Genomic DNA, 167,498 nt, shown 5'->3' with positions numbered 1-167,498 from the left:
CCGGTAGGCGCGCGCGTCGGCGGGATCACCGCACAGCGAATACTGCCGCAACCGGCCCGAGGGCAGCTCGAGATCCAGATGGGCGCCGGGACGCCAGCGCGGCAGCACGCGACCTTCGGGCGACTCGAGGCGCAGACTCACCACGTCCTGGTCGTGCGCCTCGATCCGGCGTTCGGTGACGACCACGGGCAGCCGGTGGTCGGCGACGCGCGAGCGCGGATCACGACGGTTCACCAGCGCGCTCCACCGGAGCCGGAAGGTGGCGATCGTGTCGATCACCCGCATCCCCGGGTCGTGCCGATGCCTGCCGTACAGATCACCGGGGATGTCGCGGACGGTCATGACGCCGCCGCGCGTGCGCCGGGCGAGGCGGCGAGGTAGGCCAGCGCCTGGGCGGTCGACCCGACATTTTCCGGGTTGTACCCCGGCTGAAAGGTCGAAAGCGCGCTCACCAGCAGCGACGGCACACCGGGGATCGCGCCACGCCACATCGCACCGAACACACCCGCGATCAGCCTCGGATACCCGTGGTCGGGCAGCTGCGGATCCTGATGCACGAGGAACCGCGTGCCGCGCAGGAGCAGCGCGAGGAAGATGGGGAAGACCAGCGTCATCGTCGCGCCGCGGCGCAGGTAGCCGACACCGAAGTACTCGGCGACATCATGGGCGACGCTGCGGTGCTCGACCTCCTCGGCGCCGTGCCAGCGGAACAGATCGGCCATGCGCGGGTCGGCGCCGAACTTCTCCAGGTCGGCATTGAGCACCCAGTTGCCGAGCCAGGCGAAGAAGTGCTCGAGACAGGCGATGAACGCCAGCCGTTCCACCAGCATCTGCTTGCCCGCGCGACCCTCGCCGCGCTTGCCGAGCGTCACCCGGAACAGGTATTCCATCTGCCGCTCGTACGGCGCGGTGTCGACGCCGTTGGCGGCGAGCATGTCGACGAGCACCTTGGCGTGGGTTTCCGCGTGCATGGATTCCTGGCCGATGAAGCCGAGCATGTCCTCGCGCAGCTTCTCGTCCTCGACGTAGGCCAGCGCCTCGCGGTAGGTGGCGATGAACATGCGCTCGCCCTCGGGCAGCAGCATGTTCAGGGCGCAGATCAAATGTCCCGCAACAGGTTCGGCGGGCATCCATTGCAAGGGAACGCCGGACCAGTCGAAGGTGACATTGCGCGCGTGCAGCGCGACCGCTCCCGGATCGATGTCCGGTCGGGTGGCACTCCAGCGAAGTAACTTCATCGGTACTCCTCGATCACCGCACGATCGTTGTGCGCCCGGGGCGCGACGGTGCGCCTCGCGGGTTGGTCCTGATCGTACAACTATCCCGTACTCAACGTAACACCAAATTCCTTCATTCGTGTATCGATACGAGATGGATCGATCGCTGAGTTATTGCTAACAGCTATCTGGGTATCCTCGATATATGCGAATAGAAGCCAGGCTTCTGCCGCACTACCAGCCACAACACTGCGAAGACCCCTGCAGCCGCTGGCCGGTAGCTGGCCAGATTTCACGAAGGAGGTGAACACCTATGTTTATCGATTTCTTTCAGGCAATCGCCGATTTGATCTGGAACTTCTTCGTCTGATCTGAAGGCCAGAACCGCGATGGCGCCCACCAACGGTGGACGCCATCACTACGTCAAGCGCGACGCACCATGATGTTTCTTCAGGCACCCACCGGGTAGGCCGCAGGCAGAACGCCCACCACCCAGGAGGTGCAGACTCATGCCGCAGCAAGCGTGGAGCGACAAACGCGAACGTCAGTACAAGGACGTCAAGAAATCCGAGCGTGAGCGGGGCCGCAGCGAGGACCGCGCGGAGGAGATCGCCGCCCGCACCGTGAACAAGACCCGCGCCCAGCACGGCGAGACCAAGTCGGGTGGGTCGTCGTCCGGCGGGAAATCCGGCGGCAAGTCCAGTGGCACCTCCCGTCGCGGCGGTCAGCAGGCCAAGGGCAGCGGCAAGACGCGCGACGAACTGTACGAAGAGGCCCGCCGCCGCAATATCGACGGCCGCTCCAAGATGAACAAGCAGGAACTGGCCAACGCCCTCGGACGCCACTGACCCGGAGAGGTTCGCCATGCAGATCGGATTCAAATTGGCGGCCGAGGCCTTCGACCCGAACGAACTGGTCCGCCAGGCCGTTCGGGCCGAGTCCGTCGGCTTCGATTTCGTCGAGATCAGCGACCATTTCCACCCGTGGCTGGACAATCAGGGCCATTCACCGTTCGCCTGGTCGGTACTCGGCGCTATCGCCGCGCGCACCGACAGCCTCGAGCTCGCGACCGGTGTGACCTGCCCGATCATCCGCTACCACCCCGCGATCATCGCCCAGGCCGCCGCCACCACGGCGCTGCTCTCCGACGGACGCTTCACCCTCGGGATCGGGTCGGGTGAGCGGCTCAACGAGCACGTGGTCGGCCAGGAATTCCCGCCGGTGCTCGTTCGGCAGCGGATGTTGCGCGAGGCGCTCGAGATCATCCGCCTGCTGTGGCGCGGCGGATACCGCAATTACGACGGTCGCTACCTGTCGCTGTCGGACGCGCGGATCTTCGATTTGCCGGACACACCGCCGAAGATCGCTGTCGCGGCGGGTGGTCCACGTGCGGCCGAGATCGCCGCCGAACTCGGCGACGGCCTGTTCGCCACCGAACCCGATCCCGATCTGGCGCGCACCTATCGAGATTCCGGTGGCATGGGACCACGCTATGTAGAGGTCGGTGTCGCCTTCGATCCCGACGAGCGCAAGGCCGCGGAGGCCGCGCTGTCGACGAATCGGTGGATGACCGGCGGCTGGAAAGTAATGAGCGAGTTGCCGAACCCGGTGAACTTCGCCGCCGCGTCGACCACCGTGCGAGTAGACGACATGCTCGAGGCGATGGTCTGCGGCAACGACCCCAAACGCTATGTCGAGGCTGTCCGCAAGGCCACCGACGCCGGCTTCGACCGGGTGGTGCTGATGAACGCGGGTCCGGATGTCGACGCGTTCCTCGATTTCTACAGCAGCGAACTCCAACCGCTGTTGCGCGCGGAGGGCTGAATCGGCGATGCCCCTGCGGATAGGTACCTCCGGCTGGCAATACCGTGATTGGCGCGGTGTGCTGTATCCGCAGGGGCTGCCGATGCGAAGCTGGCTGGAGCATTTCGCCCAGGCCTTCGCGACGGTGGAATCCAACAACGCCTTCTACCGGCTGCCGAGCCGGGAAACCTTCACCGCGTGGCGCGAGCGCACGCCCGCGGATTTCGTTGTCGCGGTGAAGGCCAGCCGGTTCCTCACCCACATCAAACGACTGCGCGAGCCGGAGGAACCGGTGCAGCGCCTGCTCGATCGGGCCGAGGGCCTCGGCGACCGGCTCGGCCCGATCCTGCTGCAACTGCCACCCACCCTGCGCGCCGACGCGGGCCTGCTCGACGACTGTCTGCGCTGTTTCCCGTCCTCGGTGCGGGTGGCGGTGGAACCCAGACACGAGTCGTGGTGGACCGACGAGATCCGCGATGTCCTGTGTACACGCGGAGCGGCGCTGTCCTGGGCGGATCGTGATTCCCGGCCGGTGACCCCGCTGTGGCGCACCACCGACTGGGCGTATCTGCGCCTGCACGCCGGTCGCGCCAACCCACCGCCGCACTACGGCAGGCAGGCCTTGAACGGTTGGGTGCACCGCCTGCTCGACACTTTTCCGGCCGACGCCGACTGCTACGTCTACTTCAACAACGACCCCGGCGGGGCGGCCGTGCGCGACGCCGTCACCTTCGCCCACCTGGCCGAGGGCGCGGGCGCCGAGGTGACCCGCGTGCCGGACCTGTCCCCCCAGCGAGCCGCCTCATGACCACGACCAAATACCCCGGTGCCGCCGAGTACGTGCCGAGCACCGACGACCTGGCCACCCTCGCGGCCGCCGCCGACGCCTGCCACGGATGCGACCTGTATCGCGACGCCACCCAGACGGTGTTCGGCGAGGGCGCACCGCACGCGAGCACCGTCCTGATCGGTGAACAACCCGGCAACGAAGAAGACCTCGACGGCCACCCGTTCGTCGGACCGGCCGGACGACTGCTCGACCGCGCGCTCGACGACATCGGCGTCGACCGGAAAACGCTCTACCTCACGAACGCGGTGAAGCACTTCCGCTTCGAGCAGCGCGGCAAACGCCGCATCCACCAGCAACCCCGCCGCACCGAGATCGTCGCCTGCGCACCCTGGCTCACCCGCGAATTGGACCTCATCGCACCGGAACTCGTGATCTGCCTCGGGGCCATCGCCACGCAATCGGTGCTCGGCCCGAAGGCCAAGGTCACCGAATTGCGTGGCCGCACGGTCGAACTCGAGAATTTCCGGGTCGGCGCGACGGTGCACCCGTCCTCGGTGCTGCGGGCGACCGACCGCACCCAGGCCTACGCCGAGTTCGTCGACGACCTGACCCACCTGTTCGAGCGGGCCTGATCACCAGCCGGGATCGACATCCATCGGCACATTGATCCAGCTCGGCCGCGCCGGGTCGAGCTCGAGGTGCTGGGTCCGCAGACCGCTCTCGTTCAGCAACGGCCGCAGCGGGATCGCACTGGGGAAGTTGCCCGCGAACACGTCGATACGCAGGCGGTGCCCCGGCAGCAGCACACCGTCGGTGGCGCGGATGCCGATCTCGATGGTCGTCGGCTCACCCGGCACCGTCGGCTGACGCGTGTCCAGCGTGAGGATGGGGTACGGGTCGGTGTAGTCGCCGTTGGGCGAACGGGTGGACTTGGCCTCGTCGATCGCCCGCAGCGACGCCATCAGCTGACCCTGCGACCAGACCGTCGAACGTCCGTCCGGCGCCACATCGTTGACGGTCACGGTCCAGTACCCGTCGGTGGTGTCGAGCACCGTGTTCAGGTGCGCGGCGATCGCCCCGGAGATCCGCGTCGGCTTGTCGACCGGCGCGGTGGTGAAGGTGAGCGCGGCGCCCTCGCTGATCCGGGCATCCTTGGCGCACACATCCGGCAGTGGAACGAGTCCGGCGGTGCCCTGTGCGGCATCACGCGAACAGATCGTCGACAAGCTCGGATCCACCGAAAGACGCTGCGCCCCACCGGGAGCGGTGACCAGACTGCCGTCGTGACGGGCACCGGGCGCGGTCCCCGACGGCGCGGCGTCCAGATACATCCGGCGGTACTCCATGCCGGGGCGCGGGAACGCCACATCGGTGGTCCACTGCTCGCTGCCCTGCTGCCACAGCGTCACCGGGTCGTACCGGTCGATGCCGTTGTCGATGCCCTTGAGCCACTTGTCGAACCACGCGCGCTGCAATGCCTCGAGCGGCGCGGGCGCACCCGGCTGGCCGAGCCCCGAGCTCACGGTCACGTGATACACGTTGCCCATGATGAGCTTCTTCTGCTCGGCGGGCACATCGAGCGCGTTGTAGATGCGCGGGGTCGAGTAGGTGAAGATGTCGTGCCAGCCGCCGTAGAGGAACGCGGGCACCTGAACCTTCTCCGGCTGACCGACCCACGCGGTGCGCAGCGCCGAATCGTCGTCGAGGATCGCCGACATCTCCGGCGGGATCTGTTCGACGGTCGGGGTGGTCAGCGCGGCGATGAGCACATTGAAGAAGGTGAACGGGTCGCGCACCCGGTCGGCCAGCCACACCCAGTCGAACTTGCCCGCCAGGATCGACACCATGTCGGGCAGCAATTTGGCGCCGTCGACCGCGAGCAGCCAGGCCGGGATGAAGCCGACGCCGAGCGCGCCACCGGGGGCGGCGACATCGCGGATCAGGTCGCTACCGGGCACCACCGGGAAGATCGCCTTCAGTGCTTCGGGCTGACGCTGAGCGGTGTGCAGCTGGTTGATACCCGAATAGGAGATGCCGCTCATCCCGATCTTGCCGTCGGACCAGCGCTGTTTCGCCGCCCAGTCCACCACCTCGACGCCGTCGAGCTGCTCGCGTTCACCGAACACCTGCCAGGTGCCCTGCGAGAACCCGGTGCCACGCACGTCGACGACCACCTGGGTGTATCCGCCGCGGATCAGATTGCGGTCGACACCGAAGGTGCGCGCGGCGCCGCCGGGCAGCGCCTTCATCATGTCGCTGAGGCTGCTGAACCCGAACGGCGAGAAGTCCAGGTTCTGCAGAACCGGCATCAGCAGATCCGACAGGCCGGGCACCGCGAGCGCCGAGTCCGCGATGTTGGACACCAGCTTGGTGTAGGGCGTCATATTGACGATCGTCGGCGTGGGTTCGGCGATGGGCTGACCGTCGGCACCGGCGGGGTGATAGACGTTGGCTTTCAATACCGTGCCGTCGCTCATCGCGATGGGGACGTCCCACTCGATGAAAACGTTGGGGTACTGCTGGGGCCCGGTATGAGTTGCCGCGAATTGGGCATCGAGCCCCTCGGCGGCCGGTGCGGCCGAACCCATCGGCGCGGACGCCACCGCACCTGCCAATACGACGACCGACGCCATCAGCGCCGCCAGTCGCCCACGATATTTGCCCATACCTCGACGTCAGCCCTCCCGCTATCGGGAACCGTATCGTTCCCGTACCGGAAAGTAACGTAGCCTGTGTCACACCCGATCGCAACGATGTGCTCTCCGCCGCCCGCCGACCAGCGTCGTCACCCCGACCTGACACAATCGCCCCTGTGACTGCGCCCGGATTCGACGCCGACGGTCGCCGGTACCGGGGCGCCGCTCCCGGGCAACGCCAGCAGGAACGCCGTGCCCGGCTTATCGAAGCCGCCACCGAGGCCTTCGGCACCGAGGGCTACCGCAACACCACGGTGACCACCATCTGCGCGGCCGCCGGTGTCGGGAAGCGGTACTTCTACGAATCCTTCAGCGACAGCGAGGATTTGCTGCTCGAGGTGTATCGCGAGATCGCGGCGCGGATGATCGAGTCGATCCACGCGGGCATCAGCACCGCCGACACCGATGTGACGACTCAGGTCCGGGTAGCGCTGGCCGCCTACTTCCAGCTCATCCACGACGACCCGCGCGTGCCACGCATCGCCTTCTTCGAGATCCTCGGCGTGAGTCCCGCCGTCGACCGGGCTTACCGCGATGTGCTCGACGCGCTGGTCGACATCTGCCTCGCCCTGCTCACCCCGCACGTCGACCACGACGCGCACCCGGCGGTGAGCGTGCGCACGGTGCTGCTCGGGCTGGTCGGGGCGATCGTCATCATCGCCCAGCAGTGGGTGCTGTCGGACTATCGTCAGCCGATCGGTGACGTGGTCGACAGCGCGTGCCTGGTGGTCGGCGCGGTGCTGGAACGACTGAGCCCCTAGCCTGTTGACCCGGCCCGTTCGGGGTACTCCACGGGCATGACTACTCACGAGCAGCAGCAACTCGACGAGGTCATCGAACGGTTGACCATCCGGTACCCGAACATTTCCCCCGAAGAGATCACCGACATCGTGCGCGAGACCTACCAGCATTTCGGATCGGCGCAGGTGCGCGACTTCGTTCCCCTGCTCGTCGAGCACCACGTGAAGGACGAGCTCGGCACGCCGACCGGGGACATTCCGCCGATCCCGGATTGAATCCGGCGCGGGCCCGGCTAGCGTGGAGGCCACCACGCAAACCATTAGGAGGTCCGCATGCCTGAATCAGTGCGCGGTGTCGTCGCTCTCACGAAGAACGCGCCCGTGGAAACCGTCGACATCGTGATTCCCGACCCGGGACCGCACGATGTGGTGGTCCGGGTGCAGGCGTGCGGGGTGTGCCACACCGATCTGCACTACCGCGAGGGCGGGATCAACGACGAGTTCCCGTTCCTGCTCGGGCACGAGGCGGCCGGTGTCGTCGAATCGGTCGGCGAGGCGGTAACCCACGTGGCCGAGGGCGATTTCGTCGTCCTCAACTGGCGCGCGGTCTGCGGTGAGTGCCGTGCGTGTCGGCGTGGCCGCCCGTGGTACTGCTTCGACACCCACAACGCGAGCGTCCCGATGACGCTTGCCGACGGCACCCCGCTCACCCCGGCGCTGGGTATCGGCGCCTTCGCCGACAAGACGCTGGTGCACGAAAAGCAGTGCACGCGCGTCGATCCCGGCACCGATCCGGCCGTCGCGGGCCTGCTCGGCTGCGGCGTGATGGCCGGTATCGGCGCCGCCATGAACACCGGTTCGGTCTCGCGCGGCGACAGCGTCGCCGTGATCGGCTGCGGCGGTGTGGGTGACGCCGCGATCGCCGGTGCGAATCTCGCGGGCGCGGGCACCATCATCGCGATCGATCGCGATGCGCGGAAGCTGGAGTGGGCCAAGGAGTTCGGCGCCACGCACACGATCGACGCCACCAGCGGCGACGTGGTGGAACAGATCAAAGACCTCACCGACGGTTTCGGCGCCGACGTGGTGATCGACGCGGTCGGCAGGCCGGAGACCTGGAAGCAGGCGTTCTACGGCCGCGACCTCGCGGGCACCGTGGTGCTCGTCGGCGTCCCGACCCCGGACATGAGCCTCGACATGCCGCTGATCGACCTGTTCTCGCACGGCGGTTCGCTGAAGTCTTCGTGGTACGGCGACTGCCTGCCCGAACGCGACTTCCCCATGCTCATCGACCTGTACCGGCAGGGCCGATTGCCACTGGACCGGTTCGTCACCGAACGCATCGGTATCGACGACGTCGAGGCGTCCTTCGCCGCCATGGGCGAGGGCCGCGTGCTGCGCTCGGTGGTGGTCTGGTGAGCGCCCGCATCGAAAAGGTCGTCACCTCCGGCACTTTCAGCCTCGACGGCGGCACCTGGGACGTCGACAACAATGTGTGGCTGATCGGTGACGACGACGAGGTCCTCGTGATCGACGCCGCCCACGACGCCGACGCCATCGCCGCCGCCGTCGGCAACCGTAACGTCACCGCGATCCTGTGCACGCACGGTCACAACGACCATGTCACCGTCGCCCCCGACCTGGCCGCCCGCCTGGACGCCCCCATCCTCCTCCACCCCGGCGACGAACCGCTGTGGCGGATGACCCACCCGTCCGTCGGCTACCGCTCCCTCGACGGCACCGACCGGATCACGGTGGCGGGCACCGACATCGACATTCTGCACACCCCGGGCCACTCCCCCGGTTCGGTGTCCCTGTACGCCCCCGACCTCGCTGCCCTCTTCACCGGCGACACCCTGTTCTCCGGTGGACCGGGAGCGACCGGGCGATCCTTCTCCGATTTCGACACGATCATCGATTCGATCCGGGACAGGTTGCTCACCCTCCCGGATGACACGACGGTCAACACCGGCCACGGTGACAGCACGACGATCGGCGCGGAGAAACCATCGCTAGCGGAGTGGATCGCGCGAGGTCACTGAGCTCCGGCGAGCACTGCCCACCTCGTCAGCCGACACGGCGGGAGCGGGCGAGCGAAAGCCCGCCGACGACCACGCTCGCCAGCCCGAAGACAATCGCCACGACACCCCCGCCGAGACCGTTCCCGGTGCCGAGCCCTCCTTCGGCCGTGGCGACCACCCAGGCGCCACCGACGATGGCGATCAGTCCCGCGACCAGAGCGAATACCGCTCTGGTCGCGGCCGGTCGGGCCAGCGCCCAGCCACCCGCGAGCACACCGAGCAGGCCGATGACCGCGGCCGAAGACGCGACAAGTCGACCGGAGCTCATGCCGTAGGACGCGGCGAGCGCAGTCGCCGCCGAAGCGGGTGCGGCCGTACCGACAGCAAGCGGGGCGGTGACAGCGAGTGCGGTCAGGGTGCGAATCGAGGTGGGCATGATGTTCTCCTTCGTGTGGACGTGTCAGTGAGATGCACGACCGGACGGTCGTTGCTCGCGCGGAATCGATGTGGACGTGGCACCGGCCGATCGCCGACTGCGAACCGGAGGCGGAATCACCGCCTGGCGACGATCGACCTGCTTCGGAGTACGCCTGGCACGAGCGGCGCAGCCCACGAGCCGATGTGGCGCCGTCGACCTCACCGGATGTCGAGGAGCGCCCAACCGCCGCGGGTGGTGGCGATCGGTTTTTGGAGTGCGCCGACGGGCAAGCGATATCGTCCACCGCGCCGATGTGCCACCGTCGCCACCGGCTTCGTGCCGGAGGTCGTCGGCGATCAGTTCGAGAATGGCCGAGCAGCAGGAGGCAGTCGTCGTGCCGCAGTAGGCAATTCGTGGTGCTGCGGATGCGGTACCGATGGGGCGGGCGGGACCGTTCTTCGCTCGGAGTACCGCGTTCGTGGTAGTCGACGGGTCACCCTGCCGGACGACGCGGTCGACGGCTGGACCGGGCTAGGGTGCACGGGTGAGCAGGGCACGGTTGGTCGACTGGGTGGTCGCCGTCGGTGTGGCGGTGGCACTGCTGGTCACCGGGGTGAGCCGGGCGCATGGCAGCCCCGAGTGGCTCGGCTACGCGCTGCTCGTCGCGAGTGGTCTGGCCTTGGCCGGGCGTCGGCGTGCACCGGTCGCTGTGCTGTTGGTGACCGGGTTGTGCGCGGTGGGTTATCAGGCGCTCGGCTTCGATGTGCCCGTTGTCGCGTTCCTGTTCGCGGTGTATTTCGCGGTGCGCGCCGGGCACCATCTCGTGACGGTAATCGCGGCGGTCGCCCTGATCGTCACGTTGCCGCTAGCCGCGATGATCACTCTGGACGACACCGCCGCGGCCCTCGCTCGCGGTCGCGACGCACTCGAACTCGCCTGGTTGATCGCGGCGGGCGCGGCCGGTGAGGCCCTGCGGCAGGCCGAGCGCCGCGCCGACGAAGCCGAACGCACGCGCGAGCAGACCGCGCGCCGCCGGGCCGACGAGGAACGTCTGCACATCGCCCGCGAGCTGCACGACTCGCTCACCCACCAGATCTCGGTGATCAAGGTGCAGTCCGAAGCCGCCGTGCACGTGGCACGCAAGCGCGGTGAGGACGTTCCCGCCGCCCTCCTCGCCATCCGGGACGCAGGCCGGGAAGCTGCCCGCGAACTGCGGGCGACCCTCACCGCCCTGCGCGATGACGAGACACCACGCCCCGGCCTCGCCCACCTCGACGACCTGCTGGAACGCGCCCGCGCGGCCGGAGTGGACACCTCGTTGACCGTCGAGGGCAACCGCACGGACGTGCCGACGGCCGTCGACCGAACCGTGTACCGCATCGTGCAGGAAGCACTCACCAATACCGCCCGCCACGCCGGCGCGACGACCGCGAAGGTCCGCGTCGACTACCGCGCGGACGGTCTCGTCGTCGACGTCGAGGACAACGGCCGCGCCGCGCCCACCGGCACGGGCGGGGTCGGGCTTCTCGGCATGCGTGAGCGGGTCACCGCACTCGGTGGACGCCTGCATACCGGGCCACTGCCGACCGGCGGTTTCGCCGTGCACGCCGAATTACCCTTGGAGCGATCGTGATTCGCGTCCTGCTGGTCGACGACCAGCCCCTGATCCGCAGCGGGTTCCGCGCCCTGCTCGACATCGAGGACGATATCGAGGTGGTCGCCGAGGCCGGTGACGGTGGCGAAGGCGTCGACCTGGCTCGGGCGCACCTGCCCGATATCGCGCTCGTCGACATTCAGATGCCGCACGTCGACGGCATCGAGGCGACCCGCAGAATCGCCGCCGATCCCACCCTCGCCGGCGTGCACGTGGTCATCCTCACCAACTACGGCCTCGACGACTACGTGTTCGAAGCACTCCGCGCGGGGGCAGCCGGTTTTCTCGTCAAAGACATCGAGCCCGAGGACTTCCTGCACGCCATCCGGGTGGCCGCCCGCGGTGACGCCCTGCTCGCTCCATCCATCACCCGGCGCCTCATCGCCCGTTACGTCACCGAACCACTCACTCCCCCAGTGGGTTCCGGACTGGAAGAACTCACCACCCGCGAACGCGAAGCCGTAGCCCTGGCCGCACGTGGCCTGTCCAACGACGACATCGCCAGCCAGATGTTCATCAGTCCCCACACCGCCAAAACCCACCTCAACCGGGCCATGACCAAACTCCACGCCCGGGACCGAGCCCAACTCGTCGTCTTCGCCTACGAATCCGGCCTGGTGACTCCGCGCAACCACTGACACCGACCCCGTGGTGCGCGGGGTCGCATGAATGGTCATTCGTGCGGCGGCCCGGGGCAGAGACAGCGTGCTCCGACTGACCGCCGCCGGTTCACGGTGAGTCACGTCCGGCGGCGGTCGAATCGATTCAGCTGTGCGGCAAGGGATCCGAGTTCGCAACGGTGTAGTGAGCGCGCCCCGGTGAGCACGGGCTGTAGAGCGACGACATGGTGGCGACGTCGCAGATTCCGCTGGTCAGCATCTGGAAGGGTGTGATGCCGAGCAGGACGATGAGGCCTATCAGGTCGCCGTTCTGGGCCAGATAGACCGCCGACTGCGCTGCCGCGGAGCCGGCGTCGGCTGCGGACGAACCGGTTTCGGATTCGGTGGCGATCGGCGCCGGTTGTGCGGCGGCGGTGGCCGTCGCGGTGAGGACGCCGGTCGCGACGATCGCGGCGGCGGTGAGGCGGAGGGTGGTACGCATAATGCTCCTCGGTCGGTACGGGCGGATCAGCGTGGGGGAACGCTCATGTCGCGGTTCATCGTGGGGATCTCGATGCTGATCGGTAGCCGCAATTCGGCCAGGTAGGTCAGGGCCGCCTTGCGCAGGAACTCGTCGAGCAGCCAGTAGGCGTCACCTACCGGTGGGACGGCACCGAGCACGCCCTCACGGACCGCGATGAACGGGCCCCAACTGAACCGCAACAGCGGATCCCAGACGGGCTCACGCGGGATGGCCAGGCCGTCGGCGATCTTGTCACCGAGCAGGAACCGGGTGAACGAGCCGAGCACCGGCTTGGTGAGAATGGCCAGGTCGATATTGGCGCCGAGACTCAGCAACCGGTCGGCGAGTTTGGCGCCCTCCGGGGTGGCCTCCAGAATCGGGTCGAGCACCTGTGCCGCTTGGGAATTGGCGGCGGGCCACGACTTCGGGATGTATTCGTCGCGCACGCCGAGCATGTGCGCGGCCACCTGCCAGGAATGCAGGAACGCTTCGGATTCGTGGTTCGGGATCGGCACCTTCCAGTTGTTGAGGTGCTTCATCACCGTCGTCGGCAGGCTGTGCCAGGTGACCATGATGTCGTTCTGGCTGATCGGCACGTCCTCCTCGGCCGATTGCACCCAGTGCGGCGACTGCGGCAGCAGATGCCGCACCGCCGCGTGAACCAGACGGGTCTTCACGCAGGTGATGATCATCTCGCCGTCGGCGGCATAGGCATTGTTGCTACCGATGTCGTAGCCGAGTTTGGCGGTCTTGGAGATACGGTCTTCGAGGTCGTGGCCACCCTTGGAGTAGTAGACCGACCGGGCCTCCTTCGGGATGACGGTGCTCATCATCCCGCTGGCGAACCCGTACAGCACACCGAGATACAGTCCGCGCTTCTTGTTGAACTCGATCGCGGTGTTCAGCTTCCCGTAATCGGTCCACTGCGGCATCCGCCGCGCGTATTCCATGAAATCCCGCAGCTCCGAGGGTAATCCGTCGGGCAGCGGCTGACCGTTGCGCGTCCAAGTGCGCAGCAGTTCGTTGACCCGCGGCACCTGACCGCTGTCGATCAGCCGTGCCACCACCGGGTCGGCCTCGGGATCCCACACCGTCAACGGGTCGACCCCCGACCCCGACCCGGCGACCGATTCCTCCGGCGACCAACTCCACGGCTCCGCCCGCGCCGTCGTCGCCAGCCCCAACGCCCCCAGCGCCCCGAGGACGCCACCAGCTTTCAGCGCATCACGCCTGTTGAGTCCATCCATTGCGTCACTCCTCGTCGAGTACAAGCACACCGCGACCGCAGGGAACGACCGATTCAGTCAGCCCGAGCACGCGCGGAATGAGTATTAACTTAACAGCGACGATCGATGCTATGCAGGCGTTTTGCCGACGACGGTCGGCGGCGCTCGATCCCAGACCCCAGCGGGCCATTTGGCCGTAACTTCTCCGAATGCAACCTGTTCTAGCCATATTTTCCACACCAGTGTTGTGAGCTGCGACGGTCTTGCGAAACGCAGGAGATCGCTGCGCACAGCGCCGATGACGCCCACCATCGACCGAAACAGTCAGTCACATATGGCCGGACCCCCGCATGCCGACGGCCCGAGATGGGACTCGGGCCGTCGGCTTCTGGGTATCGTGGTCGCTTCGGATACGCGGCTACTTGATCGAGCCGGCCAGCTGATCGGCATAGGGGGCCGTGAACTTTCCGACGATGGGAAGTTCGGCGCGGACACCGCCCTTGTTGTTCGCACCGACCATGGCCATGATCCAGACGACGAACGCGAAAATCCCGAGCGCGAGTCCGGCGAGGCTGAAGATGATCCCCAGGGCCCCGAGGAGCGAGCCGGCGATACTCAGCACGATGTTGAGCACCGAGACGGCGCCGAAGAAGACGACCGACTGCGCGGCATGGAATTTCACGTCCGGATCATTCTTTCCCACGAAGAGGAAGATGATTCCGGTCAACCATCCCAGCGCGTACGACAGGATCGCACTGGTCTTCTTGTCCAAGCCGGCGGACGGGGACTGGTTCGGGGGGAGCTGAGAAGATGTCATGGGTTCAGTAGACGGCGTCCTCGCCGCCTACCGATCCCAACTTTCGATAAAGCCCCAGTTAGCGGGGGTTCAGGGTCGAGCGGGCAGTCCGTTCGGGTAGGCCCAGGCCAGACGGGTGAGCACCAGGGCCGCCGCCATGAGGCCGAAGTCGCGCAGGGCGATGTCGCCGTAGCCGCCGACCATCAGCAGGTCGACGATGATCGCGCCCAGCCAGACCGCGACGAGCGGGGCACCGAGCCGGGGCAGCAGCAGAACCGCGATGCCCGCGACGATTTCGATCACGCCGATGATCTGCATGGCGGTGTTCGCGTCACCGGGGGCCAGAGTGTCGAACGAGTCGGCGAGATAGCGGGTCCAATCGGCGGTGAGGAGGGTGGTGAACTTGTCGATGCCGAACAGGATCGGCAGGATGCCGAATCCCAGCGCGTCGGGCCGCACAAAATGTGGTTCGTTGTGTTTGTTGCGGCGGACGCGCCGTGTCTTACCGATCAGGACCTGTTCAGATCCTGGGCGAGCAGCTCGCGCAGGGTCTGCTCCTCCTCGGCGCACGCGCCACAACCGGCCAGATGGGTGCGCATGGCCGGGTCGTCGTACCCGGGGTCGGCGAGGCGGCGCTCGACATAGACGTCGATGCGGTCGAAGTACTCGTCGCACGACAGGTAGGGGCTGGTGTCGGTCAGCAGGGCGTCGATCACTGTGGGAGTCGGATCGGTCATGGGGTGCTCCGATCGGGACGGTTGTCACGATGTCCGCTCGCGATCAGGGCGGCGCGCAGCTTCCGGCGGGCATCGTGGAGTGTCTTGTAGAGGGCGTTGCGGGTGCTACCCAGCCGCTCGGCCAGCACGTCGATCGGCACCTGCTCCACCACCAGCGACAGCAGAATGCGGCGTTGGTGCGGCGTGAGTTCGCGGGAAATGGCCGCTTCGAGCGCGCGGGCGAGGTCGGCGGCGCCGGCGAGGGCGTCCGGTGTGGGTGCGGGGTCGATGTGCCAGGCGAGTGCGTCGGGCAGCAGGATCTCGCGGTGCCGCCATGCTTGCCTGCGCACGGCCACACCCGCGATATTGACCCCGAATTTGTAGGCCCAGGTGGTGAACCTGCTACGCCCTTCGAAGGTCGAAAGTCGTTGCAGAACAGCTACAACCGCATCATCAGCGCACTGCTGGGCGAGGTCTTCCAGTTCGGTAGCGCCCGCGCCGGGCAGCAGGTCGCGCAACCGCCAGATCTGATGCCGGGTGGCGCGCAACAACACCTCCCGCAACCGCCTCACCGCGTGCCGGCCCGCGGCCCCGTCGTCGACCAGGTCGGTGAGCCATTCCCGATCGACGTCCGGCCGAGCGACCCCCGAGGTGGTGGGCGGCAGTGTGCTCATCGCGGCTTCTCCGGCAACGGCGCCAGGATCCCGCACCGCCAGCTCCGGCGCACAGCCCTGGTCGACGAGCTGCGACAACGCATGCACATCGACCTCGGGATCGGACGTCACCGCCTCAGCCAACCACGGCGGAAACCCCGACGCCACCAACCAACGGCTGCGCCATTCCCGCACCTCCCCGGGCACGGTGTCGACCGCGGGCAACGCGGCCTGAGTGAGTTGAACAGTCATGATCTCTTGGTGTCGCGCGACGCCGATTCCTTACCGGTTGTTCGCGAGACATTGGCGGGTCGCGAGGCCCGTGGTAGGCATGGAGCACGTCCACGCCGGACGATTCACGTGACGCCTCGCGGGCCGGTGGGCCACCAACGGTCACGTCCTGGCCGACCCACCGATTCCCGTCCTCGGTTTCGACACCTACGACGTCTTCCCCGGCGGCCACTTCCTGGTCCACCACATCGACGTCACCGTCGGCGACCAACCGGTCCGCGGCATCGAGATCATCGGCGAACCCGACCCCGACGGCCCCGCCTTCCTCGCCCGCTCCTACGACAACACCGGCAGCACCGAACTGATGCGCGTGGAAATCGTCGACACCAACACCTTCCACTTCACCGGCGTCCCCCAGACAGCCACCCCCGCCCCCACCGACACCGAAACCGCCGCCGTCCGCTCCACCCTCACCGTCGCCCCCTTCGGCGCCTCGATGACCGCCCTGTGGGAACGCTCCGAAGACGGCACCACCTGGCACCCGTGGATGCACATCGCCTTCACCAAGCAATGACCGAACTCACAGGCAGCGATAGAACTCAACCGCGGAAGGCCGACTCATGAAGGAGGGACGACCTTTTCGCCAACCCGCCCGAGTAGCCATGCACCTGAACGGTGGCTTCACCAAGGTCGTGCTGGGGGGCGTCACCGGCGAGTCCGGCATCACTCGCGACATCCCCACCCGAACCATCCCCCTCCACCTCCGAGCCATCGGAACCCGCGTACTCCTCGTCGGCCACTTTCAAATCCCAGAAACCGACGACTCCGCCGAGGACATCAGACGCGCCCTGCAACACCCCGAAGTTCTCGACTCGGGCAGGCACCCGTCCGGCTGAGGCTCTGTACGCTCGATCGTCGCCGCTGAGCGTCGAAGTCCTTTGGACAGCACAGGACTGATCAGTAGTGGTACCTGGCCTGAACGACCGTGACGGTATCTCCCGAGACCGAGTAGACCAGCCGATGCTCGCTATCGATGCGGCGAGACCAGTAACCCGACTTGTCACCGCGAAGCGGCTCCGGCTTGCCGAGGCCCTCGAACGGGTCGCGTGCGATGTCATCGATCAGGCGGTTGATCCGGATGGCGATCTTGCGGTCAGTGCTGACCCAATGTGTGTAGTCTTCCCAAGCAACCTTGACGAAGACGACTCTCATCGGTCTCCTTCAGGCTGGAACTCGACCACATCACCGGACTCCGCCTGTGCGATGCCCTGCGCCAACCTCGCCGCGTTGGCAGGCGAACGCAGCAGGTACAGAGTTTCCTGCATCGAGTTGAATTCCTCTTCACTCAGCAGGACGGCGTTGCCCTTTTTGCTGGTGATGTGAATGGCGGTGCGGTCGTTGTTGACCTCTTCGATGAGCGGGAACAGCTTGTTCCGTGCTTCGCTCGCAGAGACGGTATCTGTCATGAGATTCCCAATCCTTGTACGGGATACCTGTACCGTACAGGTTTTCGGCACGATACGCATTGTGCTGCAACAAAAAAGCCCCCTACCGCTGCGGTAGAGGGCTTCACTGCTCCCCCATCTGGACTCGAACCAGAAACCTGCCGATTAACAGTCGGCTGCTCTGCCAATTGAGCTATAGGGGAATATCCTGAGCTGTTGGGCTCGGGTCAGCTTGGCTGGCTGAACGAGATGAAACTTTAGCGTATGGGGTCGTGGGTTCCCAAATCGGGCCGCTACCTGCGGACATGTGGGGCGGTTGGGTGGGTGGGGTGGATCGACAGGGGTGGGGTGAGTCGGGCAGGATGGGGCGCGCACACAGACGTGGGAGGAGCTCCAGGAGATGCTGCGGTTGATCATCGGCGTGGCGGCCGGGTATGTGCTCGGCACGAAGGCCGGGCGGGCGCGCTATGAGCAGATCAGTGCGGCGACACGGGCGGTGACGGGTAGCCCCGTGACGAAGAAGCTGGTGTCGGTGGGCAGGCAGAAGCTGTCGGACAAGTTGAGCACTCAGCCGAAGCTGGAGCCGATGGAGCCGCTCGACGAGCGGACCACGGTGATGGTGCCGCACAACCAGCTGCGCCGGGGGCGTTAGACGCCGGTGACGTTGGGGTCGTTGCCCATGGCCCGCTGTCCGAGGTCCTTGCGGTACGCCTCGAGGGCCACCAGGTCGCCGAACAGCTCCATGTAGCCGTCGGGCTGATCGGACGCCGACATGCGCTGCAGGCGTGACTTCAGCTCGGCGATCTGGCGGCCCACCCAGATCTCCTGCACCCGGGCGAGCACCCCGGAGATGAGCCGCGGCACGTCCTCCTGGGTGCGAACGGGCAGTTGTTCGTTGGCCAGCTCCGAGACGAGGGCCCGGATGAGCAGGTCCTCGCTCTGATCGGCTACTGCCGCGACCCACTCGGCGCCGGTGAGACCCGATGCGGTGCCGCCGGCTTTCGCGATCATCAACCGGACCATCACGTAGGCGGGGTGGATGAACGCGTCGGCCTCGACGTCGTCGAAGGCCGGGCCCGCGATCCCCGGGTATTGCAGGGCCGCGCACAGGCTTTGGCGCTGGGCGAGCAACGTCGGTTCGCGGGGATCGGGTCGGGCCGAGTCGCCGTTGCCGCGGGCGGGCGCGACGGGCCGTGGCGCGACGGCACCTCGTCGGCCACCCTTGTCGTCGGCGGGCGCCGCGCCGCCGCGGAAGTGCTTGCGGGCTTCGTCACCGACCTGGCGCACCAGGGACTGGATGTCGTCCACGCCGAGCCAGCCGGCCAGCTTCGTCGCATAGCCCTTGCGGGTCGCGTTGTCCTTGATCTGGGCGACCACCGGAACCGCGCGCCGTCGCGCCTCGACCTGTCCTTCGACCGTGTCGAGGTTGTATTCGGCGAGCACGCCGCGAATCACGAACTCGTAGAGCGGGGTTCGGCGGGCGACGAGGTCGCGCACGGCGGAGTCGCCCGAACGCTGACGCAGCTCGCACGGATCCTGCCCGTCGGGCGCCACCGCGATGTAGGTCTGCCCGGCCAGCCGCTGGTCGCCGCTGAAGGCCTTCAGCGCGGCCGCCTGGCCCGCCGCGTCACCGTCGAAGGTGTAGATGATCTCGCCGCGCCAGAAGTTGTCGTCCATCAGCAGCCTGCGCAGCACCTGCAGGTGTTCTTCACCGAAGGCCGTTCCGCAGGAGGCGACAGCCGTCTTCACCCCGGCCAGGTGCATGGCCATCACGTCGGTGTACCCCTCGACGACGACGGCCTGATGCCCCTTGGCGATCTCACGCTTGGCGTGGTCGAGGCCGAACAGCACCTGGGACTTCTTGTACAGCAACGTTTCCGGCGTATTCACGTACTTGCCGGGCATGGTGTCGTCGTCGAAGATCTTGCGGGCGCCGAACCCGATCACCTCACCACCGAGGTTGCGGATGGGCCACAGCAGCCTGCGGTGGAAGCGGTCGATCGGGCCGCGTTTGCCCTGCTTGGACAGTCCGGCGGCTTCCAGTTCCTTGAATTCGAAACCCAGGCGCTGCAGGTGTTTGGTGAGGGTGTCCCAGCCCGCGGGCGCGTAACCGCAGCCGAACTGCTGCCAGACGGCCTGGTCGAAGTTTCGGTCGGTCAGGTACTTGCGGGCGGCCTCGGCCTCGGGTTCGTACAGACGCGCCGCGTAGAACTCCTGCGCGGCGGCGTTCGCGGCGACCAGCCGCGAGCGGGTGCCCCGGTCGCGCTGCACCGAGGTGCCGCCGCCCTCGTAGTTGATCTGGTAGCTGATGCGGTCGGCCATCTGCTCGACGGCCTCGACGAAACCGATGTGCTCGATCTGCTGCAGGAACTTGTAGACGTCACCGCCCTCGCCACAGCCGAAGCAGTGGAACAGGCCGTGATTGGGCCGCACATGGAACGACGGGGACTTCTCGTCGTGGAAGGGGCACAGGCCTTTGATCGAGTCGGCACCGGCGCGTTTGAGCGCCACGTACTCTCCGACAACGTCTTCGATCCGGACACGTTCACGGATCGCCGCGATATCGCGATCTGGGATTCGTCCGGCCACGCGGCAAGTCTAGTGGGTCCAGGTCAGCGGCAGTCCAGCGCGGTCGCGACCCGCTCGAAGCGGCTTTCGGTATAGGAGGCGATCTGGTCGATCACCACGCGCACCCGGGCGGTGTCGTCGGTGGCGGCGTTCCACCAGGGCAGCATCTGGTCGTCGAGGTGGGCCGGAGCGGTGGTGAGCAGGCGGTCCGCGACGGCCTGGACGCGTTCGCGCTGGGTCTGCTGCCTGGCCAGGTGCCCACGATCGGAGCGCACGTACCGCAGCGCGACCGTCTTGAGCACGGCCACCTCGGCCGCGACCACCGGCGGCACGATCAGGTCGGCCTCGTAGCGCATCAGCGGGCCCGGCCCGGCGTGCTCCTGGGTGGCGACGATGGCGGCGGTGGCGAAGCGCCCGACCAGTTCGCTGGTGAGCCGTTTCAGGGCGACCGACGCGGCGAAGGTGCCGTCGTAGCCCGCCGCCTCGGCGACCACGTCGAGCTCGGACAGGCGTTGCGCGGCGGCGGCCAGGGCATCGATCGACTGGTCGGGGTGTTCGCCGTGGCCCTGTTCGGCCAGGGCCGCCTGTTCGGCGGGGTCGGCGAGGGCACGCAGATCGATGCGGCCGACGATCACGCCGTCTTCCACATCGTGCACGGAGTACGCCACATCGTCGGACCAGTCCATGATCTGGCATTCCAGGCTCTGCTTGCGCTCGGGAGCGTCCTTGCGCACCCACGCCAGGCGCTCCAGATCGTCGACGTAGGCGCCGAACTTGGTGCCGGAACCGCTTCTGCCCCACGGGTATTTGAGCGTGGCGTCGAGGGCGGCGCGGGTGAGGTTGAGTCCGGCGCTCTCGCCGTCGGCGTCGACGACCTTGGGCTCGAGGCGGGTGAGGATCCGCAGGTTCTGGGCGTTGCCCTCGAAACCGCCGTAGGCATCGGCGAATTCGTCGAGGGCGCGTTCGCCGTTGTGGCCGTAGGGCGGGTGGCCGATGTCGTGGGCGAGGCCGGCCAGATCGGCGAGGTCGGGGTCGGCGCCGATGCCGTCGGCGATGCTGCGCCCGATCTGGGCGACCTCGAGCGAATGGGTGAGCCGGGTACGCGGGGTGTCGCCTTCGCGCGGGCCCATGACCTGGGTTTTGTCGGCGAGTCGACGCAGCGCGGCCGAGTGCAGCACGCGCGCCCGGTCCCGGGAGAATTCGCTGCGGTGGCCCTTGCCCGCCGCACCCGGCCAGGCGGTTTTGCCCGGCTCGGTGACCATGCGTTCGCGGTCGTGCGGGGTGTAGGTATCGGTCATCTCACTGTCCCGCCTCGTAAGGGAAATCTGCCGAGAAATGAGTGAGCTGGTACCACAGCAGCGCACCGGTTTCGCGGGCGATACCGTGGAATTGCGACTCCCTCGTGTAGACGGCCGGCCCGGTGCGGGTGGGTGCGGTCCAGGCGTGCAGACCGGCGTCTCGCGCCATCGTCCTGGTTCGCAGTGAATGCCACGGGTCGCTCACGAGTACGGCCGATGACAACCCGCTCTCGTGCATGGCGGCGGCGACGGCCTCGACGCTGCGCAGGGTGTCGGATCCCGTTTCGACGGCGAGGATGTCGGCACTCGGCACACCCTTGTCCTGGAGATATTGCTTGCCCGAGGCGGCTTCGGTGTAGAGGTCGCCCTCCTGCTTGCCGCCGACGGTGATCACCAGGGGCGCCACACCCGTCTCGTAGAGCCGCCACGCCTGGTACAGCCTCGCTTCGAAGACCGACGACGGCGTCCCCGAATACTGGGCGGCGCCGAGCACCACGATCGCGTCGGCCGGGGTGTGGTCGTCGATCCGCGCGACCTGCCACACCCGGAACGCCGTCCCACCGACCAGCACCAAGCCCATCACGATCGCGCCGGCGACCAGCCTGGTGATCCAGATCGAGACCGTCGAGAGCAAGCCGCGCCGGTGCCGGGCATCCGGAGCGGGCACGGTCGTGCGCGAAGAACCCGATTTCACCTTGCTCAGTCTGCCAGGTGGCACCGACCGGTCGTCGGCTCAGCGGTCACTACTGAATTCCGGTCCGGTGAACGACGCGCCGTGCCCGGTCGGCCTCGGACTACCAGCCGCGGGCACGCCAGTCGGGCAGTTGGGGTCGCTCCGCGCCGAGGGTGGTGTCGTCGCCGTGACCTGGGTAGACGACGGTGTCGTCCGGGTAGCGGTCGAACAGCTTGGTTGTCACATCGGCGAACAGGGAGTCGAAATCCTCGGGGTTGTGCGTTTTGCCCACGCCGCCGGGGAAACCCTGCGGTCCACAGCGGATAACATAAGTCATGGCCATCATCAAAGCCGTGATCTACTGCCGCATCTCGGAAGATCCCCGGAACACGGAGCGAGGTGTTGCTCGTCAACGAGAGGACTCCGAGCAGCTGGCGAAAGCTCGTGGCTGGGAGGTCGTTGCCACCTACGTGGACAACGATGTTTCAGCGCTGAGTGGGAAGCACCGCCGCAATTACGAGGCGATGCTCGATGCTGCGGCGCGCGGCGAGTTCGACTTCATCGTGGCGTACGGGCTGGCCAGACTGTGGCGCAATCGCAAAGAGCGAGCGCATGCGATCGACGTCCTCTCTAAGGCCCGGGTCGGCATCGCACTGGTCAAGGGTTCCGACATCGATCTGACTTCGGCGGCGGGGCGCATGTATGCGGGCATTCTCGGCGAGTTCGACTCAGCGGAGTCCGAGATCAAGAGCGAACGAATCGCGCGCGCTGCGAAACAACGCGCCGAGGAGGGCCGGACGAACGGAGCACCTGCCTACGGCTGGAAGCGGGTCTATCAACGCGATTCTGCGGGCAACGTACTCAGCTGGGAGGACATCGAAGATCCCGTCGCCGCTGCCGTTGTGCGCGGAATTGTGGCTGACCTGCTGGCCGGGCTGTCGGTGAATCACATCGTTCGGGAGCTGAACGCCGCGAAGATACCGACCCCTCGGGGCGACGGTCAATGGCTGTCATCGACCGTGCGCAAGCTGGCTCTGCGCAAAATGAACATCGCAATTCGTACGCACCGCGGGCAGGAGTATCCGGCAGCATGGCCCGCGATTATTGATCGCGATACCCACGATCGGGTGACCGCACTGATTACCGACCCGACTCGGGTGACGACCAAGGGCGGCGCACGCCGACACCTGCTCAGCTTCGGAATTGGCCGTTGCGGAAAGTGCGGGCACGTTCTTCGGGTTGTGAACCGTGGCGGACCACATGTTTTGTACTGCTGTGACACACCTCGGGGCTGTGTCGGCCGCCGTGTCGAGTGGGTAGACGAATTTGTCGCGTCAGTGGTCTGCGGTCGTCTGGCACGCGAAGATGCGCGAGACCTATTCGTCAACAGCGAAGACTCCGCTGGTCGCGATGCGCGCGCGCGAGTGGATGCGATTCGGGCTCGGCTGGACAGCGCAGCAGACGCATTCGCCGACGGTGAGATTGACGCCAAGCAGCTTGCACGAATCTCAGCGAAGCTGAAGCCCGAACTCGCTGCCGCCGAGGCAGATGCAAGTCGGGCCACAGCGGGGTTGGACAGCGCACTCGTTTCACAGATCACAGCAGGCGACACACGCAAAGTCTGGGACGCACTCACCATCACCCAGAGAATCGCCGTGCTGCAAGCACTCGACGTCCGCGTAACGATCCTCCCTGCACGCGGCGGCCCAGGCTTCAAACCCCAGTATGTCCGTATCGACTGGAATGCTTCCGAACAAGCACCGTGAGGCAACGGTACTTCACTGGCACTGAACGCAGAGTACGGTCGAATCATGTTGACTACCTGCGGTTTTCGCTACAGCAATGTGCGCACTTTTGGCCGCGAATTCTCCGCGTAGCTCATAATTCACCAACTGCATGCCAAAAAGTTGCTGAGCTCTATCAGACTCCTGCCCGAGGGCGCTTCTGAGTTGCGGCAGACCAACAAATAGGCGCTGACCAGCCCACCCTTTTGGGCGGCCTGCCCCCGCGGCGAGCGGATGCTCTTCCGCGCCCCCGGCGCGATCTTCGATCCTGAGCGATGGCTGATCTGTGTGGTGTTCGTCCCTCTCGGTGTGGCCTGAGGGCGACTCGATCACCTCACCGACCGGAAGCAAGGGTGGCGCAGCCATCGCGCAGCGACGCCGCAGGCGCCCTTGCTGGAGGGCGGTGAGGTGATAGCCCTCAGATCAGGCCACGCCGAGAGGGACGAACACCATGCCCCGCGATGGAACGCGCGACCGCAGGTCGCGATACCCCCACCTAAACGCGCCGCGCACCAAACCAGCCTGTGCCGCAACCGAACCGCGACACCGCGCACCCGACCGGATACGCGCTACGCCACTACACCAACTACGACACCCGCGGCTTTAAACCGCAGCCACGCGCACCTGACGCCACCACCGCCACCGACTACCAAAGCAACCCACTCGCAAACCCACCGATGTACTCCCAACCCGACCACTTCTTTTCTCTCAACCACCATCCCATCCATCCCTTCTTTGTTCTTTGATTTCTGATTGCTCCCCACCCCCACCCAGTTCGACATCTCGTTGACCACGAAGTGGGTGATGAGATGTCGAACTGGGTGGGGGTGGGGAGTGAGCAGAAATCCCGCCCTTACGCCCAGCTCACGGGATGGATGGGATGGTGGTTGAGAGTGCGAAAACCTAGCACCGCACCGGTGCTCGGTTTTCGCTGGAAAGTCGCGCGGTTTTCGCGCCCTCGATCGCCACCAAGATCGACTACCGGACGGCTGAAGCCACGATGAGCTCGCCCTTCCTCGGCGTGTCAGTGTGAGTCCGGACGGCGGGCAGTTCAAGGGCGCTCCTTCGTCGCGTCGGCTTCGCCGATGGCCTTCGGCCACCCTTGAGCAACCCACCGTCCGGACTCGGAATGCCTTCGGAGGAAGGGCCAGGGGAACAGTTGGGGAACAACCGCGGTACCGATCGCTGCACATCGAACAGCCGGACATGACGGAGCCCCTGACCCGGAATCTCGGGCCAGGGGCTCCTGGTGTGTGCGGCGCCGTCTACGCAGGTGGCGTGTAGCTGCCGATGTCGTAGATACGACCATTGCCGCCCTCGGCGGGGCCGACGTACAGCAGGCCCTCGAGGCGACCACCGATCGCGACACCGTTGGCACGGGCTCGGCGCAGGCCGACCCGGATGGCACGCTGAACGTCGCGGTCCATGGTCACGGCCCGCAGCCCGTCGTCTTGGTCGTCGTCGCGGGCGTCCGTTTCGAGGATGAGCTGCGAGTCGATCACCGGGTCGCCGGCCTGCGCGACCGTGGGTCGACGGTTGATCCAATAGAGGGGCTGCCCCTGGCTGTTGTGGCGGTGGCGGCGGATGACGGCGATGATTTCGCCGCTCACTCCATCGCCGGGCTTGACCTCGCGGCCGAACGGATTGCGGGCGCTCCCGCTCATCAGCTCGGCGTTGATCTGGTCCAGGTCGGTCAGTGCGTTCGTCATGTTCGCTCCTTCGTTCGTGGTGTGGAGTTACAGGGAGAATCTGGGAGGGGCAGGCTCGGCACCTGCCCCTCAGTAACCGGTCAGCGAATGAACGTCAGCACCTCCGCTCCGGTGTCCACCGGCTCGGCGGATGCCAGGATCTGCGCCACGCGCGAGTGCGACAGACCGACCGCGGCGCCGATCGTGCGGGTGGACTCCCCCGCTGCGTGGCGGCGAAGGATTTCCGCGTCGCGCTCGGCAGTCGGGTCCGGCGCAGGAGCGCTGTCCAATGCCGCGAGCTCGGTTGTCGACCCGCTGTCCAGCGCTGTCCACTCGGCGTCTACCGGTGTCGAGTCGCTGTCCAGTCCGGTCGCGGCGCTGTCTACCGGGCTCGGGGCACTGCGGGGCACCTCGATCAGCGCGGTCAGTCCGTGCGTGGCGGCCAGGCCGGCCAGCGGGGCTGCACCGGCCACCGCGGCTGCGACTGCGGCGGGCAACAACCGACCGCCTGATTCCGCAGCGTGCAGGCCATTTCCGACAACCGAGACCGCCTCGGCGGCGAAAAGCTGCGCCCAAAAGAACACCCGCGTTCCGCCCGGAACCTCGATGTTCTGGCGGGCGCGGCGCTGCAAGGAAACCAGTGCCACAGCAGACTGGACAATGGCTCCGTCGACGAAGATCGGGCCGACCCACGCTAGACGCGGATCGATCCCGGCCATGACAGCCAGATCGGACAGGGCCGCAAAGCTCCACGCAAACGCACCCAAAGCGATCACAACCGTCATCGCCAATGCGGTTCCTTCGGCCCAGTCCATCCCCCCGGTGAACGGGCGCTTGACAGGCTGTACAGCGGTAGACGCGTTCATCGTTCGTGTCCTTCCTGGCCCATGGACGCTGTCCACGGGCTCCACTTCGGGGGGTGCACAAGCCGTTCCTGCTCGGCGTGCAGGGCGTGCCCGGCGAGCTGGTCCAGGGCGTTATCCAGGTCGCTGGCAAGCTCTCGGTTACGGTCTTCCAGCTCGGCACATCGCTGCTCGGCGGCGGCCAGCAGCGTTTCCAGCTCTGCTGCGCTGCGACCGTGCTGAGCGGACTCGGGCCGTTGTTCCAGATGTCGCGGCATCCGAATGACCTTGGCCAAGGTCACGACCTTGCTGCGCTCAGCCGTCACGGTTGCGGGCATCGTCTGTTCCGCGGCTATAACACTCACCGTTCGGCTCCTGCCCGTTCGTTCTGGCGCTCCATCGCGGAGGCCAGAGCATTCCCGCGGCTGGTGTAGCCCGCGAGTGCGCTGGTGCGGGCCGCGACGCTGGCCCCGAACGACGGAACCGGGTACTCCGGGGTGTACCGGGCCCGATCGTCGAGCGACACCATCGGGCCGGAGATCCCGAGCGAATGGGTTGCAGACTGCTCGCTGACCTGATGCTCCGCGATGGTGGGTCTTTCGCTGCCTCCGGTGGCCTGTTCGACGGCTGCCTGGTCACGCCGTACGTCGGCGAGCGAGCGCTGCTCGCCTCGGATCTCGGTGACGCGCTCGAACGACAGTCGAGCCACGTACGGCGAGTCGATCAGGCCCAACTTGTCGTGGCTGATGCCGTTGACGGCCAGGTCGCGGGCCTGGTCCCAGCTGCGGGCCTCGACCGGGCCGATGGCGTCACCCAGTTGGGCACGCTTGGCGTCGGCGGCGGCCGGGTCGTCGCGGTAGTCGAGGTAGGCATCCGACAGAGTGATCCACTCGTCGAGCCACCGGTCCTCGGCGTGGTTGATCCACGTCGAGGACCATTCGTCGCGGTCGACGGCGTCAGCTGGGTCGTAGTCGTCGACGGTGCGGCCGTTGCCGACAGCGGCCCAGTGGGTGAAGTCGTAGCGCATCAGCTGCTCGGTGTCGGACTCGGTGGTGAACTCGTCGACGGGGGCGGTGCGGTCGGTAGTCTCGGTCATTGGTTCGTGCCTTTCGGAACTGCTCATGGATTGGGTGGGTTCGTGGCCGGGCCAGGCGCCGTGGCCGGTCATCTCTCGTGCTTGCATGTGGGACGACCACCGGGTGTCGCTCATGCCGGGCGGCTGCAATCCGCCCGGCATGAACACCTCGTGGCCCTGCTTCATCGCCGCCGGTGCATCGATCCAGGCCTGGTGCATCTCGTCGAGCTCGGCCCAGTGCGGACCGACGACCGGGTCCGCGGACCACCGGGCGCGGATTTCCCGCGCTACCGGCAGCAAGCTGGCGTCTTCGTAGAAACCGCGGTCTTCGAAGTCCACGGCCCGGGCGAAGTCGGCCCGCCACAACACCTCTCGGTCGTCGGCGATGCGGTCGGCGTAGCGGGCGATGAACGGATCATCGAGATCGTCGAAGGCCCTCATCGCTGGACTTCTTCGCGTTCGGTCGAACGTGCGAGCGCCGACGCGACTGCATTTCCTGCCGCGTAGTCGGCCAGCGCGCTACGCCCTGCCTGGTCGGCCTGTCGTTCTGGGCTGCCGTACCGCTCGGCCTTCGGGGTGCGTTCGGCGAGCTTCTGCACCGCCTGATCACGCTCGCCGCGCAGCTGCTTGGCCTCGGCGAGGGCCTGGTCGCGCTCGGCGATCATCGTGGCCAGCTGCCGGGTCAGATCCGCGTTGCGGTCGGTCAGATCGGCGTTGTGCTCGATCGAGAGCCGGTGACGACGGTCCAGGCTGTGGTACTCCTGTGAGTACTCCTCTGTCCGGGCGTTATAGGTGTCCAGCTGCTCGCGGAACAACTCCTCACGGGAGGCGACCCGCTGATCGGCCAGCTTGGTCGACAACGTGCCGGGCAGCCCGTACTCGGAGAAACGCGGCGACTCCGGGTGCTTCGGGTCGGTGACCTCGACCCGCATCCGCGCGGTGTCGGGGCTCGCGGACCGGACGCTGTCGTACGCGAAGTCCAGCGCGAGCTGCTCGCTGGTGACCGTGGCGATCTCGCTGGCCAGCACCTTGCCGGTACCCGGCTCGATCCGAGCCACCGCCACCTCGTGCGGGGTACCGAAGTACTCGATCACCCCTTCGGATTCCCGCGACCAGCGCCCGACCGCGTTGATCGCCTCATGACGCGGGCCCATCGCGCTGCGACGCTGCACGTCGTCGGCAGCGTCCCCATCGTGCCGAGCCCCTACCTCGACGAACACGGTCCCGTCCCTGGGCAGGCGGCGATCCCAGCTCATCTCCCGAACGGTCTCCGACAGTGCTTCCTCACGGAACGGGTAGTGATTGGTCACCTGGACACCACCGGGCACCCCGTAGGTCGCGGCGTAGTAGGTGTGCTCGTACATGTAGTCGATCTCGTGACCCACCTCGCGGCGAGTCAGCCCAGCCGCCCGCGCAGCCTCGATCGCCTGCTCCCGGGCCTTCTCGGCAGCCTCGGAGGCCAGTTTGTTGCCTGCCCGGTCCATATCCACATGCGCGCTACGCAGCGCCTGCACCGCGTTGCGCTGGGCCTGGTCCAACTCCTCGTAACCGCGGGGCGGACGGGCCTCGCGGCGGGCCTCGGCCAGCTTGGCGGCCCGCTCGCGCTGCTCGGCGACCAGGCGGGCGTTGTCCTCGCGCCGCTCGGCCACCCAGTTCTCGGACAAGACAGCGACCTGACGGGCGACCCGCTCCTGCTGGCGGTCCATCGGCTTGAAGATCGCGCCATACGGCCGGTCGGGATTGCGCTGGGCCGCATTCAGCGCGAGTGCGACCTGACCGCGCTGTTCCAGCGGCAGCACAGCGGTCTCGTGCAGGGTCGACTCGATCCCGTACCGGATACCCTCCAACCGCGCGGCGTCGTTCTCGGCGTCAGCCGCGGTGAAACCGGGCTGATGGCGGCGCAGGCCGGCCGCGACCACCTCGGAGTGGTAGTCGTTGACCCGCTTGGTGTACCAAGCCTCGGCGATCTTCTGCTCGCCGACCTGCTCACGGATGGCCTCGGCCAGCTCGCGCCGCTCCTTACGCGACAGCTTCGGGGGCTTCACACCACTCTGGCGGCCCTTACGGCTCTGCATCCAGGCCCGGGCCACGGCCATGATCTGGCCGAAGGTACGACTCGTCTCACGGACGATCTCGTCCTCGACGGCCGGGCCGTCAGCGTGAGCGCCGGTGTTGTTGTTGTCGTTCGACATGAACATCGTGAATCTCCTTGTGTTGGTTGGTGAATCGGTGGTCAGAGGGCGGTGAGGCTGGGCAGGTTCGGCCACTCGCTGCCGTCGCGGACCATCTCCGCTCCGGCCCGCAGACGCTGGCGATCCAGCCGGGTGATGTCCTTGCGGCGCCAGTCGTTGCGGGCGTTGAACTCGACGTTCAGGGCGTCCAGATGACCGGCGCGGGCCTCGATCGCCGCGCGGTGCTCGACGGCTTCTGGAGTGGCGCCGTAGGACTGGGTCTGGCGCTCGGTCCGCAGCCACTGTTTGACGGCGGCGATCTCGGCGACCAGCTCCGGCACCGTCAGCTCGGTCATGTCGCGGACGTAGCGGCCGTTCACCGCGACCAGCAGGTCGGCGCGGAACTTCGCGCGGTTCTCGGCCTGGCGGGCTTCGAGGTAGGCGGTCCGCGCCTGATTGGCCTGCTCGATCTGGGTTTCCAGTTCGTCGAACTCGGCGCGTTCCGTGGGCGACATCCGCATCCGGCGCACCCACTGCTCGACCCGGACATCGATACCGGTCTCGGCAGCGGCGACCAGCGCGGCCACCCCGATCACGCTGACGGTCACGCTCAGTGCTGCGACCTGAATGTTGGTGTGGGACATGGTTACTTCTCCTTCTTGGGGTTGTTGGTGGTGCGGCGGGTTTCGTAGCGGGCCCGGCGGACGGCCAGGGTCTCGACGTGGCGGCGGATCCAGCTGCCGGTGTCGGCGAGCGCGTAGCCGATCATCTGGACGGTCTCGGTGACGCCGGGGCGTCCAGCGCAGTGCCACCAACCGAATGCGGCGATGGCCAGCACGTAGACCGCGAGCGGTCCAGGCAGCGGCAGCACCGCCACCGCTGTGCCAGCAACTGCGGTTCCGGCGACGGCGGGACCCCAGATCCGGGCCCAATCGCGGGCTCGGGTGACGCGGTCGACGACGGGCTTGGCGGTGCGCCCGATGTTGCCGCCGTCCGGGACGACCGGGACCAGTTGCGCGGCGAGCTTCGCGGCGGTGGTGCCCGTCATGTCGGCGGCGTAGCGGTCGAGCACGGACTGTTCGTGCTCGCGAGCTGCGTCGTTGCCCCCGCCCAGCACTTCGCCGTGGTCTTCGGGATCGGGTAGCGGATTCGGAATAGCCATGGTCGTAACTCCTTGTCTGGCAGTTGCTTTCACGCCGTGCGGCGCTTTGTCATGTCGATCACCGGTGCCAAATCGGCTTCGGCGTTCTCGGTGGCGGGCCCGGTGAACTTGTCCAGACCTGGCAGCGGGCGGATTCGTGCCAGTTCGGCATCGTCGAGCGGGGAAACGCGTCCCCACCGCGCCCGGCCGCCGGCCACCTGCACCACATCGCCCTTTGCCATGCCGCGCAGCCTGTTGGGCGGGACGAGGAACTGGTCGGAGGACTGCACGTTGCCCTCGTCGCCAGTGGCGTTGCCGCCGATCAACTTGCGGCTGAGCTCGAATTTCGGCCGGGTGCCGTAGACGTTGCAGATCTGCTCGGGGTTGGTCGTGCGGCCGAGAAGCGATCCCCCCGATGCGGCCGAAACCAGGGCGGTGCGGTTGTCGTCGTCGTGGCCCAGGCCCTGCCAGGACTGTGCGACCCACCAACTGCCGATCCCGGCCTTGCGCAGGCGCTCGACCCACTTCACAGCGCGCGTTTTGCCGTCCGACACCGCCGAGAACTCGTCGACCACCATCAGGCTGGTACGGCCGTGCTGCTTGTCGGCCAGCTGCTCGAACATCGTTCCCAGCGCACCGAACTGGCTGCGGGCACGGTCAGGGGTCTTCACGCCCTCCAACACGATGTAGATGACGTCGAAGTCCGTGAGCGCCTTATCGCCGTCGAATGCCGACCCAAGCGAGCGATAGAGGTTCGCGAACTCCGCGCGCGCGGAGTTGATGACCGGCTGCTTGCCGTCGATCGTCGAGGCGATCTCCATGTCGATACCGGGCACACCAGGCCACGGGTCGACACCGGTCTGGCCGCCCCACAGCTTCGACAACACGTCCGGGTGGAACCGTGACAGGAAGTCCAGCCAGGACCGGGGCGGGTTGTGACCGATCGGGGTGGGCTCGCCGTCGATCAGCTCGACCCGCGCAGGGGCATCCACGACCAGGTGGATCAGGGTCTCGCGGATCTCGTGGAAGTACCGTTCGGTGTCGGTTGTGGGGGTCGACCCGCCCGAGATCATTGCCGACAAAATCGATCGCAGATCTGTGATGACGGCCTGCTGCTCAGCGAGGTCGAGCTGATCGAAGTCCTTGCCGGGCCACATGCCCAGCGACACGTCCTCGGGGAAAGTGCCGAACCGATCCGGACGAACACCCAACGCGGTGAACCACTTCCGCATCCGAGCAGCGACCTTGCGCGACTCCGGGCCACCGTTGCAATCGACGATGATCACCAGCGGCCGACCGGGACGATCCGCACGCCACCACTGCCGGTGACGGGTCCAGGTCGTCACAAACCACGACACGAGCACTCGCAGCATCAGCGTGGTCTTGCCCGAACCGCTCGACGCGACGGTCGTCATGTGCTCGGCCACGTTGATCCAGGGCAGGATCAGTCGGGTTTCGTTGCGCCCGAACATGGTTCGCAACAGCGTGGTCGGCGGGGCCTGGTCGGTTTCGGTCGCCAATCGGCCGATCACCAGCTGCGGGTTCAGCCCGCCCGAGGTGAACGGCAGGCGGCGGCGCGAGAGTCGAGCCGCGGCGCGCTGCTCGCGCTGGGCCTGAGCCCACAAAGCCCGCTCAGTACGTGCTGGCGACTTCAAGCCCACAGTGGCCAACTGCACACGACGGTTGGCGTGCGCGACGGTCGCGGTGAACCACGCCATCGGCACCAGCACCACGGCCATCCCGAGGAGACCGGCCGCGTACTGACCGTCCATGAACTGACGCGATGCTTCGGTCGCGATGGTGCCCGGCGCCAGCACATCCCACGCCCACAGCGCAGTTACGCCCGGCATCGCGAGCAGCGAACCGATCAGCCAATTGCGCAGCTTGACCGGCTTCCAAGCCAGCATGGTCGCCGGAACCAGGATCATCACTGTCATCACCAGGATTGACACCACACACACCGCGAGCAGCAGCGCACCATCAGCGATGGCGTCCACCGGGATCTCGCTGACCTTCGGCATCCATCCGATCGGGTCGCTGTCCAGTCCAATCGGCGGCATCGACGGCTCGACGTGGATCTCGGGGGCGTTGGTTGGGGTCGGCTGGGCCGACAGGACCGGCGTCGGTGCGTACGGTGCGCAATCGGCCGGGGTGATCATCGGGGTGCAGGTCATTGCGACACCGCCTTTCCGTTCTCGGTTCGGTCTGTGACCTGGGAGTTGTTGTGATCAGCGGCTCCGCCCGCGATCACCCGGAGGCCGGGTCGCAGATCGGGAGAGAGCGTCTCGACCTTCTGTGAGGCCAGGAACTCGTCGAGATCGACAAGCACCAATTTCGGGCCCTTGGTGGCGTCGAGACCCCGCGCCGCCGACCGGATAACGGCCTTCACCGCCTCGCCTCGGCAGTAGTAGGCCACCCCGGCACACTCGGCAGACTGCGCTACCCGCCACGCCTGGAACACCGAACTCTTCGCCGCTGCAATGCTTTTCGCGGTCAGCTCGACCTCGATGGCCCAAAGATCTCCAGCCGCAGTGAAGTAGCGGCCATCGTGGATATGGGGCCGTGACTCGCCCGCCTTGGTGGCGCCGACCTCGCCACGCAGCCGTCGTTCAGCGACCCACCGATCGAGATCGGTGCCTGTCAGCGCCAACCGCAGCTGAAACACAGCCTTGGTGTGAGCCGCCATCATCGGCGTCGGCACCCAGTAGCGCACGGGACGCCCGAGCAGCGCTTCTGCCGTCGACTTCGTCGGAAAGATCCACGAAGGCCCCATGACGGGCCGTGGGCGGCGGTCGCTGATCATTCCGGCAGCGGCCCACTTCGCCACGATGCGGTACGTCCGGGAACTGCTCACGCCTAGCATCTCCCCGACCACATCCATGGGGGCGCCGTACATTTCGGCCAGGATCGTCAGGCCGGTCATGTCCCGCGGTGAAAGCCGAAAGCTCATCGGTCCATCCCTTCTCTGTCGTTGTTCCTGGCGAGCGCGTCGGCCAGGGCACTGCCCGAGGTCGAATAGCTCGCGAGCGCACTGGTCGGCGCGGTCCAGGCCGGGCCCGGATCACCGGTCGGCTCGTCGAACTCGGCGCGGTCGAGTCCCCGGCGTTCCGCTGCACGCAGCTGGTGCTCACGGGTGGCCTTCGCCAGCGCGACCCTCTGCGCCTCGCTCGGTTGACGCTTCGGCGCTGCCTTCTCCACGTCGAAAAGGTGCGCGACCAGCGGTTCCTTACGACTTCCGCGCGACCGGACGATCCGGCCCGCGATGTCCTGGCCGTTCGGCCGCAAACCCTCGGCAGCGAGCTGGCGGCGAGTCCGCAAATGCTGCGGCGCGGTGCGCCATTCGTAGGTCGGGATTCCTTCGCTCATGACGGCACCCGCGTCGGCTGAACCCGCTGCACGTGCACGCAGTCGGTGCGGTTCACCTCATGCGCTCGGCAGATGTTCGGAGACTCCACGTAGGACTGCTGATCGATCCAAGCGACCGAGCAGCCGACCATTCCGACGAAAACCAGCACCATCAAGGCGAGCAACCGGAGTTCGGCGGGCAGTTGGTTCAGCGGCGCGAAAACAGTTCCGACGCCGGTAAATTCAGCACCGCCCATCGAGTTCAGCGCATGACGACCGACCTGGTCGCGGTCATGATGCTGCGGCGTGTAGCTCCCCTGCCTGCTCATCGCTCCGCACCGTCCCGCTCGGCAGTGCGTACGACCGCATCCGCGATCGCGTTGCCGAACTGCGTGACAGTCGATTCGTGCGCCGCCTGCGTCGACGTACGGACGCGCCCCGCGCATTCACGCGCACTTTCGAGACTGTTTTGCGTCTGAACTGACCACATGATCCAGGAGCCGAGATTGCGTCCAGCGAACTCGATTCCCACGCTGCTGGCGACGAACTCGCCCGTCTCACCGTCATATCCGGTCAGGTAGTGGTCGCCACTTGCACGCAGGCCAACCAGCTTGGCGTGCAAGTCCTTCGCACGCTGACGCATCGCGGCCTGGTCCTCGAACAGCTGATTCAGTTCGGCGACCAGCTCCGAGGGCTCAAAGAACGGCGCTTGGCCGTGATCGGTGCTCATCGCCGCATCCCCGCCCGTTTCGTCGAGCGCCACAGCCACACCGCACCGACGACCATCAGGACGAATCCCAGGACGTCCGGAGCGGTCAAGACCATATATCCGACGGAAATGACGGCAACCGCCGTGAGCAATGTCTTGCCACGCATCACGCGGCCCCCCTCTGCGCGCGGTGACCCAGCAGCGTCGCGAGCTTGGCTCGCGCGTGCGCGGTCATCGGTGGGGCCTGAGCAACGATCTCTTCGAGGTAGTCCGCCACCTCGGGTGCGGCGGTGACGTTCCGCGGCTTCAGCCGTGTCGGCCCGTCACTCTCGTCGATGTCCGCAGCACACAGCGCGACGTTCTTCAGTCGCGGCGAAGTCGCACCGCCAACCAGCGTCCGCTTGTTTCGGATCGGCGCGCTCATTTCGCACCGTCCTCGACGAGCGGGCGCTTGAGCGCCAGAACCTCGGCACGGTCGACCTTGATCAGACGCGGTCCGACCTGGAATGCCTGCAACAGTCCGGCTTTGGTCCAGCGACGCACGGTCGTGGGATGCACGCCACCGGCAAGCACCCCGGCGTCGCGCAGGCCGATCAGAACAGGCCCTGTCGAGCTCTCCCCTGTGTTCATCTATGCAGCTCCTTCCACGTATGCGGTTTGTGTATACACACGAGCGTATACGCAACTGCGTATACGCTCAAGCATTGCGTATACGCAAGAAGCTATAGACAGCAAAAAGCCCTGATCAGACGCCTGATCAGGGCTCTTGACACCGGGGCTATCCCCGCGCGCGGCGACTCCGCATTACTCGCGGGGCAGAACCATCCGGAAGGAAAAAGTCCGGTACCTCCCCGGAATGTACGACACGTCCGACAGCATCAGCAGCCGGTCGGCAGACGTGAGATACCGCTGCTTGACCATCAGGATGGGCTCGCCGGCCGGAACTCCCAGCCACTCTGAATGACTTTCGGGCGGCACTCGCTCCGACAATTCCTCCTCGAGGATGTCCGCCTCGGGCGGCGACTGACCGGGCAAGTGGTAGGAGTCCGAGATCGAGATCGGCCGCCCATCTTCGGATGCCCGAACCGTCTCGTGCACCAAGGCGGCACCTACGTCGATACCGAATGTGTCGGCGAGAGCTTCATCGGCAACGACCTCGGCCGACTGACGGTCGATCACCACCTCGACGCCCGCCGTCGCCTCGGTCTCGTAGGTCGTTTCGGGGCTCTCCGTCTGCCGCTCCGGAGAAAGCCGCGTGTCGTCTCGCTGCGCGAGGACCTGTGTCCCTCTCCGCTCGACCGTCGTCACCAGCCCCCACCGCCGCAGCTGGCCAACAGCCTGACGAGCAACGATCTCGGACACTCCGTTTTCACGGGCGATCTCGGCATGACTAGGTAGCCAGACGTTCGGAGGGATCACACCCTTCCGGATGTCGGCTGCGTACTTGTTCGCGATCGCCACATACTTCGGCTCCGGCATCGAGCACCCCTCTCGGTCACTGACACAGGACATCACCTGCGTATACGCAGTGAATGTACCCTCAACCGCGCGACACACCCGCGGCGCGACGGCGTTTTCGTGTCGAGACTGTCAGCGCAACCGCCAGCACTGAGCAGCGTCGTCCAGGTTCCACCATGAGACGAAGGAGTCGTCCGTGGCCTCGAGCGCCCAGCCGTCCGACAGCGCGTCGAAGAACTCGTCACAGCCGGTCTTTCCACCCTTGGGCTCGCCGATGTAAATCAGCTGGTCGCCGCCTGCGGCGACATACTGACGCAGCGTCTTAGCAGACATCTGGTCGCCCCAACCAGGCGGCCAGCACAAAAACAGGACTCGATCCCCGAAGCCCACTTGCTCCAGCTCCGGAAGGCCGGCCACCGGGTGCCATTCCGCCCGACGCCCAGGAGCGTTCGGAAATGAGGGATTCGCCGATGCGACTGGCGGCTGGGAATCGAAAGCCGCGATCTCAACACCACGGTCGGCCAACATTGCGGCCCAGTACCCGCGCCCGGCTCCCACCTCACAGATTCCTCGATCGCCCGCGACCCGCTCGATCCAGTCGAGTGTGCTCGGTGCAGGGATCGCGTACGCGTAGGTCTCCTGCAGAACTGTCTGCGCATAACCGAGCCGAGCTGTACCCGCACCACCACCCGGTATGCAGCGCCCCCCGTTCACCCCCTCGCCGACAAGCGGTTCCACGATGTCCCAGTAGGGATTCAAGCTGTCACCGCCTGACAGGAAGTGAAGCATCCGCAGATCCAGCAGCCGCTCCTGCTCGGGATCAGGCCCGCCGATCAGCTCTGCTGCGGCGTCCAGGTACTCAGCGACCTTCGGATACTCGGTCTGCAACCTCACCTCATCCGCGAGAAGCGTAGCCAGCTGGTCGCGACGATCCGGCGACAATATGAAGGCGGTCATGAAAACCATTGTGCCTTGCGGCGTTCGCGACACACCCCGATAGGCACCCAAGGCACGGCCACTCGGCAAGAACTGCGTGATGATCCAAACTACTTGGTCGCTTTGATCAAGGCTGCGGTCGCACTGACGATGGCGGCAGCAACACTGAAGGCTTGATCGCACATCGCAGCCACGTCGGAGCGGGTCCGATGCACACGTTTGAGTGAGTCTGACGCTGGCTCTTCAAGATCCAGGTCGTGAACGATTTTGTTCCTCGCCAGAAAGAACGCGTCCAAGCTCTCCAAGTCGGCATCTGTAACAGACGCGCCTGAGAGCCCGAGGGTGTTTCGAACACGCCGTTTCAGGTCACGACTTCCTTGGAAACTCGCCCTCGTTCGTTCATTCATGTAATGGGCAAGCAGACGGTCTGCCACGTCAGGTGCGATCACCGCATCGCGGAAGGTGGGAGTGACAGTTGGCTGACTCAGCTGATTCTTCAAGAACTCCTCGTACTGCTTTCGGGCGGCACTGCCAGCTTTGCTGATCAGAGTGCGGCCAGCGTCGTTCACGAGACGCTTCATCGTTGAGTCCAAACCCGCAGAGGTCAACACAACAGCAGACCGGAGAACATCTACCTCCACCCTCGACATCCGCCCTTTGGTCGTGGCGTTGGAGTTCCTTCGTGTCTCGTCGAGGACATCAACTGCCGAGAACAGGCCTTTCACGCTCGCATGGGTACGCGAAAGGATGTTGTACGCCGGTCGTACGGCCGGGGCGTGACCCCTGGGCGGGTGGGGAAGATCCGCGATGATCGACATCACCAGATGCTATGCCTTCAGAGCCAGGCGGCCACCTGAGCGGGCCCTCACCAACCCCGACCTAGCCACTCGAGCAGGTGGGGACGCTCCTGGCCAAGCACAGTATCATCCCCATGACCTGGATAAACGACTGTGTCATCCAAATAGCGGTCGAAGATTTTACCGGTCACATCCTCATACAGAGTGGAGAAGTCGACAGGATTTGTTGTCCGCCCAAGACCCCCGGGGAACAGGGAGTCACCGGTGAACAGGTGGGTGCGGCCCGCGCCGTCGGTCAGGGCAAGCGCGATCGAGCCAGGGGTGTGGCCGCGCAGGTGGATGACGGTGAGGGTGAGTTCGCCCAGGTCGATCGTCTCGCCGTCGGCGAGGAGGCGGTCGGGGGTGACGGGCAGCGGTTCGGCGTCGAGGGGGTGCGCGGCCGACGGGACGGCGAGAGCGCCTGCCACATCCGCCAGCGCCCACCAGTGGTCGGGGTGCTGGTGCGTGGTGACGATGAGCTCGACCTGCCCCTCGGCCTCCTGATTCACCAGTTCGAGGATGCGGTTCGCCTCGTTGGCGGCGTCGATCAGCAGGGTTGCCCCGGTGGCGGCGCATCGCACCAGGTAGGTGTTGTTGTTCATGGCGCCGACGGCCATCTTCACGATGCGGGCGCCGGGGACATCGCGCTGCTGAGCGTCGCCGCCGGGGGCGACCTGACCGGTGTAGCGGGCATCGACTGTGACCATGGTCCCGATGGTAGTGAGGCACGCGCCGACCTGTCGTACCCGTCTCACTCGGTCCGGGCCGTTAGATTCGACTCATGCCGCTGCCGAGGAAAAGTCCGCGCATCCGATCGGTGAGGTACGTCGGGCGGGCCCGCACGTCGTATCGACCAGCGGCGGGACAACTCTGGGGCGCAGGTCCGGGGAAGCGATTCGTCGCGAATCTGCTCGGCGCGTTCCTGCTTCTGCTGTGTGCCCCGGCGGCCGGTGCGGAGCCACCGACGCGGATGGGCCCGCAACTGGTCGACTCCGCCGACGTGCTCGGCCCGGCGGACGAACAGCGGGTGCTCGGCGCCGTCGACGCCCTCTACCGTGATCACCAGGTGAAGCTCTGGCTCGTCTATGTCAACGATTTCGGGTCCATGTCCGCCCGCGACTGGGCTGCGCGCACGGCCGAGCTCTCCGATTTCGGCGATCGCGATCTGCTGCTCGCGGTGGCCGTCGACGACCGCGGCTACTGGTTCGACGGCATCCCACCCGCGAGCATCACCGACGCCGAGGTGGAATCGCTGCTGGCCGACACGGTGGAACCCGATCTGCGCGAAGAGAAATGGGCACAGGCCGGGATCGACACCGCCGAGGGACTCGGTGCGGCGGCGCGCGGTGGTGGCGCGTCGTCGGGTGTTCTGGTGTTGACAGCACTGGCCGTGGTGGTGGCGGCCGGTCTGCTCGTTCTGGTCATGCGCCGGCGTCGCCACGCCAAGGACCGGGCGGAACTCGCGACAGCGCGCGGCATGGACCCCACCGATTCGGCTGCGCTGTCGCGTCTTTCGCTGCCGACCCTGCACGCGTTGTCGAAGGAACGCCTGGTCGAGATCGACGACGCGGTGCGGACGAGCGAGGAGGAATTGGCGCTGGCGACCGGCGAATTCGGCGAGACGGCGGTGACCCCGTTCCGAAACGCCCTGAACGCGGCCCGTGCGGCGACCGCGAAGGCGTTCGCCCTCCGTCAGCAACTCGACGACGCCGTTCCCGAGACCCCCGATCAGCAGCGCGCCCTGCTGCTGGACCTGCTGGCCACCACCGGCAAGGCCGACCGCGAACTCGACGCCCAGGTGGCCGACTTCGACGCCATGCGCGATCTGCTCATCGACGCGCCCGCCCGCCTCGACGCTCTCACCCGCACCGTCGTCGAGCTCACCGCCCGCCTGCCCGCCGCCGACACCGAACTGGCCCGGCTCGACGCGACCTATCCCCCGGCGATGCTGACCTCCGTGCGCGACAACGTGCGCATGGCCAGGGAGCGAATCACCTTCGCCCAGAACAATATCGACGCCGCCCGCGACGTACTCACGAAACCGGCCGGGCAGCAGGGTGGTGCGGTGGCGGCGATCCGCGCGGCCGAGGCCGCTCTCGGCCAGGCCCGCACGCTGCTCGACACCGTCGAGCACGCCGCGTCCGACATCCAGCAGGCCCGCGACGGATTGCCCGCCGCCCTGGACGAACTGCGCGCCGATCTGGCCGCCGCGTCCACCCTGACCGAATTCGGCGGCACCCAGCTCAGCGGCGCGATGGCCACCGCGACCACCACCCTGAACACGGTCGACGACGCCGACCCGCTCGGCGCGTTCCACGAAGTGGTCACCGCCGACGCCGACCTCGACCGAGCCATCGCCGCGGCCTCGGACCGCAAGCTCGCCGTCGAGGACCTGCGCCGCCGGCTCGACCGCACACTGCTCGACGCGACCAGCCGTATCGACGCCGCGTCGTCGTTCATCACCACGCGGCGCGGCGGTGTCGACGCCGAGGCGCGCACCCGGCTGGCGCAGGCGCAACGTCATCTCGATCAGGCGCGGCAGCAGGCAGGCGCCGATCCCGAACTGGCGTTGCGGAGCGCGCAGGCCGCCGCCGAATCGGGTGGGCGGGCCCTGCAGGAGGCGGAGGCGAGCGTACGAGCCTGGGAGACAAGACAACCCATGTCCGGAGGTGGGCAGACCGGTGCGGTGCTCGGCGGCATCCTGCTGGACGGTCTGCTGCGCGGAGCGATCAGCGGCTCGCGCGGTGGTGGGTACGGCTCACGCGGGGGTGGGTACCGGCCCGGATCGTTCGGTGGCTCGTCGGGGTCACGGCGGGTGAGCCGAGGCGGCAGATTCTGATCGTTGACTCTCACACTGTGTGAGGCCGTACACCGGAGGGCGTCATGTTCAGTATCGGAGATTTCGCCAGACACGGTCAGGTGTCGGTGCGCATGCTGCGCCACTACGACGCCGTCGGATTGTTGCGACCCGCCCGGGTCGATCCCGCCACCGGCTACCGGTTCTATTCGGCCGCGCAGCTGGCCAGGCTCAACCGAATCGTCGCGCTCAAGGGGCTCGGGTTCAGTCTCGAGCAGGTGGGCCGGATGCTCGAGCCGGGGCCACAACCCCGGGAGCTGCGCGGCATGCTCACGTTGCGCCGGGCGGAGCTGGAACAGCGGTTGGCGGCCGACCGCGCGCGGCTGACCGAGGTCGAGGCGAGACTCCGCATCATCGAGAAGGAGGGCGTCATGCCCGAGCAGGATGTTGTGATCAAGTCCGTGCCCGCCGTGCGGGTGGCCGGGTCGAGCGGGGTGGCGGCGGGTTTCGAACCCGCCCACATCAGCCCGGTGATCCAGCCGTTGTTCCAGGGGCTCAGTGATCGGCTCGCGCAGGCGGGCATCGCGATCGCCGGTCCGGCCATCGCGTATTACGAGCCCGCCGACGACGGCACCGTTCGGGTGCACGCCTGTGTGCCGGTGAACGCTGAACCCGCTGCAGTACAGGATATTTCGATCATCGACCTACCTGCCTTCGATCGGGTGGCGACGACGGTCTACCACGGGAACGTCGGCGGAATCGGTGCCGCGTGGCAGGAGCTGGGTCGCTGGGTAGAGGACAACGGGTACCGCACGGCCGCCCCGGTGCGTGAGGTGACGCTCGAATGGACACCGGATCCGAACGGGTGGGTCACCGAGTTGCAGGAACCACTGGCCGCGAGGTAGTCGAGCGTCGGAACCGCTGCTGGCAGTGATTTTCAGGCGGACGCGGCAGTATCGCCCGAGCAGGCCCAAGTCAGTTCTGCGACAACCGCTGTCAGCAGTTCGGCCGCGCGTGCACCGCCGCCGAGGCGGCCGATCGTCAGCCTGCCGAGGTAGGTGTAGACGAGGAAGGTGACCGCCGCGGCCGCACCGGTGGACGGGCGCGGGTGGGCGGAGAGGTAGACGATCTCGTAGTCGTCGAGGATGAGTCCGGTCGGTGCGCGGAACAACGGCACCGTTCCGGTGTTGGTGACGGCGATATGGCCTGCGGTCGAGTGGATTCGGGTGGGGCCGTAGTAGTCCGGGAAGTGCAGTACCGACTGTTCGACGACACCGTCGGCCAGGTCGTTGTGCAGGCTGGTGCCGATGCGGCGAGCCAGGTCGACGACATCGTCGGTGTCGTCGGTCGCGAACGCCGCGAGCCCGGACACGTTCGTCCCCGCCTCCGCTGCCACCGGTGGGTCGAGACGCCTGCGCAGGTCCACCGGGTAGACGCAGCCGACCCGCTCGCCGCCATACAACCCGCGGTATGCCCGCAGCACGGCGGCGGTGACCAACCCGTTGACGCTCACCGCGTGCGCGCGAGCCAGCTCGAGCACGCGGGCGGTCTCGGCCGGTTCCAGCTGGACGCGAGCAGGTCTGGCGAGGGCGGCGGGCTCGGCGCGCTGCGACTCGCCGGTCTCGGCCACGACGAGCGGCCGCGTCACCGCCTCCAGCCCCGACCTCGGCCCGCGTCCGATCCCCCGCTGCGCCAGCATCATCTCCAGCGACACCGGCAGATCCCGCGCCCCCGCGATGATCTTCCCGGTCTCCACATGATCGGTGTAGTACCCCCACAGCCGCGCGAACAGCTCGACGCAATGCCCGGCGTCGGCCACCCCGTGGTGCACGAACAACGTGACCCTGGCCCGATCCTCTTCGGCGAGAACGACATCCAGGTACCCGAGCTGATCGGCGGGGTCCATGGTCTCGGCGGGCACCCGCACCTCGTCGGGATCACCGAAACTCACCCACGCGCCGACGGCCTCGAAATCACCCGGCCGCAACAGGATTCCGCGTCCCTCGGAGTCCTCGACGATCCGGCACACCAGAATCGGGAACGCCCGCTGCAATGCCGCGAACGCCGCACCGAGCGCGGCGGCGTCGAGTTCCCCGTGCACCGTCACCGACCGCCCGGTGAACGTGCCGTGCCGAACGAATCGTTGTTCCGACGGGTCGAGCACCCGCACCACAGCTTCCGGTTCCCACAGCACACGGAAATCGTGAACTACCCACCCAGCCGACGCAAACCGTCAGCTACACAGTGTGATCAACGCGGCTCGACCACGATCACGTGTCCGGACATGCGAAAGCCCGCGACGTGCGCGGGCTTTCGGTGGGTCAGGCGCCGATGAGGCGCGCGGCGAGGTAGGACTCGACCTGGTCGAGGGCGATGCGCTCCTGTGCCATCGAGTCGCGCTCGCGCACCGTCACGGCCTGGTCGTCGAGGGTGTCGAAGTCGACCGTGATGCAGAACGGGGTGCCGATCTCGTCCTGACGGCGGTAGCGGCGGCCGATGGCGCCCGCGTCGTCGAAGTCGATGTTCCAGTTGCGGCGCAGCTGTGCGGCGAGGTCCTTCGCCTTGGGGGTGAGGTCGGCGTTGCGCGAGAGCGGCAGCACCGCGGCCTTGACCGGCGCCAGACGACGGTCCAGGCGCAGCACCGTGCGCACGTCGACGCCGCCCTTGGCGTTGGGGGCCTCGTCCTCGGCGTAGGCGTCGACCAGGAACGCCATCAGCGAACGCGTCAGACCGGCCGCGGGCTCGATGACGTACGGGATGTAGCGCTCGCCGGAGGCCTGATCGAAGAAGCTCAGATCGGTGCCCGAGTGCTCCGAGTGCGTCTTGAGGTCGTAGTCGGTGCGGTTGGCGATGCCCTCGAGCTCGCCCCATTCGCTGCCCTGGAAGCGGAAGCGGTACTCGATGTCGGTGGTGCCGGCCGAGTAGTGCGACAGCTTTTCCTTCGGATGCTCGTAGAGACGCAGGTTGTCCGGGTCGATGCCGAGGTCGGTGTACCAGGCCAGGCGGGTGTCGATCCAGTACTTGTGCCACTCGGCGTCTTCACCGGGCTTGACGAAGAACTCCATTTCCATCTGCTCGAACTCGCGCGTGCGGAAGATGAAGTTGCCGGGGGTGATCTCGTTGCGGAAGCTCTTGCCGATCTGCGCGATGCCGAACGGCGGCTTCTTGCGCGCGGTGGTCTCGACGTTCTTGTAGTTGACGAAGATGCCCTGCGCGGTCTCGGGGCGCAGGTAGTGCAGGCCCTCTTCGTCGTCGACCGGGCCGAGGAAGGTCTTGAGCAGGCCGGAGAAGTTCTTCGGCTCGGTCCACTTGCCGGGCTGGCCGGTCTCGGGGTCGTTGATATCGGCCAGACCGTTGGCAGGCGGGCGGCCGTGCTTCTCCTCGTAGGCTTCCAGGAGGTGGTCGGCACGGTAGCGCTTGTGCGTGTGCAGCGACTCGACCAGCGGGTCGGAAAAAGTCGCGACGTGGCCCGAGGCCTCCCAGACCTGACGGGGCAGGATCACCGAGGAGTCCAGGCCGACAACGTCTTCGCGGCTGGTGACCATGGTCCGCCACCACTGCCGCTTGATGTTCTCCTTCAGCTCCACGCCCAGCGGACCGTAGTCCCACGCCGACTTGGTGCCTCCGTAGATCTCACCGCACGGGTAGACCAGACCCCGGCGCTTGGCGAGGTTGGCAACGGTGTCCACCTTCGACTTGGGTGCCACGCGAGATTTCTCCATCCACTGCGAGTCGGTTTGTTCGGAAACCAACCTGCACGGTTTTCCGAACGCATTTGGTCCAGCGTATCGGGCCGGGTCCAGCGAGATATCAGCAGCCGACCGATGCCACGCCGCGTCACATTCGACATGCGCACACTTGCATGTCAAAATGGTATCGGTTTCCATTAAGGAGTTGGTTGATGACCACCGATGCCGCGCCTGCGCACCAGCACAGCCCGTATCAGTCCCTGCCGCCCGCGCCGGTGCCCGCGCGCACGGTACTCGAGGACGCGGGTGAGCTGCTGCGCGCCCTGGCCGCCCCGGTGCGGATCGCGATCGTGCTGCAGTTGCGCGAGTCACCGCGCTGTGTGCACGAGCTGGTCGACGCGCTCGGGGTCACCCAGCCGCTGGTCAGCCAGCATCTGCGCATTCTCAAGTCGGCGGGCGTGGTGCACGGGGAACGCTCGGGTCGCGAGGTGCTCTACGAACTCGTCGACGATCATCTGGCGCACATCGTCGTCGATGCCGTCGCCCATGCCGAGGAAGGGTGAAACCGTTGGCAGACAACCACTCCGGCAAGCAGGTCGGCGTTCGCAGCACCCGTCAGCGCAGTGCCATCTCGGCGCTGCTCGGCGATATCGACGAGTTCCGCTCGGCGCAGGAGTTGCACGACGAACTGCGCAAACGCGGTGAAGGCATCGGCCTGACCACCGTGTACCGCACCCTGCAGTCGCTGGCCGACGCGGGCATGGTCGACGTGTTGCGCACCGACTCGGGCGAGTCCGTCTACCGCCAGTGCTCGAGCGGCCACCATCACCACCTGGTGTGCAGGCAGTGCGGCAGCACCGTCGAGGTGGAGGGCCCCACCGTGGAGGCGTGGGCCGAGGCGATCGCCGGCGAGCACGGCTTCACCCAGGTGAGCCACACATTGGAGATCTTCGGCACCTGCCGCGACTGCGTGCGCGCCGCCGCCGAGAACAGCGAGTCCGCCTCCGTGTGACTCACATCACATGATGGAACCCTCGCTCCGCGTGCCCCGTCCAACCATCACAACGACGAGGCGCGGTAGCGGAGGAGGGGGATTTCGTGAGTGGATTCTTGGGGGTCGAGCCCGGGCAGCTGACGGCGATGGCGGCCACCTGGCGTCGGGAAGCCGGGGCCGTCGAGGCGCTGAGCTGGGCGGTGATGCACGAGGCGACCGGCGAGGGAAGTGACGTGCTCGCTGCGCTGCGCGGCGTACCCGATGCGGCGCGACAAGCGATGACCTCGATCGCGACCAGGTATTCGGCGCTGTCCGATCTGCTCGACAAGTTCTCGGCCGACATCGAGGCCGCCGACGGCGCGACCGCCGCCGAGATCACGAAGCTGGAGCCGCGCTGATGCGGCCGACGATCCCCCAGCTCGACACCTGGAATCTCGACGCCGTCCACCGGGCGGCCGAGGCGGCCCGCGCGAACGCCGACCTGCTGTCCACCTCGGTGGACGACTGTTCGCGCGCGCTGTCGGCGGCAGGGAGCTGGCACGGCCGGACGAAAGACGCGGCCGCGCGGCGCATCGATGAGGAAGTCGATCACGGGTACGAGGTGCGGGCGGTGCTGCTGCGCATCGCCGACGACGCCGCTGATGTGTGTCAAGGTCTGAAGCACGCGAGAACGTATGTGCTGGAACAGAAGAACCTCGCCGTGTCGCAGGGGTTCACGGTTTCGGACGACGGTGCCGTGAGCCATACGAAGCCCGAGAAAGAGGGCGCCGCAGGGGTTTTCCAACTCAACCTGCGCAGCGGGCTGGACGAGATCGAACGGCTCGACACCCTGTTCGGTGGTCGGTTGCGCGAGGCGGTGGGTGATCTGGTCGCCATCCGCGATGGTCAGCCCAGCGTTGCGCTCGCCGATGGCTCGATGCACGACCCCGACGCGGTGGTGACACGGTTGGCGGCGCTGTCGCCCGACGAGCGGGCCGCCTTCCTGGCCGGATTGAGTCCGGAAGTCCAGCGTCAGCTGGTGATTGCCGCGCCGGAGACCCTTGGCAACCTCAACGGGGTGCCGTTCGCGATGCGGGTGGAGGCGAACGAAATCAACATCCGTAACGCGCTCACCAGGGAGAAAGCAAAGCCGGTGCCGGATGCGGCCCGGGTCGGCCAGCTGGAAGCCATGCTGTCGACGATCCCGGATCCGGAGGCGCCCGTGTCGGCCGCGGCGCTGGGCATGGTGGACCGCAAGTTCGTCATGTTCAGCACCGAGGGCAACGGGCGGATGATCGAGATGCTCGGCAGCATGCGATCCGGGGTGCCCGGTGTCGGTGTCTACGTGCCTGGCACCAGCACCAATCTCAATGCGTCCGGCTCGAATCATGTCGCCACCTGGAACCTGGCCGACCGGACCGACGGGCCGATCTTCCTCTACATGGAGGGCGACTTTCCGCAAAGTCTCACCAGCCTGTCCGATGGCGCGCCGAGCCCGTCGTTCGCCGCGGAGATGGCGCCGAAGCTGGTCGAGTTCGGTCGGGAAGTGGATCGGGAGGTGAGCGGCCACGCGCCGGGCACGCCCGTGACGTACGTCGGTCATTCCTACGGCGGGTCGGTGGTTGGTTCCGCCGAGCAACTCGGGCTGCGGGCCGATCGGATCCTGCACGCGTCGTCGGCGGGAACCGGTGTGTTCGAAGGTGGGTGGAACAACCCGAATCCCGATGTCCAGCGCTATTCGATGACCGCGCCCGGCGACCTCATCGGCGTTGTCCAGTCCTACCCGGATGCCGGGCTCAGCCTCCCCGGCCTGCGCCTGCCCGGCAACCCGCACGCCTCCGACGTCCTCGGCGGCGACCCCGACGAGGTTCCCGGCGTGATCCGGCTCGACACCGGCTACTACGGCGACAGCTCGTCGCGTGCGGGTGAGGTCGTGTTCGGTACCGACGGCCACGGCAAGTACTGGGACGATCCCGGATCGACCGCCTTCGGCAATATCGTCGGCGTCATCGCGGGAACGGACGCGAGGGCCTATGTGGAGCGTGGCATCGAAACCCCCTGGGTCGATGTGGGTCTCGGCGACAACGGCAACGGCGGCAAGGAAGCGTTCGACGCCGGTCGCGCCGCCACCGCGCAGGCCGTCCTCGATATCGAGAACCCGTATGCCGACCCGCGAGTGACCGACAATCCGCAACTCGGCGCCCGGATCGAGATCCGATGAGACTCATTGCCGTACTGGCCGTTTCGCTGGTGCTCGCGGGGTGCTCGCTGGTCGAAGAACACGGTCCGACCAATGAGGACATCACGCGGCGCTCGGGGCTGACCGTTGCCCAGAGCAAGCCGATTGTGGCCGACAACTTCGAGCTGATCTGGCCGGAGGAGCTGTCCATCGACCCGGCGGCGGTCGACACGAGCACCGGGTGCCGCAGCAGGATGGACTCGATCAACATGGAGGGCCCGCCCTGGCGCCCCCGATATCAGCGGGAGCAGGTCGACCCGTCGCAGGAGTTCATCGACCGGGCGATGGCCAATCTCGAGGCGATGACCGCACGCGGGTTCACCCTCGTGCCGAGTCAGAACCCCGATGCGGACCCGGTGAGCAGGTACTACCGGGACGCGCGCGGGTTCTCGGTGTCGTCGTCGCGCAGCCGGGTGGGACCCGACAAACAGGAGGTGCGCTTCACCATGGCGTCCACCTCACCGTGCGCGGCCGAGTGAGACTTCGGGGTGTCGCAGTGGAGACAACAGTGGCTACGATCGCGGGAACGTCGTGCACGGTACCGGTTCTGCGGGAGGGATGACAGACATGGCAGTTCGACGGGGTACGGGCATGGTCGGGGTTGTGGCGGCGGTGGGGTTCGTCGTCGCCGGGTGCGGGAGTGAGCAAGGGGCGGCCACTCCGCAGCCGAGTCAGGTGAGTGTGGCGGCCAGTCCTACCTCGGTGGATGCCGAGGCGAAGGTGTGGGATCCGTGTTCGCTGCCGGATTCGGCGGTCGGTGGGGTGGGGTTGAATGTGGGGAGTAAGAAGAAGGATGTTGCGGGGGTGGATTTTTCGGGGTGGAAGGTGTGCAGTTGGAGCGATTCCGCCAAGCAGTACACGTTCTCAGTGATGTCGTCGGAGCACACCCTCGCTGAGTCCAGGCAGCGCACCGATGAGTACACCGGATGGACCGAGCTCCAGGTCGGCGCTCACCAAGCTCTCGAGTTCCGGCCCATCGGCTCGGCCAACGACGTTGCCTGCTACGTCAGCGTAGAAGTACCGAATGGTTCAGTCGATTTCAAAGTGCAGAACCGCGTCAGCGCAGTGGGAGCGCCAGAACCGTGTGGCGAAGCTCGGCGCTTGAGCACCGCGTTGGTCGACTATCTTCCCTCGAGCTGACAGGAGGCACGCATGGTTCTCGGTATAGACCCGAATCAATGGAGTCAGCTCCGCAGTTCGGCAGAAGCTGGCGAGCTGTCGCTCGATCCGGAAGTCGGCAAAGGCCTAGATCGCGCATGTGATTACCATCTCGATCGCCTCGAGGAAATCTACGAAACGATCGAAAGCGTCAGGAGGGTCTCAGGCTTCGGCACCTTCGACTCCAGCGAGGTACTGGCGAAGAAATTCTCGCTGACCGCATCCGGCGGCGACCGAGCACTGGACACTGTGCTCAGACAACACATCGAAGTCGTCCAGACCGCGAAAGAGGTTGTCGCCAAGGCGATCGCGAATTTCGTCGCCCAGGACCAGGCGGCCGGCGACCAGATCTCCGCGACGGGAGAACACCTGTGACCTACGAGGACTACAAGAGCAGGGTGATCGCCGCGCAGGAACAGTGGAACATCGAACGGTCGAAGATCTACGCCAGCTATGCCGACGGCAACTACGCCACCATTTTCGATGGTGACCTGCAGCCGCCGCACATCACCACCCCCGACAATTACGACAGCATGTCGCTTGAACAGATGCAGGCCGCGGTCGCCGCGATGAAGCCCCGCCTGGTCGACGAGGCCGTGACGGCCTGGGCGAATATCGGCATGAATCTGATGGGTACCTTCCTGAAGTTCAATCAGGAGTTCTCCCGCACCGTCACCGGCGCCAACGGGCGCGGCGGGTGGACCGGTGCGGCGGCGTCGGCGGCGGTCGCGGCGGTGAACAACTACTCGGAACGGTCGATCCCGCTGTCGCAGGCGGCGACCGCGATCAGCTGGAAGCTCACCGAGATGCGCACCGGCATCGAGCAGACGCAGGCATTGATGCCGGGGCTCACCGAGCGCGAGAATGTCACCGGTAAGACGTTGCCTGCCGAGGGGGTGATGAAAGTCGACGATCACAATCGCGAGGAAGCCACGCAGGAGGCGCGCAGGATTCTGCGCACCGTCTACAGCCAGGTGGCGGGGCAGGCCGATGTCGGGGTGCCATTCCTGCCGACCGCACCGGTCATCGCAGGCGACGGCGGTGGGCCCGGTGGTCCCGGTGCTGGCGGTGGTGGTTCGAATACCGTTGATACTCCCGGAGATTCGGCAGGCGACAGCCCTGAGGACACCGGCGCAGGCGACGACCCGGTGACTACCGAGAACCCGAATTCCGATCCTGCGGCCACCACACCGCAAGCCACCGACCAGAGCTCGACCACCGCGCAGAGTTCCACGGCGACACCGCAATCCAGCACGCCGTCCACTTCGGCCCCGTCCACCGGATCGCCGACGGCGACCGGGCCCGGCGTGACCGCTCCCGGAGCGACCGTGCCCGGCGGCGGGAGCAACGGTGCCCGAGGTGGCGGCAGCAGCGCCGGCCGTGGCGGCGGCTCGGCAGCAGGCGGTCCCGCATCACCGGGCAAGTCGAGCCCCGGCAACCACTCCCCTGCCGCAGCCGCTGCCACCGGTTCACGGGCGGGCGCGGCGGGCGGAGGCGGTCGCGGCGCACCCGGGATGGGTGCCATGGGCGCGCCCGGCGCCAGGGGCGGCGGCTCGGACGAGGAGCGGACCAAAGGCATTCCCGATTACCTGATCAACCAGGACAACGGCGACCTGCTGATCGGAACCGACGGAATCAAAACCGTGCCCCCAGTGATCGGCGGAGACCACGACAGTGCACCGAGTTGAGTTCACCGGCATCGAATTCGAGATCCTCTGGTCCGGTTACGGCCGCGACCGCCTCCCCTACCCACTCCAGTACCGCACCGACATCGCCGATTTCGACGAACTGAAACGCCACCGTGAAGCAGCCGTGGAGAAGCTGCTCGCCAAATACGATCCGGCGATCGAACAGGCCATCGACGTGCTGCTCGTACCCGATGCCAGGGTCGAGTCCAAAGGCTATGTCGGCCAGGACGTCTCGAACGTCATCCGATTCCACGGCGCCATCCGCGGCCGGGCCGGTGCCACCCTCGCCCAGGCGCCGGGGACCGCCGAGGACACCGGCAGCGATGTCGTTCTCACCTGTTGCACCGCGGATCAGGTCGCTGCCCTGACCGTCGCGGCCCTTCCCCGTACCAAGCCCGGCACCAAACCGCCCGTCGAGGTGCGTCGCGAACGTCTCGCCGAGGAAGAGGAACACTTCGAATACCGCGCGGGACGCCTGAGTTCCCTGGAACAACTCAACCGGATCTTCAACCGCCCCCGCCACGCCGTCGGCGAGATCTCCGCCCTCGCGGGCCCCGCCCTCGACTCCCGCCCCACCCCCGCCCGCAGCTTCTGGTGGATGGACTACCCCGACGGCCGCTACTACGTCAAAACCGGCGACCCCATCATCGCCGAACCCCTCCCCACCTCACGAATGATCGCCGGCATCCACCGCATGCTCACCCGAGCCCAGCGCTACCACCAGGAATTCGGCCCCAACCCCTGAATTCTCTACCGCTGAGGCGGCATCCCCTGCGGCGGATATCCGGGCTGCTGCGGGTAACCCTGCCGCACAGCATTCGGATTCCCCGGGTACTGCTGATACCCGGGCTGAGGCTGATACATCCCCTGCTGCGGGTACGCCCCCTGCTGCGGAAACTGCTGCCCCATCGGCGGAACCTGCCCCGGGTAATACGGCGGCATCTCACCACGGACAGGCGGCCGTCGAGACCCCGACGACACCTTCACGATCACAAGAATGATCCCCCCGAAAACCAGCGCGAACGCAATCAAACTACCCAATGCTTCGAACATGCCCGCATCCTCTCACACTCGAGCGGGACACCCTCAATTCCCGAAAGTCGTTCACCCAGAACATCTTCAACTGGCAATCAAGTCACGATGAACCAATCAGAACGCGGTCTGCGAAGCGACAACCTCACCACTACAGCTCGCTCTTTCCAGCCACCACCCGAAATCACGGCGCTTCGTCGATGCGACCACCTGGCACCAAACCGCTTCTGGTCTCTGCCAGGTCCCTTCTGGCTCCCGGCCTGCGGACTTCCTTCCGAGATACTCGGGTACGAGCGGTTTCCGAACAGCGCCTACGGGTTCTTCGCGTAAGGAAGCTTGATGCCGGCCTCCTTCATCATCACTTCGTAGGAGGCCTGCATCGCCGCGAACTCGGTGAGCAGTTCGCTTGCCGCAGACCGGGCCTCCTCGATATCTGCCGTCTCCAGAAGTTCCCCGACCTCTCGAAGGTCTGAGACCAATATGCTCAAAGTGTCCCCTTGGATCAGCAACCCCGGAAACCGACGGCCGGCCGACCTGATCAACGAATAGTTGCCCTGGGTGCCGAGAAAGTCCGCCGAGCCGTCCATGAGGCCTCCATGAAGAGAAGTCGCCTGTATGCCAGGCGAGCCGAAACGTGTACTACTGGCGCCCCGGCGTCGCCACCTCGCGCTCCGCGAGAAACATACCCGGTTGTGGAGGGCCGGAGGTCGACTCGTCGTGCAGCGATTACACTCTCTATTCGCTTCATATTTTGCAGCGAATAGGCGTAGAATCGCCGCATGGCAGGCAGTACGTACATCTGGGAGGCGGCGGATTGGCCCCGCCTCACGTACGACGCTGCACTGCTGGCCAAGCCGACAGCGGCCGTCGCGCTCGCTCAAGGTCGCCTGCACGGTCGCCTCGCGGAGACCGACGGCCTGACACAGGAACGTGCTGGACTCGAGGCCCTCACCGCCGACGTCGTGAAGTCGAGCGCCATCGAGGGCGAGTTACTCGATGCGGTGTCGGTTCGGTCGTCCATCGCACGCAGACTCGGTGTGGACATCGGTGCCGCCACCCTGTCGGACCGGAAGGTCGACGGTGTCGTCGACATGATCCTCGATGCCACTCGCCACTACGAACAACCCGTGACCGCCGAGCGACTGTTCGGCTGGCACGCGGGGCTCTTCCCCACCGGATATTCGGGTATTTCACGGATCCGCGTCGGCGACTGGCGTACCGACGAAACCGGCCCGATGGAGGTGATCTCTGGACCGTACGGCAAACAGCGCGTCCACTTCGAAGCGCCACCGGCCACGCGCATCGATACCGATATGCGCCGATTCCTGGAATGGCTCGACGCGGACACAGCCGAACCCGCGATCCTGAAAGCCGGACTCGCGCACCTGTGGTTCGTGACCATCCACCCGTTCGATGATGGAAACGGCCGAATCGCCCGTGCCATAGGCGACCTCGCCCTCGCCAGGTCCGAATCCAGCCCCCGCCGCTTCTACAGTCTCTCGGCCCAGATCCAGCGCGACCGCAAGAACTACTACTCCGTCCTCGAAAAGACCCAGCGCGGAAGCCTCGACGTGACCGGCTGGCTCTCGTGGTTTCTCGATGCCCTCCACCAGTCGATCATTCAGGCGGACAAAACAATCGACGCCGCGCTCGCGAAGGCCACCTTCTGGCGCACATGGCACAGCACCCCGCTGAACGTCCGTCAGATCGCCATGCTCAACCGCATACTCGACGGTTTCGACGGGAAACTCACCTCCCGTAAATGGGCGATCATCACCAAGACTTCCCAAGCCTCCGCCCTGCGCGACATCAACGAACTCATCGACTACGGGATCCTGCATCGCTCCCCGTCGAGCGGCCGAAGCACCTCATACGAACTCTCTTAGCCGGACCGGCTCCGCCGTACGGTCACACGGGGATGGATCGCCACCGGCGAATTGGTGCAACGCTGCGAAAAGCTTCACGGAGACGTGCATGATTCACCGACAATTTCCTTCAGCCGATTTACTGCTGATCGCCAGGGCACTCCACACACCTACACCAAAGATGCTCCACGCGAAAGGTCTTCGCGCGGAGCATCTTTGGTGAATGGTCAGGCGGGGACGGGTTGGCGGGCTTCGGTGGGGTGGGGCTGGCGGGTGCGGAGGGCGCCCAGGCCGAGGAGGGCGATTCCGGCGATGGCCCAGGTGAGGAGGATGGTGAGGGGGAAGGTGGCTCCCGCACCGTCGAAGTAGGCGGTCGAGCGCATCAGGGTGGCGGCGGCGCCGGGTGGGAAGAGTTGGCCGAGGGTGCCCCAGGGCTGCGGGAGGAGTTCGGGGGCGGAGGTGGCGGCGGAGAAGGGGTTGCCGATGAGGAGCATGAGGAGGGCGCCGAGGCCGATGCCCGCACGGCCGATGGTGGCGGCCAGGCCGACGATGGTCGCGGCTACCGCGAAGGAGGCCAGGGCGGCGATGGCGGCGAGGGCCAGGTAGGAGCCGGGGACGATCGAGAGCCAGGTGTGGAAGATCAGGGCGCTGAGGAGGCCGCCGACGATGCCGAAGGTGGCCAGGCCTGCCAGGCGGGCGCCGAGCGTGGAGACCGCCAGGGTGAGCAGGACGCCCGCGGCGATGCCGGACATGACCAGCGGGAGCACCATCGCGCCGAAGCCCGCGCCGCGTGGGTCGTCGGGGTCCGAGGCGATCACGTCTTCGACCGGGACGGAAGTGGCGCCGCCGAACTGCTGGGCGAGCGCGGTGAGCTGCTGGGCGACAGCCGGTGACGCGGCGGAGGCCACGAGCACCTGGGGTGCGCCGCCACCGGTGACGATCGCGCCGTAGACCTCACGGTCGGCGAGGGCGGCGCGGGCGGCGTCCGCGTCGGCGAGGTTGGTGATCTCGAACGCGTCGGGGCTGCGCTGCTGCAACTGCTGGCCGACCTGTGCGGCCTGTGGGCCGGCGACGGCGATCGGGAGGTCGCGAGGGGCGAGGTTGACCGCGGGCCAGGCGAACGCGATCAGCATCAGAGCCTGCAGCAGGGTGGCCGCGAGCCCGATACCGACTGCTCGGCGGGTGATCGTCATGGCATTTCTCCCTAAAAGCGAATGTTCGTTCTTTTTGCTGACTCAACGATGACACCGCCCACGCTCGCTTGTCAAGAACGAGTATTCGTTTTACTTTTAGGCATGCCCAGAGTCAGCGAAGAACACCTGGAACGCCGCAGGCAGCAGATCCTCGACGCCGCGCAACTGTGCTTCGCCCGCAAGGGCTTCCACGAGACATCCATGCAGGACGTTTTCACCGAATCGGGCATGTCGGCGGGCGCTGTCTACCGGTATTTCGCCAGCAAGGACCAGATCATCTGGGCGCTCGTCGCACGCACCCTCGGGCCCTTGCGCGAGCTGCTGGCCAACAAGATCAGGGCAGAGGAACCGCCGACCCCGGCCGAGGTGGTTCGCATGCTCACCGGCGAGATCGTCGCGCGCAGCGGCCCGGACGGACCGCTGCGGCTCGCACCGCAGGTGTGGGCGCTGGCGATGGTCCAGCCCGATGCGGCCGCGATCCCGGTGCGCGAGTCGATCGCGGGGATGCGGGAATTGTGGGTCGAGTACGCGACCAGGATGCGTGAGCTCGGCTGGGTCCCGGCCGACACCGATGTCGACGCCCTCGCCAAGACACTGATCGGCCTCCTACCGGGTTTCATCCTCCAGCATCTGCTGCTCGACGACGTGACGCCGGAGGATTTCGCGCGCGGCGTCGACGTGATGCTTCCCGGGCCGCGGCCGTAGCTGTTGTCGCGAACCTCACTGTTGAGACCGGCACGTTCGGGGTAGGTTCGGTGGCGGCACCGGAGGGGGTCCCGTGCGCCGGACATCGCCGATATCGATCCGACCAGGGAGTTTCCTGTGGCACTACACCGACGAACGCTTCGCACACGCGGCCTGACCGTCCTGGCCGCCGTCACCGTGGCAGCCGCTGCCGCCGCCGGGACGGCCCAGGCGAGGATGATCGGCGCATTCGAGGTGGGCGGTGCGATCGAAACCGAATACGACCAGGTGGGCGGCGCCGCGCTCGGCGACCCCACCGGCCCGGAGGCCGACGCGGCGGCGGGCGGCAAGTACCAGACCTTCGCCAACAACGCGGCGATCTACTGGCACCCCGACACCAACGCCAACACCGTCGCGGGGCAGATCCGCGACAAGTACGCGGCCCTCGGCAACGAGTCGGGGACGCTCGGCTACCCCGTCACCCGCGAACTGTCCACCCCGGCGGGCAACGGCCGGTTCAACCACTTCCAGCGCGGCTCGATCTACTGGTCCGTCGGCACCGGCGCGCACCAGATCAGCGGCCCGATCAAGGACAAGTGGGCGGCCCTGGGCTGGGAGTCGAGCCCGCTCGGCTTCCCGCTCACCGATGTTGCCAAGGCGGGCAAGGCCGACGGCCAGTTCACCATGTTCCCCACCGGCGCCATCTACTGGTCCTCGACCACCGGCGCGCACGCGGTGTGGGGCAGCATTCAGGCCGACTGGATCCGCGCGGGCGCCGAGAACGGCCGCTACGGCTACCCGACCAGCGACGAATACGACTACCAGGGCGGCAAGGCCCAGGACTTCCAGGGCGGCAAGATCACCTGGAAGCCGAGCAGCTAGCGGCTACGGCGCGAGCAAGCCCTGCCTGGCCTTGCTCGCGCCGGACAGCGTGAGCAGGAGCATGGTGGTGAGGGCCTGATCGTCGAGGCCCTCAGCCGGGAACGTGTAGCGCAGGATGATGTCGGCCAGTTTGCCGCGCGAGATCAGGGTGACCGAACCGAACTGGATCTCGGCGTTGCGTTCGGCGACGCGCTTGTGTAGTTGCGGTTTCAGCGGTCGGTCCCAGGCCAGCACGCACGTCATCGACAGGACCGTGAGGCCCGGCGCCAGGGTGACGGCGCGGATCGACGACAGCGCGCCGTCGTACTCGAAACCGAGCGAACCATCGGCGTCCACGCGCACGTCGATGTCCTGCATCTGCAGGCAGGCGCCGGTGCGCGCCTGCAGGTCCAGTTCGGGGGTGACCGTGGCGTCCATGTCGGCTCCGTCGCTCATTTGGTTCCACCGAAACGGCGGTCGCGCTTGGCGTATTCCAGGCACGCGGCCCACAGGTTACGCCGGTCGAAGTCGGGGAAAAGCGTGTCCTGGTAAACGAATTCGGCGTAAGCGGCCTGCCAGATGAGGAAGTTGGAGCTGCGGAACTCACCCGAGGGACGAAGGAACAGGTCCACATCGGGCATGTCCGGCTCGTCGAGGTAGCGGGCGACGGTCGACTCGTCGACCTTCTCGGGGTCGATCTCCCCCGCCGCCACCCGGCGCGCGATTTCGCGTGCGGCGTCGGCGATTTCGGCGCGCCCGCCGTAGTTGACGCACATGGTCAGCGTCATCACGTCGTTGTCCTTGGTGAGCTCCTCGGCCACCTCGAGTTCCTTGATGACGCTGCGCCACAGGCGCGGTCGGCGCCCGGCCCAGCGGACCCGCACACCCATCTCGTGCATCTCGTCGCGGCGGCGGCGGATCACGTCGCGGTTGAAGCCCATGAGGAAGCGGACCTCGTCGGGGCTGCGGCGCCAGTTCTCGGTGGAGAAGGCGTAGGCCGACAGCCACTTCACACCGATCTCGATGGAGCCCTCGACCGCGTCCATGAGCACGGCCTCGCCACGTTCGTGGCCCGCGGTGCGCGGCAGACCACGCTCTTGAGCCCAGCGTCCGTTGCCGTCCATCACCAGCGCGACGTGGTTGGGCACCAGCTCCGGCGGAATCGCGGGAGGGCGGGCACCGGAGGGGTGCTGCGACGGCGGACGGACGGTGCGGGTCGAGCTGCTCCCAGCGGCGGGGTCACGACGGAGGATCACGGCCTCCATCCTGCCTGATCCCCCGCCGCACTCCGCACGGGCTCCGACATCGCGGCCGGACCACACGACAACACGGGCTCCCCCGTCGATGCCCGATCCCGCACCGAGCCCCGCACGCGCTCCGACTCTCAGCCCGCGCGACCGGCCGTCGCGGCGCCGGGTTCGACGCGACTGCGCTCGATCAGCGGCAGGGTGCGCAGCTGGCGTTCCAGATGCCACTGCAGATGGGCGGCGACCAGACCGCTGGCCTGGCGGCGCACATTGTCGGGAACCTCCGCGATGTAGGCCCACTCCCCCTTGAGCAGTGCGACGAGCAGGTCGAGCACGCCCGCGGCGGGCGTGCTCGCGCCGGGTGGGCGGCAGTGCACGCACACCGCGCCACCGGCGGCGACGTGGAAGGCGCGGTGCGGGCCGGGCGTCGCGCAGCGGGCGCATTCGTCGAGCGCGGGTGCCCAACCGGCGAACCCCATGGCGCGCAACAGGTATGCGTCGAGGATGAGCTCGTGGGGGCGCTGTTTCGCGGCGATGGCACGCAAAGCGCTCGCGGTGAGCGCGTGCAGTTTCGGGGCGGGGGCGCGTTCCTCGCCGGCGAGACGCTCGGCGGTCTCGAGGATCGCGCAGGCGGTGGTGTAGCGGCCGTAGTCGTCGATGATGTCGGCGGCGAACGCTTCGACGGTGGTGACCTGGGTGACGATGTCGAGGGTGCGGCCCGGGTGCAACTGCACGTCGATGTAGGCGAACGGCTCGAGCCGGGCACCGAACTTCGACTTGGTCCGCCGCACACCCTTGGCGACGGCGCGCACCAGCCCGTGTTGCCTGGTCAGCAGCGTGACGATGCGATCGGCCTCGCCCAGCTTGTGCTGACGGACCACCACCGCCTCGTCCCGATACAACCGCACGCGCCCAGTCTTCCACGTCGCCCCGACACCGCGTCCACGGACACGGCGGACTCCCTCCCCGCGGTCAGCTCGGCCTGAGCAGACCGGTGATGAGCAGCAGCAGCGACTGCTGGGTTTCGGCGCGGGCGCGGTCGGGGTCCTCGGCGTGCGCGACGATGAGCGAGGCTTCGGTGATCGCGCTGAGCAGCAGCTGCGCGAGCACCGGGACCGGGACAGCGGGGACGATGCCGGAGTCGACGGCGCGCTGGAGTTCGGCGGTGATCAGGCCGAGCCCGTGCCGGGATTCGAACTCGCGAAAGTCGGGCCAGCCCAGGACCGTCGGGGCATCCATCAGGACGATGCGCACCATCTCCGGGCGGCCGCAGATATCGAGGAAACAGGCCAGACCGGCCGTCATGCCCGCGACGACGTCGCCGGGGTCGACCGCGTCGATCGCGCGCGCGATCTCGGCCGTGGCCTCGGTCTCGATCTGTTCGAGCACCGCGAGAAACAGCCCCCGCTTGTCGCCGTAGTGGTGGTGCAGGGCACCGCGGGTGACGCCGGCGGCGGCCACCAGTTGCTCGGCGGAGGTACCGGCGAAGCCGCGCTCGGCGAACAGGTCACGGCCTGCCTGCTCGAGCGCGGCGCGGGTGGTGCGGGAGCGGTCCTCCTGACTACGGCGCTGCATGCAGCCGAGTGAACTCCACGATCAGTTCGGCGAGCAACTCCGGCTGGTCTTCGGGCAGGAAGGTGTAGGAATCGCCGACGGTACGCAGGCTCGCCCGCGGCAGGTCGGCGACCAGCCGACGGGCCAGCGACATCGGGAACAGCTTGTCCTCGGTGGACCAGACGACGAGGACCGGCAGGTCGACTTCGGCGAAACGTTCGGCGGCGGCCAGGGTGTGCCGTGCGTCCACGCCCGCGGCGAAGCGGCGCAGGTCCGCCCTGACCCCGGCATCACGCCGGGCGGGACCGAGGTAGGACTCCGCGATCGGTCGGGGCAGTGCGTGTTTGGTCACCCAGCCGAAGGCGAGCGGTAGTCGCTGCGCGGGCCGCCAGCGCAACGGGGCGAGCAACGCGGCGATGGCACCCGGGATCTTCGTCAGACGGACCAGGGTCGTGAAGGGCTGCGGCGGGAAGACCTCGTAGCAGTCGACGGCGGCGAGGATGACGCGGCCGATCCGCTCCGGGTGGCGGGTCATCAGGATCTGGGTGAGGGCGCCGCCGGTGTCGTTGGCGACGATCGTGACGTCGGTGAGGTCGAGCGCGTCGAGGAACTCCGCGATCAGGTCGGCCAGGCCGACGGGTGTGAGGTCGGCGTCGGGCATCGGAATCGAATGCGAGCCGAGCGGCCAGTCGGGTGTGAGGCAGCGGTGTCCGGCCGCGACGAGGCCGGGAACGACACCGCGCCACAGATCGGCGTTGACGAGCAGGCCGTGGACGAAGACGACCGGTGATCCTGTTCCGGTGTCGTGATAGCGGATGCGACCCGACGACAGCGTGAGGTCGTGCGCCGGGCCGAGTGCTGAGCTGATTCCCATGGGGTCCTCCCCTGATCGAAAGCTTGGCCCAATCACTGTTACATACATACCGTATGTATGTCTAGGCGAGATATCCACCTAGGGTATGTGGACGAGTGACCAGTTGAGGGATAGCGTCGAGGCGACTACCTGCAGAGAGGGAGTTCAGATGTCCGCGCCCGACCGCATCGCGCCGCCACCGGCCGACCTCGGCCTCGCCGAACTCGCCTCGGCCCTGACCGGCGGCACGACCAGTTCGGTCGCCGCCGTCACCGACGCACTCGACCGCATCGAGGCGTCGCAGCCGACGCTCAACGCCTTCCGGGTGATACGCCGGGCGGCCGCCCTGCGCGAGGCCGCCGAGGCCGACGCGCGGCTGGCCGCCGGTGTCCGATTGCCGCTGCTCGGGGTGCCCGTCGCGGTCAAGGACGACACCGATCTGGCCGGCGAACCCACCGCCTTCGGCTGCGGCGGTGAGTTCCCGCCCGCCACCGAGGACGCCGAATCGGTGCGCCGATTACGCGCGGCGGGCGCGGTGATCGTCGGCAAAACCAACACCTGCGAACTCGGCCAACTGCCGTTCACCAGCGGCGCGGCCTTCGGCCACACCCGCAATCCATGGGACCGCACCCGTACGCCGGGTGGTTCCTCGGGCGGTTCGGCGGCGGCAGTCGCAGCCGGAATGGTCCCTGCCGCACTGGGTTCCGACGGCGCGGGTTCGGTGCGAATCCCGGCGGCGTGGACCAACCTGGTCGGCATCAAACCGCAGCGGGGCCGAATCTCCACCTGGCCGCTGCCGGAGGCGTTCCACGGGCTCACCGTCAACGGACCGCTGGCCCGCACAGTGGCCGACGCGGCCCTGCTGCTCGACGTGGCCGCCGGTGCGCACGACGGCGACCTGCACACCCCCGCCCCGATCGACGCGCGCGCCGCCGTCGGCCGCGACCCTGGCAAGCTGAGAATCGCTGTGTCGCTGAACATTCCGTTCACCGCGACCAAGACCGCACTCGATCCCGAGATCGCGGCCGCCGTGCACGCGATGGCGGGCACCCTGCGCGGGCTCGGGCACACGGTGACCGTGGCCGATCTGCACTACGGTCTGCTGGTCGGAGCGTCGTTCCTGCCGCGTTCACTGGCCGGGATCAGCCGGGTGCACCGCACGATGCCCGGCGCCGTCGTCGACCCGCGCACCACCGCCAACGCACGCCTCGGACGACTACTCGACGGCCCTGCCCTGTTCGCCGCCCGCCGCCTGGAACCGTTGCTGCACAGACGAATCGGCGGATTCTTCGACGACTACGACTTGGTGCTCGCGCCCACCACCGCTACCCCCGCGCCGCGCGCCGAGGACATCGACGGCATCGGTACGAGCTCGACCAATGCCCTCATCACCGGCGCCTGCCCGTATACGTGGCCGTGGAACGTCCTCGGCTGGCCGAGTGTGAACGTACCCGCGGGCTTCACCGAGACCGGACTACCGATCGGCGCGCAACTGATGGGCACGGCGAACACCGAGCCGCTGCTCATCTCTGTTGCGGCGCAGCTCGAATCGGTGCTGCACTGGGAGCGTCAGCGGCCGACAGCGTGGTGGTGAGTCAGAGCGGGGCGTTCACCCACCAGCGGTTGTAGAGGTCGGTGCCGTCCGTCCCGCCGAGGACGACGATCAGGCAGAAGTTGCGGGCGGTGTCGTCGAATTGGATGCTCAGCGCACCGGCGACGGTACCGGGAACGCGGCCGGGAATGTCCTGGATGACGATCCGCCCCCGGCCCGACGGCCGCTCCCACAACTCTTCCCTGGTCGCGAAGGCATCGTCGAACTTACCGGCGGTGCCCGGTGCGCGATTGCCCTTGCAGGCCACCGTCATCCGCTCGACCGGAGCGCGATCGCCGTTGCAGCTGAGGGTGCCCATGTCACCGAGTTGGTCCAGCGGTACGGGGTCGTAGTTCTTGTCGATCGCGGCGCACCGGGTGCCCTGATAGCCACTGGCGAACGGAGACTTCGGGAGGAGCTCAGGAAACGCCCGCACAATGTATTCGTGGGCCTTCCACGGTGATTCGGCGGCCGTCGTCGGGACCGCCGATGTCGCAGCGATCTCGGGGGTCTTCGCGTCATCCCGGTTCAGCGCGACGATCCCCACGGCGAGCGCGGCGACGGTGACCACGGCGGCTGCTCCGGCAACCAGCGAACGTCGCCTGCGCGGTCGGTCGACGGTCGGGCCGCCGCCGGAAACCCACGCCTGCTGCGCACCGTGCGAAATAGCCTGTGTGCCCATCCCTCTCGGAGCCTCGGGCACACGGCCTTGCACGCTGCGTGCGCCGTGCGGAGTGCCCTGCGTACCCGGCGCTCCGCTCGGCATTGCCGGCACGCCGCTCGAAACTCCCGGCGCACCACTCGACACACCGCCCCCCGGTGACGCGCCGAGTTGTCCGATCGGTGAGTTCCGCGGCAGCAACGCCTGGGGCTGCCCGAGGTGAGCCTCCGGAGGCACCGGCGTGCCGAATGCCGCAGACGCGGCCGCGGCCAAGGTGCCGCAGCTGGCGTAACGGTCGTCGGGGTTCTTGGCCAGCGCGCGGGCGATCACCGCGTCGATGGCGGGTGGAAGGCGCGGATTCAGCTCGGTTGGCCGGGGTGGCGGCACGGTCAGGTGGGCGTTGATGACGGCGGCGGGCGTATCGCGGGGGAACGGCTTGCGGCCGGTGAGCAGCTCGAAAAGCGTGCAGCCCAACGAGTACTGGTCGGCGCGATGATCGACGGCATCGAGCCGGATCAGTTCCGGCGCGGCGTAGGCGAGGGTGGCCAGGAAAACGCCGGACTCGGTCAGCGCGGTGCCGTCGGTGCCGGATTTGGCGATGCCGAAATCGGCGACCAGCACCCGGTCCGGCTCCCCCGCGCGCGACTCCAGCATCAAGTTGGCGGGCTTGACGTCGCGGTGCAACAGTCCGGCGCGGTGGGCCGCGTCCAGTCCGGCGGCGGCTTCGGTGACGATGTGCAGCGCCAACCGCGCATCGGGCAGACCATGACGCAGCACGGAGGCGGCATCGGTGCCCGCCACGTACTGCATCGCGATCCACAGCGCACCCTGGTCCATCCCGCGATCGTGGACCGCAACCACATTCGGGTGGTCGATCCGAGCTGCCAGTTCGGCCTCCCTGATGAACCTGGCTCGGAATTCGGCGGAGGCGCTGTGCGCGTCACCGAGCACTTTGAGCGCATCCCAGCGCGGGAGTCGCGGATGACGCGCGGCGTAGACGGTGCCCATGCCACCACTGCCGAGCACTCGCTCGATCACATACCCGGCGAAGACCGCACCCGGGCGCAGCTGCGCGGTCATTCGGCCAGTTCCAGCAGGCTGTACTGGGCGGCCGCCTTCTGCCGGATCTGCTGTTCGGTCGGCGCGAAGATCGTGGCGATATAGCGGCTGTGCAGCAGTGCGCACACATAGCGAACCTCCGGCTCGCTATCGGACGCGCCGGAATCGCCGCACCGGATGTCCTCGATACCCGCGGGACCGGGCAGCGGTCGCAGGTCCGCCGCCCAATCCGTGGCACCGCGCTCGTAGGCCTGGCGCGCCTCGGTGGCGTCGAAGTAGCGTTTGAGTCCGTCGAAGCCCATCAACGCCAGGGCATTCGCGGCGCTCCGATGCTGGCGTGAACTCATCAGAAAGGTCGCGTTGGGGCCGTACACCACGCCCCTGGCGTGCAGCATGCCCTTCCCGCCGGCGATGTTGTCCGCGTCGACCAGCAACACCGCGGGCGCCGACCAACGCCCCACCTTCTCCGGAACCATCCTGGCCAGCATGCCCTCACCGTCGATCGGCAGGTCGGCGAACCGCTCGGGCGGCGTCGGCACGAAGCGGGCGAGTTCGGGCAATTGCGCATCCAACGCTGCGCCGATCAGAGTGGTCAGCGCCGCGGCATCGGGGGTGGTGTGCACGGCGTACACGCTGACCACGAACGCGCCGTGTGCGATGGTGGCCGCCATGCTCGCCACGGTCGGTCGCCAATGCGCCTTGGCCGCAGGGTATTTCGGGATCGGCACCGCGACGTTTTCGGCGCTTACCGCTGCATCGCCTGCGTCGAGGCCGGCCGCCGCCGCGGTCGCCGCAGCCGCATTCGGCATGCGAAGGGCAAGAACGGTCAGCTGCCGGGTGCGGGCTGTGTCGGTCCCGCCGACGACGAAACCGGCGAGCATGCCGTGCTCGGCGAGCACGGCACGTGCCTGGTCGGACAGCACACCCGACACCTTCGCCGGAGTCGGCAGCGGAACGGCATCCCATCTGGAGGGTGGGACCGACAGCGCGGAATCGGCTTCGGCCGGATTGACCATGACCTCGCCGATCCGCAGCGACTCGATCACCCTCCCCGAGTATTCGGTTCCCGGCGGGGCCTGTAGCGGAACATGCTGGTAGTGCCCATAATCCAAGGTGGCGAGGTCGACCCGGACCGGCTCTGCCGTGCCGGATACCCGGCAGCCGGTCACCGCGGCGGTCAACAGGACGGCACCGAGCAGACCGCGGGCGGCGCGGGAATCACAGCGGCGCATCGGCCCACCACCTTTGGCGCAGTTCGGCGCCGTTGGCGCCGCCGAGGACCCTGATCCGGCAGAACGACCGGGCGGGATCATCGAAGTAGATCGACAGGTTGCCGAGGAGATTCCCGTCCATATCGGTGTTCCTGCCCCAGTGCAGATTTCCGGTCCCGGACGCACGGCGCCATTGTTCGCTGCCCTCCACCGTGTCCGTGCTCGGCGGCGGTGACATCAGCGAGCGGTCGGTCTTGCATTCGATGGTGACCGAGACCGCCGGGTCGCGGTTGCCTTCACAGCGCATTCGCGCGAAAGGCGCGAGTGTGTCGGTCGGAACATGGTCGCCGTTGTCGTTGATCATGTAGCAGGCCGTCAACTCCTGGTATCCGACGCCGAGCTGAAAGACGGGCAGCAGGTCGGGAAACAGGTCGGCGATGAAGCTGTAGGCGCCCCACGCGGTCGCCGGGGGCAGGGGCGGCGGCGAGGTGGTGGCCTGCGCGCTCGGCGACTCGGTGCCGCCACCGGTCCCGAGCATCGCGGCGGTGACGACGCCGACCATGAGCACCGCCGCTGCCGTGATCCAGAAACCACGGCGGCGGACGAGCCGGGCGAACGGGGTGCGCCGTGGTAGCAGGACCGCCGTGAACGGGTCTTCGGGGATGAAGCGCGCTCGTGGATCCGGTGCTGCCGCAGCGGCTCCCGCAACGTACTGCGGAGGCGGGGTGGATGGATGTACCGAGTTCGGGACAGCAGCGGAGGTGGGTGCGGCAGGTCTCTGGACCTGTGGTGCCGACGGTGCGGGTGCGGACCCGTTCATCGCCTCGCGGGCCGCGGCGGCCAGCGCACCACACGAATCGAACCGCTGCGCCGGGTCTTTGGCCAGTGCCCGCGCGATCACCGCGTCGAAGCCCGCCGGGAGCCCGGGGCGCAACGCGGACGGCCGCGGCGGCGGTTCGTGCAGGTGGGCATACATCACCGCAGCGGGCGTTTGCCGAGGGAACGGGACTGTGCCGGTGAGCAATTGGAACAGCGAGCAGCCGAGGGCATAGACATCGGCGCGGCGATCGACGGGGTCACCGCCCAGTCGTTCGGGCGCGACATAGGACAGCGTCGCGGTGAAGCCACCACCGGCCGACAGCGTCGCGGTGTCCTCGGCATGCCGGGCGATGCCGAAGTCGGTGATCAGCACCCGGTCGGGCAGGCCCGACTGTTCGGCGACGAGGATATTGGCCGGTTTCACGTCGCGGTGCAGCAGTCCCGCACGATGCACCTCGTCGAGGCCGCGGGCCGTTTCACCGATGATGTGCACCGCGCGCGCCGGGTCGAGCCCGCCGGGAGCGCGCCGGATCAGGTCGGCGGCGTCGGAACCCGCGACGTACTGGGTGGCGATCCAGAGCTTGCCCTCGGTTTCGCCGCGATCGCGCACCGCGACCAGATTCGGATGCTGTAGCCCGGCGGCGAATTCGGCTTCACGCAGGAACCGCGCCCGGTACTCCGCGTCGTCGGCGTGGTCGTCGGCGAGGATCTTGATCGCGTCGTGGCGGGGCAGACGCGGGTGCCGCGCCAGGTACACGGTGCCCATGCCACCGGAGCCCAGCTTCCGCTCGATCAGGTAGCCGGCGAACTCCGCGCCCTCGGCAATACTCACCCGCCCGGTCTCCCACGTTCACCACACTGCCGGGACCCTTCCGGCAGAGAACAGGCGCGAGGACCGGAATGGTCGGCTCGCACCAGGTCAGCCCCGGAAATCAACGGTTCCCGACCATGCCCGAGCGACTATAACAGCACGGATCAGGCTGTGCGGTCCAGCAATTCCGGGTGCGAACGGGCTACCGGCCCGGTTCGCGCCAGCTTTCGAGATCGCTCTTGGTTCCGGACGGGCACCCGTCTTGGCCGGGTTGACGGGGGAACATCATCAGGCAGCGCTGCGGTCCGCCCCCGCCCACCGCAGTGGTGACGAGCACCGCGATCGACGACCCGTCGGCGACCCGTTTGGTGGAGAAGCCCAATGTGCCGGTGACACCGCGATAGTCGGCCTCGCGCAACTGCACCGCGATCGCCGTCCGATTCGGCGGCTGGTCCCCGAGCACACCGCGGCTGGCGCGCACCGCCTGCAGGAACAACCCGCTCACGTCGAAGGCGAGCCCGGTCCTGTCCCCCGCCCACGTCGGCTGGTATTCGGCCATGTCCGGATAGGCGCGCAGGTCCTCGATGAGGCCGGCGAGCTCGGCGCACAGCTGTTCGTGTTCGAACGGCACCGGCCGGTCACCGAGTTTGCCGACGCCCTTCACACAGTCGGCTCCGCCGAGCATCACCGGCGCCGCCTTGGCCACGTAGCGCACCGTCAGGTTGGCCGGCAGGGCGATGGTCGCGCGCGGATCGGTAATAAGCCTCGTCACCGCGTCGTTGCCGAGCAGTGCCGGTCCGTCACCGCTGATACAACCGCGACTGAGGGCCTTGGCGAAGGTCGGGAAGTCGTCGTTGCGGCCCGCGAAGAAGAGCAGTTCGCGCCGGTCGAAGGACTCCGCCTCGCACGGTGCGGGCAGACCGTAGAGCTCCTGCTGTGCGCGCCAGCTCGTACTCCGGTGCGTCACACCGCGTTCGGTGAGCTCCTGCTGAAGGTCCTCGACCAGGGTCGTCACGTACAGGTCGTCGGGCGCCTCGGGGTGGTAGATGGTGACTTTGTCGTAGCGCGGGGTGCCGTCGGCGGCGCGTGCGCCCTGCATGTAGTCGGCGACCAACTTGGCCTGGACCGAATTGCTCGGCGCCGCTTGGAAATACAGCGGCGATGCCTGCTCCAGCCCGTCGGCCGACAGGGTGGTCGCCACCGCGGGCACGCCCAGCTCACCCAATCGCGTGATGGCCTTGCGGGTCTCGTCGGTGCTGCGGTCGATGCCGACCACGCCGAGCACGCTCGGGTCGTCGGCGACGAGCGGACGCAGCCGGTTCTCGACCACCCACCGGGCATGGCGCATATCCGAACCGCCGTTGGCGATGATGATCCGCAGCAACGGTTCGGACTCGTCGGAGGCGAGCAGGGCACGGCGCTGCTGCACCGCGAGCCCGGCCAGTTCCTCGACCTGTGCGTGCGGGTAGCGCACATTGGTGTCGACGTAGCTGAGCCCCGCGAAGTACACCAGCGAGATCAGCGGCCGGTTCGGGTTGCTCTCGCGCGCATCGGCGGCCGCCTCGTTCAGGCGGAACACCTCGCGCTGCATGGCCGACAGTTCCGGATCGTCGGCGAAGGTCTGGGCGACGTTGTCGCTGTAGCCGACGCATTCGCCGTCGACCATGCTCACGCTCACCCCGCCCGTCCACGGCCAGTGCGAGCACGAGGCGCCGCGCAGTGGTGGGAAGTACACCAGCGCGGCGGCCACCGCGAGCACGATCGGGATCAGCACGCACAAGCCGACGAACCAGCTGCGCGAGGCCATCGGCGGGGCGGGCGGTAGCGACTGCCCGCGGAAACGCGGATCACCTACGCGCGGTGTGGAATCCGGCGGTATCAGCGCGCGCAGCGGCAGGAACCAGGCGTCGGCCTGGCGGTGTGTGCGCCTGCTGTCGATCTCCCTGATCCAGGTCTGCAGCGGGTCGGGTGGCTGGGCGGTCGGCTGATCGGCGAGGCTTTCCAGCGTGCGCAGGGTGCGCAGATCGCTGATGTTCGACAGCTCACCCACCTCACGCGTCGGCCCTTCGTCGCGGAAGGCGACGACTACCAGTGGATCGAAAAGGCCGGTCTCGTTGCGGATCTCGTTGATCCAGGTGAGGATGCGCGCACCGTCACCGCCCTCGGTGAGACCACCGAGCAGGGCAACCGGGTAGGCGGTGCGCCGCCAGCTCGACGGCCGCCAGATGCGGCGGCGATACGCGTCGCGCAAGTCTTCCAGGAAGGCGTGGATGAGGAGTTTGGCGACCTGTTCCTCGTTCTCGTCCACCCGGTGCGAGGCGGTGAGCCGGGCGGCGAAACCCAGGAAACTGCCCGACAATTCGGGTGCGAGATAGCGCTGGTGCAGGAACCAGCGGGTCACCTTCGACATGCCGGGGATGCGTCCCGACACCCACAACCACAGGCGCAGCACAGGCCACAGGGCCAGCACAGCGAAGACCACGCTCGAAATCATGCCGCCCGCTGCGCCTTCGGTGGCGTCGGCACGGTTGGCGGACGAACCACTACGCAGCAGCTTGGGCAGGCGCCTGCGCAGTTCGTCGGGCGCCTCGGATTCGTCGGAGGTGACGCGCTGTCTGGTCAGCCAGTCGGCGGTGCGGTAACGCGGGAACTTGATGGCGCCCATCGCGGTGTCGTCGGTGGCGAAACCGGCGACCAGCTGCTGGATGATCGGCAGACAGTGGTCCGGGATCTCCTGGTCGTCGGCGTGCGGACCGGCGTTGAACGCGTTGACATCCGGGCTCAGCCGGGTGGGCGGCAGATCGGGAGCGTGCAGGTCGATCCTGGCGCGTGGGGTGGCCCGCCTGCCGCCGGACTCCCCCAACCAGCTGTAGAGATCGTTGACCAACGCGGTGTGGCCTTGTAAGCCGACCATCTCGACGATCGGGCGAGGCAGCGTGCGCCTGCCGTGCACCAGCGTGCGCCACACCCGGGGGCGGGTGTCGGGGATCTCCAGTGCCCGCAGCAGTTCCAGCAGCTTGCCGACATCGTTGGCATCGGGCACGTGCACAGCCTCCCCGGGTGATCAGCGAACAACGCCGATCACAATCGACGTGTTCGCCGAACGATACCCCGAACCGCCGACACGCAAACGGTCAAAAGCCCAGCTTCCCCAGCTGTTTGGGGTCGCGCTGCCAGTCCTTGGCCACCTTCACGTGCAGATTCAGGTAGATCCGTGTGCCGAGGATGTGCTCGATCTGCTTGCGGGCATTGGTGCCCACCTCCTTGAGGCGAGAACCGTTCTTGCCGATGACGATCGCCTTCTGGCTCGGCCGTTCCACATACAGCAGGGCATGCACCTCGAGCATGTCCTCGTTGGCCTCGTAGGGTTCGATCTCCTCGATCACCACGGCCAGCGAGTGGGGCAGTTCGTCGCGCACACCCTCGAGGGCGGCCTCGCGGATCAGCTCGGCCATGAGGGTTTCCTCGGGCTCGTCGGTGATCTCGCCGTCGGGGTAGAACGCCGGTCCCTCGGGCATCTTCGAGGCGATCACGTCGACGAGCACCTCGACCTGTTCGCCCTTCACCGCCGAGACCGGAACGACCTCGGCCTCGGGCCCGAGCAGCGTCGACAGCGCCATCAGCTGGTGGGCGATCTCGTCACGACCCACCTTGTCGATCTTGGTGACCACGCCGATCACGGTGGTCTTGGGCGCCATCTGCTTGATCTGCTCGACGATCCAGCGGTCGCCGGGACCGATCTTCTCGTCGGCCGGGATGCACAGCGCGATCACGTCGACCTCGGAGTAGGTGTCGCGCACCAGATCGTTGAGGCGCTGACCGAGCAGGGTGCGCGGGCGGTGCAGGCCGGGGGTGTCGACCAGGATGAGCTGGGCGTGCTCACGGTGCACGATGCCGCGAATGGTGTGCCGGGTGGTCTGCGGACGCGAGGAGGTGATCGCGATCTTCGACCCGACCATGGCATTGGTCAGCGTCGACTTGCCGGTGTTCGGGCGGCCGACGAAACAGACGAAGCCGGAACGGAATTCGGTGTCAGCCACCGCGCACCTCGCTCAGCACGGCACCCGAACGATCGGTGTGGATCACCGTCGCGCCGGGCGACACCTCGTGCATCGCCGCGATACCCGCGTCCTCCCCGCTCGCACCGACCACCACGGCCGCCTCGAAACCCTCGGCGCCACTGGAGATCGCGGCGGCCACCGCGGCCTGCAACGCGGTCAGGCGAAGGGCGGCGAGGGTCACCTCACCCGCGGCGTAGGTGCGGCCGTCGGTGTCACGCACCGCCGCGCCGCTCGCGCCGCCGGTGCGGCCGAGTGCGCCCCGCGCCAGTACCAGCAGTTTGTTGTCCTCTGCGTCGAGTTCACTCATCGGTCTCTCCATTGTCTGCGGGCACTGTCACCGGGTCGGTCTCGGCCTGCGCCTCGTCGGGCTTGCCGTTGCGGGCCTTGTCTGTCTTCTTTTCTTTGTCGGCCGCGCGGCGCACCAGCACGGTGTTCACCCGCATCCGCCCGCGCGCGTCGGCGCCGCCCTCGCCGCGCAGCACCAGGCCGTGCACGGTCACCTTGGAACCCGGCAGTGGGACGCGACCCAGTTCGTGGGCGAGCAGGCCACCGACGGTGTCGACGTCCTCGTCCTCGATGTCGAGGCCGTACAGCTCGCCGAGGTCCTCCACCGACAAGCGGGCCGACACGCGGTAGCGGCCCTCGCCGAGGTCCTCCACCGGCGGGGTCTCGTCGGTGTCGTACTCGTCGGCGATCTCACCGACGATCTCCTCGAGCACGTCCTCGATGGTGACCAGCCCGGCGATGCCGCCGTATTCGTCGACCAGCAGGGCCATGTGGTTGCGCCGGCGCTGCATCTCGTCGAGCAGCGCGTCGAGTGGTTTGGAATCGGGGATGAACACGGCCGGTCGCATCACCTCGCGCACCGTCACCTTGCGGGCGCGATCGGCGTAGGGCACAAGGTCTTTCAGGTAGACCACACCGAGCACGTCGTCGACGTTCTCGCCGATCACCGGGATTCGCGAATGCCCGGAACGCACCGCGAGCGACATCGCCTGGGCGGCGGTCTTGTCGTTTTCGATCCACACCATCTCGGTGCGCGGCACCATCACCGCGCGGGCGGCGGTGTCGCCGAGTTCGAAGACCGACTGGATCATGCGGCGCTCGTCGTCGGCGACCACGCCGCGCTCGCGCGCCATGTCGACCACCTCGCGCAGCTCGATCTCCGACGCGAACGGGCCGTTGCGGAACCCCTTACCAGGAGTGATGGCATTACCGAGCAGGATGAGCAGCCTGCTCACCGGGCTCAGCACCGCACCGATGATCTGCATCGGGACGGCCGCGGCCAGCGCGATCGAATAGGCGTGCTGGCGGCCGAGGGTGCGCGGGCCGACCCCGATCACCACATACGAGACGACGACCATCGAGGCGGCGGTGACCAGCAGCGCCGTCGTCGGGCTCCACAGCTCCAGCGTCGCGGCGGCCAGCAGTACGGTGGCGCTGATCTCGCACAGAATGCGCAGCAGCACCATCAGATTCACGTAGCGGGGACGGTCGTCGACGATCTTGCGCAAGCGCGCGGCGCCGGACCGTTCCTCGCGGACCATGTCGTCGAGCCGTGCGCGCGAAACGGTATTGAGGGCCGAGTCGACACCCGCGAACACACCACCCAGGCCGATCAGCCCGATGGCGAGCAGGATCTGCACCATAGATGTCACGCGGGGCCCAGTGCGTCACCCGGTGCGGTGAACCCTGCCTTACCGAGCAGGCGGGCGTCACGTTCGGCCAGTTCGGCGCGCAGTTGTTCCTCGCGCAGGCTCTGGTACCACTCCTCGAGCAGCTGGGCCTGCAGCGCGAACATCTCCTTCTCCTCCTCCGGCTCGGCATGGTCGTAGCCGAGCAGGTGGAGCACGCCGTGCACGGTGAGCAGGGCCAGCTCGTGGTCGAGCGAGTGACCGGCCTTCTGCGCCTGGCCCATGGCGAATTCCGGGCACAGCACGATGTCGCCGAGCATGGACGGGCCGGGCTCGGGGCTGTCGGGGCGACCGCCCGGCTCGAGTTCGTCCATGGGGAACGACATCACATCGGTGGGGCCGGGCAGGTCCATCCAGCGCACGTGCAGGTCGGCCATGGTGTCGAGATCCACGAGCACCATCGACAGTTCGGCGGCCGGATGCACGTCCATCCGTCCGATCACGAAACGCGCGACGCTGACCAGGTCTTCTTCGGGAATGTCCATACCCGATTCGTTGGCGATCTCGATGCTCACGTGTTCAGGGTACGGGCCGATGGACCGAGTCCTGTGCACCGCCCTACGACGCGACGTAACGAGTACGCCGCGTCGTATCGATGGGCATCGTCGCAGCGTGTGGCTGGTGACTACCGACGATCCGCCCGGCCCGCCGCCCGGCGCTGGGCCCGGTTGCCCGGGTAGTGCGGGGCGGGAACCGCGCGGGTCTCGGATTCGAAGCGGTCGTAGGCGTCGACGATGTCGGAGACCAACCGGTGCCGCACCACGTCGGAGCTGGTGAGTTCCGAGAAGTGGATGTCGTCGATATCGGTGAGGATCTCCGAGGCCGCCCGCAGACCCGAACGCTGCCCGTTGGGCAGGTCGACCTGCGAGATGTCGCCGGTGACCACCATCTTCGAGCCGAAGCCGAGACGGGTGAGGAACATCTTCATCTGCTCGGCCGTGGTGTTCTGCGCCTCGTCGAGAATGATGAACGAATCGTTGAGGCTGCGACCACGCATGTACGCCAGCGGCGCGACCTCGATGACACCGGAGGCCAGCAGCTTCGGGATGGCTTCCGGATCCATCATGTCGTGCAGGGCGTCGTAGAGCGGACGCAGATACGGGTCGATCTTGTCGTTGAGCGTGCCGGGCAGGAAGCCGAGACGCTCACCGGCCTCGACCGCGGGCCTGGTCAGGATGATGCGGGTGACCTGCTTGGTCTGCAGGGCCTGCACCGCCTTGGCCATCGCCAGATACGTCTTGCCGGTACCGGCCGGGCCGATGCCGAACACGATGGTGTTCACGTCGATCGCATCGACGTAACGCTTCTGGTTCAGCGTCTTGGGCCGGATGGTCTTGCCGCGCCGCGACAGGATGTCCAGGCTCAGCACCTCGGCGGGCGATTCGGACACGCCCGCGTCGGTGAGCATGGACACGGTGTGCCGGACCGCTTCGGGGGTGATCACCCGGTTGCGGCCGGTCAGCGCGACCAACTGCTCGACGACACGCTCGGCCAGGGCCACATCGGCGGCCTTGCCCGTGATGGTGACCGTGCTACCGCGCACATGGATGTCGGCCGGAAGCAACTGCTCGAGCTGACGAAGGTTCTGGTCGGCCGAGCCGAGGAAGGGGAAAACGGATTCGGGGGCGAGTTCGATGCTGGAACGCACGGTTCGCGCCGCCGGGGATGCTCCGTTGCCGTCGGTGCCGACGCCTGGGACGGGGAGGGTGGGATCGCCGATCTCGCCTGTGTTCTTCAAAAGTGGCTATAGCCTGCTTCCGGTCTCGACCTGGTGTTCGATGAGACCAGTTTACCGCCGCCCACCGACACCGCACAGCGGTTAAAAACCGGGACGTGGTAGAGGACCCCATCACTACCCGATCGGGGTACCTTTCGGGGGCGATTTCACGCCCCCTCACCAGCGCTTCGTCAGCGCTCCGAGGGCGCCGAGCGCGACCGCGGCGGCGGTGGATGTGCGCAGGACGGTGGGGCCGAGCAGCACGATGTCGGCGCCCGCGTCGGCGAGCGCGGTCAGCTCGGCGTCGTCGAGGCCGCCTTCCGGTCCGACGATGAGAATCACTTCCTTGCTCCGCGCGAGCGGAAGCTCGGTGAACTTGCCGGTGCCCGACTCGTGCAGGGCGGCGACCACCGCGCCGTCGGCCTTCGCCGCGCGCACCAGCTCAAGCAGGTCGCGCGTGCGGTGCAGGCCGGCGACCTCGGGAATGTAGGCACGACGCGACTGCCTGGCCGCGGATTTCGCCGCCGTCCGCCACTTCTCGATGCCCTTGGCGGCCTTGGCCTCCCAGTTGGCGACGCAGCGCGTGGCCTGCCAGGGCACGATCAGGTCGGCGCCCGCCTCGGTCATCAGCTCGACGGCCAGCTCGGAACGATCCGATTTCGGCAGAGCCTGCACCACGGTGACCTGCGGGATGACCGGTTCGGCCAGCCTGCGGTTGCGTACCGCGAGCTCGAGGCGGTCCTTGGCCGCTGCGATCACCTCGGAGTCGGCGAGCACACCGTGTCCGTCGGACAGGGTGATCAGCTCACCCACCCGGGTCCGGCGCACCGTCGCGGCATGGCGACCCTCCGGGCCGTCGAGCACCGCGACAGCGCCCGGCTCCGGGATGTCGTCGAGGTAGAAGACCGTGGCGGCCATCGCCGGTCAGCGGCCGCTGAACGACGCGCGCAGCCGGGCGAACAGGCCGCTGTTGTGCTCGGACTGCGACGACATCACCTCGGCGCGATCCTTGTCACGCATGCCCTTGAACTTGCGAAGCAGTTCGGTCTGCTTGCCGTCGAGCTTGGTCGGCACCACGATGTCGAGGTGGGCCAGCAGGTCGCCGCGCGCACCGGAACGCAATCGGGGCATGCCGTGTCCGCGCAGGTGAATGACCTCGCCCGGCTGGGTGCCCGGGGCGATGGTGAGCTCGGTCGGCCCGTCGAGGATGGTGTCGACGACCACGGTGGTGCCGAGGATCGCGTCGACCATCGGGACCCGGACGGTGCAGTGCAGGTCGTCGCCGTCGCGGACGAACGTGTCGTGCGGCTGCTCGACGACCTCGACGTACAGGTCGCCCGCATGGCCACCGCCGGGGCCGACCTCACCCTGGGCGGCCAGGCGCACCCGCATGCCGTTGGCGACACCGGCCGGGATCGGCGCGGCGATCTCGCGGCGCGCACGCACGCGGCCGTCGCCACCACACTTGGTGCAGGGATCAGGGATGACCTCGCCCGCGCCGCGACAGGTCGGGCAGGGGCGTGAAGTGAGTACCTGGCCGAGGAACGAGCGCTGCACCGACTGCACTTCGCCCGCGCCGCCACAGGTTTCGCAGCGCACCGGCTTGGAGTTGCCGTTGGTGCCCGCGCCGTGGCAGAGGTCGCAGAGGATGGCGGTGTCGACGGTGAGGTGCTTGGTGACGCCCACCGCGCACTCGGCCAGGCTCAGCCTGGTGCGGATCAGCGAGTCGGCGCCCGGCTGCACGCGGCCGCGCGGCTTGCGCGCACCGCCGCCCTGGCCGCTCATCCCGCCGAAGAACGCTTCGAACACATCACCGAGACCGCCGAACCCCGCACCGCTGAATCCCGCACCGCCGCCGCCGTTTTCGAGCGGGTCACCGCCGAGGTCGACGATCCGGCGCTTCTCCGGGTCGGTCAGCACCTCGTAGGCGGTGGAGACTTCCTTGAACTTGGCCTGCGCGGCCTCGTCCGGGTTCACGTCGGGGTGCAGTTCGCGGGCCAGTTTGCGGTACGCGCGCTTGAGCTCCTGGTCGGTGGCATTCTTGCCGACGCCGAGCAGTCCGTAGTAATCCCGTGCCACTTGAGTTCTCTAGTCCTTGGTCGCTGTGGTCCAGCCGAACGCCGGGCGCATCCTTTAGTCTGTTCGACTCAACTTTACCCCGGTCGAAGTACCGACCATAACAGTGCCCGCACGGTCGCCGCCGACCCGGCGGTCACCTTTCGGCCAGGACCTCACCGATATAGCGGGCAACGGTCGCCACCGACGCCATGGTGCCGGGATAGTCCATCCGGGTCGGGCCGAGCACGCCCATACCGCCCAGCACCGCGCCCGCCGCGCCGTATCCGGTGGACACCACGGAGGTGCCGCGCATCTGCTCGACCTGGGTCTCCTCGCCGATCTGCACGGTCACCTGACCTGGCTGCTGGGCGGCGGCCAGCAGCTTCAGCACGATGACCTGTTCCTCGAGCGCCTCGAGCACAGTGCGCAGCGAGCCGGGGAAACCGAAGTCGGCGACATTGCGGGTGAGGTTGGCGGTGCCGCCGAGCACCAAACGCTCCTCCGGATGCTCGACCAGGGTTTCCACCAGCACGGTCGACACCCGGACCAGCACATCGCGGATCTTGGCCGGCGCGCGTTCGGGCAGTCCGGCCACCGACGCGCTGGCCACCGAGAGCAGTTTGCCGTCCATCGCGCCGCCGAGCAGACCGCGCACGGCGGCGAGGTCGTCCTCGGAGATCACCGCGCCCAGGTCGACGATGCGCTGATCGACGCGGCCGGTGTCGGTGATGACGACCAGTAAGAGACGGGCGGGATTGAGCGCGACGACCTCGATGTGGCGCACGGTCGATGCCGACACCGTCGGGTACTGCACCACCGCGACCTGGCGGGTGAGCTGGGCCAGCAGCCGCACCCCTCGGCGCAACACGTCGTCGAGGTCGACACCGGATTCGAGGAACTCCATGATCGCGCGGCGTTCGGCGCCCGAGAGCGGCTTCACCTCGGCGATCCGGTCGACGAATTCACGGTAGCCCTTGTCGGTCGGCACGCGCCCGGAACTCGTGTGCGGCTGGGTGATGTAACCCTCCGCCTCCAGCACGGCCATGTCGTTGCGGACCGTGGCGCTGGACACTCCGAGATTGTGCCGTTCGACCAGCGACTTCGAGCCGATCGGTTCCTTGGTGGCGACGTAGTCCGCGACAATCGCTCGCAGGACCTCGAATCGCCGATCTTCGGTGCTCGAAGCCATCGACCCCACCTCCTCGCTCGTGCCGGGTACGTCGTCGGCCCGCGTTGTTGTAGTGCTGGGGCACAGACTCGCACGCGGGCGCTCGGGGCGTCTTGCAGTCCAGTCTAAATTGTCTCGTTCTCCGGTGAGTTCTCCACAGGGCGGAGTTATCCACAGGGCGCGGATCAGGGCTTGTCGCGTTATTGCGCCCAGCGTACGTTCGGTCGTGAATCAGGCGCTTTACCAGCGCTTTTCCGGGGCGGGAGGGGTTTGCGATGCGATTCGGTGACGAGTGGGGCGGGGGTGACTCCGCGGTCGTAGTGCGTCCGGAGGAATTCGCCGGGATCGATCGGGCGTGTGTGATGTTTCTCGAGGTAGTCGAGAGCGTCTCGCTGCTCGCCGGGCAGATTTCTTCGCAGATGCACTGGGGTCTGGGGGAAGGTGACGGGCGGCTGATCTCGGGGCCCACGCTGGTTGGCCGGTTCCGGGAGACGGCGGAGGCGGTGGGTGCCGCGATGGAGACGCACCGCCGGATCGTCGGTGATTTCCGCGAGGCGCATCGGCTCGCGCGGGACCGGCTGGTGGCCGTCGACGAAGAGTGGGCGCTGCGTCTGGCCGACGCGGAAGCCGCACTGGGGACGCGTGATCCGTTCGCGGTCGGTGCCCGATGATGCCGGGCGGTGGTGAGAACGTCCACCACTGGCGGCATCGAGAGATCAGCGGGACGTTCTCATCCCTCGATGTCACCGATGCTGTTGCACAAGCGGACGCGTTCCAGCAGTTGGCGCGGTGCTGGGAAGAGGGGCTGGATGCCTTCGATCACGCGATCAGCGTGGGGCTGCCGGCGGCCTGGTCGGGTGTCGGGGCGGAGGCCGCCATGTCTTCTATCCGGCGATACCTCGATCAGGCACGAGAACTCCTTTCCACTGTCCATTCCATCCCCGCTTTGGTCCGAGCGGCGGCCGACGCGGTAGTCGCGACCAAGTACGCAATTCCCGAGATCGTCGAGGAGTCCGCTGTGCCGGTGTGGTCCACCGATCCGGGTGGGATGCGGGAGGCCTGCATCCGGGAAGAAGAGGCGAGAGCTGCCATGCGTGATCGCTACGTCCGTCCCTTCGGCGAGATCCTCAGCCGAATCCCTTTGATAACGCAGCCAATTCGTCCCTACACGACTGCCGAGAACGGCGGCGCTCTCGGCCACGACCTGTCCGCGCCCTTGCCGGCCGACGTAGTCCCGGACGCCGAGCATTACCGACCCATCGGGACCGATCGCACCATGGACGCGAATGTGCAGAGAACATGCGACGAATCATGCGGTCCCGCAGCGTCTTCGGGCCACGATGTGGATCGGTCTGCCCTTACCGGCGCGGCGCCCGGCTCCCTCGCCGACCTGCCGGGTACTGGCACAAGGCGATTCGCCGCGAACCTCGACAGCGCGAGCGGAGCTGTGACGGGCATCCGTATCGGAGCCGGTGGCGGAGGAACAGCAGTCGCACTGGACGTCGGCGCGGCGACGGTCGATGTGATGCGCGTCGGTGAATCCCCAGGGTCGAATACTGATGGACCACAACAGCCCGACGATGCCGAGCAGGGACGCAACCGCAGCCACGGCGGTGTGGCGAGTGCTCCCGGTGCCGAGACGGCTGGGACGTCGACAGGCCCAGCAGTGTCGAGTGCGGGATTTCGAGGGGAGGCGAGGAATGGGGGCGCAACAACTTCGGGTGCGGGAGCGAGAACGGACGCCGGCGAGGGTGTCACGCACTGGGACGACGGTGCACTGACAACTCGGTCGGGTGGTGGCGGGCCTATGGAAAGCAGCGGCAACCACCACGGCGGTGGCCCGAACCCGAGCAGCGGGCAACGCGGGCCAGGCCAGGCGAACACAGCGACTGACAGCCCCGGTGCGGCGGCACGGAGCACATTCGCAGACCGCATCGCGCTCGCAGATATGGCGTTGTCCACAAACGATGCCCTGGCAGGCAACGCAGTCGCCGCAGACAACGCCCCGGCAGACAACGCACTCCGGGCGATCAACGCCCCGACGGGCAACGTACTAGCGGCGGATAAGGCCCTGGCAGGAAAAGCGCCGACGGCCGGCGATGCGGGAGTCGAGACGAGGGCTTCCGGCGCGGGGCAGGGACAGGTGGCCGCGCGGTGGTTCCACTGCGTTGCACTGGCGCCGGGTATGCCTGGCGCAGAGCAGGAGGAGCACGCTCATGGGGTGCCGGAGTATTTGACTACCTCGGCCAATACCGAGGTGTTGCTCGGTCGACCGGCGCCGACCATTACCGGTGGGGTGCGGGGTGACGGGCACGGGTCCACGGCGCGGGGTTGTTGATGTCCGCGGGCGGAGAGGTCGGGTCACGGTCGCCCGGGGTGGGCGACCGTGAGCCGATCAGATGCGGCGGGCGGCGCCGACGCGGGCGGGCGAGTGGGCGGCGCCCACTTCTTTGCCCGCGAGGGCATCCAGGCCGAGCATGGCCAACAGTGACACGCAATCTTCGGCATCGTTGGAATGCGAAGCGACCGTCCGCGCGGCGACCGCGCACTGACGAGCGTTCTCCGCCTTCTCAGCAGAGCGCGCTTCAGCGAACTCGCTCTGCTCGTGGACGAGGGTGATGTGCCGTTCGGTGGACATATAGCTCCCTAGGTTTCGACCCGAAGCCTACGCCCCCAATCGTTATCTTCGGCCCCGAACCCACCGAAGAATAGGTTCGGATACCCCGGTGGCCGACCCTCGCCGGAGGGTGTGCATCAGCCCACATCATCCCGATGACCGGGGGATCATCGAAGCCGCGGTGAGCTCGACCACGCCGCGGAAAAGACGTCACGAAACGGCATCGCGTGCCGCGCGTTGCAACCGCAGCTGTCCGATCTCGGCCACGTTTTTCATCAGTTCGGCATCGACCCAGCCGACCAGATGCGCGACGGTCAGGCCGGCGTCGGCAGGCCATGGATAACCGGAGGGTAGGTCGAAGTCGGCGTCGTCGAGTTCGCTCAGCGTGTCGAGCCACTCCTGCCGTAGGTGGCGGAGCCACTCGATGGTGCTGTCGCCGGGTCCCGGCCAGGCGATATCCGTCCGTTCACGTGGTGCTCGCTGCCGCAGATGATCGATGGCCACGCTCCACCACCACCCGATGTGCCAGGTGAGCCAGCCGATCGTCGGTACCGGAATCGGATCGGGTTCGGTATCCGCCCAGTCCGCGACCCACCCGCCCGCGGGATCTTCGCGCATCGTCCAGCACAGCGCGCTCGGCTCCCACAGGAAGTCCTCCTCGTGCAGCCGCTCGAGGTGGTACTCGAACAACGACCAGACGAGATCGAACTGCCAGCGCAGCAACTCACTTCGTGACGTGGACACGGGCGGGATCGTGCCACGACACCCGCGAACGAGCGAACGAATTCTCGGCGAAAGAGCGTTGGTGGCGCTCAGCCGAGGAGATCGCGGACGATGCCGTCGGCCAGCAGCCGTCCACGATCGGTGAGGACGAGGTGGTCGTCGACGACCTGGGCCAACCCGTCGACGAGAACACGGTCGAGGGCGGGCCGGGCGGAGGGGGCGAGGTCGGCGAGGGGAAGGCCGGTGCGCAGGCGAACGGTGAGCATGAGGTGTTCGGTGTAGCGCTCGTCGTCGGTGAGGGCTTCCCAGCCCGCGGCGGGCAGACCACCGAGGGCGACGCGGTCGGCGTAGCGGGCGGGGTGCTTCACGTTCCACCAGCGCACACCACCCACGTGGCTGTGCGCGCCGGGCCCCGCACCGAGCCAGTCACCACCGGCCCAGTAGCCGAGGTTGTGCCTGCAGCGCGCGGAATCGTTCGCGGCCCAATTGGATACCTCGTACCAGCCGAGACCGACCTCGGCCAGGCGGGCATCGATGCGCTCGTAGCGGGCGGCGAGCACATCGTCGTCGGGTGCGGGCAGTTCACCACGGCGGACCTTGCGCGCCAGCGCGGTTCCGTCTTCCACGATCAGGGAGTAGGCGGACACATGATCCACACCGGCGGCCAGCACCGCGTCCAGGCTCGCGTCCAGATCGGCGTCGGTCTCGCCGGGTGTGCCGTAGATGAGGTCGAGGTTCACGTGCTCGAATCCGGCGGCTCGCGCTTCCTTCGCCGCGGCCACCGCCCGGCCCGGCGTATGGGTGCGGTCGAGCACCTTCAGGACGTGCGCGGCGGCCGACTGCATGCCGAGCGAGATCCGGGTGTATCCCGCCGCGCGGAGGCGGTCGAAGAACTCCGGCGAGGTCGATTCCGGGTTGGATTCGGTCGTCACTTCGGCATCGGTGGCGAGGGTGAAGTTCGCGCGCACCGCGTCGAGCACCGAGGCGAGCCCGTCACCGCCGAGCAGCGACGGTGTTCCCCCGCCGACGAAGATCGTCGAGACCTCAGGGGTCGCGCTCGGCAGCGCACCGAACTCGGTCGCCGCGGTGGCGAGCTCGCCGCGCAATGCCTCCAGCCACGACTGCGGCGACGCCGACGTGCCGAGCTCCCCCGCCGTGTAGGTGTTGAAGTCGCAATATCCGCAGCGTGTGGCACAGAAGGGCACATGCACGTACACGCCGAACGCGCCGCCCCCGAAATCGCGCAGCACCGGCCGCTCGGCGTCGGCCGGTGTCGCCCCGGGAGCCACGGGAGTTGCGCTGGTAGTCACCCCTACAGTCTGCCGGGCCTCGGCGAACTGCCGCGTCCGGCCCCGGCACCGGTCGTCGCGCCCACGCTTCGCCACGCGGGACCCAGCCGGACTCGGCACCGCGCGGGTCGCTCGACCGACCGAACGAGCGACCCGTGGCCCAGCTGTGCGCCTGTCGTCGAAAAGCCCGAACCCCGCCCGGACGCCCGGCGGTCAGTCCACCACGGGGGTGTTCTGGTTGGCCGTGAGCACCCAGACCCCGTCTTCCTTGGTCATCACGTACATGGGCGTGCCCTGCCCCGACAGCTCGCCGTCCAGCGTGAAGTAGCTCTGCCGGATCTTCACCGCGGCCACGTCGGGTCGCAGGAACAGCACGTGCTCGATCTCGTAGGTCGCCTTGCCATGGGTGGTCGCGCCGGGCAGCACCTGGGCGGTGAACTCGGCGATGGCCGCGCGGCCGAACAGCCGCTTGCCGTGCCCCGTGGTCCAGATCGCGTCTTCGCGGAAGACGGAGACGAACTCCTCGATCAGTTCGTTGTCCTGCGCGTGCGCGATGGTCCCGACGACGGCGCGAATCGCCGCGAGTTCGGTGTCGAGATCGGCGGGGATCCGGCCCGCCGCGGTGACGTCGTTGCTCATGCGGACACTGTGCGCCCTCAACGGCGGTTGAGGTCAACCGTTGTGGCGTCCGACACAGCTATGCCATCGGGCGAATCGCCGGTAACTTCCCGCGCCGGAACTATGACCCCTGTCACAGAACGGTACGGTCGTCCAGGGGATTTCCCTCGAAAGTGCGGGAAATATCTCCTTGCGGTCGGAACGACCCCCCTGACATGGCACAATAGGCGCATGCACGCAACTGGAGTACGACTCGTGGCTCGTCGCCACGTCGACTTCCAGCGCGTCTGCAGCGCCTGTTGTCGGCCCGGTTTCCACCGGTAGCGCAGCGGCGTCCGCCCGGGAATCTCCCGGTGCCTTCGACTTTCATCGGCCCGCTGACCACCTGACGCGAGCCAGCCCCTCGCGCCTTCAGCACGGATGTTCACCCACCCCCGCAGGAGCGACCCCACATGACGTCGAGCACCGACGCCGGTTCGACCGAACAGTCGACGGCGCAGGCCCGTCCCGAGCGCCCGGTCACCGAGCGCCGCGTCCGGCCCGACCGCCCGCGCCCCGAAGGCGCGGTCGCGCCGCGCGAGCGCACCGGCAAGCCGGTCCGCCGCCGCTCCGAAGGCCAGTGGGCCCTCGGTTACCGCGAACCGCTCAACCCGAACGAGCAGTCCAAAAAGGACGACAACCCGCTCAATGTGCGGGCCAGGATCGAGAACATCTACGCCAAGGGCGGCTTCGACTCGATCGACAAAGCCGACCTGCGTGGCCGTTTCCGCTGGTGGGGTCTCTACACCCAGCGCGAAGAGGGCTACGACGGCACCTGGACCGACGACGACAACATCGACCTGCTCGAAGCCAAGTACTTCATGATGCGGGTGCGCTGCGACGGTGGCGCGCTCAATGCCGCCCAGCTGCGCACCATCGGCCAGATCTCCACCGAGTTCGGCCGCGACACCGCCGACCTGTCGGACCGCGAGAACGTCCAGTACCACTGGATCGAGGTCGAGAACGTCCCGGAGATCTGGCGTCGGCTGGAGTCGGTCGGCCTGCACACCACCGAGGCGTGCGGCGACTGCCCGCGCGTGATTCTCGGTTCGCCGCTGGCCGGTGAGTCGCTCGACGAGATCATCGACCCCACGACCGCGATCGACGAGATCGTCAAGCGCTACATCGGGAAGAAGGAGTACTCCAACCTTCCCCGCAAGTTCAAGACCGCGATCTCGGGTCAGCAGGACGTGGTGCACGAGATCAACGATGTCGCGTTCGTCGGCGTGAACCACCCCGAGCACGGACCGGGCCTGGATCTGTGGGTCGGTGGCGGCCTGTCGACCAACCCGATGCTCGCCAAGCGGGTCGGCGCGTGGGTGCCGCTCGACGAGGTTCCCGACGTCTGGGAAGCCGTGGTGTCGCTGTTCCGCGACTACGGTTACCGTCGCCTGCGCACCAAGGCGCGCCTGAAGTTCCTCATCAAGGACTGGGGCATCGAGAAGTTCCGCCAGGTCCTCGAGGACGAGTACCTGAAGCGCAAGCTGATCGACGGTCCCGCCCCGGAGCAGCCCGCCAAGCCGATCGACCACGTGGGCGTGCAGAAGCTGCGCAACGGCCTCAATGCCGTCGGCTTCTCCCCCATCGCCGGTCGCGTCTCGGGCACCATCCTGAGCAAGGTCGCCGACGCCGCCGAGAAGTACGGGTCGGACCGCATCCGGTTCACCCCGTACCAGAAGCTGATCGTCCTCGACATCGCCGACGACCAGGTCGACGCCCTGATCGACGAGCTGGAACCGCTCGGCCTGCAGGCACGTCCGTCGGTCTGGCGGCGAAACCTGCTCGCGTGCAGCGGCATCGAGTTCTGCAAGCTGTCGTTCGTCGAGACCCGCAAGCGTTCGCAGGTGCTCGCCCCCGAGCTCGAGCAGCGCCTGGCCGACATCAACGCGCAGCTCGACGTGCCGATCACCATCAACATCAACGGCTGCCCGAACTCCTGCGGCCGGTCCCAGATCGCCGATATCGGCTTCAAGGGCCAGCTCGTCGACGACGGCTACGGGAATCAGGTCGAGGGCTTCCAGGTTCACCTGGGTGGCAGCCTCGGCCTGGACAGCGGGTTCGGCCGCAAGCTGCGCCAGCACAAGGTGACCAGTGTCGAGCTCGGCGACTACATCGAGCGAGTCGTGCGCAACTTCGTCAAGAACCGCGAAGACGGTGAACGCTTCGCGGTGTGGGCGGTTCGCGCCGACGAGGCCGACCTCCGTTAGTGGATGAGGAGATCTCAACTGTGACAACGAATCTCGCCGCCAAGCTGTCCGAAGACGAACTGCGCGCGCTCGCCGAGCAGGGCGCGGCCGAACTCGGCCCCGACGCCTCGGCCGCCGACCTGATCGCCTGGACCGACCGCACTTTCGGCAACAACTACATCGTCGCCTCCAACATGCAGGACGGCGTGCTGGTGCACCTGGCCGCGCAGACCCGCCCCGGCGTCGACGTGCTGTTCCTCGACACCGGCTACCACTTCGCCGAGACCATCGGCACCCGTGACGCGGTCGAGGCCGTGTACGGGGTGCACGTGATCAACGTGCGCCCCGAGCACAGCGTCGCCGAACAGGATGAGCTGCTCGGCAAGGACCTGTTCGCCCGCGACGCCGCCGAATGCTGCCGGTTGCGCAAGGTCGTGCCGCTGAAGAAGTCCCTCGCGGGCTACAACGCGTGGGTCACCGGCATCCGCCGCGTGGAGGCGCCCACCCGCGCCAACGCACCGCTGATCTCCTTCGACGAAGCCTTCGGCCTGGTGAAGATCAACCCGATCGCGCCGTGGTCCGACGACGAGATGCAGGCCTACATCGAGGCCAACGGCATCCTCGTCAATCCCCTGGTGGAGGAGGGTTACCCGTCCATCGGCTGCGCACCGTGCACGCGCAAGCCCGAGCCGGGGTCCGATCCGCGCAGCGGCCGCTGGGCCGGACTGGCCAAGACCGAATGCGGATTGCACCAATCATGACCGTCACCACCTCTGGGAGTGAGCCTGTGAGTACCCACACCACCGAACGCGACCTCGGCCTGACCGAGTTCGACACCCTCGCGGCGCTGGAATCCGAGGCGATCCACATCTTCCGTGAGGTCGCGGGCGAGTTCGAGCGGCCGGTGATCCTGTTCTCCGGCGGCAAGGACTCCACGGTGCTGCTGCACCTGGCGCTCAAGGCCTTCTGGCCGGCGCCGCTGCCGTTCGCGCTGCTGCACGTCGACACCGGGCACAACCTCGACGAGGTGCTCGAGTTCCGCGACAAGGTGGTGGAGAAGTACGGCCTGCGCCTGCACGTGGCCTCGGTCGAGGAGTACCTGGCCGACGGTCGCCTCACCGAGCGCCCCGACGGTATCCGCAACCCGCTGCAGACCGTTCCGCTGCTCGACGCCATCACCGAACACCGCTTCGACGCGGTGTTCGGCGGTGGCCGTCGCGACGAGGAGCGGTCGCGCGCCAAGGAGCGGATCTTCTCGCTGCGCAACGCCTTCGGCCAGTGGGATCCGAAGCGTCAGCGTCCCGAGCTGTGGAACCTCTACAACGGCAAGCACGCGCCGGGTGAGCACGTGCGCGTGTTCCCGCTGAGCAACTGGACCGAGCTAGACATCTGGCGCTACATCGCCCGCGAGGACATCGACCTGGCCTCGATCTACTACGCCCACGAGCGCCCGGTGTACCAGCGCGACGGCATGTGGATGACCCCCGGCGTGTGGGGCGGCCCGAACGAGAACGAGGTCCTCGAGACCCGCTCCGTGCGCTACCGCACCGTCGGTGACGGTTCGACCACCGGCGCCATCATCTCCGACGCCGCCGACAACGAGGCCATCCTGGCCGAGGTCGCCGCGTCCCGGCTGACCGAGCGTGGCGCCACCCGTGGCGACGACCGCGTCTCCGAAGCCGCCATGGAAGACCGCAAGCGAGAGGGTTATTTCTGATATGTCCGACCTATTGAGGCTGGCCACCGCCGGTTCTGTCGACGACGGTAAGTCCACCCTGGTCGGACGGCTGCTCTACGACACGAAGTCCGTGCTGGCCGATCAGATCGACGCCGTCACCCGCGCCTCGGTGGACAAGGGTCTGTCGACCCCCGACCTGTCGCTGCTGGTCGACGGTCTGCGTGCCGAGCGTGAGCAGGGCATCACCATCGACGTGGCCTACCGCTACTTCGCCACGCCCAAGCGCTCGTTCGTGCTCGCCGACACTCCCGGCCACGTGCAGTACACCCGCAACACCGTGTCGGGCGCGTCCACCGCGCAGCTGGTGATCCTGCTGACCGACGCGCGCAAGGGCGTCATCGAGCAGACCCGTCGCCATGCCGCGGTGCTGGCACTGCTCGGGGTGCCGAAGCTGGTGCTCGCGGTGAACAAGATCGACCTGGTCGACAATCCGGCCGAGGTGTTCGCCGAGATCTCCGCGGAGTTCAACTCGCTGACCTCGAAGCTGGGCTGGGCCGACGAGGACGTCCTCGAGATCCCGGTGTCGGCGCTGCACGGCGACAATATCGCCAGCCGCTCGGAGAACACCCCGTACTACGACGGTCCCTCGCTGATCGAGCACCTGGAATCGGTTCCGGTGGACGCGGATTCGACGGGCACGCACGCACTGGGGCTGCGGTTCCCGGTGCAGTACGTGATCCGTCCGCGCACCGCCGAGTACCCCGATTACCGCGGGTACGCCGGTCAGATCGCGGCCGGTTCGGTGTCGCCCGGCGACGAGATCGTGGTGCTGCCCTCGGGCATCCGCACCACCGTCGAGCGGATCGATACCCCCGACGGTGAGCTGGCCGTCGCCCAGGCGGGGCGCAGCGTGACGCTGATCCTGGCCGACGAGGTCGACATCTCGCGTGGCGACATCATCGCCTCGGTCGCCGATGCCCCGGAGGCGATCGACACCTTCGACGCCACCGTGTGCTGGCTCGGCGACAAGCCGCTGCGTCCCGGCGCGCGACTGCTGCTCAAGCACGGCGCCAAGACCACGCAGGCGATCGTCGGCGCACTGGTGGAGCGGTTCGACGAGCAGACGCTCACCGCGCAGCCGAGTCCGGAGACGTTGGAACTCAACGACATCGGACGGGTGTCGCTGCGGCTGGCCGAGCCGATCCCGGCCGACGACTACCGCACCAACCGGCACACCGGGTCGTTCCTGCTGATCGACCCCGCCGGTGGCAACACCCTCGCGGCCGGCCTGGTCGGCGACGTGCTGACCTCGGTCGAGGTCGGTACCACGGTCTGATGACACGCTCGCTCGTCCCGCCGCGCGGTGCCGTTCCGGTGCCGCGCGGCGCAGGCGGGCCCGCACTGATCGCGGTGGCCCACGGCAGCCGTGATCCGCGTTCGGCGACGACGATGGCGGCGGTGGTCGCCTCGGTCGCCGCATCCCGACCGGATCTGACGGTCCGGTTGGCTTTTCTCGACCTCAGCGCGCCCTCGCTCGACCAGGTGGTCGACGAGCTCGCCGCGCTCGGGCATCGCGAGGTGATCGTTGTTCCGTTGTTGCTCGGCAACGCTTTTCACGCGCGAGTCGATCTGCCCGCCCTCCTGGCGGAGTCCGCCGACAGGCATCCACTGGTGCGCCTGACCCAGACCGAGGTGCTCGGCGCCGATTCGCGATTGATCGCGGCGCTTGCCGACCGGGTCGCCGGGGTGTCGGTGGGTTTCCCTGTGCCCGAGCCTGTTTCGATGCACCGCCCGGCGACACCGGCAGTTCTTCCGCACGAAAGCGGCCGTGCCACCGTGGGGGTCGCGGTTGCCGCCGTCGGATCTCGCGACGAATCGGCGAATCGCCGGACCGCCGCCGTTGCTCGACGGCTTGCGATGACGACCGGTCTTCGCACCGAGATGTGCTTTGCCACAGTCGAACCCAGCATCAATGTCGCGGTCGACCGGTTACATGCGCGCGGAGTCGAACAGGTCATCGTCGCGCCGTGGTTCCTCGCACCGGGGCTGCTCACCGACCGCCTGCTCCACCACGCGCCGCGCCTCGTACACGCCGATGTCATCGGCCCGCACCCCGCGCTCGCCGAGGTGATCTGGTCCCGCTACGACGCGGCGATCGCGACAGACCTCGAACTCTCCGCCTGACGAATCCCGCCGGCGCACCGCCGAGGAGCTGGTCGCGCCCGATTTCCGCGCCGATCTTCGGCGCACAGCATCCGCAGACGCCTCCGAGCGCCTTTCCTGCGCATAGCTCGCGCCCTTGACGCCTCGCCTGCATCTCCCGAAGTGCTCCCCAAGCCAGCTGCGCTAGTGCGCCAGATCACACCCCGATCCCTTTACTGCATACCCCTAGGGGGTATAAGTTCGTGTCAACGCACCAGGGATCAGAGAGGCAAGACAATGACCATCAACTCCCACACCGCCCACAACACGAACGCTCTCGATGCCACTCCCGAAAGCGCTGCGGCACCTCACACCTCACACCTCGGTGCGCACGGCGAACATGCCGCCCACAGCGCCCACGGCCATGCCGAACACGGCACTCAGGCGCAGCAGGAATCGCACGCAGGACACGGGCACAGCGCACACGCGGCGCGGGCAGCCCATGCGGATCACGTCGACCACGCAACACACGGCGGCCGCGACAGCCAGGCCGCGCACGGGGACCACGCCGCGCACGGTGCGCATTCCGGCCATGGTGGTCGTGGCACCGGCGACGCAGTCGCAGCACCGCAGGGAAACCATGCCGGTCACGGTGACCACGGCGCGCACGCTGCCGGACTCCCCGGCGGGCTGCAGATCGCCCAGGACGGGTACACCCTCGACCTGGAGACCACCGTGGCTCAGCCGGGCGTCATCGACTTCCGGTTCCGGATTCTCGGGCCCGACGGGGCGGCGGTGACCGAGTTCGATCCCATCCACGATCGCGAACTGCACCTGATCGTGGCGCGGCGTGAGCTGACCGGGTTCTGGCATGTGCATCCGCGTCGGGAGGCCGATGGCACCTGGACGATCCAGCTGAAACTGCCGGAGGCGGGCGCCTACCGGGTATTCACCGATATCGCGCCGCGTGCTCTCGGCCGCACCATCACTCTCGGAGCGGACCTCGCCGTCGCCGGTCACTTTGCGCCGCAGCGGGTTCCGGCGGTGAATCGCAGCACGGAGGTCGACGGGTACACCGTGACCGTCGACGGCGAATTGCGCGCCGAGGGTGATCTGCTCACCCTCACAGTGCACAAAAACGGTGTGCCGGTCACCGATCTGCAGCCCTACCTTGCGGCTTTCGGTCACCTGGTGATCCTGCGGGCGGGCGACCTCGCCTACGTCCACGTGCACCCGAACGGCGAACCCGGCGACGGCATCACGCCTTCCGGGCCCGAAGTCTCCTTCCACACCGCCGTTCCCGGGCCGGGCACCTACCGCCTGTTCCTCGATTTCAAGCACGACGACACGGTGCGAACCGCAGCTTTCACCCTTACCACTCAGCACCACTGAGAGCTGCTTCAACGCCCGGCGCGCGACATGCCGCGCCGGGCGAACCATCGGACGACAGCCTTGACATCAACCACGCTCGAGGTTTCACGATGACTTCATGAGCATCCTGTTTCACAACACTATGCGGATCACCGAGGGGCACACCGAAGAGTTCGGCGAGGCGGTGCGGCGTGCCGTGGCCTTCGTCCGAGAGCACGGACCGCAGCTGATGGTGCAGGTCTTTCTCGATGCCGAAGCCGGGCTGGCGCACAGCTTTCAGCTCTATCCGGATTCGGAAGCGGTTCTCGCGCACTGGCAGATGTCGGACCCCTACATCCAGGAGGTGATGGCGCACTGCACCATCGAGTCGTTCGAGACCTTCGGGGAGATGTCGGACGCGGTGCTCGAGGGATTGCGGTCGGGGCCGGTCGGGGCGGTGACCGTGCGACCGCTATCGACCGGGTTCACCCGGTTGTGAACTGTTGGCGCGCACCAGTTCCGCGCCGATAGCCACCAATTCGGCTTTCACCTCGGCGGGGCCGAGCAGCTCCACGTCGCCCGCCCAGCCCGCGAGCTGGCGGGCGACCATCTCGGTGGTGTCGGCGGTGATCTCGGCCAGCACCCGGCCGTCGTCGGTCCTGCCGACCAGGGTGCAGTTGCGGCCCTGCTGATCGGCGAGGATGGGAGCCAAGCGCTCGGACACCGCGACCTGGGCGGCGACGGCCGAGCGGCGACGCTCCATCCGGTCGACCACCCGGGACCACTCGGTGTGCAGATCGAAGTCGGCCGGTCGCTCGGCGGGTTCGTCGAGAACGGTCACCGCGCCGATCCGGTCGAGACGGAAGGTGCGCTGACCTCGCTCGGTCCCCGCGAGCAGGTACCAGATCGTTTCCTTCTCGACCAGGCCCCACGGGTCGACGGTGCGCATCGTGGCCTGCCCAGCCCGCGCGTATTCGATGCGGACACGTCGTCGATCGACCACGGCACGCTGCAACGTGTCGAGGACGGCGGGTGGTTGCGGGTCGGGCCTTCCCCAGCGTGCCGGGTCGACAACCACCGCGTCGGCGGCTGCCGCGGCGTCGGCACGGAAGGTCTGCGGCAAGGCCCTGACCAGTTTGCGCAAGGCGGACTTCACCTCGGGAGCCGCCGCGGCCGCCGGGCCCGCGAGCAGGAACAGCGCCCTGGTCTCCCCCGCCGTGAGTCCGGACAGGTCGGTGCGCGCGCCACCGATCAGCGACCACCCACCTCCCCGTCCGGCTTGCGGATACACCGGAATGCCCGCCGCCGATAGCGCCTCCAGGTCGCGGCGAGCCGTCGCCACCGACACCTCGAGTTCGGCGGCGACCTCGGCCGCCGTCACCCGCCCTCGCGCCTGCATGAACAACAGGGTCGCTACCAATCGGTCCGCTCGCATACCCACGATTCTGCCGAAGAAAGTGCTCATTCGGTGAGCACTTTGCCTGGCAGAGTTCAGGGAAACACCAGCACACCGACCCGGGAGCAGACATGTTGCGCGGAATGGCCACCACCACCTACTACGCCGACGACCTCACCGCCGCCAAGGACTGGTACACCGAATTCCTCGGCCTCGCACCCTATTACGAGGTGCCGGGCGGCTACTACGAGTTCCGGCTCGGCCCGGGGCAGGATGAACTCGGCATCATCAACCGGGCCTACGCACCGGCCGGCGCCCGCAATGCCCCCGGTGGCGGCGGAATCGTGTACTGGCACGTCGACGATCTCGCCGCCACCCTCACCCGGCTGCTCGAACTCGGCGCCACCGAATACGAACCGATCACCGAACACGGCGACGGAGCGGGTTTCGTGACGGCGTCGGTCCTCGATCCCTTCGGCAACGTCGTCGGCATCATGTACAACCCGCATTTCGTGGCGATGACGGCCGCACGGGAGGCGGCGCTGAGCTCCTGAGCTCAGAACCAGCGCTCGAGGACGGTGGCGACACCGTCCTCGGTGACGTGACCGGTGACCTCGTCGGCCATGGCGAGCACGTCGTCGGGTGAGCCCGTCATGGCGACCGAATGTGCCGCCCAGCGCAGCATTTCGCGATCGTTGAAGCCGTCGCCGATGGCGAGAGTCGCCGAGGCGTCGACGCCGAGAGCGCACCGGAGGCGTTCCAGCGCCCAGCCCTTCGACACGCCACGACGTGAGACGGTGAGCCACGGCCCGAATTCACCGTGGACCCAGGAGGTTTCGGGCACCACGATGCTGTCGAGCTGGCGCACCATCTCCGCGAGGTTGCCACCGGGCCACCATCCGTTGAGTCGGGGTGTGGGTTCGCTGCTGAGCACGTGGTGGTCGACGAGCTGGAAATCGCCGATCGAGTACTCCCCCGGACTGTGGCCCGTTGCCCAGATGCCGACGCCGACCCGCTCGGCGGCGAAGATCATCTCGGGGAACAGCGCGCGCAACGCGCCGACGGCGGGTGCCGGGTCGAACAGTTCCACCGCGACGGGTTCACCACGTGCCACGTCGATCTGCACCGCACCGTTGGAACACAGCGCGTGCCCCTCGATGAGCCCGAGTTCGCGCAACACCGGCCGGGTGGTGAGCACGGTCCGCCCGGTCGTCACCACCACATGCGACCCCGCGGCCACCGCCGCCCGCACCGCCGCGACCACCCGCCCGCTGATCGGGCAACCGGACTCCAGCAAAGTCCCGTCGATATCGAGCGCGATCAGTTTCGGCGCTCCCCCGAGTGCAGCCATCCACCCATTCTGCCCCGCCGCCACCCCGATCCACCCTGGAATTCACCGCCCTTGACGCACCCTCGCTCCAGCCCGCGCAGCCGAATCCTGTCTACCCCTGGGCCTCTCAGCGGCGCGAGGTGGGCGCCCAACGGTAGATCCGGCAGCACGTAGAGGAACCCGGACGCAGATCCGTACAGCGTCGGATCACCTGGTTGCTCGGCCCAGCAGATTTCCGATAGGGCCGCAGGTGTCGGTGTGCGACGACAGGTGCGAATGGTCTTCGAGCGCACGACCCTGCAGCCCAGGGACTTTCAATCGGTGGCCACACAGACCGAGGACGCTCCGCCGCCGGTCGATGCCTGCCGCCCCCCGACGTACTGTCTTCGACCTCAGCGGCGCGAACCGCCGCCGCCTCCACCGCCGTCGCCGCCGGACGAGCCACCGGAGTCGCTGCCGCCGGAGGTACCACCCGAAGTCGAGCCACCCGAAGTCGAGCCACCCGAGGCCGAACCGCCCGAGGTACCACCCGACGTCGAACCGCCCGACGTGCCACCCGACGTCGAACCACCCGACGTGCCACCCGAGGTCGAGCCACCGGATGTGGAGCCACCGGACGTTCCGCCCGAGGTGGACCCGCCGGAGCTGCTGTCGCCGGACGTGCCCCCGGAGCCGGCGCCGCCGGAGTCACCACCCGAGGCGCCGCCCGTGGAACCGCCTGCGTCCGAACCGCCGGAGGTCCCCCCCGATGTTCCGCCGGCAGTTCCACCCGACGCGCCACCGGATGTCCCGCCGGAGACGCCGCCCGACGTTCCGCCGGTCGTGCCGCCGGTCGACGCACCCGAATCGGTGCCGCCGGTGCCACCCGGATAACCGCCGGACGTGCCGCCGGATGGGATGCCGCCGGTACCACCGGGGTTGTACGGGTTGTCGGAAGGCCCCGGGCCGCTACCGATTCCGTCGGACACGCCGATATCGATGCCATCCGTGGCGGGAGGCGAGACGTCGGGAGCACCGGTGCCGGGAGCCGGGAGGGAGGTGTCACCGGGAATGGTCGGAGCCCCGGCGGAGGGAATTTCGGAATTGGGCGATCCCGCCGAGGGGACACCGGCGATCGGGCCGGGGTCGGTGATGGGGCCGGGGCCGGGTTTGGTGATGGGCCCGGGGCCGGAGCCGGGGTTGGTCGGCGACTCGGCGGAAGGCTTGTCGAACGGCAGCGGGTTGACGAAATGGGCGGGGTCGCCGTAGGACGTGCGAGCCAGGACCGGGGAACGGCAGTCGCCGCCGCCGGCCCGGAACCGTTCGCCACCCTCGGAATCCGCCTGCGATGCCCCACGCTCGGGTGCCCCTGACGCCGCACCGACGATCATTTCGTACGCGGTGCGCGCGGCCGCGCTGACGACGCGCACCTTGCCGGTGACCGGGTCGATCGTGTTGACCAGTCCCGTGGTCTGGGCGGCGAGCAGATCGGCGCTCATGTCGTAGAGCAAGGCGTCGGCGGGGGCGCCGAGGGCGGGGAACCGTTCGAGGACGGGTGTCAGGCCGGGATCGAACGGGCTGCCGAACACCGTCATCGCCGACATCGCGAGCGCGGAAACCACGGCGGCGCTGGAGAAGACGGCCACGTGCGGCGCCGAGTTGCCGCTCTGCTGTGCCGGCGCGAAGGTGCGGGCGGCCAGGGCGGCCGCGCCCGCCGCGACGACCTGACCCGGATCGGCCACGGTCACCAGCGGTACGCCGAGCTCGGCGAGGGTGCGCGCCACCTCCGGCGGCCGCGTGGCCCCGCCGACGAGCAGGATGCGCGAGATGTCGGCCAGCCGCAGGCCCGCGGCGGCAACGGTTTTGCTGACCAGCGGGAAGGTGTCGCGGATGTGTTCGGCGCGCAGGCTGTCGGTGTTCACCATCGAGGTGAGTGTCGCCGTGGCGCGGCCGTTGCGTGACTCGACGGCGTACCGGGCGACCATCTCGCCCAGCGGCTTTCCGCCGAAGTCGGTGGACCGCGCGGGCGTGCCGACCATCGGGTGGTGCGGCCAGTCGGGACCGACGCGCAGCACGGTCAGGTCGAGGCTGTTGGCGCCCAGGTCGTAGACGAGTACGAAGCCCGGTGCGAGCGGCCCGTGTTCGACTTCGAGCCATTCGGCGGCGGCCACCGGTTCGGGCGCGAGCAGCACCTGACCGGCACCCGCCAGGTGTAATGCCTGACCGAGCAGGGCGACCTGCTTCTCGGTGTAGGTGGCCGGGTAGGTGAGCACCACCCCGGCGGCCGGCTCGGCCAGTTCGATGAGCCCCGTGGCAACGGCGGCGATCAGGTTGGTGGCGGAGTAGAAACGCCCCGCGATCACCATCGGCTCCGGTTCGCGGCTCAGGTCCGCGAAATCCGTGATCGCCGAGGCGAATTCGTTGATCGCGCCGATGCGGGGGCGGCCCGCTTCGTCGAATGTGAGGGCGGTACGGCGTGTGCGTACCGTCGGCTTGGCCGGATCCTCGGCGACAACCGCCGAAATCGCATTGACCGTGCCGATGCTCAAACCCAGACCTCTGGTCATTGTTTTGCTATCCCGTCAACGCACCGTGACCACGTCCAGCACGCGAGCGCACTCATGTGGCCGCGGTCGTCTTCCCAAACAGCTCGCCTAGATTAACGGCAACATGGCCGAATTGCTGTGAGATTGATACCCGACACTCCACCTCGGATGCAAGAGGGCGCATAATCGCAGGTAGAACCCTATGAGGTCGACCGTCCAGTCCCCTGAACGTCCGCGCGAGCGCTTACAGACTCCGAGAAGCAGCTACCCGGGAGTAATCGCCCGACGCCGATCGAAAATACATTCTTGCGGTTTGTTATCAGGGCTACGACAGTAATTACCGACCGGTAATCAATTCTTTTACTGCGAGTTCGCATACACGTGCCGGAAAAACCAAAAGCTCGATTTGTATAACCCCCGGAAAGCGTGACATGTCAACGCAACGGCCGAAACCCGCCAGCACGCACCGCTGCCCGACGGTTGACTCGAAGTCCGGGAGGCCGATCCACACGGACTCCGAAACATCAAGGGAGAGAAGGTACTACGCATGTCCACTCGTTTCGCCGACCAGGTCGTCCTCGTCACCGGCGCCAGCTCCGGCGTCGGCAAGGCGGTGGCGCTGCGGGTCGCGGCCGAGGGTGCGGCCGTCGTACTCGGCGCCCGGGGCAAGGACCAGGGCGAGCAGGTCGCCGAGCAGATCCGGGCCGAGGGCGGGCGCGCGCTGTTCGTGCCGACCGATGTCACCGTCGACACCGATGTCGAGCGGCTTACCCAGGCCGCGCTCACCGAGTACGGCAGGCTCGACGCCGCGTTCAACAACGCGGGCGCGGTGAACGCCTTCGGGCCGGTCGCCGAGATCGGCGACGACGCCTGGCGCGCCGACCTGGAGCTGAACCTCACCGGCGTGTTCTACGGCTTGCGGCACCAGATCCCCGCGATCATCGCCTCGGGTGGAGGCGCCATCCTGAACAACGCCTCCAACCTCGGCGTGGTCGGGATGGCCTCGGTGGCGCCCTATGTGGCGGCCAAGCACGGCGTGGTCGGGCTGACGAAGTCGGTGGCGCTGGAAACCGCGGCTGCCGGTGTGCGGGTGAACGCGCTGGTCTCCGGCGCGGTCGACACCCCGGCGTTCCGCGCGTCGATGGGCGCCACTCCCGAGGGAGAGGCGGCAATCGCGGCGTTGCACCCGATCGGGCGTATCGCGCAGCCCGCCGAGATCGCGGCGCTGTGCGCGTTCCTGCTCAGCGCCGAGGCATCGTTCGTCACGGGCGCCGCGGTGACCGTCGACGGCGGCTTCACCGCACAGTGAGCACCGATCGGTGAGAACGACGAAGGCCCGCTACACCGCGCAGTCGGTGTAGCGGGCCTTCGGCTGTTCGCTCAGCCGCGAGCGAGCAGGCGCTTGATGCCGCCACTCGCCACGCGCGGTGCGGCGGCCCCACCGGCCACCGCCTGCGGACGACGTGAACGCACCAGCTTGTCGAACTCACCCGCAGCACGCGCCGGGTCGCGCAGCGCGCCTCGGTTGAAGTCGTCCGCGAGCTGCTGCACGGTTTCCTGTGCACAGGACTTGTTGGTGCCGATGAACCCGGTGGGACCGCGCTTGATCCAGCCGGTCACATACGTTCCCGGCACGACATCGCCGCCGGGAGCGTCGAGCACCCGGCCCGCCTCGTTCGGGATCACGCCGCGCGCGTCATCGAACGGCAGGTCCTTGGTCGGCACGCCCCGGTAGCCCACCGAGGTGAGCACGACGCCCGCTTCCAGGAGTTCGGTGTCGCCGGTCGGCACCGCGCTGGTGCGGCCGTCGGCGTCGGTGACCAGCTCGTTGCGCTCGACCCGTACGCCGGTCACCGTTTCGGCGCCGAGGATCTCCACGGGCGAGGACAGGTACCGGAACACGATGCGCTTGCGGTCACCGAACGGGCGCTGCGCCACGCTGTGCAGCAGACGCAGCTTCTGCTCCACCTTGTAGGGCAGATCCGGGGTCACCGGGGGCAGCTCGCCCTCGATCGCGATGTCGATATCGGCGGCCAGCAGGCCGACGAACTCGGGCACCGTGAACGCCGACTCGGCCGGACCGCGGCGGCCGAGCACGACCACCTCTTCGATCTTGCTCTCGCGCAACGCCTTCAGGGCGTAGGGCGCGATGTCGGTATCGGCGAGGGTGGCCGGGTCGACGGTCAGGATGCGGGCCACGTCGAGGGCGACGTTGCCGTTGCCGACGATCACGACGCGCTTCTGGTTCAGATCGAACCGATCCTCGGCGTGGTCGGGATGACCGTTGTACCAGGCGACGAAGTCGGTGGCCGACACGTTGCCGGGCAGCCCCTCACCGGGGATGTTCAGCTTGCGATCCGCCGACGCGCCGACCGCGTAGATCACCGCGTGGAAGTGCTCGAGCAGTTCGGCGTGGCTGATGTGCGTGCCGATCTCGACATCGAGGTAGATGCCGAAGTCGTCCTGCTTCGACATCACGTCGAACAGGTCGGCGACCTTACGGGTGCGCTTGTGGTCGGGCGCGACGCCGAGACGGGCCAGGCCGTAGGCCTGCGGCAACCGGTCGAACATGGTCACCGCCACCCGCGGCTGGGTGAGCAGCTCGTCGGCGGCGTACATCGCCGACGGCCCCGACCCGACGATCGCCACCCGCAGCGGCGAGCGCTCGGTGTCGATGGCGGGCGGCATCACCGGGGCGGCCAGTGTGGGACGCGGGCGCTGCACGCGGTAGAAGTCGGCGTTGATCTCGATGAAGGGCTTCTGCTCTTCGGTGAGTTTCTTCGAGGAGGTGATCGCGTCGACCGGGCACGCGGTGGCACAGGCGCCGCAGTCCACACACGCGGCCGGGTCGACGTAGAGCATCTCCGCCGTACGGAAGTCCGGCTCATCCGGGGTCGGATGAATGCAGTTCACCGGGCATGCGTAGACGCACGAGGCGTCGCTACAGCACGACTGGGTTACAACGTAGGGCATCTATTTATCGTCTCAGGCGGCGTGCTTCGCGGAGCGCTTGGGCTCGGAACGGTAGCGGCTCGACGGACCATCGATGCCGAGCAGCTTCCAGACCTTCTTGGCGACCGGGTTCATCAGACCGATCTCCTCGGCCAAGGCGCGCACGTCGATGAAGTAGTCGGCGAAGACCTGCTTGGCCTCCTTGGAGCCGTAGAACAGTTCCTTGCGGACCGCCTTGGGCATCTCGAACTGCTTGAAGAAGGTTTTCGGCGGGGTCGCGATGGCGCGGCCGAGCACGAACATGACGATCGGCATAGCGATCGACAGCACGAACTTGTTGACCGCGGGCTGCGCGGGCACGTTCTTCTTCAGGAACTCGTGGGCGAAGGAGATGTGGCGAGCTTCCTCGGCCACGTGGATCGCCATCACGCCGCGCATGATCGGGTGGATGTCGTCACCCGAGCGCAGGATGTCCTTCTGGATGTGGTCGATCGGCTCCTCGCCGGCGAGCACGGCCATGAAGAAGAAGTTCGGGAACAGCGCACCGGCCGGGGCGGCCAGGTGGCGCAGCTGACGCACGAGCGGGTTCATGCCCGGCACGTCGGCGACGCGGTTCACCATCTCCTGGAACATCAGGGTGTGGTTGTGCTCTTCGATCATCTCGTGCGAGCAGTACCGGAATTCCGGATCGTTGTTCTTCAGGTTGAAGATGTGCTGCATCATGCCGATGATCAGGATGGCCTCGAACTGGAGGCCGACCTTGGCGACATTGGCCTGGCGAACCTTGCCGATGGCGATCTTCTCGTCCAGCGGCAGGGCCTGGTACCAGGGGTGGCGACCGATCGGGTCGGCGGAGGTGACAAGCACCCAGCGCTCCGGCTTGTAGTCCGGATCGAATTCGGGGTTGTCCCAGTCGATGTCCTCGAACGGGTCGAAGTGGCGATTCACCGAAGCCTCGGACAGCATCAGCAACTTCTCGGCGTACGCCTGAGCCTCCGCGACTACAGGATCGACGTCAGGGTTGGTGGGCGCAGACATCGTCGTCACTGCCTCTCCTCAAGGGACGTTTACTGTTTCCAATAGTTACACCTACGGGTGGTCACGTCAACTCCGCGAACCCCTGGAATCCGGCATCCGCGCGACCGGAGCCGGTGCCTGGTCAAGCTACTCACCAGTAAAAACGCCTCTACCTGTGACACCGTGTCATGCACAGTCCACGAGCCCGCGTGGCGAGATCCGAAAAATTCTTCGCGCGCGGCGCGTCACGGGACCGGCGGTACCGACTACCTGCGGTGATCCGCGCAAGAACAGAGGCCTGAGTGAGCTCAGGCTTGCGGCAGGTCCGGAATCCGGGTCGCGCGGGCGTAGACGGTCTCGCCCTCGTTGAGCCGGAGGGCGGCGGCGTCACCGCGCGTCACCTGCGCGGCGAACTGATCGCCGGTCGCGGCATTGCGCAATTCGAGGCGGACCTCGAAACCCAGCCGGACGATGCGTTCGACGGTGGCCCGGGTGACCCCAGCCGACTCGGCGGTGCCCTCGTGCTCGGCCAGCGCCATGCTCGGATCGCGACCGATGCGGATGTCGTGCGGGCGGACCAGGTGACCGTTGAGCCGGGCGACCGCGCCGAGGAACGACATCACGAACTCGTTGGCCGGCCGGTCGTAGACCTCCTCGGGCGAACCGACCTGCTCGATGCGGCCCTTGTTCATCACCGCGATCCGGTCGGCCACGTCGAGGGCTTCCTCCTGGTCGTGGGTGACCAGCACGGTGGTCACGTGCACCTCGTCGTGCAGTCTGCGCAGCCACTGACGCAGATCGGTGCGCACCTTGGCGTCGAGCGCGCCGAACGGCTCGTCGAGCAGCAGCACCTGCGGGTCGACGGCGAGCGCGCGGGCCAGTGCCATGCGCTGACGCTGACCACCCGAGAGCTGCGCCGGGTACCGGTGCTGGAAACCGTCGAGGCCGACGATGCCGAGCAGCTCGTCGACGCGCTTGTCGATCTCCTTCTTCGGCCGCTTGCGGATCGTGAGACCGAAGGCGACGTTGTCGCGCACGGTCATGTGCTTGAACGCGGCGTAGTGCTGGAACACGAAGCCGATGTCGCGCTTCTGCGGCGGCACGTGGGTGACGTCGTTGCCCGCGATGACCACGACACCCGAATCCAGATTCTCCAGGCCGGCGATCGAGCGCAGCAGGGTGGACTTGCCCGAACCGGACGGGCCGAGCAGGGCGGTCAGCTCGCCGGACGGGATGTCGATGCTGACGTCGTCGAGAGCGGCGAAGGAACCGTAGTTCTTACGCGCGTTGGTCACGGTGATCATTCGGTGCCCCGCTTGCGTTCGAGAAGAGTCATCAGGAGGAGGACGACCAGCGCCATGCCCATCAGGAGGGTGGCCGCGCTGTAGGCGCCGAAGGTGTTGTGGTCGTCGATGTAGCGGCCGTGCACCAGCAGCGTCAACGTCTGGGATTTGCCGGGCAGTGCGGTAGAGACCATGATCACCGCGCCGAATTCGCCGAGCGCGCGGGCCACCGTGAGCACGATGCCGTAGGTCAGGCCCCACCGGATCGCGGGCAGCGTGATCCGCCAGAAGGTCTGCGCCGCGGACGCACCGAGGGTGGCCGCGGCCTGTTCCTGGTCGTCACCGATCTCGTGCAGCACCGGCTCCACCTCGCGCACCACGAACGGCAAGGTGACGAAGATGGTGGCCAGCACCATGCCCGGCAGGCTGAAGATCACCTGGAAGCCGAGGTCGCGCAGGCCACCGAACCAGCCGCCCGCACCCCACAGCAGGATCAGGGCGACGCCGACGACGACAGGCGAGGCGGCGAAGGGCAGATCGACGATGCCCTGCACCAGGCTGCGCCCCGGGAACTTGCTCCGCACCAGCGCCAGCGCGGTGACGACTCCGAAGACCACGTTCAGTGGCACGACGATAGCCACGATGAGCAGCGAGACCTGGAAGGCCGAGATCGCCGCGGGAGTGGTGATGGAGTCGTAGAATGCGCCGATCCCGCGTTCGAAGGTGCGCCACAGGATGACGACCAGCGGCAGCACCAGCAGAATGAGCAGGTATCCGAGCGCGACCGTGCGCAGCGAGATCCTCGTGAACGCGGACAGTTTCATCGGGCCGCCTCTTCTTTGCGGGCGGTGCGCTCGGCCAGCAGCCGCAGTACCAGCAGCGTGGCGAAGGCGATGACGAGCAGCGCCACCGACACCGCGGCCGCGTTGACCGGCCGGTCCATCTCGATCTGCTGCTGAATGTACTGCGAGGTCACCTGGGTTTCGCGCGGGATGTTGCCCCCGATCAGGACCACCGAACCGTATTCGCCGATCGCGCGGGCGAAAGCCAGGCCGCCACCGGAGATGATCGCCGGCGCCAGTGTGGGCAGCACGATGCGCCGGAAGGTGATCCAGTTGTTCGCGCCAAGCGAGAGCGCGGCCTGCTCCACCTCACGGTCGACCTCGATCAGCACCGGCTGCACCGACCGCACGACGAACGGCAAGGTCACAAACGCCAGCGCCACGATCAGGCCTGGCTGAGTGGCGTTGAGGTGGATGTCGACCGGGCTGCTCGGGCCGTACAGCGACAGCAGCACGATGGAGGCCACGATCGTCGGCAGCGCGAACGGCAGATCGATCAGTGCGTTGACGATGCCCTTGCCGGGAAATTCGTCACGCACGAGCACCCAGGCGATGAGGGTGCCCATCACGACGTTGAGTACGGCCACGATCACCGAGACACCGATCGTCACCCGCAGCGAATCCAGCGCCGTGGGGGCGGTGATCGCAGCCCAGAAGCCGGACCACCCGCGTTCGAACGAGCTGACCGTGAGCGCGGCGAGGGGCAACAGCACGATCACGCTGAGCCACAACACGGCAGTGGCGATGGCGAGCGGGCCGACCGAGCCGGTGACGCGCAGCCACGACCAACGCCGGCCCGGCGGCTTGGTCGCTTTGGGTTCCAGGGCTTCGGCGGCGTCGGGGCTGGAGATATCCCCGGTTCCGGCGTGCCCACTGCTGTCAGTCACAGTTGTCCAGTATCTCGTGTGCGCTGGGTCACGGCTTACCTGGTCGCCTGGTCGTAGACGACGGCGATCTTGCCGGTGCCCTGTGTGAACAGTTCCTTGTTGACCGTCTTCCAGCCGCCGAGGTCGTCGATGGTCCAGAGCGTGGCCGGTTGCGGGAAGTCGGCGGTGAACTCGGCGGCCACGGCAGGGTCGACCGGGCGGAAGCCTTCCCGTGCCCAGGTGCGCTGTCCCTGCGGGGTGAACAGGAAGTCGCGGAACGCGAGCGCCTGGGTCATGTTCGCGGAGTGCTTCAGCACCGCGACCGGGTTCTCGATCTTGATGGTGACCGGCGGGTTCACATGTTCGATCGGCTCACCGTTGCGCTCGGCGAAGATGGCCTCGTTCTCGTAGCTCAGCAGCACGTCACCGGTGCCCTGCAGGAAGGTCTCGGTGGCTTCGCGGCCGGACTTCGGCTGCACCTCGACATGCTCGGAGATCAGCTGGGTCAGGTAGTCCAGGCCTGCCTGCGGGTTCTTCCCGCCCTCGCTCTTGGCGGCATACGGCGCGAGCAGATTCCACTTGGCCGAGCCGGAACTGAACGGGTTGGGAGTGACGACCTCGACGCCGGGCTTCAGCAGGTCGTCCCAGTCCCTGATGCCTTTGGGGTTGCCCTCACGGACCACCATCGTGACGACGGAACCGAAGGCGATGCCCCGGCCGGCGTCGGCGTTCCAGCTCTCCTCCACCAGACCCGCGTCGACCAGGCGGGTCATGTCCGGCTCGAGGGAGAAGTTCACCACATCGGCCTCGGCGCCGTCTCTGACCTTGCGGGACTGGTCTCCCGACGCACCGTAGGATACGCGGACCGCGACACCGTCGCCGGCTTCTGTCTTGTTGAACTCGGGAACGAGGGCGTCGAAGCCAGGCTTGGGTACGGCGTAGGCGTAGAGCGTGATGGTGCCCCCGCTCCCGTCGGCCACCGCCACACTGTCGTCGGTCGAGTCGCTGACCCCGCCGCCGCACGCGCTCAGCGTCATCGCCGCGACGAGCGTGCAGGCGAGCGCGGCGGCACGGCGAGGCGAACCGATCCAGGTGCTGCGAGACATCGGGATGAACCTTTCGGGAAAGACCTGCCGCGCAACTTCTTTCGTTGCCGCAGGGTTTGCTCTTGTCGACAGTGGGCGCGACTCGGCCCGGTGAGCCCCGGCCGTGCCGGACTACGACTGCGAAAGGAAAGCGCGCGCCAGTCTAGTCGGCGCGCACGCGGGGACGTGTCCGGTGGCCGGATCAGCGACAGAGGATGTCGGCGACAGCGAGATTGCCGACCGCGATCAACGCCAGCTCATGGCGGATCTGCGGAACGACGCTCGACAACACAGGCAGACTCTAACAGACTGCACGAGATGGTTCACATCGACGAGAGTTCAACAACGAGGGGGGATTTCAGCCATGACCATGGCTCCTGACCGGGTCCGGACACGTTTTCCGGAGATCAGCACGCGCACCTGGGAGCACCCGGCCGACCGCACCGCGCTGGTGACACTGCGGTCGCTGAGCGGGTTCGACACGGTGCTGCGCGCACTGTCGAGCCTGCTGCGGGAACGCCAGCACCGGTTGCTCTACCTGGCTACCGCAGTGCGGGTCGACGATCGTCAGTTCCGCACCCTGCACCAGTTGCGCGCCGACTGTGTCGGCGTGCTCGACGCGCAGGTCACCCCGGAGATGTTCGTGCTGCAGGACCCGTCGGTGAACGCCTTCACCATCGGGATGGACAAGCCGTTCATCGTGCTCACCACCGGCTTGCTCGAGCTGATGGACACCGAGGAGCTGCGGTTCGTCATCGGGCACGAACTCGGGCACGCGCTGTCCGGGCACGCCGTGTACCGCACGATGCTGATGCATCTGATGCGATTGTCGGCCTCGGTGGGCTGGATGCCGGTGGGTGGCTGGGCGCTACGCGCGATCGTCGCTGCGCTGATGGAGTGGAGCCGCAAGTCCGAACTGTCCGGCGACCGTGCGGGACTGCTGTGCTGCCAGGACGTGGACGCCTCGGTGCGCGTGCACATGAAGACGGCGGGCGGCGCCTGGCTGAAGGAGATGAACCACGGCGCCTTCCTCGACCAGGCCGACGACTATCTGCGTTCGGGCGACCTGCGCGACGGCGTGCTCAAGCTGCTCAACCTGGAATTGCAGTCGCATCCGTTCTCGGTGCTGCGCGCCGCCGAACTGCGCCGCTGGATACAGTCCGGCGAATACGACCGGGTCCTTTCGGGCACCTATCCGCGACGCGAGCAGGATCGCAACGCGCGCATCAGCGACGAGGTGAAGGAGGCGGCCCGCCACTACCGCGAATCGTTCGACCAGTCCGAGGACATGCTGGTGCGCACCGTGCGCGATCTGGGGCGCGATGTGGGATCGGCGGTGAACACCGTCGGCCAGGAAGTCGGCCGTACCGTCGCCGACCTGGGCAAACGTTTCGACGATTGGCGTAAGAACTGATCCGGCCGACCGGTGTGCGCTATCGGCGCGCGCCGGTCACCTGGTGAAGAACCAGGCGATGACGACCAGGACGAGCAGGGCGACGAGGGCGAGCTGAACGCGTGAACGTGGCATCAGCGGGCACCGCTGCCGACGGTGGGGCGTGCCGGAGCGGGCGCCGGGACGGATGCGAGCTCGGCGCGGTCGTCGCGGCCGAGCGCACGGAAGATCGCGCGCAGGGCGCGGTCGAGGCCGTAGGCGATGGCGAAGCTGATCGGAACCATGCCGACCAGAACGACGAGAAATTGGGGAATGAACGGCAGCCCGGCCACCCACAGTTCGAAGCCGTCCCACCATCCTGCGATCCGTTGCACGACGACCACCCTAGTCGGTCATCGTGAACACCCCTCACGACCGGGCGGTCTATCCAGTGCGGTGGACGCGGGCCGACATCGCACAGATCATGAGGTATGCCCTCTTCTCACGAAGACAGTTTGCCGATTCTGACGCCGGTACTCTCGAGTGGCCGACGAGGCGCCTTCCCACCGATCGACGACTACGCCTTTCTGTCCGACTGTGAGACCAACTGCCTGATAGCCAGCAGCGGCTCGGTCGAGTGGATGTGTGTGCCGCGGCCGGACTCGCCGAGCGTGTTCGGCGCCGTCCTCGATCGTGCCGCCGGCCATTTCCGGATCGGGCCGTACGGCGTGCACGTGCCCGCCGCGCGGCGTTATCTGCCGGGCGGGATGATCCTGGAGACGACCTGGCAGACCGAGACCGGCTGGATGATCGTGCGCGACGCGCTGGTCCTCGGCCCGTGGCACAACACCACCTCCCGTTCGCGCAGCTTCCGCCGCACCCCGATGGACTGGGACGCCGAGCACATCCTGCTGCGGACGGTGAAGTGTGTGAGCGGCACGGTGGAACTGGAGTTGAGCTGCGAGCCGTCGTTCGACTATCACCGCGACGGTGCGCGCTGGGAGTACACCGGCAAGGTGTACGAGCAGGCCACCGCGTCGTGCGTCGCCGACGACTCCTGCCCGAGCCTGACACTCACCACCGATCTACGGCTCGGGTTGGAGGGCCGCGAGGCGCGGGCGCGGACCAGGCTCAGCGAGGGCGACAACAGATTCGTCGCGCTCACCTGGTCGGAACTGCCCGCGCCCGCCACCTTCGACGAGGCGGCCGACAAGATGTGGACCACGGCCGAGTGCTGGCGGCGCTGGATCACCCTCGGCGATTTCCCCGACCACCCGTGGCGCAACTATCTGCAGCGCAGCGCACTGACCCTCAAGGGCCTCACCTACGCCCCCACCGGCGCCCTGCTCGCCGCGCCGACCACATCGCTGCCGGAAACCCCTGGCGGCGAACGCAATTGGGACTACCGCTACACCTGGGTGCGGGACTCGAGTTTCGCGCTGTGGGGCTTGTACACCCTCGGTCTCGACCACGAGGCCGACGACTTCTTCAACTTCCTCAACGACGTGACCACCGGCGACAACGGCGACGCCGTACCCCTGCAGGTGCTCTACGGTATCGGCGGCGAACGCCACCTCACCGAGGAAACGTTGCCCGAGCTGTCGGGCTACGACTACTCCCAGCCGGTCCGAATCGGTAACGCCGCCTACGACCAGGACCAGCACGACATCTGGGGCACCATGCTCGACGCGGTGTACCTGCACATGAAATCGCGCCAGCAGGTGCCGGATTCGTTGTGGCCCATGCTCGAACGCACGGTGAACGCGGCGATCGACCACTGGCGTGAACCCGATCGCGGCATCTGGGAGGTACGCGGCGAACCGCAGCACTTCACCGCGTCGAAGGTGATGTGCTGGGTGGCGCTCGACCGTGGCGCCCGGCTGGCACAGCTGCACGGCAAGCACACCCACGCGACGCGCTGGTTCGAGATCGCCGAGGAGATCCGCGACGACGTCCTGGCCAACGGCGTCGATGCCGACGGGGTGTTCACGCAGACCTATGGCGGCACCACCCTCGACGCCTCGCTGCTGCTGATCGTGCTCACCCGGTTCCTGCCCGCCGACGACCCGCGGGTGCGGGCCACGGTGCTCGCCATCGCCGACCGGCTCACCGTGTCCGGGCTGGTCCTGCGCTACGACACCGACACCACCGACGACGGGTTGTCCGGCGAAGAGGGCACTTTCACGATCTGCTCGTTCTGGCTGGTGTCGGCGCTGGTGGAGATCGGCGAGCTCGAACGCGCCACCCACCTGTGCGAACGGCTGCTCGGGCTGGCGAGCCCGCTACGGCTCTACGCCGAGGAGATCGATCCGCGCACCGGCAGGCACCTGGGCAACTACCCGCAGGCGTTCACCCACCTGGCTCTCATCAACGCGGTGACCCATGTGATCCGGGCCGAGGACTCACGCCAGGCCGGCCAGTTCCAGCCCGCCCACACCCCGGTACACCAGTCGAGTCAGTAGGCGAGTTTCTCGGCCCGTGCGCGCAGCGCGGCCACCGTGCGCAGTCCGGCGTCGATCTCGGTGAGGCGCAGTTCGCGGTGGTCGCCGTAGCGCAGCCCGGTCTCCTCGGCGGCGCGCAGTGCCTCCTCGGCGGTGCGCGAGACCTCGGCGGCGATCTCGGTGTAGTGGTCGCGCAGCACCCGCTGCAGCGTGCGCAGCCGGTTGCGGGACTCCTTGCCCACCTGGAAGATCACGTCGTCGGCGAGCCGGGCGACCGCCACCTTGGCCTCGGCCTGCCTGCGCTGCTTGCGGTTTCGCCGGTCGTCCCACAGCGCGTTCACACCGAGCAGCACGCCCGCGCCCGCCGAGTACCAGTTCACCAGCGACATACCGAGCAGGCTGGTGGCGAGACCCACCATCAGGATGCCGCCGTAGGAGCCGCGCAGGGCGGACAGGAACTGCTGTCCCACACCGGCTTTGGCGCTCTCCAACGGTTCGAGCGGTTGCACCGGTTCGAGCACCTCGCCCGGATTGGTGAGGCGCAGTTCCGGCAGCGGCGGGGTGCGGTTGTCGGGTGGGAACTTCGCGGCCACCTGCTCGGACAGCTCGACGGCACGGTAGTGCGCCATCACGAAGTTCTCCTCGACCGCCTCACAGATCCGCGCGTCGAGTTCGGTGGCGAAATCGGCCCACTTGCGAGCGGGGTCGATCCGCGAGATCTCGGCCTCGGCCTCCCGGACGAGGCTGCGCAGCCGGTGGCGCAGGTCGTGTTCGATATCGGCACCCAGTTCGGCGCTGCCGTCGACCAGGGTGACCTGCCAGGTGGCGGTGCGCTGACGCAGCTGATCGGCCTCGGTGCGGGCGGCGGCCAGTCGCTGCGTGATCTCGGCGCGGCGGCGCGGGTCGCGCAGGGTGTCGGCCTCGGCGCGCAGGGTGACGGTGAGCTGGTCGGTGACCAGCGCGATATCGCGCACCGCCGCGGTCACCGCGACCGAATCGGCGCGGGCGACCACGAATTCGCGCAGGTGATCGATGAGCTGGGGCACCCCGGATTCGATATCCCGCTGCGGGTCACGGGTCTCGCCCGCCTGGCGGTGCAGCACCGCCGACACAGGGGCGACAGCGAAGTTCAGTCCCGCTTCGTCGAGCAGGGCCCGGTTGCGGCGCTGGGTGAGCGACCAGTGCGGGTTGCGGTCGATCTTGGTGAGCACACACACCACCGACGGGCAGACCCGTTCGACGCGGCGCAGGTAGTCCAGCTGAGCCGGGGTGAGTTCGGCGGCCGAGTCGGTGGCGTAGAGGACCACGTCGGCGGCGGCGATCATCGACCAGGCCGCTTTGTCGTGGGTGGTCGCGCCCGGTGCGTCCATCACCACGAGGCCGTCGGCGAGCAGGGGGCTCGGCTCGGCGAATTCGGCGCGCACGACGCCGAGCGAGATCAGCGCCGGACCGGGGTCGAGCGGGTCGACCGGCACGCGCTCGATCCGGCCGCGCGGGTCCGACTTCACCAGCGTCGCGGTCGGTGTCCGGCCGTATTCGACGATCACCGGCACGCTCGGCTTGCCGTCGGTGGCGCTGACCGGAGTGCCGACCATGCTGTTGACCAGGGTGCTCATCCCGGCGCCCGGTTCGCCGACGACGACCATGCGCACCCGGGGATCGGTGAGCCGTGCCCGCACCATGCCGAGGCGGGCATCGAGGTCGTCGCGCCCGCCGGAGCGGACCAGGTCCCGCAATTCGTCGACGAGCGAGACCACCGGTGCCATCGCGTCCGGGTGCTTTACCGTCGCGGTCTGCAGTCCGGTCGCGGCAGACAACCTGTTCCTCACTCTCGTTGCATGGGCCCGGTCCTCGTTCTGGGACTAGACGAAGTCGTACCCAGCGTGCGCGGTGGGAAACGCCGACGACAAGTCGGCGGCACCGACGCCCGGCTCGAACAGACCGGCCGAGGCGCCATAGTAGCCGCCGTCGTGCTGATCGAACTCGGCGGCGATGGGCTTGGTCTCGATGACCGGCGGTTTCACCGGTGCGACGGTCGGCGCCACCGTGGCGGGCGGGGTGACCACCGCGGGCGGGTCGACGTCGACGGTCGGTTGCTTGGTCGGCGCGGTCGGCTGCTGTGTGGGTACGGTCGCCGTGGGCACCGACGCGGTCGGGCCGGTGGGGTCGGCGGGCGTATCGACGCTGGGGGTGCTCGGCGTGGTCGCGCCCGTACCGGGGCCGGTGGTGAGGTCGTCGTCGGGGTAGGTGGGCGTCACCGGGACGGTGACTCCGGTGGTCGGCACGGTGACCGTCGGCACCGTCACGTCGGGGCGTGTTGTCGGGACTGTGACGGTCGGCACCTCGGGCAGCTTCACCGTCGAGGGCGTACTGAGGTCGACGGTCGTCGGCGTCGACGGCGGGGTGACGGTGGGCAGGGGTGTCGGCGTGCTGGTCGAAGGCTCGGGAACCACAACAGGTTTGGTGACCGGCGTCGGAGCGAGCAGACCCGGCACAGCCGCCGCGGGCGCGGTGAGCGGGGACGCACCCGCCGGACCGCCGAGCACGTTGGCGATGGGGGTGGTCGCCGCGTCGGGCTGGATGGTGGTCTGCAGGGGCGTGCTGACCACCGGGCTCGGTGCGATCGGCGCGGCGACGACTGGAACCGGAGCCGGGACCGGGGCGACGGGTGCCGGAGCGGGTGCCGCGGCGATCGGTGCGGGTGCGATGGCGGCGGGGGCCGGAGCGATCGGCGCCGGGGCCACCGGTGCGGGGGCGACGGGCGCCATGGCGGTGGGCGCGGGCACACCGGTTACCGGCGCTACGCCGCCCGGGGCCGCATGGCTGGGGGCCGGAGCGGACTGACCCGGGACGACCGTGCCTTGCGTCGGTGCGGTCTGACCCGGTCCGGTGTGACCGGGCGCGGTGGCGCCGGGCACGGCCGACCCGCCAGAGCCGGGCGCGGTGGCACCGGGCAAGGCCGATCCGCCGGGGCCGGGTGTGACGGAATCGGTCTGACCGGGTGCGCCGGGCGCGGGCTGACCGGGTGCGCTCTGTCCGGGTGCGAGGGACCCACCGGTCGAGCCGGGAGCAGTCGATGCGGGCAGATCCGCGGATCCTGGGAGACCAGGGCTCGCCGCAGGGGCCTCGGAGCCGGGCAGCGCCGGACCCGTCGATCCACCGGGTACGTCCGAACCAGGCAGTGCCGAACCGGGCAGCGCCGGGCCGGTCGGGGCACCAGGTACCCCACTCCCCGCACCGTCGAGCGGTGCGGGCTCGCCGGGGATGCGAATTCCGTCGCCGAGCCACTGGCTGTAGTCGTCGAGTGCGTCGCCGACATTGCCGACCTGCACGTCGACCTTCATCTGGGAGGTGAACCACACACCGTCGAGCCCGGCGTGCATGTCGATCTGCCAGTCGGAGGTCACCATCGCACCGAAGCCGTCGAACAGGCCGCCGAGGTCACCGATGCCGTCGAAGGCGCCGCCGGGGCCGGCGACCTGGCTTGCCCCGTCGGAGCCGGGCAGCCCACCGAAACCGGGCAGGCCGTGGTCGTAGCCGGGGATACCGCCGTCGTAGCCGGGAATGCCCGCACCGGGCAGGCCGTCGTAGCCGGGGATGCCGATGCCGCCGCCGGGGACGCCGTCGTAACCGGGGATACCGCCGGGGAGGCCGTCGTATCCCGGGATGCCGATGCCGGGAATGCCGTCGAGTTCGGGGAATCCGGCGCCCGGCTGTCCGGCGCCGGGCTGGCCGGCGCTCGGCTTGTCGGTGCCCGGGATGCCGAAGCCGCTGTCGCCGTAGCCCGGTTTGGGCCCGTAGGAGGGGATGCCGATGCCGTTCGACGAATCGTCGTCGTCGGTGCCGGGAATCCGCATGCCCTGGTCGCCGTCGGAGCCCGGAATCTCGGGGCGCCAACCGCTTTCGCGTGGCTGCGAGGTCAGCGTGACATCGCCGTCCATGGGGCGCTGCGTACCGAAGGGGCTGTAGGGCAACGGGTTCGGCGCCGGTTCCGCGGGCAGGTCGGGGAAGGTGAGGACCGGGCTCGGTGCGTCGGGCTCCGGGTCGCTCGGCACCTGCGACGACCAGCCGGCGTAGCGGCTGTCGGCATTGCTGGTGCCCTGTTCCGGGCTCGTCCCGTTGGCGGCGACCAGCGCGCCACCGGTGACGTACGCGCCGGCCCGCGCCACCCGAGCAACACCGTTGGCCACCAAGTAGGCCGTGTCGGTGCCGTCGGCGCGCGCGTCATCGTCGTCGAAAGGCAGTTCCCGCGTCATTCTTGCTCCACCACTCGCATCGCTGACTCTCCCCACCCACGAACGAGGCGAAGTGAAGATCATCCAACACTAATTGCCCGGATCTGTACTGTCATTTCCACCAGGACGACCGGTCCCACCTTATGGCGAGCAACGCCTTTCGGCGAGCCGTCGGAATCAGGGGGACGCAGATCCCAAGAGAACTCTAACGATCGCTCAACGAAGCGTGAAGATCGCCTGCCTAGCGTCGGTTTCGCCGACCGAGACGAGTCGGCGACCACACAGCCAGGAGACCGATCATGACCACTTCCTCCCTGCGCCGCCGCATCGGCGTCGTCACCGCGACCGTCGGCGGCGTGGCGCTGCTCACCGCGACCCTCAGCGGCGCCGCGCTCGCCCAGCCCGGCGCACCCGACCACGGCGAACACGTCCGGATCATCTGCACAGCCCCCGGCGGCGACCTGCCCGTGCCGCCGGAACCGCCGCTCGAACCGCGCATCGACCTCGAGCGTTTCCCCGCACACCCCGGCCACGACCACACGATCCATATCGGCCCTGGCGCGCCCGGCGAGCTGCCCGAGGGCGTCGAGTGTGTGCGGATCGCGCCGGGCGGGGAGCGGACCGTCATCGAGCTGCCCGACGGCGCGCGCCCCGCGCGTCCGGCTCTCCCGCGCTGACCTGCTGTGACGATCGATCGCACTAGGGTGAGCAGATGACCGGACAGCAGATCTTGGTCGTCGACGACGAGATCCGCGTGCTCGCGTCACTGCGGCGCGGGCTGGAACTGTCGGGGTTCGAAGTGCTCACCGCGAGCGACGGCGCCGCTGCCCTCACCCTGGTGCGCTCGGCCGCACCCGACGCGATGGTGCTCGATGTGAACATGCCCGAGCTCGACGGCGTGGGCGTGGTCACGGCGTTGCGGGCGATGGGCAACGACATCCCCATCTGCGTGCTCAGCGCCCGCAGCGCGGTGACCGACCGCATCGCCGCCCTGGAAAAGGGTGCCGACGACTACCTCACCAAGCCCTTCGACCTCGGCGAACTCGTGGCCCGGCTGCGGGCGTTGTTGCGGCGCAGGCCGGTCACCGGCGGGTCCAACGGCGAGACGATCCGTGTCGGTGCGGTGGCGATCGACCTGGCCGGGCACCGGGTGCACGCGGCCGGACGACCGGTCGACCTGACCAAACGCGAGTTCGAACTGCTGGGGATGCTGGCCCGCAATGTGGGCATCGTGCTTGGTCGTGAACAGATCCTGTCCACCGTGTGGGGCTACGACTTCAGCACCGACACGAATGTGGTTGATGTGTTCGTGTCGTATCTACGCCGGAAATTGGAGGCCGACGGGGTGGAGCGAGTGGTGCACACCGTGCGCGGGGTCGGGTTCGTCATGCGGGAGCAGCCGTGAGAACGCGCTCGTGGTCGTTGCGTACCCGAGTCGCGGTGGTGTCGGCGGTGGTCGCCGCGGTCGTCGCGGTGACGCTCGGGCTCACCTACGCGGCACTGCTCAAGGCCGCGGGCGACCGTCAGCTCGACGAGACCGTTTCGACGATGCGGGTCATCGTCGCCCACCCCGCCCATAGAATCCCTTCCGCACCACCGATTCCGCCCGAGCCTGCGACTCCCTTCGAAACGTCACCCGCGCCCGCACCGGACGAGGTCACACCAGACGGCTCGGCCGGTCCGCTGCCCGACGGCCGACCGCTCACTCGTCCCGCGCCGCCGGATGTCGGGCTGGCGCTCGTGCAGGGCGCGCCCGGGATGGTCGTGCGGCTCAACCCCGATCGCGACCTGATCGATGCCGCCATCACCCGCAGCCAGCTGATCGGGCTCGGCATCGGCGTGGGTGGAGTGCTCGTCGCGGCCGGATTGGGTTGGGTGCTGGCCGGTTTCGCGGCCCGGCCGCTGCGCAGGCTCGCCTCGGCCACACACGAGATCGATACCCTCGACCGCCTGCCGCCGCTGCCGGGACGCGGAGTCAGGGAGGCCGAGGAACTGTCCGACGCCATCAACCGCATGCTCGAACGCCTGGAAACCGCCCACGGACAAACCAATCAGGCCCTGGCGAGCGCCCGCGATTTCGCCGCCGTCTGCGCGCACGAACTGCGCACCCCGCTCACCGCCATGCGCACCGACCTGCAGGTGCTCGCCGGTACCGAACTACCCGCCGAGCAGCGCGGCACCGTCCTGGCCGACGTGCTCGAGGCCGAGCGCCAGATCGAGCACACCCTCACCGATCTCGAGCGCCTGGCCGTCGGCGAACTCACCGACCGCGCCGCGTTCGAACCGTTCGAGCTGTGCGAAACCCTCGACCGCGCGGTGCAGAACGCGCGCCGCGCCCACCCCGGCACCGAGATCACGCTCACCGCCTGCGATCCGGTCCCGATGACCGGGCTGCCCGGCGGAATCATGCTGATCGTGACGAACGCCGTCGCCAACGCGGTACACCACGGGCAGGCGAGCGTGGTGCGGGTCCGGGCGGAGCCTGGCTCGATCACCATCGACGACAACGGCACCGGCATCCCGGAACACCTGGGCGCCAACGCTTTCGACCGCTTCGTCAAACGTCCCGGTTCACCCGGATCGGGACTCGGACTGGCGCTGGTTCGTCAGCAGGCAGAATTACACGGCGGTACAGCCGAATTGAGCCGCAGCCCGCTCGGCGGCACACGCCTCACCGTGCGTGTGCCCACCGAACCCGGCTGAGTTACTTGCCCTTCGGCTTGTCCGAGGCCGCGTCCGAGGACAGCGCGGCCACGAAGGCCTCCTGCGGCACGTCGACCCGCCCGATGGTCTTCATACGCTTCTTGCCTTCCTTCTGCTTCTCGAGCAGCTTGCGCTTACGGCTGATGTCACCGCCGTAGCACTTGGCGAGCACGTCCTTGCGGATGGCGCGGATGTTCTCGCGCGCGATGATCTTCGAGCCGATCGCCGCCTGGATGGGCACCTCGAACTGCTGACGCGGGATGAGTTCGCGCAGCTTGGTCGTCATCTTGTTGCCATACGGCTGGGCCGCGTCCTTGTGCACGATGGCGCTGAACGCGTCGACGGCCTCGCCCTGCAACAGGATGTCGACCTTCACCAGTGCGGCTTCCTGCTCGCCCGCCTCCTCGTAATCGAGGCTGGCGTAGCCGCGCGTGCGCGACTTCAGCGAATCGAAGAAGTCGAAGATGATCTCGGCCATCGGCAGCGTGTACCGCATCTCGACGCGGGTCTCGGACAGGTAGTCCATGCCGAGCAGCTCGCCGCGCCGCGACTGGCACAGCTCCATGATCGAACCGATGAACTCGCTCGGCGCGATCACGGTGCACTTGGTGACCGGCTCGAACGCCTGGCGCACCTTGCCCTCCGGCCAGAACGAGGGATTGGTGACGATGTGTTCCTTGCCGTCTTCCATGACCACGCGGTAGATCACGTTGGGCGCGGTGGAGATGAGATCGAGGCCGAACTCGCGCTCGAGGCGTTCGCGGGTGATCTCCATGTGCAGCAGACCGAGGAAGCCGCAGCGGAAGCCGAAACCGAGCGCCACCGAGGTTTCCGGCACGTAGGTGAGCGCGGCGTCGTTGAGCTGGAGCTTGTCCAGGGCGTCGCGCAGGTTCGGGTAGTCCGAACCGTCCACCGGGTAGAGGCCGGAGTAGACCATCGGCTGGGGTTCGCGGTACCCGGTGAGGGCCTGTGTCGCGCCGTCGCGGGCGCTGGTGATGGTGTCACCGACCTTGGACTGACGAACGTCCTTCACGCCGGTGATGAGGTAGCCCACCTCACCGACGCCCAGGCCCTGGGTGGGCTTGGGTTCGGGCGAGACGATGCCGATCTCGAGCAGTTCGTGGGTCGCGCCGGTCGACATCATCTTGATCTTCTGACGCGGGGTCAGCTTGCCGTCGACCACGCGGATGTAGGTGACCACGCCGCGGTAGGTGTCGTAGACGGAGTCGAAGATCATGGCGCGGGCGGGCGCGTCGGCGTCGCCGACCGGCGGCGGGACCAACCGGACCGCCTCGTCGAGCAGCGCGGGCACACCGACGCCGGTCTTGCCGGACACGCGGAGCACGTCGTCGGGTTCACAGCCGACGATGTGGGCGATCTCGGCGGCGTAGCGATCCGGGTCGGCGGCGGGCAGGTCGATCTTGTTCAGGACCGGGATGATGGTGAGGTCCTTGTCCATCGCCAGGTAGAGATTGGCGAGGGTCTGCGCCTCGATCCCCTGCGCGGCGTCGACCAGCAGGATCGCACCCTCACAGGCCTCCAGCGCGCGCGACACCTCGTAGGTGAAGTCGACGTGGCCCGGGGTGTCGATCAGGTGCAGCACGTAGTCGGTGCCGTCGACCTGCCACGGCAGCCGGACGTTCTGCGCCTTGATGGTGATCCCGCGCTCGCGCTCGATGTCCATCCGGTCCAGGTACTGGGCGCGCATCGCCCGCTCCTCGACCACACCGGTCAGCTGCAACATCCGATCGGCCAGGGTCGACTTGCCGTGGTCGATGTGGGCGATGATGCAGAAGTTCCGGATCCGGGACGGATCGGTGAACGTCGTGTCGACAAAGCTAGGCACGGGTCTCCTGGTCACAAGTGGGATTCGGCGTTGTCCATGATCCCACGAGGCTAGGCAGCCTCTGCCCGCAGGTCCGATGCCATCCCATTCTCATCCCATCGCTTCGCAGTAATGTCCTGGAGCGCTTCGTCCATGTCTTCCCTCAGAGCATCTTCCTGGCCGGGCCACAGGTGGACGTAAACCTTCCAGGTCATATTCGGAGAGGAGTGTCCTAGGAGTTCGCTGACCGTCTTTACATCACGGCCCTTGAAGATTAGCCGCGACGCGAAATAGTGGCGCAGGTCGTGCCATGACCAGCCCGTCCCGAGCCCTGCTTTGTCACACGCTCGACGGAAGTTGCCACCGAGCAAGGTGGCATACCAGCGACCACCTCGCGGCGCGGCGAAGATCAATTCGCCGGGACCACGGCTGTGGGCATCGTCGGCGAGGTAGGCGGCGAGGGTTTCCACAGCCGACTTGGACAGCGGGATGGTGCGGCGCGACGACTTTGTCTTGGGCGTGATCGGTTCCTTTTTGGGGCTGCGTGCAGCCTGCTGGACCACGTTGAGCTCTCGCCGCACGAAGTTCACGTCCTGGACGCGGAGGCCAGCGACTTCGCTGACCCGCAGGCCAGTCAGCGCGCTCAGCAGGATCATGATGGAGACGGTCTCGGAGGCGTGTTCCCGAACGCGACTGATGAGCTGTGGCGTGAGGAGCTCTGTAGCAGTCGGGCCTTTCAGCCCCTCTTCGTAGTCATCCCCGTCGAGCCTGAACTTCCTGGCCGCATTCTTGACAATCAGCTCATCGTCCACTGCGATTTGCAGAAGAGTCGTCAGATGCTGGAGGTACAACGAGGCAGTCGAGAGCTGGACCGACTTTCCCTTACACCATGGTCGCCCGGTGAGGAGTAAGTCAGTCCAGTCACGGATATCACTGCGTTGAATCTGCGCCAGGCCGAGCTTTGCGAGAGGCCCCAGGTTGTTGATGAACTGCTGCCGAGCCTTAAACGTTCCATCCTTACGGGCACGGTCTCGCCATTTCTCGGCATACGACTTAATATTCTGCTTGCCGAGGTCGGGATTAACATACTCACCGTCACGAAGCTTCGCCTCGATCTTGCTCTTGAAGTACTCGGCCGTGTCCGGAATATCAAAACGACCACGCTTGTCGAAGGTTTTCGAGTCAGGTATCCCGTTCTGATCCTCCCAACGAACGATGTACCGCTTTACCTTCTTCTTTGGGCCACCCCGCGGGCCCATCATGATTTCACGGACCTGGATACTTGCCATCTCCACGCTCTCTGGATCGAATTATCTTCCGCGCCTCCCCTGGACCGAGGCGCAGCAAACTATTGATTGCCAACCGAACATCCGTCTACCGAGAAAAATTAGCCGACAGATAGCTGAACCTCGCCCTGCGTACGCGCTCCGACCCCCCGTAGACCTATCGTCGTAGGGGGGTCGGAGTTTCCGGTCTCAACCGAGAACGAGTTTCCTTATGCAGCTCGCCGAGTGCGGCTGGTTTTTAGGAGATCCTGCTCCCACTCTTCGATGTCACTCAGCCGATATCGCCTGTACCGGCCGACCTTTATGTAGCGAGGACCTTTTCCGGCTGATGCCCATACGGATATCGTCTTCACTGGGACCTGAAACCGCCGGGAAAGATCTTCGGTGGTGAGCCACACCTCATCGGCGGTCATAAAACCGCTTCCTTCGCGATTCGATTCGCACACACATCGCCGTCACGCCACCTGGCGGACGCCGTCGTCGGATCAGCGGCCATGACTATTGATCGACCGGATGCGATAGCTGCACGAAGGGCCGTCTTCCCCGGTCCGATTCCGACAAGAACGGCAGGCTGGCCTACCGCGATCCGGTTGACGTCAAGCTCATAAATCGGCGGCAGTGAGGTGATGTCGTACTTACCGAGGTTCAAGCCTGGCGAGAATTGGAAACCTAGCGCTCCGCGATACGACCGCCGGAGGGTTTCGAGGTACCGGTTTTCTACGTGCGATGGCTCGCCAGGATCTCCCCGGTGGACAAGCTCATCAGGGTTGAGTGCCTGAATCATGCACACTGCCGCAAACAGGACATCCGGGTGATGGCGGGGCAGCTCGAACGTCGGCACGACGAGGACGAGTCTGCTTATGGCGGTGCCGGGCGGTCTCAACCTTCGCCGACTGGGATCGAAGATCGAAACGTTGTTGTCGGAGTGAGTTTTCATTTCATACCTGAACTGTGTGGATGATGGCAACGATTGCGCGGGAGATCCCGAGTAGCGCTTGTGCGCCACTTGCAAGAACGCGTCAGCGAGGCTCCTGCGTCGATCGGGCAAGCCTCCGCCGATGCCTCAGCTTGGAAGCGATCAGGCGACGTGACGACGGACATTGGCCTGGGCGATTTGCCGTCGAAGTTTCGCTTCGGCCCGTAGTCGGTCCTCCCACGCGATGATGTCGGCCAGGGCATAGCGGCGGATACGTCCCGGCTTGATGAAGTCGGGACCGGTGCCGGTGTAGGCCCAGTTGTCCAGCGTGCAGACCTCGACCTTGAGCCGTAACGCGACTTCCTTGCTCGTCAGCCAGATGTCGTTGGTGTTGTCCATTGCCTGTTTCCTTAGTTGAAGCGGTAGCCGGGTGACGCCTGTGAGCTAGCTCGGTACTGAGCAGGCTCCACTACACGGGCGTCACATCAGGGCCTGACATGTAGCTACCTGTCGCTGCAGCGTCATAGTACGCATTTTGGTGCGCAGTTTCAACCAGTTAAGTACACACTATCGGCACTACAGCTATGTAGTTAACTTTTCCCGCGCCTGTATATGACGTAGATAACTACGGATATCCCGACTAGGAAGTACCGACTCAGGTCATGTAGTGTCGACAGCAATGTGGGTACAGCAGCCCGTTCTGCCAGCCCTTCTACACAGAGTCGAGGCGATGACTACACGACACCCCGAGTACCTAGGCCAGGTAGTGCAGGCGCGGCGTGAAGAGCTGGGCTTGTCCAAGCAGGCGGTTCATGCGGCCGTCGGGCTGAACCCAAGGACGATCGACAAGATCGAAAGCGGCCAGGCCGGGCGAATCCGCAACGACACATTGCCCAGGCTGGACACGGTGCTGCAATGGAAGGACGGCTCCGCATCGGACGCCTTCACCAAGCACCTCCCCCCAAGAGTCACCGCTGTCGCTGATGCGGCCCAGCCGACGTCAAAGGTGCTCTACGTTCCGATCCCGGCCAACTTGTTCCAGGACACCGTGGCGATGGCGCAGAGGGTGACCGAAGCCGCGGGTGATGATGAACGTCTCGCACCGCTGGTCGAAGGCATGAACACTATCGCTGACCGCATACTGAGGGCGTGGACTATCGCCGATATCGAGCATCAGCGCTTCGACGGGACACTGAGCGCGGCCACCATCGAAATGCTGTTGGGCCACTATCTGCGCCGCGCGCCGCAGGCACCCACCGCCGACGATCACACGGAGTTGTTGTATCTGCGCTGGCTACTGGAGCGGCTGCCGGAATCGGAGTCCGAGCGCGCCGAGGAGTTCGCGCAGCGGTGGTCACAGATGCAGCAGACACTTTCGGCAACCCGACGGATCAACCGGTGAGGACTCCCATGGCACTGCCGTTAGCTCGGAAGATCGACCGCATGATCGCCTATTCGCACCGATGGGACGAACCGGCGATGAACAACGAGCAGATCGCCGCCGCGCTGACCGAGGCGCTGGGGCGCACGGTGGCTCCCTGCGAAATCGCGGCTCTGCGCACCGGTGCGGTCCTGGAGGTCACGCGCGAGGTCGCGGACGCGCTGTGTGCACTATGCGGTGTCACCGATGTGGCCTACCTGCTGCCGGTCGGCGACGAGGATGTGGATATCGATTTGCGGCTACAGCTGTGGACCCTGGCGCGTGATCGCGGGGTGCAGCACGTTGCGGCACGAGCATTGACACGGGACAAGCTCAGGGAGCTGATCGCCGATCTGCGAGCACTTCCTGCCCGCACGCGGTAATTCAGCCCCTGCGCTGGTCATTCGATGCGGCGGAACCCGACTTTCAGGTTCGCCGGGCGTAGCGTCAGATTCTCCTCGACATCGAGTTCGCCGTGTGCGGTGAGTTCGTAATCGCGCACCAACGAGGCGATCAGCAGTTTCGCTTCGTGTAGCGCGAACGCCTGGCCGATGCACGCGCGCGGGCCGGTGCCGAACGGTCGATATGCCCAGGGTTTCGGCCGGAATCCACCTAGCCAGCGATCGGGGCGGAACTCGTTCGCGTCGCTCCCCCACACGGCCGGATCGCGGTGCACCGCCAACAGCAGCACGAACACCCATTCGCCCGCGGCGATGGGGTATCCGCCGAGCGTGGTGTCTTGGCGCGCTTCGCGGAAGAATCCCGGCGCGATGGGCCACAGCCGTAGCGCTTCGGCGATCACCGCATCGGTGACCTCGAGCTTGGCGACGTCCTCGTAGGCGATGCGGCCGTTGGTGGTCAGCGCGGTGGCCTCAGCGCGTACCCGCGCGGCCAGCTCCGGATCATTGGCCAGGAAGTGCGTCACGAAGGCCAATAGGTTGCCCGTGGTCTCGTGCCCGGCGACAAAAAGCGTCAGCACCTGCTCGACGAGGTTGTCATCGGGCAGCGCCGGCCCGTCGACGGGGTACATCATGCGATCGAGCAGATCCGGGTACCGCTGGCCGGACTGTCGCCGCGCTTCGATCACCTCGGACACCACGCCCTTCATGAACGCGACATCCCGGTCGTTCTGGCGGGCGCGCTTGCCGCCGGTCAGCTTGCCCACCAACGGGATTGCCGATTCCTGGGCGTAGGCGAAGACCCGCGTCAGTGCGTCGGCGAACGGGTTGCGACCGTTCTCGCGGTCGGCGAACGCGCCGACTGAGTAGCCGAACCCAGCCAGCCCGATCGCCTCCAGCGCGGCATCGCCCATCATCGCGGCAGTGTCATCGACGGTGCAGCCCTGCCCGAGCCACTGCGCGGTCTGCTCCGCCACATGCACGAAGGCATCGTGGTAATCAGCGAGCGCGGCGGGCACGAAGCCCTGAATCAGCGCCTCGTGTCCGCGTTTCCACTCCATCGAATCATTCGAAGCGGTGAAAAGACCGTTCCCGGCGATGGCGCGTAGCTTCTCGTATGGGCGGGCGAAATGGCGCTGCCATGACTTCTCGTCGATGACCTCGCGCATGAGGTCCGACGACCCGGCGAAGGTCAGATGGATTCCGCCGACGAACGTGCGCCGATACAGCGGCCCCAGCTGGCTGAACTGCCACAGCGTCTTCTGGTTAGGGCGTTTGCGATCCATACCCAGCACGTCACCCAGGATCGGCACCCGCTTTGGCGGATGCGGAATGCTTTGCGCCGCAGTAGTTTTCGTCATGGTCATACGGTTACCTCTCTGGGATGCAGTTCTGTGGCCTGGTCAGGGCCGGGACGGGTCCTGCTCCATTGGCGGGCGATCTTGAGTACGAACGCTTCGTTTCCCACCCACTCCGGCGCGGTCGCGTCCTGGTAGTGGTGCCCCTCTTCGCCCGCGTCCAGGGCGGCGCGCAGCGCCTCGCACACCTGGGACGGGTCCGGACGCGGGCCCAGACCGGCGAGGTAGGGGGCGGCCGAGATCATCGTGTCTTCGATCTCGATGCGCATGCGGTGTTCGGTCACCTGGGGCAGCGTTTTGCGCGCTTTGACGTGCAGACGCATTTCTGGGCGAGCATCCATCATGTCCGCCCACATCGGCTCGAGCACCGCGATACTGCGCGAGGCGGGGTCTCGGCGCAGCCGGATCGCCAGGGATGTGGTGATCGAGGGCAAAGCCAGCAGCATCAGCAACGCGACCGGGGCCAGGAACAACAGATCATTGGTCCCCGCCCGGTCGACGGTGAGGTCGTCCCGTACCCCTGCGGTGATCAACCAACCGGTAAGGATTCGAGTCCAGGCGTCGATCTGGGAGACGACGATACAGACGATGAGGACACCCGCGAACGCCGCGCGTGCGAGGCTCTGGCGCCAATGCCACACCAAACTCACGGCGGTGACCAAAATCATCAGCTCGGCGAGCGCGGTGGGCAGCGAATAGGTCATCAGGTAGACGCCGGGCCGCCAGCCCGAAAGCTCCTCGACCGCGATATTGGCCGTGCGCGCAGGGGCCGAGATCCACGCCAGCGCGACGACGAGCACCGCGACCCCGACCCAGATCACCACTATGGTGCTGTCGCGCACGGGTTTTCGCGCGTGCCACAACAATCCGATCCACACGAGAGCGCCAGCAGCACACAATGCAGCCGCGTGGGTGGCCAGGCGGATGTCAGCGAGTGCGATCCAGCGTGTCAGCACCGATTGAACGGCCCGGTCCCGCAGCAGCGCGGTAAACCAGAACGACACCGCCAGCGTCGCCAATGCCCAGTCCAAGCTCAGCCGGTCGATGAGCGCCGTCATGCGGGCCACAACTACGACTGCGATCCAGACCAGCAGCGCCATCGCGACCGGTTCGGACAGTGACGACGTGGCTTCGGCGACGAGAAGGGGGCTCGGGTTGGGACTCATCGCCACATCAGTTCGATTACAGATGCCGCGCGGTGGCGCGCGCCGCTGATGTCATCGGGCCGCCCGCGGCTCATCCCTGCAAGATGGGTTCCCAGCCATTCGGCTTCGCGCTCCGCAGTGGAATCGAAGTGGCTCCGGTGCATGATCTCGCGGACTCGTTGCGGGTCCAGGCCCTCGGCCAGCGACGAGTCGGTCACCTCGAATTGGTCGTCACCTCTGTGTTCGAGCAGAACGTGACCGACCTCGTGCATGATTTCCTGCCGCTGCCCGCGAGGTGATCTCGCGGGGTCGTACTTGACGACAAGCTCCTGCTGCGTGACCCAAAGGGCGCCGCATCGCGACACCGACGGCACATGCACCCGCCATGGGTCCAAGACGATCCGCTTGCCGAGACGCCCGGACAGCCACCTCGCGAACTCCCCGACCGTCCAAGGTGGCGTTAGAGGGATTCCGTCCAAGATGCTCTGTAACCGGCTCTCATCCACCGCAGTCCCGACCTCCAGGTTCTGTACACGATCTCCATCTGTGCACCCAGCAGCGCACGCTTGTAGAAGCGACCGTTCCACTAATAGCTCCCCAGCATAATAGCTGGTACATAGCCGACGCGCCCTGGCGATGTTTACCGCATAAGCCCGGCCATATAGCAAGTCGACGAGCTGATGCAACCGCGGCACCGCAGTGATGACCTGGCAATGTCCGCCAGAGATCCGCGACGACAACCAGTGAATCAGCGTGCGAGATATCACATGGTTCGCCAGGTTTCGATCCCACATAGCGAGAGCCACTGGCCGCCCCCTGGGCTGATTTCGGTTTCGACAACCCCGATGCGTGATCTATCTCACTCAATCCAACGTGATCGAGCCTGATCGAAGTTGGTCGTAGTAGCCCGTGCCGAATAGTTGCCATTACTTCGATTTACCCCTCTGAACTGCACATTGCCCGTTTGCCAAAGGCCATTTACCTTCATTTCGCGGCCGGAAATCGGTCGTTGAACTGCAAGTGAGGGAGAAGTGCCGATGTGGGAGCGACCTAGTCGACAGGCTGCCGACCAGGCAGACGCCCGCGTCCTTCCGCGCGGCGCAACCAGCCGTCGGCGATAGCAATTTCGCGCGGTCACCGGATGAGCCGCAGCCCCAATTAAGCGCACATCCAGACCTGGAATCGCCATGCCCACTTGCCTTTTGAATGGAGCATCAACATGTCCACAATCCCGACAATGACCGTGCACGTGGAATTCCCCGGCGGCGCACGATTTTTCTACGATTTGCCCGCCGTTGAGGTCGAGGAGTTCGTGACTGCGGCACGCCGAGTCGGTGCGTCCGCGAGCATCGTGGGCAAATCGTCCCCGCGCGTCCTGTCGAGCGTGCCCGGGCGGGCCGCCGCATGACCGCGAACAATGTCGAACCCGATGCCAATCGCACTGCACCGATCTGGGATTGCCCCGTCGCGCACGGGGGGAGGAACGCCCGGATGACGGGACTGCTCGGACCGGGCACCGGCCTTGTGCGGGTCGCGATGACCTCGGCGGTAGCAGCGGCGATTGTCCTGGCCGCGAACTCGGCGTTGGCCCAAGCCGCGCCGACGCAGCAGCCCGGCCTTGCTGGTCCTGCAACAACGCAACCGGGTTTCGAGACCCGACCGACCGCTCCGGTCCGTCCTCCTACCGAGCAGTCCCCGTTGGGCAGAGCAATTCCCACGCCCGCGCTACCGACCGATCCGAGTCAGTATCGCGACCCGCGACCGTCCACCGATCAGGGAACTGGCCCTGCGCTACCTCAGCAGCAGTCGAGCCCGCAGCGACTACACCTGCCCGCGCCAGAACCGGACCTGCCGGTCGCGGTGGAGCCCGCGCCGATCCCAGTCGAGCCGCCGAAGGTGATCACTCCCCCTGCCCCGGAGAAACTCGGGCTCGGTGATCTGACCATCGACCGCCCGGATTGGGTGCCCGCCGATGTGGCGTGGAAGGTCAACGGCCACGTGGCCCTCGCCCAGCGCGACACCAACGCAGCCCTTCAATCGGCGGGGATCAGCGCCTCCCGCGCCGACGTCATGTCAACCACGATGGTCCTGGGCGGTGCGAGCGGACTCGGCATCGGCGCAATCACTCTGGGAGTTCCCGCTGCGGCGATCGGAGCAGTCGGCGGCGGTCTCGTCGGAGCTGCGATCGGCGGTGCGGCCGGTGCTGCGGCAGGCACGCTGGTCCCGGTGCCCATCGTCGGCATCGTCCCCTCCGCAGTGGCGGGAACCGTGCTGGGCGCGGCGACCGGCGCAGCGGTCGGCGCTGCGGTTCTCGGCGTCCCCGCCGCAGTTGCCGGTGGTGCGGCTGGCTGGGCAGTTGGCGCTCTGGTCGGCGGAGTGGCGACGGCGGGCGACGGCTCAGATTTCGTCGCTCCGCCGGAAGAAGTCCCCGGTCCCGGTGCGCCCGACCTGTCGCTGCACGATCAGCTGCACGCGGGCGCCGATACCGCACGATCCGCGACCGAGTCGGCGGTGGACTGGGTCCAGGCCCAACCCGGCGGGGTCGAGGCTGTCCACACGGTCGCCTCCGCGCTCGAGAGCAGCGTACAGGCGTGGCAGAACGAGCCGATGGCCGCGCCGGTCGATGCCGCGTTCGCGGAGGTGACCTCTGACGGCCTCTCCGCTGCCCGTTCGACGCCGGGAACCTCGGGCATCGTCGACGCGGTCACCTCGACGATCGGCGAGCAGGCTCCGTTCGAGTCCGACCAGCTCGGTCCGCTGACCGAGACCGCCAACGGTGCGCTCACCGCTGTGCAGGGACTGGTGCGATGATGTCGGCCGCGAGGATCGGGCGGCGATCCGCGTGCACCGTGGCGCTGGCGGTGGTGCTGACATCGGCTGCCTCGGTGCCCGCATGGGCTGATCCCGAACCGGCGCCGACGGCGACCGACTGCTCGGATGTGATCACGTTGGCGGTCCCCGGCACCTGGGAGACCAGTGCCGACGCCGACCGTAAGGTCGTACCGGGCATGCTCGGCCAGATCACCGGGCCGCTCCTGGCGGCCTTGAATTCCACACCGCCTGCTGCGGCGGAGACGGTGCCGAAGCAGGCGGCCGGGTCCTCGTCGACCCGGAGCACCCCGACGAGCGCACCGAGGCCCAACGCGACGTCCGTGCGCGCCGAACAGGTGCCGTACGTGGCGCAGGTGGGTGGTCCGATCGCTGGTATCGCGACGGGAAATCCGTTGACACTCAGTCAGTCTCGCGCCAACGGCAAGTCAGCGCTCGAGGCGCGGGCCACGGAGTTGGCGCAAGCGTGCCCATTGTCGAAGTTCGTCATTCTGGGCTACAGCCAGGGTGCGCTGATCGCGGGCGACTTCCTGTCCGAGGTCGGCAACCGCCGGGGCGTGGTCGACCCCTCGCGCATCCTGGCCGGCGGGTTGCTGTCGGACCCGAAACGTTCGGCGTCGACTGCTTCTTCCGCTTCCGATGGTGCTCCGTCGACGACCTCGGTCAATACGAAGTCGTCGACGGTGGCCGAAACGTTGGTCGGTGCCGACCCGGGCGGTGAGGGTGTCCTCGGTCAGCGCGACGGCGGGATGGGCGTTCTCGCAGAGCGGGTGACCACGATGTGCGCGCCCAACGACACGATTTGCTCGCTCTCGGGTAAGTCCAAGGTCGTCGCCGCGGTGGTACCGCTGCTCAACATCACGCCCGAGGATCTGCCGAACTATGCAATCGGCCGCGGCATGGAGCTGGTCAAGAACGTCGCCGAGGCCGACCCACAGGTCGTCGCGAAGGCCGCCAGTTCTGTGATCACCGAGCTGACGAAACTCGGAGTGGTCGCGGCGACTTCACCGTACTCGCTGCCGCTGACACTGGCGGAGATGGTGTTTTCCTCGACGATGCTCGATGACGTCGCCGAGGTTGTCAATATGCCCGAGTTCGATGCGCTGGTCAGCCTGACCAAACCCGACGAACTCGTTCAGCAAGCATCACAGGCCGTGTCCTATCTCCTACTGGATGCGCACCGGTCCTATGCGAGCAATTACACGGTCAATGACAGTGGTGACACCGCCGCGCAATGGATCGTGAAATGGCTGACCGCGAAGATCCAGGCCGGTCTCTGATTCTGTGACCTCCTTTCTGCTTACGCCCGGCGTCAGCGCGCCGGGCGTAAGTGAAAGAACGTAGCGACCGCAATTCTCTCGGCGCCTGATGCCGAACAAATACCACTTTACCGTATTCCCAGTGAATACGGCCTTTCACGAAACATGCCCAAGGAGGTGTATCGCGATGAAATCAGTATCGAAATTGGTAGCGCTCTTGATGGCGCTCGTCATGATTCCGGTGCTGGTTGTCGCGATCTTCATCGACAGCGACCGGGACAATCCGAGTTTCGCTCAAGGAAAACTTGCGACTGGCACTGTTCCACCCGAATTCGAGGCGTGGGTCATCCGGGCGGGCACTCTGTGCGAGGAGATCTCGGCCCCGCTCATCGCCGCCCAGATCGAGCAGGAATCGGGCTGGAACCCCAACGCGGTCTCCCCGGCCGGCGCCCAGGGCCTGTCGCAGTTCATGCCCTACACCTGGCCGTCCTATGGCGTCGATGCCGACGGCAACGGCGTGATCTCTGCCTTCGATCCGGCCGACGCGATCATGGCGCAGGCGAAGTTCGACTGCGACACCGTCGCGCGGGCCAAGCAGGACCTGGCCAGCGGACGGATCAAGGGCGACCTGATCGACATCGTGCTCGCCGCCTACAACTGCGGATACGGCTGTGTGATATCCGCTGGCGGGCCCCAGATCGTCAATGGGGAGACCGAGGGCTACGCGCCTGGGGTCAAAGCCAAGCTGGCGAAATACACCCAGCTCGGCACCGTCGAACTCACCCATTGCAGTCAGTTCCGCCCCGGCGCAGTCTTCGGCACGAACGTGGCTGCAGCGGCACTGTGCTGGCAAGGAACGCCGTATGCGTGGGGCGGCGGCACTCTCGACGGGCCGTCACAGGGAATTCGTGACGGCGGTGTCGCCGATTCCTTCGGCGACTACGAGAAAGTCGGCTTCGACTGCTCGGGACTTGTTCTGTACGCCGTGGGGCAGGCGAGCGGCAAATCTATTCAACTTCCCCACTACACCACCTCCATCCTCAATGACACACGCGGTCACCCTGTGAACGAGGACGAAATCCAGCCGGGAGACATCGTTTTTCCGAGCGGCGGAAATCCGCAACATGTCGCCATCGCCCTCGGCGGCGGACAAATGGTCGAAGCCCCCCAATCAGGTGATCAGGTGAAAATCTCCCCCTTATCGAATTTGGGGCCAGGAATCGAAATCAGACGATTCGGAGCAGGAATCCAAAGACAATGATGCCGAAAACTACTTGGACGATGCAGGCGGTCGCATTGGCCGGGGCGGCGCTGGCAGTGGCGGCATGCTCCACGGGCCAGGCGAACCACAACGCGCCTACAACCACCCCGACACCGACGACCCCGGTCGCGACCCCGACCGAAACCACTTCGCGAGTTCCGGTGACGCCGCCCTCGACACCGCTGGCGGTTCCGACCTCACTTCCCGTCGAGGTCGGACCGGTCGAAGGCTCCGACATCGATGCGGTCGCGGTCGCCGTGGCGCGGATCTGGTATGGGTGGGACACCACCCACGATCTGTCCCCGCACGACGCCAAGCTGCGCGCGGCCCCGTTGCTCGAACCCCGGCTCACACAGCTGCTGCGCGACTATCTACCGATATCTGGCCCGGGAGCGGACTGGCTCGACCTGACCGCACGTTCAGCGGTACTGCGCGTGCCCGCTGACGGCGTACGCCCCGGCGCGGAGGCCGGCGCTCCCGCCGACACCGCGAACTCCGCGACGCGATTACTCGAGGTCACCCAGAGGGTGAGCACGGCGAACGGGCCCCTGCCGGAGCGTCACTTGGTGGTCGGGCTAGCGCTGGTCAAGGTCGGCGCCGGTTGGCGTGTGTCCCAGATGGTCGCGCGATGAGCGCGCGACCGCGGCGACCGGTGATCGGCGGAATCGCCGGTGGCGTCGGCACGACCACGGTGGCACATCTGCTCGACGGCATCGACGTCGGCGTCATCGAAGCCAACGGCACCCAGGCCGTCGACGTCCTGGTAACCCGCGCGACCGCCGTCGCGGTCAGTTGGGCCATCGCCACCGCCCAGCAGATGCTCACGCGCCCGGTCCTGGTCGTCGTCGCCGACAGCGAGGCGCGCTGGCCCTCCGTTGTCCAGCGCCGACTGAAGATGGCCGCCACCAACCTCGATACCCCGGTGCTGCGGCTCGGCTGGTTGTCACCGCTGGCCGCCAGTGACAACCCGTGGGACCTGCTGTCCACCGGCGTCTTCGATGCCGACCGCAAGACCTATCGGTGGGCCGAACCCGCCCGCAAGGTCCGCGACGAGCTGGCTCAGGCGGTGCGCACCGCCATTGATCGCGAAACCCCCACCACCACAGCCACATCCGAGACGGAACCCATCGACGAGGACGAGCACGAGCGTCCCGTCCTGCGGGTGACTTGATCGATCACGAGAAGGAAATCCCCATGTCCACATTGCTAATGGCCGCCGACTGGTTGGCGCAAGTCCCCAATCCGCCCGCGAAGGAACTGCCCGGCGAATTGGGCAATCGCGTCAACGACACGCTCGGCTACGCCAAATCCCTCTGCTACGCACTGGCTTTCGCTGGACTGCTTGCGGTGGCCGGAATGTTATTCGTCGGCCTGCGCGGTCGCAGCGACGCCGCCAAGAACGCTCTCGGGCACCTGCCGATGGTCATCCTCGGCATCGTCATCACCGGCGGCGCGGGCGGAATAATCGAGGCGTTTCGGTGAAACGGGCGCTCTGGGTGTTCGCGCTCACCGCGACCCTGACCGCTGTGGGTGTCGGAGTCGTACACGCTCAGCCGCCGACGACCGCACCGGCCCCGCCGACCAGTCAGCAGCTCAGTCCCCAGAGTCCGGGTGGCGGCGGCACCGGAGAGCAAATTCCCATCCGTGACCCCACCACCGGCGGCGTGCGATGGGACCGGTTCGGTGGAGATCCCGCCGACGCTCCCGAGGACCTGGATTCCTTCATCGCTGACTCGCTCGGCTGGATGCGCACCCTCGCGCTCGCCTGCGCGGTCGGCGGCGTGCTGATCACCGCCGCGGTGCTGATGGTGGGGATTCGCGGGCGCTCCGAGCAAGCAAAGAAGGCCCTGCACTCGCTGCCGGTCGTCCTCGTCGCCACCGTGCTGTCCGGGTCGGCCTACACCGTCATCAACGCATTTCTGTGAAAGAGATCGAACACCAATGTCATTGACTACCTCCGAGTTCCGCGACACCACTGGCCTGGCGAAAGCGCGCCGCGCGTATCTGATCGGGTCGGTCAGCGCGGCGGCACTCGCCGTTGTCGGCGCGCTCGCCCTTGTCGGTGTGGGCTTCCACGGCGAGACCGATGCCCCAGGCGACGCAATCGCAACAGCCGCGACGCCTGTGGTGACGACCGCCGCGAAGGGTTCGCTGGTCCCCCAGATCCCGGTCACCCGCTCCCCTGCCGACCCGGCCTGGCTGACTGCCGCGCCCCAGGGGCTTTCTTGGCAGCGCGTCGACGGCGTGCCACTGCCCTTCACCGGCTCGGATGGGCCCTCCCACATCGACGGGGCGGTCACGACCGGTTACGCCCATACCCCGCAAGGCGCGACCGTCGCGGCACTGCAGATCGGCATGCGACTGCTCTATTCCCCCGATTTCGCCCGCGTCCTCGACATTCAGGCCGCGGTCTCACCCGCCGACCGTCACCAGATCCTCACCGCCCGTATCAGCCAGCCTCGGCTGGACCCGGCCGCCGTGCAGGCCAGCACTGTGCAGCCCGCCGGCTTCAAGGTCGGCGACTACACCGGCGACGCCGCAACGATCTATTACGCCTACCCCCGCGCCTCCGGTTCCTTCCGGATCACCCGTCAAGCGGTGGTGTGGCGCGACGGCGATTGGCGCTACAGCAACGAGCTGAGCGCCCCGGCGCTGCCAGAAACGGCAGACCTGACCGGATTCACCCCGCTGTAGCAAGGAAAACTCTGATGTTCACCACCCGAGAATTTGCCGAACACCCCGCACCCCGCGACCCACGACCACTGTGGCGCTGGTTGCCGGTGGCCGTCACCGCCGTACTGGGCGCAGTCGCCGGAATCATCGCGGTCGCCGTAATACGCGACCAGCCAAACGATTTCGCGACACCCCCCTCGCCAGACGCAGTCACCGTCACGACGCCGCCACGCGAGCTGGACTGGAAGTTGATCAACGGCGTCCGTCTGCCCTTCGGCGCGGACGGGCCCACCCAGGTCGATGGGCCGCGCGCCCACGGCTACACCCACACTCCGCAGGGCGCGCTCGTCGCAGCGTGGCAGATCGCGGCACGGGTTCAGACCGACGCCCGCTACGAGCAGTTGCTCGGTACCCAGGTGCGCGCCGACCTCGGCCAGCAACAGCAGGTACGCAACGCGGTCACCCAGACCCGCAACCTGTCCGCCGAAGAGTTCGAAGCAGCCTTCCGTCAGCCGGTCGCCTTCCAATTCGCCACCTACACACCGATGTTCGCGCGGATCTACTTCGCAGTGCCGTCCAACAAGGGTGGTTACGACTTCGTGCGCCGCGCCACGCTCTGGGACGGCAACGACTGGGTCTACCAGGTCGATTCGGGCCTCCCCGAACTGCCGAACTCGACGGGCCTGACAGGGTTCACGACCTTCCATGACAGGGCAGGGCGATGAGCACGAACACCTGGTCGATTCTGCGGCCCATAGCGCTAGTGGGAATGCTGCTGGCGCTGATGATGGGCCCAGCGGCATTGGTCTCGGCCGAGCCGCCACCACCGGGCATGCCACAGAAACTCTCCGAACTCAGCTCTGAGCAGAAGAGCTGGCGCGACGCCGACGGCGTGATCTGGTGCTCGCAGCACCCCCAGTTCCCTGGGTGCGAGAACAAACCCGACACCGGTTACCTCTACTCGAACGACGACACCGCGTTCCGAGCTCAAATCAACAACGGCGCAACACAAACCACGATCGACCTGAACCCGGGCAGGGTCGCCGACAACACGGTCGGCAAGGCGGTGGACTCGGCGTTCGGTAAGGCTGCTGAATCCATCGGAAAGTTCAGCGGTGACCTGCTGGTCGAGTCGATGACCTGGTGGATCGGTACCGACTCGATCAGCCTGTCCTATGCGGGTGTGATGGCGGACAAGGCACCGGTCCAGAAAGTCGTGTTCTTCATCATGATGGCCGGGGTCCTCAGCGGCGCCATGGTGATGATGGTGACCCGCCGCACCGAGCCAGGCGCGCAGATCCTGCTCGGCGGAGTGAAATACATCGTCATTTCCTCGATGGCGTTGATCGTGCTCTCCGGCGCGATCCACGCCGGAGACGACTTCGCTCACCAGATCATCGACACCGACGCCAACCAGTTCGGCCAACGAGTCCAAGCCATGCTGGGCACCTCGACCATCGGCAACCCGGGCGGTGTGCTGCTGCTGGGTATCGTCGCGTTCTTGCTCGGCGCGATCCAGTGGGTGATGGGTTTTATCCGCCAGGCCGGAATCGTCGTGCTGCACAACATGATTCTGTTCGCTGCTGCGGGACAGCTCACCACGTGGGGGCGGCAGTGGTTCCCCCGCATCGCCGCCACGTGCGTGGCGCTGGTGCTCTACAAGCCGATGGCGGCGTTCATCTACTCCCTCGGTTTTCAGCTCATCGGTCAGGAGCAATCGCTGACCACCTTGGTCACCGGCTTGATGGTGATCGCGCTCGCGGTGATCGCCTTGCCCGCGATGCTGAAGTTTTTCGACTTCATGGGCATGCACGTCAGCGGCGGCTCCGGCGCGCTCGGCCTCGCGGTCGGTGGTCTGGCGGGCGGGGCGCTCGGCGCCGCTGCGGCCATGGGTGGAAGCGGCTCGGGCTCTTCCTCGGGTGGGGATGGATTCGCGAGCTTCATGTCCGCGACCGGCCCCGGTGGCGGCGAGCCCGACCCGTCGCCGGGCAACGGGGGCACCTCCGCTCTGACTTCTGGTGGTGGACAGGCCCAGTTGGAATCGGGGTCCTCGCCCAAAGCGCTGGGCACCGGTAGTTCCGGGCTCGAACTCGAAGCCGGACCAGGCCCGCAGCCCGAGAATCCCGATGCCTCCGGCACACCCACCACACCGAGCGGCAGCGACGGCAGTGGCATCGACGTCGCCGGTGGCACTGAGGCTGGTGGCGCCGCAGCGGCCGACGGTAGCTCCACCGCCGCCGCAGGAGCAGCTGCCACCGGCGGGGTCTCCATGGCGATCCAAGCCGGGCTCTCAGCGGCCAGTGCGGCCGCCAATGCCGCCGACGACGTCGGCGCGGAGATGACCGGTGACGACGTCGGGCCCGAACACCGATGAGCGCCAACACACCTCACCCAATCAGGACACATCCATACACCGCGAGCCAGGCGGCACACGTTAAGGACAAACAATGAGCGACACCGGCTACGGCGGATTCCGCGAAGTCAAGGGCTACGGGCTGGGCCGCCTGGGAACCAGCGGCACAGCCATCATCCTGGCCTCGGTGGTGGGATTGGCCTTCACCACATTCATCAACCTGTTCGCGGCCTTCATCGGCCTGTTCATCGCCATCCCCGTGCTGGCACTGACGATCGTCCCGATGGGCGACTCGCGACGCACCGTCGTCGAACATCTGATCTGGAACGTCCGGGCGTGGTGGGGCAACCGCCACAACAGCGACGCCTACGCCGCCGACGTCCTCGAAGAGGTGCCGCGCGGGGAGAACATGCCCGGTGTGTTGGCTCCGCTGATGCCGTTGACCGTCGAAGACGGTCGCGGCGGCACTCAGTGCCTGATCTGGAACCGACGCACCGGCATCCTGTCGGCGGTGCTGAGGGTGTCCCCGGTCGGGATCACCCTGGCCGACAGCGCCGACACCACCGCGTGGGTCCGCAACTACGGCGCCTGGTTGGCCGATCTCGGGTTCACCCCGATCATCTCCTCGGTCGTTTTCACGTGTGAATCGTCGCCGACCGGCGGTGTCGACCAGCGCGCCTACACCCTCGCGCGTATGGAGCGCGACGGCAAAAACGCGCCCGCGCTGGCCAAGAAGATCATGGAAAAGGCCGTCAACCAGTCACGTTCGACCACCGCCGACATTCAGATGCGGGTCACGGTGAACTTCGATCTATCCAAGGCATCGCCGCAGCCCAAGACGCTGTCCGAAGGTGCGGCCGAGGTGGTGCGGTGGCTGCCGCGCATCGAGTCCGCGCTCGCCGCGGCCGGGGCGACGGTGACCGACCGCGCGTCCACCGCGTCGGTGATACGCAACATCCGCGCCGCGGTCGACCCCGCCATCCGGATCTTCCTGTCCGACACCCCCGACGATGACGACGAACTGCTGGTCTGGACCGACGCAAGCGCCCTGCGCGCCGAAACCACCAAGGATGTCTACTACCACGACTCGGGCTATTCGGTGACCTGGGTGCTCAAGGGAATGCCCAGTAGCGTTGTGCGCCACCATATCCTGCTCAAACTGGTCAGTCCGGGAAAGTTTTATCGGCGTTTCTCGTTGGTCTACCGACCTTACAGCGCCGCAGCCGCAGCCGACATCGTCGAACGTGAAATTCAGGGCGGCAAACTCCGCCAACTCTGGAACACCAAAACGAAAAAGGACGAGACCCAGAGAGAATTCGACGATCGTGTGCGCGCGCGTAAGGCCGCACAGGAGGAGTCGATGGGCGCGGGACTCGGCCGATTCACCATGTATGTCACGACCACGACACGCAACGAGGAAACCTTGGCAGCGGCCTGCGCCGATATCGAGGATCGAGTCAGCGCGACCAAATTGCAGTTCCGCCGGGCCCGTGGCGCGCAGCCCGCCGCGTTCGCGGCTTCGCTCGGTTATGGCATCGAGCCGACCTCGGGACTTTCGCGTAGTGCCGCACAGAGGTGGCTAGCGTGACCGGCACCGGATTTGTCACCGAAGCCGAGGCCACTGCGCGGCTGCATCGGGCGGCAGGCCGTGCAGGTTTGGCTGAACGCTGGCTGGCCAAGCTGGGAGTTGTCCCGGCTTACCGCACACAGGATTCGCTCGATCCTGATGAGCCCGGCCAAGAACCGTTCAACCCGTTCGCGCCTTTCGCGTCGATGCCCCCGATTCCCGACGCGCGAGGGGAGCATCGACCCTTCGGTGGGTACGCCCACAACGTCGACGCCGGGCGCCTGTTCGCGGGCACAACCACCCAAGTCCAGGGCCTATACCCGTTCCCTGCCGCGTCCGGTGCACGAGTGCGCGGCGTCCCGTTCGGCCGCCACCTACACACCGCCGAACCCATCGGACTCGACCCCTCGCAGTGGCTGGTCGACGGTTTGGTCACCAACACCGGCCTGTGGGTGCAAGGACAGCCCGGCATCGGGAAGTCCACCGCGATCAAGCGCCTGCTCGTCGGTCTTGTCGCGTTCGGGTTCGCCGCGGTGATCCCCGGCGACATCAAAGACGAATACACCCCGATCGTAGAAGCGTTGGACGGCAAGGTGTTCCGTATCGGGCGCGGCCTCCACAGCCTCAACCCCCTCGACCTCGGGCCGCTACGCGGCGCGATCAACGCGGCGGTGGGCACCGCACGCGAGCAGCTGGTCTCCCAGGCTCGCGGTCGTCGGCTGGACCTGCTGGAATCGCTGATCACGATCGTCGGCGGCCAGGACCTCACTGCCACCGAACGGCTGCTGCTGGCCATGACCGTCGACCAAGCCGATGCCGCCAGCCAACGCTGCGGTTTGCCCGATCCGACGATCCCCGAGCTGGTAAAGATCCTCGACTCCGCCACCGACCCGCTGCTGCGCGTCGTGGCAGCCCGCGATGAGCACGACTACCAGCGCGAGATCCGCGAGCTGCGTAATACGTTGGTCCTGTTGTGTGAAGGCCCGATCAAGGGCATGTTCGACCGGCCGTCGAGCTTCTCCCTCGACGCCGACCCGCCAGCGATCTCGCTGTCGCTCGGCGCCGTGGAGGACGACGGCGACGATGTGGTGGCCGCCGCAATGATGTGCGCATGGGCATGGTCGGCGGGCCTGATCGAGGGCAAGCAGGCCGCCGGACAACGCCGCAATATTTTCCAGCCCCAAGACGAGCTGTGGCGGGCGCTGCGCGCGGCTCCCGGCTTGGTCGAGAAGTCCGACCGGATGACCCGACTCAACCGCAGACGCGGAGTGGTGTCGGTCCAGTCGACGCACTCCATTACCGACCTGGAGGCGCTCCCGACCGAGGCCGACCGCGCCAAAGCCAAAGGCATGGTCGCCCGCAACGCCATCAAGGTCATCGGCGGGCTCGACAATGCCGAAATGGATCGGCTGCACGCGATTTCACCGTTTACCTCCGGCGAGAAGGAGTTGGTGACGCGATGGTCTGCGCCACCGACCTGGGTGCCCGGTCAGCGACATCCCGGCCGAGGCAAGTACCTCATCAAATCCGGCTCACGCATGGGGTTGCCCGTGAATGTCGACCTGACACCAGAAGAACTCACCCTTTACAACACCGATGGCGCCTTCAGCGCACTCGACGGCCCCGCCTCGGAGCGGAGCAACCGTGCAGCATGAGCGACCGACTCGGGAAAGGATCGTGATGCGGGAGGTCATCTCCGCACCAGACTGGAACCCCGATCCCGGTGGCACAACCACCGCCATGATCATCACGGTCACCGACCATGTTGCGGCACTGCCGCGCCGCTGGTGGGGCCAGAGCCTCGTGTGGAACCCCGAACTATGCGGCCCAGCAACAGCTTTCCGATGGGACCTACTCGCAGCAATCACCGATGCCACCGACGCCGACCGCATCGCCGAGGCGCTGTTCTCCGTGGTTCAAGACGAAGGCGCGTTGTTCTTCGTCCCAGAGGCATCGCTGATGACCGCGAACCTGCTCCTGGCCGCCGTACGCGGACGACGCAACCTCACCGACGTTCTCGACTGGATCCACACCGGCAACCTGAACGAGCCCTACCGCCTGCTGGACCTGTCCGGCGAGCACGGTCCGACCGCGGATATGGACACGTTCCGACAAGCGCCGGCGGGAGAGCAGGCCGCGATCTGGGCGGTGGTCCGCCAAGCCGTGCTGCCACTGGATTACGGCCCGATCCTCGCCGCCCTGAGCCCGCAGGCGGGGGCAGGGTCGGTTATGGAACAACTGCCGCGCCTCGAATCGGGTGCGCTCGCCGCGCATGGGGAGATCTTCGTCGTCGAGGTGCCTGGCACCCGCAGCGCGGGCGTAGCCGCAGCATTGAGGGCCGAGCTGCTGCTGGCGGCCCAGGAGGCGGGCGTGTCGGTGCAGGTTGTGAATGTCGGCGCCCTGCGAAGGAGTGCGTGATGGAAGATTCCGCGCTGGCCTGGGTGTGGATCGCGGCGTTCGTCGCGGCCGGAATCGGCTACGGCGTCTACCGAATCCACGAACAAGGCACCTCATTGCTGGTGATCGCGCTGGTCACGGTGGTGCTGGTTCTGCTGGTGGCCATGCTGGGGTGGGCAGTGCGCAAAGCGTGGCCGCGCGAGACGCCAGAAACGCTGCTGCGCGACAAGAGCCAGATCCCAGACATGCTCGGCAAGAACGCTGCCCAGCGGGGGGCTGGCCTGCGTGCCTCCATCGATACCGCCAAGGGCGTGTCCATGCGGGAGCTGGCCCCGGTGATCGGTCGCCTGGTGGGCAAACTGGTCTACGCGTCCTGGGAGGACTTCACCATCGTGCTGATGGGACCGCGCAGCAACAAAACCTCGGCCGTCGCCGTCCCGCGCATCCTGTCCGCACCCGGCGCGATAATCGCCACCTCGAACAAACCCGACCTATGGATTCTCACCGGAGCCCTACGCAAAGCAGTCGGACCGGTCTACGTCTTCGACCCCAGCCAGATCGCCTACGCCCCCCAAACATGGTGGTGGAACATCCTTTCCGCCGTCACGACGTTGCGCGAGGCCAAGATGATCGCCGAGCACTTCATCGAGGAGAACCGCGGTGCGGGCTCCGCCCAGAACGAAGACCCGTTCTTCGCACCCACCGGAAAAAACCTATTGGCATGGGCGCTGCTGGCCGCCGCGCTGAGCGGACGCACCATGCGCGATGTCCTGGACTGGATCGACACCTACTCCGACAAACCGATCGACATCCTGCTCCAACACGGAAATCGCCGCGCGGGCAACGCTCTGGCCGCCGTGCTGGACCTACCACCCGAAACCCGAGGCGGCGTCTACGGTGAGGCCCAGACCGCGTTGGCTTCGATCCAGGACGAAGAGACCTTGCGCTGGATCACCCCACCGCACACCTGGGAACAGCCAACCACGGAAAAGATCACCGAACTCGACCTGTGGTCGCTGTTCGCCTTCGAAGACGGCAAGGCTCCAACCCTGTACCTGATGACTCAAGAAGGATCGGGCAGCGCCGGCGCGGTGATCGCCGCGATGGTCGCCAAGATCTTCGAACTCGGCGACCTCGCCGCATCAGCCCATGGCGGACGCGTCGACCCGCCTCTGACACTTGTCCTTGACGAATGCGCCAACATCTGCCGGATCAAGCGCCTGCCGAAACTTGCTTCGCATCTGGGCTCGAAGTCGATGTGCGTCACCGCGATCTTCCAGTCCGAAGCACAGATCATCTCCACCTGGGGCGCCGACGAAGCAGCTGCATTGTGGGGCGCGTCGACCGTGCGCATTCTCGGCGCCGGATTGCAGGACGAGCCGTTCTTGCGCAAGATCTCCGGTCTTGTCGGCCAGTACAAGCCCCGCGAGCGCCGCCGCTCGCACGGTCCTGGCGGTGTCACCACCTCCAACGACCGCGGATCACTCGAGCCGATCATGCCCGTCGAAGACATCGCCGCGATGAAAAAGCACAACGCGTTGCTGATCCGGCAGTCCTCGAAGCCGGTCCTGATCGACCTTATTCCCTGGTACACCGAGCCGGAAAAGGGCGACATCGAACGGGTCCGGGACGAGGCCACCCAGGAGGTGCAGAACGCCGCGATCGAGCATTTAGGTCCGGCCAACCCGGTCGCGAAGACACTGCGTCGGCGACTCGACGACAACGCGGAGGCGAGTGCGGCGTGAGCACTGACGGGTCTCCGGACACGCGTCTCGGAGAACTGCGCGACCAGCTCGCGATGCTGAGCGAAGCGATCGTCGAGATGCGCACCCAAAACCGGTTGCTGTCAACGAAAGTCGAGCGTGTCGACGCTACCGCCGCCCGCTCGGCCCAGGGACTCGACGAGTTCGAAACAGCGCTCGGAGTACTCGCTGACCGGATGACCGCGAGCGCCCCGCCCAGCACAGTCACCGGCGCACCACCGGGTACAGCCGAAACGGTGGCAACCCCAGCGACTACTCCCCCTGACTCGGCCATGGACCAGATCGACATGGAAGTGCTGCTGGACTGGGTGATCGCCAACATCGGTACGTGGGCCCAACGCAAACTACCGCGCTCGGCGACAAGCACTGCCAACGGCGCGATCTGCTGGTGCTCACAATGGTACGAACACCCCGAAGCGGTCACGGTGCTGTGGTCGCTACGCCGCGCGTGGCTCGAAGCAGTCGTCCAGCCCGGTGCCGCCATGGCCGTGTACTTCCGCGACTTCTTCTATCCGCTGCTCAACACCCTGACCAACCCAGTCGGCCCGTTTTACGCCTGTACCCCCGACAGCCACGACCTTGACGCGAAGTTCGTCCCGGTCAGCCCCGCGGCCTTCAGGATGTAGTCTCTGCTCGCCCACGCCTGAGCAGAACCCATCACACACCCTCCGCGGTGCGGGAAGTGGACAGCATTAGCCTCAATCTTTCGCGGGGCTGACGTGCTGGCCTGAACGGTCTCGGATTGGTATTTCGATCGTAGTTTCCCGGTCATGCGTGCGGCGGTCGGCCCGCGCAGCGGGCTGGCTGCCGGGTTCTACGAGCCCGGGACGGTCGACTACCGGCCGTGTTGCCACGGTCGGAAACCTGGGCGGCAACGGTGCCGGGTGCGACGACGAGGGCGCCCCTCCCAGTCACCCGACATTTCAAGGGGTTCATTCGGCTCACCCCCTCCTTGTAGACGGCAAGGCTGGCAGGCTGGCGCTGGCATACTTCCAGCGGCCGGGGGTAGTCGCGACTATATGGGGGCCTGCGAACGAGGAGGTGGATATGATGCCCGGGATGTGCATGCAGATGATGAATATGCTGCGCGACATGTGGAACATGATGTTCCCGTCCATGCCGATGTGAACGAGGTCGAAGCGATAAGCTTCCGACTGTCCGTCGGAAGACCCGATAATCCGCGGGCCCGGCAAGGGTGCCCTGCGGCCCGTCGGTCGGTGATTCAACGTGAAGGTCATGTCCCGACTCCTGAGGAGTTCACATGTCTCGACGTTCCATCATGGCTCGAAGGCTCATTCCGTGTATCGGGTTGGTCGCATTGGTCGTCGCCGGCTGCGGCGATGACGGCGACTCCCCCACGGTCCAGCCTCCCTCCACCACACCCGGCGTGTCGGTGAGTTCGGCGGATACCACCGCCCCGGCGGCCACTTTCAACGACGCCGACGTGACGTTCTTGCAGATGATGTACCCCCACCACGAGCAGGCCGTGCAAATGGCACAGCTGGTGCCTTCACGGTCCCAGGACCAACAGGTCATCGACCTCGCGGCCGGGATCGAGGCAGCCCAGCAGCCCGAGATGACCCAGATTCAGTCGCTGCTGGCGAGCTTCGGAAAACCGGACCCTGCCAGCGGCGCGATGAACCACGACATGCCCGGAATGATGTCGCCGGAGCAGATGTCTTCGCTCGAGGCGATGTCCGGGCCGGAGTTCGACAAGATGTGGTTGCAGATGATGATCGACCACCACCGTGGAGCGGTGGAGATGTCCCAAACCGAGATCAGCTCGGGAACCAACCCCCAGGCAAAACAGCTGGCCGAAACCATCGTGGCGGCACAGCAGCAAGAGATCACCCAGATGGAGACACTGCTGGGGCAAAAATGAGCGTGTCCAGTCCCTCGATACTCGTAGTCTCCTGCGCCCGATGGGTCCATGGGCTTGCGGAGCCCGAGCACGGTGAGGCGGGCTCGAGCGGTTGACCTGCGAGTGCGACGCGGCTGCCTCCGTCACCAGCGATGTTGCGCCAACAGATCAAGCAGACTACTGTCTACTAACGTAGATAGTAGATGCTTGCGTCAGCGACTTGAGCTGGCGCGAGACGCTCCCTCCTGGGGCGTCGACTGCGGCGAAAAATAGCACGATCCCTCATCTCGTGCTTTCGCCGCAATCCCCTGAAGTGGGGCGAGAGATTGTGGCGATCCGGCCCCACTTCAGGACCATCGGTCAGTCAGCACCCCAATGCTGTTCCATCACAATCCCCTTGCTGGCCATCCAGGGCAGTGGGTCGATCTTGACACCGTCCTGATCCCAGATTTCCAGATGCAAGTGCGGGCCGGTGGAAATGCCGCGGTTGCCGACCGAAGCGATCACATCGCCGGCGTTCACTCGCTGACCTTCCTGGACATAGATGTCATTGATATGGCCGCACACGGCGGTTGTTCCGTCGTCCTGCCCTATACGAATCCACTGACCGAATCCGGATGCCGGACCGGCTTCGAGCACCGTCCCGGCGAGAGCGGACCGAATGGGCGTCCCTAGCGCATCCGCGATGTCTACACCGGAATGGAACTGACCCCATCGCGCACCGAATACAGAACTGATGTCACCAGCCAAAGGCAACGCCGCCGGTGGCGCTACCGCTTGCGGCGGGGCGGGAATAGCCTGCTGCTGCAGATCCTCGATGAACTGTTCTGCCTGGGCGAGCGGGCCGACAACTTCGGCGGGCAGTCCAGCCAATCCAAACGGTGCGGCAGCAGGTTCCACGTCATGGGCGACATCCGGCGCCAACGGCGCTGCCATCGCGACCTGCGTCGACGTACTGAGGAGAGCTCCGGCAGCAGCCGCGACGCCGACGGCCACCTTTATTCGGCCATCCGGCGTGGTTTCGGCGCGATGCCGACCCGAACGCCTGGAGTCGGCGAGCAGATGTTGAACGGACACGGAACCAGAAGCTTTTCGGTGATGTGACAAGGCTCGTCCTCGGGTCGGTCGGCGAAAGGCCGGCTCGACCAGGTCGTTGCCGACTTATCGACAGCGACTTTCGGCGCGCGGCGTGATAGGAACTGTACCGATCCATGACCGTCCCGCAACATTTCGTGAACACCGCGGTTCGGGCGTGAGGACTCAGGTAGTTAGGCGACTCACCTGCGGATATCTACTGCGTCATGCAGTAAGAGACCCCTTCAACCGAAGATCGTCTCACTGAATTGCCCTGCTACACAGAATATTTCGAAACCATGTGATTTGTGTCACTTTTCGAATGAGCGGTACCTACTGCCCGAATACATAGTTCGCGCCCAATGCCAGCCAGGCGGGGCCGGACCGCCTTGCCGCGGCCGTCCACCTGAGCGCGACATCCCCGCCCGCCTTTGTCAACCCCTAGGGGGTATAGGTATTCTCGGTTTACCTTGATACCCCTAGTGGGTATATTGGTGTCGTGGGTCACCAGGGCTCGCATCGAGCCGAAGAGAGACCGGACCATGGTGAACATGCAACGGCAGGACGGCATAGGCGTTGGGTCAACGACCGCCGACAGCACCCATGGCGAGGACCTCGCCATGGCCGCCGCGAGCGTATGGATCGTGGTGGCAGTGCACCTGGACGGGCGCGCACACTATCTTGATTTGCCCGATTCGTTCTTCACGTGGTGGCATCTGCTGCTGTATTCCGGCCTCGGCACGGCGGCCGCCCTGCTGCTGGCGATGGGGGTGCGGCGCAGGGCAGGTCGATCACTGATCTCGGCGCTGGTATTGATGCCCCCGGGATATGGCTGGTCACTAGCCGGGGTCGGTGTCTTCTTCGCCGCCGGAGTCGCGGACATGGGATGGCACATCAGGTTCGGAGTCGAATCCGGGCTCGACGCATTGATCAGCCCGACCCACCTGCTCCTGTTCACCGGGGCGGTGCTGCTGTTCTCCGGCCCGCTGCGCGCGACCCAGATCAAACAGCCGACCGCCCCGATCTGGGCAGCGCCCGCGGTCGTCGCCGCCACCGCGATCACCGGGATCATCGGCTTCGCCCTCAGCTACGTCTCCGCGTTCACCACCGACGCGCCACTGCGCGCGGTCGGCAACTTTCCCGAGGGCACGCCGGAGCACTACGCCACCGAGATCCCGGCCCAGGCCGGCCTAGGCGCGTACCTGGTCACCACGGTGCTGGTCGTGCTACCAGTGGTGCTACTGCTGATGCGGCGACGGTTGCCGCTCGGGGCGATCACCGTCTTCGTCACCGTGTTGGCGGTCCTCGCCCAGACAGTGCAAAACTTCACCCGGCCCTCGGTCGTGATCGCGGCCGTCGTCGCCGGGCTGGTCGTCGAAGGATTTGTCGCGGCATTCGCAGCCGTGGCGCCCCGGGTACCGACGGTGGCGGTGGCGGCGGTCGCGCTGCCGACGCTCCTGTGGTCGGCGCAGTTGGTCGCCTTGCAGCTCGGCCCGGGGGTGGCCTGGTCGGCCGAACTCGCCACCGGGACAGTCGTGCTGTCGGCCTTGGTGTCCGCGACGCTCGCGACCGCGTTCGAGATTGGAAGTCGGCAGGCGTGAAAGAAGCCATGGAGACGAGCAGGACGGACGGGTGCGCTCGAGCGCTACCCGCCGCCCCCACCACCGAACGTGTATCTACGATTTCCCTACGTAGACTTCGCCCGCCGGGGCACCAGCAATCAGCGGCCCGAACTAGATGGACCCGGAATCGCTCGAGCATTCCGCGCCTATCGTGACGGCGCCGACCTCTCCGGTGCATGGGTCGGTCAGCCGAGTGCCGCGATCAGCTCCCGGCAGGCTGTCTCGCAGCGCCGGCATGCTTGTGCGCAAACACGGCAGTGCTCGTGCGCGGTATGGCGTTCGCATTCATCTGCGCAGCTCGCGCATGCGGTGGCGCACGCCTCGAGTAGGGCCCGGGTCAGGTTCGCGTCGTAGCCGGTGTGGCGAGACACCACTCTGCCCGTGGTGTCACAGATGTCGGCACAGTCGAGGTCGGATCTGATGCATTTGACCATCTCGGCCACACCCGGCTCGCTGAGGCAGGCATCCGCGCAGGCGGTGCAGGCCTGTGCGCATTCGAAACATCGCTCGATGCAGGTGGCAAGCACCTTTCGGTCGACCTGGCCGAGGTCGGCCGGATATGAGTCGAGCAGTTCAGCGACGGTACCCATGAATTTTCTCCTCGACGGCGACGGGTCGCCGACTTATGTCGGCGACGGCGAATCAGCTGGTCGTCGGCGCATTACCCGGCTATCGGGCGGTGAAACCGCGACGCCACAGCGGATCAGTCGAGACAACCAGTCTCGCGGAACTGGTCCCGATGCAGTCTCCCGGTTGCCTAACTAGCAGCACATGGCGTGCGCCACACCTCGGATCAGTTGCTGTGCTCGCGCCCAGTATCTACTGTCTAACTACGTAGATAGCGACATTCTGTTCGACACGAACTCACCGTCGAACCCAGCCAGAGGAGTACCCCACAGTGAGCCAAGCAGGCCGTCCTGTAGTTCTGATCGCCGACAAGCTCGCCCAGTCGACCGTCGACGCACTCGGTGACGGTGTCGAGGTTCGCTGGGTCGACGGTCCCGACCGCCCGGCGCTGCTCGCCGCGGTCCCCGACGCCGACGCGATTCTCGTGCGCTCCGCCACCACCGTCGACGCCGAGGTGCTCGACGCGGGCAAGAAGCTACAGATCGTGGCGCGCGCCGGTGTCGGCCTCGACAATGTCGACGTGCCCGCCGCCACCGAGCGTGGCGTGATGGTCGTCAACGCGCCGACCTCCAACATCCACACCGCCGCCGAGCACGCCGTCACGCTGCTGCTCTCGGCCGCGCGCCAGATCCCGGCCGCCGACGCCACCCTTCGCGAGAAGACCTGGCAGCGCAGCAAGTTCAACGGTGTCGAGATCCTCGGCAAGACCGTCGGCGTGATCGGCCTCGGCCGCATCGGACAGCTGTTCGCGCAGCGTCTGGCCGCGTTCGAGACCAAGATCGTCGCCTACGACCCCTACACCTCACCCGCGCGCGCCGCCCAGCTCGGCATCGAGCTGCTGACCCTGGACGAGGTGCTCGAGCGCGCCGACTTCCTCTCCATCCACCTGCCCAAGACCCCCGAGACCAAGGGCATGCTCAACGCGACGACCCTGGCCAAGACCAAGCCGGGCGTCATCATCGTCAACGCCGCGCGTGGTGGGCTGATCGACGAGCAGGCGCTCGCCGACGCCATCAAGTCCGGCCACGTGCGCGCCGCCGGTCTGGACGTGTTCGAGACCGAGCCGTGCACCGATTCGCCGCTGTTCGACCTCCCGCAGGTCGTCGTGACCCCGCACCTCGGTGCGTCCACCTCGGAGGCGCAGGACCGCGCGGGCACCGATGTCGCCAAGTCGGTGCTGCTGGCACTGGCCGGTGAGTTCGTGCCCGGCGCGGTGAACGTCACCGGTGGCGCCGTGAACGACGAGGTCGCCCCCTGGCTGGACGTCGTCCGCAAGCAGGGCGCGCTGCTGGGTGCCATCGCCAACGAGCTGCCCGTCAGCGTCGAGGTGCAGGTTCGCGGCGAGCTGTCCGCGCAGGACGTGGCCGTGCTGGAGCTGTCGGCGCTGCGCGGTGTGTTCTCGGCGCTGGTCGAGGACCAGGTCACCTTCGTCAACGCGCCCGCGCTGGCCAAGGAGCGTGGCATCACCGCCACCGTCACCACCGCTTCGGAGAGCCCGACTCACCGCAGCGTCGTCGACCTGCGCGCCGTGTTCGGCGACGGTTCGACCCTGAACGTGGCAGGCACGCTGACCGAGCCGAACCTGGTCGAGAAGATCGTCAACATCAACGGGCGCAACTACGACATGCGCGCCGAGGGTCTGAACCTGGCCGTGCTGAACTACGAGGATCGCCCGGGACAATTGGGTTACATCGGAACCGTTCTCGGCCAGGCCGGAGTCGATATCAAGGCCGCACAGTTGGCACAGGATGTCGATGCCGCAGGTGCCACCGTGGTCCTCCGGGTCGACAAGAAGGTATCCACCGAAACGAAAGCGTGGATCGAGAAGGTCGTCGGCGCCGCCAAGGTAGTGCTGGTCGACCTGACCTGATCGACAAGCCTCCAGTACCCCCGATGAAGTGACGCCTGCGAGGAAGCCTTCGCTGCATTTCTCGACATGAGCGCAGCGTTGGACGCATTGCTGTAAACCCGGCCACCGGTCTGTCTCCGTCGCCCACGGCGGGGACAGATCATGTCGCTATCGACCATGCCGTGTTCTGGGAAGACCGGTCAGAGTGAACACCTTCGTGCAGGGTATGCGCCTACCAGGAGCAATCAACCAGGAGGCATACCGATGACGATTCAACTCACTCGACTGGCCGCATCTGCTGCTTTGGCGTCCGCGGCGATAGTCGCGGGGGCTGGACAAGCCGCAGCTGATCCGGGATCGGTCGCGATCGACGGCAACATGCAGGTGTTGGGCATGAACGTGCTGCATATCGACGCCCAAGGCACAGGAGACGGCCCGGCGACTGGCACCTACGTCGCGAGCGGGCGGTTGGGAAATATGCCATTACCGGTGCGTGTGACCGGCCCGGTGACCTGCCTGACGATCAACGGAAATACCGTCTCGTTGATCTATCCGATCACGACCGCTGAACCGGTCATGATGTTCGCACCCGATTCGATGGCCATCCAGATTACCGTCACCAAGGGCATCAACGGCGAGCCGAATCGGATCGGCTACGGAATCCCGATGCCGACGACCAGCTTCAGTGGATGCCAGCCGGGTCCGACGCCGCTGATCTTCGACGGGACCATCGACATCAACTGACGCGCGTACGTCAACCGTTGTGGGAGCGGAAGCGGCGCAGACGCAAGCTGTTGCTCACGACGAACACCGAGGAGAACGCCATCGCGGCACCGGCCAACATGGGGTTCAGCAGACCTGCCATCGCCAGCGGCAAAGCGGCGACGTTGTAGGCGAACGCCCAGAACAGGTTGCCCCTGATCGTGCCGAGCGTCTTGCGCGACAACCGGATCGCGTCTGCCGCAGCCCGTAGATCGCCCCGAACCAGGGTCAGGTCGCTGGCCTCGATCGCTACGTCGGTGCCGGTGCCCATGGCCAAGCCGAGGTCTGCCTGGGCCAGCGCCGCCGCGTCGTTGACGCCGTCACCGACCATGGCGACGACCTTGCCGTTGGCCTGCAGCTTCTTGATGACGTCGACCTTGTCCTGGGGCAGCACCTCGGCGATCACCTGTTCGATGCCGACCTCGTCGCCGATGGCCCGCGCCGCGGCAGCGTTGTCACCGGTCAGCAACATCGGTGTCAGCCCCAGCGCACGCAGTTGTGTAATCGCTTCGGCGGACGTTGGTTTCACCGTATCGGCGACTACCAGGGCCCCGCGTGCCCTACCGCCCCAGGCCACCGCGACGGCGGTCTTCCCCTCGGATTCGGCAGCGGCCATGGCTTGCTCCAAGTCCGAGTCCAGGTTTTGCACATGCTCGGCCACCAGACGGCGACGCCCGACCACAACCGAGTGGCCATAGACGACACCCTCCACACCCAGACCCTCGACGTTGGCGAAGCCCTGCACCGGTCCGAGATCGCCGACCCTCTCCCGGGCACCCTTGGCGATCGCCTGCGCGATCGGGTGCTCGGAGGAATCCTCCAGCGCCCCGGCCAACTCCAGGATCTGCACCTCGTCCTCGCCCTCGGCGGCGTAGACCTTCAGCAGGCTCATCTTGCCGGTGGTGACGGTACCGGTCTTGTCCAGCACCACGGTGTCCACCCGTCGGGTCGATTCCAGCACCTCCGGCCCTTTGATCAGGACGCCCATCTGCGCACCACGGCCGGTACCGACCATCAGCGCGGTGGGCGTGGCTAAGCCAAGGGCACAGGGGCAGGCAATGATCAGCACGGCGACTGCGGCGGTGAAGGCCGCGGCGACAGAACCTCCGGTACCGAGCCAGAACCCGAGCGCCACCACTGACAGCGCGATCACAATGGGTACGAAGATCCCGGAGATTCTGTCTGCCAGCCGCTGAGCCTGGGCTTTGCCGTTCTGGGCCTCCTCCACCAGCTTGGCCATCTGGGCCAACTGAGTGTCAGCGCCGATCCGGCTCGTACGTACCACGATTCGCCCGCCTACATTGACGGTGGCGCCGACCACGGCGTCGTCGATGCCTACCTCCACGGGCACGGACTCACCGGTCAGCATCGAGGCGTCGACCGCCGACGAACCTTCCACGACCGCACCGTCGGTGGCGACCTTCTCCCCGGGGCGCACGACGAAAAGATCGCCGACTGCGAGCTGGTCGGCGGGTATGCGCTCCTCTTTACCGTCGCGCAGCACCGATACTTCTTTGGCGCCGAGCTCCAACAGCGCTCGCAGCGCGGCACCGGCCTGCCGCTTGGAGCGGGCCTCGAAGTAGCGTCCGGCGAGGATAAATGTGGTAACGCCAGCCGCCACCTCCAGATAGATGTTGCCGGCGCCGCCTTCACGAGCGATGGCCAGTTCGAACGGGTGCGTCATTCCCGGCATACCGGCGGTGCCCCAGAACAGTGCGTACAGCGACCACCCGAGTGCGGCGAGCGTGCCGATGGAGATGAGCGTGTCCATGGTGGCGGTCGCGTGGCGCAGGTTGGTCCAGGCGGCTCTGTGGAACGGCAACGCACCCCAGATCACTACCGGCGCGGCCAGTGTCAGTGACAGCCACTGCCAGTTGGTGAACTGCAGTGCCGGAATCATCGCCATGGCGATCACCGGCACCGTCAGGATCAGCGAGATGAGCAGGCGCTGCCGGAGCGAGGCAGTCGGGTCATCCGCGTCCGTGGCCGTTGCCGAGTGTTCTTCTGCCCCGATCTTCGAGGCCGCGTGCGCGGCGGTGTATCCGGCTTCCTCGATCGTTGCAACCAGGCTCTCCGGCGTCAGCTCGCCGGAGTATTCCACGCGCGCCTTCTCAGTGGCGTAATTGACCGTGGCGGTGACCCCGTCGAGCTTGTTCAGTTTCTTTTCGATGCGATTGGCGCACGAAGCGCAGGTCATACCACCGATGGCCAACTCGATCCGGGTGGGCGGTTGCGTTGTGGTGCTCATCGCTGACTCCGATCCGTACCGCGATGAAGATGGATCTGAGAACTGATAGAGAGACAGAGGGCTTCGGTCAGTCGGCAAGCTGATAGCCGGCTTCGCCGATAGCCGCGGCGATTGCGCTTCGGTCGAGTGGGCCCGTCGCTTCGATGCTCACGTGCCCGCTGGCGAAGTCGGCTTCTACCCGGTAACACCCGCAATCTTGCCGACTTCCTTGATCACCGACTTCGCACAGCAGCTGCAGGTCATTCCGCTCACGGTCACAGTGATGGTGCTCATGACAAACCTCCTGAAGTCTCGCGATCGCCTCACTATCGCCTGACCACGATTATACCCCCCTCCGGTATTAATGGGTGAGCCGCGCGCCCGCCGAAAGTCTGATAGTTGGCCACGTGGCACAGATGCGACCAGCTCAGGCTGGCGGATCGCGCGTGTGGCGAACCGTCCGAACAACCTACGAAATCGCTTAGTAGTATCGTCGCGTGATCTTCGCGCCGATGATTCCGCGACGAGCCGCGCTGCTGCGGCTCGCGATCGTGCTGTCGGCGCTAGTCGGGATCGCGCTCGTTCATGGGGCCCAGTGCCAGGCCGGGATGCCGATGGGGATGGCGCAGTCGGTTGTCATGCGCGATGACGCGGGTCAGTGCGGCGCGAGAGGCGATGATCCCAGTTCGCACGCGCACGACCGAGGCCACGATTCCGGGAAGGGCGTCCAGGCGCCTGATGCGCCGATGCCGATGGTCGAGGATGCCGCGCCTGCGCCGCCGGTGGGGTTGGCGATGGCGTGCTTGGCGGCCTTCTTGGCGTTGCTGGCGGTATTCGTCTTTGCGCGTCGGGAAGTCACCGTCACTGTGCTGCGGCAGGTTCAGAATGTAGGGCTGACAGGGGTGCGGGCGGTCCTGCCGCGTGCGCCGACCCTGGCGCAACTCTGCGTGTTACGGACATAGAAAGCCCTCGCCCGGGATGCATCGGGTGCTGTGACCGTCCCGGGTATCGCACCGACAGCTCCGCCGCCGGTGCGATTACTCATGCCCTCCACGTTCCTCTCCTCGCAGGAGTCTTTTGTGAATCTCGTTCCTGTTCTCGTCACCGGCTTGTTCGCCGGTGGCGTGTCCTGTGCCGCCGTGCAAGGTGGGCTGCTCACCGGGTTGATCACCCGTCAGCGCGCCGCGGCATCAGCGGTCACTACGACCTCGTCCACCGCGCGAACCTCCGGCGACGTGGCTGTGACAACGACATCGAACCCGGACTGGTATCGGCGCGTGGCCGACGATCTCGCCCCGGTCGGCGGGTTCCTCGCCGGGAAACTGGTGTCACACACTGTGCTCGGTGCGGTGCTGGGTGCGGTGGGCGGTGCCGTGCAGTTGTCGACCGGTGCGCGGACCTGGCTGCAGATCGGGGCCGGACTTCTGATCATCGCCTTCGGTCTCGCGCAACTGGGTGTGCCGGGATTCCGGGGCATCGTTGTCGAACCACCGGCGTCGTGGATGCGCGTACTGCGCAAGCGGGCGCGTTCGCAGGCCGCGGTGGCGCCCGCAGCGCTGGGTGTACTCACGGTCCTGATCCCCTGTGGGGTGACGCTGTCGGTGGCAGCGCTGGCCCTGGCCTCGGGGTCACCATGGTGGGGTGCGGCGATCATGGCGGTCTTCGTGCTGGGTACCAGCCCGCTGTTCGCGGTACTCGGATACGCCGCGCGAGTCGCGGCGACGGCGTGGCGGGGCCGATTGACCTTGGCCACCGGTGTCGTAGTGCTCGCGATGGGCTTCTACACCGTAAATGGCGGCTTGGAGCTCGCCGGTTCGCCGTTGGCGGCCAGTCGGATCGTGGAGTCGATCGGTGTCGAACCGCCGGCAGCGGATGCCTCGGCCGCCATCGTCGCCGACGGTGTGCAGACCCTGACGGTGACCGCGAAGACAGGTGCCTACAGCCCGGAAAACATCGAAGCCGTCTCGGGCGTCCCTACCACGCTCGTCGTCAAAACCAGCCGAACGCAGGGATGTGTCCGGTCGATGGTTTTACCGAGCCTCGGCATTACCACGACGCTGCCGACCAGTGGTGAAACCCGCATCGACCTGGGGACGTTGCAGCCAGGCCGCTTGGACTACACCTGCGGCATGGGCATGTACTCAGGCATTATCACCATTCTCTGAAGGGACAACACCGCATGACAACCCTTATTTTCCGGATCGAAGGCATGCACTGCGGCAGTTGCGCACTGCTCATCGACGACACCCTCGAGGACCTGCCCGGCGTGGCCGGCACGCAAACCTCGATGAAGAAGGGCCGCAGCACCGTGGAGCTCGATGCCGCGGTCACTACCCCCGACGACGTGATCGCCGCGATCACCGAGCTCGGCTATACCGCGGTAGTCGACGGATAGTTACGGGGCCGACCAGGGTTGCGTCAGCAGGTCCGCGTTGATCTGCTGACGCCCCCACAACACGAGCATCCCAACCACGGCGACGATCCGCACCGCCCGGCTCAGGCCAGGACGCAACGCGAACTGCAACCAGTGGCCGGTGAGTACGCCGAGCGTGCCGCGGGCGAGGGCAAGGACAACAACGACGGCGAGGACGAGCACGCCTGGGTTGTAGCGAACAGAGGCCGACACGTCCCCATCGAGCAACAGGTACGTTGCCCGGGTTCCGCCACAGAACGGATCCATGAGCCCGAGGTAATGCGTCGGTCCGTGCAGGTCCACCGACGGCACCCCGACCACCCGCAGTGCTGTGCCGGCGAGCGCGATCACCACGGCGGATACGGTGAGCCACAACAACCGGTCCCCGTCTTGCCGAGCAGTCGACTCGGGGACTACGGACCCACCATCCATCATCTACTTCCTCACTACGTAGTCGATGTCTCGAACATTAGTTCACCAGGCACATCACGACCACGGTGAGAACCACATCGAGGCGTGCGGACGGACTCCATCCGCCGCAGGAAGGCATCCAATCAACCGCGTCTCGGCGGCGCTGAGCATCGCAATCACAACCGCTCGCGCGAGAACGCTGACGTGGGGCGACGCCCCGACTCGTCGCCCCACCTGTGATGACTGAGGCGGAGGCATCGCGAGATGAAGGGAATCGCACGCCTCCGCCGCAGCCGACACCCCGGGGTCTCGGGGGTGCCTTGTGCCGGAATCACCAATCGGCACAAGTACTATCCGCCTCAGTAGAACGCTAGCCAGCGCTGTCGAAGAATGCAACAGCCTTCGAGGCGTAGATTCATGCCGGGCTCAGGGACTATCCTATGAGATTGGATAGGAGCTTGGTCTACATCGGAGATCAGGAGATCGCCATGGCTTCGGGACGAGGCTGGTGGACGAAACGGCAGTTGTACGCGGTCCTCGCCGTGCTGCCAGCGCTGGCACTGTCGGCATGTAGCTCTGAGGGCGTGGATACGGACGGCCCGGCAACTGCTCAAGAATCCGTCATCACATCCGACGCGGTCGATTCGACACGGATTGAAGTCAGTGAGACCGAATTCGCGATAAACGTGCCTAACTCTCGGTTGACACCGGGAACGTACACGTTCGTCGTCGAGAACTCCGGTTCGGTCTCTCATGATCTTGTGATCCTGGGTCCAGGCGTGGAATCACAGCGCACATCGCGGATAGAAAGCGGCGGCTCGAGCGAGCTGACCGTAAACCTGGAGCCTGGTTCTTACACACTGTGGTGCTCGGTCGGAAACCATCGGGAACTCGGCATGAGCACCGAAATTGCCGTGAGCTGATCGGGAGCCAGGGCCGCCCAACGCGGGTAAGCGCGCAGTCTCTCGCCGCGCAGTCTTTAACCAGATGGACATGGCACCGATCGACGGCGCAATGGCCCTCGGGCTCTCGTGCACAAGGCTGGGTGTCGCGCTTGCCTCCACAAGCGGCGCCATGTGTAGATCAGCGCGGCATTGGGTTCGGGTGGCGACTACGACCCGGGCGCCCACCCCGCCCGCGAACGCGAGCGAAATCGCGGCGCGAGTAACCAAGAGTGGAGACGACGCCACGAGCCGTCGCCCCCACTCTCGATGGCCTGACCGAGCGCGCGAGATGAGGGGATCACGCGCCACGGCCGTGGCCAACACTCCAGCTCTTAGGGGCGCCCGCGCCGAGACCGGCGCAAGCACAATCTACGTCAGTAGATAGTAGATGTAGCGGAATGCAACTGCCCGGCCGGTGTTCATGACTGGCGCCTCGGCGGCGGAATCAGTCGGCGCCTTCGGCTGCCGATAGTATGGCGGCAGGCTGCAAATACTGTGTGCAACGCCCGTATCTCGATCCGGCAGAGGAGCCAATCGGTGCCATCGACGTCTGTGCGTACGGCCGCGATCGTCGGCGTCCAGGCGCTGCGGGGGATGTCATGAGTGTGGCGCTGTGCCTACTGGCTTACATCGTGGTCGTAGTGGTGCTGGCGCCGCCGCTGTTGCTGCGGACGGCCGGTGACGGGCAACATCCACGCTTGGGGCTGGTGGCCTGGGTCAGCGCTATGGTGTCGGCACTGCTGTCCGGGGCGGTCGCGATGGTGTTCCTCGGCGTCGATGTCGTTCGTGATCTGCTCGCTGATCAGCATCTGGATCTCGGACGCTGTTTCCGACAGCTCCACGACGCCGCGAGCGGCATCTACGGAGCCGCTGTGCAGGTCGGATTGTGGGCACTGGCGGGGCTGGCGGTGATCGCGGCCGCAGTTGCGGTGTGGCGGTTGTGCGGTTCGCTGCTCCGGGCGCGCTCTGTGACACACCAGCATGCGCAAGCGGCCCGGATGGTCGGTCGCCCTCATGACCGACATGACGCGGTGGTGCTCGATCATCCCGAACCGGCGGCGTATTCGGTGGCCGGGAACCCGCACACGATCGTGTTGACCCAGGGCATCGTGGCAACTCTCGACGACGAGCAACTGGGCGCGGTCATGGCCCACGAGCGCGCCCACCTGAACGGACGCCATCATCTGCTGCTCGCCTTCACACGAGCGTTCGCCTCGGTGTTCCGGGTCGAGTTGTTCGTCACCGGCGCCGCCCAGGTGGGGCGCCTGGTCGAGATGATCGCCGATGACGCCGCCGCCGACATCTATGGGCCCATCACCGTGTGTGAGGCACTGCTGACACTGGCCGACTCTCCCGGCAAGGCCCCCGTCGCGGCCACGGAAGTAGGCCTGGCCGATCGGGTCCGCCGACTCGCCGAGCCACCGGTACTCACCAGGATGAATCGTTTCGCCGCCTCGGCCGCTATCGCCGCGGTCGTGTTGGGACCGATGATCGCGACCCTGGCCGCCGCAGGTGGGATCGGCGTCTGCGCCCTGGGCGGCTGACCCGCTGTTTCTGCCTCGAGGGGTCTCCGGAACAGCGCCGCGCGCTCGCCCTGACAGGACCAGTGGGTGCCGGGTGCGGACAACCGCACCCGGCACCCACTGGTGAAGCGGTGACTAGCGAGACGCGCGGCGGGTGCGCGCCAGTGCTGCCACAGCCGTGGCCGCGGCGATCACGGCCAGGCCCACCCCGCCGACAGCCATCCAGCGGGTCGCCGAATCGGTGCCGGTCTCGGAATCGTGCCCACCCTGGGCCGCCGCCGGACCGGCGGCGTGGGAGTGTCCGTCACCCTCGGGAGCGGCCGACAGCGCCAGGACCGGCAGCGGGAACTCCGGTTCGGGTGCACCCTCGGCGCTGGGCTGGTCCCATGTGACGACCTTGCCGTCGCTGTAAGTCTGCACAGCACGGAAGGAGACCGTGTCCTGGGTGGGCAGCGGCCCGGCGTAGAGATCGAAACGCTGGAACTGTCCCGGGCCGACACCGGATCCGGGTTCCGCGGTCCAGGTGACGGAGGTCGCCATCTTGGCCGCGTCCCTGTTCACTGTCGCGGTCCACCCGGGCATCGGTTCGGTGCGCGCGGTTTTCAGGCCGGGCAGTTCGACGGTCAGCGCGGTGGTCGAGGCTTCTTCGGATTCGTTGGAGATGCGGAAGGTGAGAACCACTGAGGCCTTTTGCTTGGCGCCAGGGGCCTCGACGCCCAAGTGCGCCGAGGCGACACCGCCGGCCAGCGCGGTAGCGGCCGCAGCGGCGCCGAGGGTCACGGCGAGGCGCCGCAGAACTGAAGTCATTTCATGTGTCCTTGAGTGGGTGGTGACTAACGGTCGGATGCCGGGACCCTGTGGGAGGGCCCCGGCGCTCGACGTCATCACCAGCCTGGCTGTGCAACCAGGCGGGCCTCACCGCCTGGTTTCCGGTCCGGCGGCGGGATAACGCGAGCGCCGGTCCTCGGCAGAGGGGTGGGTGCGTGGTGTGGGAGGTGGAACCCGGCGATGTGGGCGCCGGTCGGGTTCCGAGCCCGGCCACGGTGGTGGCGCGCCGGTCGGGATACGAGGCGCGGGACCGAGGCGGTCCTCTGCCGGCTGTCGCAGCCGGGGCGGCGGGGGTTGGCGGCGGTAGGTGTGTTGGGCGGACTCCGGCGCGGGTCGGGGCTCGGTCGATGCTCTTCGCGGTTTCACCGGTTCGGCGCGATATCCGGTACGTCGGCGCAATGGTGTGGTCACCGTATCCGCGCCCGCGAACGCGGGTTCGGTGGGCCGATGACGTCCGCTGGGCAGACGATGACGTCCGGTGACGTGTTGCTCGGGTGCGGTGGTGGCGCGGTCGGTGCGTTCCAGTCGCAACAACGCGTAGGCGGCGAGGACGCCGATCGCGGTCAACCCCGCCCAGACGAGCCAGTCCAGTCCGGCGTCGCGGGCGGCACCGACGAGGGTGCCGGTGGCGAGGTTGCCGATCAGGATTCCGACGCCGACGACGGTGTTGTAGAAGCCGTAATGGGTGGCGACCAGCTTGTTTCCCGACAGCGACACCACGGTGTCCATCTCGAACGGGAACACCGCCGCGGTGCCGATCGCGAGCAGTGTGGTCGTTACCAGGAGCGCGGTCACCGCGGCCACGGTGCCGAAGAGACTCGGTGTGGGCACGACGATCAGCGGAATGAACGCCGCGGCGAGCACCGCCATTCCGGCGACCAGGCTCTTGCCGGGCCCCCAGCGGGCACGCAACCAGGCGGTGATGCGGAGCTGCCCGGCGACGGCGACGACACCGGAGACCACGAACAGTGCCGAGACCAGGGTTTGTGACCGGGCCCCGGCGATGAATTCCGCCTGTAGCGGCAAGGCCAGATAGACCTGGAACGACAAGACGTAGGAGCCGATCATCGCCACCGAGAACGCCAGGAAACGCCGGTTGGAGATGACCCGCCGCCAGTCATCGAGCACCGAGGTCTTCTCGGCAGGGGCCTCACCGCGCCGGGCGGGTAGGGCGAACAGCTGGGCGATGGTCAAGGCGGCGAACACTGCCGCAGCGACACCGGCGGTGACGCGGAAATCGACCGCCATCAAGGCCAGCCCGACGAGCGGACCGGCCAGAATCCCTGCCTGGTAGAACATGTTGAACACCGCGAAGGCTTCGACGCGACGCTCGCCGGTGTCGGCGGCGAGATAGGCGCGCACCGCAGGGTTGAACAAGGCACCGGCGAAGCCGGTCGCCGCGGAGGCGATCAGCACCGCGGGCAGCGAATCAGCGAAGACCAGCAGCGCGAAACCGCCGGTGCGCAGCAAACAGCCGGCCACGATCAACGGTTTGTACCCGAGCCGGTCAGCCAGGGTACCGCCGATGAGGAACATGCCCTGCTGGGAGAAGTTGCGCACACCCAGCACCAGACCGACCGCCCACGCCGCCAGCCCCAACGGACCGGCCAGGTAACCGGCCAGAAACGGCATCAGCATGTAGAAGCCGAGGTTGATGCCGAACTGGTTGATCATCAGCAGCCGCGCGGGCAGGTCGAAGCTGCGGAATTTGGCGACCACTGTCATGAGGCGAGCTGCCCTTCTCTCAGAGCTGTCGGCGAAACGACCGTGGTGCAGCGGGTCCATCGCTGCACGACCCGGTCTCCCGGGTGCTCGATCGCCTCGGGCGCCACCGGTGCGGCGGTGTCGAGCAGCCCGTGCTGCGCGCAGTAGGCGTCGTTGTAGATGGTGTCGAAGTAGCGGTGGGGCCCATCAGGGAACACCGCCGCGATCCGGGTCCCCGGCGCGGCGACGCGGGCGGCCCACCCGGCAACCAGCGCGACCGCGCCCACACTCCATCCACCGGTCGCGTGGTGCGTGGCGGCCAAAGCGCGGCATGCCCACACTGATTCGGCGGGGGCGACCCAGTGGACTTCGTCGAAGGCCTCGTAGTCGACGTTGGCGGGGTAGATGCTCGAACCCAGGCCGCGCATCAGCCGCGGCCCGGCCGGTTGGCCGAAGATCGTCGAGGAGATCGTGTCGACACCGACCAGTTTCATGTCCGGGTTGTAGCGGCGCAGGACCCGTGCCACACCGGCGGAGTGTCCGCCGGTGCCGACCGCGCAGACCAGGACATCGACGGTGCCGAGCTGCTCGATCAGTTCCAAGGCAAGAGACTCGTAGCCATCGACATTGTCGGGGTTGCTGTACTGATCCGGGCACCAGGCATCGTCCTCGGCGGCCAGCAGCTGGGCGACGCGCTCACGACGAGCCTGCTGCCAGCCGCCGACAGGATGGGGCTCGGTGACCAGGTCCACGGTGGCGCCGTAGGCGGCCAACATCTGCGCGACGATCGGTTCCAGCCCAGGGTCGGTAACGACGGTCACCGGGTGCTGGTAGACCATCCCGGCCAGCGCCAGTCCCAGGCCCAGGGTGCCGCTGGTCGATTCGACGATGCGCGCGCCGGGTGCCAGGTCGCCGCGTTCGCGCGCCTTGTGCACCATGTGCAGAGCGGGCCGGTCTTTCATCCCGCCGGGATTGAATCCTTCCAGCTTGGCCCAGAATCCACGATCGGCGGCGGCCAGAGGCTCCCCGATCCACAGCACAGGGGTGTTGCCGACCAGGCCCCGGGGGGCGTCGGCGGCGTCGGGTGCGCCGAGCATACGACGGGTGTGACCGAATTCGGCAGTGGGGAGGGTGGTGTTCACGGTAGCTGTCTCTTCTCTGCACAGGCGCCCGCTTGCGCGGTACGCCACGACGGTGGGCAGCGAGCACCGGCCGACACGACTGGGTCGGCCTGGCGCTGACCGGTCAGCGTCGGGAAATGCAGTACAGAGTCAGAACGGTGCGCCCGCCCGGCGAGCGCGGCGCAGCAGGTGGACCTCGAATACCCCCAGCGAGCGAGCCTGGTGTCGATGCCGGTGCCCACACTGCCGCGGTGAGAGCGGCGAGAACCAGCGCGGCCGATGTCAGCGACACGATGCCCGCAGGCAGCGCCTTGTCCGGGCAGTGCACGGCGTGCGCGACGCACTGCTGCGGCGCGTCATTGATGGCGTGGTCGTGGTCGTGGTCGGCCTCGGGCGCGGCGGCGGTGATGGAGTGATGGCCCTGCGGGCCGGTGTGGCCCTGGAAGAGCAGGCAATCGGCGGCAGGAGCGATCACCAGAGCGGCCAGCAGCAGAACTGCCAACCAGCTACCCCTGCGCATCCGACCGAAAGTTTTCACGGTGCCGCGATGGTAACGAATATATAACGACGCGCGCAATGGCGGGCGCGCCCAGTCGGTTGAGCTGCGATGCGATCGCGCACCCGGCTCCGTGTCGTAGATCGGCACGCGGAGCCTCCGCGTGGTCATGCTGCGCAAACTCCACCTCCTAGCTCGATCGCGCTGGGTACCAACATTTCTCGTGGTGTCGAGCCCCCTGCGTTGGAGGGGGTGGTTGACAACCACGATGATCAATCTACTATCTCGGTACGTAAATAGTTTATGTTGTGTGATCAGGCGCACGCCTCGGCGTGTCGGGCCACCGCCGCCCTACAGGCGTCACATCCGCGACATACCCCGGTGACGAGCACGTGACCATCGCCGACCGTTCGTCGGATCGTGGCTATCCCCCGCCCACTGGGCGGCAAACCGCACCGGCACCGATGAAAGGAACCACCACCATGAGCACTTCCGTCCAACCCCCACGACATCGACTTCTCGCCCGGTTACTGGCGGCGACATCGATCGCCGCCGCAGCGACCTTCCTGGCCACCGTCCCCGCAACCGCTGCACCGCCGTCGGCCTCCGGGACCAGCGGCCGACCCGCAGGCGTCGACGACGGCCGGGGTACCGCCTGGCACGGGAACAGCCGCGTCGACAACGGCCACAGCACCGATGGGGGCGCAGCCGGGCACGGCCACGATCGCGCCGACACCGGGCGTCACGACCCATCCGACGACGGTGGCCACTGCACACCTCGCGGTTGCTCCGGGCCGCGCTAGTCGACGTGACCGGGATCGTGGGTTGCTCGACGACGTCGGCGCAGCGCCTCGCGCAACCGCTGCGATTGCGCGGGGGTCATCGTTTCGAGGAATCGGGCCAGCACTTCGTCGGCCCGTCCGCCCGCAGCGAGCGCGGCGCGCATCAGTCCGGCGCTGTATTGCTCGCGGGTTACCGTGGGCCAGTACAGGTAGGCCTTGCCGCGGCGTTCGCGGTCGAGCCAGCCCTTGCGGTGCAGATTGTCCATGGTGGTCATCACCGTGGTGTAGGCGATCTCACGCCCGGCGGCGATCACCTCACGCACCTGGCGAACACTGACCGGCTCGGCAGCCGACCACACCGTGTCCATGACCACCGATTCCAGCTCGCCGAATCCACCGCCCGCCACCCGAAACCTCCTCTACAGGCCGTGCCGCGGTGAACGGCTGCGACCATCTCGGCGCCGAGCATCGCGCGACAGGCCTGGCGCGATCGTAGGACGAATTTGTTTCGATCGCCGGGCGAGCTGCGACCCCCACCGCGCGGTGGTGGACGTACCACCACCGGTGCCCGATGCCTGATACGCCCCCACCGATCGAAAGGAGGTGACCGACCGATGAACCCGATGAAGATGTTGTGCGACTGGATGTGCTCGATGATGGCCTCGTGCTGTCAGATGTGACCCAACCCTTGATCACAGGGGGTCGGCCGACAAGTCGCCAGCGGCCGACCCCCAACAAACCGTACCGGGCAACACCATCCATCCATCTACTATTTACGTACATAGATAGTAGATAATCGAGATAGGTCCTCATGAACTCCGAATACTCACGGCGGGGCACGCGCCGCATCGCTATCCGCGTCGGGCTCGCGATCTCCGCTCTCGCTGCAACTGCCGCGCTCGCGGCTCCGGCATTCGCCGACGCCGGCGTTGCCGCTTCAGCCACCGAGATCGCCGCCGCACACGACGTCGGCCGCCGCGACCACCACCCCGGCAGCCGCCACGGCAACCATCGCAACCACCAGGCTCCGTTGCTCAACAACCACCGGCCCAGCTTCCCGCTGCCGCGTACCGGCAGCTGGTAGCGAACCCGATGCGGAAGGGGCGATCGGCGTACGGTCGGTCGCCTCTGCCGCGATGCTTCGACCGGGATCGATGTGACAGGACATCACCGAACAACCTACGATATTGCTACGTAGATTTAAGGTTCTTGTCAGGAGGTTGGTCGTGGCACACCGATTCGGCGATCTCGAAGCCGTCGTGATGGACCGCGTATGGGCGGCCGAAGATGACCTCACCGTGCGTGACGTCTACGAAAGTTTGCTGGTCGAACGCGAGATCGCCTACACCACGGTGATGTCGACGATGGACAACCTGCACCGCAAGGGCTGGCTCGATCGCGAACGCCACGGCAAGGCCTACCTGTACTGGCCGACCCTGAACCGCGAGGAATACAGCGCTCAGCTCATGCGTGGCGCTCTCGAAGGCACCCGTTCCGATCTCGTGCTGGCACATTTCGTCGAACAGATCAGCGAGGATGAATCCGAGGCCCTGCGCGCTGCACTCCGCCGCATCAAACCCAGTCGTACCAAGAGCTGACCATCCACCGTTCGGCCACGGCCGCGGCGAGTCGCGGCCATGTGGGGCCACTGGCCACAGGCGTGCTTCCCAGTGCGCAACAACCCATTGACCTGCGTAGCGCGACATCAGAACATCATCGACGCAGGCAGATCGTAGATCTGTTCGAGGCGTTATCTGTCGCATAGACCGCCCACAAAGCGCTTGGCCAGGGACCCCGTCCGGAAACCGAGTCGCGGAGGAGGCGTCGTTGCCGTCAGTCCGACACTTCACTACTGTCTACGTACGTACCCAGTAATGCGAATCGTATGCCCGAATCGCGACGGCCGAATGATCTAGGTTACCTATCGGCTCGACCCTCCCCGACGAAAGGCCGCCTGTGAGCGTCGCGGTGTGTCTGCTGCTCTATGGATTCACCGTCGCGGTCCTGGCGCCGCGGGTGCTGTGCCGATTCACCCGAGATGGCACCGCACCGCGCCTCGGCGTGGTGGCCTGGTTGATCGCGATCGTTTCGGTCGGCGTTTCCGCTGTCCTCGCTGTCCTCGTATTCGTCGCCGATGGGATACGCGACCTCGCCAACCCCGGTGGGCCGGGTGTTCTGGACGAATGCTTTCTCCAGTTACACGATGCCGCGATCGGCCGCTACGGTGGCATCGTGCAGGTCGGCCTGCTGGCCTTGACCGGCGCCGCCGCAGTGGCGGGTTCGACGCTGGCTTACAAATTGATACGCACCCTGCTGCACGCGCGAAACACGACCTACGAGCACTCCCGGATGGCACGCATCGCCGGCCGCCATCACGGCGGGCTGGACGCGGTGGTCATCGACGTCGATGAACCGGTCGCCTATTGCGTCGCAGGCAGTCCACCCACGATCGTGGTCACCGAAGGCATCATCGCAGCTCTCGAAGACCGTCACCTTTTGGCCGTTCTCGCGCACGAGCGAGCGCATCTGAGAGGCCGTCATCATCTTCTCCTCGCGTTGACTCGCGGACTCGTCTCGGTTTTCCCGCATATAGCGCTGTTCCGTACGGCTGCAAGGGAAGTCGCATTACTCATCGAGATGTGTGCCGATGACGCGGCCGCCCGCACACACGGCCACCGCACGGTGCTGGAAGCACTGATCGCACTGTCACACGGCCGCGAAACGGCGGGCGTGCTCGGCGCCGCCAGCGTGGGGGTAGAGGCGCGGATCGCTCGACTGGCTACACCGGCAGACCCCGCGCAGCGGGTGCGCGCCCGCCTACACATCAGCACCGCGACCGCACTGGTTACCATCGGTCCGCTGGTCGCCGCGCTGCTGGCAGCGGTCGGAATCGCGATCTGCGCCGACGAGGAGCGCGGTGAAGGCATTGCTTTCGGGCACCACCGCACCGACGGGATCTCCTTGGCGATCACGCCGTTCGGCTGTGACGAGCACCGATCGATCGACGCCGCGAAGATGCTGGTGCCGATCGAGCGGCGAGCGCGCTGACACAGATCATTTCGAGGGTAGCCGCGGAAAGGACTCCGAAGTGTTCGACAGTCGATACCGGGCCAACGCCGCACACAGACTCTCGGATTGCTCGCCGCTGATCCCTTCCACGAAACAGGCGAGGACCGTGGCGGACTCACCCCCTGCGCGAAGAGCGTCGTGCATCAGTCGCGCGCCGTATTCTTCTCGCGTCAAGATCGGCACATACCTGTATGCCTTACTCTCACGCACCTGGTCGAGCCAACCCTTGCGATGCAGATTGGTCATCGTCGACAGCACCGTCGTGTATGCCAGGGACCGGTCACCGGACAAGTCCTCGAACACCTCCCGAACCGTGGTCGGCCCCGCGCGGTGCCACAAACGGTCCATCACCGCAGACTCCAGCACTCCGAATCCTCGCGAACCCATTGCCGGCCTCCCTACCTCGAGGCGAAACGCGTCGCATGCATCCTCGCGGCACGAACCGCCGCTCCGCGCACAGCCGGAAGAAGGGCGGACCCGCGACCCGAGTCGGTCAGCGATACATCCTACGTACATAGATAGTATTGACACCGCCTGCGCGTCGGCGCAACATTTCCGCGCAGCTCGATCAAGTGGTTACGCACCAGAAATGCCACCGTCACAGCACTATCGACCTCGGCCGACGTTCTCGGAATCGCCAAACCCGCAACACAGCGGAGCCGATCAGCTACTAAGTTAGATAGTAGATATTTGCTAGTCTGAACTGAGCCCGAGGTCGCTCGCACGTTCGATCGCTGTCGAGCGGGGTCTTCGGATGACCACGCACAAGGGAGAGCCCATGCCGTCCAGTCACCTTCCTTCCGGTCCGATGAGTCGGCGAGGGTTCCTCGCCCTCGGGACCGGTGCGGCCACCGCCGCTGTACTCACCGCCTGTTCGCAGAACCCACCGGGTTCGCGGACCCTTGTCGAGCCGGGATCCGAAGCCGTGCAGGCTGCGGAGAACAGCCGTCGCGCCGCCGACGCGACAGTCCGCGAGGTCCTGCTCCGCGCAGAGCCGACGACCCTCGACCTCGGCGGCGTCCAGGTGCGCAGCTGGGCCTTCGGAAACACCCTGCCCGGGCAGGAGATTCGGATCCGTCGCGGAGAAGTACTGCGTGCCGACATCACCAATTCCCTCCCGGCTCCGACGACCGTGCACTGGCATGGCATCGCGTTGCGCAACGACATGGACGGGGTCCCGCACGTCACCCAGTCCGCGATCGACCCCGGCGGCACCTTCCGCTACGAGTTCGCCGTGCCCGATGCCGGAACCTACTTCTTCCACCCGCACGTCGGAGTGCAGCTCGACCGCGGCCTGTACGCACCGCTGATTATCGAGGATCCCGAGGACGGCAAGGACTATGACCTGGAAGCCGTTGTCGTGCTGGATGATTGGCTCGACGGTGTCGATGGGCGCAACCCCGACAGCGAGCTCGAACAGTTGCGCGCCAAAGGCATGGCGGGCATGAACATGGGAGGGGCGACACCGTCGGGAGGTGGTCACGGCGGCATGGACATGGGTGGAGCGACCACGACCATGATGATGCCCACCGATCCCAACGCTCCGCTCGGCGAGGACCCGGGCGATGTCACCTACCCGTACTACCTGATCAATGGCCGTATCGGAACCGACCCTGTCACTTTCGCGGGTCGCCCCGGTCAGCGCATACGTCTGCGGATCATCAACGCCGCGTCCGACACTGCGTTCCGTTTCGCTGTCGGCGGCCATCAGCTGCGTGTCACGCACAGCGACGGCTTTCCGGTGCAACCACAGTCGGCGTCGAATCTGTTGATCAGCATGGGCGAGAGGTATGACGTCATCGTCGATCTGGCCGACGGTGTCTTTCCCGTGGTCGCCGTTCCCGAGGGCAAGACCGGGCCACAAGGTTTCGCGTTGATTCGGACCGGCGGGGGAACTCCGCCGGTCCGCGACGTGCGCCCCACCGAACTCGCCACCGTGCCCGTCACCGCAGCAGTACTGACCGCGGCTGACGCTGTTCGGCTCCCTGCCCGCAAGCCTGACAAGACACACGACGTCACACTCGCCGTGGATGACAAGGAGTACATCTGGACCATCAACGGCAAAGCATTCCCCGACCACGCGCCGCTGGACGTGTCCGAGGGACAACGGGTTCGCCTGCGATTCGTCAACAAGACGATGATGTTCCATCCGATGCATCTGCACGGCCATACGTTCCAGGTGGTCACCCCAGCAGGCAATGGCCCGCGCAAGGACACCTCGATAGTGCTGCCGATGAAGACTCTCGAAGTCGATTTCGACACCGATAATCCTGGACAGTGGATGGTCCACTGCCACAACATCTATCACGGTGAGGCCGGAATGATGGCAGTGGTGTCGTATGTGAGCTGACCCGAAACTCGCCGTTCGATCGAATAATCAGGGCACCGCGAGTGAACCCTGCATCGCGTTCAGGGTCGGCCCGGCGAAGATGCCGATCAGGATCGACGCGGTCGCCGCGCAGTAGGCGACCGCCCCGGCGACCGAGAACGACCCCGGATGTTCTCCGTCGACGGCGGGCTTGCCGCTCACGGCCGGAACGATCCAGCGCAGGTAGTAGAAAACGCTGGCCACCGCGTTGATCAGCGCGAGCACGACCAGCCACCCGAACCCGGCATCGAAGGCGGCGGTGAAGACCGTCAGTTTGCCCACGAACACTCCGGTGGGTGGAGTGCCGATGAGGCCGAGCAGGCAGACGATGAGCGCGATGACCAGCGCGGGTTTGTGGCGGATCAGCCCGGTGTAGTCGCTGATGGAGTGCGACCGCGGTAGTGCGCAGACCACCGCGAACACACCGAGATTGGTGAGGGCGTAGGCCGCCAGGTACAGCAGCACGGCGGGCAGCGCGAGAGTGCTGCGGTCCGCGGCGATGACGCCGACCAGTAGGTAGCCGACCTGGCTGATCGTCGAGTAGCCGAGCAGACGACGGACATCGGTCTGGAAGAAGGCCGCGAAGTTTCCCAGGGTCATCGACAGTGCGGCGATGATGGCAACTAGCAGGCGCCAGTTCAGACCGCTCGGGTCGAGCACGAGCGCGCCGAGCCGGTAGATGGCGACGACCGCACCGAGTTTCGGCACCGTCGTGACGATGGCGGCGACCGCAGGGCGCGCACCCTGCGTGACATCGGGCACCCAGAAGTGCACGGGGACAGCCCCGGCTTTGAACAACAGTCCGCTCAGCACCGCGACGGCGCCGATGCCGAGCGCGGCGCGCGGCGCGTCGTAGGTGGTCGTGGCCAACAGCGGGTAGTCCGTACCGCCGCCCACGCCGAGCAGCAGCGTCGCGCCGAAGAGCATCGTGGTGCCGAACAGGGCCCCCATCAGGTAGAACTTCAACGCCGCCTCGGTGCCGAGCGAGTCCTTGCCGAAAGCGGTGAGCGCGTACAGCGGGATACTGGCGAGCAGGTAGCCGGTGAGCAGCACCAGCAAGTCATTGGCCCCGGCCAGCAGTACCGCGCCCAGTCCGCCGAGGACCAGCAAGACCACGAACTCCGATTCCCGTGCATTGCCTCGGGTTTCGGGCTGCGACATCGCGAGCAACAGCAGAATCGACCCGGCCACGGTGATCCGCACGGTGTTGGTCGCGGTGTCGATGCCGTAGCTGCCGTCGAACAGTGTGTGGACCTCGCGTTGCCATACCGCCACCGTCGTGGCGATGGTTGTGGTCGCGGCGACCGCCGCGAGCATACGCACCGGCCACTGTCGGGTGCGCGGCAGGAACGAGCCGAGGAGCAATCCGAGGACAGCGGCCAGCGCGAGGGCCGCTTCCGGGGCGAGGGCGATCAGATCCGTGACCATCATGTCGTCGGACAACTGGTCCATCTCCCCCATCTCAGCGCCCCACCAGCACACCGAGCGTCCGCGCGGCCGGTTCGATCACATCGAGCAGGAAACGGGGGAAGATCCCGATCACCAGCGAACCCACCATCAGCGGAATAATCGACACAGCTTCGCGACCGGTGAAATCCGCGAACGCCCCACTCGTCGACTCGCCGAGGAACATCCGTTGGTAGGCGCGCAGCAGCAGAGCCGCGGTGATCAGAATGCCCAGAACCGACAAGGCTGTATACACCGGTGCGGGCGCGAACGATCCCGTGAAGATCTGGAACTCGGCGATGAACCCGGAGAAGCCCGGCAAGCCGAGCGAGGCGAATATCGCAGCGGCGGTGACGGCGGCGAAAACTGGTGCCTGCCCGGCCAAACCGCCGTAGGCGTCGATGTTGTAGGTCTGTCGACGTTCGTAGAGCACCCCCGCGAGCAGAAACAGCGCACCCGTGATGAGCCCGTGGCTGACCATTTGAGTCACCGCGCCCGTGATCGCCAACGTGCGCGCTTGTTCGGTGTTGTCGGCGACCAGCCCGGCCGCACCGACGGCAAGGACGATATAGCCCATGTGGTTGACGGATGTATAGGCGATCATGCGTTTGAAGTTGGTCTGTGCGAGGGCGACCAGCGCGCCGTAGAGGACGCTGATCACGCCGACGATCACGATCACCAGGGCGTAGCGCCGCCACTGGTCGGGCAGCATCGGGATCGCGATCCGCACGAAACCGTAGGCGCCCAGTTTGAGCAGCACGCCGGCCAGGATCGCCGATCCGGCGGCCGGTGCCTCGGTGTGCGCGGGCGGGAGCCACGTGTGGAAGGGCACCGTGGGTGTCTTGACAGCGAGGCCGATCACAATGGCAGCGAGCGCGACCGCACCGCGAGCGGTATTGCCTGCCAATGGGTTTGCCTCGGTCAACTCGACCATGTCGAAGGTGTGCGGATCTGCCGCGAGGTACAGGACGATGAAACCGAGCAGCAGGGCCAGCGAGCCGATGAAGGTGTAGAGGAAGAACTGCAACGCCGCCCGCCGCGCCTGGCCGTGCCCCCAGCCGTTGATCACGAAGTACATTCCGACGATCGAGAGGTCGAAGAAGACGAAGAACAGCACCAGATCGAGGGATACGAATACGCCGAGGCAGACGCTTTCGAGGAACAGGAACAGTGCGGCGTAGAACCGAACCCGGCGGGTCTCGCGCAACGAGTAGATCGCGCAGGCCAGGAACAGCACGGTGGTCAACGCGACCAGCGGCAAGCTGAATCCATCGACGCCGACGTGATAGCTGGAACCGACTGTAGGAATCCAGGAACGACGCTCCTCGTAGGCGAATCCGCCGTCGACGGGCGGGGTCCGGCGATAGCCGATCCACAACCCCACGACCTGCACGACCTCGACGGCGCTGACCACGACCCACGTCCATCGCGACACGCGGTCGCCGATGCGTGGCATGGTCAGCAGCACAGCCGCCACGATCATCGGCAGGAACACCAGGATGCTGAGCACGCTTACCTCACCTCTGTTCGCGGCAAATTCGTCACTGTGACACCGTGTTTCATCGCAAGGTCAACACCATCACCGCGAGGAGCAGCAGACCTACCACCGCCTGGGCGTAGTACTGGTGCACCTGGCCTGTTTCCGGACGGCGTGCCCATCGCCCCACATCGCGTGCCGCGGCGGCGGTATCGCGCACCGCCGCGTCAAGTGGCTTCTCCACGCGCTGATCGAGATCGTGAGAGATCGCCAGAGTTGTGGTGGCCGTGGCATATACGCCGCGGTTGAGCACCCGGTCGTCGAAATCCGCCAGCCATCGCGACACAGTGAGCGTCGGCACGACCACCGCGTAGTGCGCTGCCTTCTCCAGACCGAACCAGTCGGCAGCCGCCGTCGGCGCGGGAAGGTCGCCGCGACGACGAATCACCGCGCGCACGACCAGCACGGTCAACACCGCAATAAGCCCTGACATCCCCAGTTCCCACCATGTGGCTTCGACCATCGCTCCCCCGCCGACGATGTCGGCGAATCTGTCACGCACAGAGGGCAGCACGGCGGCTCCCCCGGCCAGGGTGACCCCAGCCAGCGCCACCAGCGACAACCGTTCGCTGACATTCACCCGACGAGTTCCGACCTCCTCGGTGTCGCGGAAGCTATCGGTGGCGGCGATCGGCCGGGACCACACGAGCACGAGTGCACGACCCGCGTACACCGCGCTGAGCACGGCGGCGACCATGCCGGCCAGGTACAACGCGCCCGAATCCGATCGGACCGCGGCGAGTACGGCGTCTTTGGTCGGCCACAGCGCAAACGGGGGCACGCCCGCCAGGCTGAGGGCACCGATGGTGAAGGTCAGGCCGACGATGGGATAGGTACGCGCCACTCCACGCAGACCCGTGAGCTGTTTGGTTCCCAGCGCCGAGAGCCAGGCACCGGCACCGAGGAACAGCAGACTCTTCGTGCCGGCGTGGGCGACGAGTTGTCCTGTACCCGCCGCAA

Annotated in this window: 169 protein-coding genes, 1 tRNA gene and 3 pseudogenes (1 of these 173 cut by a window edge); 77 read left to right on the top strand and 96 right to left on the bottom strand. The window is 67.0% G+C overall.

Translation table 11 applies throughout. From position 1 onward, the window contains the following. Together NI2_RS05930 and NI2_RS05925 are read right to left on the bottom strand one after the other, a co-directional pair. Positions 1 to 342: pseudogene (locus NI2_RS05930) on the bottom strand (PDR/VanB family oxidoreductase); the annotation flags it as partial. Further along, complete coding sequence (locus tag NI2_RS05925) at positions 339 to 1,238, bottom strand: metal-dependent hydrolase (RefSeq protein ID WP_067486925.1); 900 nt, start codon at positions 1,236 to 1,238, stop codon at positions 339 to 341. The pseudogene NI2_RS05930 and the gene NI2_RS05925, both read right to left, overlap by 4 nt. Positions 1,239 to 1,726: 488 nt before the next feature. On the opposite strand from NI2_RS05925, the gene NI2_RS05920 reads away from it, so the two are divergent. The 4 genes from NI2_RS05920 to NI2_RS05905 are packed head-to-tail and all read left to right on the top strand — an operon-like array spanning position 1,727 to position 4,442. Beyond that, positions 1,727 to 2,065: a plasmid stabilization protein gene (locus tag NI2_RS05920; protein ID WP_067486922.1), complete on the top strand. Its 339-nt coding sequence runs from the start codon at positions 1,727 to 1,729 to the stop codon at positions 2,063 to 2,065. A gap of 16 nt (positions 2,066 to 2,081) precedes the next feature. Beyond that, positions 2,082 to 3,041, top strand: coding sequence for a TIGR03557 family F420-dependent LLM class oxidoreductase (locus NI2_RS05915; protein WP_067486920.1), 960 nt, complete (start codon positions 2,082 to 2,084; stop codon positions 3,039 to 3,041). Between the two features lie 7 nt (positions 3,042 to 3,048). After that, positions 3,049 to 3,828: a DUF72 domain-containing protein gene (locus NI2_RS05910; protein ID WP_067486917.1), complete on the top strand. Its 780-nt coding sequence runs from the start codon at positions 3,049 to 3,051 to the stop codon at positions 3,826 to 3,828. After that, positions 3,825 to 4,442, top strand: a complete 618-nt coding sequence (locus NI2_RS05905; RefSeq protein WP_067486915.1) for a UdgX family uracil-DNA binding protein — start codon at positions 3,825 to 3,827, stop codon at positions 4,440 to 4,442. The genes NI2_RS05910 and NI2_RS05905 overlap by 4 nt, the downstream gene beginning before the upstream one ends. Here NI2_RS05905 and NI2_RS05900 read toward each other — a convergent pair whose 3' ends face one another. Beyond that, positions 4,443 to 6,476, bottom strand: a complete 2,034-nt coding sequence (locus tag NI2_RS05900) for a CocE/NonD family hydrolase (RefSeq protein WP_067486912.1) — start codon at positions 6,474 to 6,476, stop codon at positions 4,443 to 4,445. 146 nt (positions 6,477 to 6,622) lie between these two features. Here NI2_RS05900 and NI2_RS05895 point away from each other — a divergent pair, with 146 nt between their 5' ends. From NI2_RS05895 to NI2_RS05880, 4 genes are read left to right on the top strand one after another with little or no spacing between them, the layout of a single operon-like run. Further along, positions 6,623 to 7,267: a TetR/AcrR family transcriptional regulator gene (locus NI2_RS05895; RefSeq protein WP_067486909.1), complete on the top strand. Its 645-nt coding sequence runs from the start codon at positions 6,623 to 6,625 to the stop codon at positions 7,265 to 7,267. A 36-nt stretch (positions 7,268 to 7,303) separates the two neighbouring features. Next, positions 7,304 to 7,522: a three-helix bundle dimerization domain-containing protein gene (locus tag NI2_RS05890; protein WP_067486906.1), complete on the top strand. Its 219-nt coding sequence runs from the start codon at positions 7,304 to 7,306 to the stop codon at positions 7,520 to 7,522. Between the two features lie 57 nt (positions 7,523 to 7,579). Next, on the top strand, positions 7,580 to 8,665 hold the full coding sequence (locus NI2_RS05885; protein ID WP_067486903.1) for an S-(hydroxymethyl)mycothiol dehydrogenase: 1,086 nt from the start codon (positions 7,580 to 7,582) through the stop codon (positions 8,663 to 8,665). Continuing rightward, entirely contained in the window at positions 8,662 to 9,288 is a 627-nt protein-coding gene (locus NI2_RS05880; RefSeq protein WP_067486900.1) for an MBL fold metallo-hydrolase, read from the top strand. The genes NI2_RS05885 and NI2_RS05880 overlap by 4 nt, the downstream gene beginning before the upstream one ends. A gap of 25 nt (positions 9,289 to 9,313) precedes the next feature. On the opposite strand, the gene NI2_RS05875 is transcribed toward NI2_RS05880, so the two are convergent. Next, positions 9,314 to 9,703 (bottom strand): DUF6223 family protein, encoded by a 390-nt coding sequence (locus NI2_RS05875; RefSeq protein ID WP_067486897.1) that lies wholly within the window; start codon positions 9,701 to 9,703, stop codon positions 9,314 to 9,316. 526 nt (positions 9,704 to 10,229) lie between these two features. Between NI2_RS05875 and NI2_RS05870 the strand changes: the two genes are divergently transcribed. Both NI2_RS05870 and NI2_RS05865 read left to right on the top strand, forming a co-directional pair. Continuing rightward, positions 10,230 to 11,318 carry a sensor histidine kinase gene (locus NI2_RS05870; RefSeq protein WP_067486894.1) on the top strand — a complete coding sequence of 363 codons (1,089 nt, stop codon included), beginning with the start codon at positions 10,230 to 10,232 and terminating at the stop codon, positions 11,316 to 11,318. Next, entirely contained in the window at positions 11,315 to 11,977 is a 663-nt protein-coding gene (locus tag NI2_RS05865) for a response regulator (RefSeq protein WP_067486890.1), read from the top strand. Before NI2_RS05870 ends, NI2_RS05865 begins: the two co-directional genes overlap by 4 nt. 127 nt (positions 11,978 to 12,104) lie before the next feature. Here the strand turns inward: NI2_RS05865 and NI2_RS05860 are convergent, their stop codons facing one another. The 6 genes from NI2_RS05860 to NI2_RS05835 all read right to left on the bottom strand — a co-directional run bounded on the left by NI2_RS05860 (position 12,105) and on the right by NI2_RS05835 (position 16,104). Next, complete coding sequence (locus tag NI2_RS05860; RefSeq protein ID WP_067486887.1) at positions 12,105 to 12,440, bottom strand: hypothetical protein; 336 nt, start codon at positions 12,438 to 12,440, stop codon at positions 12,105 to 12,107. A gap of 26 nt (positions 12,441 to 12,466) precedes the next feature. Next, complete coding sequence (locus NI2_RS05855) at positions 12,467 to 13,708, bottom strand: oxygenase MpaB family protein (protein ID WP_067486882.1); 1,242 nt, start codon at positions 13,706 to 13,708, stop codon at positions 12,467 to 12,469. A gap of 397 nt (positions 13,709 to 14,105) precedes the next feature. Continuing rightward, positions 14,106 to 14,459, bottom strand: coding sequence for a DUF4870 domain-containing protein (locus NI2_RS05850; protein ID WP_243749922.1), 354 nt, complete (start codon positions 14,457 to 14,459; stop codon positions 14,106 to 14,108). Positions 14,460 to 14,573: 114 nt separating this feature from the next. Continuing rightward, positions 14,574 to 14,942 (bottom strand): hypothetical protein, encoded by a 369-nt coding sequence (locus tag NI2_RS05845; protein WP_067486876.1) that lies wholly within the window; start codon positions 14,940 to 14,942, stop codon positions 14,574 to 14,576. Between the two features lie 50 nt (positions 14,943 to 14,992). After that, complete coding sequence (locus tag NI2_RS05840; protein WP_067486873.1) at positions 14,993 to 15,220, bottom strand: hypothetical protein; 228 nt, start codon at positions 15,218 to 15,220, stop codon at positions 14,993 to 14,995. Continuing rightward, positions 15,217 to 16,104, bottom strand: coding sequence for an RNA polymerase sigma factor (locus NI2_RS05835; RefSeq protein WP_243749921.1), 888 nt, complete (start codon positions 16,102 to 16,104; stop codon positions 15,217 to 15,219). Before NI2_RS05835 ends, NI2_RS05840 begins: the two co-directional genes overlap by 4 nt. Positions 16,105 to 16,447: 343 nt before the next feature. Between NI2_RS05835 and NI2_RS05830 the strand changes: the two genes are divergently transcribed. Both NI2_RS05830 and NI2_RS05825 read left to right on the top strand, forming a co-directional pair. Continuing rightward, positions 16,448 to 16,657 carry a hypothetical protein gene (locus tag NI2_RS05830; protein ID WP_067486870.1) on the top strand — a complete coding sequence of 70 codons (210 nt, stop codon included), beginning with the start codon at positions 16,448 to 16,450 and terminating at the stop codon, positions 16,655 to 16,657. 88 nt (positions 16,658 to 16,745) lie between these two features. Further along, the gene (locus NI2_RS05825) at positions 16,746 to 16,979 is read left to right on the top strand and encodes a hypothetical protein (RefSeq protein ID WP_067486867.1); all 234 of its coding nucleotides are present in this window, start codon (positions 16,746 to 16,748) and stop codon (positions 16,977 to 16,979) included. Between the two features lie 61 nt (positions 16,980 to 17,040). Here the strand turns inward: NI2_RS05825 and NI2_RS05820 are convergent, their stop codons facing one another. The 3 genes from NI2_RS05820 to NI2_RS05810 all read right to left on the bottom strand — a co-directional run bounded on the left by NI2_RS05820 (position 17,041) and on the right by NI2_RS05810 (position 17,731). Continuing rightward, positions 17,041 to 17,295 carry a Txe/YoeB family addiction module toxin gene (locus NI2_RS05820; RefSeq protein WP_067486864.1) on the bottom strand — a complete coding sequence of 85 codons (255 nt, stop codon included), beginning with the start codon at positions 17,293 to 17,295 and terminating at the stop codon, positions 17,041 to 17,043. Beyond that, the gene (locus NI2_RS05815; RefSeq protein WP_067486861.1) at positions 17,292 to 17,549 is read right to left on the bottom strand and encodes a type II toxin-antitoxin system Phd/YefM family antitoxin; all 258 of its coding nucleotides are present in this window, start codon (positions 17,547 to 17,549) and stop codon (positions 17,292 to 17,294) included. Before NI2_RS05815 ends, NI2_RS05820 begins: the two co-directional genes overlap by 4 nt. 109 nt (positions 17,550 to 17,658) lie before the next feature. Next, positions 17,659 to 17,731 (bottom strand) — tRNA-Asn (locus NI2_RS05810). A gap of 197 nt (positions 17,732 to 17,928) precedes the next feature. Here NI2_RS05810 and NI2_RS05805 point away from each other — a divergent pair. After that, the gene (locus NI2_RS05805) at positions 17,929 to 18,180 is read left to right on the top strand and encodes a hypothetical protein (protein WP_067486858.1); all 252 of its coding nucleotides are present in this window, start codon (positions 17,929 to 17,931) and stop codon (positions 18,178 to 18,180) included. On the opposite strand, the gene dnaG is transcribed toward NI2_RS05805, so the two are convergent. From dnaG to NI2_RS32810, 4 genes and pseudogenes are all read right to left on the bottom strand, one after another. Beyond that, positions 18,177 to 20,117, bottom strand: coding sequence for a DNA primase (gene dnaG / locus NI2_RS05800; RefSeq protein WP_067486855.1), 1,941 nt, complete (start codon positions 20,115 to 20,117; stop codon positions 18,177 to 18,179). The genes NI2_RS05805 and dnaG overlap by 4 nt on opposite strands. 23 nt (positions 20,118 to 20,140) lie before the next feature. Continuing rightward, positions 20,141 to 21,394 carry a deoxyguanosinetriphosphate triphosphohydrolase gene (locus NI2_RS05795; protein ID WP_067486852.1) on the bottom strand — a complete coding sequence of 418 codons (1,254 nt, stop codon included), beginning with the start codon at positions 21,392 to 21,394 and terminating at the stop codon, positions 20,141 to 20,143. Position 21,395: 1 nt separating this feature from the next. After that, complete coding sequence (locus NI2_RS05790; RefSeq protein WP_084475994.1) at positions 21,396 to 21,974, bottom strand: YdcF family protein; 579 nt, start codon at positions 21,972 to 21,974, stop codon at positions 21,396 to 21,398. 214 nt (positions 21,975 to 22,188) lie between these two features. After that, positions 22,189 to 22,383, bottom strand: a pseudogene (locus NI2_RS32810) (MBL fold metallo-hydrolase); the annotation flags it as partial. A gap of 19 nt (positions 22,384 to 22,402) precedes the next feature. On the opposite strand from NI2_RS32810, the gene NI2_RS05785 reads away from it, so the two are divergent. Further along, complete coding sequence (locus NI2_RS05785; protein ID WP_067486848.1) at positions 22,403 to 23,833, top strand: recombinase family protein; 1,431 nt, start codon at positions 22,403 to 22,405, stop codon at positions 23,831 to 23,833. A 1,283-nt stretch (positions 23,834 to 25,116) separates the two neighbouring features. On the opposite strand, the gene NI2_RS05780 is transcribed toward NI2_RS05785, so the two are convergent. From NI2_RS05780 to NI2_RS05700, 18 genes are all read right to left on the bottom strand, one after another. Next, positions 25,117 to 25,560, bottom strand: coding sequence for a hypothetical protein (locus NI2_RS05780; protein WP_067486845.1), 444 nt, complete (start codon positions 25,558 to 25,560; stop codon positions 25,117 to 25,119). An 80-nt stretch (positions 25,561 to 25,640) separates the two neighbouring features. Further along, positions 25,641 to 26,405, bottom strand: a complete 765-nt coding sequence (locus NI2_RS05775; protein ID WP_084475955.1) for a DUF2637 domain-containing protein — start codon at positions 26,403 to 26,405, stop codon at positions 25,641 to 25,643. Continuing rightward, positions 26,402 to 26,746: a hypothetical protein gene (locus tag NI2_RS05770; protein ID WP_067486840.1), complete on the bottom strand. Its 345-nt coding sequence runs from the start codon at positions 26,744 to 26,746 to the stop codon at positions 26,402 to 26,404. The genes NI2_RS05775 and NI2_RS05770 overlap by 4 nt, the downstream gene beginning before the upstream one ends. Next, complete coding sequence (locus NI2_RS05765; RefSeq protein WP_067486837.1) at positions 26,743 to 27,897, bottom strand: hypothetical protein; 1,155 nt, start codon at positions 27,895 to 27,897, stop codon at positions 26,743 to 26,745. Before NI2_RS05765 ends, NI2_RS05770 begins: the two co-directional genes overlap by 4 nt. Further along, complete coding sequence (locus NI2_RS05760) at positions 27,894 to 29,654, bottom strand: hypothetical protein (protein ID WP_067486834.1); 1,761 nt, start codon at positions 29,652 to 29,654, stop codon at positions 27,894 to 27,896. The genes NI2_RS05765 and NI2_RS05760 overlap by 4 nt, the downstream gene beginning before the upstream one ends. A gap of 35 nt (positions 29,655 to 29,689) precedes the next feature. Continuing rightward, positions 29,690 to 30,271, bottom strand: a complete 582-nt coding sequence (locus NI2_RS33595; RefSeq protein ID WP_067486831.1) for a hypothetical protein — start codon at positions 30,269 to 30,271, stop codon at positions 29,690 to 29,692. Positions 30,272 to 30,273: 2 nt separating this feature from the next. Continuing rightward, on the bottom strand, positions 30,274 to 30,789 hold the full coding sequence (locus NI2_RS05750; RefSeq protein ID WP_067486828.1) for a hypothetical protein: 516 nt from the start codon (positions 30,787 to 30,789) through the stop codon (positions 30,274 to 30,276). A gap of 29 nt (positions 30,790 to 30,818) precedes the next feature. Beyond that, positions 30,819 to 32,942: a type IV secretory system conjugative DNA transfer family protein gene (locus NI2_RS05745; protein WP_067486824.1), complete on the bottom strand. Its 2,124-nt coding sequence runs from the start codon at positions 32,940 to 32,942 to the stop codon at positions 30,819 to 30,821. Continuing rightward, a complete protein-coding gene (locus NI2_RS05740; protein ID WP_067486821.1) occupies positions 32,939 to 33,691 on the bottom strand; it encodes a hypothetical protein in 753 nt (250 codons plus the stop codon). The genes NI2_RS05745 and NI2_RS05740 overlap by 4 nt, the downstream gene beginning before the upstream one ends. A gap of 23 nt (positions 33,692 to 33,714) precedes the next feature. After that, on the bottom strand, positions 33,715 to 34,134 hold the full coding sequence (locus NI2_RS05735) for an RRQRL motif-containing zinc-binding protein (RefSeq protein WP_067486818.1): 420 nt from the start codon (positions 34,132 to 34,134) through the stop codon (positions 33,715 to 33,717). After that, on the bottom strand, positions 34,131 to 34,442 hold the full coding sequence (locus NI2_RS05730; RefSeq protein ID WP_067486815.1) for a hypothetical protein: 312 nt from the start codon (positions 34,440 to 34,442) through the stop codon (positions 34,131 to 34,133). Before NI2_RS05730 ends, NI2_RS05735 begins: the two co-directional genes overlap by 4 nt. Then, a complete protein-coding gene (locus tag NI2_RS05725; RefSeq protein WP_067486802.1) occupies positions 34,439 to 34,876 on the bottom strand; it encodes a hypothetical protein in 438 nt (145 codons plus the stop codon). Before NI2_RS05725 ends, NI2_RS05730 begins: the two co-directional genes overlap by 4 nt. 112 nt (positions 34,877 to 34,988) lie before the next feature. After that, entirely contained in the window at positions 34,989 to 35,246 is a 258-nt protein-coding gene (locus tag NI2_RS05720) for a hypothetical protein (protein WP_067486799.1), read from the bottom strand. Next, on the bottom strand, positions 35,243 to 35,452 hold the full coding sequence (locus NI2_RS33590) for a helix-turn-helix domain-containing protein (protein WP_208115351.1): 210 nt from the start codon (positions 35,450 to 35,452) through the stop codon (positions 35,243 to 35,245). The genes NI2_RS05720 and NI2_RS33590 overlap by 4 nt, the downstream gene beginning before the upstream one ends. Positions 35,453 to 35,626: 174 nt before the next feature. Continuing rightward, complete coding sequence (locus NI2_RS05715) at positions 35,627 to 36,301, bottom strand: GntR family transcriptional regulator (protein ID WP_166655773.1); 675 nt, start codon at positions 36,299 to 36,301, stop codon at positions 35,627 to 35,629. Positions 36,302 to 36,412: 111 nt separating this feature from the next. Next, on the bottom strand, positions 36,413 to 37,237 hold the full coding sequence (locus tag NI2_RS05710; RefSeq protein ID WP_067487131.1) for a hypothetical protein: 825 nt from the start codon (positions 37,235 to 37,237) through the stop codon (positions 36,413 to 36,415). A gap of 89 nt (positions 37,238 to 37,326) precedes the next feature. Beyond that, positions 37,327 to 38,034 carry a hypothetical protein gene (locus NI2_RS05705; RefSeq protein ID WP_133734039.1) on the bottom strand — a complete coding sequence of 236 codons (708 nt, stop codon included), beginning with the start codon at positions 38,032 to 38,034 and terminating at the stop codon, positions 37,327 to 37,329. A gap of 47 nt (positions 38,035 to 38,081) precedes the next feature. Further along, the gene (locus NI2_RS05700; RefSeq protein ID WP_067486790.1) at positions 38,082 to 38,759 is read right to left on the bottom strand and encodes an MBL fold metallo-hydrolase; all 678 of its coding nucleotides are present in this window, start codon (positions 38,757 to 38,759) and stop codon (positions 38,082 to 38,084) included. 110 nt (positions 38,760 to 38,869) lie between these two features. Here NI2_RS05700 and NI2_RS05695 point away from each other — a divergent pair, with 110 nt between their 5' ends. Together NI2_RS05695 and NI2_RS05690 are read left to right on the top strand one after the other, a co-directional pair. Further along, positions 38,870 to 40,891 carry a TPM domain-containing protein gene (locus NI2_RS05695; protein ID WP_255283998.1) on the top strand — a complete coding sequence of 674 codons (2,022 nt, stop codon included), beginning with the start codon at positions 38,870 to 38,872 and terminating at the stop codon, positions 40,889 to 40,891. Between the two features lie 44 nt (positions 40,892 to 40,935). Beyond that, positions 40,936 to 41,754, top strand: a complete 819-nt coding sequence (locus tag NI2_RS05690; protein ID WP_067486787.1) for a MerR family transcriptional regulator — start codon at positions 40,936 to 40,938, stop codon at positions 41,752 to 41,754. 32 nt (positions 41,755 to 41,786) lie between these two features. Here NI2_RS05690 and NI2_RS05685 read toward each other — a convergent pair whose 3' ends face one another. Both NI2_RS05685 and NI2_RS05680 read right to left on the bottom strand, forming a co-directional pair. Then, positions 41,787 to 43,043: a phthiocerol/phthiodiolone dimycocerosyl transferase family protein gene (locus NI2_RS05685; protein WP_084475950.1), complete on the bottom strand. Its 1,257-nt coding sequence runs from the start codon at positions 43,041 to 43,043 to the stop codon at positions 41,787 to 41,789. A 127-nt stretch (positions 43,044 to 43,170) separates the two neighbouring features. Beyond that, entirely contained in the window at positions 43,171 to 44,571 is a 1,401-nt protein-coding gene (locus tag NI2_RS05680; protein ID WP_371851938.1) for a glycine--tRNA ligase, read from the bottom strand. A gap of 179 nt (positions 44,572 to 44,750) precedes the next feature. Here NI2_RS05680 and NI2_RS05675 point away from each other — a divergent pair, with 179 nt between their 5' ends. The 9 genes from NI2_RS05675 (at position 44,751) to NI2_RS05635 (ending at position 51,341) form a co-directional block, all read left to right on the top strand. Next, entirely contained in the window at positions 44,751 to 45,101 is a 351-nt protein-coding gene (locus tag NI2_RS05675; protein ID WP_067486782.1) for an ArsR/SmtB family transcription factor, read from the top strand. Between the two features lie 5 nt (positions 45,102 to 45,106). Further along, complete coding sequence (locus NI2_RS05670; protein WP_067487122.1) at positions 45,107 to 45,550, top strand: Fur family transcriptional regulator; 444 nt, start codon at positions 45,107 to 45,109, stop codon at positions 45,548 to 45,550. 86 nt (positions 45,551 to 45,636) lie between these two features. After that, positions 45,637 to 45,930, top strand: coding sequence for a hypothetical protein (locus NI2_RS05665; protein ID WP_243749919.1), 294 nt, complete (start codon positions 45,637 to 45,639; stop codon positions 45,928 to 45,930). Continuing rightward, positions 45,930 to 47,732, top strand: a complete 1,803-nt coding sequence (locus tag NI2_RS05660) for an alpha/beta hydrolase (RefSeq protein WP_067486776.1) — start codon at positions 45,930 to 45,932, stop codon at positions 47,730 to 47,732. Before NI2_RS05665 ends, NI2_RS05660 begins: the two co-directional genes overlap by 1 nt. Then, positions 47,729 to 48,229 (top strand): hypothetical protein, encoded by a 501-nt coding sequence (locus NI2_RS05655; RefSeq protein WP_067486774.1) that lies wholly within the window; start codon positions 47,729 to 47,731, stop codon positions 48,227 to 48,229. Before NI2_RS05660 ends, NI2_RS05655 begins: the two co-directional genes overlap by 4 nt. A gap of 88 nt (positions 48,230 to 48,317) precedes the next feature. Continuing rightward, positions 48,318 to 48,890: a DUF3558 domain-containing protein gene (locus tag NI2_RS05650; protein ID WP_243749918.1), complete on the top strand. Its 573-nt coding sequence runs from the start codon at positions 48,318 to 48,320 to the stop codon at positions 48,888 to 48,890. Positions 48,891 to 48,902: 12 nt separating this feature from the next. Next, positions 48,903 to 49,283 (top strand): hypothetical protein, encoded by a 381-nt coding sequence (locus tag NI2_RS05645; protein WP_067486768.1) that lies wholly within the window; start codon positions 48,903 to 48,905, stop codon positions 49,281 to 49,283. Beyond that, positions 49,280 to 50,596 (top strand): hypothetical protein, encoded by a 1,317-nt coding sequence (locus NI2_RS05640; protein ID WP_067486765.1) that lies wholly within the window; start codon positions 49,280 to 49,282, stop codon positions 50,594 to 50,596. Before NI2_RS05645 ends, NI2_RS05640 begins: the two co-directional genes overlap by 4 nt. Further along, positions 50,583 to 51,341, top strand: coding sequence for an ESX secretion-associated protein EspG (locus NI2_RS05635; RefSeq protein ID WP_067486762.1), 759 nt, complete (start codon positions 50,583 to 50,585; stop codon positions 51,339 to 51,341). Before NI2_RS05640 ends, NI2_RS05635 begins: the two co-directional genes overlap by 14 nt. Positions 51,342 to 51,346: 5 nt before the next feature. Here NI2_RS05635 and NI2_RS05630 read toward each other — a convergent pair whose 3' ends face one another. Beyond that, the gene (locus tag NI2_RS05630) at positions 51,347 to 51,649 is read right to left on the bottom strand and encodes a hypothetical protein (protein WP_067486758.1); all 303 of its coding nucleotides are present in this window, start codon (positions 51,647 to 51,649) and stop codon (positions 51,347 to 51,349) included. Positions 51,650 to 51,939: 290 nt separating this feature from the next. Further along, positions 51,940 to 52,215 (bottom strand): DUF6959 family protein, encoded by a 276-nt coding sequence (locus NI2_RS05625; protein ID WP_067486755.1) that lies wholly within the window; start codon positions 52,213 to 52,215, stop codon positions 51,940 to 51,942. A gap of 192 nt (positions 52,216 to 52,407) precedes the next feature. Here NI2_RS05625 and NI2_RS05620 point away from each other — a divergent pair, with 192 nt between their 5' ends. Beyond that, a complete protein-coding gene (locus tag NI2_RS05620) occupies positions 52,408 to 53,514 on the top strand; it encodes a Fic family protein (protein ID WP_067486752.1) in 1,107 nt (368 codons plus the stop codon). A 206-nt stretch (positions 53,515 to 53,720) separates the two neighbouring features. Here the strand turns inward: NI2_RS05620 and NI2_RS05615 are convergent, their stop codons facing one another. Beyond that, positions 53,721 to 54,686: a hypothetical protein gene (locus NI2_RS05615; RefSeq protein WP_067486750.1), complete on the bottom strand. Its 966-nt coding sequence runs from the start codon at positions 54,684 to 54,686 to the stop codon at positions 53,721 to 53,723. A gap of 102 nt (positions 54,687 to 54,788) precedes the next feature. Between NI2_RS05615 and NI2_RS05610 the strand changes: the two genes are divergently transcribed. Beyond that, a complete protein-coding gene (locus NI2_RS05610; protein ID WP_067486747.1) occupies positions 54,789 to 55,391 on the top strand; it encodes a TetR/AcrR family transcriptional regulator in 603 nt (200 codons plus the stop codon). A 117-nt stretch (positions 55,392 to 55,508) separates the two neighbouring features. Next, positions 55,509 to 56,252: an LGFP repeat-containing protein gene (locus NI2_RS05605; protein ID WP_067486744.1), complete on the top strand. Its 744-nt coding sequence runs from the start codon at positions 55,509 to 55,511 to the stop codon at positions 56,250 to 56,252. 3 nt (positions 56,253 to 56,255) lie between these two features. On the opposite strand, the gene NI2_RS05600 is transcribed toward NI2_RS05605, so the two are convergent. The 5 genes from NI2_RS05600 to NI2_RS05580 all read right to left on the bottom strand — a co-directional run bounded on the left by NI2_RS05600 (position 56,256) and on the right by NI2_RS05580 (position 59,906). Further along, complete coding sequence (locus NI2_RS05600) at positions 56,256 to 56,609, bottom strand: hypothetical protein (RefSeq protein WP_243749936.1); 354 nt, start codon at positions 56,607 to 56,609, stop codon at positions 56,256 to 56,258. A 74-nt stretch (positions 56,610 to 56,683) separates the two neighbouring features. After that, positions 56,684 to 57,496, bottom strand: coding sequence for an isoprenyl transferase (locus tag NI2_RS05595; RefSeq protein ID WP_067486738.1), 813 nt, complete (start codon positions 57,494 to 57,496; stop codon positions 56,684 to 56,686). A gap of 119 nt (positions 57,497 to 57,615) precedes the next feature. Continuing rightward, entirely contained in the window at positions 57,616 to 58,386 is a 771-nt protein-coding gene (gene recO / locus NI2_RS05590; RefSeq protein ID WP_067486735.1) for a DNA repair protein RecO, read from the bottom strand. 64 nt (positions 58,387 to 58,450) lie between these two features. Continuing rightward, positions 58,451 to 59,053 carry a TetR/AcrR family transcriptional regulator gene (locus NI2_RS05585; RefSeq protein ID WP_067486732.1) on the bottom strand — a complete coding sequence of 201 codons (603 nt, stop codon included), beginning with the start codon at positions 59,051 to 59,053 and terminating at the stop codon, positions 58,451 to 58,453. Beyond that, positions 59,040 to 59,906 (bottom strand): alpha/beta fold hydrolase, encoded by an 867-nt coding sequence (locus tag NI2_RS05580; protein ID WP_067486729.1) that lies wholly within the window; start codon positions 59,904 to 59,906, stop codon positions 59,040 to 59,042. The genes NI2_RS05585 and NI2_RS05580 overlap by 14 nt, the downstream gene beginning before the upstream one ends. A 148-nt stretch (positions 59,907 to 60,054) precedes the next feature. Between NI2_RS05580 and NI2_RS05575 the strand changes: the two genes are divergently transcribed. Next, positions 60,055 to 61,479 (top strand): amidase, encoded by a 1,425-nt coding sequence (locus tag NI2_RS05575; RefSeq protein WP_067486726.1) that lies wholly within the window; start codon positions 60,055 to 60,057, stop codon positions 61,477 to 61,479. 1 nt (position 61,480) lies between these two features. On the opposite strand, the gene NI2_RS05570 is transcribed toward NI2_RS05575, so the two are convergent. From NI2_RS05570 to hrcA, 12 genes are all read right to left on the bottom strand, one after another. Then, positions 61,481 to 63,217 (bottom strand): serine/threonine-protein kinase, encoded by a 1,737-nt coding sequence (locus NI2_RS05570; RefSeq protein ID WP_067486723.1) that lies wholly within the window; start codon positions 63,215 to 63,217, stop codon positions 61,481 to 61,483. Further along, positions 63,214 to 64,428: a DUF7373 family lipoprotein gene (locus NI2_RS05565; protein ID WP_067486720.1), complete on the bottom strand. Its 1,215-nt coding sequence runs from the start codon at positions 64,426 to 64,428 to the stop codon at positions 63,214 to 63,216. The genes NI2_RS05570 and NI2_RS05565 overlap by 4 nt, the downstream gene beginning before the upstream one ends. Beyond that, complete coding sequence (locus NI2_RS05560; RefSeq protein WP_067486717.1) at positions 64,415 to 66,058, bottom strand: serine/threonine-protein kinase; 1,644 nt, start codon at positions 66,056 to 66,058, stop codon at positions 64,415 to 64,417. The genes NI2_RS05565 and NI2_RS05560 overlap by 14 nt, the downstream gene beginning before the upstream one ends. A 181-nt stretch (positions 66,059 to 66,239) precedes the next feature. Then, positions 66,240 to 69,080, bottom strand: a complete 2,841-nt coding sequence (locus tag NI2_RS05555; protein WP_067487118.1) for an ABC transporter substrate-binding protein — start codon at positions 69,078 to 69,080, stop codon at positions 66,240 to 66,242. 91 nt (positions 69,081 to 69,171) lie between these two features. Beyond that, positions 69,172 to 70,077, bottom strand: coding sequence for a GTPase Era (gene era, locus NI2_RS05550; RefSeq protein WP_067486714.1), 906 nt, complete (start codon positions 70,075 to 70,077; stop codon positions 69,172 to 69,174). Beyond that, the gene (locus NI2_RS05545) at positions 70,070 to 70,405 is read right to left on the bottom strand and encodes a cytidine deaminase-like protein (RefSeq protein ID WP_067486711.1); all 336 of its coding nucleotides are present in this window, start codon (positions 70,403 to 70,405) and stop codon (positions 70,070 to 70,072) included. Before NI2_RS05545 ends, era begins: the two co-directional genes overlap by 8 nt. Beyond that, positions 70,398 to 71,747: a hemolysin family protein gene (locus tag NI2_RS05540; RefSeq protein WP_067486708.1), complete on the bottom strand. Its 1,350-nt coding sequence runs from the start codon at positions 71,745 to 71,747 to the stop codon at positions 70,398 to 70,400. Before NI2_RS05540 ends, NI2_RS05545 begins: the two co-directional genes overlap by 8 nt. A 5-nt stretch (positions 71,748 to 71,752) precedes the next feature. Beyond that, entirely contained in the window at positions 71,753 to 72,307 is a 555-nt protein-coding gene (gene ybeY, locus NI2_RS05535; protein ID WP_067486705.1) for an rRNA maturation RNase YbeY, read from the bottom strand. Positions 72,308 to 72,417: 110 nt separating this feature from the next. Next, complete coding sequence (locus NI2_RS05530; RefSeq protein ID WP_067487115.1) at positions 72,418 to 73,512, bottom strand: PhoH family protein; 1,095 nt, start codon at positions 73,510 to 73,512, stop codon at positions 72,418 to 72,420. Positions 73,513 to 73,686: 174 nt separating this feature from the next. Continuing rightward, positions 73,687 to 74,427 (bottom strand): 16S rRNA (uracil(1498)-N(3))-methyltransferase, encoded by a 741-nt coding sequence (locus NI2_RS05525; RefSeq protein WP_067486702.1) that lies wholly within the window; start codon positions 74,425 to 74,427, stop codon positions 73,687 to 73,689. Between the two features lie 6 nt (positions 74,428 to 74,433). Next, positions 74,434 to 75,588 (bottom strand): molecular chaperone DnaJ, encoded by a 1,155-nt coding sequence (dnaJ, locus tag NI2_RS05520; RefSeq protein ID WP_067486699.1) that lies wholly within the window; start codon positions 75,586 to 75,588, stop codon positions 74,434 to 74,436. A 133-nt stretch (positions 75,589 to 75,721) separates the two neighbouring features. Continuing rightward, the gene (gene hrcA / locus NI2_RS05515; protein WP_067486696.1) at positions 75,722 to 76,756 is read right to left on the bottom strand and encodes a heat-inducible transcriptional repressor HrcA; all 1,035 of its coding nucleotides are present in this window, start codon (positions 76,754 to 76,756) and stop codon (positions 75,722 to 75,724) included. Between the two features lie 254 nt (positions 76,757 to 77,010). On the opposite strand from hrcA, the gene NI2_RS05510 reads away from it, so the two are divergent. Further along, entirely contained in the window at positions 77,011 to 77,406 is a 396-nt protein-coding gene (locus NI2_RS05510) for a hypothetical protein (RefSeq protein ID WP_067486693.1), read from the top strand. Continuing rightward, positions 77,406 to 79,073, top strand: coding sequence for a hypothetical protein (locus NI2_RS33585; RefSeq protein WP_218018520.1), 1,668 nt, complete (start codon positions 77,406 to 77,408; stop codon positions 79,071 to 79,073). Before NI2_RS05510 ends, NI2_RS33585 begins: the two co-directional genes overlap by 1 nt. Positions 79,074 to 79,130: 57 nt before the next feature. Here the strand turns inward: NI2_RS33585 and NI2_RS05500 are convergent, their stop codons facing one another. The 4 genes from NI2_RS05500 to NI2_RS05485 form a co-directional block, all read right to left on the bottom strand. Beyond that, positions 79,131 to 79,373: a hypothetical protein gene (locus NI2_RS05500; protein ID WP_067486687.1), complete on the bottom strand. Its 243-nt coding sequence runs from the start codon at positions 79,371 to 79,373 to the stop codon at positions 79,131 to 79,133. Positions 79,374 to 79,562: 189 nt separating this feature from the next. Continuing rightward, positions 79,563 to 80,096, bottom strand: a complete 534-nt coding sequence (locus tag NI2_RS05495) for a DinB family protein (protein WP_133734036.1) — start codon at positions 80,094 to 80,096, stop codon at positions 79,563 to 79,565. A gap of 68 nt (positions 80,097 to 80,164) precedes the next feature. Further along, a complete protein-coding gene (gene hemW / locus NI2_RS05490; protein ID WP_084475946.1) occupies positions 80,165 to 81,385 on the bottom strand; it encodes a radical SAM family heme chaperone HemW in 1,221 nt (406 codons plus the stop codon). Between the two features lie 192 nt (positions 81,386 to 81,577). Then, positions 81,578 to 82,003: an SgcJ/EcaC family oxidoreductase gene (locus NI2_RS05485; protein ID WP_067486684.1), complete on the bottom strand. Its 426-nt coding sequence runs from the start codon at positions 82,001 to 82,003 to the stop codon at positions 81,578 to 81,580. Positions 82,004 to 82,434: 431 nt separating this feature from the next. Between NI2_RS05485 and NI2_RS05480 the strand changes: the two genes are divergently transcribed. Genes NI2_RS05480 through NI2_RS05460 form a run of 5 tightly spaced genes read left to right on the top strand, consistent with a single transcriptional unit; the run spans position 82,435 to position 88,069 of the window. Beyond that, positions 82,435 to 84,228: a nitrite/sulfite reductase gene (locus NI2_RS05480; protein ID WP_067486681.1), complete on the top strand. Its 1,794-nt coding sequence runs from the start codon at positions 82,435 to 82,437 to the stop codon at positions 84,226 to 84,228. Between the two features lie 20 nt (positions 84,229 to 84,248). Next, positions 84,249 to 84,968 carry a phosphoadenylyl-sulfate reductase gene (locus NI2_RS05475; RefSeq protein WP_067487104.1) on the top strand — a complete coding sequence of 240 codons (720 nt, stop codon included), beginning with the start codon at positions 84,249 to 84,251 and terminating at the stop codon, positions 84,966 to 84,968. Then, positions 84,965 to 85,924 (top strand): sulfate adenylyltransferase subunit CysD, encoded by a 960-nt coding sequence (gene cysD, locus NI2_RS05470; RefSeq protein ID WP_424991830.1) that lies wholly within the window; start codon positions 84,965 to 84,967, stop codon positions 85,922 to 85,924. Before NI2_RS05475 ends, cysD begins: the two co-directional genes overlap by 4 nt. 1 nt (position 85,925) lies before the next feature. After that, positions 85,926 to 87,221, top strand: coding sequence for a sulfate adenylyltransferase subunit 1 (locus NI2_RS05465; protein ID WP_067486678.1), 1,296 nt, complete (start codon positions 85,926 to 85,928; stop codon positions 87,219 to 87,221). Next, on the top strand, positions 87,221 to 88,069 hold the full coding sequence (locus NI2_RS05460; protein ID WP_067486675.1) for a sirohydrochlorin chelatase: 849 nt from the start codon (positions 87,221 to 87,223) through the stop codon (positions 88,067 to 88,069). The genes NI2_RS05465 and NI2_RS05460 overlap by 1 nt, the downstream gene beginning before the upstream one ends. Before the next feature lie 333 nt (positions 88,070 to 88,402). On the opposite strand, the gene NI2_RS34935 is transcribed toward NI2_RS05460, so the two are convergent. Next, positions 88,403 to 88,846, bottom strand: a complete 444-nt coding sequence (locus NI2_RS34935) for a hypothetical protein (RefSeq protein WP_243749915.1) — start codon at positions 88,844 to 88,846, stop codon at positions 88,403 to 88,405. Between NI2_RS34935 and NI2_RS05455 the strand changes: the two genes are divergently transcribed. Then, on the top strand, positions 88,763 to 89,419 hold the full coding sequence (locus NI2_RS05455) for a DUF8832 domain-containing protein (protein WP_503826285.1): 657 nt from the start codon (positions 88,763 to 88,765) through the stop codon (positions 89,417 to 89,419). The two genes, NI2_RS34935 and NI2_RS05455, sit on opposite strands and share 84 nt — an antisense overlap. Before the next feature lie 97 nt (positions 89,420 to 89,516). Further along, positions 89,517 to 89,876, top strand: coding sequence for a hypothetical protein (locus NI2_RS05450; RefSeq protein WP_067486672.1), 360 nt, complete (start codon positions 89,517 to 89,519; stop codon positions 89,874 to 89,876). Here NI2_RS05450 and NI2_RS05445 read toward each other — a convergent pair. Continuing rightward, the gene (locus tag NI2_RS05445; protein ID WP_067486669.1) at positions 89,850 to 90,812 is read right to left on the bottom strand and encodes a helix-turn-helix transcriptional regulator; all 963 of its coding nucleotides are present in this window, start codon (positions 90,810 to 90,812) and stop codon (positions 89,850 to 89,852) included. The two genes, NI2_RS05450 and NI2_RS05445, sit on opposite strands and share 27 nt — an antisense overlap. Positions 90,813 to 90,904: 92 nt before the next feature. On the opposite strand from NI2_RS05445, the gene NI2_RS05440 reads away from it, so the two are divergent. Then, on the top strand, positions 90,905 to 91,327 hold the full coding sequence (locus NI2_RS05440; protein WP_067486666.1) for a VOC family protein: 423 nt from the start codon (positions 90,905 to 90,907) through the stop codon (positions 91,325 to 91,327). 2 nt (positions 91,328 to 91,329) lie between these two features. Here the strand turns inward: NI2_RS05440 and NI2_RS05435 are convergent, their stop codons facing one another. Further along, positions 91,330 to 92,124 (bottom strand): HAD family hydrolase, encoded by a 795-nt coding sequence (locus NI2_RS05435; protein WP_067486663.1) that lies wholly within the window; start codon positions 92,122 to 92,124, stop codon positions 91,330 to 91,332. Between the two features lie 371 nt (positions 92,125 to 92,495). Continuing rightward, positions 92,496 to 94,649 carry an Hsp70 family protein gene (locus tag NI2_RS33580; protein WP_067486660.1) on the bottom strand — a complete coding sequence of 718 codons (2,154 nt, stop codon included), beginning with the start codon at positions 94,647 to 94,649 and terminating at the stop codon, positions 92,496 to 92,498. Positions 94,650 to 95,175: 526 nt separating this feature from the next. Here NI2_RS33580 and NI2_RS05425 point away from each other — a divergent pair. After that, positions 95,176 to 95,937, top strand: a complete 762-nt coding sequence (locus NI2_RS05425; RefSeq protein WP_067486657.1) for an SDR family NAD(P)-dependent oxidoreductase — start codon at positions 95,176 to 95,178, stop codon at positions 95,935 to 95,937. Between the two features lie 71 nt (positions 95,938 to 96,008). Here NI2_RS05425 and NI2_RS05420 read toward each other — a convergent pair whose 3' ends face one another. The 7 genes from NI2_RS05420 to NI2_RS35630 form a co-directional block, all read right to left on the bottom strand. After that, positions 96,009 to 97,601, bottom strand: a complete 1,593-nt coding sequence (locus tag NI2_RS05420; protein ID WP_084475944.1) for an FAD-dependent oxidoreductase — start codon at positions 97,599 to 97,601, stop codon at positions 96,009 to 96,011. Positions 97,602 to 97,613: 12 nt separating this feature from the next. Further along, on the bottom strand, positions 97,614 to 98,627 hold the full coding sequence (locus NI2_RS05415) for an AurF N-oxygenase family protein (protein ID WP_370465790.1): 1,014 nt from the start codon (positions 98,625 to 98,627) through the stop codon (positions 97,614 to 97,616). Between the two features lie 278 nt (positions 98,628 to 98,905). Then, positions 98,906 to 99,901, bottom strand: a complete 996-nt coding sequence (locus tag NI2_RS05410; protein WP_067486649.1) for a sulfate/molybdate ABC transporter ATP-binding protein — start codon at positions 99,899 to 99,901, stop codon at positions 98,906 to 98,908. Further along, entirely contained in the window at positions 99,898 to 100,704 is an 807-nt protein-coding gene (gene cysW / locus NI2_RS05405) for a sulfate ABC transporter permease subunit CysW (protein ID WP_067486645.1), read from the bottom strand. The genes NI2_RS05410 and cysW overlap by 4 nt, the downstream gene beginning before the upstream one ends. After that, positions 100,701 to 101,546, bottom strand: a complete 846-nt coding sequence (gene cysT, locus NI2_RS05400) for a sulfate ABC transporter permease subunit CysT (RefSeq protein ID WP_067487101.1) — start codon at positions 101,544 to 101,546, stop codon at positions 100,701 to 100,703. The genes cysW and cysT overlap by 4 nt, the downstream gene beginning before the upstream one ends. 98 nt (positions 101,547 to 101,644) lie before the next feature. After that, entirely contained in the window at positions 101,645 to 102,694 is a 1,050-nt protein-coding gene (locus tag NI2_RS05395) for a sulfate ABC transporter substrate-binding protein (protein ID WP_067486642.1), read from the bottom strand. Between the two features lie 181 nt (positions 102,695 to 102,875). Further along, positions 102,876 to 102,965 (bottom strand): Ms4533A family Cys-rich leader peptide, encoded by a 90-nt coding sequence (locus NI2_RS35630; protein ID WP_341805469.1) that lies wholly within the window; start codon positions 102,963 to 102,965, stop codon positions 102,876 to 102,878. A gap of 72 nt (positions 102,966 to 103,037) precedes the next feature. Here NI2_RS35630 and NI2_RS05390 point away from each other — a divergent pair, with 72 nt between their 5' ends. After that, a complete protein-coding gene (locus tag NI2_RS05390; protein ID WP_067486640.1) occupies positions 103,038 to 104,087 on the top strand; it encodes a M48 family metallopeptidase in 1,050 nt (349 codons plus the stop codon). A 113-nt stretch (positions 104,088 to 104,200) separates the two neighbouring features. On the opposite strand, the gene NI2_RS05385 is transcribed toward NI2_RS05390, so the two are convergent. Continuing rightward, positions 104,201 to 104,440 carry a hypothetical protein gene (locus NI2_RS05385; RefSeq protein ID WP_067487098.1) on the bottom strand — a complete coding sequence of 80 codons (240 nt, stop codon included), beginning with the start codon at positions 104,438 to 104,440 and terminating at the stop codon, positions 104,201 to 104,203. Between the two features lie 96 nt (positions 104,441 to 104,536). Here NI2_RS05385 and NI2_RS05380 point away from each other — a divergent pair, with 96 nt between their 5' ends. Continuing rightward, positions 104,537 to 106,507 carry a glycoside hydrolase family 15 protein gene (locus NI2_RS05380; protein ID WP_067486637.1) on the top strand — a complete coding sequence of 657 codons (1,971 nt, stop codon included), beginning with the start codon at positions 104,537 to 104,539 and terminating at the stop codon, positions 106,505 to 106,507. Here NI2_RS05380 and NI2_RS05375 read toward each other — a convergent pair. Both NI2_RS05375 and NI2_RS05370 read right to left on the bottom strand, forming a co-directional pair. After that, entirely contained in the window at positions 106,501 to 108,303 is a 1,803-nt protein-coding gene (locus NI2_RS05375; RefSeq protein ID WP_067486634.1) for a P-loop NTPase family protein, read from the bottom strand. The two genes, NI2_RS05380 and NI2_RS05375, sit on opposite strands and share 7 nt — an antisense overlap. Before the next feature lie 45 nt (positions 108,304 to 108,348). After that, the gene (locus NI2_RS05370; protein ID WP_067486631.1) at positions 108,349 to 110,742 is read right to left on the bottom strand and encodes a hypothetical protein; all 2,394 of its coding nucleotides are present in this window, start codon (positions 110,740 to 110,742) and stop codon (positions 108,349 to 108,351) included. A gap of 278 nt (positions 110,743 to 111,020) precedes the next feature. Between NI2_RS05370 and NI2_RS05365 the strand changes: the two genes are divergently transcribed. Genes NI2_RS05365 through NI2_RS05355 form a run of 3 tightly spaced genes read left to right on the top strand, consistent with a single transcriptional unit; the run spans position 111,021 to position 113,424 of the window. After that, positions 111,021 to 111,398: a hypothetical protein gene (locus NI2_RS05365; RefSeq protein ID WP_067486628.1), complete on the top strand. Its 378-nt coding sequence runs from the start codon at positions 111,021 to 111,023 to the stop codon at positions 111,396 to 111,398. 35 nt (positions 111,399 to 111,433) lie between these two features. Further along, the gene (locus NI2_RS05360) at positions 111,434 to 112,126 is read left to right on the top strand and encodes a response regulator transcription factor (RefSeq protein WP_067486625.1); all 693 of its coding nucleotides are present in this window, start codon (positions 111,434 to 111,436) and stop codon (positions 112,124 to 112,126) included. Then, complete coding sequence (locus tag NI2_RS05355; protein ID WP_067486622.1) at positions 112,123 to 113,424, top strand: sensor histidine kinase; 1,302 nt, start codon at positions 112,123 to 112,125, stop codon at positions 113,422 to 113,424. Before NI2_RS05360 ends, NI2_RS05355 begins: the two co-directional genes overlap by 4 nt. A 1-nt stretch (position 113,425) precedes the next feature. On the opposite strand, the gene lepA is transcribed toward NI2_RS05355, so the two are convergent. The 4 genes from lepA to NI2_RS05340 form a co-directional block, all read right to left on the bottom strand. Next, a complete protein-coding gene (gene lepA, locus NI2_RS05350) occupies positions 113,426 to 115,285 on the bottom strand; it encodes a translation elongation factor 4 (RefSeq protein ID WP_067486619.1) in 1,860 nt (619 codons plus the stop codon). A 35-nt stretch (positions 115,286 to 115,320) separates the two neighbouring features. Further along, on the bottom strand, positions 115,321 to 116,538 hold the full coding sequence (locus NI2_RS05345; RefSeq protein WP_067486616.1) for a tyrosine-type recombinase/integrase: 1,218 nt from the start codon (positions 116,536 to 116,538) through the stop codon (positions 115,321 to 115,323). 206 nt (positions 116,539 to 116,744) lie between these two features. Beyond that, on the bottom strand, positions 116,745 to 116,948 hold the full coding sequence (locus NI2_RS32800; protein ID WP_084475938.1) for a helix-turn-helix domain-containing protein: 204 nt from the start codon (positions 116,946 to 116,948) through the stop codon (positions 116,745 to 116,747). A gap of 665 nt (positions 116,949 to 117,613) precedes the next feature. Then, a complete protein-coding gene (locus NI2_RS05340) occupies positions 117,614 to 117,850 on the bottom strand; it encodes a helix-turn-helix transcriptional regulator (RefSeq protein WP_062986479.1) in 237 nt (78 codons plus the stop codon). A gap of 331 nt (positions 117,851 to 118,181) precedes the next feature. Here NI2_RS05340 and NI2_RS05335 point away from each other — a divergent pair, with 331 nt between their 5' ends. Further along, the gene (locus NI2_RS05335; RefSeq protein ID WP_166655772.1) at positions 118,182 to 118,853 is read left to right on the top strand and encodes a helix-turn-helix domain-containing protein; all 672 of its coding nucleotides are present in this window, start codon (positions 118,182 to 118,184) and stop codon (positions 118,851 to 118,853) included. Between the two features lie 8 nt (positions 118,854 to 118,861). Then, positions 118,862 to 119,254 (top strand): hypothetical protein, encoded by a 393-nt coding sequence (locus NI2_RS05330; RefSeq protein ID WP_067486612.1) that lies wholly within the window; start codon positions 118,862 to 118,864, stop codon positions 119,252 to 119,254. 17 nt (positions 119,255 to 119,271) lie between these two features. Here NI2_RS05330 and NI2_RS05325 read toward each other — a convergent pair whose 3' ends face one another. The 3 genes from NI2_RS05325 to NI2_RS34360 are packed head-to-tail and all read right to left on the bottom strand — an operon-like array spanning position 119,272 to position 122,152. Further along, on the bottom strand, positions 119,272 to 120,630 hold the full coding sequence (locus NI2_RS05325) for a cytochrome P450 (RefSeq protein WP_084475936.1): 1,359 nt from the start codon (positions 120,628 to 120,630) through the stop codon (positions 119,272 to 119,274). Between the two features lie 2 nt (positions 120,631 to 120,632). Further along, a complete protein-coding gene (locus NI2_RS05320; RefSeq protein ID WP_067486606.1) occupies positions 120,633 to 121,793 on the bottom strand; it encodes a DUF6545 domain-containing protein in 1,161 nt (386 codons plus the stop codon). After that, positions 121,790 to 122,152, bottom strand: a complete 363-nt coding sequence (locus NI2_RS34360) for an ImmA/IrrE family metallo-endopeptidase (protein WP_166655771.1) — start codon at positions 122,150 to 122,152, stop codon at positions 121,790 to 121,792. Before NI2_RS34360 ends, NI2_RS05320 begins: the two co-directional genes overlap by 4 nt. Before the next feature lie 857 nt (positions 122,153 to 123,009). Here NI2_RS34360 and NI2_RS33565 point away from each other — a divergent pair. From NI2_RS33565 to NI2_RS05235, 17 genes are all read left to right on the top strand, one after another. Beyond that, the gene (locus NI2_RS33565; protein WP_157104649.1) at positions 123,010 to 123,180 is read left to right on the top strand and encodes a hypothetical protein; all 171 of its coding nucleotides are present in this window, start codon (positions 123,010 to 123,012) and stop codon (positions 123,178 to 123,180) included. A gap of 83 nt (positions 123,181 to 123,263) precedes the next feature. Continuing rightward, positions 123,264 to 124,583: a hypothetical protein gene (locus NI2_RS05310; RefSeq protein WP_133734033.1), complete on the top strand. Its 1,320-nt coding sequence runs from the start codon at positions 123,264 to 123,266 to the stop codon at positions 124,581 to 124,583. Further along, on the top strand, positions 124,580 to 125,881 hold the full coding sequence (locus tag NI2_RS05305) for a cutinase family protein (RefSeq protein ID WP_067486598.1): 1,302 nt from the start codon (positions 124,580 to 124,582) through the stop codon (positions 125,879 to 125,881). The genes NI2_RS05310 and NI2_RS05305 overlap by 4 nt, the downstream gene beginning before the upstream one ends. Before the next feature lie 166 nt (positions 125,882 to 126,047). After that, entirely contained in the window at positions 126,048 to 127,121 is a 1,074-nt protein-coding gene (locus tag NI2_RS05300; protein WP_067486595.1) for a C40 family peptidase, read from the top strand. Further along, complete coding sequence (locus NI2_RS05295; protein WP_243749912.1) at positions 127,121 to 127,753, top strand: hypothetical protein; 633 nt, start codon at positions 127,121 to 127,123, stop codon at positions 127,751 to 127,753. The genes NI2_RS05300 and NI2_RS05295 overlap by 1 nt, the downstream gene beginning before the upstream one ends. After that, positions 127,750 to 128,292 carry a hypothetical protein gene (locus NI2_RS05290; RefSeq protein ID WP_067486589.1) on the top strand — a complete coding sequence of 181 codons (543 nt, stop codon included), beginning with the start codon at positions 127,750 to 127,752 and terminating at the stop codon, positions 128,290 to 128,292. The genes NI2_RS05295 and NI2_RS05290 overlap by 4 nt, the downstream gene beginning before the upstream one ends. Positions 128,293 to 128,315: 23 nt before the next feature. Continuing rightward, positions 128,316 to 128,603, top strand: coding sequence for a hypothetical protein (locus NI2_RS05285; RefSeq protein ID WP_067486586.1), 288 nt, complete (start codon positions 128,316 to 128,318; stop codon positions 128,601 to 128,603). Next, a complete protein-coding gene (locus NI2_RS05280; RefSeq protein WP_067486583.1) occupies positions 128,600 to 129,046 on the top strand; it encodes a hypothetical protein in 447 nt (148 codons plus the stop codon). The genes NI2_RS05285 and NI2_RS05280 overlap by 4 nt, the downstream gene beginning before the upstream one ends. A 16-nt stretch (positions 129,047 to 129,062) precedes the next feature. Further along, positions 129,063 to 129,815 (top strand): DUF8175 domain-containg protein, encoded by a 753-nt coding sequence (locus tag NI2_RS05275; protein WP_067486579.1) that lies wholly within the window; start codon positions 129,063 to 129,065, stop codon positions 129,813 to 129,815. 14 nt (positions 129,816 to 129,829) lie between these two features. Further along, positions 129,830 to 130,519, top strand: coding sequence for a DUF8175 domain-containg protein (locus tag NI2_RS05270; RefSeq protein ID WP_067486576.1), 690 nt, complete (start codon positions 129,830 to 129,832; stop codon positions 130,517 to 130,519). Next, entirely contained in the window at positions 130,516 to 132,168 is a 1,653-nt protein-coding gene (locus tag NI2_RS05265; RefSeq protein WP_067486573.1) for a hypothetical protein, read from the top strand. Before NI2_RS05270 ends, NI2_RS05265 begins: the two co-directional genes overlap by 4 nt. Positions 132,169 to 132,241: 73 nt before the next feature. Continuing rightward, positions 132,242 to 133,735, top strand: coding sequence for an SCO6880 family protein (locus tag NI2_RS05260; RefSeq protein WP_067486570.1), 1,494 nt, complete (start codon positions 132,242 to 132,244; stop codon positions 133,733 to 133,735). Continuing rightward, positions 133,732 to 135,369 carry a hypothetical protein gene (locus NI2_RS05255; RefSeq protein ID WP_243749911.1) on the top strand — a complete coding sequence of 546 codons (1,638 nt, stop codon included), beginning with the start codon at positions 133,732 to 133,734 and terminating at the stop codon, positions 135,367 to 135,369. The genes NI2_RS05260 and NI2_RS05255 overlap by 4 nt, the downstream gene beginning before the upstream one ends. A 25-nt stretch (positions 135,370 to 135,394) precedes the next feature. Continuing rightward, positions 135,395 to 136,132, top strand: a complete 738-nt coding sequence (locus NI2_RS05250) for a type IV secretory system conjugative DNA transfer family protein (protein ID WP_067486566.1) — start codon at positions 135,395 to 135,397, stop codon at positions 136,130 to 136,132. Further along, entirely contained in the window at positions 136,132 to 137,856 is a 1,725-nt protein-coding gene (locus NI2_RS05245; protein WP_243749910.1) for a type IV secretory system conjugative DNA transfer family protein, read from the top strand. The genes NI2_RS05250 and NI2_RS05245 overlap by 1 nt, the downstream gene beginning before the upstream one ends. After that, positions 137,853 to 138,500, top strand: coding sequence for a DUF4913 domain-containing protein (locus tag NI2_RS05240; protein WP_067486560.1), 648 nt, complete (start codon positions 137,853 to 137,855; stop codon positions 138,498 to 138,500). Before NI2_RS05245 ends, NI2_RS05240 begins: the two co-directional genes overlap by 4 nt. A 683-nt stretch (positions 138,501 to 139,183) precedes the next feature. Continuing rightward, complete coding sequence (locus NI2_RS05235; RefSeq protein WP_371851937.1) at positions 139,184 to 139,756, top strand: DUF305 domain-containing protein; 573 nt, start codon at positions 139,184 to 139,186, stop codon at positions 139,754 to 139,756. 339 nt (positions 139,757 to 140,095) lie between these two features. Here the strand turns inward: NI2_RS05235 and NI2_RS05230 are convergent, their stop codons facing one another. Continuing rightward, positions 140,096 to 140,812 (bottom strand): M23 family metallopeptidase, encoded by a 717-nt coding sequence (locus NI2_RS05230; RefSeq protein ID WP_243749907.1) that lies wholly within the window; start codon positions 140,810 to 140,812, stop codon positions 140,096 to 140,098. A 548-nt stretch (positions 140,813 to 141,360) separates the two neighbouring features. On the opposite strand from NI2_RS05230, the gene NI2_RS05225 reads away from it, so the two are divergent. Further along, positions 141,361 to 142,410 carry a hypothetical protein gene (locus NI2_RS05225; RefSeq protein ID WP_133734032.1) on the top strand — a complete coding sequence of 350 codons (1,050 nt, stop codon included), beginning with the start codon at positions 141,361 to 141,363 and terminating at the stop codon, positions 142,408 to 142,410. Positions 142,411 to 142,616: 206 nt separating this feature from the next. On the opposite strand, the gene NI2_RS05220 is transcribed toward NI2_RS05225, so the two are convergent. Continuing rightward, complete coding sequence (locus tag NI2_RS05220) at positions 142,617 to 143,021, bottom strand: four-helix bundle copper-binding protein (protein WP_067486554.1); 405 nt, start codon at positions 143,019 to 143,021, stop codon at positions 142,617 to 142,619. 308 nt (positions 143,022 to 143,329) lie between these two features. Between NI2_RS05220 and serA the strand changes: the two genes are divergently transcribed. Together serA and NI2_RS34930 are read left to right on the top strand one after the other, a co-directional pair. Then, positions 143,330 to 144,928, top strand: a complete 1,599-nt coding sequence (gene serA, locus NI2_RS05215; protein WP_067486551.1) for a phosphoglycerate dehydrogenase — start codon at positions 143,330 to 143,332, stop codon at positions 144,926 to 144,928. A 243-nt stretch (positions 144,929 to 145,171) separates the two neighbouring features. Continuing rightward, on the top strand, positions 145,172 to 145,651 hold the full coding sequence (locus NI2_RS34930) for a hypothetical protein (protein ID WP_067486548.1): 480 nt from the start codon (positions 145,172 to 145,174) through the stop codon (positions 145,649 to 145,651). 10 nt (positions 145,652 to 145,661) lie between these two features. Here NI2_RS34930 and NI2_RS05205 read toward each other — a convergent pair whose 3' ends face one another. Continuing rightward, positions 145,662 to 147,917 (bottom strand): heavy metal translocating P-type ATPase, encoded by a 2,256-nt coding sequence (locus NI2_RS05205; RefSeq protein WP_067486546.1) that lies wholly within the window; start codon positions 147,915 to 147,917, stop codon positions 145,662 to 145,664. Positions 147,918 to 148,091: 174 nt separating this feature from the next. Then, entirely contained in the window at positions 148,092 to 148,190 is a 99-nt protein-coding gene (locus tag NI2_RS35625) for a cation transporter (protein WP_371851936.1), read from the bottom strand. 203 nt (positions 148,191 to 148,393) lie between these two features. Between NI2_RS35625 and NI2_RS05200 the strand changes: the two genes are divergently transcribed. The 3 genes from NI2_RS05200 (at position 148,394) to NI2_RS05190 (ending at position 150,291) form a co-directional block, all read left to right on the top strand. Next, positions 148,394 to 148,858: a hypothetical protein gene (locus tag NI2_RS05200; RefSeq protein ID WP_067486543.1), complete on the top strand. Its 465-nt coding sequence runs from the start codon at positions 148,394 to 148,396 to the stop codon at positions 148,856 to 148,858. Between the two features lie 117 nt (positions 148,859 to 148,975). Beyond that, complete coding sequence (locus NI2_RS05195) at positions 148,976 to 150,061, top strand: urease accessory protein UreH domain-containing protein (protein WP_243749906.1); 1,086 nt, start codon at positions 148,976 to 148,978, stop codon at positions 150,059 to 150,061. Between the two features lie 14 nt (positions 150,062 to 150,075). Beyond that, positions 150,076 to 150,291, top strand: coding sequence for a heavy-metal-associated domain-containing protein (locus NI2_RS05190; protein WP_067486536.1), 216 nt, complete (start codon positions 150,076 to 150,078; stop codon positions 150,289 to 150,291). On the opposite strand, the gene NI2_RS05185 is transcribed toward NI2_RS05190, so the two are convergent. Next, a complete protein-coding gene (locus NI2_RS05185; protein WP_067486533.1) occupies positions 150,292 to 150,744 on the bottom strand; it encodes a DUF2752 domain-containing protein in 453 nt (150 codons plus the stop codon). 434 nt (positions 150,745 to 151,178) lie between these two features. Here NI2_RS05185 and NI2_RS33560 point away from each other — a divergent pair, with 434 nt between their 5' ends. Beyond that, positions 151,179 to 151,643 carry a hypothetical protein gene (locus NI2_RS33560; RefSeq protein WP_133734031.1) on the top strand — a complete coding sequence of 155 codons (465 nt, stop codon included), beginning with the start codon at positions 151,179 to 151,181 and terminating at the stop codon, positions 151,641 to 151,643. A 620-nt stretch (positions 151,644 to 152,263) separates the two neighbouring features. After that, positions 152,264 to 153,208: a M56 family metallopeptidase gene (locus tag NI2_RS05180; protein ID WP_067486530.1), complete on the top strand. Its 945-nt coding sequence runs from the start codon at positions 152,264 to 152,266 to the stop codon at positions 153,206 to 153,208. A gap of 114 nt (positions 153,209 to 153,322) precedes the next feature. Here NI2_RS05180 and NI2_RS05175 read toward each other — a convergent pair whose 3' ends face one another. The 4 genes and pseudogenes from NI2_RS05175 to lpqS form a co-directional block, all read right to left on the bottom strand. Next, positions 153,323 to 153,994: a YcnI family copper-binding membrane protein gene (locus NI2_RS05175; protein ID WP_067486527.1), complete on the bottom strand. Its 672-nt coding sequence runs from the start codon at positions 153,992 to 153,994 to the stop codon at positions 153,323 to 153,325. A 495-nt stretch (positions 153,995 to 154,489) separates the two neighbouring features. Next, positions 154,490 to 155,740, bottom strand: a pseudogene (locus NI2_RS05170) (MFS transporter); the annotation flags it as partial. Beyond that, on the bottom strand, positions 155,737 to 156,816 hold the full coding sequence (locus NI2_RS05165; RefSeq protein ID WP_084475928.1) for a PLP-dependent cysteine synthase family protein: 1,080 nt from the start codon (positions 156,814 to 156,816) through the stop codon (positions 155,737 to 155,739). The gene NI2_RS05165 and the pseudogene NI2_RS05170, both read right to left, overlap by 4 nt. Before the next feature lie 148 nt (positions 156,817 to 156,964). Beyond that, positions 156,965 to 157,486 (bottom strand): putative copper homeostasis (lipo)protein LpqS, encoded by a 522-nt coding sequence (gene lpqS / locus NI2_RS05160; protein ID WP_133734030.1) that lies wholly within the window; start codon positions 157,484 to 157,486, stop codon positions 156,965 to 156,967. A gap of 332 nt (positions 157,487 to 157,818) precedes the next feature. On the opposite strand from lpqS, the gene NI2_RS33555 reads away from it, so the two are divergent. Further along, on the top strand, positions 157,819 to 158,139 hold the full coding sequence (locus NI2_RS33555) for a hypothetical protein (protein ID WP_133734029.1): 321 nt from the start codon (positions 157,819 to 157,821) through the stop codon (positions 158,137 to 158,139). Here the strand turns inward: NI2_RS33555 and NI2_RS05155 are convergent. Then, positions 158,136 to 158,525, bottom strand: a complete 390-nt coding sequence (locus NI2_RS05155) for a BlaI/MecI/CopY family transcriptional regulator (RefSeq protein ID WP_084475926.1) — start codon at positions 158,523 to 158,525, stop codon at positions 158,136 to 158,138. The genes NI2_RS33555 and NI2_RS05155 overlap by 4 nt on opposite strands. Before the next feature lie 404 nt (positions 158,526 to 158,929). On the opposite strand from NI2_RS05155, the gene NI2_RS05150 reads away from it, so the two are divergent. The 3 genes from NI2_RS05150 to NI2_RS05140 all read left to right on the top strand — a co-directional run bounded on the left by NI2_RS05150 (position 158,930) and on the right by NI2_RS05140 (position 161,166). Then, entirely contained in the window at positions 158,930 to 159,202 is a 273-nt protein-coding gene (locus tag NI2_RS05150; protein ID WP_067486519.1) for a hypothetical protein, read from the top strand. A 142-nt stretch (positions 159,203 to 159,344) separates the two neighbouring features. Beyond that, positions 159,345 to 159,716 (top strand): BlaI/MecI/CopY family transcriptional regulator, encoded by a 372-nt coding sequence (locus tag NI2_RS05145; protein ID WP_084475986.1) that lies wholly within the window; start codon positions 159,345 to 159,347, stop codon positions 159,714 to 159,716. A 475-nt stretch (positions 159,717 to 160,191) separates the two neighbouring features. Then, on the top strand, positions 160,192 to 161,166 hold the full coding sequence (locus NI2_RS05140; protein WP_243749905.1) for a M56 family metallopeptidase: 975 nt from the start codon (positions 160,192 to 160,194) through the stop codon (positions 161,164 to 161,166). Positions 161,167 to 161,172: 6 nt separating this feature from the next. On the opposite strand, the gene NI2_RS05135 is transcribed toward NI2_RS05140, so the two are convergent. Further along, the gene (locus NI2_RS05135; RefSeq protein WP_067486513.1) at positions 161,173 to 161,574 is read right to left on the bottom strand and encodes a BlaI/MecI/CopY family transcriptional regulator; all 402 of its coding nucleotides are present in this window, start codon (positions 161,572 to 161,574) and stop codon (positions 161,173 to 161,175) included. 421 nt (positions 161,575 to 161,995) lie between these two features. Here NI2_RS05135 and NI2_RS05130 point away from each other — a divergent pair, with 421 nt between their 5' ends. Next, positions 161,996 to 163,537, top strand: a complete 1,542-nt coding sequence (locus NI2_RS05130; protein ID WP_243749904.1) for a multicopper oxidase family protein — start codon at positions 161,996 to 161,998, stop codon at positions 163,535 to 163,537. A gap of 27 nt (positions 163,538 to 163,564) precedes the next feature. On the opposite strand, the gene NI2_RS05125 is transcribed toward NI2_RS05130, so the two are convergent. The 3 genes in view from NI2_RS05125 to NI2_RS05115 are tightly spaced (at most 49 nt apart) and all read right to left on the bottom strand, a layout consistent with a single transcriptional unit that may run on beyond the window. Beyond that, positions 163,565 to 165,007 carry an NADH-quinone oxidoreductase subunit N gene (locus tag NI2_RS05125; protein WP_208115350.1) on the bottom strand — a complete coding sequence of 481 codons (1,443 nt, stop codon included), beginning with the start codon at positions 165,005 to 165,007 and terminating at the stop codon, positions 163,565 to 163,567. Positions 165,008 to 165,017: 10 nt separating this feature from the next. Then, complete coding sequence (locus NI2_RS05120; protein WP_067486507.1) at positions 165,018 to 166,511, bottom strand: complex I subunit 4 family protein; 1,494 nt, start codon at positions 166,509 to 166,511, stop codon at positions 165,018 to 165,020. A 49-nt stretch (positions 166,512 to 166,560) separates the two neighbouring features. Next, positions 166,561 to 167,498: the 3' portion of an NADH-quinone oxidoreductase subunit 5 family protein gene (locus tag NI2_RS05115; RefSeq protein ID WP_067486504.1), read on the bottom strand. The gene runs 919 nt beyond the window's last position; the window shows 938 of its 1,857 coding nt (coding positions 920–1,857); the start codon falls outside the window, past its right edge; it ends in the stop codon at positions 166,561 to 166,563.

The organism is Nocardia ignorata NBRC 108230 (genome assembly GCF_001612905.1).
Taxonomy (GTDB): domain Bacteria; phylum Actinomycetota; class Actinomycetes; order Mycobacteriales; family Mycobacteriaceae; genus Nocardia; species Nocardia ignorata.
The sequence above is the reverse complement of the archived record's forward strand: the minus strand, read 5'-3'. Positions and strand labels throughout refer to the sequence as shown.

Excerpts from the sequence above, each read along its gene's own strand:
- NI2_RS05660 (WP_067486776.1), top strand. The coding sequence starts at position 45,930 with ATGCGGCCGACGATCCCCCAGCTCGACACCTGGAATCTCGACGCCGTC.
- NI2_RS05825 (WP_067486867.1), top strand. The coding sequence starts at position 16,746 with ATGCACCTGAACGGTGGCTTCACCAAGGTCGTGCTGGGGGGCGTCACC.
- NI2_RS05650 (WP_243749918.1), top strand. The coding sequence starts at position 48,318 with ATGGCAGTTCGACGGGGTACGGGCATGGTCGGGGTTGTGGCGGCGGTG.
- NI2_RS05580 (WP_067486729.1), bottom strand. The coding sequence starts at position 59,906 with ATGGGAATCAGCTCAGCACTCGGCCCGGCGCACGACCTCACGCTGTCG.
- NI2_RS05380 (WP_067486637.1), top strand. The coding sequence starts at position 104,537 with ATGCCCTCTTCTCACGAAGACAGTTTGCCGATTCTGACGCCGGTACTC.
- NI2_RS05135 (WP_067486513.1), bottom strand. The coding sequence starts at position 161,574 with ATGGGTTCGCGAGGATTCGGAGTGCTGGAGTCTGCGGTGATGGACCGT.
- NI2_RS05680 (WP_371851938.1), bottom strand. The coding sequence starts at position 44,571 with ATGGAGAAATCTCGCGTGGCACCCAAGTCGAAGGTGGACACCGTTGCC.
- NI2_RS05820 (WP_067486864.1), bottom strand. The coding sequence starts at position 17,295 with ATGAGAGTCGTCTTCGTCAAGGTTGCTTGGGAAGACTACACACATTGG.
- NI2_RS05320 (WP_067486606.1), bottom strand. The coding sequence starts at position 121,793 with ATGAGTCCCAACCCGAGCCCCCTTCTCGTCGCCGAAGCCACGTCGTCA.
- NI2_RS05165 (WP_084475928.1), bottom strand. The coding sequence starts at position 156,816 with ATGCTCGGCGCACCCGACGCCGCCGACGCCCCCCGGGGCCTGGTCGGC.
- NI2_RS05675 (WP_067486782.1), top strand. The coding sequence starts at position 44,751 with ATGACCACCGATGCCGCGCCTGCGCACCAGCACAGCCCGTATCAGTCC.
- NI2_RS05270 (WP_067486576.1), top strand. The coding sequence starts at position 129,830 with ATGTTCACCACCCGAGAATTTGCCGAACACCCCGCACCCCGCGACCCA.
- NI2_RS05445 (WP_067486669.1), bottom strand. The coding sequence starts at position 90,812 with ATGCGAGCGGACCGATTGGTAGCGACCCTGTTGTTCATGCAGGCGCGA.
- NI2_RS05290 (WP_067486589.1), top strand. The coding sequence starts at position 127,750 with ATGAGCGCGCGACCGCGGCGACCGGTGATCGGCGGAATCGCCGGTGGC.
- NI2_RS05185 (WP_067486533.1), bottom strand. The coding sequence starts at position 150,744 with ATGATGGATGGTGGGTCCGTAGTCCCCGAGTCGACTGCTCGGCAAGAC.
- NI2_RS05540 (WP_067486708.1), bottom strand. The coding sequence starts at position 71,747 with ATGGTGCAGATCCTGCTCGCCATCGGGCTGATCGGCCTGGGTGGTGTG.
- NI2_RS05815 (WP_067486861.1), bottom strand. The coding sequence starts at position 17,549 with ATGACAGATACCGTCTCTGCGAGCGAAGCACGGAACAAGCTGTTCCCG.
- NI2_RS05245 (WP_243749910.1), top strand. The coding sequence starts at position 136,132 with ATGGAAGATTCCGCGCTGGCCTGGGTGTGGATCGCGGCGTTCGTCGCG.
- NI2_RS05125 (WP_208115350.1), bottom strand. The coding sequence starts at position 165,007 with ATGGACCAGTTGTCCGACGACATGATGGTCACGGATCTGATCGCCCTC.
- NI2_RS05310 (WP_133734033.1), top strand. The coding sequence starts at position 123,264 with ATGACGGGACTGCTCGGACCGGGCACCGGCCTTGTGCGGGTCGCGATG.
- NI2_RS05370 (WP_067486631.1), bottom strand. The coding sequence starts at position 110,742 with ATGACGCGGGAACTGCCTTTCGACGACGATGACGCGCGCGCCGACGGC.
- NI2_RS05600 (WP_243749936.1), bottom strand. The coding sequence starts at position 56,609 with ATGCAGGACATCGACGTGCGCGTGGACGCCGATGGTTCGCTCGGTTTC.
- NI2_RS05875 (WP_067486897.1), bottom strand. The coding sequence starts at position 9,703 with ATGCCCACCTCGATTCGCACCCTGACCGCACTCGCTGTCACCGCCCCG.
- NI2_RS05260 (WP_067486570.1), top strand. The coding sequence starts at position 132,242 with ATGAGCGACACCGGCTACGGCGGATTCCGCGAAGTCAAGGGCTACGGG.
- NI2_RS05500 (WP_067486687.1), bottom strand. The coding sequence starts at position 79,373 with ATGTCCACCGAACGGCACATCACCCTCGTCCACGAGCAGAGCGAGTTC.
- NI2_RS33565 (WP_157104649.1), top strand. The coding sequence starts at position 123,010 with ATGACCGTGCACGTGGAATTCCCCGGCGGCGCACGATTTTTCTACGAT.
- NI2_RS05300 (WP_067486595.1), top strand. The coding sequence starts at position 126,048 with ATGAAATCAGTATCGAAATTGGTAGCGCTCTTGATGGCGCTCGTCATG.
- NI2_RS05175 (WP_067486527.1), bottom strand. The coding sequence starts at position 153,994 with ATGACTTCAGTTCTGCGGCGCCTCGCCGTGACCCTCGGCGCCGCTGCG.
- NI2_RS05325 (WP_084475936.1), bottom strand. The coding sequence starts at position 120,630 with ATGACGAAAACTACTGCGGCGCAAAGCATTCCGCATCCGCCAAAGCGG.
- NI2_RS05585 (WP_067486732.1), bottom strand. The coding sequence starts at position 59,053 with ATGCAGCGCCGTAGTCAGGAGGACCGCTCCCGCACCACCCGCGCCGCG.
- NI2_RS05760 (WP_067486834.1), bottom strand. The coding sequence starts at position 29,654 with ATGTTCATGTCGAACGACAACAACAACACCGGCGCTCACGCTGACGGC.
- NI2_RS05340 (WP_062986479.1), bottom strand. The coding sequence starts at position 117,850 with ATGGACAACACCAACGACATCTGGCTGACGAGCAAGGAAGTCGCGTTA.
- NI2_RS05740 (WP_067486821.1), bottom strand. The coding sequence starts at position 33,691 with ATGACCGGCCTGACGATCCTGGCCGAAATGTACGGCGCCCCCATGGAT.
- NI2_RS05900 (WP_067486912.1), bottom strand. The coding sequence starts at position 6,476 with ATGGGCAAATATCGTGGGCGACTGGCGGCGCTGATGGCGTCGGTCGTC.
- NI2_RS05910 (WP_067486917.1), top strand. The coding sequence starts at position 3,049 with ATGCCCCTGCGGATAGGTACCTCCGGCTGGCAATACCGTGATTGGCGC.
- NI2_RS33585 (WP_218018520.1), top strand. The coding sequence starts at position 77,406 with ATGCCGGGCGGTGGTGAGAACGTCCACCACTGGCGGCATCGAGAGATC.
- NI2_RS05840 (WP_067486873.1), bottom strand. The coding sequence starts at position 15,220 with ATGACCGATCCGACTCCCACAGTGATCGACGCCCTGCTGACCGACACC.
- NI2_RS05510 (WP_067486693.1), top strand. The coding sequence starts at position 77,011 with ATGCGATTCGGTGACGAGTGGGGCGGGGGTGACTCCGCGGTCGTAGTG.
- NI2_RS05545 (WP_067486711.1), bottom strand. The coding sequence starts at position 70,405 with ATGAGTGAACTCGACGCAGAGGACAACAAACTGCTGGTACTGGCGCGG.
- NI2_RS05410 (WP_067486649.1), bottom strand. The coding sequence starts at position 99,901 with ATGATCACCGTGACCAACGCGCGTAAGAACTACGGTTCCTTCGCCGCT.
- NI2_RS05485 (WP_067486684.1), bottom strand. The coding sequence starts at position 82,003 with ATGAGCAACGACGTCACCGCGGCGGGCCGGATCCCCGCCGATCTCGAC.
- NI2_RS05750 (WP_067486828.1), bottom strand. The coding sequence starts at position 30,789 with ATGGCTATTCCGAATCCGCTACCCGATCCCGAAGACCACGGCGAAGTG.
- NI2_RS05705 (WP_133734039.1), bottom strand. The coding sequence starts at position 38,034 with ATGTCGATCATCGCGGATCTTCCCCACCCGCCCAGGGGTCACGCCCCG.
- NI2_RS05205 (WP_067486546.1), bottom strand. The coding sequence starts at position 147,917 with ATGAGCACCACAACGCAACCGCCCACCCGGATCGAGTTGGCCATCGGT.
- NI2_RS34930 (WP_067486548.1), top strand. The coding sequence starts at position 145,172 with ATGACGATTCAACTCACTCGACTGGCCGCATCTGCTGCTTTGGCGTCC.
- NI2_RS05305 (WP_067486598.1), top strand. The coding sequence starts at position 124,580 with ATGATGTCGGCCGCGAGGATCGGGCGGCGATCCGCGTGCACCGTGGCG.
- NI2_RS05440 (WP_067486666.1), top strand. The coding sequence starts at position 90,905 with ATGTTGCGCGGAATGGCCACCACCACCTACTACGCCGACGACCTCACC.
- NI2_RS05435 (WP_067486663.1), bottom strand. The coding sequence starts at position 92,124 with ATGGCTGCACTCGGGGGAGCGCCGAAACTGATCGCGCTCGATATCGAC.
- NI2_RS05690 (WP_067486787.1), top strand. The coding sequence starts at position 40,936 with ATGTTCAGTATCGGAGATTTCGCCAGACACGGTCAGGTGTCGGTGCGC.
- NI2_RS05720 (WP_067486799.1), bottom strand. The coding sequence starts at position 35,246 with ATGAGCGCGCCGATCCGAAACAAGCGGACGCTGGTTGGCGGTGCGACT.
- NI2_RS05735 (WP_067486818.1), bottom strand. The coding sequence starts at position 34,134 with ATGAGCGAAGGAATCCCGACCTACGAATGGCGCACCGCGCCGCAGCAT.
- NI2_RS32800 (WP_084475938.1), bottom strand. The coding sequence starts at position 116,948 with ATGACCGCCGATGAGGTGTGGCTCACCACCGAAGATCTTTCCCGGCGG.
- cysW (WP_067486645.1), bottom strand. The coding sequence starts at position 100,704 with ATGAAACTGTCCGCGTTCACGAGGATCTCGCTGCGCACGGTCGCGCTC.
- NI2_RS05710 (WP_067487131.1), bottom strand. The coding sequence starts at position 37,237 with ATGACCGCCTTCATATTGTCGCCGGATCGTCGCGACCAGCTGGCTACG.
- NI2_RS05225 (WP_133734032.1), top strand. The coding sequence starts at position 141,361 with ATGCAACGGCAGGACGGCATAGGCGTTGGGTCAACGACCGCCGACAGC.
- NI2_RS05345 (WP_067486616.1), bottom strand. The coding sequence starts at position 116,538 with ATGGCAAGTATCCAGGTCCGTGAAATCATGATGGGCCCGCGGGGTGGC.
- NI2_RS05730 (WP_067486815.1), bottom strand. The coding sequence starts at position 34,442 with ATGAGCAGGCAGGGGAGCTACACGCCGCAGCATCATGACCGCGACCAG.
- NI2_RS05625 (WP_067486755.1), bottom strand. The coding sequence starts at position 52,215 with ATGGACGGCTCGGCGGACTTTCTCGGCACCCAGGGCAACTATTCGTTG.
- NI2_RS05330 (WP_067486612.1), top strand. The coding sequence starts at position 118,862 with ATGGCACTGCCGTTAGCTCGGAAGATCGACCGCATGATCGCCTATTCG.
- NI2_RS05790 (WP_084475994.1), bottom strand. The coding sequence starts at position 21,974 with ATGGGCTTGGTGCTGGTCGGTGGGACGGCGTTCCGGGTGTGGCAGGTC.
- NI2_RS05450 (WP_067486672.1), top strand. The coding sequence starts at position 89,517 with ATGAGCATCCTGTTTCACAACACTATGCGGATCACCGAGGGGCACACC.
- NI2_RS33555 (WP_133734029.1), top strand. The coding sequence starts at position 157,819 with ATGAGCACTTCCGTCCAACCCCCACGACATCGACTTCTCGCCCGGTTA.
- NI2_RS05575 (WP_067486726.1), top strand. The coding sequence starts at position 60,055 with ATGTCCGCGCCCGACCGCATCGCGCCGCCACCGGCCGACCTCGGCCTC.
- NI2_RS05630 (WP_067486758.1), bottom strand. The coding sequence starts at position 51,649 with ATGTTCGAAGCATTGGGTAGTTTGATTGCGTTCGCGCTGGTTTTCGGG.
- NI2_RS33580 (WP_067486660.1), bottom strand. The coding sequence starts at position 94,649 with ATGACCAGAGGTCTGGGTTTGAGCATCGGCACGGTCAATGCGATTTCG.
- NI2_RS05420 (WP_084475944.1), bottom strand. The coding sequence starts at position 97,601 with ATGCCCTACGTTGTAACCCAGTCGTGCTGTAGCGACGCCTCGTGCGTC.
- NI2_RS05805 (WP_067486858.1), top strand. The coding sequence starts at position 17,929 with ATGCTGCGGTTGATCATCGGCGTGGCGGCCGGGTATGTGCTCGGCACG.
- NI2_RS05860 (WP_067486887.1), bottom strand. The coding sequence starts at position 12,440 with ATGCGTACCACCCTCCGCCTCACCGCCGCCGCGATCGTCGCGACCGGC.
- NI2_RS05780 (WP_067486845.1), bottom strand. The coding sequence starts at position 25,560 with ATGACGAACGCACTGACCGACCTGGACCAGATCAACGCCGAGCTGATG.
- NI2_RS05920 (WP_067486922.1), top strand. The coding sequence starts at position 1,727 with ATGCCGCAGCAAGCGTGGAGCGACAAACGCGAACGTCAGTACAAGGAC.
- NI2_RS05250 (WP_067486566.1), top strand. The coding sequence starts at position 135,395 with ATGCGGGAGGTCATCTCCGCACCAGACTGGAACCCCGATCCCGGTGGC.
- NI2_RS05610 (WP_067486747.1), top strand. The coding sequence starts at position 54,789 with ATGCCCAGAGTCAGCGAAGAACACCTGGAACGCCGCAGGCAGCAGATC.
- NI2_RS05785 (WP_067486848.1), top strand. The coding sequence starts at position 22,403 with ATGGCCATCATCAAAGCCGTGATCTACTGCCGCATCTCGGAAGATCCC.
- NI2_RS05645 (WP_067486768.1), top strand. The coding sequence starts at position 48,903 with ATGGTTCTCGGTATAGACCCGAATCAATGGAGTCAGCTCCGCAGTTCG.
- NI2_RS05390 (WP_067486640.1), top strand. The coding sequence starts at position 103,038 with ATGACCATGGCTCCTGACCGGGTCCGGACACGTTTTCCGGAGATCAGC.
- NI2_RS05775 (WP_084475955.1), bottom strand. The coding sequence starts at position 26,405 with ATGAACGCGTCTACCGCTGTACAGCCTGTCAAGCGCCCGTTCACCGGG.
- NI2_RS05595 (WP_067486738.1), bottom strand. The coding sequence starts at position 57,496 with ATGGAGGCCGTGATCCTCCGTCGTGACCCCGCCGCTGGGAGCAGCTCG.
- NI2_RS05285 (WP_067486586.1), top strand. The coding sequence starts at position 128,316 with ATGTCCACATTGCTAATGGCCGCCGACTGGTTGGCGCAAGTCCCCAAT.
- NI2_RS05885 (WP_067486903.1), top strand. The coding sequence starts at position 7,580 with ATGCCTGAATCAGTGCGCGGTGTCGTCGCTCTCACGAAGAACGCGCCC.
- NI2_RS05335 (WP_166655772.1), top strand. The coding sequence starts at position 118,182 with ATGACTACACGACACCCCGAGTACCTAGGCCAGGTAGTGCAGGCGCGG.
- NI2_RS05655 (WP_067486774.1), top strand. The coding sequence starts at position 47,729 with ATGAGACTCATTGCCGTACTGGCCGTTTCGCTGGTGCTCGCGGGGTGC.
- NI2_RS05480 (WP_067486681.1), top strand. The coding sequence starts at position 82,435 with ATGACGTCGAGCACCGACGCCGGTTCGACCGAACAGTCGACGGCGCAG.
- NI2_RS33595 (WP_067486831.1), bottom strand. The coding sequence starts at position 30,271 with ATGTCCCACACCAACATTCAGGTCGCAGCACTGAGCGTGACCGTCAGC.
- NI2_RS05925 (WP_067486925.1), bottom strand. The coding sequence starts at position 1,238 with ATGAAGTTACTTCGCTGGAGTGCCACCCGACCGGACATCGATCCGGGA.
- NI2_RS05615 (WP_067486750.1), bottom strand. The coding sequence starts at position 54,686 with ATGACGATCACCCGCCGAGCAGTCGGTATCGGGCTCGCGGCCACCCTG.
- NI2_RS05360 (WP_067486625.1), top strand. The coding sequence starts at position 111,434 with ATGACCGGACAGCAGATCTTGGTCGTCGACGACGAGATCCGCGTGCTC.
- cysD (WP_424991830.1), top strand. The coding sequence starts at position 84,965 with ATGACCGTCACCACCTCTGGGAGTGAGCCTGTGAGTACCCACACCACC.
- NI2_RS05460 (WP_067486675.1), top strand. The coding sequence starts at position 87,221 with ATGACACGCTCGCTCGTCCCGCCGCGCGGTGCCGTTCCGGTGCCGCGC.
- NI2_RS05890 (WP_067486906.1), top strand. The coding sequence starts at position 7,304 with ATGACTACTCACGAGCAGCAGCAACTCGACGAGGTCATCGAACGGTTG.
- NI2_RS33590 (WP_208115351.1), bottom strand. The coding sequence starts at position 35,452 with ATGAACACAGGGGAGAGCTCGACAGGGCCTGTTCTGATCGGCCTGCGC.
- NI2_RS05525 (WP_067486702.1), bottom strand. The coding sequence starts at position 74,427 with ATGGCCGCCACGGTCTTCTACCTCGACGACATCCCGGAGCCGGGCGCT.
- NI2_RS05700 (WP_067486790.1), bottom strand. The coding sequence starts at position 38,759 with ATGGTCACAGTCGATGCCCGCTACACCGGTCAGGTCGCCCCCGGCGGC.
- NI2_RS05855 (WP_067486882.1), bottom strand. The coding sequence starts at position 13,708 with ATGGATGGACTCAACAGGCGTGATGCGCTGAAAGCTGGTGGCGTCCTC.
- NI2_RS05795 (WP_067486852.1), bottom strand. The coding sequence starts at position 21,394 with ATGACCGATACCTACACCCCGCACGACCGCGAACGCATGGTCACCGAG.
- NI2_RS05425 (WP_067486657.1), top strand. The coding sequence starts at position 95,176 with ATGTCCACTCGTTTCGCCGACCAGGTCGTCCTCGTCACCGGCGCCAGC.
- NI2_RS05565 (WP_067486720.1), bottom strand. The coding sequence starts at position 64,428 with ATGCGCCGCTGTGATTCCCGCGCCGCCCGCGGTCTGCTCGGTGCCGTC.
- NI2_RS05715 (WP_166655773.1), bottom strand. The coding sequence starts at position 36,301 with ATGCCGGAGCCGAAGTATGTGGCGATCGCGAACAAGTACGCAGCCGAC.
- NI2_RS05150 (WP_067486519.1), top strand. The coding sequence starts at position 158,930 with ATGAACTCCGAATACTCACGGCGGGGCACGCGCCGCATCGCTATCCGC.
- NI2_RS05620 (WP_067486752.1), top strand. The coding sequence starts at position 52,408 with ATGGCAGGCAGTACGTACATCTGGGAGGCGGCGGATTGGCCCCGCCTC.
- NI2_RS05830 (WP_067486870.1), top strand. The coding sequence starts at position 16,448 with ATGCGCGTGGAAATCGTCGACACCAACACCTTCCACTTCACCGGCGTC.
- NI2_RS05130 (WP_243749904.1), top strand. The coding sequence starts at position 161,996 with ATGAGTCGGCGAGGGTTCCTCGCCCTCGGGACCGGTGCGGCCACCGCC.
- NI2_RS05765 (WP_067486837.1), bottom strand. The coding sequence starts at position 27,897 with ATGAGGGCCTTCGACGATCTCGATGATCCGTTCATCGCCCGCTACGCC.
- NI2_RS05220 (WP_067486554.1), bottom strand. The coding sequence starts at position 143,021 with ATGGGTACCGTCGCTGAACTGCTCGACTCATATCCGGCCGACCTCGGC.
- NI2_RS35625 (WP_371851936.1), bottom strand. The coding sequence starts at position 148,190 with ATGAGCACCATCACTGTGACCGTGAGCGGAATGACCTGCAGCTGCTGT.
- NI2_RS05190 (WP_067486536.1), top strand. The coding sequence starts at position 150,076 with ATGACAACCCTTATTTTCCGGATCGAAGGCATGCACTGCGGCAGTTGC.
- NI2_RS05395 (WP_067486642.1), bottom strand. The coding sequence starts at position 102,694 with ATGTCTCGCAGCACCTGGATCGGTTCGCCTCGCCGTGCCGCCGCGCTC.
- NI2_RS05570 (WP_067486723.1), bottom strand. The coding sequence starts at position 63,217 with ATGACCGCGCAGCTGCGCCCGGGTGCGGTCTTCGCCGGGTATGTGATC.
- NI2_RS05835 (WP_243749921.1), bottom strand. The coding sequence starts at position 16,104 with ATGACTGTTCAACTCACTCAGGCCGCGTTGCCCGCGGTCGACACCGTG.
- NI2_RS05745 (WP_067486824.1), bottom strand. The coding sequence starts at position 32,942 with ATGACCTGCACCCCGATGATCACCCCGGCCGATTGCGCACCGTACGCA.
- hrcA (WP_067486696.1), bottom strand. The coding sequence starts at position 76,756 with ATGGCTTCGAGCACCGAAGATCGGCGATTCGAGGTCCTGCGAGCGATT.
- NI2_RS05915 (WP_067486920.1), top strand. The coding sequence starts at position 2,082 with ATGCAGATCGGATTCAAATTGGCGGCCGAGGCCTTCGACCCGAACGAA.
- NI2_RS05365 (WP_067486628.1), top strand. The coding sequence starts at position 111,021 with ATGACCACTTCCTCCCTGCGCCGCCGCATCGGCGTCGTCACCGCGACC.
- NI2_RS05905 (WP_067486915.1), top strand. The coding sequence starts at position 3,825 with ATGACCACGACCAAATACCCCGGTGCCGCCGAGTACGTGCCGAGCACC.
- NI2_RS05465 (WP_067486678.1), top strand. The coding sequence starts at position 85,926 with ATGTCCGACCTATTGAGGCTGGCCACCGCCGGTTCTGTCGACGACGGT.
- NI2_RS05265 (WP_067486573.1), top strand. The coding sequence starts at position 130,516 with ATGAGCACGAACACCTGGTCGATTCTGCGGCCCATAGCGCTAGTGGGA.
- NI2_RS05295 (WP_243749912.1), top strand. The coding sequence starts at position 127,121 with ATGCCGAAAACTACTTGGACGATGCAGGCGGTCGCATTGGCCGGGGCG.
- NI2_RS05180 (WP_067486530.1), top strand. The coding sequence starts at position 152,264 with ATGAGTGTGGCGCTGTGCCTACTGGCTTACATCGTGGTCGTAGTGGTG.
- NI2_RS05275 (WP_067486579.1), top strand. The coding sequence starts at position 129,063 with ATGTCATTGACTACCTCCGAGTTCCGCGACACCACTGGCCTGGCGAAA.